We start from the raw sequence: 230,686 nt of genomic DNA on the forward strand, positions 1-230,686 counted from the left end.
GCTGTTCATCGCCGAGTTCGACGACGTCCCCGCCTCCGAACTCCACACGCTCAAGGACGGGGTGGACCGCACGCCGGCGCAGATGCTCGCCTACCAGCTGGGGTGGATGGACCTGCTACTGGGCTGGGAGCGCGATGAGCAGGCCGGACGCGAGGTGGTCACGCCCGCTCCCGGGTACCGGTGGAACCGACTCGGCGATCTCTACAGCGCCTTCTACGAGCAGTGGCGTGACGCCTCCCTGCCCCGTCTTCAGGAGGCCTTTCGGGACAGGGGCGACGACGTCGTCGCCCTCGTGGCATCGCTGAGTCGCGAGGAGCTCTTCACCTCCGGGCAGCGGGCGTGGGCCTCCTCGACGCCGTCGGCCTGGCCGGTGGCCACGTGGGTGCATATCAACACGGTGGCGCCCTTCACCTCCTTCCGCACGAGGATCCGCGCCTGGAAACGCCACTGAGTGCCACCGAGCGCCACCGCGGGTAGGACACGATTCATGGGGGCCACCGACGTCTTCGGTGGCCCCCATGAGATCAGAGAGTGCTGACGTCACTTGGAGGTGATCGCCTCAGCGAGCTCCTCGAAGCAGCTGACGTAGGCGTCGATCGCCTCGTCCGTGTGGGTCACTGACAGGGTCCACTCCTCCTCGCGGCCCGGAGTCATGAAGATCCCCCGGTTCATGTTGAACAGCCACGCGAGCTCGGACAGCTCCGCGTTCTGGTGCTCCTTGAAGGACTCGTAGTCGACGACCTTCTTGGGGGAGAAGGTGACGCACCCCTTGCCGCCGACGCCCACCGCGTAGCCCGGAAGGTTGTAGCGCTCAATGACCTCCGTGCAACCCGCGAGAATGCGATCGTTGAGGTGGTCGAGGTGGGCGTATGCCTCCGGGTTGAGGACCTTCTCCAGGTTGGCCCGCACTGCGGCCATCACCAGGGGTTACCGTTGTAGGTGCCGACCTGGAAGACGGTGTGGTCCTCCACCACGGACATGACTTCCTCGGTGCCTCCGATGGCGCCCGAGGGCAGACCGCCACCGAGGGCCTTGGCCATGGTCACCAGGTCGGGAGTCACTCCGAAGCGCTGGGTGGCGCCGCCCGGACCGATGCACAGGCCGGTCTTGACCTCATCGAAGATCAGGACGACGCCATGTCGCCGGGTGATCTCGCGGACCTGCTCCAGATATCCCGGTTCCGGCAGCACGACGCCCAGGTTCATCATGGCCGGCTCCATGATGACGCAGGCGGGCTTACGCCCCTCATCAGTCAGCCGGATGATGCGGCGCTCCATGGCCTCGGCATCGTTGAAGGGAACCGGCACCGTCATCTGGACGGTGGCGTCGGGAATGCCGCCTCCGTAGGGCAGCGATGCCAGGTTGTCACGGTCACCGATCTTGTCGTACTCGACGCCGATCGAGACCATGACGGTGTCGTGGTGCCCGTGGTAGGAGCCGAAGATCTTCATGACCGTGTCGCGACCGGTGTAGGCACGTGCGATGCGGATGGCATCCATCGTGGACTCCGAGCCCGAGTTCGTGTAGCGCCACTTCGGCAGCCCCCACCTGCTCGAGAGGTTCTCCGCCACCGCCAGGGCGTCCTCGGTCGGGGCGGCGAAGTGGGTGCCCTTGCCGTACCGCTCCTGAATGGCTTCTCCGATCACCGGGTGGGCATGCCCCTGAAGCATCGATCCGAAGCCGTTGTGGAAGTCCCACATCTCGTTGCCGTCAACATCCCAGACCTTCGGCCCCTGCCCCCGTTCGAGGTAAATGGGCCAGGGCTCGCGCAGCTGGTACGAGGAGGCGACTCCGCCGGAAAGGCTGTTCCTCGCGCGGTTGTACATGTCGCCGGACCCCTTGGTCCGTTCATTGAGGCGCTTGGACTCGATCTCCGTCAGCTCAGCGACTCGCTCCATGTTGATGCTCATTGGTCACTCCTTCGTGGTCCGGCCTGGCGTCCACATATCGTGCGTTTGATTACCGGCGCATCGATCAGCTGTGGCCGTCGATACGATGACAATGTGATTCCTCTCAGCTCCTTCCGCCGGCCTGGCGCGGAGTGAGCTGTTTTCATGTGTGTGTTCGCTCCGGTTCACTGCATCTATGACGCAGCACGGAGCTGGGAGGCTTCACCATCGTCCTCCTCTAAGACAGTTGCCACCTTCAACTCCTCGGTGACAGCGTCGGATCGTGCGATCACCTCCCCGCGGAAGAAGGCCGGTGCTCGGACGTACTGTACGAGCATCAGTACCACGCCCAGGAGAATGAGGGCGAGGGTGAGGACGAAGACGAGACCGACGCCGAAGACCTGCGATCCCGACCCATACTCCGGGTCTAGGGAGTCCTTCAAGGTCAGGCCGAGGAGCGAGAAGAGGATGAGACCCCCAGCCCCGGCGAGACCAGCATGAAGAAGAAGTTCCTCACCGAGCGGAACCACTGTCCTCGAAAGTACCACACCGCGGCGAAGGCGGTGAGCCCGTAGTAAAAGGCGATCATCGCCCCCAGGGTCTGAACCGTGTCCCACAGGACGGAGGTGGATACGAAGCGCAGCAGCGTGTAAAAGGTCGAGGCGGCGATCGCCGAGACGACTGTTGCGCGCCCGGGAGTCAGGAAGCGCGGAGAGATCTCACCGAGCTTCTCCGGCATTGCTCCGTAATACCCCATCGACAGGAGGGTGCGGGCGGGAGAGACGAAGGTGGACTGCAAGGACGCCGCCGACGAGACCAGCACCGCCGTCGACAGGAGGATCGCGAACGGCCCCAGAACCGGCCTGGCCAAGGCGAAGAAGACATTGTCCTGGATCGCAGGATTGCCCAGCCCTATCCCGTCCTTCCCCAGACCGGCGAACATCATGGATCCGATCGTGACGAACATGTACACCGAGACGATGGTCATGACGGTGAGCACGGCGGCGCGCCCCGGGGTGGAGCTGGCGTCGTCGGCCTCCTCATTGACCGTCAGCGACACGTCCCAGCCCCAGTAGATGAACAGGGACAGGGAGACGCCCGCCACAAAGGTCCCCAGCGAGTCGACGGCGAAGGGATTGAACCATTCGAGCTTCAAGGGCGTCGGATTGACAGCGGTGCCGGTGAAGTAGCGGTAAATCGCCACCGCGCCGAAGCCGAGGAACACCGTCAGCTGAAACCCCACCAACCAGTACTGGAGCTTCTGGGTGGTCTGCATGTCGCGATACGCGATCCAGGTCGCCAGCGTGATGAAGACCAGGCAGGTGAGGGTGTTGACCCATACGTTGTCGGAGAGATCCGCAATGGCGGGCCGGCGAGTCACCTGTGCGAGCAACAGGTAGAAGAAGTCGACCGCGATGGCCGCGAGGTTCGACAGGACGACGACGGTGGCCACGATCAGCCCCCATCCGTTCATCCACCCGATCCACGGACCGAAGGCGCGGGTCCCCCAGGTGAAGGAGGTGCCCGAGTCGGGCATCGCCGCATTGAGCTCTCGGTATCCGAAGGCGACCAGGAGCATCGGGATGAACCCGACGAGGAAGATCGCCGGCACCTGTTCGCCCACTTCTGAGGCGGTCGGCCCCAGTGCGCCGGTGAGGGTGTACGGAGGCGCGATGCAGGACACGCCGATGATGATGGCGCCGAGCAGGCCGACAGAGCCCTCAGCCAGTCCCTTCTTGGACAGCCCGCCTCCAGAGCTGGTGGTCGCGGCGCTCATGTTCCACCTCCGACGTCGGCCGGATCAGCCGGGACGGCGACGAGCGGCACCGGCAGGACCCGCAGGATCTTGTTGGCGTCCGGCCCCAGGAACAGGCGCCCGCTCTGGGCCAGGCGCGCCGACCCCAGGAAGGCCAGCTCATTCCTGCTCCACTCCATGGCCAGCACGGCGGCGCTCATGGAGTGGGCGTGAACGATCTGGACACGCTGATCATCCAGTCCGGTGAGATCCAGGCGCACCTCGGCGAGCAGGGACTCGGTCCGCTTCTCGATCTCCGCGGTGTCCTGTGAGTCCCCGGTGGCCACCGTGACGAGACGCAACGGGACACCGGCTCTGTCTGCGAAGGTCCTGGCCTTACTGAGCACTCCCCTCCACCTACCGGACTCGCCCAGCATGACCGTGATGCGTGAGAGCCCGTCGAGAGGGGCGTGCCTCATGCCGCGCGGGGACAGAGCGACAGGAACAGTCGAGGAGTTGAGCAGCGTCTGCCCCACGGAGCCGAGGGACACCCGCCCCAGGACCCCGTGACGGCCTCCGCCGGCTACGAGCAGGTCGGCCTTGAGCTCCTCGGCCGAGGCGATGATGCCCTCGGGGAAAGAAAGGCTGTACCGCAGGTACTTGCTCACCGGCACACGAGGCCGATGCTCCTCCATGATCTCCGACATCCAGTCGTCGACCTGCGTGGCGACGACGTCCTGGAAGGCGTGATCGGTGACGTCAAGGACGTAGCGTCCCCCGCCGCCCTTGACGACGGTGACGAGATCGAGTGGGCACGAGAACGCTTCAGCGAGAGACACCCCTAGGTGGTAGGAGTCTCGACCGCCGAGCGAATTGGTGAAGGCCGTCAGAATGCGCATGGGGGTGACCTCCTGTTCGCTTCCGGGGCGTCACAGGGCACTCATGACGTGCTTGATACGTGTGTAGTCCTCCACGCCGTAGACGGAAAGGTCCTTGCCGTAGCCGGACCGTTTGAAGCCGCCGTGCGGCATCTCCGCGACGAGGGGGATGTGGCAGTTCACCCAGACGCAGCCGAAGTCCAGGTCCCTGCTGAATCGCAGGACACGCTGGTGGTCGGTCGTCCAGATGGACGAGGACAGGGCGTAGTCCACGCCGTTGGCCAGGGCCAGGGCCTCGTCGTCGGAGGAGAACTCCTGAACGGTCAGGACCGGCCCGAAGATCTCCTGCTGCACGAGCGCGTCATCCTGCTTGAGCCCTGAGATGACGGTGGGCGCGTAGTAGTAGCCGCTCTCACCGACGCGGTGGCCACCGGTCAGCAGGTGGGAGTGCGCGGGCCGCTCCTCAACGATCTTCTGCACGGAGGCGAAGTGGCGGGCATTGTTCAGGGGTCCGTAGAACGCCTCCTCCTCGGGGATCGGACCGGTGCGCAGGGACTCGACGTGACGCACCAACGCGTCGGTGAACTCCTTGGCCACCGAGGCCTCGACCAGGACGCGGGTGGCGGCGGTGCAGTCCTGCCCGGCGTTGAATATCCCTGCGGCGGCGATGCCCTCGGCGGCAGCCTCGATGTCGGCATCGGCGAAGACGACGGCGGGGGCCTTGCCTCCCAGCTCGAGGTGAACGCGGGTCACGTTGCCGGCCGCCTGTTCGGCGAGATCCGAGCCCGCGCGCACAGATCCCGTGAGCGCAACCAGCCCGGGCACCGGATGAGCGCTCATGAGGCGCCCGGTCTCGCCGGTGCCGAGCACCAGGTTGAAGACCCCGGGAGGGAGGATCTCACTGGCGATCTCAGCGAAGACGATAGCGCTCTCGGGCGTGTTCTCACTCGGCTTGAGCACCACCGTGTTGCCTGCGGCCAGAGCGGGCCCGACCTTCCAGATGAGCATCATGAAGGGGTAGTTCCACGGAACGATCTGCCCGACGACGCCGATGGGCTCACGGCGAATCTGCGAGTTTAGACCCTCGGCGTACTCCCCCGAGGCGACACCCGACTGGAGACGGGCGGCCCCGGCGAAGAACCGCAGCTGAGAGGCCCCTGTCACGACTTCCTCCGCCCGGATCATCTCGGCGAGCTGACCGGTGTTGCGGCGCTGAGCCTCGACGAGACGGTCGGCGTTGGCCTCCAGGGCGTCGGCGAGCCGGAGCAGGAGCATCTGCCGTTCCGCCGGCGTTGTCAGCCGCCAGCTCTCGAATGCCTTGAGGGCGGCGTCGTAGGCGGCGTCGACATCGGCGGAACCCGAGACCGGGCACTGCGCTACGACCTGTTCCGTTCGAGGATCCACGACGTCGAACGTGGCATCGGTGGCTGCCGGAATAAATTTTCCGTTGATAAAGTTCTGGAGGAGAGGAAGGCTCATGTGAATCACTCTGCTTCTTGGCTTCGGCGGGACGTCGGTGTCGGGGTGAGAAGTTTCGAGAGTCGAAAGAAAGGAGACGACTCGGGCCTCTACTGCCCAAGCTCACGCAGGACCGGCGCAGGCCGCATCGCCGCTAGCGCCCGACGCACCACAAGTCCTGTGACAACAACGCGGGCTAAGGTCCTAGGTGACGGCGTAATAGTAAACACACACCACCAAGTATGTCGAACATCACGTTCCACACTTCAAGGAATCGCATCAAAACGCGGAAAAGTCACCCTTGTGCGAGATGACAAACCGTCACTCCGCCCAAAAATGTAACGCACACCACAAATTCGCCCGCTGCTCGGCATCCTCGATGTCGACGCCGAGTGCCCTCCTCAGGCGCGCAAGACGTGCGGGGACGGAGTTTCGATGCACCCCCAGACGCTCGGCGATGCGCTGCACCGCCCCGGCCTCGCTGAGGTAGATCCTCAACAGCTCGAGCAGCTCGGGCTGATCGGCGACGCCCCCGAGGCGAGCGCGGGCGAAGGCTTGGGCCCGCTCCTCGTCCAGGAGGTCCGTGACCGACGGCAGTCCCGAGGTCTCCCAGCACACCGCCTGTCCGAGCTGCCGAGTTCCGGTGCAGACGGACAGCGCCTGCTGTGCGCCCCGCGGCAGATCAGTGACGCCGACAGGACCGCTGACGCCGATCCGCATCCGCTCCGTCCAGGGCGTGACGCTGCCGTCCTCAAGAAGGGAGGGAACGCGCTCGACCTCACCGAGGATCATCAGGCGGGTCCCGCCCCGGTCCGTGCGCCACAGAAGCCGCTCCCCCACCGGAGCCCCCCGACTCTCGACGAGCAGGCGGGCCAGCACTGTGGAGAGCCCAGCAACGTCAGCACTGCCACCCTCGAGGCAGACAACCCGCCACTGATGACCACCACCGGTAGCGGGCACCGATCGCCGCTCCGGAGACGGCAGGCGTGTGAGGACGAGCTCCTGAACCTGGTCCGCCAGCGCCAGCCCCTGCGCGATGTCACCCGCCAGGAGATGCCGGGTGGAGGCCCCCACGAGCTGGAGGAGCCATCCGGTGAAGGCCTTGGAGGACTCGGCGATGAGATTCAGAAACGACCAGGCGAGATCGACCCCCAGGGTCTGAGCGCGCGTGAGCGTCTCGCGCTGAACGGTCGCCAGGTAGCGCTCGGGCTCGCCGGTGATGCCGACCGGGCGGACGACCAGCCGCATGTCGCCGAGGCCGACCGCCCCGGCTCCTCGCATCCCTCCCGGACGGATCCTGTCGATGCACTCGGCGACCTCGTCGTCGATTCCCGTCGCCTCCGGCCCGAAGGGACCGACCACGGTGCGTCCCGTGGCATCCCGCAGGGACACCTCGCCCCGGAGGATCGAGGCCAGGGCGCGCATGATCGCGCTCTGGTTGTCCTTGGCGGCAGCACGCGTCAGCTGTTGCAGGACCAGGGTCTCCTCGTCTCCCGCCCCCTCGGCACCGATCTCAGGCTCGGTGGCCTGAAGCATGGCCCCAACCTCGCGGCTGATGGAGGCGAAGGAGACCTCGAGGGGGACCTCGATGAGATTGAGACGCCCGGCCCTGCAGGCCTCACGCAGGTCCTCGGGCACGGTGTCGAAGGCGATGCCGGTCCCCAGTCCGAGAGCCGCGACTCCCGCCTCGACCAGTGATGCCACGTACTCCCGCCACGTGGCCGCCTCCGCATCGGCCATGACAAGACCCGTGGTGAGAACGAGCTCGCCGCCCTCGAGGTAGGAGGCCGGTTGGAGGAGCTCGGTCGCGACGACCCAGGTGACCGCGGCGTGCGGTGCGGGCAGAAGCACCGCACGAACCCCCAGGTCCGCTCCTTCGATGAGATCCGACACCAACACCATGCCTGGATTCAAACACTGTTCTATGCATCACGCACAGGATTCGCGAGATTTTGTGCATTGGGCTTAGGTGCTCAGACCTAGAGGCGGGCATAACCTGAGACGGAACTCATAGCCGAGCACGTTTCTACGACTACCCGGAGCGCCCTGTTCCGCGGCAGATCTCCGCCCGTCACGACACACTGTGAGGTCCATATGGCAACGCTGCCCCAGACCATTCATCTCGCCACTCCTCTGCCCGGTCCCGAGGCCCGCGCCCTCGACGAACGCGCAGGTACCGCACTCCCACGCGCCCTGACCGCCGCCATGCCGACATTCGCACGGCGTACGGACCGAGGCGTCCTGGAGGACGTGGACGGCAACCGTCTCATCGACTTCGGATCCGGCATCGCGGTGACAACCGTGGGCGGGGCGGCGGCGCCCGTCGTCGCTGCAATCCAGGAGCAGGCCGAGAACCTGACGCACACCTCCTTCGCCGTCACGAGGTACGCCGGATACGTCGAGGTCGCCGAACGCCTGAACGCCCTGACCCCGGGCAGCTTCCCGAAGAAGACCGCGCTGTTCAACTCCGGGGCGGAGGCCGTCGAGAACGCCATCAAGCTCGCACGCAAGCACACCGGCCGCCAGGCAGTGGTCTGCTTCGACCACGCCTTCCACGGACGCACCTCCCTGACCATGGGACTGACGGCCAAGGTCGCCCCCTACAAGGGCGGCTTCGGCCCCTTCTCCCCTGAGCTCTACCGGGTCCCCGGCTCCTACCCGTACCGCGACGGACTGGACGGCGAGGCCGCCGCCGAGCGCACGATCAGTCAGATCGAGAAGCAGGTGGGGGCATCCTCCGTCGCCGCCGTCATCATCGAGCCCATTCAGGGCGAAGGCGGGTTCATCGTGCCGGCGCCCGGCTTCCTCACCGCGCTCCAGCGCTGGTGCCATGACAACGGCGCGGTCTTCATCGCCGATGAGATCCAGTCGGGAATCGCCCGCACCGGGGCGTGGTTCGCCTGCGACCACGAGGGAGTCGTTCCCGACCTGGTGACGACCGCCAAGGGCCTGGCCGGAGGCACCCCCTTGTCGGCGGTCACCGGTTCGGCCGAGATCATGGACTCCGCCGAACCGGGCGCCCTTGGCGGCACCTACTGCGGTAACCCCCTGGCCTGTGCCGCCGCCCTGGCGACCCTGGACATGATCGAGGAGCACGATCTCCTGGGACGGGCCCGCACGATCGGCGAGACCGGCATCCGCCTGATGGAGCAGTGGAAGGCGAAAGACCCCCGTATCGGCGAGGTCCGGGGCAAGGGCGCCATGATGGCTCTCGAGCTCGTCGACCCCGACTCGCAGAAGCCCGATGCCGCACTGACCGCCGCCGTCGCGCAGGCCGCGCGCTCACGCGGTCTGATCCTGCTCACCTGCGGCACCTACGGCAATGTCATCCGCCTCCTGCCACCGGTGACCATGCCGGACGAGCTGTTCGCCGAAGGCATGGAGATCCTCGAGCAGGCGCTCCGAGACCAGCCCTGATCCCCTCTTCCACCCACGTCTTAAGGCCGCACCGGCCCCGGATCACGCTGATCCACCCGACCGACCCAGGAGGTAGCTCCATGCCCTCGACCCCTCACCCCCTCACCGATGCACGGGCGCAGCTCGCCGAGGCGATCCAGTTCCTCGGCTTCGACGACGGAATGCGCCGCATGCTTGAGACCGCCCGTAAAGAGGTGACGGTCGCCATCCCACTGCGACGCGACGACGGCACGATGGAGCTGCATATCGGCCACCGCGTCCAGCACAACATCTCTCGCGGCCCCGCGAAGGGAGGGATCCGTTACTCCCCCAACGTGGACCTCGACGAGGTCCGAGCGCTGGCCATGTGGATGACATGGAAGTGCTCTCTTCTCGATCTGCCCTACGGCGGCGCGAAGGGAGGGGTCCAGGTGGACCCCCGGGCCCACTCGGAACGAGAGCTCGAGCGACTGACCCGCCGCTACACCTCGGAGCTGATCCCCCTGATCGGCCCCGACAAGGACATCCCGGCTCCCGATATGGGGACCGACGAGCAGACCATGGCCTGGATGATGGACACCTACTCGGTGGCCACCGGGCACACGGTTCTGGGAACCGTCACGGGCAAGCCGGTCAACCTCGGCGGGTCACAGGGGCGGGCCGCCGCCACCTCCCGCGGCGTCGTCTACTCCGTCCTCAACGCGATGAAGAGCATCGGAGTGAATCCCTCGCAGGCCACCGCGATCGTTCAGGGCTTCGGCAAAGTCGGTCGCGGCGCTGCCCGCTTCCTCCACGAGGCGGGCGTGAAGGTTCTGGCCGTGGCGGACGTCTACAGCACGATTCGCAACGACAAGGGCATCGACATCCCCGCACTCGAGGCCTTCGTGGATGAGACCGGCACCGTCGACGGGTTCCCCGGCGCGGACCCGATCCCTGCGAGCGAGCTGTTCGCCGTCGCCTGCGACGTCGTTGTTCCTGCAGCGGTCGAAGGGGTCATCACCGAGCAGACCGCGCCATTGATCGACGCCAAGCTGGTCGTTGAGGGCGCCAACGGCCCGACGACACCCACGGCCGACGCGATCCTGGCCGACAAGGGGATCCTGGTCGTACCGGATATCCTCGCCAACGCCGGTGGCGTCATCGTGTCCTACTTCGAGTGGGTACAGGCCAACCAGTCCTACTGGTGGACCGAGAAGGAGGTCAATGAGCGCCTGCGCACCAGGATGGACAAGGCCTGGAACGAGGTCACAGACTTCTCCAGGGAGCACGGACTCTCGCTGCGCACCGCCGCGACGACGATGGCCGTCAAGCGCGTCGCCGAGGCCCACGTCGCCCGCGGTCTCTACCCGTGATGCGTGGCAGGCGACAGTCGATACTCAGGGAGCACAACCATGGCTGACACACGACCCGGCGCGGCAACTGACACAGCGGCGTACACCACCCTCGGAGCCCACCCGGCTCTGGCCGACTACCTGCACAGGATCCGCCCCGAGGAGGGGATGCTCCTGGGCGGGCGGATGACGGCAGCCTCCGACGGCGGAACCTTCGACGTCGTCGACCCCGCCAGCAACGCCGTATTCGCACGCTGCACGGATGCGACTCCGGTGGATGCCGCACGCGCCGTCGACGCGGCCTCCGAGGCGCTGCCTGCCTGGAGCACCACCCCGCCCCGGCAGCGCGCAGAGCTGCTGCGGACCCTGTTCGACCTCATGGTGGGACAGACCGAGGAGCTCGCGGTGCTCATCAGCGCCGAGAACGGCAAGTCCCTGGACGACGCCAGGGCGGAGGTCCTCTACGCGGCGGAGTTCTTCCGATGGTTCTCCGAGGAAGCCGTGCGCACCGAGGGCGGTTTCGGCTCCTCCCCGGCAGGCGGGACCCGGACGATCGTCACGCACCGCCCGATCGGGGTGGTCGCCATGATCACCCCCTGGAACTTCCCGGCGGCGATGGGGACCCGCAAGATCGCCCCGGCCCTGGCCGCCGGGTGCACGGTGGTGCTCCGTCCCGCGTCCCTCACGCCCCTGACGGCGGTGGCACTGGGACATCTGATCCAGCAGGCCGGCGTGCCCGCGGGCGTGGTGAACATCGTGCCCTCGAGCCGTTCCGTGGAGGTCTCGACGACGTGGCTCGAGGACTCCCGGGTCCGAGCCGTCTCCTTCACCGGTTCCACCCAGGTCGGTCGTGTGCTCATGAAGCAGGCGGCGGAGAAGGTCCTGGTGTCGTCCATGGAGCTCGGGGGCAACGCACCTTTCGTGGTGGCGGCCGACGCCGATATCGACGCCGCGGTGACGGGTGCCGTTCAAGCCAAGCTCCGAGGCGGGGGCGAGGCCTGCACGGCCGCCAACCGCTTCTACGTCCACCGTGACGTCGCCCAGGAGTTCACCGAGAAGTTCTCCGCCGTCGTCCGCGACCTGAGGGTGGGGCCGGCCCTGGCGGACGAGGCGAACCAGATCGGCCCCCTGGTGACACCGGCTGCCCGCGACAAGATCAACGCCCTGGTGGACGGGGCGGTGGCCGGGGGCGCCGTCGTCCACGCCGAGTCCTCCTGGCCCCAGGAGTCTCCGGGGGCGTTCGTCCCGGTGCGGGTCCTGACGAATGTCGCCCCCGACGCGGAGATCGTGCGCACCGAGATCTTCGGCCCCGTCGCCCCGATCGTCACCTGGGACGACGAGGACGAGCTGCTGACGTGGATCAACGATACGGACTACGGGCTGTCGGGCTACGTCTTCTCCCGCGACCTCGGGTGGGCGCTGCGCCTGGCCGAGCGCATGGAGGTTGGGATGGTCGGTGTCAACCGTGGGCTCGTATCCGATCCCGCCGCCCCCTTCGGGGGTGTCAAGCAGTCCGGTATCGGGCGTGAGGGCGCGCGTGAAGGGATCCGTGAGTTCCAGGAGACTCAGTACTACTCGGTTGCCTGGGGCTGAGGGGCCCGTCCCCGAGCAGTGCGCGACCGCGAGGGTCGATATCGTCGATATACGTGGTGCCCCGGGCCGAGAGCCCGGGGCACCATCGCGTTGACACTGAGGTCGTCAGTGTTGCCATCAGTGTTTCACGAGGCCTTGGGGTAGGCCTTCTGGACGGCCTCGAGCATCTCGAGGGCCGAGTAGTAGTCCAGCCGGAAGGACGAGGGCGGCATGTACTGCACCTTGCCTCCGGTCACCGGGGCCGCCGAGCTGAAGGTCTCGTTGGTGGTGACGGCGTTCTTCGCGGTCTCGTCGGCGGCAATGACGACCCAGTTCTCACCGGTCAGTCCCGCCTGGACGTTCTCCGGAGAGAGCTGGACGATGTCCTTGCGCTCACCCATGGACTGGTCGCCCTTGACGCTGTCGGGGACGGCGGCAATGGTGAAGCCCAGGTCCTTGAGGAGCTGGGCCTGCGGGGCCTCCTCGGTGAAGGCGTTGGCGCCCTTGGTGCCGTCCCCGGGGACGGTGAAGACCGAGGTCGCCCCCTTCGGGACGGAGATGGCGCCCTTGGCCTTCTCGGCCTTGGTGGTGTAGTCCTTGACGACGGCGTCGGCCTTGGCCTGGCGACCGGTGGCCTGCCCCAGGGTCTTGGTGACGTCCTGCCAGGAGTGCGATCCGTAGTCGATGACGAGGACGGGCACCTCGAGCTGGCGCAGGCTCTCGACGACCTTGGCGGCCGAGTCCTGTCCCGTCTTGGCCACGATGATGAGGTCGGGGTTGCTGCCCGCGACCGTCTGGGCGAGGTTGTCCTCGGTGCCGTCGATGGCCTTGACGCCCTTGTCAGTGGCCTGCTTGGACCACTGGGTGAAGAAGCCGTTGTCGTCGGTCTTCTCATCCTTCTTCTTGGCCGGCGTCGAGGCGACCACCGGGGCGTCGAGGGCCAGCAGCGATCCGGTCAGGGTCACGGAGGTGGACACGATGCTCTTGGGTTCGGCCTTGATCTCGACGTCGACACCGTCGTCCCCCTTGATGGTGACCGGCCAAGTGACCTTGGGGGAGGCCGCGGCCGAGGCGGCACCGGAGGCCCCGGCTGAGGCCGCCCCGGAGGCCCCGGCGGAGCCAGCGGAGGATGCGGAGGTCGAGCTGTTGGAGGAGCCGCAGGCCACCAGGCCGGTGCTCAGCACCATGGCCGCCACGGCGAGGAGGCCCTGCCTCAGGCGGCTGGAGCGCCGCGAGGATGCGTTCATTTATCTGTGTTCCTTTCTTGTCCGTCCTGCTGGGAACGAGCAGTCGGGCTGGTTCCTGCCGAGGCGGGATCGGCAGAAGACTGTGGGGCCGGACCTCCGGTGGAGTCAGTGGGAGCGGAGCGGGTCCCGGCAGGGTCAGGGCCGGCCGGCACGACCGCGCCCAGGTGACGGGGCACCACCATGGGGGTGCCGGCCACCGGGTCGGGGGCGATGACGGCCGCCAGGCCGAAGACCTCCTCGATGAGGTCCTCAGTGAGGATCTCGCGCGGGGAGCCGGTGGTGCGGACCCGGCCCTCGTGCATGACGATCATGTGCTCGGCGCAGCGCGCCGCCTGGTTGAGGTCGTGCAGGACGGCCACCACCGTGCGGCCATCGGCATTGAGACGCCGGCACAACTCGAGGATGTCGACCTGGTGGGCCAGGTCGAGGAAAGTGGTGGGCTCATCGAGCAGGATCGTCTCGGTGCCCTGAGCCAGGGCCAGAGCGATCCACACGCGCTGGCGCTGGCCACCGCTGAGCTCGTCGACGGGGCGGGCGGCCAACTCGGTGACCCCCACCATCTCCATGGCCTCCTCGACGGCCTGCCTGTCCTGCTGCGACCACTGGCGGAACAGGCCCTGGTGGGGGAAGCGACCGCGGGCCACGAGGTCGCGCACCAGCATGCCGCCGGGCACGGTGGCGCTCTGAGGCAGCAGGCCGACCCGGCGGGCGACCTCCTTGGTGCCCAGGCGGACGATGTCGGCGCCGTCGAGGAGAACCGCTCCTCGGGCGGGCCGGTGCAACCGAGCCAGGGCGCGCAGCAACGTGGACTTCCCGCAGGCGTTGGGCCCCACGATGGCGGTGAAGACACCGGCGGGGATGTCGACGTCGAGGTTGCGGGAGACCACGTGGCGCTCGTAGGCGATGGTCGCGCCCCGGGCGGCCAGGCGAGCCCCGGGGGCGGCCGGTCCGGCGGCGGTGTTCGCCTCGGTGGAGGACAGGTCGGTCACAGGGATCTCCTTCCGCGCGCTGCCACGGTCAGCGCCACCATGAGGTAGAGGCCACCGACGGCGTTGGTCACCACGCTCACTGGCATCGACTCGAGCACGAGCTGGCTGAGCAGGTCGGCGCCCACCATCAGAAGGCTCCCGGTCAGGCCGCTCACGAGCAGTGGGGACTGCGGGGAGCCGGTGAGGAGACGGGCCAGGTGGGGCGCCACGAGGGCGACGAAGCCGATGGGGCCGGCCGCCATCGTCACCACCGCCACCAGCACGGTGCCCAGCAGGATGAGGACGGCGCTGGCTCGGCGGGTGGGGCTGCCCAGGATGGTGGCCACCTGCTCCCCCAGGGACAGGACCTGCAGGTGGCGGGAGGCCAGCAGGATGAGGGTGACGGTAACCCCGATGGCCAGGCAGGTCGGAGCCACCACCGGCCACCGGGCGGCCCCGAGGGTGCCGGTGATGGCCTTGAGGGCGCCCAGGCCCTCGTCGTCGTCGACCCGTACCAGCAGCCAGCGGTTGACGGAGACGAGCATGGAGCTGATGGCGATCCCCACGAGGATGAAGCGCAGGCCGGTGAATCCGCCGCGCAGGGAGACGAGGTAGGTCACCGTGCCGACGGCGGCCCCGCCGATGAAGGAGGCCAGGGAGGCCGAGAGCATGGAGCCGGGCAGGAGGAGGATGCTGACCAGGATCCCGGTCTGCGCGCCCGTGCTGAAGCCGATGAGGTCGGGCGAGCCCAAGGGGTTGCGGGTGATGGTCTGGAAGAGGGCGCCGGCCACGCCCAGGGCCAGGCCCGCCACGAGCCCCAGCACGATCCGGGGCAGCTTCCACTTCACGACGACGACCTGGACGATCTTGCGCCCCTGCCCCTGGAGCGCATCGATGACCTCCTGGGTGGTGACGGGGAACTTCCCTAACCGCAGGGAGACCACGGCCACGGCGAGACTGAGCACCAGCAGCATGAGGCCGACGATGACGTGGCGCGGGGTGATGAGCACCGACCGGCGGCCGACGACGATCCACAGGCGTCCGGCGTCGGCCCCCACGTGGAGGCTGCGGCGCGGGCCGGTGGTGGCGGGGAGACGCGGTGGAGAGACGGCGCGGCCCGGTCTGATTCCCCTCATGAGGACCGGTCCTTCATCCGCAGGACCATGAGCAGCAGGACGGGTGAGCCGACGAAGGCCGTCAGCAGACCGACCTGCATCTCGCCGGGACGGGCCAGGACGCGCCCCAGGACGTCGGCGGCCAGGACGACGACGGGGCCGCCCAGCGCACACAGGGCCACGATCCAGCCCCGGTGGGGTCCCATGAGCCAGGAGGCCGTCAGCGGCGCCATGAGCCCAACGAACCCGATGGGGCCGGCCACCGTCGTGGCGGTGGCGCACAGGAGCGTGACGACCACCAGGCTCAGGCTCCGCACGAGGGCGACCCGGGTGCCCAGCGCGGCTGCGACGTCGTCGCCCAGGGCGATGTTGTCCAGGGCGCCGGCCAGCAGGATGGCCGCCCCGGTCCCCGCCACCACGAGGGCCGCCACGGGCAGCAGGGGGATGTCGGTGCGGGTCAGGGAGCCGACCTCCCAGTCGATGAAGGTGCGGAACAGGTTCGGCATCGTCAGGACGACACCCCGGATGACCGCCCCGGCGAAGGCCGAGAAGGCGACACCGATGAGCACCAGGCGCACCGGTGAGGATGTCGAGCCGCCGATCATCCCGATGACCTGGACGAGCGCGGTGGCAGTCAGGGCGCCGCCGGCCGCCAAGAACAGCTGGCCGGGGACCGGGAGCACGCCGAGGGCGGCGGTTCCCAAGACGATGCCCAGCGAGGCGCCGGCGTTGACACCGAGCAGCCCGGGCTCGGCCAGCGGGTTGCGGGTGACGGCCTGCATCACCGCGCCGGCCACCGCCAGAGCGGTCCCGACGAGCACGCCCAGGATGGTGCGCTGCACGCGCAGGACGTGGATGTTGTAGCTGACGTTGGAGGCATCGGGGTGGAGCAGGTAGTGGGCGACCTGGCCGGCGGGGATCCGGGAGGAGCCGACGAACAGGGAGGCCAGGAGGCACAGGGCCAGCAGGACGGCTGCGATCAGGAGGATCGCCGAGCGGCGCGCGATCACGCGAGTGCTCACCGTCGTCCCCTTGTGAGAACGGGGGCGAAGACGGTCCCCGAGGACCCCGATCGGCATCTACTCTCCCCACACCAGATGTACAAAGGTCAACCTAACCTAAGATGCTGGCCGGGCTCTGTCAAACACAGGCCGGCCTGTTGGTTCATTCATGGCCTCACCCCCACCCACCAGCACGCACATGCTCGCGCATATCCTCCTCACGGAGTATGTCGTCGGTGTATACACTCAGCGCATAGTCGTGGGCATGGAATCCAGACTCACTCTTCTTGGGCTGCTCAGTGCCGGGCCGGGGCACGGATACGACCTCAAACGCTCCTGGGACCACTGGTTCGCCGCTTCCAAGCCACTGGCCTACGGTCAGGTCTACGCCACGCTCGCCCGCCTGGTGCGCGACGGGCTCATCACGCAGGTCGAGGCAGAGCCCGGAGCCGGCCCGGAGCGCAAGCGCTACGAGGTCACCGACGCCGGTCGCCAGAGCGTTGAGCAGTGGCTGCTGACTCCGGTCACGCCAGCCGGCGACGTCCAGGCCGACATCTTCGCCAAGACCGTCATCGCCCTCATGCTCGACGACGACGCCGGACGCCTCCTCGACCTCCAGCGCGCCGAGCACATGGCCCGTATGCGCGAGCTGACCCGCCTCAAGCAGGACGGAGACCTGCGCACGGTGCTGCTGGCCGACCACGCCCTGTTCCACATCGAGGCCGACCTGCGCTGGATGGAGACCACTGCGGCCCGCCTGAGCGAGCTGCGTGAGGAGGTGCGCTCATGAGCGCCACCGGCGTCACCACCGCCGTCACGGCCGCCGGAGTCACGCCCGCACCCGGTCAGGGCCAGGCCGGCCTGCCGGGCGGCGTCATCATGAGCGCCCACGGCCTGGAGATGAGCTTCGGGCAGACCCACGCGCTGCGCGGCGTCGATCTGGATGTCGGGGCCGGAGAGGTGCTGGCTGTCACCGGCCCGTCGGGCTCGGGCAAGTCCACGCTCCTGCACGTCATGGCCGGGGTGCTCGTGCCCGATGCCGGACGCGTCGATTACCACGGAGGCGACGTGTCGCAGGACATCACGACCCTCGATGAGGCGGCCCGCAGCCGCCTGCGCCTGAAGGAGTTCGGCTTCATCTTCCAGTTCGGCCAGCTCCTGCCGGACCTCTCCGCCCTGGACAACGTCACCATCCCCCTGCTCCTGGCGGGCACTGCGCGCCGGCGGGCGCTGGCCCAGGCCCGCGAGCCCCTGGGCGAGCTGGGGCTCAGCGAGCACCTGGACAAGCGCCCCACTCAGCTCTCGGGCGGCCAGGCGCAGCGGACCGCCGTCGCGCGGGCGCTGGTGACCAACCCGCGCCTCCTCTTCGCCGATGAGCCCACCGGCTCCCTGGACTCCCTGGCCGCCGAACGGACCATGGAGGTGCTCCTGAGCTCGGTACGCTCCCGCAGTGCCGGCCTGGTCATCATCACCCATGATGCGCGCGTCGCAGCCTATGCCGACCGGGAGGTCACCGTGCGCGACGGTCGCATCGGCCCCGAGGCCACGCACACCGTGGCCGGACCGAGCCGGCCGGGGCACGCCGAGCCGGGAGACCCGGGAAGTCAGAGGAGCCGGTCATGAGCCGCATCGCCCTGACCCGGCTGCTCGTCGCCAACGACCGCTCCGCCCGGCGCCGCCTGGCCGGGATCGTCGCCGGAGTCATGGTGGGGGTGGCGCTGTTCCTCATGCTGCTGGCCGCCGCCCAGGCCTTCCCCGAGCGCAGCATGCGCTCCAGCTGGGCGTCCACCGCCCTCATGCCCGGCCTCTCCGAACAGTCGAACCACATCGACCTCCGGCCCGACCACATCCTCACCGAGGGCGAGCTGGCCGTCGCCAGCAACGTCGACGTCGTCGGCAACCAGCCGATCACCGTCCTGAAGGTGGCCTTGCCGGAGTCGGGTACCACCTCGGTGAAGATCCCGGGCTCCGACATCGTCCCCAAGCGGGGCGAGTACCTGGCCTCGCCGGCCCTGGCCAAGCGCATCGCGTCCCTGCCCGCCGACCAGCTCGGCGACCGCTACGGCAAGCAGGCGGGCATCCTGTCCCCCGAGGCCGTCGAGGGCCCGGACTCAATGGTGGCCGTCATCGGGACGGACCTGGAGACCGTGGCCGCCTCCGAGTTCTACATCCCGCCCCAGGTGGTCACCTCCTTCCAGGGCATCCCCTTTGAGAACGAGGCGTATCGGATCGCCACGATCGTCGGGGCCATCGCGGTGCTCGTGCCCGCGCTGCTGCTCGTCGGGATCGTCACCGACTTGGGGGCGGCGCAGCGGGCCGAGCGCTTCGCCACGCTGCGCCTCATCGGGGCCACACCGCAGCAGGTGGCCCGCACCGCGGCCCTGGAGATCGGGGCCACGACCTTCGTCGGCGCCCTGGCGGGCGTGGCCCTCTACCTGGCCATGATCCCCGTGGCCGCGCAGATCACGCTGAGAACCAGCCGCTTCTACTACGCCGACCTGCTGCGCTCCCCGGTCAACGCGGTCCTCGCCGTCGTCGTGACCACGGCGGGGGCGGCGGCCGTGGCCTGGTGGCGCACGCGACGAGCCGACCTCGGTCCGTTGGGCGGGTCCCGTGAGCGCACCGAGGACCGCCCCCGCCTCATCTCGCTGGCGCCCGTCATCCTGGGGACGGCCGGGCTGGTCAGCGCCCCGACGGTGGCCCATCAGGACTCCGATCTGACCATCTACCTGCTGCCCGCCTCCTTCCTGTGCGCGATGCTGGGTCTGGTGTGGGCCGGGCCGGTCCTGACCTGGTGGGTGGCGCGAGGCGGCAGGGCCGTGGCCCACTCCGCGGCGCAGGTCATCGGTTTCAACCGGATCGCTCAGCACCCCCGGGCGGCCTTCCGTGCGGTGGCGGGCGTCGTCATCGCCGTCTACGCCATGACGGTGTTCGCCGTCGCCATCACGGCCGCTGCAGGGACCCATGACGTCACGCAAGGCGGTGGGCACCTGAGCCCCACGACGCTCGCGGCGATGCCTGCGGTCAGCGACGAGGGCGCCCTGAGCGGAACCATCGACCGGCTCTCCGCCGTGCCCGGGGTGACGACGGTGACCGTGGGAAGGATCAGCGGAGACGGCAAGCAGGACAGTCAGATCATCCTCGAGGCCGACAAGGCCGAGGCCCTCGGGGCCCCGCATGTCGCGGCTCCTGATGGCGCGGTGAGCATCAGTACCCGGTGGCTGTATGAGAACGCGGCCGCCTCGCCGTCGCCGGTCAGTGCCGCGGAGCTGGCGAGCGCCCGTGAGAGCGGCGCGCCCGTCATCCTGGTGGGGACGGACCCGGCCAGCCCCGGGGCCATCGAGCGGGCCCGTACCTGCCTGGCCACCTCCGGCCTGGCCCTCGGGACCGCCCCGACCTCACCCAGCTCGATCCAGGCCCTTGAGGGCAGTGCCATGGAGAACCAGTTCGCCCAGCTCGGTTACATCGGCATCCTCATCGCCGCGGGCATCTCCGCGGTCTCGCTCGGGGTCTCGACGGTGGCGGCACTGCTGGGGCGTCGGCGGGTCCTCGGTCTGCTGAGGCTGGTCGGCATGCCGGCGGCGACGCTGCGCTCCATGGTCTCCTACGAGGCGGCGCTGCCGGCGGCCACCGCCCTGGCCATGAGCATCGGCCTGGGCTGGCTGACCGCATGGTCGCTGATCGGCGGCGTCTCGGGCCGCCACATCAGCTGGCCGGACGGCGGTTACTGGCTGGTGCTGCTGGCGTGCCTGGCGCTGGTGGTGGTGACGACCCTGGCCAGTGCCCGCTACGGCCGGCGCATGCTGGCGGACTCCACCGTCCGATTCGAGTAGAAACGGCCCACAGTGTCCATAGCGGAGACAAAGGCCGCGATCAGCCTCAGTCGCAGAAAAGAAAACCGCATGATTTCGCGGTTCTTCTCGACGGAGTGACGGCCTACGAGCTCCTTTGTCTCCGATATGGACACCTATCCCTCCTGCGCACCCGGGAACCGGGGAGAACAACCCCCGGTGCCCGGAGCCGATCTGCGATAGAACAAGACCATGACCTCAGGACGGATCGACACGGCCGCAGGCTCCTCCGCCGCGGCCTGCCCGAGGCCGCCGGTCCTCGCGGCACCGGATCTGGGTCGCCTGCGCGACGGCGAGGCCGATGAGCTCACCGCCGGTGAGATGGTCGAGGACCTGGCGCTGGTCGAGGCGGACCTCAGCGGCGGCGACCTGTCTGCGCTCACGCTGCTCGGCTGCCGGTTCTCGGAGGTTTTCGCCAATGACACCGACCTGGCCGCGGCGCGGCTGGTCGACTGCCGCCTGGAGCGCCTGAGCGCCACCTACCTTCACAGTCCGCGCTCCACCTGGCGCACGGTGGAGCTGGTTGACTCCCGTATCGGGGCCTGGGAGCTCTATGACGCTGATGTCGAGTCGCTCCTCATGGAGAACTGCCGCCTGGGCTTCGTCAACCTCGCCGGAACCGCTCTACGCGACGTCCTCATCAGGGCCACCCGGATCGACGAGCTGGACCTGAGCGGAATCGACGCTCAGCGGGTCCGTTTCGAGGACTGCCGGGTGGGCACGCTGCGCCTGCACGGCGGGGGCCTGAGCGACGTCGACCTGCGCGGACTGGAGATGAGAGTGGTCAGCGGGGTCGGCTCCCTGGCCGGGGCGACCATCAACAGCCAGCAGCTCAGTGAGCTCGCGCCGCTCTTGGCGCAGCACCTGGAACTGCGGGTCACGGATCGGGATCACGCACAGAATGTGGCAACAAGGAGTAGAGGAGCATGACGCTGCTGACAGCTGACGACGTCCTCAACGTGAAGTTCCAGGTCTCCTCATTCAAGGAGGGCTACAACCAGGATGAGGTCGACGAGTTCCTCGACGAAGTGACCACCACGATGCGGGAGTTCGAGGAACGACTCGGCACCTCGCAGGCATCGTCGGGCCCCTCGCACTGGAAGGCCGAGATCCTCCTGACCTCCGAGGGCGTCAGGAACATCCGGTTCTCGACCACCCGGTGGTCGGGGTATCACATCGACCAGGTTGATGCTTTCCTCGCTCAGGTGGTCTCGACGATGGAGGCCCTCGAGGCGCAGGCGCGCACCAGCGCATTCGCCGGCCAGCCCGGCGCCGGAGCCGGCGGGGCCTATAGCGGGGCGTACGGTGGCGGAACCTACGGTATGAGCCCGGCTCAGGCGGGGTACGCCCCGGGCGGAGCCGAAGCCGGCGGCTCTCAGTACGCCGAGGCGATCGCCCAGCGCGACCAGTACATCGCCCAGCTCCAGCAGGAGGTCGCCTACCTGCGCGCCGAGCTCGAGGCCGCCCAGCGCCGGCTGGGGACGACAGGGGTCTAGGCCTCGCCGCCGCATCTGCCACCACACAGTCGTAGAGAGGACCAGGACACATGACGATCCTGACGAGCAATGACGTGGACAACGTGAGGTTCACGGCCACCCAGTTCCGAGAGGGCTACGAACAGCACGAGGTTGATAGCTTTCTTGAGAAGATCGCCAGCACGCTGAGGGTTCTCCAGGCAGGAACTAACTCCACTGGGTATGCCTCCAACATCGCCGGCGTCAAGGTGCTCACGGCTGACGACGTGCAGAGCAAGAAGTTCCACGGCACCAGGTTCCGGGAAGGCTACGAGCAGGATGAGGTCGACAGCTTCCTCGACCACGTCGTGGAGACGTTGAGATACCTGGAGGGTGGCGCACAGGCCTCCGGATATGAAGCACAGTGGGGCGGCAGCTCGTGGGACGGCGGAGTCAACGCGTACGGCAGTGCGTCGTACGCCGCGCCGAGCGGCACCGACGGAACCGGTGATGCCCAGTACGCCGAGGCCATTGCGCAGCGCGACCAGTACATCGCCCAGCTCCAGCAGGAGAACGCCTACCTGCGCGCCGAGCTCGAGGCCGCCCAGCGCCGCTCGGGAATGACCGGGTTCTAGAGGTCGTCAGCACTGAGGAGTCCTAGACTACGGAGCAGGTGGGGCATCGTTGTCGATGGGCAAGGTCCTTGAGTATCAGGCTCTGGGAGGCTTTCCGTCGGCAGATGGCACCTGGCCGCGGCCTGCCCACCCCTGTCCCAGGGGAAGTCGTCCGGCAGCATCTTCGCGTCCTTACTGCTTAGTCCCGTCAGCTCCCGGTAGTGCGTCTGCGCATCAGCCTGGTTCTGGTAGTTCTTCACGGGGGCGTAGTGGGCGTTGAGCCAGACCTCGAAGCACGGTACAGAAACAACACCGTGCACAACGGTCCGCTTGCTGCTCAGCCTCCGGCATGCGGCCAGGAAGTCATGACGATCCCGGCCATCGTGGTCGACGACGACCCACACCTCCTCGTATTCGCTGAGATCTGATCGAGGTCCGCTGAGCTCCTTGATGACGGTCAGCGGGTCGCCATCGATGACCTTCACCTTGACCGATATCCGGGATCGGTCTGTGCGTTGGCCTAACTGCTGCAGGTAGTCGTTCTCGGTGACCCGCCCGTTGGTCACGAGGAGAACGGTGCGCCGCTCGGATAGTTGAGCGCGTCGCCTCCTTCTCGGTGGCGTCATCTCACTTCGCCTCCGCCGGCGTTGAGAGGTACCGGCGGAGGCTGGAGGTGTCTACCCGAGGGATAGCACCGAAGGTTCCGGCGAGGTAGCGGCGCTGCTTGTTCGTGCCCTTGCGGTTGGAGGGGAAGTCCGCGAGCGAGAAGAGCTCACTGGCACCGAAGGACGACTTCTCCGTCATCCACACCTCACCCGCTTCCAGGAGCTGGACGGGAGAGTTGTCCAGGAGCGCCGTGTCATGGGTCGTGAAGACGATCTGGGCGCCTCGGGTGTTGAGGTCCGGGTCCTTGAACATGTCCACCAGCGTGGCGGTCAGCGTCGGATGGAGGCTCGCATCGAGCTCGTCGATGCACAACACCTGACCCAGTCGCAGGGCATCGATGGCGGGACCGACCGTCGCCAGCCAGGTGAGAGTGCCCTGACTCTGCTGGCTGCTCGCTAATGAATACTCCTCGCCGCCGGCACCACGGTGGTGAAGGACGAGGTGACGCTGAAGCTCGTTGAGCACCTCGGCGGGGACCTCAGCATCCTCGTCCTCGCTCCACGGAAACCGTCTCAGGAGGTCAAGCACCTCTTGAGGAACCTCCTGCTCCTCAAGCTCAAGACCGACAACACCAAGGTCGGCGACCTGAGCGATGGCGTTCGCGATACCAGTCCACTGCTCGGGGTCCTCTGCGAGACGACTCATCACCCATCGCAGACGTGAGGTACGCTCGTCATCACTGTGGTGGATGAAACGCATAGTTCTCAAGCTCCGCGCGATCGGAGCAAGAGAGGCGTGCTTGTACTTCAGAGCCACGGCGAGGAAGAGGTCCTTGGGCGTCGTGATCCGACGGACCTCGTTCGTGGCGCCCTTGAGGGTGGCGCCAGCCTCGATCGCGGGCTCGTCATCCTCGGGGGTCTGGGTACGCACGAAGACCTTGCGCCAGCGCTGTCCCGCTGCCCAGAGCTCCTCACGTGAGATGCCCCAGCGATGCGCCTCCACACTGTAGCTGTAGCGCTCGTTCTCGTGGGTGAAGCCGACGGTGAAGCGGGACGGCTGTGCCGCGTGGTCGCGATCGAGACTGAAGGGCTGGTGCAGGATGTCCCGCTGCCCCCCGATGGCGTGGTGGAGGCAGTCAAGCGCATCCAGGAGGGTCGACTTGCCTGAAGCGTTAGCGCCGAAGATCGCCGCCACTCGCCACGTCTGCTCCCGCCAGGAGGAGCCGCCGCGCGGCGTCAGAGTCTTGAGCGAACTCCGAGTGAAATCGAGGGTCACCTCCTCTGCGTAGCAGCAGTAGTTCGCCACGGTGAAGTCCAGCAACATACCGCCACCCTAGTGCGAACAACTCGTTTTGGGAAGTTTTTTCCTAAAAGTCAACTCTCATGGCGCGAACCTCGCCATTCGAGCGCCAAGGTTGAGACCCGCCGGGCTGCCATGACAAAGCGCCGGCCGGTCACCGTCCGCTCAAAGGCGACGATGGCCGGCCGGCGCTATGGCCGCGGAGGCGGAGTACGGTTCAGCCCCGCTTGACCAGCGGGAAGGTGATGGTCTCGCGGATGCCTTGGCCGGTGAGCACCATGAGGAGGCGGTCGATGCCCATGCCCATGCCGCCACTGGGCGGGAAGCCCTGCTCCATGGCCACCAGGAAGTCCTCGTCCAGGATCATGGCCTCGGGGTCGCCCTTGGCGGCTGCCAGCGCCTGGGCCTCGAAGCGCTCGCGCTGGACCACGGGGTCGGCGAGCTCGGAGTAGGCGGTGGCGGTCTCGAAGCCGCGCACGTAGAGGTCCCACTTCTCGGTCAGGCCCGGCTTGCTGCGGTGGTAGCGGGTTAGCGGCGAGGTGTCCTCGGGGAAGTCGTAGACGAAGGTGGGCGCCCACAGCTTGTTGCCGACGAGCTCCTCGAAGATGTCCTCGACGACCTTGCCGGCCACGGCGTAGTCGTCGATCTCCAGGCCGATCTTCTCGGCGTGGGCGACCAGCTGCTCGCGCGGGGTCTCCACGGTGATCTCCTCACCGAGGGCCTCGGAGACGGAGGTGTAGAGGTCGATCTTGTCCCACTCGCCCGACAGGTCGTACTCGGTGCCGTCGGCCAGCGTGACGACCTCGCCGCCCTCAGGCAGGTCGAAGGCGTCCCGGGCCGCCTGCTGGACGAGGTTGCGGGTCAGCTCGGCCATGCCGTCGTAGTCGGAGTAGGCCTCGTAGGCCTCCAGGGCCGTGAACTCCGGGGAGTGGGAGGAGTCGGCGCCCTCGTTGCGGAAGTTGCGGTTGATCTCGAAGACGCGGTCCACACCGCCGACCACAGCGCGCTTGAGGTAGATCTCCGTGGCGATGCGCAGGTAGAGATCCATGTCGAAGGCGTTCATGTGGGTGATGAACGGGCGCGCGGCCGCCCCGCCGTGAATGACCTGCAGCATGGGGGTCTCCAGCTCCAGGTAGTCGCGGCGGAAGAAGTTCTCGCGGATGGAGCGCACGACGGCGGCGCGGGTGCGCACCATGTCGCGGGCGGCGGGCCGGGTGAGCAGGTCGAGCTCACGACGGCGCACGCGCTGCTCCTCCGAGAGCGTCACCGCCTCGCCGGCCTCGTTGGTCCAGGTCTTGGGCAGGGGTCGCAGCGCCTTGGAGGCGATCCGCCAGGCGGGGACCTCGACGTCGTCGTCCCCGGCGGAGGCGGCCTCGGCGCCCTCGCGCAGGACCGGCTCGGCCATGACGGACAGCTCGCCGCGGCGCGAGGAGATGACGCGGCCGTGGACGAAGAGGTGGTCGCCCAGGTCGACGTCGGCCTTGAAGGCCGCGAGCGCGGTGTGGCCCTCGGCGGGCAGGGCCTTGGCCGAGAGCATGGCCTGCAGAGTGGTGCCGGCCCCGTCCTGGAGGGTGACGAAGCACAGGCGGCCGGTGTTGCGCAGGAAGACGACGCGGCCGGCCACGCCGACGACATCGTCGGTCTCCTGCCCGGCCTCGAGGTGGGCGTAGCCCTCGCGCACGGCAGCGATGGTGGTGGTGACGGGCACGGAGACCGGGTAGGGGTCCCAGCCCTCGCCGCGTAGGCGCTCGCGCTTGCCGGCGCGGACCTCGAACTGCTCGCCCGGGCCCGGGTCGGCCTTGGGCTGCTTGGGCTGGGCCGATGAATCGTCTGCAGACTTCGGCGACTGGGTGCCGGCGGCGTCGGTGGCGGTCGGGTCGGGGCTGGGGGTGCTCTCGTCTGTCACGTGAAGGAGTCTAACGGCGCAGGCCCTCCCCGGACGCCCCCTGGGGACCGACGACGCCCGATCCACCTCCGATCCTGGTCACATCGGGCGGCGGTTCCACCGGTCAGGTCCAGGTGGGCACGACGGCTGCCCCGGTCACGGTTTCCTCTCCCTTCCGGCTGCGGTGCACGGACACGCAGTACTCGGCCGGGAACCAGGTGGGGCCCAGGGCCTCACCCTTGACCGGAACCCGACTCAGGCGCAGGGCGGTGCCGCGGGCCGTGGGGCGCTGCTCCCACTGGGGTGGTGTGCGAAAGAGGAAGGCGGAGAGCAGCCTGGTGTAGTCGGGCCCGAGGTAGCACCACGGGACCGGGATGGAGGGAAGTCCGCTCAGGATGACGCCGTCGGCGGCCAGGGACTGGGGCTGCTCGGCTCTGAAGTAGCCGGGCATGACGTCGCCGTCGTAGGAGTACTGCCATCCGTCGAGGACCTGCGCCCAGGCCAGATCGGCGCCGAGCTCGTCGCAGGCCTCGAGCAGCAGCTCGTGGAGGAGGTCCAGGTCGCCGGGGCTGAGGGGTGCCAACTCGGCCACCCACTCAACCATGTACATGCCGTGAGGATCCTCCTTGAGGCCAAAGAACGTCGCCGTACTGATCGGCGCGGGCCCGGTCAGGAAGACCCCGACGTCATCGACATACCTGCGATCATCGGCGGCCTCGATCGTGGTCTCGCTCAGCGGCAGCATGCGTGCCTGGCCGGTGTACTCGGTGGGGCTCCAGTGCGGGGCCACTCGCCAGATGGCGCGCATCCAGGCCTTGACCGGATCGGGGCAGACAGACTCGCGCACGTAGGCCCGCATCTCGACCACCTGAACGTCCTCGTCAAGCCGCTCCCAGTCCTTCTCGTAGACGTCGGGATTGAAGTCGGGTACGGACAGGGCTTCCTGCGGCCGTACCACGTGCTCGAAGAACAGGGCCACGACGCCGTCGTTCCAGCGGGCGAGGGTCTGCGCCGACGCCAGGGCCCTCTTGGTGGCCGAGCCGCCTCGGAACCAGCTCTTGGGCCAGGTGAGCCGGTAGCAGTAGGGCAGATCGGGGTAGCCGGAGACCTCCTTGACGTAGTCGACGAAGTCGAGCTGCACGTCCAGAGAGGTCTCCTCCAGTTCGAGGACCAGCAGGTGACCATCGCGGATACGCAGGTGGGTTCCGTCCCCGTCGTTGCCCTCGACGGTGAGGTCCGGCAGCGCCGCGCGCACACCCTCGATCGTCAGCTCTCGAGTGGTGTAGAGCTCGTAGATGTCCTCGTCCTTGAACTGCCCCAGCATGCTTCCCGACCTTATCGGAGCACGGCGGTGTCCGGGGCGGTTCGGGACGGCCTGGTAGAGCGGCCCGCCCGCAGTGCGGTTAGGCGCGGGCCTCGGCCAGGGGGATGCCGGTGGGCCGCAGGCCCTGGAGGCGGGCGACGTCGGAGTCGGCCGGGATCTGGCCGGGGTCGGTGCCCCGCTCCACGATCCGGTTGGCCTCGTCGACGAAGACGACCCGGGGCAGGTAGGTGCGGGCCTCGGCGTCGGACATCTGGGAGTAGGCGATGAGGATGACGACGTCGCCGGGGCCGACCAGGTGGGCGGCGGCGCCGTTGACGCAAATCTCGCCCGCGCCGCGCTCGCCGGGGATGACGTAGGTGGACAGGCGGTTGCCGTTGGTGCAGTTGCAGATGTCGACGCGCTCGCCGGGCAGCAGGTCGGCGGCCTCGAGCAGGTCGATGTCCACCGTGATGGAACCGACGTAGTCGAGGTCGGCCTGGGTCACGGTGGCGCGGTGGATCTTGGACGTCATCATCGTCCGGGTGCGGGAACTCATCGCCGCACAGCGTAGACGGCGCCGGGCCCGGCGCACTGTACGGTGCGGCACAGGGTGAGCGACCTGACAGGAACGGTCGGACCTGAGCGAGGCCAGGCCCGGCCCAACGGTTCTCGAGAACACGCCATAGGGCGACGGGTCTGGCGCTTGAGGGTGCGTCCTCGCGCGGGGCCGGCCCGGTTCACAGCGGCTGGCCCCGCGCAAGCACCCGGGCGAGCCGGGCACCCAGAGCGAGCCTGATCAGCCCTGCTCAGGGGCGCAGGTCAATGAGAGTGTTGTCGATGAGTCGGGTGGTGCCCACGCGCGCGGCGACGGCCAGCAGGCCCACGGCGGGCAGCCCCTCCCCCTCGTCCTCCCCCGCGGGCTCGCTGCGCGGCAGGCCGAGGCCGGTGCCCGCCAGGTCCTCGAAGCTGTCCGGGGCGACGAGGGCCACGTAGTCGATCTCGACGCCGTCGGCCGCCTCCAGGGAGGCCAGGGCGGCCTGGCGGATGGCGGCGGGGTCAGGCCGGGAGCCGGTGGCCTGCGCGGCGGCGTCCCGGCCGGCCTGGAGTGCACGGGACAGGGCCAGGGCCTGGTGGCGCTGTTCGGGGCTGAGGTAGGCGTTGCGTGAGCTCATGGCCAGGCCGTCGCTCTCGCGGCGGATGTCGACCGGCACGATCTCCAGCGGGACGGCGAGGTCGCGCACCATGGACTCGATGATCGCCAGCTGTTGGGCGTCCTTGCGGCCGAACAGCGCCCAGCGCGGGGCGGTCAGGTGCATGAGGGTGAGCACGACCTGGCACACGCCGGCGAAGTGGGTGGGGCGGGTGCGCCCCTCCAGGACGGTGGCGATGGGGCCGGGGTCGATGCGCACCGCCGGCTGCCCGGCGGGGTAGATGACCTCCGGGGTGGGGGCGAAGACGATGAGGCGTCCCACGCCGAGGGTGCCGTCGGCACCGGTGAGGGTGCGGGCCAGCCCGGCCAGGTCGCCCTCGAGGTCGCGCGGGTAGGCGTCGAGGTCCTCGGTGGGGGCGAACTGCAGGGGGTTGACGAAGATGGTGACCACAACGGTGCCGGTCGGCCCGACGCGCCGGGCGGCCTCGCGCACGAGGTCGAAGTGGCCCTCGTGGAGGGCGCCCATCGTCATGACGACCGCCCGGGAATCCGGGGACTCGGCCAGGGCGGTGGCGAGATCGACTCGGCTGCGGGCCAGGACGGTTGCGGCGCCGGCGGATCGGGGGGTGGGAACGGGCGTCGGTGCGGGTTCAGTGCTCACGTGCCCCACGCTAGTCGCCCCGCCCGGGCCGGTGACCCGCGCAGGAAGGTGAAAGTGTCCACGGTGGCGACTTTTCCGCGCCGAATCCGAGCAACCAGGCCATCTCGATTCACGTTTCCGCAGGTCACAGGGGTCGCCTTGAACAACGGGCCGCCTGCGGCCGGGGAAAAGTCGCCAAAATTGACAGATTCGCCTTGATGGCTCGCTCTAGGCCGGGGCAGACGGCGAGCATGAGAGCATCGGGGCATGAGCGACATCGATGGCACGGGCCCAGGTACAGGCGGCGAGCACGCGGGCCGGGTCCCGGCCGCCCCTGCCAGCCCGAGCAGGCCGGGCCGGCTGGGCGTTGGCATCATCTCCGCCGGGCGCGTCGGGGCGGTCCTGGGCTGCGCGCTGCGGGCGGTGGAGCACCAGGTCGTCGGCGTCCACGCGGTCTCGGAGGAGTCGCGCGAGCGTGCCGAGATGCTGCTTCCCGGTGTGCCGGTCCTGGAGGTCGAGAAGATCGTCGAGCGCGCCGAGCTGGTCCTGCTGGCCGTCCCCGACGACGCCCTCGGGCCGCTCGTCCAGGGCCTGGCGGACCTGGGGCGCTGGCAGCCGGGCCAGCTGGTGGCCCACACCTCGGGGCGCTACGGCGCCGCCGTGCTCGCCCCGGCTCAGGGCTGCGGGGCGATCCCGTTGGCGATCCACCCGGCGATGACCTTCTCCGGGTTCTCCACGGATGTGGCCCGGCTCGTCGGCTGCCCGATGGCTGTCACTGCACCCGCCGCGGTGCTGCCGATCGCGCAGGCGCTGGTGGTCGAGCTCGGCGGGGAGCCCTTCGTCCTGGAGGAGTCGGCGCGCCCTGCCTACCACGCGGCCCTCGCGCACGGTGCCAACCACCTGCTGACCGTGGTGACGCAGGCCGTGCGGGTGCTGGCGGCCGCCGGGGTCGAGGACGGTGCGGCCACGCTCGGTCCCCTACTCACGGCGGCCCTGGACCGGGCGCTGCACGAGGGCGAGGCGGGCCTGACCGGTCCGGTCTCGAGGGGTGACGTCGGGACGGTGGCCGCTCACCTGGAGGCGCTCTCCACGCTGCGCGACAGCCAGGGGCGGGGCCTCGACGACGTGGTCGCCTCCTACCGGCAGCTGGCCGCGGCCACCACTGAGCGCTGCGAGGCCACCGGGCGCCTGACCGCCGAGCAGGCCCTGCGCCTGCGCGACGCCCTGCGCAGCTAGGGCATGTTGCGAAAGTGGGGTGAAGCGTCCGCGTGTTCGTAACTTAGGGCGCGCGTTCGTAGCCTCTACCTCTCGAATGCGAGCCCTCAGGTACGACCGCGACGTCGACCACTGGCGAGAACCGGCCTCCGCCCGGACATACGCAACAGGACCTAGCGCGCTGAGGGCCCGGCAGGCTGCGTGGCGGCGACGGCGCGCGCGAGCCACCGGTCGAGCTGCTCGGCGCGGGCCCGGTGCAGCGCCCGCTGACTGATCCGTGCCGCGAGGGCCTTGGCGTCGGCGGCATCGAGGTTGGTGATCGAGGCGGGGACCTCCTGGGCGACCATGTCGAGTCGGAGGGAGGCCAGGCCCCGCCGGCGCGCCAGCGGCCCCTGGCGCACACGCAGGGACTGGATGCGTTCGTAGGGGAAGACGGCCACTCGCCGCCGCCAGCGGCCGTGGCGGATGATGACGCAGGTGTCGGTGAGGGCGATGGCTGCACGCCGCCAGGTCAGGGGGCGGAAGAGCCGTCCGCGGCGGCTGATGCGCACGAAGCCGCGCTCGGCTGAGCCCGCCGGGGCCTGCGGGTCGCCGACACCGTCATCGTCGCGGCCGATGAGGGCCTGGGCGAGCAGCCTGTCGGGGTCGGGCACGCCCAGGTCGGGGACCACGAGCCACAGCGCACGCAAGGCGGTGTCGCGCACCCCCACGGGCAGGAGCAGGTTGCCGAACTGCCGGTTCTGGCCGTCCTGGGATCGGTCCTCGCGGCCGGCCACGGTGACGTCCACCTTCCACCAGTCCTTGCCGCGCCACAGGATCGGCTGAGCGATCCCGACGCCGTGGACCCGTCCGGGCGGCAGCGTGCGGGAGGTGTCGGAGGTGAGCCCGTAACGCATGCGGATGCCGCTGGGGGTGGCGGCGGCCTGGAAGTTCCAGGCGCTGTTGAAGTGGCTCCACACGATGGTCGCCATCGCGATGACCATCGTGAGGTAGGAGGAGATGATCGTCAGCGCCTCACTGCCGGTCATGGAGTCCGACACGAGGATGAGGATCCCCGCCGATAGCATGCCGATGACCGCCAGCCCGAGCACATAGACCGAGGAGCTGCGCAGCAGGGAGCCCAGGAGGGTGGCGCCATCGACACTGTAGAGCGGGTGCTCCCGGAAGTGAGAGGCCCGCATCGGCACGGCGCGCTGCTCGGGGGCGGCCTGAGAGCCGGCGGCCCCTTCGGGCGCGAGGCCCTCGGGCCTGACGGCGGACGTGGCATTATCGATGCCGCCGGTGTCGCGGCCCACTGCACTCGCCCCGACGGCGCCAGCCTCTACAGCGGGGCCGGGCAGGTCGATCTGTCCGGCGGCCAGGTCAAGGATGCGGTCGCGCAGGGTCTGAAGCTCGCGGGTGGTGAGGAATCCGATGACGACCCGCGAGTCCCGGCCCCCGGCGACCTCGACGGTCAGCTGCCCCAGACCGAAGATGCGCCCAAGCAGGGGGTGGACGACGTCGACCGACTGGATGCGCGGCAGACGGGCCGTGCGCAGCTTGCGGCTGAGGATGCCCGAGCGCAGGTAGACGCCGTCGGCGTCCACGGCGTAGGCGCGCCGCCACCAGCTGAGCAGCCCGAGCCCCACCCACAGGGCGATGAACGCGACCAGGCCAAGCAGGTAGTAGCCGATCCCCCCGCCCAGGGTGAAGCCGTGCTCGGAGATGAAGCGGTAGGCGCGCACCAGCTCGTCGAGGTTCTGGACCGTAACGAAGGCCAGGACACCGGTGACGATCTTCCAGCCCTCCAGCACCGGCGTGACGAGGCTGACCCGGTGCCAGGTGACATTTTCGGGCAGGGGCAGATCCCGGGAGGCGGCGGGCCCGCTCTCCCCCGCGGCGTCCGCCCTGGCCTTCCGGGCGGCCTCCAGCCGGCTCTCCCAGCTGGGGCTCACAGCCCGGCCATCCTCTCCTCACCGCGTTGGGACAGGACCTGGCGCAGGCGCTCGGCCTCGGCCACCGGCAGCCCGTTGATCGTGGCGTCGGTGCTGGCCGAGGCCGTGTGGAGCTTGACCTCGGCGATGCCCAGCCAGCGGGCCAGCGGCCCCTGGGAGGTGTCCACGAACTGCATGCGCCCGTAGGGGGTGACGGTGATGGAGCGGAACATGACGCCGTGGCGCCACAGGAGGTGGTTGTCGGCCAGGGCGTAGCCCATGGCCCGCACCTGGCGCGGAATGAGCCAGAGCTGCCAGAGGAACAGCGCTGCGAAGATCCCCGCCGGGATGAAGTATCCGGAGGAGACGAGCACCCCGGGGATGGCGAAGCCGATGATGACGACGGCGCAGAAAAGACCGACCCCCAGAATGCGGGCGGTGATGAGGCGGGGCGAGACCGGGTGGAAGACGACGCCGTCGGGGGCGAAGGGGTCGGCGCCGGCGGGTGGCCGCGTGGCTGGCTCACCGGGGCGGACGGGTGCCGGGGCCGCGGCGGGTGCAGCAGGTGCGGCCGGGCTGGTACCGGGCATCGCGCCGGGGCCTGTTCCGGGACTGGTCATGCGGGGGCTCCTGGTCCTTCGGGGGCCCGCCCGGAGGGGCCGGCCGAGCCGTCGTCGTCGCCGTCACCGGAGATGGAGCACCACTGCTCGACGACGAAGCCGACGACGCACCACAGGAGGCAGGCGATCAGGCAGCCGGTCGAGGTCCAGGCCAGGTGGGTCATGGCCGGCGAGCGCGGCGTCACCAGCGCCAGGATGATCCCGCCGCCGTAGACGCCGCCGAGCACCGCCCCCACGATGGCGGAGGCCTGGGCGGCGGCCGCCGTGGTGGCGGCGCCGGTCGGGGTGATCCAGGTGCGCTCGCGCGCACGCAGCCGCCTGACCGCCAGACCCGCCACCAGGACGATGCCCGCAATGACCAGCGCTGTCACCGCCCCCCAGGGGGAGAGGACCGGGACCCAGCCGACGTGGCGCAGCAGGAGGTCACCGGCCACCCAGGAGGTCACCGCGGCGGCGATGAACCAGGTGACGGCACTGGTCCAGCGGGTGCGCCGCATCAGACGTCCTGACGGGGACCTGTCCCCTGGGCGCCACCACCGATGACGTCGTTCCACTGGAGCGGGGACTTCCAGGCGTCCCCGGCGGCGTCATTCTGCTGCTGCGAGGCCGGGGCATCGGCCTGTTCCTGCTGGCTGGAGGCGTAGTTCGCGTAGCTGCCGACATTCTGCTGGCCGTGGGGGAGCCCATCCGACCCGGCCGTGAGACCGGGGGCGTAGGCGCCCTGCGGTCCGGCGGCCTCGGGGGCCGAAGCGGCCTGGTAGGGCGAGTCGATCTGCGGGGCCTGCTCGTCCCAGGAGCCCGCCTCGTTGGAGGTGTCGAAAGGCGACTGCCCGAAGGGGGAGGACTCGAACGGCCCCTGGTCGCCGAGCTGCTGCGCGGGGGCGGCGGGCTCCGGGGCGGGCGATGAGGCCTCGGCGATACTGCCGGCGTAGTCGGCAGCCAGGGAGGCGTCGGCCACGGAGGACTCGTCTCGGGTGGCGTCATAGACCAGCCCGGGCTCGGAGCCTGCGGCGTCCTGCGCCACCGGGGGCTCCACGTAGGGGCCGGTGGGCTTGTCCGGCAGAGCCTCGGAGTCGAGCCAGTCGAAGGCCAGCCAGCGCAGGCCACCCCGGTCGGGGGCGTTCTCGGCGAGCTCGGACACGGAGTGCCCGGCCAGCTCGGCGAAGGGGTCGGCCTGGCTCCACGGCACCAGGACGAAGGCACGCTCAGCGGCGCGCGGGTGCGGCAGGGACAGGGCCGGGTCGGAGGAGGTGATGCCCTCGACGTCGATCAGGTCCACATCCAGGGTGCGCACGCCCCACGGCTCGGTGCGCACGCGCCCGGCCGCGATCTCCAGGGTCTGGCAGACCTCGAGCAGCTCGCGCGGGGAGAGGGTCGTCATGGCTGTGACCACCGTGTTGAGGTAGTCAGGCTGGGGCTCGGCACCCTCGGCGACGACGGCGAGCGTGCGGGCCAGTGGCGCCACCTGCGTGACCTCGATGCCCTCGGTGGCCCTGAGGCTTTGGACGGCCGTGCGCAGGGAGTCCACGACTCCGCCGACGTTAGCGCCCAGGCCGAAGACGACGCCGACGGGGCGGGCGGGCCGCTCGGAGAGCGGGTCCACCGGAGCTGCGGGAGCCGCCGGGGCCTCAGGCGCAACGGGAGCCGGTGCGGCGCCGGGGGCGGCTGCCCCCAGGAAGTCGGGCTGCGCCGACGGCGCGGCGTACGAGCCCTCAGCGGGCTGGGAGAAGTCCTCGGAGACGGAGGGCTGGGAGTAGGAGGGCTCGGAGTATGAGGACTCGGAGTAAGCCGGTGCCGCGCCGTCCTGGCTCATGGCCCCGGGGAGCTCACCGGGGCCGTCGAAGGGGCTGGGCCCGGGCTCTCCCAGGGACGGGGAGGCCGGGACGGAGGAGGAGTCAACGAAACCGTCAGCGGCGGTCCCGGAGGCGGAGACGTCCCCACCCAGCGTGGGGAAGGGGAAGCCGGCAGCTTCGGCGCCCGCTGCCTCGGGGGCGGCCCCGGCGTCACCGACCTGGCTGGCGGCGGCTCCGCTATAGGAGCCGGACTCGTCGAAGGCGACGGGAGCGTTCAAAAGGTCTGCGGAGCCCTCGACAGCGGGGGCGGACTGGCCCTCGCCCTCCTCGGAGGAGGCGACGTGGCGCCCTTCGCGGGGCAGCTGAACAGCAAGGCCGTCGGCGGCGGGAGCCGGCTCGGACGAGGCTGCTGCGGAGGCGTCAGCGGCCACCTCCTCGGCATAGCTCAGGGCACTGGCCTCCGGCTCACTGGTGGCGGGCGCCGCGCCCAGGGCGTCGGCTGCCAGGCTCACGAACCCGTCGGCACCGGCGTTCCTGCCGGCGGAGGCCGCAGTGGGGGCGCTGGTCGAGGGGGCGTCCAGTGCGCTCGACGCCGCGTAGGAATCGGCGGACTCACCGGAGGTCAGACTGGCGGCCTCGGGGGCCTCCGGGGCCTCGGGTGCCCAGGAGGCCGATGCGACGGAGGAGTCCGCGCTCTCGGTGGCCCAGTCCGGCGCCCAGGGCTGGGTCGACTCGGCGCCCCCACCGACGGCGCCGGGCTCGGCCGGCATCGGCGTGGGGACCGAGGGCGCGGCGGCAGCGAAGGGCGAGCGGGCCGGAGCCTCCATCGGCGAGGCCGGCGAGGGCGTCGGGGTGATGGGGGGCTCGGAGGCCAAGGTGGCCGGAGCGGCGTCGCCGCCCGTGAAGGAGGCTCCCGAGAAGTCGGGGACCTCCGGGACGAGGGGGGCCGCGGGGGCGGCGGGGGGCTCGTAGGCGGGCGCCGCCGGGGAGGCGGCGGCCACCGGGGATGCCGAGGAGGAGGGGGAGGCGTAGGGCTGGGCGGAGACGGCCACCGGTGCCTCGGCCTGTGCGGCCCAGGCGGCCTGACTGGTGGCGGGGGCTCCGCCGTGGCCGGCTGCGGCGTCGGCCACCCGGTGGATGGTCACTGAGACGTCCTCGAAGGCGACGTCGAGGGGAGCCTCGGGCTTGTGCACGGTGACCTCGGCGGCCACGACGCGGGGAAGGACAGGACCCGCTCGGCGATCCGGTCCGCCAGGGACTCGATGAGGTTGACCGGTTCCCCTCGATGATGCTCACGATGCCGTTGGCCACGCGGGAGTAGTCAACGGCGTCGGTCACCGAGTCGGTGACGGCGGCCACGGCGGTGCCGCGCTGCCCCAGGTCGAGGATGACGTCGACCGTGAAGAGCTGGCCCTCCTCGCGTTCGAAGGGCAGGACGCCGTGGTGGCCACGGGCGGACAGGCCGATGAGGCTGATCCGGTCGGTGGTCGCGGAGACGGTGGTGCTCACTGGTGTTCCTTCCAGAGGGAGGCGGTACGGACGGCGGCCCGGTTGGCCGGGACCTCGTGGACTCTGACGGCCCAGGCGCCTGAGGCGGCGGCCAGGGCGGTGGTGGCGGCGGTGACGGCGTCGCGCTGGACGGGGGTGGCCTCGGCCTCAGCGGCCTGGGCGAGGAAGCGCTTGCGGGAGGAGCCGACCAGGAGGGGCCGGCCCAGGTCGGCGATGAGGCGGGAGGTGGCCGCCAGCAGCTCCCAGGACTGGGCGTGGGTCTTGGCGAAGCCGAGGCCGGGGTCCAGGACCACCTGGGCACGATCCACCCCGGCAGCGTCCAGCTCGGCCAGACGCTCGCGCAGCTCGGCCTCGACTCCGGCGACGACGCCGCCGGGGTAGTCGGTGAGCCGGTCCATGGTCTCGGGGTCGCCGCGCCAGTGCTGGCAGACGTAGACGACGCCGGTGCGGGCGATGAGGTCGTGCATGGCGGGGTCGGCCAGGCCCCCGGAGACGTCGTTGATGATGTGGGCGCCGGCGTCGATGGCGGCCTCGGCGGTGGCGGCGTGGATGGTGTCCACCGAGATGATGGCGCTGCCGGCGGCGCCGGTCCCGTCGGCGAGGAGGGCGCGCACCACGGGCAGGACCCGGGAGATCTCGGTGTCGACGTCAACCTTCTGGGCGCCGGGGCGGGTGGACTCCCCGCCGACGTCGATGATGTCGGCGCCCTGGGCGATGAGCTCGCGGGCGTGGGCGACGGCCGCCTCGGGGTCGGCCCAGCGGCCGCCGTCGGAGAAGGAGTCGGGGGTGACGTTGAGGACGCCCATGAGGAGCGTCCGGTCGCGGGGCACGAACCCCGGCAGGGGGGCCGGGGCGGCGGCGGGAAGATTCGTCACGGGGTCAGGCTAACGGTTGGCCCGCCGCAGCGGGAGGACCGAAACATCTTCAGGCCACCTCACACTGAGAGCCGGGACACGATCCGGCGGGGTCAGGGCCGCTCACTTCGACCAAAACTTCAGAATCGACACGGCTCCGCGTCTTCTATGAAGTTTTGGTCGAAGTGATGGGGCCACACCACTGCCGGCAGCCGGCGGGCCTCCCTCGAAAGGCGGAGACGCCGCTGCAGTCCGTCCCTTTGACGCATTCCGATTCTTCTCCGCGATTCCTAGCCTCGAGGCATCCACCGACTCCCCAGGACCATGCGACTCATCGACCGCGGCTCTTGCTGGGAAAGAACAACGAGAAAAGGACTGCTGATGCCCGCCCTGCTCGATCTACGCCGCAGTGCTGCCGCTTTCGTGGCGGTGGCCATGAGTGCGGCCCTCATCGTCTTCGTCTTCATCGTCTCCGACTCCGTTCGGACCAGGATCACCGAGAGCGCCCGCGCCAGTGTCGGTGACGCCGACGTGGTGGTCCTGGCGGACCACAAGGACGACGCCGCCAGAGGCAGGATCTCCGAGCGGGCCGTGCAGCAGGTCTCCGCGGCTGACGGGGTCGCATCGGTGCGCCCCTATGTCGAGGGATGGGTCCTGACCGGCCGCCGGGGCACGACTCAGGAGAGCAATCTCCCGGTCCTGGACGTACCGGCGCTTGCGGGCAGCACCCGCCTGGTGGAGGGCCGCTTGCCGCAGGCGGATAACGAGATCGCCGTCTCCCCCGCCGTCCTGGAGCGGCAGCAGAACGTGAAGGTCGGCAGCACCCTCACACTGAGGGCCTCCGAGGACGCCTCCTCCACGACCGTGAACATTGTCGGCGTGGTCCGGCCCGGGGCTGACGTCACCCGGTACGACGCCGAGGACACCCCCTACATCTTCGCCACCGGCCAGGCTCAGGCCGCCATGGGGCTTCCCGACGCCCCCGCCGTCCTCTACGTCACCGGGAAGGCGGGGACCAGCGACAAGGCGCTTCTCAGCTCCGTCACCGGGGCCCTGGCCACCGCGCAGCCAAGTGCACAGGCATACACCGCCTCCGAGATCGTCACTATGCGCGCCAAGGCCTCCGACGGCACCGCCTCCAGGACGATCACTCTTCTGCAGATCCTCGCCCCCGTGTGCGTCGTCGTCTCCGGGATCGTCATCGCCACGACCTTCACGACGCTCATGGCGCGCCAGACCCGCCAGATCGGTCTACTGCGCTGCGTGGGCGCGACCCGCCGTCAGGTCGTGGGCTCTGTGCTGCGCACCGCCCTGCTCACCGGGCTGGCGGGATCGGTCGCCGGAGCCGCCGTCGGAGCCGCCGTCGCGGTGCCCGTCATCGGCTCCGGCCTCATCGAGGAGGTCGAGTCTCGTCACCTGACCATCTCCTGGACCTCCTTCGCCCTGGCGGTCCTGGTCGGCACCGTGGTGACCCTGGTCTCCATCCTGAGACCAGCACGCCAGGCCAGCCGGGTGTCTGCGCTCATGGCACTGACCGGGCAGACCGCCGGCCATCAGTCACTGAGTAGACGGCGGGTGACTGCTGCCGTCGCGGGGGTAGTCGTCACCGCGCTCGGCCTCGGCCTCATCCACGGCGGAGTCATCTGGCGGGTCCTGGAGATGATCGGGGCGGGTGCCGTGGTCGCCGTCCTCGGGATCATCCTTGCGCTTCCCCTGCTCGTCGTCGGAGCGTCCCGCCTCGTCGGATCGGTCTGCGGTCAGGAAGGCAGACCTATCCTCCACCTGGCCACCCGCAACCTGGCCCGCCACCCCGCCCGCACCGCGGCGACCACCGCGTCCCTGCTCGTCGCCGTCGCGGTGGCGGCCGCCATGTCCAGTGGCCTGTCCAGTGTCGCCTCCTCCTTGCGAACCTACATCAGCCACTACACCCCCGTCGACATCACCGTGGGAGAGCTGAGCGCGGGCCAGGACCCCTCCTCAACCGTTGCGAGGATAGCCGCCGTTGACGGCGTGGAGGGCGTCGTCCCCGTGCCACAATTCGAGGTCACCATGACCGGCGGTCGCCAGAAGGACCAGAAGGAGGCCCTGACCGTCTCTGCTGTCGACGCGAAGACGGTCTCCCCGGTCATGCGCTCTCGGAAGGCGCTGGAGGCTCTCGATGACCGGGTTCTCCTGCTGGACCGCACCTACAACATCGCCGACGGAACCCCCGTGATCCTCACGGGGCCCGCCGGCAGCGTTGACCTCACCGTCCGGGTGAAGGAGGGGGTCGACGCCGCCGTCACCCCCGCCGTCGCGCATCGGCTGGTCGGCAACGCTCCGACCGCCTCCCTCCTGTGGGTGCGCGCCGACGGCGATGGTACGGATCCGGCTCCTGTCTCCGCCGTCCGCAAGGCAGTTGCGGGCAGCGGCCTTTCCGTCGGCGACTCCCAGGAGGGCCGCATCAACCTCACCGATCAGGTCCGCCAGATCTCCATAGCGATCGGCGCCATGCTGGTCTTCACTCTGCTGATCGCCCTGTCAGGCCTGGCCAACACCGTCGATGTCAGCGTCCTGGAACGCACCCGGGAGATCGGGGTCCTGCGCGCCACCGGCACCCAACGCAGCGAGATCAGGCGCCTGCTCATCACCGAGGCCGTCCTCACTGCGCTCCTGGGCGGCATCATCGGTATCCTGCTCGGCTGCGGGGTGGGTATCGCAGGGGCGGCCGCCCTGCTCACCACCGACTCCACCAGCCTCCTGACCGTCCCGGTCCCATGGCTGGCCCTGATCCTGGTCGGCATTCTTCTGATGGCCGCCGCGGTCGGTGTCCTGGCCTCGCTGCGTCCCGCGGAGAGCGCCAGCCGGATCCCGCCCGTCCACGCCCTCGCTCAGGACTGAGGAGAGCCTCCTCGACCGTCCCTCTGCTCACCCTCTTACCCTCTGCCCACTCTGCTACGAGGCCTGAGAAGTGGCTGCCCCGTGCCCTGGTTCCAGGGCACGGGGCAGCCACACCTTCGTACCGCCTCACCTCCGCCTTTCGGTGGACAGGGGCTCGCGCGTCCCGTCCTTCGACGCATTCCGTTGTGATGGCGCCGTTTCTAGGCTTTTTCACGTCAACAGGGCAACCCCCGGACGCGACACGAATCAGACGACCGGCCCTGCCTACCACACGAGTCAGCCACACGAGAAGGGTCCTGAGATGACGACTCAACCCCAGCCCCCGTCCTTCAGCCACGCCGCCAATCCCGCTCCGGTCCCCCAGGGAGGACGGGTGGCCCAGGGAGCACCGGCGGCACCTGCCCCTGCTGCCGCCCCGATGCACGTCGTCGAGGCCCGCGGCCTGACCAAGGTCTATGGCGAAGGCGAGGCCCGGGTCGTCGCCCTGGACTCGGCGAGCCTGGTGGTGGGACGCGGCGAGTTCGTGGCCATCATGGGCCCCTCCGGCTCGGGCAAGTCCACTCTCTTGCACTGCCTGGCGGGCCTGGACACCCCCACCTCCGGCAGCGTCCTCATCGCTGGTCAGGACCTGTCGGGCATGAAGGACAAGCAGCTCACCGCCGTGCGCCGCGACCGCCTCGGCTTCATCTTCCAGTCCTTCAACCTGCTGCCTACCTTGAGCGCCGAGGAGAACATCCTCCTGCCTCAGCGCCTGGCCCACCGCAAACCACAGCGGGACTGGTACGACGCCGTCATCTCCACCCTGGGCATCGGCGACCGCCTGTCCCACCGGCCCCACGAGCTCTCCGGCGGCCAGCAGCAGCGCGTGGCCGTAGCCCGCGCCCTCGTGGGCCGCCCCGAGGTTGTCTTCGCCGACGAGCCCACCGGGGCGCTGGACACCGCCTCGGCCGCCGCCCTGCTAGAGACCCTGGCCGGCATGTGCGAGCGCCTGGGGCAGACCGTCGTCATGGTCACCCACGACGAGCAGGCGGCCGCCACCACCAACCGCATCATCCGCCTGCGCGACGGGCACATCACCGGGGTCGAGGCCGTGCGCCGCCCGGCCGGTACCCGCGTGGCCGGGTCCGGCGCCCATCACGCCGCGGGCCACTCCTCCGCTGCCGGCCCTGCACCCCGGATGGAGGCCCGCTGATGCCTTCGCTCCTCGATCTGCGGCGAACCATCTCCGCCCTCGTGGCCGTGGCCATGAGCGCCGCCCTCATCGCCTTCGCCTTCATCATCTCCGACTCCTTCCGCACTCAGACGCAGACCAGCGCACGGGTGTCCGTAGGCGACGCCGCTGTCGTCGTCCAGGATGGTCGTGGGGCCAAAAGCACTGAAAAAGCCCTGGACGACTCCCTCCTCAACCGGGTCTCCGCCCTTGACGGCGTCGCCTCGGTCCGCGGCGCCCACTGGGACATGCTGGGGCTCGACCTGCCCAAGCAGCTGAGCCACTCCGTCGGAGCCCAGATCGCCGCGCAGGACGTCCCGGCGCTTACCAAGTTCACCACCCTGAGCAGAGGCCGACTCCCCAAGACAACCGGCGAAGTCGCCATCGACTCCATGCTCGCCGAGCAGCAAGGCCTGAGCGTCGGCGACACCATCCGGCTCACGTCCAAGATTGACGACGCCAAGGCCGTCCACTCGGCACCCACAGTGGTCGGCATCATCTCCGCCGGGGCCGACAGCAGGGAGACCGACACCGACACCCTCTACGCCACCACCGAGCAGCTCCAGGCAATGGGCGCTCGTATGGACTACCGCAGCCTGCACGTGAAGGCGAAGCCGGGAACGGACGCAAGCGCACTCCTCACCAAGGTGTCTCAGACCGTTCACTCGGTCCAGCCCGCCGCATCGGTTCAGAGCCGAGACGAGGCCATCGCTCAACGCGCCCAGGCGCAGACGGGCGGCACAACGATTGCGAGCATCATCAATCTCCTGGCCCCGGTCTGTGCGGTCGTCGCCATCATCGTCATCGCCACCACCTTCAGCACCCTGGTGGCGCGTCAGACACGCATGGTCGGACTCATGCGCTGCATCGGCACAACCCGCCGTCAGGTGATGCTCGCCGTCCTGCGCACCGGACTCATGACGGGTCTGGTCGGCTCCGTCCTGGGCGCGGCACTCGGGACCGGCCTCGGCGCCATCGCGGTGTCCTCGGGAACCTTCGCGGACCTCAAGGCGGATCAGCTCACCATCTCCCCAGTGTCGCTCGGGCTCACCGTCGCCCTGGGGACGCTAGTCACCCTCATCGCGGTCCTGCGCCCGGCCCGCAAGGCCACCCGCATCTCACCGCTCGTGGCGCTTACAGGACAGGTCACAAGCACCAAGCAGGCCGGACGCAGAAGGATGTGGGTCGCTGTCGCCGGAGTCATCATCGCTGTCATCGGTGCGGCCATCGTCGCCCTCGGCATTCAGGCCTCCGATATCTACATCACAGCATCTGGAAGCGCCGTCGTCGTCGTTGGGACCGTCCTCAGCCTTCCTCTGCTCGTCACCGCCATCATTGGCTTCATCGGCAAAGTCAGCGGGGACACTCGACTCCCGGTGCTGCAGCTGGCCACACGCAATCTGGCCCGCAACTCCGGACGCTCCGCCGCCACCGCCGCCACACTCTTCGTCTGCGTCCTGGTGGGGTCAGCGCTCTTCGTCGGCCTGTCCTCTCTGAACGCCTCCTTCGACGCCATCCTCGGCCACAGCTCACCCGTGGACGCCAGGATCTTCGGGGTCACGCCGCAGACCGATACCGCGCAGCTAACGAAGCAGGTCAAAGCAGTCGACGGCGTCAAGGACGTCACCTACGTTCCCACCCTCGACCTGACCCAGACCGTCGACGGAGAATCGGAGGACATCAGTGTCGACGTCATTGATACCGGCAGTATCGCGCCTATTGCACGGTCCACCAGCGGCTTGGAGGGCCTCGATGACAAGACCCTCATCGTGAGCGGCATCTATAACATTCCGGACGGCTCCACAGTCACCCTAACCGGGGCAACCGGAAGTGTTGAGCTGACGGCTCGCGTCCAGGAGGGGTGGGGAGCTGTGGTCAGCCCGGCAGTGGCCCAGCGCCTCAATGGCGATACTCCCACCAACGCCACCGTGTGGGTGCGCTCCACCGGCAATTCCATGACATCCGATACCGAGCACGCCCTCATTGCGGCCATCCGCGGTCAAGAAATGATGGTGAGCGGAAGCGCGTCAGCGAGCGAGCAGATGTCATCCCTCATCACGAGGATGGCCCTCATCGTCTGCCTGGTTCTGGGCGCAGCCCTGGTCATCGCCTTGTCCGGGCTGGCCAACACCACGGACGTCTCGGTACTGGAGCGCATTCGGGAAATCGGGGTTCTACGCGCCACCGGCAGCCCTCGCTCGGAGATCAGGAACCTCATCGTGACCGAGGGGGTCCTCGTGGCGACCGTGGGTGGGGGCCTGGGACTCCTCGTGGGGACGGCGCTGGGCGTTTCCGAAACGCTCGCGATGGCCAAGTCCGCCGAAGGCATGACGGTGCACGTCCCCTACTTCGCACTGATCGGCATGTTCGCCGTGACGCTGGCCGTGGGCCTGGCGGCCTCGCTACGCCCGGCCGGCCGGGCCGCCTCGGTGCCGCCGGTCAGGGCCCTGTCCGAGGAGTGAGGAGACCGGCGGTGAGGGCTGCTCCAGTGACCGGGACGGCGGACTCAGGCCCCCTGGGTCTTGTGGACGGCGACGACGAGCTTGAGTCGGGACGGGACGTCGTACTTCTTCATGAGGTGGGAGACGTGGGTCTTGACCGTGGACTCGGCGACGACGAGTTGCTCGGCGATCTCGGCATTGGAGTAGCCCTCGCACAGGAGGGTGAGGACCGCCTGCTCGGCCTCGGTGACGTCGGGGGCCTGGGCCGTCTGCGGGGAGCGCAGGTGGCGGGTAACGAGCCGGGAGGTGGCGGCCGGGGAGATCGTGGTCCCGCCCGCGCTGGCGGCAATGACGGCGCGGATGATCTCCTCGGGCGAGGCGTCCTTGAGCAGGAAGCCGTTGGCGTGCTGGGCCAGCGCGGCCACCATCGCCTCGTCGTCGTCGAAGGAGGTCAGCACGACGACGGCCGTGCGGGGCCACTGACGGCGCACCCGGGTGAGCAGCTCCAGGCCGTCCATCTCGGGCATGCGCACGTCGGTGAGCAGGACGTCCACGCGGATCTTGTGGAGGAAGGCCAGGGCGTCGGCGGCGCGGGAGAAGGTGCTGGTCACCTCGATGCGCTCGTCGGAGCTGAGGTAGGCCCGCAGTGCCTGCAGGACGAAGGGGTCGTCATCGACGATGGCGACGCGCAGGACCTGCGAGGGAGCAGCCGGAGCATCAGTCACGTTGGGAACCGTCATGGAGGGATATTATCCGGATCAGTTCAGGGGAAGGTGGTGAGACGGTGTCGGCTGTTGCGGCGAATCTGATGCAGCCCACGCGGTACACGACGTGGCGGCCGACCTGGCGGCTGCACCTGGCGCACGCCTCCCTGGCCGCGCTGATTACTCTGTTCTCGATCGCGACGACCTGGCCAATGTCCTCCATCGCGGTCCTCTCCGAGATCATCGGGGGGCTGGCGCTGGCGCTGAGTAGCCGCTTCCCGTGGCCCGGGGCCCTGCTGGGCAGCGCGTCGGCGTGGACCGCCACCGTGGTGCTGACCGACGTTCCCTTCTCTCCGGGCATCATCCCTTGGCTGTGCACGGCGATCCTCGTGGCCCGCGGCTTCTCGCGTATGCCCGCCTACAGCCTGGTGGTCTTCTCGCTGGTGATCCTCATCGCCGATATCCAGTGGAACGGAGCGAGCCCGCCCTGGTTCACGCTGCTGCAGGTCTCGCTCTTTATCGGGGGCGGGGCCATCACTGTGGCCGAGCTCATCCGCAGCCCGCGCGACCAGGCCGAGCGCTCCTTGCACACCTACCGCGAGAGCATGGAGCGCCAGCGTCTCCTGGTGGTCACTGAACTGCATGACACGGTGGTGCGGGACCTGACGCACGCGGTCATGACGGCCGAGCAGGCCCGACTCGCGCATCCCCAGGACGCGGCGCTGGCGCCCGAGCTGGACGCGATGACGGTGGCGGTGCGCGCGGCGGTGGAGCAGATGCGGCACGCGCTGCGCGCCATGAGTGACATCCGCGGGGGCGAGCGACTGGATATCGAGGCGACCTCCGCGCCGCGCCCACTGGAGGCGGTCATCTCCGATGCCGCGGCCATCCTGGGACAGCGGGGGGCGCACCTGGAGGTCGAGGGCCTGGAGCTGCTCGGGATCCCCGTGATTCCGCCGGGCGTGCGCCTCCAGCTGCTGCGGGTGCTGGGCGAACTGGTGTCGAACATGTCCAAGTACACGGCTCCGCAGGGGCGGGCGAGGCTGGTCATCGAGTCCGACGGGCGATCCCTGGAGGCGATGGCAAGTAATGACGTCGGCCTCCCGGGGCAGGTCGGTGGCGTGTGGGCGGGCGGCGGCGCGCCGGGTAGTGGCGTACCGGGCTATGACGCCTTCTCCTCGGGCCTGGGCCTGGAGGGGGCGCGGCGCCGCGTGGAGGCCCTGGGCGGCAGCCTGAGCGTGAGCCAGGGCGAGGGCCGCTGGACCACGGTCTTCAGCGTCCCCTTCCAGGCGGTCTCCTGACAGGCCCGCCACCATGGCCTGACACAAGACCCTGCCGGCGCCTCAGCCCGGACACACGACCTGCCCCGCACGGCGGCCCGGGCATAAGGCCCTTCACGACTCCGTGGCCCGGATATGTCGTATGAGGTTGCGTAACCGGCGCTTGCATCCTGCCACCTGAGATGGCACCGATTGAGCCCAGCACGACACGACCAGCCGTCGGCACCGTCAACACCGTCGACGGCATGCCTCCTCCATCATCCATCCGGTAGCCCTCCGTCTCAGAACCCATCTCCCAACATCCCGGCAACACGAGAGTGGTCAACATGCCTTTTCCCGCCTTCGACACTCAGACATCCTTCACATGGCACCCCACGCAACGCACTCACCTGCTCCATGCAGGAGTTGCCATCTTCCTCCTAGCCACCTCAGCGGCATTGGGAGTCCCTCATACTCCTTCCGCCTTCCTGGTCACCGCCATGAGCCTGGCCTGCCTGCCCCTGGCATCCCGGCTTCCCGCCGCAGGAGCAGCCGCAAGCCTGGCCATCGCCTGGTTCGCCGCCAACTCCCCTTACGATCTTGGCGGCATTGCCGTGGCACTGCCGTGGGGGCTTTGCATCATGCTCCTGGGCCGGGGCCTCCGACGCGACATGATCTACCCCCTCGCGTTCGCAACGACGTTGTCACACCTCTCAGCAACACCAACGTGGTATTTAGGACTGATCCAAACAGCGACTATTGGCGTTCCTTGTGTGGTGATCGGTGAGGTCGTCCGCCATCACCGCCTCCAGGCCAACGTCGCCGAGCAGGAGCGCCGGCGCAAGCTCGACCAGCAACGACGCCTGGTCGTTTCCGAGCTCCACGACACCGTTGTACGCGACCTCAGCCACGCCGTCATGATCGCCGAGCAAGCCCGCCTGGCCGACCCCCACAACGCCCGCCTCAACCAAGAACTCGCAGCCATCATCACCCCCGTACGCACCGCTGTCGAACAGCTACGACGCAGCCTCAAAGCCATGAGCGCCGCCGAAGGAGACGACTCCCTCCTCCTCTTGGCCGCCTCACCCCCACCGCCCCTGACTGACACCATCCGCGCCGTCCGGGAAACCCTCGCGCACCGAGACGCCCACCTGACTACCCACGGCACCGACCTGCTCGACAACCCCAGCATCGGCCCTGGCGTCCGCCAACAGCTCGTACGCATCATCGCCGAGCTCATCAACAACGCCGCCAAATACACTCCTCCCTCCAGCACCGCCACCCTCACCATCGAGACCGACGACAACACCCTCGAGTGCATGTGCACCAACCCCATCGACCCCGGTCGGCCCGCCAGCACCGCCACCTCATCCCAGCTCGGTCTCTTCCAAGCCCAGCAACGCATCGAATCCCTGGGCGGCTCCCTCCACACGACCCACACCATCGACCGCTGGACCACTATCTTCACCATCCCCCTCCAACCCATATCCCCAATGCCCACCGACTGAGGCACCGGCGGGGACACTCCGCGCGGCCGGGTGCCAACCACTCCAGCCGGGGACATGTCACGCGTTCGGGGACAGCCGTCCTGTACCCGAACGCGTGGAACTGCACCCGTCGATGTCGAATGTCCCCGGCCGAGAGAGCCTTCTGCCCGCGCCACGCACCTCAGAGGCCCGTCCGGCCAGTCCGCCCTCGGAGGAAGTGAGCGGGATCGTGTCCACATCGGATACAAAGGCTCGGGCCAGCCCCACACTGACGAAAGAAAACCGCATGATTCCGCGGTTCACATGGACGGCCAAGGAGCGCTGGCGGTCCTTTGTCACCGATTTGGACATTCTGGCCCGCGATCGCCGCCGGCGCGTTATCAGTGTGCGCTGCCGAGCTCGACGAGGAGTACCCCGGCCATGATGAGCGCTATGCCGGCCACCATGGTGCGGGTCAGCGGCTCACCGAAGAGGAGTCTGGAAGCGATTGCTGTGACGGCCACTCCCCCGGCCGACCAGATCCCGTATGCGACACCGAGCGCCATCCCCTCCTTGAGGGCCAGGGTCAACAGGGCGAAGGCCCCCAGGTAGCCGGCCATGACGAGGCCGTACCATCGCAGTCCTCTGCCGTCGGAGGCGAGCTTGAGCGAGAGTGTGCCGGTGGTCTCGGAGGCGATAGCCGCCACCAGGTAGAGCCCGCTCATGACGCCTCGCCCTCCTTGTCCTGCGTGCCTGCTCGCTGCGCCCCGACCTCGACGAGGAGCACCCCGGCCATGATGAGCGCGATGCCGAGGGCGACGAGCACCGTGATCGGCTCGCCGAAGACGAGCATGGACAGCACGGCGGTCAGCGCCACGCCCAGGGCGCCCCAGAGTCCGTAGGCGACACCGAGCGGCATGCCGGCCTTGAGCGTCAGCGACAGGAGGATGAAGGCCAGCGCGTACCCGATCCCAACCATGACGTAGAAGCCCGGCTGGTTGAGGGCCTGGCGCAGGGCGAGGGTCGCCGACACCTCGGAGATGATGGCGCCTCCGAGCGCCGGCCAGGCGCACACGCCGTGGCCCGGCGCCCCCGGGCACTCCTTCCGCGCACCAAGCACCGTCCGGCCGGTGGGAGCGCCCGGGCGGCATGCGTTCCCCCACGTGGACGGGCAGAGCACGTCCCTGACCGTCACGCCCGGTTCTCCGCGGTCTCGAGCCGCCGGCAGACCATGGAGCCGAAGGCGAGCGCCGGGACGATCATGAGCACGGCGTTGGGCCCCCACCACAGCGGGTCGAAGTCACGGTAGAAGGACCAGAAGGAGATCGCCATGAACCCGGCGCAGAAGGTGAGCATGAGCCCAACCGTCAGCACCAGGTCCCCGATCCTGCTGCCCACCCGCGTCAGGTGGGCGCCGAGGAAGACGGTCAGTGCGGCGGCCACGTCGAGCGGGAAGAAGGACCAGTTCCAGGCCTGGATGACCTGGTTGGAGTAGTCCTTGAAACGCAGGTGCTCGGGAATGAGATTGAGGAAGACGGCCGCCCAGTAAAGCAGCAGCCCGGCATCGACGGCCACCAGCAGCCTCTTGTACGTGGGACTCATCGCCCCACTATTTCACCGGTCCTCCCCGGTGTCGAGGCCCGACCAGACCTCAGGACCACCGGCCCAGGACCAGGCTCATGGCCTCGGAGCGGGTGGCGGCGTTGCGCATGATGCCGCGCACGGCGGAGGTGACCGTGTTGGAGCCGGGCTTGCGCACGCCCCGCATCGACATACACAAGTGCTCGGCCTCAACGACCACCAGCACCCCCGGCGGCCTACGCCCAACCCAACTTTATTAGAACTAGATAAAGTTAAGTAAAGATCCTAAGATGACCACGTGGACAACATCAACAACCCGTACACACCCAACGCAGGAGCAGCCCCGGAGGTCCTCATTGGTCGCGACGGGCAGACCGAGGCGTTTTCTATCCTACTTCAGAGGCTCAAACGAGGCCGGACAGAGCAATCGATGATCATGACCGGCCTGCGCGGCGTCGGCAAGACCGTCCTGCTTAACAGGTTCGCAGAACTCGCCGAGATGGCAGGATGGGAGTCAATCGAGCTTGAAGCGAGCAAGCACGATGAAACAGCATTCCGTCAGTCCATCTTCTCCAAGTTCCGTGCCGCACTTCTACACATATCGCCTCGTCGCCGCTGGAGCGAACGCGCTCGACACGCCGCAGAAGTACTCAGCTCCTTTGTGCTATCGATCGACCAATCCGGCACTTTTTCCGTCACGTGGGACGTAGACCCGTCCGAGGGCTACGGGGATCACGGCGACCTAGGGCTAGACCTCACAGACGTATTTCTAGCCGTAGGAGAAGTTGCAAAGGAAAAAGGAACCGGGATCGTCCTACTCATCGACGAAGTTCAATTTCTCACCACCGTTCAGCTTGAATCACTCATACAAGCGGTTCACAAGTCCGTTCAGAAGAAGCTCCCCATCACTTTTGTGGGAGCCGGCCTACCACAGATCGCCGAGCTCGCTGGAGACGCCAAGTCTTACGCAGAAAGACTGTTCAAGTTCCCACGCATCGACTCCCTCACCCCCGAGGAAGCCCGACAAGCGCTTGTGGGACCCGCAGAAACCGAGAACGTGTCCTACGACGAAGATGCCGTGGACCTCGCAGTCAGCCTCACTCACGGCTACCCGTACTTCATTCAGGAGCTAGGGTACCAAGCATGGATCGTAGCGAGCGGAAACCACATCACGGCAGAAGACATCAGTACCGCTAAAGACGCATACGAAGCAAAGCTGGACGGGTCGTTCTTCCGCGTACGACTCGACCGTGCAACCCCCCTTCAAACCGCATACATGAGAGCCATGGCGGAACTCGGCTCCGAGCCCCAGAAAGCAGCCGATGTCGCCTCCCTCATGAAACGAGAGTCGTCACAGGTGGCACCCATCAGGTCTCAACTCATTGACATGGGGCTGCTATACACGCCCCAGCACGGCTATGCCGCCTTCACCGTCCCGGACTTCGACAAGTTCATGATGCGAGCCGTGCCCTATCTTGAGGTCCCAGAGATTCAACATCGCCGTCGACGCAAGAAATAAGGCCACCATTCCACTCGGGGAGGCAGTCGCTGGCTTCCGGTGTCGAGGCCCGACCAGACCTCAGGACCGCCGGCCCAGGACCAGGCTCATGGCCTCGGAGCGGGTGGCGGCGTTGCGCATGATGCCGCGCACGGCGGAGGTGACCGTGTTGGAGCCGGGCTTGCGCACGCCCCGCATCGACATACACAGGTGCTCGGCCTCGACCACCACGAGCACGCCACGGCACTGCAGGCGCTCGACGAGGGCGTCAGCGATCTGCCGGGTGAGCCGCTCCTGGACCTGGGGGCGCCGGGCGTAGCCGTCCACGAGGCGCGCCACCTTGGACAGGCCGGTGACGCGCCCGTCCTCACTGGGGATGTAGCCCACGTGCGCCAACCCGTGGAAGGGCAGCAGGTGGTGCTCGCACACCGAGTACATGGGGATGTCGCGCACGAGGACCATCTCCTCGTGCCCGACGTCGAAGACCCGCTCGACGTGCTCGGCCGGGTCCTGGTCGAGGCCGGCGAACATCTCCGCGTAGGCGCGCGCCATGCGCTCGGGGGTGTCACGCAGCCCGTCGCGCTCGGGGTCCTCCCCGATGGCGACGAGCAGGTCGTGCACCGCCCGCCGCACGCCCTCGGCGTCATAGCTCATGGTCAGCCTCTGTCTCTCCGCGCCTGCCGGGCCCGCCGGGCCCGGGCCGGCTCAATGGTTGTAGCCCCAGTAGTCGTCGCTGCCGTGGGAGTCGTCAGGCTCACCGCCGGCTTCGTCACTGGCGGGGGCGGGCTCGACGACGGGCAGCGACTCGTCGCTGCGCCACAGGGGCCGCTCGGGCTGCTTGATGACGCCCTCGAAGATCCTCTCCAGGTCCTTCTCCAGGAGCGTCTCACGGCTGAGGAGCTCCTCGGCCAGCTTGTCGAGCACGGCGCGGTTACGGGTGAGGATTTCCCAGGCCTCCCGGTGGGCGGCGTCCAGCAGGCTGCGGACCTCGGTGTCGACAGTGGCGGCGACCTGCTCGGAGAAGTCACGGCTGGTGGCGTTGAGCCCCAGGACCGTCTCGCTCTCGGTGGTGCCGAGCTTGACGGCGCCGACCGCGCTGGTCATGCCGTAGTCGGTGACCATCTTGCGGGCCGTGGCGGTGGCCTTCTCGATGTCGTTGGAGGCGCCGGTGGTGGGGTCGCGGAAGATGATCTCCTCGGCGGCCCGCCCGCCCATGGCGTAGACGAGCTGGTCGAGCAGCTCGTTGCGGGTGGTGGAGTACTTGTCGTCCTGAGGCATGACCTGCGTGTAGCCCAGGGCGCGCCCGCGCGGCAGGATCGTCACCTTGGTGACCGGGTCGGAGTACGCGCCGGCGGCCGCGCACAGGGCGTGACCGGCCTCGTGGTAGGCGGTGACGCGCTTCTCGTGGTCGCGCATGACGCGGGTGCGCTTCTGCGGTCCGGCGATGACACGGTCGATGGCCTCGTCCAGGGCCCGGTTGTCGATGAGGTGGGCGTTGGAACGGGCGGTGAGCAGGGCGGCCTCGTTGAGGACGTTGGCCAGGTCCGCACCGGTGAAGCCGGGGGTCCGCTTGGCCACGAGGTCGAGGTCGACGTCGTCGTTGAGGGGCTTGCCCTTGGCGTGGACCTTGAGGATGGCGGCGCGACCGGCCATGTCGGGGGCCTCGACGCTGACCTGCCGGTCGAAGCGGCCCGGGCGCAGGAGGGCCGGGTCCAGGACGTCGGGGCGGTTGGTGGCGGCGATGAGGATGACGTTGGTGTTGGCGTCAAAGCCGTCCATCTCGACGAGGAGCTGGTTGAGGGTCTGCTCACGCTCGTCGTGCCCGCCGCCGGTGCCGGAGCCACGGTGGCGGCCGACGGCGTCGATCTCGTCGACGAAGATGATGGCGGGGGCGTTCTCCTTGGCCTGGTCGAACAGGTCGCGCACACGCGAGGCACCCACGCCGACGAACATCTCGACGAACTCGGAGGCGGCCATGGAGAAGAAGGGCACGCCAGCCTCGCCGGCGACGGCCTTGGCCAGGAGGGTCTTACCGGTTCCGGGCGGGCCGTAGAGGAGGACGCCCTTGGGGATCTTGGCGCCCACGGCGCGGAACTTCTCCGGCTCGGAGAGGAACTCGCGGATCTCCTCAAGCTCCTCGACGGCCTCGTCCTCGCCAGCGACGTCGGCGAAGGTGACGTCGGGCATCTCCTTGGAACCGACCTTCGCCTTGGAGCGGCCGAAGCCCATGGCGCCGCCGCGCCCGCCGCCCATGCGACCGATGAGCCACCACATGATGCCGCCCAGCAGCAGGGCGGGGACGAGCAGCTGGACGAGGGATGACCACCAGCTGGTGGTGGGCACCACGGAGTTGAAGCCCTCCTTGGGGGCGGCGGCCTGCACGAGGCGGTCGACCTGCTCGGCCTGGGCGTCGGTGTAGGAGAACTCGACCTTCTTGCCCACCGGGCGCGACTCGATGCCCTTCTTCTTGGGCTGGACGTAGGTGGTGGTGAGGTCCAGCTCGACGCGCTGGTTGCCGTCGACGACGGTGATCGACTTGATCGTGTCCGGCTTGTCCCGCAGGAGCGTCAGGCCGTCGGAGGTGTCGATGGTGCGGTAGCCGAACATCGAGGAGAAGACGGCCCAGCCGAGGATGACGACCAGGAGGAAGGGCACCAACCACAGGAACGGGTTGCCCAGGGTGTCGCGGAGCTTGCGGTCGCGCTTGTTGCGGTCGTTCTTACCGGCCTTGCCCGGCTTCCCCGAGTCCTTGCGGCCGGGCTCGCGCCCAGAATCTTTCATCGTGCGGTAGGTCCCTTCAACATACTGATTCCTCAGACGTTAGCGGATAGCACGGCAAAGGTCCCATTGCGCTTGCTCACGTTCGCGCCGGGCGTGGCCGGGAAGATCCGGCCGAGTGGGCCGATTGGAGGCTGCCTGGGCGCGAGGACGCACCATAGGGTCCGAGGACTGCGCCCCGGGGGGCGCGTTCGTGCGCCTTATGGCACGTCCGCGACGACGTCGATGACGCCCATCCCGTAGGCGCTGTGGGAGCCGACGCTCGTGTAGCGGGCCAGGGCCATGAGCTGGGAGAAGACGGCGGTGATGGAGCCGGCGGCGGGGGCGCTGATGCGCAGGGCGCCGACGCTGGCGGGGATGCGGCGGCTGGAGAGGCGTCCGCGGCGGTCGGCACGCGGCATGCCCAGGCCGACGACGGTGCGGCGGGTGCGGTCCTGGGTGATGAGGACGGAGGTGAGGCGCTCGCGCTCGGGGAGCTCGGGGGCCAGGGGGCGGCACCAGTGGCGCCAGCGCGCGTGGAGGCTGGTGGCCAGGGAGGCTGCGGTGACCTCGGGGACGTGGTGTCCGCGGGAGGTGAAGACAGTGGGGGTGAGCAGGTGGATGTCCCAGGCGGTGGAGGCGGTCTGGGCGGCGAGGTCCTCCCAGTCGGCATGTTCGAGGACCTGGGCCTCGATGGCGGCGAGCATGGTGGTGGCCTGCCCGCCGTCGCCGATGGGTAGGACGCCGCCCCAGGCAAGCCAGGCGTCGAGCGTTTCCAGGAGGCGGTCGTCGAGGAATCGCAGCTCGACGCCGAGGCCGTCCGGGGTCTGGGTCATGTCGCCCAGGCAGTAGGGCTTGGGGCCGGGCTGGTCGTGGGGTGGGCGGTGAGCGAGGGCGGGCAGGCGGGCGGCGCGCTCGGGGCTGACTCCTTCGGGGAGGTCGAGGACTCTGCCCCAGGCGGCGTGAAGGCGGCGGGGCGTGGCCTCGACCGGGCCGGGCGCATCGAAGCGGACGAATACGGTGGCGGGCACTCGACGGGGCTCCTTTGCGGCGTGATGTGTGGTGGGTGCGGCAGTGGAGGCCGACGGCGGCGCGGGCTGGTGGCGGGAGGCTGGAGCAAGGCCGTCTACCTTTTTCTTTCTGACGACACTACCGGAGGGGAGGCGGCCTGTACGGGGAGTTCGAGAGGTCGACGTTCTTCAGCATCGAGGGCCAGGAGGAGGCGGAGAGGGAGAGGCCCGGCGGCGCGCCGGTCGAGCCACGGAAGCACAATGTGTCGACAGTCACGGCTAGGAACATCGATCTTTTGGCTTGACGTCGTTGGAAGTTGGTGGCTTGAGGCGCCCGAGGGGGCGTCGGTGGCGCTTGGCGTCAGGACGCCGAAAGGTGGTTAAATAGGGGCACTGCTGGCCGGCCCCGCAGGGTGCTTGCGAAGCCGGTGGCGCTCCTGCACCCGGAAGTGGCGCAACGACGCCGTTCCCAGAGGCAGGGGTCAGAAAGCACCCAGCACCAGAAGGTGCATTAAGACGTGAACGGAGCCATGACAAACTCACCAGAGTCGTAGGTCAGAAAGCACCCAGCACCAGAAGGTGCATTAAGACGTTCCTGAGCATCGCTTCTACGTAGATGTCCTTTACCAGTCAGAAAGCACCCAGCACCAGAAGGTGCATTAAGACAGGTCAGCGAGCCACTCCGGCGGCTCGACATAGCTCGTCAGAAAGCACCCAGCACCACAAGGTGCATTAAGACCGGATTTTAAGTCCGCTACGTCTGCCATTCCGCATCAGAAAGCACTCAGCACCAGAAGGTGCATTAAGACGTCCAGGGGTCCATCCTCACCGGTCATCCCCGACAGGTCAGAAATCACCCAGCACCAGAAGGCCTATTGACGGAACTTACAAGTCCATCCTCATCTCCTTAACGAGTTGAGCAGCCAGGCGACTCAACGGAGGAAGCGCCCTTGACGCCGAGTTCGGGGCCTGACTCCGCCCCTACCATCAGGATGTACCCGCAGTCACAGGCGGGAACGTCGGCCTTTTGGCTTGAGGTCGCTGGAAGTTGGTGGCTGAAGGTGCTCAAGGTGCCGTCAGTGCGCTTGGCGTCAGGACGCCGAAAAGTGGTTAAATTGGGACGCTGCCGCCCGGCCCCGCGGGGTGCTTGCGGAGCCGGTGGCGCTCCACCCCCTGGAAGTGGCGCAACGACGCCGTTCCCAGAGGCAGGGGTCAGAAAGCACCCAGCACCAGAAGGTGCATTAAGACCCCGGCAGGTGACCGCCCTCCGTGTACTGGTGGAGTCAGAAAGCACCCAGCACCAGAAGGTGCATTAACACGAGAACTCGCCAGTCATCAACTGAGCAGCCTTGGGTCAGAAAGCACCCAGCACCAGAAGGTGCATTAAGACTTGGCGCGCAACCAGGCAGGACTGCCGTAGGCAGACGTCAGAAAGCACCCAGCACCAGAAGGTGCATTAAGACAGAATCATCCTGTCATACAGGTGCTCAGCGTAGCGTCAGAAGGCACCCAGCACCAGAAGGTGCATTAAGACGCAAGCGTGATAGAACAGGCCAGCAACCTTGTTCTGTCAGAAAGCACCCAGCACCAGAAGGCGCATTAAGACCTCTCCCACCCTGCCCGCAGGGACGGTGTACTCGGCGTCAGAAGGCACCCAGCACCACAAGGTGCATTAAGACTCCAGTGACGGATAGGCGCACGACCTTATTCTGTCGTCAAAAAGCACTCAGCGCCAGAAGGTGCATTAAGACCTCCTGTGCGCTTCCCACGCTCCCGCTGACTGACTACCATCAGAAAGCACCCAGCACCACAAGGTGCATTAAGACTCGCCATGCCGCAGATAATAGACAGCCTCCCCATAAGTCAGAAAGCACCCAGCATCAGAAGATGCATTAAGACGTCGTCAATCTGCCGGTTGATCTCATTCATCCACGCGTCAGAAAGCAACCAGCACCAGAAGGTGCATTAAGACGCGATGTTCTCGGCCATCTGTCGCCATGCCTGACGTCAGAAAGCACCCAGCACCAGAAGACACATCGAGACACTCTCTGCCGGTCGCCTCGCGCTCCCCAGCCGCGGGACCCCTAAGTCCCGACGGACCGACAGAGGAGGCAGGACGTGTCGATAGTCATAGTCGGGAACGTCGACCTTTTGGCTTGACGTCGTTGGAAGTTGGTGGCTGAAGGTGCCTGAGGGGGTGTCGGTGGCGCTTGGCGTCAGGACGCCAAAAGGCGGTTAAATAGGGGGCGTGCTGGCCGGTCCCACGGGGTGCTTGCGTGGCCGGTGGCGCTCCAGCCCCCGGAAGTGGCGCAACGACGCTGCCCCAGAGGCAGGGGGTCAGAAAGCACCCAGCACCAGAAGGTGCATTGAAACCCCTTATCTGCACCGATGGTGTAGTCCGTCATACTGCCGGGAGACAGTTCATAGCAAAAGATACATCACGACGCGAAATAGGTTGCAGTCAGCACACACGCCGGTAAGTCAGAAGGCACCCAACACCAGAAGGTGCATTATGACTCTGCTGTTGAGTCATTCCCTTCTCCTTCGGGTTAGAACGCACCCAGCACCCGAAGGTGCATTAAGGCATATATCGGCACGTGCCGGGAGACCGCATGCCGATCTTCTCCCTTGTCCGCCAGCATCTCGATGACTTCCTCACCGAGCTCTCCGGGTCCCTGCGCTCAGGAATCTACGAACCCGACCCGCTCCTGAGCTTCGGCATCCCCAAGGGCACCTCCGGGGAGGCCCGCACCCTGCACATCCCCTCCATCCGGTACCGGGTCGTCGAGCGCGCGGTCGTCAATGCGATCGCACAGGGCCGACCTCGTCATGTCCCCCTGCTCCTCCGCCTACCGGACGGGCATCGGCACCGACGATGCCGTCGACCACCTCGCCAGGCTGCGAGACACCGGCTACCGCTACGTGCTGCGCACCGACATCGAGGACTACTTCCCCAACCTCAGCATCGAGGACGCCCTGGCCGCCCTCTCCCCCATCGCCGGCTGCCCGCGCACCATCGACCTCATCCGGCTCATCGCCCGGCCTCGGCGCGCCAGGGGCGAGCGGCGCACCCGCAACCGCGGTATCGCCCAGGGCTCCTGCCTGTCCCCGATCCTGGCCAATCTGGCCCTGACCGGCGTCGACCGGGCCATGGGCGACACGGGCTACGGCTACGCCCGCTTCGCCGATGACATCGTCATCTGCAGCCCCCATGAACCCGATCTCCTGGAGGCCCTCGAGCTCCTCGACTCCCTCCTGACGCCCAGACGCCTCCGACTCAACCGGGAGAAAACCGCCATGACCAGCTTCGATGAGGGCTTTCGCTACCTGGGGACGGACTTCTCCCGCAGCTTCCCGCCCGTCGACCCTGCCACGACATCAAGGGCATCCCGACCCGGACCAGGTGGTCTACATCGGCCGCGACGGCGCCCGCGTCCACGTCAGCCAGAAAACCGTCTCATCGTCGACGGCGCCGACGGCCTGCCGCAGGTCTCCATCCCCCGCCGGGCCGTCAGCCGAATCGTCCTCACCGGCGCCGTCGGGCTCTCATCCGGGACCCGGTCTGGGCGCCGTACAACGACATCGACGTCATCTTCCTTTCCCGCCACGGCGGCTACCTGGGCCAGCTCGCCGGCCCCCGCTCGACGGCCAGCGCCCGCCGACTCCTGACCCAGGCGTCCTTCGCCACCGACAACGATGCCCGCCTCCCACTGGCGCGCGCCATCGTGCGGGCCAAGATGCGCCACCAGGTCTCCGTGCTGCACCGCACCGGCCGGCGTAGCCGGGGAAGTGACGTCGAGACGCCTTGCACCACCATTCGGCGGCTGGCTGCCGACGCCGGGCTGTACCGAGGGGTGTGATGAGCCGGCGAAGAAGCCGCTACATGCATCGGGACGATGAAACTTTATTCCCAGTCTAGTCACCCAGTTCGCGTAGCAGCAGACAGCACCAGAAGCGCATCTGATAACAATCGCTAGCTAGGATCAGCGATTGCAGGAAGGTCATAAGCGTGATCAACTCGAGAGACTTCGCCAGACGAGACTTTCACCCGATTTCTTTCACGTTCCTGGAACCAGGTAATGATAGGAGATAGCTCATCATCACCGACGGGACGCGAGGCGCCTGGATAACTTACCGGGTCCCCAGTCGCCGGATAGTTCCCGTTGTTATCGGAGTCGTCCCAACCGTAAGCCGACCTCACGAAAGCACGCACCGCAAGACTCTGCGAGAACCCAGGAGGAAGCCAGTTGGAAATATCACTCATCGAACTCTGGCGCAGAATCGGTTTAATGTCAGCAGCGCCCGCGCACCCCAAGCAACCAGACAGGTCTTCATACATCTGCCCGAAGTGTCGTCCTTCGTAGACTTCGATGTTCTCTGCCCGAATTTCTACACTCCCAAGACCAAGCGGCTTGCCGAAACCAAGGTGATGATACCCCACCTGTTTCCACCCTAGCGTCTTAAACTTTTTTTTCTTGGTGTTCTTCTCTTTCTTAGAGATTAGGTTGCCAGGATTGAGGAGCCACACCAGGACTGCAAGCTCTTCACGAGTCAGGTTTTCAAACGAGATGGAAGTCGAGAACTGAGCACCCGGAGTCAAATACGATCCCACAACTGTTTCCGAGGGCCCCGGAGGGCTGCTGACGCTATCTGCTAGAGGGAGATGCCCACGAGAGAGCCCATTAACAAGGAAACGGTGCGTGGGATAGGTTTTACGGATGAGCACCTGCTCATCCTGAAAGGCATCATTACGAGTACACTTTTCATCCAATACGGAACCATTGGGTCTCCGCAAGTACGGTGCGCCCGCTGACGGTTTAGGGCTTGCAAGCGTTGGAAGCACCCACCCGCAACTTCCTTGAGCAGGGAGCTGGAGCCATTGACGTCTGTCGTCAGAAGCTGTGTCTGGAACGGCAGAACTGATCGATATACGCCCCTTGAATGCCGCACCTTGGTCCCGACTTACGTCCTTCCCGTCAGCAACAAACCCCCAGACTCGGTCAGCCGCCGACGCTTCCTCGTACGTGAGTGCGGGAGAAACATTGGAATCGGCCGCCAGTTCAGTAGGCGACACCGCCCTCGCACTGGTGCGACGTCCAACCTGGGAGATGCTCAGCGCCGTGACCTCACCTCGATCAATCGACGCGAACAGCGGCAACCCCTGCCCCAGGTTCGCCTGATCCTTGATGTATTTCCTAATCGATTCCCTATCAGCCTTAAACCCAAGGCCCTCAGCTTTGCTATTAATGATGTCGTGGACAATGATCGTGTTTGGGGCATCAGAGGTTCGCGTACCGGAATCGTTTAGCGGCAGACCTGCCGCCTTCCTTCTTCGTTCGCGATCCGCAAGCTTGCGAACATTGTCTACGTAACTGTAGATGACTTCCACCAGGCCATCAATGACACCATCGTCCACCTCCAAGCATGTTCGATTACTCTCAGAGTCAAAGAAAATGAACTCGTTGCATTTTGTGTCAATAAGCCTATTTCCACCAGGAGGGGTTAATCTGACAACCACCCCCCGATAAGCCCCCCTCACCGGCTTCCCTCGCCCATCACGAACGCCGGAGAAATATTTTCCCCCAACCTTCGACACAATATAGCGCTTGACGTCATAGAAACGCTCTTCTTCTGCGGTAAACTCTACAACACTGCGGTGCGGCGCGGCAGCCCTCAACTCATTTATGCGCCCTACAGCCCGAACAGGGTCACCTTCCCTCTTATTCTCATTTTTTGCCCCAGAATAGATCCACTTACCATCTGATTCTAGAAAATCGACCCCGGACTCCACATTGTCCGGTAAAACTGCAGCGCAGACGCTTTTAACCTTGCCCCAGCCCTCAGGATTTCTTGGCCTTAAGTTCTTTCCGAGCATGACGCGAACCTTGAATCCGCTCCCACCCTCCTTAGGAACTAGAAGAACAGGATACAGCACAGTAGACTCTTCTGGGGTGCGTCTATGCGTCACCAGGTGATCATGCCCTCGAAATACGCGCATTCGCGAGGCCGTCACCGCCTCGAAGGCAGAAGAGAGCACGCCCTTAAGGGTTGTGGAAGGAATTGTCGTGTCCTCCCAGGTGCGGGCACCCTCCGGGTCGCCACTGCGCGAGGCAACAACAACTCTATTGTCAGAAGTGCGAAACCCAGGTACCGTGGGTGTTGCCACACGAATTGACACCTCGATTTTCCCCGAGAGTCGCTCGGCACTGAGATGATCATGTCCGCTTGCAGGAAGAATACCGTCTCGATATATCTCCGGAAGCGGGGCGCCATTTTTTTCTGTTTCGCGAATCGCAGGAATACCGTTATATGCGTGATGCCAGACCATTACTCGACAACCTTTCGTCACTCAAATCTACCTAGCAGAACTCAGTCCGCACTGACGTGGTCACACATCTGCGAGGACATCAGCCCCACCTTCCGGTCATGAGCTCGTCGGTGAATACGGTGTTTCCGTACGTCTCCTCCACGGTGAAGACCTCGATGCTGTCCATGACCTCGCCTTTCTCTCCGTGCTGGAGGTAGCTGTTGTCCCGAACCCAGCAGTCGCTGCCGCCCGGGAGACCTTCGCGGGACGCACCGACCACGATCTCTGCGGCCCCACTGCCGTTGAGCCACCGCAGCTCATGGGCCAGGACGCCGTCCTCGCCGGCGACGTTGCCGCCGTCGTCGGTCTCCTTGTCCATCACCCGCCACAGGCGCAGCTCGAAGACCGTGTCCAGGTCGATCTCCTCCTCCCGGGAACCGGCCTGGCCGTCCCGCTCGATCAGGGTGGTGAGCCCGGAAGCCCCAGCCCTTCTCACCGAGTAGGCGCCGCTGGTCGTGTAGGCCACGCCGTTCATCTCGCCTCCTAGGTCCTCGGCGCGTTCAAGAACCCGTTGAAGCTCGACGCCCCTGGGCTGCTCGGCTCCCGCGCCGGGCACGTCCTTCCAAACGGCCTGTCGCAACGGCTCCGGCTCCCACGTCTTCTCAGGCATCCCGCTCCTCCTTGTCCTCAAGCGGCCTCTCGCTGCTGCCCACCAGGTAGGAGGACCATCCCTCCCAGCCGGCTCCGGCTCTCGGATTCCTCTCGATCCCGGAGTTCACGCCTCTGAGCCCCTTCAGAATCCGCCGAGGAAGCGACTCGCCCGTCCCGTCCTCCGCCTTGAGGGACCAGTTCTCGATCCCCAGGCCCTTTCCGCCGGTCACGGCCATGGCCTTGACCTCGACCTGCCCCATGCCCCGGGTGCCGCGGCTCCCCAGTGGGAGCGTCCCGGCGGCCATCTCGGCGAGCACCAGCCCCAGGAGGCAGAAGGCGGCGCGGCTGCGGTCCTCGCCCTGACTGTCCTCCTGCCCGCCCGGTTCCCCCAGGCCCGCCCGCGCGTTGGTCAGCAGCCGGTCGAGGTCGAGCTCCAGGACGATGCTGTTCCAGGTGGAGTCGTAGACCTCCTCGCTGTATAGCAACCCGTCCGCGACGCCGCCGGTCCACCGGTCGCCGGCGTTGTGCGTAACCTTGCGGCTCGGGCCGTCCTCGGCGGCAAGCGTGTCGAGGACCGTCAGCGCGCCACGGTGCGTCGTCGACCCGAACAGGTCCCGCACCAGGCTCGGATCCTGCGCGAGCTGCTCGTGGACACCGGCGCCCGACCAGTCCGCCACCGTGCTCGGGTCCTTCTTCGCCAGCAGGATGGTGCGGGCGATCCGCGTCGCCCGGGTCCGCAGCGCGCCGCGGACGGAGCTTCCGGGCAGCACGATCGGGTCGGTCTCCTCCGGGCCGGCGCGCAGGGGGCGGGCCGGCTTCGTCTCCTCAGAGTCCACGCCCTCCGCCTCTCCCGGCGCTCCGTCTGCGGCCCCGGCGTCGGCTCCCTCCCCGGAGCCGTCATCCTGGGGCTCGGCCACGAGGATCCCGGTGGGGCTGTCCCAGGTGATCTCGATCCGCATCCGGCCGCTGCCCCCGCAGTCCACGGGGGCGACGTCGACCGAGCGGCCGCCGGCGCCGGAGAGCCACTCCTCCAGTCCCGCCCAGCTGCCCGGCTCCGCCTTGGTGAGCCTCCAGGCCTTCTCCGAGTCGCTGAGCGCGACCCTCCCCCACCCGGCGTTCTGCCGGCCGCCGAAGGCGACCCTGCCGTCCTTGATGAGCCCGATGATGAACGCGAAGAGCTTCTCGACCTGCTCCGGCCCGGGCGGGGCGACATCACCCTGAGGTACCTCGACGCCGTCGGGCAGCCCGGCCTCCGCGGTGATGGTCAGGGCGAGCTCCTTGCCGCGGGGCAGGTACTCGTGCTCGAACAGCGCAGTGTCGCCGGCCGAGCCCCAGTACCGGTCGATGGCGTTGCCCATCCGGGTCGGGAGCATGACCTTGTGCTCCTCATCCCCCTCATAGCCCTCGGTGGGCAGCTCGACCGTGTGCACGGTGATCGCCGAAGCCCGCAGCGGCGCCGCCGAACCGGCCCCTCGGGTTCCGTCATCGCCCCACAGCTGCCGCAGCTCGCGTTCGGTCGGTCCGACGGCGCCGCCGTGCTCCTCACGGAATCGCTGGCAGGCAGCTCGCAGGGCGCCCTTGACGGAGCGCCCGGTGAGGACCGGACGGCCGCGGCCGTCGCGTGCGAATCGCCGGGCGACGGTGGTCCTATCCTCTGGGTCGCGGCTTCGGTCGACCACCTCGTCGACGCCTCCCGAGTGGAGGGGCGCGTCCGTCACCAGGTGGACGGTGAGCTCATAGCGGGTCACTCTCATCGCTGAGCCTCCTCCGATGCCGCAGCACCATCAGCAGTCGGTGCGAGGTCCTCCCCGTGAAGGCTCCTCAGTGTGAACGTCTCCTTCTCCAGCAGAGGATGCCCGACGACGAACCGTCCGAAGCCCTGCGCCCGCAGTTCCCCGATGCCGACGGCCGCCAGGGCGGCCAGCCTCTCCAGGGCGGTGGTTCTCACCTTGAGGACCGAGCCGGCCTGGATGGCCATGCGGGTGGCCCGGGGCTGGTGGCTCGCCGCGGACCAGGAGTCCACGCGCCGGTGCCTGACCCCGGCGTTGAAGCGAGTCCCGTCCGCCTCGGCGAGCTCGATGGGGGCGCCGGCCCGCTCGAAGGCGGCGAGCAGGTCGGTCAGGCTCCCGCCCGGGCCGAGCCGGGCTGAGCGGGCCAGTACGTCGGAGGTGAACCAGATCGTCGTGTCCTCGGCGTCGACCACCTGGGGCGCCGGGCTCGGCGCGAAGGCCGAGAGGGTGCACTCGGTCTCCCCGAAGGTGCCGCTGAGGCGACGCGCCCCGAGGCGGGCCCGGTGCCCGGTGCCTGCGAGGGCCTCCAGCTGCTCACCGATCCGCTGGTACAGGCGGGTCGAGACCGTCACCGTCGCCTGGAGGCTCAGGCCAGCCGGGAGCGCCCGCACCAGGTAGAGCTGGCCGTCCCTGGCCGCCCCGGTGGCGGCGTCGTGCGCCGTGGACTGCCGCCCAATGAGCGCCGGGGCGCCCTTCGCGCCGGCGGTCGGGAAGACGTATCCGTCGCGCAACGGCTTGTGGACCTCGTTCTCGGGCTCCTCAGCACGCATCCTGTTGCAGACGCGCATCTCCTCGTCGCCCTCGCACTCAGCCGTCTTGAGCTCCTGGCTCTCGGCTCCTTGGCCGACCTTGGGGCTGGAGAACACCAGGGGCATCGCCAGCCCGCGCTCCCCCTGGTAGGAGACGACGCCGTCGGAGACGAGCAGCTCCCCGTTGACGACGGCGTCGCGGACCTCCTGGACGAGGGCCTCCGATGCGCCGGGGGTTTGGGCGACGGTGCGTGTGATGAGCCGGTGCACCCAGGGCAGCAGGACGGTGCCGCGTAGGAAGTCCAGGGAGCGGATCTCGTTGGACATGGGGACCTCGTAGGAGACCACCGGGGTTCGCAGGTCGATCGTCAGGGTCGCCTCGTGGAAGGCGCCGGCGGCGGTGGGTGCACGGCTCGCCTGTAGGACCGGGGCCGCCGCAGCGGTCGTGTCCGCCGCGGGGACCTGCGGGGCGCCGCGCTCCTTCCACCTGCCCAGCTGTGTGCGGCACCAGTCCTTGACGGCCCGGGTGTCGCCGGGCTCGTGGTCGGCGTGGATGAGGACGTCGCAGACGCCGTCGCCGACGGCCCGGTTGGAGCCGATTGCGCGCACCAGCAAGCCCGAGAGGGCCAGGAGGAGCTCAGCGGCGTCGCGCTGCTCGTCGCTCCAGGTCAGGGGGCGTCCGTACCTGTCGACGTCGGACAGGGTGACCTCGCCGCGCAGCCGGCAGGCGCCGGTGCGTTCGAAGATCCTCAGGAAGTCCTCGCGCGCTGTGCCGGTCTTCTCGTCGATGGACAGGGAGACGACCTCGTGGATGAGGTCGGTGGGGTCGTCCGGTGGGTCGATGAGCCTGGCGTCGGAGAAGGTGCCGAGTCGCGGCGCCAGGTCGGAGCCGAACAGTGCGGAGGCGAAGGCGCGCCAGGAGCGGCCGGAGCCGTCGTCGAGTGCCTGGGCCGCGAGGAGCGACTGCTCCCGCACGGCGCCGGTGAGCACGGTCGCGCGCACGATCGGCAGGCCGCGCTCGTCCTTCTCGACGACGGAGTCCACGCCGCCGGCGACGCCGGTTCCGGTGGTGACGCCCCAGTCGGAGTGGAAGGTGACCGACAGGGGGAAGGAGGTCGGGGATGAGGGGCTCATTCGGTGGCCTCCGATGCTGTGTTGGTGGTCTCCCCCAGGCGGGGGAGGGGGAGCTCGAAGGAGGAAGGCGGGAGGAGGTCGGAGAGCTCCAGAAGGTCGAACACGGCGCCCAGGCCGCCCAGCTCGGTGTCAATCCAGTCGCCGACATCCTTGCGGGCCGCCTCCCACTCGTTCCAGGCATTGACGAGCGACGGTGGGACCCAGTTCTCCTTCTTCTCAGACGCCTCGGAGCCCGGAGTCTCACAGTCCGCGGCCTCAGCGGTCGGAGCGTCCGTCACGTCGTCGTCACGATGAGCGGCTCGTTCCCGCACCGCGGCGGACAGCAGCCCGCGGATGCGCGCCGCCCGGGTGCGTGGGAACGGTTCGAGGTTGGTCTCGTTTCGGCTCTCGTCGGTGCTGCCGAGGGGCACCCCCTTGAATCGGGCGACGCGCCGGCAGGTCGCTTCCCAGGGCTCGTGGCGAAGGTCGTTCGGCGAGAAGCCGGCGGATGTGCTGTCCTCGCCGTCGCCGGAGCCGGAGGTTCTGAAGCCGTCATCGCGGGTGCTCGTCACCGACGACATCTCGTCGTTGAGCAGGCGGAAGGGACGGGTGGTGAAGCTCTCGTAGCCGCGCAGGGCCTCCGAAGCGTCGAGGACCGTGGTGTCGAACAGGACGTGGTAGTCGAGTGTTGAGCACGGCGGGCACGCCGTCTTGCCGACCTTCTTGGCGCGCTCGACCAGTTTCTCGGCCAGCTCGTAGGCGATGTGGAAGGGGAAGTTGCGTTTGACGATGGCGACACCGGCAGCGGCGGTCATGGGGCCGGTGTCCTGGCCCTCGGGCGGGGTGAGGTAGCGCAGGATCGGGTCGTTGCCGGTGGCCTCCTCGTAGTAGCGGAGGTAGGCGGCGGCGAAGGGCAGGGCGTAGTCGCCGCTGGTGATGACGGTGACGTCGTCGCCACCGAGGATCACCGGGACGACCGGGATGGCGGTGTACCGCCTATTGCTGTCCTCGGCATCTTTTCGCGCAAGCTTAGCAACACGCTCCCAAGCGGATCTAAATGCCACCTTAACTGCAACATCTAGTCGCTCGCTAATTTTAAGAACGAATACCCTGAGCGCATCACTATCACCTTCAGGTACTTCGAGTTCACCCTTAAGAGCGCCGCTTTTCTCTGACAAGACTTCATCGAGGCGTCGCATGACACCACCAACACCATTGCCGTCTATGTGAATGACGGCAACCTTGGAAGGAACCCCGACACCGCCCTCCGAGGCAGTCTGAAGCAATTCCTCGAGTTTAGTCGGATCGCGAGCCAGCTTCTCATCTTCTTCATATAGCAACCGTTGCACCCGAGCGAGATTCAAAAAGTGATCTCTGGCGATATTCGCCTGACGAACCTTGACTTGAGCAGGCAGGGACAGGGCCCTCCCTTCAAGGGCAGAACTTGGGGCCGCCACCTCACCACTATCCGCATATGACGGGGCCGCAGGCAGCGAAGAATCATTCGCGCGCAACAAGAATGGCATTTGCGCAAATCTCGACAGGGCAGGACTTCTATTCAAGGCGTATTGATAGCCGACATGATCGACAGCCCGCAGATCATCCCCACTGAGATAGGAGCCGACCATGTGAACGAACACGCCGCTAACATCCATTTCAGGCGCTTCGGCGTGTGCCCGGCGTGTCACCTCACCAATGAGCTTCCGGGCCGAACTGTCGCAATCAAGCACGAGCAGGAGTCTTCCAGATGACCGCGACACCCACTGGGCACTGAGGTTCAACTTAGCGACGCTTTCTCCAACCCAAGAGTCAAGGAGAGTAATTTGAAAGGAAGCCCCAACATTCTCTTTGAGTCTTGTCGATGAAAAAATGAATCGCTGTTTCGCGTGAATATCAAATAGAACAAGTTCCATGATCATTCCATTCGTCGACCGTGCTCCAGTGCAACCTTTTTGTTCACACTAGCACTTTCGTGATAACGTTAGAACGATCAAATGTGTCAACATCAAGCATTGGTACATACCTATCGTTGTCGCGTTCATACTCGTAGACGGTGAAACTGAGAGTATTGACATTTCTGCCGATCAAGAACGCTAGTGGTAGCGGACACCTCATCATGAGGTCAATATGAGCCGCACCGTGAGAGCCAGAGAGGTCACGGATCATGTTGGAAGCCTCCCTCGCGATGCGCGCCCCGTCATTGGGATCGATTTTCCCGGGCTCCCGCATTCCAATGCGCGCAGAATATCTGATATTCTCTTTATTCGCCTCAACGAATGAAGTGAATGCAGAGTCAAGCCGCCCAGCAACAAGGTCCAGATATACGGCGACTCGAGCACGCCCCGCCGAAGACTCATTACAGACTCTTTGATCTGTTAGGTGAAGAAAACTTTCGTTCTGGTCACCGTTATTCTCCCGCCCCCAGTTCTCGCCGCTCTGCCGAACGATTGCTCGTTTAACAAACGTCTCAGGGAACTGCGTCCCCAAAACAAAGGCGAGGAACAAGTGAGCCGTCCCCTCGATTTGCAACACCGAAGGTGATACATACTCTACAGCCTTCCGCGTCTCTTTGAGGGTGTCCTTGAACGTTTTCAGCGCTTCCCTATTGAAACGGTCACCGCTCTTCGGCGCAGCCAGTCGAAGGTCAAGGTAGTTACCTGACAATGCATGGTCGACAGACTCTTCCCAAGAATACAAACCAAGCCGAACGATCCTATCGTCCTTCTCTTGACATGCTTGATGAATCCTTTTGACTCGCTCCGTCGCCATCGCCCCCACAAGGGCAACAAGATCTTCTTCTTCCGCCCCGAACTGCTTGATCAACGAAAGCGGACCCCTCAAATCGCTTTCAACCGTAACCGTACGCATGCGGCGATCTGGCGCAGAATAGTCAAGACCCTCCCTCACGGCATCCTTATCATTGACGTTGATGATGCAAATCGGGAACGTTGGATCGTTATCTAGCAGCTGCAGAAACCCTGGGACCTCATTTTTGGAGATCACGTCGCTGTGCGCCGTATCTTCGGTTGAAATCACGATGGCTCCTGAAATTGTTTGCTCGATAGCCCGGTCTACCCTTTTTTCGATGTGCCCCACTTGCATTGCTTCAGAGTCAATCCACACGGGCACGCCGACAGACTTAAGCAATGTCGACACACGATCGGCAATCGATTTACCATCGGAATGACGGTACGAGATAAACACCGGACCATACGGATCGATCTGCAACTCTGCTGAACTCATTACGTCCTTCTTCTCTCATTCAACTTGCCGCGAATCGCGCCGACTGGGAGTTGCCCCTCGAACCCTTGAGGAAACCACGGTCGATCCAAGCCTGATGACATCGGCTCCGATCATAGCCACATGGAGAGATTCTCGCGGCACTTCTATGAAGTAAATTCATCAACTATCCGCAGGGCCGACTACACCACCGAGGAACCTCCGTACGCCCGGATATCCGAGTAATGGAGCCAAACTCGCCCATGACAGTGGTGCGATAGCGCTTATCACTCTCGATGCTCCCCCAGATCACCCTCAGCACGCCACTACACTCATTACCTAACGATCACATCATTCTCATCACTATCGACAATTAATGGGGTCACGGCTTCGGCGCGCAGGGTCCCACGGGTGCTCCTTCTGCCAGGTTCAACAGGGAGGGTTCTTCCCGCTGGCCCAGGTTGAGGGGCGTTTCATCGAGGCGATTCTGCTCATGCTGCTTCAGCGCTTCCGGGCGTCCTCGCTCATGGCTTGTCTAGCCGACGTTCAGCCGCGTGCTGCGGATGAGGTGGATCGTGTGATCGAGCTCGACTCGGAGGCAGTCGGGTTCGTCGTCTCCGAGCAGTGGACCATGATGACCGACGCCGACAGACAGCTCGACGCCTTCCTGACCTACCTGCTGGACACTTACCGGATTCCTCTACTGGTTGAGGAGGCCAGAGATCAGGCGCACAGGCTCCGCGAGAACGTACTGATGCGCATCGGCCGCGCCGACCAGAAGGCCGAGGAGGAGCGCGCCCGCTCCACACGGGTCATGGAGATCGCCTTGGCGGTCCTGACCTTCATAGGCCTGCCGCTGAGCGTGTTCCTGGAGATCTGGTCCAACTGGGAGGCCGCCAAGGGTATTGCGGTCCGGCACCAGCGCATCGGCGGCTGGGACGCGGGATGGGGGTGGATTCTTGGCTTCGGTCTTATCAGGTCGGTCCTCATCTGCGATAGGATCTGGCTGCTCGTTGACAAGGTGGGCGGCCAGGTAGCTCGGCGTGGGAAACGCTCCTGACGCCGAGCCCGGGGACCGGATCCACCCCATCACAGCAGGATATGCCCGCAATCACAGGCGGGAACGTCGACCTTTTGGCTTGACGTCGTCGGAAGCTGGTGGCTGAAGGTGCCTGAGGGGGCGTCGGTGGCGCTTGCCGTCAGGACGCCGAAAAGTGGTTAAATAGGGGCGGTGCTGGCCGGTCCCGCGGGGTGCTCGCGGAGCCGGTAGCGCTCCAACCCCTGGAAGTGGCGCAACGACGCCACTCCCAGAGGCAGGGGTCAGAAAGCACCAAGCACCAGAAGGTGCATTAAGACAGGTTCCCCCAGATGTTGCGCTGGAGGTATCCCCACTGTCAGAAAGCGCCCAGCACCAGAAGGTGCATTAAGACCTGAACACTGGCAGCAACAACATCTCCGTCAAAGTGTCAGAAAGCACCCAGCACCAGAAGGTGCATTAAGACCCCCCGGATCAGGGTTTGCCGACTGATAGAAGGCAAGTCAGAAAGCACCCAGCACCAGAAGGTGCATTAAGACCCCCCGGATCAGGGTTTGCCGACTGATAGAAGGCAAGTCAGAAAGCACCCAGCACCAGAAGGTGCATTAAGACTCTCTCCTCGCTGATCGAAATATATGTGTGTGTCAGAAAGCACCCAGCACCAGAAAGTGCATTAAGACCAGATCTCCGACACTCAGGAGGGGATGGCAATTCTGGTCAGAAAGCACCCAGCACCAGAAAGTGCATTAAGACCTCAACGCGAGGCTGATGACGGAGCGGGGTTTCCGCGTCAGAAAGTACCCAGCACCAGAAGGTGCATTAAGACTTGAAGTCGCTCTTCCTGCTGGCAGTTGACGACTTGTCAGAAAGCACCCAGCACCAGAAGGTGCATTAAGACACCCAGGTGCGCATCGTCATGAACATCTCCTTGTCCTGTCAGAAAGCACCCAGCACCAGAAGGTGCATTAAGACTCGATGCCAGGGTTGTAGTAGGTACCCATAGTTCTTTCTTGTCTGAAAGCACTCAGCACCAGAAGGTGTATTAAGACGTCTCCGTTCGTCACTGGGTGATGAGGTTGGGGTTGGTCAGAAAGCACCCAGCACCAGAAGGTGCATTAAGACTGGTTGCCTGACCGGCCACCCTCCTCAATCCGGCTGTCAGAAAGCACCCAGCACCACAAGGTGCATTAAGACTCTGACTCCCCGACCACCTGGAAGTAGCGCGGCCAGGTCAGAGCGCACCCAACACCACAAGGTGCATTGAGACTTTCAGTCCGACGCGCTTCCGCGTCGGCGTCCCTCGTCAGAAAGCACCCAGCACCAGAAGGTGCATTAAGACTAATTGTGGCCCGCATTAATATCTGAGTCGATATGGTCAGAAAGCACCCAGCACCACAAGGTGCATTAAGACTCCATCTCGAGAATGTAACCAGCGAAGAGTATCCAGGTCAGAAAGCACCTAGCACCAGAAGGTGTATTAAGACGTAGCACAAGCCCCTATGAGGAGCTGCTCGGGTCAGAAAGCACCCAGCACCACAAGGTGCATTAAGACATGTCGCTGAGCTCGTAGAGGCGCATGAGTACCTCGAGTCAGAAAGTACACACCACCAGAAGGCCTATTCACTGGGAATTGCCGTGCGGCGGCTGCCAACAGCGCCGGAAAACGTTCAGTCCAACCGTCGGTCCCTTGAACAGGCCCTCCGAGCCAACCCGAACCACCCCGCCACCACGGGCGCCGTCCTCCTCGACGGCAACAAAGGCCTCCAATCCAGGTGCATTCGTGCCAGGCGAGCTCGCAGGAATTGTGATGTCTCGGGACATGGGTGACAGTTCTGTGTCAGGACTTCGGTGACGTTTGGTGTGTCGGGACATGGGTGACAGTTAGAGCCTCTTGCGGCCGCGGCCTCCGCGCTGGTTGGTGGGGTCGGGTGGGTGGTGAGAGACGTAGGAAGTGCCTTGGGGCGGCCAGGTGTACTGGATCAGGACCTCGCCATGGGGATCAGCGAAGGTGATGGTTCTGGTGTCCCAGATCGCGATGACCGTGGAGGCGGCCAGGTGGCGGTTGACCAGGAACGCGATGCCACTGATGTGGACGGTGCCGTTGCGGCCGACGGTCAGCTCGCGCTGTCCGGTGGCACCGATGGGCTTGTGTCGATGCACCTGGTGCCGTGCGGTGGTGTCTGGCTGAGGGGCTGAGCCTCCTGGGGTGATGGGGGCGGTGTCGCGGTCCGGTCGGGGCGCCTGGGCCACCTCAGTGGCGTCCCAGGCCTGCTGCGGGGTGATGCGCCCGGGTAGACCCTGGTGGGGGCGCTGGGTGTTGTAGATGAGGTCGAAGCGGTCGACCTGCTCCTGAAGCTCGGCGATGGAGGCGGCCAGGGGCTGCTGGTCCGGGTAGCGGAACGGGGTCTGGTGGAAGCGCTCATTCTTGCCCTGGGTGCTGGGGTGGTAGGGCTTGGAGGTGATGGGCTCGACCCCCAGGGAGCGCACGTGCTCCACCAGGCGTCCGGTGACTCCGCGCCGGCTGGGGTTAAGAGCGATGCCGTTGTCGGTCAGCAGACGCTGGGGCACACCCCGGGCGGCTACGCCTTTGTCGAAGACGTCGATGGCTGCCTGGCTGGTCTCGCTGGAGGCGACCAGGGAGGCCACCGCCAGGCGGGAGTGGTCGTCCTGGAGCTGGAAGATGACCACCTTGCGTCCTTGGGTGATGACGTACTCGGTGGCATCGAGCTGCCAGCAGGCATTGGGGGCGGGGTAGACGAACCGTCTCCAGGCCGCCCGTGGTCTCTTGGACGGCTCTGAGCGGGCCACCCCCTGGTCGCGGAAGAGCCGGGCCAGCCACGCCGGTGAGGGCGCCTTCAGTCCCATGGAGGCCATCTTGTCGTGCACGCTGATCGGGCCGTGGTCCAAACCTGAGCGTTCCAGGGCCGCCCGCACCTCCAGGGCCTGGGAGCGCACCGCCTCAGGCAGACGGGCCGGGCTGGAGCGCGGGCGACGCGACCGGGGCTCAAGCACCGCCGCCGGCCCCTCCAGGCGGGCTCGGCGCCGCAAGACGTAGAACGTCTTGCGTGAGATGGAGTGCTCAGCGCAGAACGTCGTCACCGCCCCACGAGGCGCGTCATCAGGCCACTGGGCGATCGCCAGACGGACACGAGGATCAACACTACGGTTCTTATCAGAGCTCACCGCTCAATCTCAGACCACAAGTGTCACCCCCAGAACCCACCGAAGTGTCACCCATGTCCTGACACAGAACCGTCACCCATGTCCAGAGACATAACACCCTTGTCAGAAAGCACCCAGCATCAGAAAGCCTATTGATGGAACTTACAGTCCATCTTCATCTCCTTAACGAGCTGGGCGGCCAGGCGGCTCGGCGTGGGAAACGCTCCTGACGTCGAGTCCAGAGCCCGACTCCATCTCCACCGCAGTAGGTTGTGTCCACAGCCACAGTCCGGAACGTCGACCTTTTGGCTTGACGTCGTTGGAAGTTGGTGGCTGGAGGTGCCCGAGGGTGCGTCGGTGGCGCTTGGCGTCAGGACGCCAAAAGGTGGTTAAATAGGGGAGGTGCCGGCCGGTCCCGCGAGGTGCTCGCGGAGCCGGTGGCGCTCCAGCCCCTGGAAATGGCGCAACGACGCCACTCCCAGAGGCAGGGGTCAGAAAGCACCCAGCACCAGAAGGTGCATTAAGACGCACTGAACGCCGCAGCGGCGTAGGACTTGCCGGTCAGAAAGCACCCAGCACCACAAGGTGCATTAAGACTATTCAGCAAAGAGCTGATCCTGGGTGCGCTTATCTGGTCAGAAAGCACCCAGCACCACAAGGTGCATTAAGACTTCAAGCTCGCTCAGGGCATGCAATGTGTATGAGCAGTCAGAAAGCACCCAGCACCACAAGGTGCATTAAGACACTTGTCTTATCGTTGTCCGCGAGATGCGAGTATACGTCAGAAAGCACCCAGCACCAGACGGTGCATTAAGACTTCATCGCTCGACGTTGCTGCAATACCAGTTTGTAGGTCAGAAAGCGCCCAGCACCAGAAGGCGCATTAAGACTGAACGCCCCGCCGGCCACCATCACGAACCGGGTCCTGGTCAGAACGCACCCAGCACCACAAGGTGCATTAAGACGCTGCTGTGGCACATGCAGAGAACATGATGATGCCAGGTCAGAAAGCACCCAGCACCACAAGGTGCATTAAGACTTAGTGGGCAGCGTTCTCTCGTCTGACAGATGCGGTCAGAAAGCACCCAGCACCAAAAGGTGCATTAAGACCTGTAGCGCGTGGCGTAAAGCCTGTGTGCAGCTGGTCAGAAAACACCCAGCATCAGAAGCGCCTATTTACGGGGTTTGCCATGCGGTGGTTGCCAACAGCGCCGGAAAACAGCCAGTCCGACCGCCAGCTCCTTGAACAGACCCTCCGAGTCGCCCCGAACCACCCCGCCACCACGGGCGCCGTCCTCCTCGACGGCAACCAAGACCTCCACCCCAGGTGGACTCGTGACAGGTGAGCTCGCGCGATTCCACGAAACGTCACGCAGCCAAAACGCCTCTACCGCAGGAACCGGCCAAACAGACGCACACAAAAAGCGGGCGGCACCGAGAAACTCGGCATCCGCCCACTCGCCGTTCATTCCTTACCCGCCCACGAGCGGGCAGGCAGTCATGCGACCAGACGGCCCGGCGGCGGCTCAAGCCGCCTAGCGCGCCGCCCCCCCCGATTCAGGCGCGGCGCAGGCGCAGGACGATGAGGCCGGCAGACAGCAGGATCGCGGCCACGGACAGCACGCCGATCGCCACACCCGTCACCGGCAGCCACCGCTCCCGCACACTCTGGGCCGAAGGCCGCTCAGCGGCGCTCGTGCGCCCCTTCGAGTCCTGGCTGCTACCTGCACCCACCACGACCTCGTTGTGGTCGCTGCTCCCGGCCCCGCTCGAGGACTGCGAGCCGGCGCTCGAGCCGTCCGGCACCGAGCCGCCTTTGGAGGACGGGGCCCCCGCGGCCGGGCCCTGCTGGGCCTTCGCCTGAGCCGAGGCCGACGCCGAAGCCTCCGGGGCCGGCGTCGCAGTGCTCCCGGCACCCGCACCGCCGCCAGCGCCGGCGCGCTGCTGCTGATCCGCCGGGGCGGGCGCGCCACCAGCGGGGGCGGACCACTGCGGGCGCGCCACGAGAGCCACTTCGGCCATCGTCTGTGCGTCCAGGGTCTGCGCCTGGGCGGTTCCCGTCGAGGCCCGCACCACCTGGTTGTTACCCACGTAGATGCCGACGTCGTAGACGTTGGCGAACACCGTGGACTGGGCGGGGGCCGAGCCGGAATCACCCGGCCCCCCGGACAGGGGGTTGGAGAAGAAGACGATGTCCCCGGGGTTGATCGAGCCGTCCGTGTTCAGCCACAGGCGCCCCTGGGAGTGGAACCAGCCGGCCAGGTCGTCCGGCTTCCAGCTTCCGGAGAGGTCCTGGCCGACGTCGGCCCGGTAGCCGACCTGGGTGTTCTGGTCCGCCGCATACGTGGTGTGCGAGTAGTCCCAGCCGGACAGGACCATGCCCACCAGCGCTGAGGAGGTGATCGCGTACGGGGCGGGGCCGCCGGCGTGCACGTTCGCGCCCGACAGCGGCGTGGGCCGTGATGCGTCCGAGACCAGGGACCCGCCGGCGTTGACGAAGGACTGGGTCCGGGCCACGACGTCGTTGGCGGCGGCGCCATCCGCACCAGCGGCCGGGCCGGCCGGGAGTCCCTGCGGCACGGCCCACTGACCATCGGCCAGCAGGACCGAGACGGCACCCAGCGCACCCTCGGGACTCGCGCTCTGCACGTCGTAGGTCAGGCCGCCGTCATCACCGGGCGCCTCGTCACCGAGTGTGGTCAGGGTGCCGGAAGCCCCGCTGGCCTGCGCCATCTCAGCAACCGTATTAAATGTGTCGCCAGAGGTCGGCTCCGCGGACACCGGAGCCATCATGGGGATGCTCAGCGAGGACGACAGCACCACCGCGCCGGCGAGGCCGACCAGCCTCGGAGCGCGTCGACGCACAGCCTTCTTCACTGTTACCAACAGTCCTTCCACATCACCCGCCGGGAGGGGACATCCACCGGCGACCTACACTTGTTATCTTAACGTAACGTACGCGACTCCGACCACCTTGAAAAGGGGGAAGATCGCAGTTCCGGGACCCCTTGACCGCCGTCTGACGACGGCGCCCAGGCGCCACATCCCGTTATTTTTCCGTCTGACCCTCAGGTTACGTCAAGGTTGACCTGGGTCAGTCAGCCCCCGTAGACCTCAGGGCGCAGCGTACCGATGAACGGCAGGTTGCGGTACCGCTCGGCGTAGTCCAGCCCGTAGCCGACGACGAACTCCGTAGGAATATCGAAGCCGACGTACTTGACGTCCACCTCGACCTTGGCGGCGTCGGGCTTGCGCAGAAGCGTGGCGATCTCCACCGAGGCCGCACCGCGTGAGGACAGGTTGCCCACCAGCCAGGACAGGGTCAGGCCGGAGTCGATGACGTCCTCAACGATGAGAATGTGCCGGTCGGTGACGTCGGTGTCCAGGTCCTTGAGGATGCGCACGACGCCGGAGGACTTGGTGCCCGATCCGTAGGAGGACACCGCCATCCAGTCCATCGGGGCGCTCATGTGCAGCCGGCGCGACAGGTCCGCCATGACGTAGACGGCCCCCTTGAGCACGCCGACGAGCAGAGGGTCACGGCCCGCGTAGTCCGCGTCGATCTGCGCGGCCATCTCATCGAGGCGCTGCCCGATCTGCTCCTCGGTGATGAGAACCTGCTGAAGGTCCGATCCCATGTCCGTGGCGTCCATACGCCCTGCCTTCCTCATGTGTCGTCATGGCTGCGCGGGCTCACCGGGGCCGGGGAGGCCACCGGTCCGCGCCGACGCCATAAGCCTGCCACAACGGGCCCCGGCCTGACACGTCAGCTGACGCGGCGCACCCACACGTCGGGGCGGGCGAGCTCAGCCGGCGTGGGCAGCAGCTCGGGATCGGCCCACACGGCGTTGAGCCCCTCGTGCCCGATACGGGTCACGACGCTGCGCACGAAGGCGGCGCCGTCGGCGTACTGGGCCTCCTTGGCCTCCAGGCCCATGAGCCGGTGCAGCAGGAGCGAGCCCAGTCCGGGCCCGGGGCCGATGCCGCCGTCGGCCGCGCGGCTGCGCGAGAGCACGGCCCGGAGCCGGTGGACCGAGGGCATCCGGTTGGGGTGCACGTCATCGAGGACGACCTCGGCGTGTCCCTCCAGGAAGGTGAGCGCGGCGGCCAGGGAGGCGACCTCGGCGCGGTCCGTGACGTTCATCAGACCCTCGAGCACCCGCCCTCGGCCGGCGCGCGCCGCAAGGCGCACCGCCCGGCCCCGCCGCGGTCGACTCCCCCGCTCCTGCCGGCTCCCGCCGCCGGCGCTTCGGGCACCGTCGGCACTGCCGTAGGCGGCCTCGACGACGGCGCCGATCACCATGCGCATGGAGTCCGACAGGTAGGGGCCGAGCCAGGGCGCGGCGGCCAGCTGGACGGCGTGGGTCATCTCGTGCAGGCAGACCCAGGCGGGCAGGTCGAGCATGTCCAGGTCCATCTGGCGGCGCACCGCCAGTACGTTGGGGGCTACGAGCAGCAGGTGCGGCGACGCCGCCCCATCCCAGCCTCCACCTGTTGTCACGTCACGGGCCGACTCGGTGGCGGGCGTCACGACGTCATCGCCCTCGCCATCCCCCTCACCGGAGGGGTGAGCCGGGCCGGCACTACCGCCCCCGTGACCGCTGGTCCCGCTCGGGGCCGCGGGCACCACCTGCCCCAGGAGCCGGGTGGCCAGCAGGCTCATCGCCCCAGCGACCTCGGCGGCCCCGACGAGCTGGATCGCCTCCGAGGCCGGCGGGGCGGGCACCTGCTCCATGAGGCCACGCAGTGCCCGACTTGAGGCACGCACGAGCCCGGCCCGGTCGACGACGCTGACCCGCGTGGTCTCGGCGACCTGCTGGGCCGCCCGGTTCAGGCCGGTGATCCTGGCGACCCAGGCCGGTGCCTCCTGGGCGGAGCGGCGCAGCACCGCCACCGAGCTGGCGCGCGCCGAACGTGAGGCGCTGGGGCCCGCCGGGATGAGCGCGGTCAGGCGCTCCACCGTCCGCCAGTCGACGAGTCCCGCCGCTGTGCCCTGGGTCGTCACCGTGACACCTTTCTCGCCGAGTTCACCGGGCTGAGCGAGCCCCTGTCCTTCGCTGCTGCGCCGAACACGCCGCCGCGCCCCTCACGAGCAGCCGCAGGAGGCCAGGGGCGCCACGAAGTGGTTGTCGATCGCGGCTGCGGCCGCTCCGCCGCCATTGGCGGGGAAGCCGTTGGCCATGACCGCGAAGGCCAGCTGGCGCCCGTCGGCGGTGGTGACCACGCCGGCCAGGGAGGCGGTCTGCTCCAGTGAGCCGGTCTTGGCGCGCACCGTCCCGGCCGCGGAGGTGTCGTGCAGGCGGTTGCCCAGGGTTCCGTCCAGGGCGGCGACGGGCAGGTCGGCGATGAGGGTGCGCCCGGCCGAGCCGCCCTCGCCTCCGGCGGCCTTGGTAAGGATCTGGGTCAGGAGCCTGGCGGGGACCTTGTTGCCCTTGGCCAGCCCGGAGGAGTCCAGGAGCGTCACCCCGGAGGTGTCGAAGCCGTCCTTGCTCAGCTGGGCGAGCACGGCCTTGGAGGCCCCGGAGAAGTCGGTGGTCTCCTTGGCATGCGCGGCCACGAGCCGCCCCTCGACCTCGGTCATCGTGTTATCGGAGGTCTTCAGCGACAGGGCGAGGATGTCGGACAGCGGGGCTGAGGAGACCGAGGCCACCTCCCGGGCCCCGCCGGAGGCTGCGGCGCGCGTCGGTTCGCCGTCGACCGTGATGCCGGCCTCGCTCAGGTGCTTGGCGAAGGCCTGGGCGGCCCCCATGGCCGGATCATCCGGGTAGCCCTGGTTCTGGGTGGCCGAGACATCCACCATGATCGGCTGAATCTTGGCCACGTACTGCTCGTTGCCGGCCTCCCACTTATCGTTCCACTGGGGGCCGGTGAACAGGGTGTCGTCCAGGCGCAGGGAGACCGACGTCGTCCCCTGGGACTTGAGCTTCTCAGCAGTGGCTCGGGCGAGATCGCCCAGGCCCGCGTGACCGGCCGTGGCGTTCGGGTCGCCCTCGTTCTCGGCCAGCAGCACGTCACCGCCGCCCACGAGGGTGAGGGTCTGCCCCTCCAGGACGGCTTTGGTCTGGAGGGTGTGCCCCGGCCCCATGGAGGACAGGGCGGCCCAGGCGGTGAGCAGCTTGTTGGTGGAGGCCGGCGTCACCCCACTGGCGGCCGAGCGGTCCAGCAGCTCCTCGCCGGTGGCGACGTCGACGACGGAGGCCGTCACGTTCCCCCCGGTCAGGGCGGCGTCGGAGACCACTCCCTGGATGTAGCCGTTCAGGGCATTCTTGGAGGGCGTAGGAGCCCCCTGGTCCAGGCCGGAGGGGGCGGCGGTCTTGGCGCTGGGGGCGGCCGGCGTCGGGAAGGGCCGGGGGGCGACGTCGGCGTAGGCGACCGTCACCGGGCCGGGCAGCAGGTCGAGAGCATCGCCCAGGCTGTAGTAGCCGCCGAAAACCAGCAGGCTCGCCGCTGTCAGGGCAGCGGTCTGGACCTTGCGCATACGTCCTCCGGACTGGGTTGTGGACAGGCTGGGATGGCCTGTATATCAAGTAGGTGGGGCGCCCAGGAGGTTACTGCCACCCGTGCACCGACGTGCAGAGTACGCGTTTACCGGCCTCAGGCGCTGTCGTGCGCCACACTAGTGCCATCAATACCCGCCCCGCCGGATCGACGCCGACCACCAGGCGCCGCTCCAGCGCCCAACGAGCTGAAGACACGAGCGAAGGAGGCTCCCCGTGGAGTTCGACGTCACGATTGAGATCCCCAAGGGCAACCGCAACAAGTACGAGATCGATCACGAGACCGGCCGGATTCGCCTGGACCGCATGCTCTTCACCTCGACGCGCTACCCCGACGACTACGGCTACATCGACGGGACCCTCGGCGAGGACGGCGACCCCCTCGACGCACTGGTCCTGCTGGAGGAGCCGACCTTCCCCGGCTGCGTCATCCGCTGCCGCGCGCTGGGCATGTTCCGCATGCGCGATGAGAAGGGCGGCGACGACAAGGTCCTGTGCGTGCCCAGCGCCGACCAGCGCGCCTCCTGGCGTACCGACATCGAGGACGTCTCGGAGTTCCACCGCCTGGAGATCCAGCACTTCTTCGAGGTCTACAAGGACCTCGAGCCCGGCAAGTCGGTTGAGGGCGCCCACTGGGTGGGCCGCGAGGAGGCCGAGGAGGAGATCCGTCAGTCCTTCCAGCGCGAGGCCGACCGCGTCGCCCACGAGGGCCACTGACACGGACAGCCCGAGTTGGCGGGGCGGGGCGGCATACGCGCTCCGCCCCGCCCCCGTTTTAGAGGCGCACCGCGTAGGGCATGACGCCGGAGTAGCGCATGGAGGTGACGCGCACAGTCATGCCGAAGGTCGGCGCCTCGATCATCGTGTCGTCACCCAGGTAGATGGCCACGTGGTAGATGCCGGACTGGCTGCCGTCGGAGGACCAGAAGACGAGATCCCCGGGCTGGGCGGCGTCGAGCGGAACCAGGGAGCCCTCCCCGTACTGCACGCGTGAGGAGTGCGTGAGCTCCACGCCGGCGGCGGCATAGGAGACCATCGTCAACCCGGAGCAGTCCAGGCCCGCAGCCGACTCCCCGGCCCACACGTAGGGGGTGCCGAGGTAGCCCATGGCCGCGTTGATGGCGGTGGAGGCGGCGCTTCCGGAGTGCGACGGCGCGGGCGCAGGCTCCGGGGCCGGTGCGGGTGCAGGTGCGGCCTCCTCCTCTTCGGCCGCCTCGGGCTCCGGCTGGGAGGTGGTGGCTGGCTCCTGGGCGGAGGACTGGGGGCTCGGGCTGGGCTGGCTCGACTGCTCCTGGGGAGCGGGGGCCGACTCCTGGGGCTGGGCAGCGGCCTGCTCGGCCTGCTTCTGAGCGAGGTCGGCGGCGGCCTTCTCCGAGGCAGCCTTGGCGGCGGCCTGGGCGGCCGCCTCCTCACGGGCCTTGCGCTCGGCCTCGACCTGGTTCTGGTACTTCGTCTCCAGCTCGACGGTGGTGTTGCGCTGCGCCGCCAGCTGGACGATGAGGTTCTGCCGGTTGGTGCGGGTGGTGGTGACGGCGTTCTGGGCGTCGTTGGCAGCGGCCTCGGCGTCGGACTTGGCAGTGGCGGCGGAGGTCTTGGCGGCCTCCTTGGCCGTGACCTTCTGGTCGGCGATGGTCTGCATGCTCGTGGCCACCGCCTCGAGGGCCTCGACGTTCTGGACCTTGGCGTTGTTCTTCTCGCCGGCCCGGGTCAGGGCGACGTCGGCGTCGGCCAGGTCCGCGAGCGACTCGCTGGTCAGGTACGGGGTGAGCGGGTCGAGCGGGTTGCCGCTCTCCTGGTAGGTCTGGACGACGATCGAGCCGAGGTCGGAGCGGGCCGCGGCGGTGCTGGAGGCGGCGGCGTCGGCGTTGGTCTGGGCGGTCTGGGCGTCCTTGGTGGCCGTGTTGAGCTCGTCGACGGCGGTCAGGTAGTCCTCGTTGGCGACCTGAGCCTTGATCTGAGCGTCTTCGAGGTTGCTGCTCTCCTGGGCGAGCTGGGCCTCGAGGGAGGCGATCGAGGTGGAGGTCGAGCGCTCGGAGGCCTTGGAGCGATCAATGTCGCTCTGGTCCACGGGGTCGGCCAGCACCGAGGGCGCCAGGGTGCATGCCAGGGCTACCACTGCGGTGGCGACGACACCGTGTCCGTGCCGTCGTGGGGGGATCGGGCTCACTGGGGTTCTCCGTCGTGATGGGGCTGAACGTGAGGATGACGCCTCACCCGGGGACCGGCGCCGGCCCGCCGTCGGGATCCGTTCCGCGGAATCAGGGGCGCGGAGCGGATCAGGGGACGAAGACGGCAGGCAGCGTCAGCCCGGATGCGACAAAGCCACACTAGTCGCTTTGGTCCCATCTGAAAACAGATTTCACACTATTCACAATCGTAACTTACACCCCTGTAGTTATGCGGATTGCACTTGCGCCGACAGGACTCCCCGCCATCGTCATATGTCTGTGACCGATATGGCATCCGGCACAAATGACCGTTTGTGCAGGTCACTACGGGTTTAAACGGCCGGACCCGTCACTAAGGGAAGACGCTCAACCGCGCCAGCCCAGCCCTATGGCCAGGGGACGCCGAAGCGGCGCCGCACCAACCGCCGCCCCCGCGCCGACCCCTCGCGCAGCCGCATGGCGGACACCCGTTTGGACCACCTGCGGAGGAAACCGCTAAAGTCGGAGCATGTTCCGTCGTCCTGAGGCCCTTCGGCCGGACGCCCCCACCACGGGGCGAATGCGCAGCTGACGCGCACGCCGCCGTCGGCCCACGTGCGCGTCCCCGCCCTCACCCACACCACCACAGAAGTTGCAGCAACGGTGACGGCGGACGACTCAGTGCCACGACCCCTCGCCCCCCCCTGCTGCCGGGCCAGCTCCGACGCCGGGCGCAGCGGGCCCCGGGCAACCGCCCACCAGCGCGCCGCAACCGCCGGCGCGAGGCAGGCACCGCTCGTGACGCTGACATCGCCGCCGGCCACCGGAAACCACCAAGGAATCCTCATGACCGACCAGCACCCCACCGCCCCCGAGGCCGCCCTCCAGAGCACGCAGCCGGCCCCCTCCCCCACCAGCCCGGCGGGCTGGCGCTTCGAGACCAAGCAGGTCCAGGCCGGGCACGACCCGATGTCCGAGCCCGCCCACGCCCGGGCCATCCCGATCTACCAGACCTCCTCCTACGTCTTCGAGTCGGCCGAGCAGGCGGCCGCCCGCTTCGCCCTGACCGACCTGGGCCCGATCTACACGCGCCTGACCAACCCCACCAATGACATCGTCGAGCAGCGGATCGCGGCCCTGGAGGGCGGCGTCGGGGCGCTGCTGACGTCGTCGGGCCAGGCAGCCACGACCCTGGCCCTCGTGACGCTGGGCGGGGCGGGCGACAACATCGTCGCCTCCCCCTCCCTGTACGGCGGGACCACGAACCTGCTCACCCACACCCTGCCGCGCCTGGGCATCGAGGCGCGCTTCGTGGACGAGCCGGGCGACCCGGCGGCCTGGGCGGCGCTGGCCGATGAGCGCACCGTCGCCTTCTTCGGGGAGTCGATCCCCAACCCGCGCGGCGACATCCTCGACATCGAGGCGATCGCGGCGGCCGCGCACGAGCTGGGCATCCCGCTGGTCGTGGACAACACGGTGGCCTCACCCTTCCTGACCCGCCCCTTCGAGTGGGGCGCGGACATCGTGGTGGCCTCAGCGACGAAGTTCCTGGGCGGGCACGGCTCCTCCGTGGCGGGCGTCATCGTGGACTCCGGCAGCTTCGACTTCGCGGCCCAGCCCGAGCGCTTCCCGGGCTTCAACACGCCCGACGAGTCCTACCACGGCCTGGTCTACGCCCGGGACCTGGGGGTGGGCAGCCCGCTGGGCGCGAACCTGGCCTTCATCCTCAAGGCGCGCGCCGAGGGCCAGCGCGACCTCGGTTTCACGCTGGCGCCGCACTCAGCCTTCCTCATCGCCCAGGGCATCGAAACGCTCTCGCTGCGCATGGAGCGGCACGTGGACAACGCCCTGGCGGTGGCCACCTGGCTGGAGGGGCGCGACGACGTCGCCTCGGTGCGCTACTCGGGGCTGGCCTCCAGTCCCTACTACGAGCGGCACCGCAAGTACTGTCCGCGCGGGGCGGGCTCGATCCTCACCTTCGACCTGGCCGGCGGGCGCGAGGCCGGGGCGGCCTTCATCGACGCCCTGAGTCTGTTCTCCAACCTGGCCAATATCGGGGACGTGCGCTCGCTGGCGATCCACCCGGCCACCACGACGCACTCCCAGCTCGACGACGCCGGCCTGGCCGCGGCCGGGATCAGCGCCGGGACCGTGCGCCTGAGCGTGGGGATCGAGCACATCGACGACATCCTGGCCGACCTCGAGCGCGGTCTGGCGGCGGCCCGGGCCGTCGGGGCGGGCGAGCCGAGCGCGGCGGCCGGGGCCTGAGGCGGCGTGCCATGAGTGCGACCACGTCCTCCTCCTACCCCGTCTCCAGCGGCAGTACCGAGACCGAGCCGGCCGCCTTCGGCGTCGGGACGGCCTCCTCCAAGCTGGTGGACCGCAAGGCCGGCTCCCCCACGGGCGCCTGGCGGCCCGGAGACGAGCCGGGGCACCGCCGGTTCCTGGAGATCGGGGACCTGCCCCTGGAGTCCGGGGAAGTCCTGCCCAACACGGTCCTGGCCTTCGAGACCTGGGGGGAGCTGAGCCCACAGCGCGACAACGCGGTGCTCGTGCTGCATGCCCTGACCGGCGACTCCCACGTCACCGGCGAGGCGGGGCCCGGGCACCCGACGCCGGGCTGGTGGTCGGACCTGGTGGGGCCCGGGCGGGCCATCGACACCGAGCGCTACTTCGTGGTGGCCGCCAACATCCTGGGCGGCTGCCAGGGCTCGACGGGGCCGTCGTCGACAGCGCCGGACGGGCGCCCCTGGGGGTCGCGCTTCCCGTGGCTGACCACGCGCGACGCCGTCGAGGCCGAGGCGCGCTTGGCCGACGCCCTGGGGATCGAGGTCTTCCACCTGGTCATCGGGGCCTCACTGGGCGGGCACCGGGCGATCGAGTGGGGGGTCACGCATCCGCAGCGGGTGCGCAACCTGGCGCTGGTGGCCACGGGCGCCTCGACGACCGCCGACCAGCTGGCCTGGTGCCACCTGCAGGAACTGGCGATCGTGGCCGACCCCTTCTTCTTCGACGGCGACTACTACTCGCACTCGGTGGGTCCGGTGCGGGGGCTGGGGCTGGCGCGGGCGCTGGCGCACACGACCTACCGCAGTGCCGCCGAGCTCGATGAGCGCTTCGGGCGGCGCCACCAGGGCGAGGAGGACCCAGCGGTGGGCGGGCGCTACCAGGTGGAGTCCTACCTGGACTACCACGCCGGCAAGCTGCTGGCGCGCTTCGACGCCAACACCTACCTCATCGTCACCCACTCGATGATGGTGCACGACGTCGGCACGGGGCGCGGCGGCATCGAGGCGGCGCTGGCGCGGGTGCAGGCGCGCACGCTCGTGGTGGACGTGGACTCCGACCGGCTCTTCCTGCCCGCCCAGGCCGAGGAGCTGGCCGGCGGCATCCCGGGCGCCAGGCGCGAGACCATCAGCTCCCTGCACGGGCACGACGGCTTCCTCATCGAGGCCGAGCAGATGGACGCCATCCTGCGCGACTTCCTGGCCGGCGCATAGACACCGACACAAACCGACAAAAACTTCAGAAACGACGCGGCTCCGGGTCGATTCTGAAGTTTTTGTCGAAGTGTGTGGCGCGCGCCGCGGCGGCAGGGACCGAGCGGCCGCGGCGTCAGGGACCGAGCGGTCGGCCTTTGGCGACTCGCCCGACTTTGCAGAATCGAGATGTTCCGTTACCTTACCGTGAGACGTCTGACATCTGCCGTCTACGATCTCCTGTTGAAGGCAAGGCCGCCTCGGCTCCCTAGAACGGAACACCCATGACATCGCATAGTCCTTTCTCCCGGAGGCGCCTGCCGGCCCTCCTGGGCTCCCTGCCACTGGCCGCCACCGGCCTGATCGCCGCCGCACCCCCGGCGCACGCCGTCCCCACGTCTGACGGCCTGGCCGACGTCACCATCACGCAGGTGAACGCGCCCGCGGACGGCCTCTACTCCGTCGGCGATGTCATGACCTTCAACATCACCCTGACCAACACCAGCGGCGAGGCCCACTCCTACGCCCCGGCCTCGACGAACCTGTCCGGGAACGTCTCCAAGTGCCGGTGGCGCAACGTCCCGGCCGGGACGACCAAGACCGACTGCACCGGCCTGGCCACGCACACGGTGACCGCCGAGGACCTCAAGGCCGGTGGCTTCACCCCGCAGATCGCCTACGAGGTCAAGGCCGTGGAGTACGCCGGGAAGGCCCTGAGCACCCCGGAGACGATCAAGGGCGCGACGAGCCCAGTCAAGGCCAACTCGCTGCGGGTCGAGTCGATCACGCCGTCGTCGAGCCAGGAGAACTACAAGCTGGGCGACACCGTCAGCTACACGGTGCGCGTGCGCTCGGTGTCGGACAAGACGATCAACGTCGCCGCCACCGAATCCTCCTTCGACGACCTGGGCCGCCAGTGCCACTGGGGCGGCCTCAAGCCGGGCAAGGGCGCCGTCTACAACTGCAAGCCGCTCACCCACACGATCACGCAAGCCGACGTCGACGCCGGCCGCTGGACGCCATCGATCACCCTGACGGCCACCGGAACCGACGGCGCCACCCTCCAGACGCTCACCGCCACCGGCAACCCGATCAACGTCGTCGGCGACCACCCGCAGGCCACGCCCGCACCGGCGCCCGACGCGAGCACGGAGCTGCCGGCCTCAATGAGCCAGGCCCAGCACCTGGCCGCCAACACGGCCACCGACAACTACCGCATCCCGGCGATCACCACCGCCCCCAATGGGGACCTGCTCATCTCCTACGACGAGCGCCCGAAGGACAACGGCAACGGCGGCAGCGACGCCCCCAACCCGAACCACATCGTCCAGCGCCGCTCCACCGACGGCGGCAAGACCTGGTCGGCGCCCACCTACATCCACCAGGGCACGGAGACCGGCAAGAAGGTCGGCTACTCCGACCCGAGCTACGTCGTCGATCACCAGACGGGCACGATCTTCAACTTCCACGTCAAGTCCTACGACCAGGGCTGGGGCGGCTCGCGCGGCGGCACCGACCCGGAGAACCGGGGCATCATCCAGGCCGAGGTGTCGACCTCCACGGACAACGGCTGGACCTGGACGCACCGCACGATCACCGCGGACATCACGAAGGACAAGCCGTGGACCGCGCGTTTCGCGGCCTCGGGCCAGGGCATCCAGATTCAGCACGGGCCCCACGCCGGGCGCCTGGTGCAGCAGTACACGATCAGGACCGCCGGCGGCGCGGTGCAGGCCGTCTCGGTCTACTCCGACGACCACGGGAAGACGTGGCAGGCCGGCACGCCGATCGGGACCGGCATGGATGAGAACAAGGTCGTTGAGCTCTCCGACGGCTCCCTCATGCTCAACTCGCGCGCCTCGGATGGCTCCGGCTTCCGCAAGGTGGCCCACTCCACCGACGGTGGGCAGACCTGGAGCGAGCCGGTGTCCGACAAGAACCTGCCCGACTCGGTGGACAACGCCCAGATCATCCGAGCCTTCCCGAACGCCGCGCCGGACGACCCGCGCGCCAAGGTGCTGCTGCTGAGCCACTCACCGAACCCGCGGCCGTGGTCGCGTGACCGCGGCACCATCTCGATGTCCTGCGACGACGGCGCCTCCTGGACGACCAGCAAGGTCTTCCACGAGCCCTTCGTCGGATACACGACGATCGCGGTGCAGTCCGACGGCAGCATCGGGCTGCTCAGCGAGGACGCCCACAACGGCGCCGACTACGGCGGCATCTGGTACCGCAACTTCACGATGAACTGGCTCGGCGAGCAGTGCGGCCAGAAGCCGGCGGAGCCGAGCCCGGCGCCGTCGCCGACGGCGGCACCCTCAGCGGCACCGACGGAGAAGCCGGCCCCGTCGGCCGCGCCGAGCGCTGAGCCCACGCAGGCACCGGCACCATCCTCCGCGCCCGAGCCGAGCGCTGCGCCCGAGCCGAGCAGCGCCCCGGCGCCGGAGCCCACGACCGCTCCGAGCACGGAGCCCACACCGGCTCCTGCGCCCAGCTCCGCACCTGAGCAGACCGATGGGCCGACCGCTGCGCCCGCACCGGAGACGTCCTCTGCACCGGCCGCCGAACCGACGCAGGCCCCGACGGTGGCGCCTTCTGTTGAGCCCACGCAGGCTCCGGGTGCGCAGCCGAGCTCAGCACCCAAGCCGGGGGCGACGGGTCGGGCCCCGTCGGTGGTGAACCCGAAGGCGACCGGGGCGGCGACGGAGCCTGGGACGCCGTCATCGAGCGCGAGCCCGGCACCGAGCCGGAACGCGGCGCCGACGCCGAAGCCGGGCATGGAGCCCGATGAGATTGATCGGCCGTCTGACGGCACCATGGCGCAGCCGACCGGTGGCGCCAGCGCGCCGAGTGCCGCGCCGACGCAGGCGGCGAAGGCCGGCAGCAGGCTGTCTCGCACGGGGACCAACGCGCTGCTGATCCTGGGCCTTGCGGGTGTCGCGGTTGTCGGCGGGTACCTGCTGCTGCGGGCTCGCCGTTCGAAGAACTGAACACGCGACGAGCCGGTCATCCGGCTCTGAGCACTGACTGAGGGGTGGGACGCCGGCGCGTCCCACCCCTCAGTGCTGTCCTAGGCGGCGGAGCTGACCGCCTCAGCGATCCCCGGCCTTCCTCAGGCGCAGAACGCCCAAAGATGTCCAAATCGGACACAAAGGCCCAGAACGGGGTCAGAAACGGCGCGACGAAACCGCATGATTCCAACGTTCTGTTTCCCGGGTTGGCAACGCCGGGGCTCCTTTGTGTCGGATTTGGACACCAACGCCCTCTAGCGCCCCTGCAATGCGGTCAGGTTCGAGGGCCAGAGTCCGTGAGAGCCTGTTCGTATGCATCGAGCAGACGCCGGGCGTTCTTGAGTGACCGGAAGAGGTGGGCGGTCTCCTGCCAACTCGCGTACTCGTCGGCCGGCATGAGGACCGCACGGCCGTTGTTCGAGACGACACGACCGCCTTCACTATCAGTAGTGGTAGCGAACTTGGAGAATCACCAGGTCATCGCCAGCAACGAGGTACACGAGGCGATGCTCGTCAGTAATCCTTCGCGACCACGCGCCCGAGGCGCCGTACTTGAGCTGCTCGGGTTTCCCGATACCTCCGAAGGGATCGCGAAGCGCCGCATCAATGAGCGTGTTGACCCGTTTGAGGATCCTGCGGTCCGCCTTCTGCCAGTGCTTATAGTCCTCCCAAGCATACGGATCCCATACGAGACGCATCAGTCCTCCCGGTCGAGGTCATGCATCTCCGTCTGGCCCGCACGAGCCCGGTCATACGCATCAAGAAGGCGTCGCGCGTTCTCAGGTGATCGGAACAGGTAGGCGGTCTCCTGCCAAGCAGCGTACTCGTCGGCGGGCATAAGAACAGCACTGCCCTTACGCGAGACAATCTCAACGGCGTCATGATCGGCGTTGACTCGCTCGATGAGCGGGTACAACGTCTTACGCGCCTCGCTTGCACTGATAGACATCAGAGCACCTCTTCCCTCAGGCGTACCAGGATACGGTACCATCCGAGACGATAGACTGCAGGCTCTCTCACTCCCTCACACGGTCCGAGCAGCCACCTACTGCACCTCAACGGCCTCAGGAGCAGCCACAGGGGCACTTCCTGCGAGGGGCTATCACTGAGGGGGTGCGGATGATGTCGAGCTCGTCGACTACCACTGACGCTGACCGGATCGACCCGATTCACCCGGGCGAGGTCCTCATGGAGGACTTCATCGAGGGGTTCGGGATCACCCAGAACAAGCTCGCCACGGCCATCGGCGTGCCCCCGCGCCGCATCAACGAGATCGTGCACGGCAAGCGCGGCATCACCGCCGACACCGCTGTACGACTGGCCAAGTACTTCGGCACGTCTGCCGAGCTCTGGATGAACCTGCAGAGCCACTACGAGCTCAGGCTTGAGCGCCGAGCCCTGCGCGAGCAGCTCGACAGCATCGTGCCACTGCAGTCGGTGGCGTAGACAACGCTGAGGGTATACGTGACCGACGTTCACCTCTGGCGAGGTGAGCCGGCGCGATTCGGCGGCGGTGACTGGACCGCAGATGCTCGCCGAACACGCTTCGACAAGGCGAACGGGACGGAGGCGATCGATGTCGCCGGCCAGCGGGCCACCGGTTTACTCGACGTCGAGGGGGCCGTTGATGTGGAGGGTCTCGACGTCGAACCGTCGGTTGACTCGCGAGGCGGTGGAGTCGTCGATGCGGCCGGAAAAGCGCAGGCCGTGTACGCGCTCGCGCAGGTGCTCGATGACGGCGAGCCGCAGGGCGCTTTCCGGGCCGCAGTACACATCGGCCTCGCTCTCTGTGGCCGAGTTGAGCACGGACTGGTGACGACGTGCATAGTGGAGGCGCACCGCCTCGATGGCTTCGTCGTCGTCAACGCCCGTTCGTTTAGCGATGGCATCGAGCTGACTGATGGTGTCGGCGAGGATCTCGGCGAGGGCGTCGGTCTCCTGCGACTCGACGCACTCGGCGGTCTTCGTGCCGGCCGAGGGCCTGGCGTTGGCCCAGCGGACCACGTAGGGCAGGGCGAGGCCCTGGATGAGGAGCGACAGGAGGGTCGCGCCGGCGACAACGAGGATGATGAGGTTGCGCTCGGTGGAGGCGGCGCCGTCGAAGGAGACGGGGATGGACAGTGCCATCGCCAGTGAGATCGCGCCGCGGAAGCCGGCAACCGTGGAGACGATGCGGCCGCGGATGTTGGTGCGGCGCAGGCGCTGTTCGGGGCGGCGGTCGAGGGCGCGGATGGAGTAGATGATGAGGTGCTGGCCTGCGAATCTTCCCGCGACCATGGCGATGTAGATGATGGGGATGAGGATGAGGCCGCGCATGAGGTCGGCGCGGGGGAGCTCGGCGACGATGCCGGGGAGCGCCACTCCCACCATGACGAAGAGGATGGTGTTGAGGATGTGGGTGAGGATCGTCCAGAAGGGGATGCCAAGGACTCGGGAGCCCAGGGACATGTGCGGGGCAGCGAAGCGGGAGATGACGATTCCGCAGGTGACGACGGCGAGCACGCCCGAGCCGCCGATCTCCTCGGCGATGAAGAAGGTGAGGAACGGGGTGGCCAGGGCGGTGATGGTCGCCAGCATGGGGTCGTCGGTGATGGTGCGGACCCGGATGCCGATCTTGGTGACTGCCGCACCGACGAGGACTCCTGCACCGATTCCTCCCCGAAGGACAGCAGGAGCTGTTGTGCCACGAGGCCGGCGGTGACGCCGGAGGAGTCTTGCGCGGCTTGGAGGGCGATGGCGAAGATGACCAGGGCGGTGCCGTCGTTGAGGAGTGACTCGGCCTGAAGAATGGTGCGGCCGTTGGGGTTGATGCCGCGTCCCAGGCTGGAGACGGCGGTGGCGTCGGTGGGGCCAAGGCAAGCGCCGATGAGGAGGGCGGCTCCCACGCTCAGCCCCGTGAGGACGCCGATGAGGGTGATGAGGGCGGCTGTGATGGCGACGAGTACCGTGGCGCTGAGGATGATGCCGCGCAGGCTTCGCCGCATGCGGTTGAGGGAGACGGACAGCGACTCCCAGTACAGGAGGATCGGCAGGAAGATCGTGAGCACCACCGTGCTGGGCAGGGACATCTCCTCCCCCACTGGGAGCAGCGCGACGCCCACGCCGGAGGCAATGAGAAGTACCGGGGCGATGAGGCGGAATCTGTTGGCGATCGCGTAGGCGACAACAGAGGCGCCGATGAGGGCGACGATCATCTCAATGGTCATGAGGCTGCCGGGTTCCCTTCCTGGGATGAGTGTGGCGGGCGGACTGCGGTCGGCCCGGGAGAGGGGCGCAGTCAGCCAAGCTCGGGGCCAGGTGTGTGTCAGGCCTAGGCCAGGCTAGGCCGGGCGCAGCCTACAGACGCTTCCTTCAGCGCCCCTGGGGATAGTCGATTCGCCTCACGAGACGTCGTTTCAATCTTTGGCGTACGCGGCTCGGGTGAGGGCTTCCAGGCGAGGCTCGATGGACTCGGACATTATGGTGATCTCCCGCTCGGGGAGTCGGTTCGCCCGCGCCTGGCCCTGCCATCCTGACAGGGACGCTGTGATGCGTCTGATCCGCTCCCGCGCCTCCGATTGAGTGAGCCGGTAGTCGTTTGCGATAGCCAGGAGCCCGTCGATCTCGTCGGGCATCGCGTCTGCTCCCATGATCGACGTCGCACGGGGCCGACTGGGGTCGGGGTTCGGGTTGACGTCGAAGACGGGGCTGAGTCGCCAGAGCCCTCGGTCGGCAAGGAACCCGTGGTTGCGCAGGTGGTCGTCCGTGTTGCCGAGGGCGATGCTCGCGATGATTCGGTCGTAGAACTCATGGAGGTCTTGGACGGGCGAGCGTGAGAGGTCGCGAATGGCCTCGGCGAGGTCGGCGTAGTCCTTCTGGTCTCCGTCGGACGATCCGGTGGCCGTCATGGCACTGATATAGCCGATACGCCCGCCATCACGGGTTCTGTCGAATCTCCGCAGGATCAGGATGCTTCGATTGCCCACTTGGGTGAGCTGGTGCTGGGGTGTGCGAACGCCCGCAGCCTCAAGGAGGTCGAGAGCGGTGGCCTCCCAGGCCATGACGTCCCAGGAGTCGCTGGAGTGAGGGAACTTCGCAATGGCGAGGCCGCCGTCATCGAGCCGGACTGAGGCTTTGGGCCGCGCACCGCCGAGGCCCGTCGTCCCTGTGTCGAGAAGTCGTTTGACGGCGTCGGAGGGGTCATCGTCGGAGGCCAGTTCGTCGCTGGCGTGCAGTAGCTCGGGCAGAGCGACGAGCCGCGGGACGCGCGAGGGCTCTCCCAGGAACTCGTCGCTCCCTGGGGCTCGGAAGCGCAGGGCGCCCTGTCGGGTGTCGTCGCTGACGCCCAGGAGGAAGTCGAGGTCGTCCAGCTGACGGGGAACGCGTCCCTCTTCGCGGGCTCGTGATCGTTCGGCCTTGCGGATGAGGTTGCGGCCCCAGCGGTCAGGCGCGCTGTCAGCAAAGGCTCCAATGAGCCCGGACTGGTATTGAGCGCCAGGTACGAGGCTCAGAGCTGGGTCGATGTTCATTCCACCGTCGGCGAGGTAGGTGGGGTCGTAGAGAAAGGTGGTGGAGACCTGGCCGCGCGATCGGGTGACACGCGCTTGGCCGACCAGGCGGTGGGATCCATGGGCATCGGAGACGATCTCGATAGTGGTCATCGGGCGCGCTTTCTGGTGAGGCGGCCGGCGCGGAGGCGGCCGATGTCGCTGGCCAGGGGATCGGCCGCGTCGACAAGCTGGTCGAGAATGCCCAGGGCGCGGAGCACCTGGGTGACGCTGATGAAGCTGACGTTGGGGTTGCCCGACTCGATTTTGCGCAGGGTGTCGCGGGTGATGCCCGCCCGCTCGGACACCTGTTGCGCAGTCAGGCCGAGCACCATGCGCCACCCGCGCACGTGCTCTCCGAACTCCGTCACCTGACGGTCGATTCTGTAGCCCGACATGTTCACCCCATTCACTATGACGACCATAGTAACCTGAACTGAGAGTTGTGACGACGACGTTCGTCGTATTGTTCAGCAAGCTTGGAGAGTGCAACGTCTCCGGCAAGCGATGATCGTCCCCCGGACCCCTGGGCCGCTCGCCGGCGGGTTGTCCAGATCATCCAGCGGCGCGAGTTCAGCACGTGTCCGTAAGCGTGCCGCAGATCCTCATCGCCGAGATGCTCCTTCGCATAGTGCTTGCGGGCCGACCGATGGATATCAGGCTGCGGCATGAGCCCATTGTTTGACAGCGGCTCGCACGGCCTCCGACCGGTTCGTAATCCCCTCATCCGAGGCACGCTTCAGCAATGCGGCAAGATGTTTCTCGTCGAGGCGGACAGTGACAGTCGAGGCGGACAGTGAGAACCGTGCCGGACCCCCGCCCGACTGTGGGCCGCCCAGGAGACGGACGAGGCCGCTGCTGAAGGTCGTAACCAGCCTCAGCTTCGTCAGCCCAGGCCTGGATCTGCTCGTCGCTCACGCGACGTCCGTGGAGAAGGTGCTCACCCACGGCAATATCGTGTACGAAACTCGGTCACAGGGTCTTCCCCCTGTCGCAATATTCGACGACCTGACACCGCACTGAATGAGACGAAGAACCCGCCCCCTGACAGCCCGCGGATGCTTCTGAACAGCTACCAGCGGTCGACCTTCGGTGCCCCGCAGGCGGTGATCTGCTGATCGGCGGACCTGCAGCCGTAGATCAAGAGCAGTTTCGAGATGGAGCCCCTTACTGGCCGCGGGTCAGGCAGTCCTTCCAACTGGCCTTCCACAACCCGGGCTTCGTGGTGGTTCAGCCCAGCGAGGGCCAGCCGATGGTGGCGTCGTCCTGAGCGGAGCAACGACTACGGAGCGGGCAGCTGCCGGCATCCGTGTAATCGTCCGACGACCCCGAAGAGCCGTTCGCGGCAGGTGGTGACCTCTTCCCTCATGTCCATGTCTGAGGGCTGACTAGCCACCCCGTTCTTGTTGAGACACTGACACCATGACTACTCCCCCGCCGATCCACGCCCCAAGCCCACGCCGCTGTCGGGTGAGGAGGTAGTGGCTGGAACAGATGCAACGGTCGTGGATTTCTGGCGCTTCGCGCCATCCAATCTTCGGATGAACAATGCCCGCGGTTACCTGGCTGAGTTCCTGGTGGCGAAGGCGGTCGGTTAGACTGGACTGCGGATCGAGTGGGATCCTTACGATGTTCTGGCGCAGGACAGGACCACGATCGAGGGCAAGACCTCCGCCTATCTCCAGGCATGGGACCAGTATAAACTGTCAACGATTCAGTTCAAGGGGCTTCGCAGCCGGATCTGGACCACAGAGGGCGGACTGACGCCGACTCCGACCTACAACGCTGACGTGTACGTCTTCGCGATCCAGACGGCACGCACCCACGAGGAGTACAACCCCCTACTGGCATCCCAGTGGCGCTTCTACGTCCTTCCCAGGTAGACGGTAGAGGATCTTGTCCAGGAATCCATCGCCTGGCAACCCTGGAGAAACTTGCCGGCCCCTCAGTTGCGTACGAAGAACTTACTGAAGCCATCAAAGCAGCAGCCAGACAGCAGCACAAGAGCCCATAAAGCACATGGATAAAAAGATAACTACATGGTGTCGACACGTACTCATTCCAGCCCCACCTTATCTGAATCCCGCCGATTCCACCGTCGACACTAAATTCCACACCCACAGTCGACTATAAACTACTACATCCCTCACTTGACAGGTCTGCCCGCCGGGCATTCTTAGACATCATCGACTCACATTACCCCAGAAGGGAGCCCCCCTTTTCTCCGTCATAGTCGCCTCATAATGAAGCAAAACCCAAAGATTCCGCCAAGAACAGGTCACAAACTTACTTGAGGAGATTTAGTCAACAAAACATCCCGAAACTCCCCACTTCAGTATTTCCGGAATACCACCCTACGAATCCTTATCACAGATCATTCGAAACACTCGCTAGCAGCCCCAGAATTGGCGCGACAGCCCACGTCTCACTAATTGGGCCGCAGTCTCATCTAACTCGCCAGTTTCGATCCTCCTCAACCAAGAGTCGTATGTGGCTGGCGAACCAAATTCATCAATAACCGACTCGGCATAATCAAGCCATTGAATCATGGATTCCCATCGCATTTTCGACACTCCACTCAAATCAAATACAACCTTTCGAACGTCTTGATAAACTATTCGGATATCCTCGCTTTCAAGCGCAGACCGCATTATTTGCTTATGACAATCTTCCAGATTAACTGACTCCTTCTTTAGGAATACTCTCAAGGCATTATCGACGTCGCGATACACTACATTCTTAACCACCCACCCGAGACTCCTTCGCGGCGCATTCCCGACGAAAGATCTATCGTTCATAATTTTAATGCAGTTTCGAGCAGTTCTCAGTAGTTCTCGAGGATTGCCTAATGACCACACATGGCAAAAGCGAGCAAGCGGAGGAGGGAACTCGGGAACTCGGGAACGTAAAACCTGCCACGATTCTTCCACATCAAGACAACTCAGTTCAAGAATGAAACTTTGTTCTCAAGTTCCTCGTCAAGATCATTGAACGCAAGTCTGTGGATTCTTTTTCTGTTGGGAACATAGTTGTAAGATTTGATTCTTCTCAAGGTCGCGACAATAATGTACGCCAACAAAACTAAAAGCGTGAATAAGCCGAAGAGAACAACCTTTACTAATTCTGGACGAAAGAGATCCCATGAGCTCCAGTAATCTATCAGGCCTACCCCCGTCAGTGCCATCGTTCCTATTTCCAAGCAGGCTAAGATAGCAAAAAGGAATCTGAGAAATGTCTTCTTCCTGTGGGCCTTCAATAACGCCTGTTCTTTACTAAGTGATTCACGGTATTTCAAAGTGTATGTTTGTAAGAGTTCTTTCAGTGACGCAGATGCTATCGACTTTATACTCTCATGGACATGACCATACGAGACCAGAACTTCGTTAAGATAACTGTCAACTATATACTGAATGTGTCTCATCAGTTGGCATCGGAAGCTCAATTCCTCACTGGTATCTTGCTCTATCATCTGAAACCTCCATACAGTCGGAACTTTGACTTCATGATATCTATTACATATGTCACTATGGCGTCGTCAGCTTCTGTCGCGAAGCATGAGTTTGGGATTTTGAACTGCCGATCTAGAATTACTTGGTCTCGACTAGTGTGAGTTCAACTGGTGGTAAAAAGTTTTATCTTCGCGCAAGTTTTGGTAAGCTATGCACTGGATTCCTAGAGTCAAGACGATGCATTTGGGGAAAGTTGTGCGTGCAGATTTGGAAATATGATATGAGTCGTCTACAGCCCCTGGATTGCTGGAAGGCCCGAGCGCCGTGCCACCCACAAGCTATCTGCGACACCATTGAGCTACGGGTTGGTAGAGATTGGAGCATCTGCTTTGGCGGTGATCAGCTATTCCTTTTCCCCACGGTCTTAGTCTGAGATCGAATATTCAGAGGGATTGTTCACAGAGTGCAGGAAGAATCACTGCTGAATAGCGAGGTGGACGTGCTTTTGAGGAGAACTATCGATACCTCCTCAAAACCCAAAGCTTTTAAGCACTGATACAGTTGCCCCCATAAGCGATGCTCCTGTTTTCATAATTTCAGAGACCTTCGTCACTACCTTACCCAGGTCTCCTCCCATAGTATCCGGGGATACACCGTTACGGATTTCTTTTTCAAGAAAGTCGGCAGTGGCTCGAATTTGCGCCTTATCAATTCCTGTCAGGCTATTTTCGTCCTCCCGGAGAGCTTCCACCAGCTTAAGAATATCAGAGGCAGTCAAGCTATTTTCGTTCGTTACCTCACTACCGTTATTCTGCCACCCCCCAACGTTAATATTTCCACCTACAGCATTACCATCCCCAAGGATTCCTATATTAGTCACAGTCGACCCCTCTCTCATTTTTAACTCCCAAGATTTTGGCGTTAGTGCCAGTGTTCTAGGTGGGACATTCAACATAATCGAAATCATCCTCCAATCGTCGGGAGGCTCCACCACCCCTTTTCCGGACATCCACCTACATAAATATACCCACTCTCTGTCGCTGATATTAAAATCACGCCAGTACGCATCCTCTATAGGTACCTGCTTACCCGCATTGGCAGCATGTTCAAATATGTCGTTGACAACCAGAATTGAGTATTTTTTACAATCCTCCTCGGAAAGACGGCGGACATCAATATAGTTCCACCTACAGAACACAAATATAATCACTCCGATAAGGATGACCATATTAAGAATAGCGCACACGCTTTGCCCCATCGCAGTATATTACCTAGGTTATGATAAAAATGCCGCGAGTTTTCTCCACATCTTAAAGTTGGCTATTCTTTAACCTCAAAGAGTCACACATTAAACCTAAACTCGACCACGTCCCCATCTGCCATGACGTAGTCCTTTCCTTCCATGCGCACTCGGCCGTGAGCGCGGGCTTCGGCAACGCTGCCGTACTGGACCAGGTCATCGTAACTCACGATTTCGGCCTTGATAAAGCCTCGCTCGAAGTCCGTGTGAATAACACCGGCCGCCTGGGGCGCTGTCGCGCCCTTGCGGATCGTCCACGCGCGGGACTCCTTCTCCCCCGCCGTCAGGTACGTCTGCAGCCCCAGGGTGTCGAAGCCAACCCGGGCCAGCTTGTCCAGGCCGGACTCCTCCTGCCCGTTGTCGTGCAGCATCTCCGCCGCCTCCTCGGGCTCCAGCTCCACGAGCTCGGCCTCGAACTGGGCGTCCAGGAAGATCGCCTCCGCCGGCGCCACCAACTCGCGCAGCTCGGCCTGGCGGGCCTCGTCGCTCATCCCGGCGTCGTCCATGTTGAACACATAGATGAACGGCTTGGTGGTCATGAGCTGGAAGGTCTTGAGCACCTCCGCGTCGATCCCAGCCGCCTCGGCCCCGGCGGACAGCAGCGTCCCCTCCTCCAGGACCTTGAGGGCCGCCTGCGCCGTCTCCCGCACCACCGGCTCCGTCTTCTTGCCCCGCACCTCCTTCTCCAGGCGCGGGATCGCCTTCTCCAGGGTCTGCATGTCCGCCAGCACCAGCTCAGTGCTGATCGTCTCGATGTCCCCGGCCGGCTCCACCTTCCCATCCACGTGGACCACGTCCGGGTCCTCGAAGGCGCGCGTCACCATGCAGATGGCGTCCGCCTCGCGGATGTTGGCCAGAAACTGGTTGCCCAGCCCCTCGCCCTCGCTGGCGCCGCGCACGATCCCGGCGATGTCCACGAAGGAGACCGTCGCCGGCACCACCCTCGCGGAGTGGAACAGCTCGGCGAGCTTGTCCAGGCGCGCGTCCGGCAGGGGCACAACCCCCACGTTCGGCTCAATGGTCGCGAACGGGTAGTTGGCGGCCAGGACGGTCGCGCGGGTCAGAGCATTGAACAGGGTGGACTTGCCGACGTTGGGCAGTCCGACGATTCCGATGGTAAGTGCCACGCAGCAGAGTTTAGACGGCCCCTGTGACACTGTCCGCCCCGACGGCGCCCCCGGGCCGGGTCACGCCGTCGGCCGCCCCACTCACTTCCCGGGGAGCTCGTTCGTCCGGACCGATGCCCACAGATCACCCCACGAGGTGTAGAAGCCCCCACTGGCATTGGCCCCGATCCCCACCGTCACCGCAACCAGGCCCGCCGTCACCACGATCACCAGGGCGCGCCCCAGGATCGCGCCGCCCAGCCGCACCGCCGACCGCCTGCCGCCGTCACGCCGTCGGCCCCAGCGGGGCGACCAGAACAAGACGACGCCCAGCGCCCCCAGCGAGACGACCACGGCCAGGATCATCGTGCCCAGACCGTTGATCTCGAAGGGCTTGGCACGCACCGAGGAGACCGACTTCGCCGCGCGCTGGTCCTTGGACGTCTCCGACAGGGGCTTCACGCCATCGGTGGTGGCCTTGGCCCTCGTATCGCCCTGAGGCGCAGGAAGGCCGGCCGCCGTGAACACGGCCGGGTCCGAGCCCCACCACGTCAGCAGTGACGGGAAATGGCCGCTCCACAGGGTCCAGGAATGCCCGCCGGTACTCGGGGTATCAACCGTCACCGAGTCCGGTTTCCGCACCACCTCATCCATGCTCCAGGCGGTTCGGGCCGTGCCGTAGGGGTCGTCCTGGGCCCCCAGGACGTAGAAGCGCATGCCGTCGGGCTTGCGCTTTCCCAGCATGGTGGACAGCCCGTTCTGCGCCTGGAGCTCCCGGCCGCTGTGCGCCAGCGAGCCCTCACCGGGCAGGTCGTAGGAGGACATGACGCCCACCGCGCCGAAGCGCTGCGGGACGTCGTAGGCGGTCCGTGCCGCGCAGTAGGCGCCCGCCGAGATCCCCATGATCATCCAGCCGGCCCGCTGCGTGGTGACGTTGGGGAAGGTCGCCTGGATCATGCGGGGAATCTCCTCCGCGGTCCAGGTCCCCACAGGCGGGCGGCCGTTGATGTTGACGCAGTCGGGCTGGCTGGCGCCGTCCGCGTTGAGCGAGGGGAAGACCAGGATCGACGGCGGGATACGGCCGGCGTCGATCGCCTCCTTAAGCCGCTGGGGTGAGGCGATGCCCGTCACCAGGGACTGCGGGTCGCCGACCCAGCCGTGCAGGCCCACCAGGACGTTGTAGGTGCGGCCGTCATCGGGCCGGTAGCCCGCCGGCAGGACGACGCGCACCGGCAGGGTGATGCCGCTGACCGGGCCGGTCCAGGTGGCCTCCTGCGAGCCGTCGCCGACGTCGTGGAAGGATGCCTTCCAGGCCGAGGCCGGGGCGGTACCGAAAGCGGAGGACTTCGGCGGGGACTCGATGCGCGAGTTGGCCTGGGTGCGAGGGGCGGCGGCCTTGGCGAGGTCGCCGACGGTGCGCACGTAATGCATGGGCCGGTTGATGAGCAGGCCCCCAAGCACCACAACGAGCAGTACCGGCACGCCCACCATGACGGTGCGCGCCGTATAGCGGCCGATGCCCCGCAGCACCGTGCGCAACGCGGGGCGGGTGAGTCGGGTGGGCTCGTCTGCGCTGGAGGCGCCCGCGGCGGCCGGAACAGTTCGCGGCAGGAGGACTGCCGCGACGACGGTAGTCACAACGGCAAGGACCAGCACGACCGCGATCGTTCTCAGGCTGGTCAGCGGGATGCTGCGCAAGAGGCTCACGTCCGACAAGCATGGCACCACCTGCTCAGATACCCATCATCCGTGGGTGGCAGAAGGGCAGTGCTCTTAGTCTCCTCCCCGCTTGTGCGGGCGGGCTCGAGCGGGACGCAGGACTGTTGCCCCAGGTCCGCCCGGTCGGTTGGCACATGCCTTGGGAAAAACGTGCCCGACGACGCCGGAGCAGACCGGGCCGGCAGACCGAGCCGACGGACAGGGAGGCGGCGGGGCTTCGTGGGGACTGTCCGTGGGGCTTCAGGGCACCGAATAGATGTCACACCCCTGGGGCACCATCGGTTCATGAGCTCCTCAGCGGTCCTGCTTCCCATCCTGCTGCTCCTCGTCGGCCTGGTGATCGGGGTGGTCATCGGCTACCTCGGCGCGCTCGCCCGGCGCACCACCGCGCACCAGTCGGCCGGCGAGCAGGTGGCCGAGCTGCGGGCGCAGGCCGCCCAGTGGCAAGCCCGGGCCGAGGAGCTGTCCTCACGCACCCAGGTGGCCGAGGAGCGCGCCGAGCGGGACGGCTCCGTGCTTCGGGCGCTCGCACCCGTGCGCAGCCAGCTGGAGCAGGTGGGGGCCCGGGTGGAGTCCTTGGAGAAGCAGCGGGCGGAGCAGCACGCGGCCCTGGCCGAGCAGCTGAGGGCCACCGCCCTGCGCGAACAGGACCTGGCCCGCTCCACGGCATCCTTGGAGGGGGCGCTGCGCTCACGCTCGGCGCGCGGCATGTGGGGTGAGGTCGAGTTGGCCCGGGTCCTGGAGGCTTCCGGGATGATGCGGCACGTGGACTTCTCCGAGCAGCGCACCATCGGGGCGCTGGTCCAGCGGCGCGGCAGGCCGGCGGGCACACCGGGCTCAGCGGGCACGGTGGGCGCGGTGGGCTCGGCCGCCGGTGAGGGGGCTGCCGGACGCTCCCGGCCCGACGTCGTCGTCCACCTGCCCGGAGAGGGCTACCTGGCCGTGGACGCCAAGGCGCCCATGGACTCCTACCTGGCGGCCACCACCGTCCAGGGCACCGGCCCCGAGGATGAGGAGCGGCGCGGGGAGCTCCTGGAGGCTCATGCCAGGGCGCTGCGCGGGCACGTCGACCAGCTCGCCGCGCGCCGCTACGACCGGGCCCTGGGGGACTCCCCCGAGCTCGTGGTCCTCTTCGTCCCGGCGGAGGCGGTGCTCTCGGCCGCCCTGGAGGCGGACCCCGCACTCCTGGAGCACGCGCTGGGGCGCGGCGTCGCCCTGGCCTCACCCGTGTCGCTGCTGACCCTGCTGCGCACCTGCGCCACGGCCTGGGCCCGCACCGCCGTCAACGACGACGCCCGCGAGCTGCTGGAGCTCGGCCGCACCCTCTACGAGCGGCTAGGGACCGTCGCCGGTCACCTCGACGCCCTCGGTGGGGCATTGCGGCGCAGCGTCACCGCCTACAACAAGGCGGTCGGCTCCATGGAGAACCGGCTCCTGGTGACCGCCCGCTCCCTGGAGACCCTCGGCGAGCAGGTGGACTCCCCCACGCTCATCAGTGCCGACGCCGCCCAGGTGCGCAGCTTCACCGCACCCGAGCTCACCACCGACGAGCACCCCGCCCCCACAACGACGTAACGCACACCACATGCTCGGCCCGTGATGATTGACGCTTCCATGGCGTCTATCAGACAGCGTTGTCTCCCGTCTCATAACTGGCTGACACGCTGCCAGGACGTTCATACGTCCGGCTGGAGAAAGTCTCCACCTCATCAGACCTTCTCGGAGGAAGACATCATGCTGCTGTCATTCATCGGAATGATCATCGCCGGCGCCGTGCTCGGCGCCCTCGCCCGCCTCGTCATGCGCGGCGAGCAGAACATCTCGATCCTGTGGACCATCGTGCTGGGCGCCGTGGGCGCACTCGTCGGGGGTGCGATCGCCAGCGTCTTCGGCGTCGCCCACACCAACGGCTTCGACTGGATCCGCTGGGCCCTGTCCCTCGTCGCCGCCATCGTGGCGATCTCCGTCTACCTGGGCGTCACCGGGCGCAAGTAACCCTTCAGCGCCCTGAAGCGGGTTCCGCAGAGGCACTCACCGCCTCCCCGGAACCCGCTTCAATTTTTGTGACGCAAGCCATGACGCGAGGTCGTGAGGATTCCCCGGCCAACGGCGTCCTACCTACAGCGCGGCAATCATGACGGGCAGCAACACCAGTCAGTCACGTCGGCCACTCACACGAGCCGGCCTGGCAGCCACCAAGGCGCCGTGACGAACCAGCTGCTGGGCTGCGCACCACATATCCCGTCACCATCCATTCACGGATCAACGAAAGAGGCTCCAATGAGCAACAACGCCATCCCCCAGACCGGTCAGCAGCGCGAGCGCATCGAGAAGCTCGAGGAGGACAAGACCCCCCGCGGCCCCCTCCAGACCTCGCACGGCGTGACCACCATCGAGGAGAACGTCGTCGCCAAGATCGCTGGCATGGCTGCTCGTGAGGTGCCCGGCGTCTACGACATGGGCAACGCCGTTCGCCGCGCCTTCAGCGCCGTGACCGACCGCATCCCCAACGCCCAGACCAACGTCGCCGGCGGGATCAGCGTCCAGAAGGGCGAGACCCAGGCCGCCGTCGAGGTCACCGTGGTCGTTGAGTACGGTGTCTCCATCGTCGAGGTCTCCAACGCCATCCGCCGCAACATCATCGAGCAGATCGAGGGCACCACCGGCCTGGAGGTCGTCGAGGTCAACATCAACGTCACCGACGTCCACCTGCCCGACGACGACTCCGGCAGCTCCGAGGCCGCCGACCTTAAGTGACCCATCCTGACGCCCTGATCTGAGGAGCTCTCAATGAAGACAACGTACCTGGCCCTCCTGGTGGGCCTGTTCCTTGGCACCATTCTCGCCTTCGGCTCTTTCGCCGACTTCGTCCTGGTGGCCCTATGCGGCGCGGCCGGACTGGGGGTGGGCCTCTACCTGGAGGGCCGGGTCGATGTCCACAGCATCCTGGATCGGCGAAAGAAGTGACGATGGCGACCGCCACCCAGCCCGCCATCACACAGCCTGGCCCCACCCAGGACGAGGCCTCGTCCTGGGAGCAGCGCGGCACCACCACCATTCCGGCCAAGGTCGTCGCCCAGATCGCCGCCCAGGCCGCCTATGAGACCGGCAACGTCGGCTCGAACGCCGGGGGACTCCTGGGAATTGGCGCCCGCCGCAACTTCGCCTCCCGACCCGAGGCCCAGTGCGAGCTCTACGGGCAGGTCGCCGTCCTCCACCTGGACCTCGGCCTGGTCTTTCCCACGCCACTGTCCTCCACCGTCGACGATCTGCGCGCGCACGTGCGCGGCCGCGTCGAGCACCTCACCGGGCTGAGCGTCGGCAAGATCACCATCGAGATCTCCTGGCTCAATCCGAGCAGCCACGTCAGGAAGAGCCTGAAATGAGAACACCCGTCCCGAAACTCATTCGTCGCCCCTCTCGCAGCACCCCCAGTGCCATCCTGGCACTGCTGCTGCTCACGGCCGGAGGCCTGGGGGCCTGGCTGGCGGGGCACCGGATTGTCACCGGCACCTGGCCGGACCGCACCGTCACCACGCTCGACACCATCGGCTCTGCCACCCTCGGCTCCGTCGCGGTGCTCGCCGCCGCCGGGATCGCCGCCGCCTGCGCCCTGGCCATGATCCTCGCGGCCCTGTGGCCGGGGCTGCCCGAGCGCGTCGCGCTCCTCCCCGACACCGTCCCAGGCCAGACCGCGGTGAGGCGCCGTGACCTGGCCAGCCTGGTGAGGACCCAGGTCGAGCAGATCGGCGGGGTCCACTCCGCCACCGTCACCACCCGTCGCTCCCGGGTCGACGTCGTCGTCCTCAGTGTCCTGGACGACCTCGAGCCGGTGCAGGAAGCCGCCCGTAAGACGACCGACGAGGCCCTGGAGACACTCCAGCCCGCGGGCATCACACGCAGCCGCGTGCGGATCAAGCGCACGAGCTGAAGGAGATACGACCATGCGTTCAGTTTCTGGTGTCCTCAACCGGACGGCCCTGGCCGGCTGCGGGCTTCTCATCGCGGCGGCGTCATCCTGGGTCCTGGCCTCCGGCCTCGATGCCGGTCGGTCCTGGCCCGACGCCGCCCCCTACCTGGCCACGGCGCAGGACCGAGTGGGCAGCCTCATCGCGCCCCAGGCGCACTGGCTCCTGCCGGTGGCCGCGCTGGTCTCCGTGCTCGCCGTCATCGCCGGGTTGGTCCTGCTCGCCATGCAGATCCCCCGCAAGGCGGCCGCCTCTCCCCTGAGGCTCAGCGACTCCGAGGGAGTCCTCATGGCCACCGTCGCCCCCGAGGTCCTGTCACAGGCCCTGTCCGAGCGGGCCGAGGACGTCCCCGGGGTGGAGCAGTGCGCCGTGTGGGTCACCGGTTCCCCGAGCAGCCTCTGGGTGCAGGCGGACGCCACCGTGTCCCAGGACTGCGAGGTCGCATGGGCCGTGGCGGAGCTCAGGGGCCGGCTCGAGGATGACGTGACCACGTCCCTGGGCACGCGCCCCCGGCAGGTCGACGTCCTGGTGGGGCTGGAGCGCTCCACGAGCAAGCGCAGCGTCTCACAGACCGTCACAGGTCAGCACTCGCCCGAGATCACCGGGAACGGCGATGGTGCGTGAGACGCAGGACGAGGCCGCAGCGGCGCCTGTCCCGCGTCCAGACCACGCCGCACAACCCGCCTCGCCCGGCGCGTCGCCAGACAAGGACCGCTACCTGGTCCTGCGCGCCCAGGACGGGGACATCAACGCCTTCGAGCAGCTCGTCGAGCGTTACCAGGGCCGCCTGTTCCGCACCGCCTACATGATCGTGCGCAACCGTCACGACAGTGAGGACATCGTCCAGGACACCCTCATCCAGGCCTGGCGCAGTCTTCACCTCGTCAGGGAGCCCGCCGCCTTCCGAGGCTGGCTCATGCGGATCTGCACCAACAAAGCCACCAGCATGGCGCGCAAGCGTCAGCGCCGGGCCACCGACGCCTACGACGCCGAGGACCTGGAGACCGCGAGCGCCATGGCGGAGACGACGTCGAGCAGCACCGCTGACCCGGCCGAGTCCAGTGAGGTCAACGCCCAGATCGAGGCGCTGGCTGACCTGTTGGCCTCCGTGCAGCCTGAGCTGCGCATCGTCTGGGTGCTCCGAGAGGTCGACGACATGTCCTACGAAGAGATCGCCCAGACCCTGAACCTGACCGAGTCCACCGTCCGAGGGAGGCTGGCACGCGCCCGTTCTCTCGTCATGCGCCAGATGAAGGAGTGGGCATGAGCACCGTCAACCAGCTCTCACACAGCGTCCGACGCGCGACGGCGTCGGCCACCAATTCCTTCGCCCGGTCTCATGAGCAGGACGACGCCGACACGCGAGAGTACCAGCGTCTGATCGCCTCCCTGCACGAGGAGTGGGATCGGCTGGAGTCTCAGGCGAACACCTCGGTCATGCCCAAGCGCCACCTGATGGACGCCATCCTCGCCGAGACCCGTCACGGCGCCCAGGTGGAGATGCCCGCGACCGACCTGGGGCCCTACAGCATGTCCGAGTTCTCGCTGCGGGCGCTCATCCGACGCACCGTGGACGGCGTGCCCGGGGCCCGCGCCCTGCGCTCGACCTGCGAGCACGCGCCCTCAGGCAAGGGTCACCGCGGCCTGGGGGTTCCGCAGACCATCTCCTGCCGGATCTCCGCCCACCTCAGCGTAGACAGCCTGCCGCAGCTCGGTCAGCAGGTGCGCGACGCCGTTCGAGCCGCCTGCCATGAGAACCTTGGGGTGTCCCCAACCGTCAACGTCCACATCGAGGATCTCCACGATGACGACTAGTCTCTCAGCGGCCGAGCTGGCCCACCTGGTCACTGCTGTCCCCGGCGTCCGAGCAATCGAGCCGGGGATCGGCAGCACGTTGAGGGCGCTCGGCAGCCACATGCGCCAGCAGGATCCTCAACAGGCCCGCTTCGGCGTGATCGTCGAGGAGGGCTCGAACCGGGCCGTCATCGAGATCGGTATCGACGGCTCCCGGCCCGTCAAGGACATCGTGCGCGACGTCCAGGAGACCATCCTCCGCTCGCTATCGCAGGCGAGCGAGTCCGGCGAAACCTCCGAGGCCCGGGAGAGCTCCGGCTCCTCCGACGTCGGAGACCAGAGCGCGCCTCAGGTCACGGTACGGGTCCAGTCCCTGCTGTAGTCGCCCAGCCCACAGCAGACCAGCCTCGTGCAGGTTGCAGCATGAGACGACGTCGGGGCACCGGTCAGATGATCGGTGCCCCGACGTCGGTCATGGGGTTCAGCGTGAGCCCAGCGGGCGCGGGGCTCAGCAGGACTCAGCTGCGCTCACGAACGACGGCGCCGGAGACGTCGGCCTCCTCCAGGCGCACCATGCGCGACCCGGTCACCAGGCGGTGCCCCAGCCAGATGGCCCCGAAGACCGGTAGGCCGATGTAGGAGGAGAGCACCTCCACCAGCTGGCCCTTGAAGACCGCCTCGTAGTTCTGGCCCAGGATCACCAGGGCGCACAGGGTGAAGGCCAGGACCGGTCCCAGCGGGAACCAGGGCGCCTGGTAGGGCAGGTCGGCCGGGTCATTGCCCTGGAGCACGTAGGCGCGCCGGAAGCGGAAGTGGCACGCGGCGATCCCCAGCCACACGATGAACCCGCACAGGGCCGAGACGTTGACCAACCACGCGTAGGCGGTGTTCTGTCCCACCACGGCGGTCAGGAAGCCGGCCGCCCCCACCAGCGCCGTCGCCCCCAGGGCACGCACCGGGACCCCGTGACGGTTGACGTAGGAGAACCAGGCCGGCGCCTGCCCCTGCAGGGCCATCGAGTGGAGCATGCGGGTCGAGGCGTACAGGCCGGAGTTTCCGGCGCTGAGTACCGCGGTGAGGATGACGGCGTTCATGAGGGCCGCCGCGATCCCGATCCCCGCCCGTTCGAAGACCAGGGTGAAGGGCGAGTAGGCCACGTCCTCGGTCTCGGTGTGCAGCAGTCGGCTGTCGTTGAAGGCGATGAGGAAGCCGATGACCGTGATCGCCCCGATGTAGAAGATCATGATCCGCCAGAACACCGTGTGGATCGCCTTGGGCACGTCCCGGCGCGGGTTGCGGGCCTCACCGGCCGCCACGCCCACCAGCTCGGTGCCCTGGAAGGAGAATCCGGCCACCATGAACACCGACACGATCGCCAGCATCCCGCCGTGGAAGGGCGCGTCCTTGACGACCCAGTTGCTGAAGCCCGGGGACGTCCCGCCGATGATGCCGGCGATCATGGCCAGCCCCGCCACGAGGAAGACGATGACCGTGACCACCTTGATGGCCGACAGCCAGAACTCGCCCTCACCGAAGGCGCGGGCCGACAGGGCGTTGAGCGTTGTCAGCAGTGCTAGGAACAGTGCCGCCCAGATCCATGAGGGCACCCCCGGCAGCCAGTAGCCCATGACGATTCCGGCGGCCACCAGCTCGGCCGCCACCGTGATCGCCCAGTTGAACCAGTAGTTCCAGCCCATGGCAAACCCGAAGGACGGACTGACGAACCGGGTGGCGTAGGTCTGGAAGGAGCCGGCCACCGGCATGTGCGCCGTCATCTCGCCCAGAGACTGCATGAGCAGCAGCACCATGAGGCCGATCGCCGCGTAGGCCACCAGGGCACCGCCCGGGCCGGCCGTGGAGACCGTGGCGCCTGAGGCCACGAACAGCCCCGTGCCGATGGCGCCGCCGATGGCGATCATCTGCATGTGCCTGTTGGTCAGGCTCCGGTGCAGCCCGCCGTCCTCCTCGAGGGCCTCATTGGAGACCTGCCCGGAGGCGCTGGAGACCCCCGAGCCCACGGGGTCTGCGGAGGTCACAGGGTCAGCACTGTCGGAGCTGCCGGCGCCGTCGGTAGCGGGCCGCCCGCCCGACGCGGCGGGGGCAGGGCCACTGGGGGCCGACTCGTCATGGGAATGTGTCACCCGACTGAGGGTAATCGTCAGGTGTGCAACCCGGCGTTCACCTTCGGCCTGTCTCACGCAGTCGGGCGTGTGCTGACGCTCACGGCCGGCCCTGTGGCCGGGGCGGAAGGGGTGGGCGGCGCGGCCTCAGCAGGTGTGGTTGGCGGCCGGCTCGCGGCGTTTGTGGGCCGAGGCGGCCCCCTGAGCCGCCATGAGGTCGGCGCGCAGGTTCTTGGGCAGGGAGAAGGAGATCTTCTCCGTGGTGGTGCGCACCTCCTCGACGTCGTCGAAGCCGAACTCGGCCAGGCGCTCGACCACCTCGCGCACCAGGATCTCCGGCACCGAGGCGCCCGAGGTCAGGCCGACCGTCTCGACGCCGTCGAACCAGGACGGGTCGATCTCGCTGGCGAAGTCCACCCGGTGGGCGGCGCCCGCACCGGCCTCGAGGGCCACCTCCTTGAGGCGCACCGAGTTCGAGGAGTTGCCGGAGCCGACCACGATCATGAGGTCCACCCTCGGGGCGATCTTCTTGACCGCGGCCTGACGGTTCTGGGTGGCGTAGCAGATGTCCTCGCCGGGCGGGTCGATCATTTCCGGGAAGCGCTCGCGCAGCAGGCGCACCGTCTCCATGGTCTCATCGACGCTCAGGGTGGTCTGGCTGATCCACACGACCTTGGAGGGGTCACGCACCTCGACCTGGTCCACCTCGTGGGGGCCGTTGACGACCTGGATGTGGTCGGGGGCCTCGCCCTGGGTGCCCTCGACCTCCTCGTGGCCGGTATGGCCCACGAGGATGATGTCGTAGTCCTTGTCCGCGAAGCGCACCGCCTGCTTGTGCACCTTGGTCACCAGCGGGCAGGTCGCGTCAATCGTGTCCAGCCGGCGCTCGGCGGCCTCGGCGTGGACGGCCGGGGAGACGCCGTGGGCGGAGAAGACGACGCGGGCGCCCACCGGCACCTCGTCGGTCTCGGAGACGAAGATGGCGCCGCGCTTGGAGAGGGCCTCCACGACGTACTTGTTGTGGACGATCTCCTTGCGCACGTAGATCGGCGCCCCGTAGTGGGCCAGGGCCTGCTCGACGGCGTCGACGGCGCGGTCCACGCCGGCGCAGTAGCCGCGCGGGGCGGCCATGAGGATCCGCTTGCCGCCCTTGGTAGAGGGGGATGCGGCGTCGGTGTGCTCGCTGGCGAGCTCGCTGGTCGTCACGGTCACCACTGTGCCACAGTGGGACCCAGGTCCCCAGTGGTGGACGTGGCACAGTGGTGCATGTGACAGGCCAGAGCCCCTCCCAGCCCAGCCCGCAGCCCTCCCCCGGTGCCGGCCGCGTGTCCGGCCCCCACGCGGGCGGCGGCCCCGGCAACTCCGGCAGCCCCGACGGCCCCCGGGAGCTGGCGCCGCGAGCGAACCTCACCACCGCGGAGAACCCGTGGCCGCTGCGGCTGCTGTCGTCCAAGATCGACCAGTACGTGGCCCGCATGAGCCAGGTGTGGGTGGAGGGGCAGGTCATTCAGCTCAACCGCCGCCCCGGCGCCGGCATGGCCTTCCTCACCCTGCGGGACACGGACGCCGATATCTCCATGTCGGTGTCCATCTACGCCCGGGTTCTCGACGCCGTCCTGGCCCGCACCGGCGCCGAGCTCGGCGAGGGCGCCCGCGTGGTGGTGCGCGCCAAGCCCACCTTCTGGGCCAAGCGGGGCTCACTCCAGCTGCAGGCCGACGACATCCGGCCCGTCGGCGTCGGCGACCTGCTGGCCCGCATCGAGCAGCTGCGCCGCATCCTGGCCGCCGAGGGCCTGTTCGACGCCGAGCGTAAGCGGCCCCTGCCCTTCCTGCCGCGCAAGGTGGGCCTCGTGTGCGGCCGCCAGGCCAAGGCCAAGGACGACGTGCTCGTCAACGCCCGCCTGCGCTGGCCCGGCCTGCCCTTCGAGGTGCGGGAGGTCGCCGTCCAGGGGGCGCGCGCCGTCGGCGAGGTCACCCGGGCCGTCCAGGAGCTCGACTCCGACGCACTGATCGACGTCATCGTCGTGGCCCGCGGGGGCGGCGCCGTCGAGGACCTGCTGCCCTTCTCCGACGAGGGGCTCGTGCGCGCCGCGGCCGCCTGCCGCACGCCGCTGGTCTCGGCGATCGGCCACGAGACCGACTGCCCCCTACTGGACCTGGTGGCCGACTACCGGGCCTCCACCCCCACCGACGCCGCCCGCCGGATCGTCCCCGACCTCGCCCAGGAGACCGTGGGCCTGGACTCGGCCCGCGAGCGCCTGCGCAGCGTGCTCGCCTCGCGGCTGGACGCCGAGCAGGCGGCCCTGGACCAGCTGCGGGCCCGGCCGGTCATGGCTGACCCCACCTTGATCGTGCGCGACCGGGTGAGCGAGCTGGGGCAGGCCCGCGACAGGATGCGCCGGGCCGTGGAGCATCGCCTGTCGTTGGCGGCCGCGGACCTGCGCGCCGATCGCGCCCGGCTGACGGCCCTGTCGCCGCAGGGGGTCCTGGACCGCGGCTACACGATTCTGCGCACTCCCGGCGGCAAGGTCATCACCAGCGCCGAGGACGTCAAGAAGGGCGACCTCATCGAGGGGGTTCTGGCCCACGGGCGGCTCGTCGCCCAGGTCGTCGGCGCCACCAAGCCCCGGCCCGCCGATATCGGCTGAGCGGCGGCTAAGTGCCGGCTGCACTTCGGGCACCGCGCCGATACAAGCGCTAGTCAATCGCGCCTGGATCGCGCGCATCGGGCAGACCCAGGCAGTGAAGCTCACTGAGGCCGGCCGCGGGGCACTGGCGCAGGCAAGTGTGGCAGACCTGCTGACGCGCCTCGATGAAACGGCCTCCAACGACGCAGCAGGGTAGCGGTCTGACGCGTCGGTCTGGGCACTCTCGCGCCGAGGACATCACCTGGGCCCGCCTTGTCCACTCCGCCCCCGGGCCGGTCCGTGCGAGAATCGGGGCGTGAGCTCCGAGATGAACCCCGGCCCGTACTCCGACCAGTACCCAGACGAGTACTCACCCCAGAGCAGCCCCTACTCGGCGCCCTCAGGATCGTCAGGGTCTTCAGCGTCGTCTGCCTCTGCCGCAGGCGGGGCGTCCGCCGCCAATGAAGACGTCGCCTCGCTCAGCTATGAGCGGGCCCGCGAGGAGCTGGTGGCCGTCGTACAGCGTCTTGAGGCGGGCTCCGTCCCTTTGGAGGACTCCCTGGCGCTGTGGGAGCGCGGCGAGGCCCTGGCCCAGCGCTGTCAGACCTGGCTCGATGAGGCCCGTGCCCGCCTGGCCGCGGTCGCACAGGAGGACCCTGAGGACTGACGCAACCTGGGGCTGACCGGGCATGACCCGCCGGGCCAGCAGTTCCAGGCCGGGCACGTGCCCGCACGCGCAACGAATCGACCGTCTTAGCAACGTGGCCGTTTGTCCGGGCGCCTGGCATGCGCCCGCCTGCGCGGCGGACTGACCGAGTTACCCGGGCCCCTCTGGCGGTGGCGCCCCCATCGAGGGCCGCTGGGAACCAGGGCAGGAGCCCGGAAGGAGCCGTGGATGTCCAAATCGGACACAAAGGCTTGGGTCGCACTCATCCGGTCGAAACACAACCGCATGATTCCAAGGTTTTCATTCATGCGGCCTGTGCGCTGAAAGCCCTTTGTATCCGATTTGGACATTCTTGGGCGAGACGAGCCCTGTAGGCGGCGCCGGATCGGTAGTCTGTGGGCATTCGCCCCCGGCTGCGCGCATCGACCAGCGCGCCGGCCACTTCCGGGCGGTGTGGCGCCGCCGCGTTCCTCATCCGCCCGAGTCCCCTCACCGCCTCTTGTCATCTCCCGGTCCACCACTCCGGTCAGCTCTCCACCCCTCGCACGTCTCAGCTCACTACCACCGGACCCCGGTCTCGCACAAAGGAGTCACCCATGACCGCACCCGGCCGCCCAGGATCCGCTCTCGTCATCGGCGAGGCCCTGGTTGATGTCGTCATCCACCCCGGGCAGGAGCCCGTGGACATCCCCGGCGGCTCGCCTGCCAACGTCGCCCTGGGGCTGGCGCGCCTGGGCCGCGACGCCGAGCTGCACTGCTGGATCGGCACCGACGAGCGTGGTCAGGCGGTGCGCTCCCACCTGGAGGCCTCCGGGGTCCGTCTGGCCCCGGGTGCCGACGGCGCGGCGCGCACCTCCACGGCGCAGGCCACCATCGGCGAGGACCGCGCCGCCAGCTACGTCTTCGACCTGGACTGGAACCCGCCGCGCCCGACGCTGCCCGACGGGCAGGCGCCGCTGCTGGTGCACACCGGCTCGATCGCCGCGATCCTGGCGCCCGGCGCCGCCACAGTGGAGCGGGTGCTGCGCGAGACCCGCGCCACCTCCACCATTGCCTACGACCCCAATGCCCGGCCTCAGCTCATGGGTGATCCCGAGGACGCCCGTGAGGTCGTCGAGCGCCTAGTGGGCCTGTCGGACCTGGTCAAGTGCTCGGACGAGGACATCGCCTGGCTCTACGGCGAAGGCGCGGACCTGGAGACGGTGCTGCGCTCCTGGCTGGAGAAGGGCGCGGCCGTTGTGGTCGTCACGCGCGGCAAGCAGGGCGCCCTGGCCCTGTCCGCCTCGGGGGTGCGCCTGGAGGTACCCGCCGACCCGAACGTCGTGGTGGCGGACACGGTAGGCGCCGGCGACTCCTTCATGGGCGGCCTGGAGGACGCGCTGTGGAGCGAGGACCTCGTGGGCGCGGACCGGCGCGAGGCGCTGCGCGCGGTGGACGCCGCGACCCTGGAGCGGATCGTGCGCCACGCCGCGGCCATCGCCGACATCACGGTCTCGCGGGCGGGGGCCAACCCGCCCACTCGCGACGAACTGCCCTGAGGGGCCCGCCGCGAGGAGTTCGTTGGGCAGTCCGCGCGTTCGTCTCCTGAAGCCCCCGAACGCGCGGCCTCAGGCACGACTGCGCGGGTGAGGGAGGCGCCGACGCTGGGCAGTGCGACCGCGCGGGCTCAGTGCAGGAGCGCGGCGGCCAGCAGGACCACGGGCACGAATCCGGCCGTCGTCAGCAGGACGGCATCCCGGGCTAGGTCCTTGGCCGCCCCGTAGCGCGAGGCGTACATGAAGACGTTCTGCGCCGTGGGCAGGGCGGCGGTGACGACCGGGGCGAGCAGCTGGCCTCCGCTGAGTCCCGCCGCCAGTCCGACGACGACGGCCAGCCCCGGCATGACGGCGAGCTTCCAGCCCACCGCCAGCCACAAGTCCCTGCGCCGGCCCGCGCCGCGCTGGGACGTCGACCTCGCCCCGTGCGCCGGCTCTTCCTCCACCCGGGGTGGTCGGCCTCCCGCGGTGTTGATCTCGTGCGCCTCCGATCCGGCCTCCGCCGCCAGCGGCTCCTGACTCTGGCGGGCAGACTGGGGCGACTGCACCGTCCGGGCCGGCGAGCCCTGTAGGGACGGGGCGGCCTCCTCCGGCACGAAGTTGCGCAGGGGCCGGGGCGCCCCGGCCAGGCTCATCCCCAGAGCCAGCATCATGAGCGGCACCGCGACGCGCCCGAGCATCTCCAGGCCCTGGGCCGGATAGCCGCCTCCCCACTCCTTGAGGTCCACCCCTCCCAGGTTCGCCGCGGTCCCGGCCACGACTCCCCACAGCAGCGGGTTGCGCAGCGGAACGGTCAGGGTCGCCAGGCGAGACGGGTTGCCGCGGCGGGTGACGGCGTCGAGCACGGTGAAGGTGGCCGGGGTGAGCACGAGGAGCTGGAGCAGAAGGATCGGGGCGATCGTGGCCGCATCCCCCAGGACGAGGACGGCCACCGGGATCCCCAGGTTCGCGGCATTGACGTAGCCGGAGGCGAGCGCACCGATGGTGGCCTCGGCGGTGGGGCGGCGCAGCACGAGGCGGTGGAGGCACCAGGCCGAGACGATGGCCGTGAGCTCGGCGGCCACGGCCACTGCGGTGGAGCGGGAGAGGACCGCCGTCAGGTCGGCGCGGCTCAGCGTGGTCACGAGGAGGGCCGGGGTGGCGGCGAAGAAGCAGACGCGGGTGAGGACCCCGTCGGCGTCAGCGGGCACGGCGCGGGTGCGCACCAGCAGCCAACCGATGGCGATGACCGCACCGAAGACCGCCAGTCCCGCCACCACATCGGCCATCACCGCCACCTCTCATCGACCGGACGGGTCGCAGGCCCGGTCTCGCGTTCGTAGGGTAGTCCGCGCGGTCGTACCCTCTACCCCTCGAACGCGCGACCTAAGGTACGACCTCGCGGGCAGGGCTGCGACGGGGCCCGACAACGACGAAGCCGGCAGTACGACTTCGCCGGTGCTGGGCCTTGGCGGGCGCCCCTCAGCCGACCGGCTCGAGATCCACCCAGGTGCCGACGTGGTCGGAGATGATGAAGGAGCTCGTGCCCCACTCCACGGCGCGCAGCAGCGGGCTCCCGCCGGCCGCGGCGGCCTCATCGCTCAGCGGCAGGCCGTCGGGGCCGGTGGGCCACAGGTCGGTCAGCACGTGGTCGATGCGCCGCTTGGGGCCGGCTGCCGGGAAGGTGAGCCCCTCCCCCACGGTCCGTCCCAGCCCCAGGACGTCGACCTGCTCGGCGGAGAGGTTGTAGTCGCCCACGAGCAGGTGCGGCCCGGGCAGCCCGGCGAGCGCCCCCCAGGCGGCGGCGAGCTGGCGCGCTGCCATGGACTCGCGGGTCGCCAGGTGGGTGGAGGCGACCGACAGCTGGCGGATCGGCCCGCCAGCGCCTTCGGGCACCTCGAGGGTGGCGGCCACCATGATGCGCTGGGAGGCGGTGGACACGTGGTAGGAGCGCGGGTCCCAGGCCCGCTCGCCGCGCTTCTCCACGCTGGAGGCCCCGCGCCCCAGGCGCTTGACGTGCCAGCCCGAGGCCGGGAAGCGCGACAGGAGGGCGTTGCCGTAGCCGATCGGCCCGGCCCCGACGGCGGCGCGCAGCGGCCCCAGGACGTCATCGGTCGGCGAGCTCAGCGCGGTGCGCAGGGGCCGACGGCGCAGCCCCACCACCGGCCCGGCGTAGCTGGCGGAGAAGCGGCAGGTCGGCATGCCCAGCTCCTCGGCGAGGAAGGCCGCCTGGTGGAGGCGCCCGGAGCGGGCCTGGCCCAGGTCCACCTCCTGGAGGGCGATGATGTCGGGGGCCAGCTCGGCGATCTGCTCGGCCGTGGCCCGCATGACGGTGCGGGCGGTGGCGGGGTCGGAGATGTCGGCGCCGGCCAGCGAGCCGGTGGAGGCGCTGCCGTCACCGGCCCCCGCGCCGGGCAGACCGTGCTGCAGGTTGAGGCTCAGGACCCGGATCATGCTTGCTCCTCCTCGAAGGTCAGGCTCACGGAGTTCATACAGTAGCGCTGGCCGGTGGGGGTCTGGGGGGCGTCGTCGAAGACGTGTCCCAGGTGGCTGTGGCAGGTGGCGCAGCGGACCTCGGTGCGCACCATGCCGTGGGAGGTGTCGGTGCTCAGGGTGACCGCCTCGGAGTCGGAGGGGTCGTAGAAGGAGGGCCAGCCGCAGTGGGAGTCGAACTTGGTGGTGGAGCGGAACAGCTCGGCGCCGCAGCCGCGGCAGCGGTAGACGCCCTCGCGATGCTCGTCGAGCAGGGCGCCGGTGAAAGGACGCTCGGTGCCGGCCTCGCGCAGCACGTGGTACTCCATGGGGCTCAGGGCGGCGCGCCACTGGGCGTCGGTGCGCGCGGCGGCCTCCAGGTCGAGGATCGGGCCGGAGGGCTCGGAGGTGGGCGTCACGGAGGGGTCGCTGCTGGCGTTGGTACTCATGGGCTCATCGTCACCCGCCCGACGGCGCCGGGCGAGATGCGTTCACGCAGCGAAAACTCACCCATCCGCCGGGGCGTCGGCCACGTAGCGGCTCGGCTCACCTGGGTCCCAGTCCCCCGCGCCGGGCGCGGTGCAGCAGGGAGCGCCCCATGGCCCGCCCCAGGGTGACGGCCCGCCGGGCCCCCAGCCCGTGGGCGGCGCTCTCCCCCTCGGCCTGCGTGGTCGCGGCGCCATCGCCTCCGTTGTCTGGAGCGGCCGTGGTGGCGCCGGCGGGGCCGGCCTTCTGCTTGGCGACGATCTGCTCGGCGGCGCGGGCCACCTCCTCGGGGCCGAGGTCCTGGGTGACCTCGACCTGCTCGACCTCCACTCGCGTGCGCGGCAGGGCGTAGGGGGCCTCCCGCTGGAGCCAGGTGACCAGCTCCTCACGCACGTAGGACTTGAGGGCGCCGACGTCGCCGGGGTCGTTCCCGGTCAGGACGATGCGCACGGTGACGTGGCCGCCGACGGCGTCGAAGACCTCGAGTGATGCCTGGCGCCCGTCCCAGACCGACGAGGCGGCCACGAGGCGGGCCAGCTCAGCGCGCAGTGAGGCGATGGGCACGCGCCAGTCCAGGTCGAGGGTGAAGTAGCCGGTGGCCTGGGAGCCTCCACGCGTCCAGTTGGCGAAGGGGTTCTCGGTGAAGTGGGTCGAGGGCAGGATGAGGCGCCGGTCGTCCCAGGTGCGCATGACCACGTAGGTCAGGGTGATCTCCTCGATGGTGCCCTGCTCGTTATCGACGACGACGACGTCATCCACGCGGATGGCGTCGGTGGTGGCCAGCTGGAGTCCGGCGAAGACGTTGCCGAGCATGGAGCGGGCGGCCATACCGGCGATGACGGAGGCCAGACCGGCTGAGGCGAGCAGCGAGCCCATGGCGAACTGGACGCTGGGGAAGGTCATGATGGCGCTGACGAGCCCGGCGATGACGATGATGACCTGGGCGACGCGCCGCAGGATCTGGCTCTGGGTGGTCACCCGGTTGGCGCGCCCCTGGTCCCCGCCGGCCTGCGCCCCTTTGACGACGGTGGACTCGATGGCCTTGGCGAAGGCGACGACGAGCCAGGTCACCGAGAAGATGAGGGCGATGGTGACCCCGCGCTCGATGACGACCATCGTCGTGGAGTCGCTCTTGGTGTGCCGCAGCGCGGTCAGGGCGAGCTGGGTACCCAGGAAGGCCCCGGTCATGGCGCCGACGGCGACGATCGGCCGGCGTCCGAAATCCACGATCTCGCGGTACAGGAGGCGCCGCCTGCCCATGAACGTCAGGATCGCCACCACCACGAAGGCGATGACCAGGCCGATGACGACTCCCACGCCGGCCTGCCAGGCGATGGCGACCAGGTCGTTGGTCGTCTTGGTCACCGCCTTGACGGTCTCATCGACGTTGACTTCGGGCACACCCGTGGGAGTGGGCGTGGTCGAGGCACTCGCGCTGGGATCTGCGCTGGGGGTCGCGGGAGGGGTGGTGACTGCGACGAGCATGAAGCCACCTTAAGCAGCCCGGCTGTGCCTGGGCTGTGACGTATGGCCGCCAGCCGGAGCCACACCACAGAACTCCGCTTGACGTACTACGTGTGCCGTAGTACGTTAGATGCACACAAGGACCTCAGGGCCCCATCATCACGAACCAAGGAAGGAGGGTTCACATGATTAGCGCAGACGCCATTCGCGGCTACATCGACCTCATCGTCCTGTCCCTGCTCAAGCGACAGCCGTCCTACGCCTACGATCTGGCCAAGACCATCACCGAGGTCTCCGACGGCGAGTACACCATCAAGCAGACCACGCTTTACACGGCCCTCAAGCGCCTGGAGTCCACCGGCCTGGCGGCCTCCTACTCGGGAGTGTCCGACTCCGGCAAGTCCCGCACCTACTACCGCCTCACCTCCGAAGGCACCACCCACCTGACCGCCAAGGTCGCCGAGTGGGAGGACACCAAGACCCTCGTCGACCGCTTCGCGAAAGGATCCCACTGATGGACACCATCGAGACCTTCCTCGACAACATGTTCGCCCCCTACCCCGCCACACCTCGCCTGATCGAGGCCCGCTCCGAGCTGCGCGCCATGATGGAGGACGCCTACAACGACGCCATTGCCCAGGGCAAGACCCACAATGAGGCGGTGGGGCAGGTCATCACTGACTTCGGCAACCTTCACGAGCTGGCCCCGGTCCTGGGGATTGCTCAGGACATCCGGCCCGGCGGTGCCCCGCAGACGGCTCCCGCGGGCGCCCCGACGACATTCGCCCCCAATCGTCCCACCACCCCCGCCCCTGTCGGCCAGCCGTCCTCCTGGCAGGGCGAGCAGGACGATGACGATCCCTTCACCAACCTCGTGGCCGGGATCTACTGGCCGGCCGCAGTGGTCATCTACCTGCTGTGGAGCTTCATCTTCGACGCCTGGGACATCTCCTGGATCCTCTGGCCGGTGGCCGCCGTCGCCTTCGCCATCTTCGCCACCGTGCGCCGCTACCAGCGCGATCGCCGGTGAATCCCTTCGCCCCACCCCGGGGCTCTCCTGGGCACGAGCGAAGGCCCGGAACCTTGTGGGTTCCGGGCCTTTCGCAGTGGCTCCGACCGGCGTCGATCCGGTGACCTTTCGATTTTCAGTCGAACGCTCTACCAACTGAGCTACAGAGCCGTGGGATGGAATCGGCCCGACCATTTCTGATCGGACCGACCGTTCCGCGACCTCGACGGGACTTGAACCCGCGACCTCCGCCGTGACAGGGCGGCGCGCTAACCAACTGCGCCACGAGGCCAGTGTGAATTCACTGTGTTATTCACTTGTGCGAATCCGTACCCCCAACGGGATTCGAACCCGTGCTACCGCCGTGAAAGGGCGGGGTCCTAGGCCGCTAGACGATGGGGGCCAGGGGCCTTCGACGTCGTCGCGCCTCGAACCGGGATGAACACTAAGGGGACAGTCTTCCGCAGCGCAAATCCCAGGAGCGTGACCCTCCTCACCGCTCGGTTTTCGGCGGGATTCCGGCCCGCGAGGGCTCCCGGGGCGGAGCCGGGCGGTCTGGCAGGCTGAGATCGTGAGCCACGAGCACCACCAGGAGCCGGACCGCACACGGGAACCGCGGCCGGGCAGAATGTCGCAGCAGGAGTTCGAGGACGTCGTCGGTGACGCCCTCGACCGGATCCCCGCCGACCTGGCCGAGGTGATGGACAACGTCGTCGTCCTCGTTCAGGACGAGCCCGATCCGGAGATGCTCTCCGAGGAGGACTATGACGAGGCCGGCCTGCCCACGCTCCTGGGGCTGTACGACGGCGTCCCCCTGACCGAGCGCGACGAGGGCTGGTCCATGGTGCTGCCCGACCGCATCCTCATCTTCCGCGGCCCCTTGGAGCGCTGGTGCACCAGCCGCGAGGAGCTGGAGGAGGAGATCACCGTGACCGTCATTCATGAGGTCGCCCACCACTTCGGCATCCCCGACGAGCGCCTCCACGAGCTGGGCTGGGAGTAGCGCCGCGAACAGTGCGCGAGCAGACCGTCAGGGTCATGGCCTCGCACGCACCCAGGGACCTGCCTTAGTGTGGCCAGCATGAACGACCGTTATCGGCCTGACACTTCCGACGCCGGCGAGCCCCTCGCCCCCGGCGCCACCGGCCAGTCCTCGCCGCATCACGTGAGTCGGAGGCCAGTGCTCCTGGCGGCCTTCCTGGGCGCCGGATCCCTGGCGGGATGCTCCCTCATCCCCGGATCCTCATCGGCCAGTTCCTCCTCCCCCAGCGCGCGGCCGACGACTCCAAAGCCGGCTGCATCGAGCGCCACCCCCTCGCCCACCGCGGCTGCGAGCGGGACGCCGTCGGCCACCGCGACGGCCACCACCGGGGCGCTGGCAGGCTGGAGCCTGGAGGAGAAGGTCGGCCAGCTCATGATGGTCGGGGTGGACGCCCAGGCCCCCACGCAGGCCTCCGCCCAGGCCGTCGAGACCCACCACGTCGGCAACATCTTCATCGCCGGGCGCACCACGGCGGGCAGCCAGGCGACCCAGAAGGTCATCTCCTCCTTCACCTCCAAGGTCGGCCCGGCCACGACCCACGCCACCCCGATGCTCGTGGCCACCGACCAGGAGGGCGGCGAGGTCCAGGTCCTGTCCGGCTCGGGCTTCTCCGACATCCCCTCAGCGCTGGACCAGTCGGCCCAGCCGCGCGACCAGCTGGTGGCCTCGGCACGCACCTGGGGCAGGGAGCTGGCCGACGCCGGGGTCAACATGAACCTGGCCCCGGTGGTCGACCTGGTCGACATCTCCCGGCCGACCTCCAACGAGCCCATCGGCCGCTGGGGGCGCGAGTACGGACACGACGCCGCCACGGTCTCCTCCCAGGCCGGCGCCTTCGCCGAGGGGATGCGGGCCTCGAAGGTCATCCCCACCTACAAGCACTTCCCGGGACTGGGGCGGGTGAAGGACAACACGGACACCTCCGCGGGCGTCGTCGACTCCGCCACGAACCGCCTGCCCGACGCCGCCGTCGGCGTCTTCGCCAATGCCATCGCCGCCGGTGCGCAGGCCATCATGGTCTCCTCGGCGACGTACTCGCTCATCGACTCCTCGGCGCCTGCGGTCTTCTCCTCGAAGATCGTCACCGACATGCTGCGCAGGGAGATGGGCTTCTCCGGGGTGGTCATCACCGACGACGTCTCGGCCGCCGTCCAGGTGCAGGAGGTGGGTGCGGGCGATCGAGCGGTGCGGGCGATCCGGGCCGGCTGCGACCTCGTGCTGGCCTCGGCGGACCCGACGGTGGTCGCGGACATGGTCAAGGCCCTCATCGCCACCGCCCAGTCCGATCCGGCCTTCGCGGCGCGGGTGGACGAGTCGGCCACGCGGGTGCTGAACCTGAAGAAGAGCCTGCAGTCCTGAAGCGCACCGATAGGAGCATCGGCAAGCGCATCGGCCCGCCTGAGCCAGTGGCTCAGGCGGGCCGCTCACATTCTCAGGCGAGCCGACTCGCGTCTCAGCGGGTCTTGGTGGTGCCCTGCGATGTTCCGTTGGACTCGATGCGCTTGGCCAGGCAGTGGTCGGAGTCGTAGCCCTGGGCGTCGCACCAGGCGTTGGCCTGGTCGGCGTCGTCGTAGAGCTCGCCGGACAGCGTCACCCACCAGCCGCCGACGTCGTAGACCGGCCACTGGCTGGTGTCGATGATGACGGCCTTCGGATTGGCCTGCCGAGTTTTGAGGAACTCCGCAAGAATCGAGCGGTTGGTCCAGGTCTGCCCCTCGGCCACCAGGCCGACCTGCTTGGAGGACAGCTGCGGGGTCCACTTGCCTCGCATGCTGTTCATGACGATGGGGTAGTCGTGCTTGACCTGCCACCCGATGGCGTCTCCGGCGGCCTGCTCGTCCTGGGCCTCCTGGTTGGCGTTGGAGCTCGCGGAGGAGGCGATGGTCATCGCGGAGTTCGTCGAGCTCTTCGAGGTGACGCTCGATGAGGAGCCGCGGTCGAAGGAGGGCCGGACCGTCAGGCCCTTGAGGTCGAGGTCCTTGGCGGTGCGGAAGTAGTGCTGCTCGCCGAAGCGCAGCGTCACGGTCCGCCCGCCGTTGGGGATGATGAGCGGTTCGCTGGAGAGGTCGAAGGTTCCCGAGGCGACAAGGGAGTCAACGTCAGCACCGCCGGTGGGGCTAGTGGAGCTGTAGACGAGGACCTGGTTGGACGATCCGGCCAGGAAGTCTCCCTCGGCGCAGGAGGTCGTCATGTTGCCGTGGACCTTGAGCTCACCCTGACCGTCCTCCACTGAGGTGATCGTGAAGGTCGGCATGCTGGAGCAGGCCTTGACCGCGCCCGAGGGCAGGGCCGCGGCGGTCGAGGTGGCCGCGGCGTCGGCCTGGCCCTTCTGCTTGCCGTCCTCACCCCCGTTGCTGTCGGCCTTGTCCTGGGAGGTGTCCCCACTCTTGTCCTTGTTGGCGAAATAGCTGCCGGCCCATAGGCCGCCTCCGCCGACGATGACGAGCAGGAGGACCACGATGATCGCGATCAGGCGCCCGCTACTGGACTTCGACGGCTGCTTCTGCTGGGGAGGCGGCATCTGGGCCATCATCTGGGGCCCGAACATGTCCAGCTCCACGGCCGGCTGAGCGGCGGAGAAGCCCGACGGCGCCCCGCTGGGGGTCTCGGCCCAGGCGGCGATGTCCTCGGCCGACGGCGGCGGGGGCACGGGGAAGGCCACCGACTCGGCCGAGCCCGCGGCGGGAGCAGCCGAGCCCGCTGTCCAGCCGGAGGTCACGGCCGCGGACTGGACTGAAGCCGTGACGTCAGTCGTGTCGGCCGAGTCGACCTCCTGCCACTGCGATACGGGGGCGAGGACGGTAGGGGCGTTGCTGTCGGAGTCCGCAGCCTCGGCCGCGTCGGAATCCTCGGCAGGCTCGTCACTCTCAGCGCCCTCGGTGGGCTCCTCTGCGCCCGGTTCATCGTCGGTCTCGCCAGAGTCATCGTTGACCGCAGCGTCCTCGACGTCATCCTCAGCCTCGTCATCAGGCTCGGCGGTCACCAACTCCTGAGCCTCGTCGGCGGCGCCCTCCGCGTCCTCCGCGGCCTCATCAGCTGACCCGCCGGCGACGGAGCCCGCCTCCTCGTCATCCGACTCGTCAGGTCCCGGCATCTCAGCCGGCTCAGCCACCTCGGCTCCATCGGCGGTCTCCTCCGCATCGGAGTCGACGGCGTCCTCAGCCGCAGGCTCCACGGACTCTGCATCGCCGTCCTCGGCCGGATCGGCCGACTCCATCTGCGCCGGCTCCTCCTGCACGACATGGGGCTCGACAGCGGGCTCATCAACCGCAGACCCCGCAGCACCGGCAGCATCAGCCGCCGCGTCGTCGGTCAGGTAGCCGCGCGCCCGAAGGTTGGCCAGGACCTCGACGTTCCCGGTGCTGGCCAACCAGCCGAGCAGGTCCGCATAGGCTGCCGGGTTGGTGGACAGTGGCCCCCACAGGTCAGGCCGACTCTGCGCGATCGCAGCCTGCAGCGCCTGGTCAGTTGTCTGGGCAGCCACGTTCGCATCGGCCTGATGCGCCGCCATCATGAGCTGAACAGAGTCCATACAGAGTCCTTCCCCGGCGAAGCGTGGACGCGATGGTCCCACGACGGGCCTTTCAAGCAGTCGGCGACAAGCGTAGCCCCGAATCTACCAGGAAGAAAACGACCGCATTCCGGGCGACCCTCACTTAGCCACCAACGGAGGGGCGACAACGTCAGCGCGAACGTCCATGGTTACCTCTTCCCTCAGACTGAGGGGGATGAGGATTCGCCTTCGGACGATTCACTCTCGATGTGCGAGGCGCGCCTTCCCCTTGAGTCCTCACCTTCCTGGCGGAGTCCCTTGACGGAGAGTTTCGAGTTGGCCTCACACCAAGACGACGCAAGGCGCCGGTGATATCTTCGGAAGTCAGCACTCCCCCTTCTCCTGTGGGCTCAACAGAAATACTGCCCTCCACGCCGGAAACTCGCACCATGACAGTCGGATGTGACTGCTCAGACCCACCTACCGCCCCTTTGAGGACCTGGTTGACCCGCTCGAGTCCAGAACTGCCGGGAGGCGTGACCCCAAGGTCTGGCGAAGTAGTTTCAGGCGCGACCCGCATTTCCGGCGCTCCCTGGGAGAGAATTTCGGAGTGCCCCGAGCGATCAATGTGCTCGACGATTGTCGGGATCAGGGGGTTCCGATGAGCAACGAAAAGATTGACTTCCTCAAGGCCCTGGCTCTGACAAGCAAGCCGGTGAGTTGAATATGCGTTCTTCACGCATCGTGAGATCTCGCCGCCGTCCTGCCCTATCTCGAAGCAGGACAGCACCGCGTCCGGTGGAGTATACCGGGCACCAGCATTACCCTGGGAACGAGGAATCTCCCATCGCATTCTAGCACCCTCGAGGCATAGTTCAGATGGGGTATCCACAGCCACGATGGAAACCTGCCGGTATCCGGCTCCTTCAAGTTCACGAACCAGCGTGGGACCTTGACCGACTGTGGGGCTCTCCATCCATCTCAGTGTCCCTTCGACCTTGATGTCAACCTGCGTCTCAATCAGGTCTCTGCGCACCCCGTCTGCAAGAGCGGTGGACAGCGGATGAACCAAAGTGGATAGCTCACCCCGCTGCAACTGCCTCCCATCCTCGAGGACATCCGGGGCAGCGACAGCGATGAGGTGATCCCAGTGTTCTTTCGCTCCGGCCAACAATGCCGGATCCACGTCGATTCCTTCGACTGGGAACCCCAGAAGGAGCTGTTTGATGTCATCGGCATCTACAGTGATGAAGTTGGATTCGTCGACCCCCAGCTCAGCACTTCGCTCCGACCCTAGCGCTTCATGGACAGACTCTACTCCACGGCTTTTTCCCGCACCCGGGGGGCCTGCCATCACGATAGCCCTGCCGCCACGCACCCCTTCAGCCTGCGCACGTTGCATGTAGGCGTCACTGATTGATTTTCCGAGGTAGTTCCACAGAGAGCCTTCTTCTTGAACTCTCGCCAATGTGTGGTCGCGGGCAAGCTGCTGAACAAGACTCTCAACCGACTCCCCGACCCTCGTCATCAGCGCCGACTCTGAGGGATCACCCTGCAATGATGTATTCAGACGACCCTCAGAAGACATCGGTCCGCCTCGGCATCTCATCGGTGATCGACTTCAGCTCACCGAACTCCTCGCGGGAAATGTAGGAGTTATTTCGCAGCCATATCACATCATCCCAGTCACCGTAGTCGATAGCATCAACGACCAGACGACTGAATGTGTAGGGCCATGAGCGTAATCGCTCCATCATCTCTTGATCGCTGATTTGCCCTGCCGCGCGACGCCATCCCAGTTCCTTCGGAGTGACCGGACAGGCGGTCCCCTCCGTATTCATGCGCTCACGGACGGCTTTCACGTTCCCAACATGGACGTCCTGAAGCGCAGCAATACGCTCATCATCCCAGCCGTCACGAATAAGACTCTCAGTTGCGCGCCTGCTATCAATTCTGGACAGATGCACAAGTGCGTCTTCTCGTAACTTCTCTGGAGTTGGCTCTGGTGGGGGAGTCCACCCTGCAGGAGGTCCCGGAACGGGGACCTCAACATCATTTATTTTCCTACCCTCATTCCTCATGGATTTTCACTCCCTCAGGGACGATAGATTTGTTGCATCCCTAGGCTATCCCCTTCACCTACACAACCACCATGGCAGTACTACCCATTCTCCGTACTGAGAATGTCGGGAGATCGACGTTCCCCTCAGCTCCGGAGGGGCGGGGTTATCGGCGTGGGTGGTGGGTGCGGGTGGGTGGTTGGGTGGGTTGGCGTTGCTGGTTGTGCTGGCGGAGTTTGTCGAGCTTGGAGGAGATGCCGGCTAGGGCGGCGTCTCGTTGGGAGTCGCCAGTGGGGGCCATGCGGGCCTTGATCGGGTCCTGGGACGCCGCGCGTGCGCCAGAGGCGGTGGCACCGGCCGAGCGCGACGCCGACCGGGACGCGGAGCCGGGCGTTGTCCTGGGCGTGGTGTTGGTGCCGCGCCCACCAGCACCAGACACACCAGAACCCCGACCAGACTCCCGGCCGGCCCCCTGCCCGGGAGCAGGCCGACGCGAGCCACCGCCGCTCACAACCCACCCCCAAAACCACCGGAACCAGCAGGGCCACCAGAACCACCAGGACCATCCTGGTTGTCGGGGTCGCCGACGGTATCGGGGGCGCTTGGGCCATCGGACGTGCCTGTGCTGTTGGGGATGGCTCCTTGGTCGATGAGGAACTGGGTGGCCGCCCCGCCCCAGGCAGCCATGAGATCGACCCCCAGGTACCTGGGCGTGGACTGCGCCAACCCCACCAGATAGGGCACAGCCTTCTGCACACTCAACCGATCCCCACTGACCTGACCACCAAAGCTCAACGGCGGCACAAACCCGAACACCTCGTCAGCCCCAGGCACCCCCAGACGCTCAATCCCCTCCACAGCCAAAGGCCGACCCGTCACCTCATCGTCATACAGATCCTCAAGCGGCAGGACGAACACCATGCAACCAGCGCGTTCGACCAGGACCGGGTCAGCCATATCCTCCGCCTCGTTGGAGTTCGGTCTGATCGTTCCGTCGATGACGTCGACCTTCAATGCGGGCCCGGAGATCTCCCCCCACAGACGCATGTACCCCAGGGCGGTGCGTGTCAGGCAGTGCCAGCGCTGGGGCGGGAACGGCAGCTCGATGCCCTCCAGCCAGGCGTCCACCACCGGCGCCCACTCAACAGGATCCGTGATCCACGACCTCCCCTGCCCAAAGCCATCAAATCCGAAACGCCTCCAGATATACAGAACCGACTCAGGAAACACACCCCCAAACCACTCAAAGTACTCCTCCGGCACCACACGCCCCACACCCAAGGGAGGCATGTCATGGTAGCCCAGCAGCCCTTCCTGGATCTGCTGCTCAATCCACTCCGGACCCCACTCAAGATTCTCATCCCTCACAAACCCCATAACCCGCACAGTAACACCCACCACACCCCCACACCCCACAAACAAACATCCCCTTTTCCACCCTTTTCGCATGACCGTCTGCCACGGGGACGCACATGGCATCTCTCAGGGACCTCCCCGACCCCGGGTCAGGGTGGCCCGACCACACGCTCAGGGGACGGTCATCCGCCAGGAGGATTCACCCATCCCATACCACTGCCAGACTGAAGCTATGAGTAGTTCCACCCCCGTCGCCGCATCCTCCGTCCTCACACCTCACCATCCGGTGGATGACCCCGTGGTCTCCGCACGCAACCTCACCAAGGTCTACGGCCGCGGATCGGGCGCTGTCACAGCGCTCGACTCCGTCAACGTCGACATCGCCCGCGCCCGCTTCACCGCCATCATGGGGCCATCCGGCTCCGGCAAGTCCACGCTCATGCACTGCCTGGCCGGCCTGGACTCGATCACCTCCGGGGAGATCATGCTCGACGGCGACATGGTCTCCTCCATGAGTCAGCGCCGCCTCACCCGCCTACGCCGCGAGCGCATCGGCTTCATCTTCCAGTCCTTCAACCTGGTCCCCACCCTCACGGCGGCGGAGAACATCACCCTGCCCCTGGATATCGCCCGCAAGAAGGTCAACCCGCAGCGCTTCGACCAGGTGATCGACGCCGTCGGCCTCAGGGAGCGCCTGTCCCACCGGCCGGCCGAGCTCTCCGGCGGCCAGGTCCAGCGCGTGGCCTGCGCCCGGGCGCTCGTGGGTGAGCCGGCGGTTGTCTTCGCCGATGAGCCCACCGGGAACCTGGACTCCGTCTCCACCGACCAGGTCCTGGAGATCCTGCGCCGCAGCGTCGACGACCTGGGGCAGTCGGTGGTCATGGTGACCCACGAGCCGGAGGCGGCCGCCTGGGCCGACACCGTCATCTTCCTGCGCGACGGACACGTCGTCGCCCAGCTGGACGAGCCCGACCGCGACCGGGTCCTGGACGCCCTGCGTGAGCTGAGCGAGACCGAGCCCGCCCCCGCAGCCGCCGCCCCGTTCACCGGCTCGGCCGTCGAGGGGGCTTGAGCCGTGAGACGAGTCGCCTGGCGCTCCGTGCGCGCCCACGCCAAACAGTTCTTCCTGACCACCTTCGCCGTCATGCTCGGGGTGGCGTTCCTGTCGGGCACGCTCGCCCTGCGTGCCTCCCTGTCGGAGACCTTCTCCAAGCTGGTCTCCTCCACCGCCACCTCGGACCTGTATGTCCAGGGCCCCAAGATCGCTGCCGACGGCGACGACAGCTCATCGAAGTCCGTACCCACCCAGCCCATCGACAGCTCCCTGACCGAGCAGATCAAGCAGATCGACGGCGTCGAGGCCGCCAATCCCGGCGTCCAGATGCTCGGGGTCCTCGTGGGTGCCAACGACGCCCCGGTGACCACCACCGGCGCCCCCACGCTCTTCATACCGCTGTATGACAACGAGAAGGGCCTGACCTGGGTCCAGGGTCACAAGCCTCAAGGGGCCGGTGAGATCACCCTGGAGTCCGGCGCCCTGAAGAACTCCGGCCTCAAGGTCGGGGACAAGACACACATCGTGGTGCAGGGCTCGCCCACCGAGGTCACCGTGGTCGGCGAGTTCCACTACGAGTCCTCCATGGCCAGCGCGACGGTCGTGGGCGTGGATCCGAACTGGCTCATGCCCATCGCCGCCCCGGACGGGAAGGTGACGACCATCGCCGTCGACGTCGCCCAGGGCTCCTCGGTGAACACCGTCAAGTCCGAGATCACCAAGGTCATTCCCGACGGCGCCCGGGTCCAGCCCCGCGCCGAGGTCATCAAGGAGCAGAACCAGACCATTGAGAAGCAGCTGGGCTTCGTTCAGGTCTTCCTGCTGGTCTTCGTCGTCGTCGCGATGTTCGTGGGCTCCTTCATCATCATGAACTCCTTCGCGATGAGCGTGCGTCAGCGGGTCAAGGAGTTCGCCCTCCTGCGGGCGGTCGGGGCCTCGCCGGGCTCGGTGTTCGGCGTGGTGTTCCTGCAGGCGGTCGTCATCGGCGTCGTCGGCTCCACCCTGGGCGTGGCCGCGGGAGCGGGGCTGCTGGCCGGGTTGTCCGCGCTGCTCGACGCCGCCGGCATGCCGCTGCTGGAGGGCACGGGCCTGAGCGGGACGATCATCGCGATCTCGCTGGCGGTGGGACTGGCCGTCACCGTCGTCGGCGCTCTGCTGCCGGCTCGGGAGGCGGCCCTGACCCACCCGGTCGAGGCCATGCGCGGCGTGTCGGGCTCCCGGGAGAAGTCCCTGGTGCTGCGCACGATCCTGGGCGGGCTGCTGCTGGCGGCCGGCGCGGCCGCGATCGCCGCCGCGTGGGTGAACGCGGACCTGACGCAGCGCGGCCTCATCATGGGGCTGGGCGCGGGCGGCACCGTCCTGGGACTGCTCATCGTCTCCCCGACCCTGGCCCGCCCAGTCGTAGCGGTGCTGGGACTACCCTTCCGACTGCTGCGGCCCGCCGGGCGCCTGGCAGTGCGCAACATCGTCCACAACCCGCGCCGCACGGCCAACACCTCCGGCGCCCTCATGGTAGGTATGGCCCTGGTGTGCGCCGGCGCCACGCTGGCCGCCTCCTTCCAGTCCTCGACCTCCGACGAGATCAACAAGTCCCTCAAGGCCGACCTCGTGGTCCAGCCGGCCACCATCGGCAGCCTGGCCACCCGGCTCTCGGCCGACAAGGCCAAGGAGATCGCCGCCATCGACGGGGTCAAGGAGACCTCCTCCTACTCCATCTACGCCGACTCCGTCACCAAGCCCGACGGCAGCCAGAACGCCACCGCCACCGTCATCGTCGTCGATCCCGCCACCTACCCCAAGGCCTACGACGTCTCCGCGAGCGCCGGGTCGATGAAGGATCTGGACGCCACCCACGTGGCCGCGAAGAAGGACGAGGGCCTCAAGCTCGGGGACAAGGTCTCCGTCACCGGCCCCACCGGGTCGGTTGAGGCCACGGTCAGCGCCGTCGTCGACCCGAAGGGAACCGGCGGGAACTACTACATCGCCCCCGAGCTGGCGGCCGCGGTGGGCTCCTGGAACTCCCCGGGCACCAGCACGGACCCGGCCCACGTCCTGGACTCGCCGCAAGGCATGCTCCTGACCCTCAAGGAGGGCACCGACCTCGACACGGTGCGGGGCAAGGCCCGTGACATCGTGGCTGACACCTACCAGTACGCGGTGCGCGACGCCGGCGAGATCTCCGACCAGGTCGGCCAGCAGATCAACCGGATGCTCGCCGTCCTCTACGGCCTGCTGGGGCTGAGCATCGCCATCGCCATCCTGGGCATCGTCAACACCCTGGTGCTCTCGGTCTCGGAGCGCACCCGGGAGATCGGGCTCATGCGCGCCGTCGGCCTGGGCAAGGCCCAGCTGTCCGGGGAGATCATCACCGAGTCGGTCCTCACCTCCCTGTACGGCACCGTGCTGGGCGGGGCGACCGGGGTGGTCCTGGCCGCCGCCCTCAAGGAGGTCCTGGAGGATCAGGGGCTGACGAGCCTCAGCATCCCCTGGGGCCAGATGGTGGGCATGCTCGTGCTCTCCGTGGTGGTCGGCGTCATCGCGGCCCTGTGGCCGGCGCTGCGCGCCTCCCGGATTCCCGTCCTGGACGCCATCGCCACCGAGTAAGCGGCGTTCGCCGAGTAAGCCGAGCAAGCCCGGCGCCCCGGCCGACCCCCGCGACGGGGGCGGGCCGGGGCGCCGGCACGTTTGCGCGGCCCGTCCGACAGCTGCCCGAGTCGCGCTCGGCGTGTATTCCCGCGCCCGGTATCTTCCTTGTCACCGCCTCTGCCTCTGCCGCGCCGGCTTCCCCTCCGATAGCCTCAAGCGATCATGCCCGAATCGTCCTCCCGGTCGTTCCCGACCGTCCCGACCGCGCTGTCCGCCCTGACCGCACAGTCCATGACCCCCGACGCCCCGCTGCCCCATCCCCCGTCCTTGGGTGCCGGGGCGCTTCTGCGCTGGCTGCTGCGCCGCGCCGCCGTCCCGGTCACCCTGGCGACCCTGGCGGCTTGCACCTCCAACATCATCCAGGCGATCGTGCCGGCCTTCCTGGGCCAGGCCCTGGACGCCGGCATCGAGAACGGCCTCAACGGCCGCGTCTGGGGCATTGGCGCGCTGCTGCTGGTGCTGTTCGTCGTGTACGCCATCGGGGACACGATGATGTCCTACTTCGGGGTGACGGCCTGGATGCGCACCGCCTTCGACGTCGACCGGCTCGTGGGCAGGCAGATCTCCGCCACCGGCAAGGACCTGTCCCGGCAGGTCTCCACCGGTGAGGTCGCCACCATCATCGCCTCCGACGCCGACTACCTGGGCAAGTTCATCGAGCACCTGCCGGCCCTGCTGGGGGCGGCGGCCAGCTTCCTCGTCGTGGCCGTCCTCATGCTGCGCACCTCGGTGAGCCTGGGGCTCATCGTCATCCTGGGCATGCCGCTGGTGGCGGCCATCGTCACCCTGGTCATCCGCCCCCTGCAGAAGCGCCAGGCCGTCCAGCGCGAGGCCCAGTCCGCGGTCACCACGGTCACCACGGACACGGTGGCCGGCCTGCGGATCCTGCGGGGCATCGGCGGGGAGGACGTCTTCGCCCGCCGCTACCGGGACGCCTCCCAGGAGCTGCGGCGCCGCGGCGTCGAGGTGGCCTCCTCGCAGGCCACTCTCATGACCCTCCAGGTGCTGCTGCCCGGGCTCTTCGCCGCGATCGTCGTGTGGGTGGCGGCGCGCATGGCCGTGGCCGGCAGCCTCACCCCCGGCGGGCTCATCACCTTCTACGGCTACACCGCCTACCTGTCCTGGCCGCTGTGGGTGTTCACCAGCTCCGTGCAGGACTACACCCGGGCCGTCGTCGGCGCCCGGCGCCTGAGCCGCCTGCTGGAGGTGGCGCCGGCCGCCGGCAGCCTCGTGGAGCGCCTCAACCTGGACCCGGCCGCCGCCCACCCCGTCAGCGGCGACCTGGTGGACACCGGCAGCGGCCTGCGCCTCAAGGAGGGCCGCATGACGGCCCTCGTGTGCCCCGACCCGCAGGTCTCCGCCGACCTGGCCACGCGCCTGGGGCGCTTCGCCGACGCCGGCCCCACCGTGACCCTGGCGGGCCGGCCACTGACCACCATGCCCCTGGAGCAGGTACGCGCCAGCGTCGTCGTCTCCGGCGCCACCGCCCAGCTCTTCACCGGGACCCTGCGTGAGGCCCTCGACGTGCGCAGCGGCCCCGACCCGCAGCCGGCGGGACTGGAGGACCTCCTGCGCGCCGAGACCGAGCGCACCACCGGGGCCGACGTCGACCAGCAGGTCCGCCCCCAGGAGCGCGAGGCCCCCGGCGACGACCGGCTCATCGAGGCCATCGGGATCGCCGACGCCGGTGATGTCCTGACCTCCCTGAGCGAGGGCCTGGCCGGGATGATTACCGAGAAGGGCCGGTCCCTGTCCGGTGGGCAGCGTCAGCGCGTGGCCCTGGCCCGGGCACTGCTGACCGAGGCACCCACGCTCGTGCTCATCGAACCGACCTCCGCCCTGGACTCCCACACCGAGGCCCGCGTGGCCGCCCAGGTACACCGGGCCCGCGCCGGGCGCACGACCGTCGTCGTCACCGCCTCACCGCTGGTCCTGGAGGCCTGCGACGAGGTCGTCCTCCTGGACTCCAGCGGGGCCGAGCTGCTGCGCTCCACGCACCGCGAGCTCATGGCGATGGCCCGCGACGGCCACGCGCAGGCAGCCGACTACCGCGCCGTCGTCTCGAGGGCCATGGGTGAGGATGAGGAGGCGAGCTGCTGATGGCACTTCCCGTCGCGCCCGGGCCCGTCGCCCTGCGCAAGACCTTCCGCATCATGGCCTCCTACCGGGGGCGCTTCGCCGTCGTCCTGGCCCTCCAGATCACCGCGGTCCTGTCCACGCTCGTGGCCCCACAGCTGCTGGGGCGGCTGGTCGGGCGGGTCTCGGCCGGGCGGGCCGACGCCGGCTACGTGGACCGGATCGTGCTGACCATCATCTCGGTCACGCTCGTGGGGGCGCTCATCAACCGCTTCGCCCAGAAGCACGCCCGCACCCTGGGCGAGTCGGTCTTCGCCGAGCTGCGCGAGCGCATGATGAACCGGGTGGTGCACCTGCCGCTGAGCGCCGTGGAGTCCGCCGGCACCGGCGACCTCGTGGGGCGCACCACCACCGACGTCTCCCGCATCGAGTTCCTGGTACGGATGGGGATCCCCCAGATCCTCGTGTGCGTGGTGACGATCGTCTTCACACTCCTGGCCGCCGCCGTCGCCGACCCCCTCCTGGCGCTCGGGCTGCTCGTCATCGCCCCACCCGTGTGGTCGATGATGCGCTGGTACCTGCCGATCTCCATCCCCGCCTACCGGGCCGAGTCGGCCGCCCAGGCCCGCCTCAACGGGGCGGTCTCCGAGACGGTCGAGCACGCCGAGACCGTGGACGCCCTGGGCATCGGGGCGCGCCGCGAGCGGGCCATCATGACCTCCATCAAGGAGGCCTGGTCCCTGGAGCGCTACACGGCGGCGCTGCGGGTGCGCCTGTTCATGGTGCTCGACGTCGCCTGGCGGGCGCCCGTCGTCGCTGTCCTCCTGTGGGGAGGGTTCCTGGCCGGCCGCGGCTACGCGACCCTGGAAGCGATCACCACGGTCGCCCTGTACTCCATGGAGCTGCGCAAGCCGGTGGGCCAGCTCATGTTCTGGGTCGACCAGGTCCAGATCGCCCAGGCCTCCCTGTCCCGCATCCTGGGGGTGGAGGAGGTCCCCGACGACCGCACCCCCACCGGCCAGGAGCCCGAGGGCACGCGGATCGTGCTCGACGACGTGCGCTTCTCCTACCGGGAGGGCGTCGAGGTGCTCCACGGGATCGATCTGGAGCTCGTGCCCGGGGAGCGGCTGGCCGTCGTCGGGCCCTCGGGGTCGGGTAAGTCCACGCTGGGGCGGATGCTGGCGGGCATCAACCCGCCCACCTCCGGGAGCGTCACCGTGGGCGGGGTGTCGCTGACGGACCTGACCGAGGACGAGCTGCGCCGCCACGTGGCCCTGGTGACCCAGGAGCACCACGTGTTCGTCGGCACCGTGGCGGACAACGTGCGCCTGGGGCGACCGGGCGCCTCCGATGACACGATCCGCGATGCGATCGAGGCCATCGGGGCCGATGCCTGGGTGGACGGGCTGCCCGAGGGGATGGACACGATGGTCGGCTCGGGGCGCCTCGAGCTGAGCCCCGCCCAGGCCCAGGAGGTGGCGCTGGCCCGGCTGGTGCTGCTGGACCCGCACACACTCATCCTGGACGAGGCCACCTCGCTGCTGGACCCGCGCGCCGCCCGCACCCTGGAGCGGACCCTATCCACGGCGCTGGCCGGACGCACCGTCATCGAGGTGGCCCACCGCCTCTACACGGCCGCCGACGCCGACCGGGTCGCCGTCGTCATGGACGGGCGGATCGTGGAACTCGGCACCCACGACGAGCTCGTGGCCCTCGGCGGGGAGTACGCGCGCCTCTGGCAGGCCTGGAACCAGGAGTAGCCGGGCGGAGGTGCGGCGGGGCGGCCGGTGGGTCGGCCGTGCCGACGTCAGGCACCGGGCCGGTCCGCGCCGTCGGCACCCTCCAAGATCACCTGCCGGTCCGCGCCGTCGGCACGGTTAGGGCCGCCGGTACGGTTCAGGCCACCCTGCCGATCAGGACGACGATGGCGGCCCTTCGCAGATCGCCGGTGGCGAAAGCCGGCCCTTATCGCCCAAACCTACAAACCCGCTCGGGCCTGCGTTGTTCCACGAGGGCGCAGGCTGTGAGATTCTTAGGGCGGCGAGTCGTCCCACTGTCGCGATCCCGCCGCCTCGCAGTCAGCTGACTGCGTCCAACGCCGTGCCTCACACAAGAAGGTTCGTTCATGCCCAACAACCAGCCACCTCCCACGCCGTCGCAGGCGACGTCGTCGGCCTCCACCACGCCTCCTCGCAGGGCTGCCGGCAGCGCGCAGCCCACGCTCGGGGAGCTCATCGCCCGCATCTCGGAGAACATCTCCGCGCTGGTGCGCGGCGAGATCGACCTGGCCAAGGCCAAGGGCCAGCGCATGGCCAAGGAGATGGGGCTGGGGGCCGGGCTGCTCGCCGCCGCCGGGGTGCTGGCCCTGTTCATCTTCGGGCTGCTGCTGGGGGCCCTGACGACCGGGCTGTCCCACGTCATGCCGCTGTGGGCCGCCTTCCTCGTGGTCGCGCTGATCCTCACCCTCATCGCCGTGACGATGGCCCTCATCGGCATCAAGCGCCTCAAGGCCGCCAAGGCCGACACGCCGACGCCGCAGGAGGGGCTGAAGGAGTCCGTCAACGCCGTCAAGGGGGCCGTGACCTCCGGCCTGCAGAGGGGGAACGCCCAGTGAGCGCCAATACCGCACCCACGCCCGTCCCAGCCGCGCCGGCCGCGCAGGCGGCGCCGTCGGCTGACGACGTCCTGTCCGACCTGGCGGCCCGGCGTCTGGCGCTGGCCGCCGACGTCGACGAGCTCGCCGCACGCCTGGCTCCGAACAACCTGGCCAAGGTCGCCAAGCTCAAGGCCCGCGAGAAGGTCCAGGAACTGCGCAGCCAGGCCGTCAGCAAGGCCCAGGACACGGCCAGGCAGGTCAAGAACCGCCTGGTCTCCCTGGCCGGCGGCGGCACCGACCCCGAGGGTGGGGTCGATACCTACGACCCCAGCACGCGGACCCTCGGCCAGCGCGTCTCCCGCCTGTTCGATGACGCCCGCGACGGCGACCCCGCCTCCCTGGGGATCGTCACGGTTGCGGGTCTCGCTTTGGCGGGCCTGAGCGTGACGGCGACCGTCGCCGCGGTCAAGGCCTTCCGCACCCGGGCGGCTCGGGCATGACCAGCGGACAGCAGGCCGGCACCTCCGGCACTGAGGGTGCCGGGGCCGCCGGGTCCGGGTCGCTGAGCCCCGAGCAGATCGAGGAACGGCTGCGTGCCCAGCGCGAGGCCCTGGCGGCGAGCGTCGATGAGTTCGCCTCGCGGGTCGACCCGCGTACGCAGGCGAGGGAGGCCGGGGAGCATCTGCGCGAGCAGGCGAGCGCCAAGGCCGAGCATCTGCGTGAGCAGGCCGCGGCCGGGGCCGGCCGTTTGCGAGAGCAGGCGGAGGCCGGCGCCGGCCGACTGCGCGAGGGGGCCCGACGCTGGGCCGAGCAGGCCGAGGAGACCTGGGAGCGCGCCAAGCAGGGCGACTCCGAGGCGTCCTCCCGACTCGCCAAGGCGGCCGCCGTCGCCGGAGGCGTGGTGACCGCCGGCATCGTCCTGACCCGCCTCGCCCGCCGCTAGGGCCTGTTGCGAAAGTAGGATGACGCGTCCGCGTCTTCGTACCTTAGGGCGCGCGTTCGTACCCTTTACCCCTCGAACGCACGACCTAAGGTACGACCGCGGCGTCGGCGAGTCGGGTCTCTCGCCCGTCTCCAGCACCAGGAGCCAGCCGGCCCGCATCGGGAACTGCGATGTCCGCCGGGGACGTACTTCTCCCCCAGGTCACTGCGGTCAAACCCCAGTGACCTGGAGGAAAACGCAGTCCTCGATCACAAAGTACGTCCTCGACACCGAACGCAGCCCCACCCCAGACACCTCCCCATCAGCCGAGGACGCACACCCCCCGAACGGGCCGAGCAACAGGCCCGACACACCGAGGACGCACCATCGGGCTCGCGGACTGCGCCCCTGGGATCAGTCCTCAGCCCCCAGGGTGCGTCCTCGCGGCCCGCCCGGCCAGGACCACCACCTGCGCACCCGCGCACCCGTCAGGGCCACCACCCCGCATGTGTCAGGCCCGCCGCGTACGCCCCCGGCGAAGTGTCTGCCCCTACTCGCCAGGCAGCCTCCCTTCCCGTTCCCAGGAGTCTTCGAGCCAGCAGCCCCGCAACCTCAAGAATCCCTGCCTCTCTGAAGGAACGTCGGGCCGATATTGGACAGCATCCGCAGACCCACTGAGGGCCTACCGAAGACCCTCTGGGCAATCCCTATGGAACTCTTGGACCCCGTGTCCAACATGTGGGGTGTGCGCCACCACGACTCTCCCCCGGTGTCTGAATGGTGCTCGTGACCGTTGACGTTGTACGGTTGCCCCACGACATATTTGACCAGGAAGAGCGCGCCCACGTGCGCGCCGTGACACGTTGGAGGGGGTCGAGCCTATGGGGCGCGGCCGTCAGAAGGCCAAGGCAACCAAGGTTGCCCGTAAGCTCAAGTACTTCAGCCCGGAGACTGATTACAAGGCTCTGGAGCGGGAGCTCGTCTCAGCGTCCTCGGGATCTGAGCCTGACGACGAGATCGACTACGAGGAGCTGGCCGCCAAGTATGCCGTCGACGACGATGACTGGGACGAGGGCGGCAAGTAGCCCCACCCAGTGAGGGCCGGAGGAATGCACCTGCCGGCCCTTCCTCGCGCCCACGAACGCGCACGTCGAGGCCGTCGGGCGGCCATCCGTGTCACTCTCGGCGACTTTTCACTCCCCACCCGAACCACCTGTGTCGCATCGACCCAGGTCAGGACGGTGCTGCCCTGACCCGTTTCTCCAGAACCGGCCCGGCGAGGTGTGAATAGTCGCCATCCGTGACGCCTCGCGACGCGAACGCCCCGCTGGCACAGCGGGGCGTTCGTGGTTCAGGCAGTCCGGTAGGTGCCGTGGATGTCGACCGCTCCCCCGTCGACGCCCTTCGTGCCGGAGACGACCCGACCCTGGGCCTCATACTTCCCGGCGTCGTGCACCTCGCCCAGCACCCAGGCGGGGATCTCGGAGCCCTCGGCGACCCGCAGGACGGCGTCGACCACACCAGGCTCAACAACGGCGACCATGCCCACGCCCAGGTTGAGGGTGCCCTCGAGGTCCTCCCACGGCACCGAGCCGAGCTCGCGCACGGTGGAGAACACCGGCGGCACCGTCCAGGAGGAGCGGTCGACGTCGGCGATGAGCCCAGCCGGCAGGACCCGGGCGACATTGGCGGCCAGCCCCCCACCGGTGATGTGGGACAGGGCGTGGATCGGCCCCGGGGCGGCCGGCGAGGAGAGGGTCTCCAGCATGGCCAGGCACACGCGGGTGTACAGGCGCGTGGGCTCGAGCAGCTCCTGTCCCAGGGTGCGGCCGAACTCGGGCACCTCGCGCTCCAGGCCCCAGCCGGCGTGCTCGATGACGCGGCGCACCAGGGAGTAGCCGTTGGAGTGCAGCCCGGAGGCGCCCAAAGCGACCAGGACGTCGCCGGCGCGCACCTTCTCGGCGCCGAGCATGCGGTCGGCCTCGACGACGCCGGTGGCGGCCCCGGCGACGTCGTACTCGTCGGGGGCCATGAGGCCGGGGTGCTCGGCGGTCTCCCCGCCCAGCAGCGGGGTGCCGATGGCGGCGCATGCCTGGGCGATGCCGCGCACGATGTCGGCGATCCGCTCGGGGACGACGTGCCCGCAGGCGATGTAGTCGGTCATGAGCAGGGGGCGGGCCCCGACCACGACGATGTCGTCGACGACCATGCCCACCAGGTCCTGGCCGATGGTGTCGTGGATGTCGAGGGCCTGGGCGATGGCGACCTTGGTGCCCACCCCGTCGGTGGAGGTGGCCAGCAGGGGGCGGCGGTAGTCGCGCAGGGCGGAGACGTCCACGAGCCCGGCGAAGCCCCCGACGCCGCCGACGACGGCCGGGGTCATGGTGGAGGCCACGGCATCCTTCATGAGCGCGACGGCCCGGTCCCCGGCGGCGGTGTCCACGCCAGCGTCGGCGTAAGTGATGGCGGGGGCGGGCTGCTCAGACTGCTCGGGCTGCTGGGTCATGTGGGGGCTCCTTGTGGACTCGGGTCGAAGGTGCGGTGGCGGGCGGAAAGGGGCGAGGGCGAAGCAGGCGGCCGGTGCGCATCGCCGACGGCGGACCGGGTGGCCCCGGCGGACCGGGCCAGCCGGCCGGGGCGCGGCGGGCGCCGGGGCCCTGGTTAGGTCGTCGACCCCAGGGGACTGCCGGAGGCCAGGTCCGGGCGGGTGATGCTGCCCGGCGGCACGGTGCGGCCGGCGTCGTCGGCCTGATCGCGGCGCCGACCGCGGTAGGCCGTGGGGACACGGCGCACCGGGATGGCGGCGCCCGTCAGGCTGCGCACAGGCGGCGGGATCGGGTAGTCGCCGGTGAAGCAGGCCAGGCACAGCTCGTCGGCCTTCTGGCCGCTGGCGGCCACCATGCCCTCGACGGACAGGAAGCCCAGGGAGTCGGCGCCGATGGACTGACCGATCTCCTCCACGCTCATGCCGGTGGCGATGAGCTCGGCGCGGGTGGCGAAGTCGATGCCGTAGAAGCAGGGCCACATGACCGGCGGGGAGGAGATGCGCACGTGGACCTCGGCGGCGCCGGCCTCGCGCAGCATCCGCACCAGGGCCCGCTGGGTGTTGCCGCGCACGATGGAGTCGTCGACGACGACGAGGCGCTTGCCCTCGATGACCTCGCGCAGGGGGTTGAGCTTGAGGCGGATGCCGAGCTGGCGCAGGGTCTGGGTGGGCTGGATGAAGGTGCGCCCCACGTAGGCGTTCTTCACCAGGCCCTGCCCGTAGGGGATGCCGGAGGCCTGGGCGTAGCCGATGGCGGCCGGGGTGCCCGACTCCGGCGTGGCGATGACGAGGTCGGCTTCCACCGGGTGCTCGCGGGCCAGGGCCGCGCCCATCTCGTTGCGTGAGGTGATGACGCTGCGCCCGGCGATGCGGGTGTCGGGGCGGGCCAGGTAGACGTACTCGAAGACGCAGCCGGCCCGGCGGGCGGTGGCGAAGCGGGTGGAGCGCACGCCGTCCTCGTCGATCTCGATGAGCTCGCCGGGCTCGATCTCGCGCACGAAGGTGGCGCCGACGATGTCCAGGGCGGCGGTCTCGGAGGCCACGGCCCACCCGTTGCCCAGTCGCCCGAGCACCAGGGGGCGCACCCCGTGGGGGTCGCGGGCGGCGTAGAGGGTGCGCTCGTCCATGAAGACCAGGGAGAAGGCGCCGCGCAGCATGGGCAGGACCCGGCGGGCGGCCTGGTGGACGCTCAAGGGTGCCGGTGCGCTGTAGGCGGCGTCGAGCTCGGCGTCGTCGGTGATGCCGGAGGTGAGGATGTCGGCGGCCGAGTCCCAGCCCTCCAGGGCGCCGTGCTCGGAGACGAGGTTGAGCAGGGCGGCCAGGACGGCGGTGTCGGTGGAGGAGCCGCGGCCGAGCTCGCCGCTGAGGTCCTCCCCGGAGGTGGCGTGCACGGCGTCCATGAGCTCACGGGTGTTGGTGAGGTTGCCGTTGTGGGCCAGGGCGAGGGTGGAGCCGGCCGCCGGGCCGAGCATCGGCTGGGCGTTCTCCCAGGTGGTGGCGCCCTGGGTGGCGTAGCGGACGTGGCCGACGGCGATGTGGCCGGTGAGGTTGGACAGGGCCTGGTCGTCGAAGACCTGGGAGACCAGGCCGAGATCCTTGTAGACGAGGATCTGGGAGCCGTTGGAGGTGGCGATGCCGGCTGACTCCTGGCCACGGTGCTGGAGGGCGTACAGGCCGAAGTAGGTCAGGCGGGAGACCTCCTCGCCGGGGGCCCAGACGCCGAAGACACCGCACTCCTCACGCGGCGAGGGCTCGAGCTCGTCGGAGTGGTCGTCGGGCAGGGCAGTCAGACCGGGGACGCCGGTGGGCACCTCGGGCACTGCGGGAGCCGCAGGAGCCCCGGTAGCCTCAGGGGCCGCCGGGTCGGGCGGGCTTGGTCGGCTGGTCCGCCCCAGGGGCTCGGAGGAGTCGGCCCGCGGTGTGAGGCGGGCGCCGTCGGGATGGTCGAAGGTGATCTGCGAGGGGTTCTCACCGGTGCGCACACGCACAGTCTGTCACGGTCGGGCGCCGTCTGACCATTGCGTCCGCCGGAGCCGGTCAGCGCGGGCGGCTTCGGAATCAGCTGGCGCCCATCAGGACTCCGACGACGATCATCGAGACGCCCAGTATGGATCGCCTGGTGAAGGGCTCACGTAGGAGCCACACGCCGGCGATGACACCGAAGACGACGTTGAGGCTCCGGGAGGTGGCGACGACGGACGGAGGCCCGAAGCGCATGGCGACAAGCACCAGCGCGTAGCTCGCCGGCACCAGCACCGCGATCGGGAGGGCTCGGGTCCAGCCGGCAGCCAAAGCAGCGGGCAGCTCGCGACGACGCCGGCCCAGCACGATGGTGAGCAGCACGAACTGAGCCAGACTGGACAGCGCCATGTAGGGCACGGACCGCGACGTGCAGCTCCGCGACGGCAAAAGCGTCCCACAGGGTGTAGGCGGCGGTGCAGGACGCGACGGCGCCGCCCGCCCAGAGGCCTCGGGCCCGGGTCAGATTCCGCCAGGTGACCCTCGAGGCGAGGACGACGCCGACGAGGACCGCCATCAGCGCGAGCGTCTGGATGGCACTCGGGCCCCCGGTCCACGGCGCCACCACCGCCGTCACCAGAACCGGCGCCAGTCCGCGTGAGACCGGGTAGACCACTGACAGGTCCGCCGCCGAGTAGGCGCGTTGGAGAACCGCCGCGTAGGCCGTGTGCAGCGCCGTGCTGACGAGGGCCGCCCACCAGGCCGGCCCCAGACCTCCCCATATCGCCCCCACTGTCAGTACCACGAGCCACAGCGGTGCGGCGATGGCGCTGTAGACCCACACGAAGGCGACATCCGAGGTACCGGACCTCTTCACCAGCACGTTCCACAGGGCGTGCAGGGCGGACCCGGCCGAGACCAGGGCAAGGGAGTATCCGAAAGCCATCATGTAGACGTTGTCTACCATGTTGTAGACGCCGTCTACAAGAGGCAGGCTAGGGCCATGAGCCAGACAACGGAGGACCGCCTGATCCAGGCAGGGCGGCAGCTGCTCGAAGACGACGGCATCAGCGCGGTGACGGTGCGGGAGGTGGCCCGGCGCTGCGGCGTCTCCCACGGAGCACCGAGACGCCACTTCCCCACCCTCGCGCTGCTACTGGCCGCGATCGCCGAGGTGTGCCTCGGAGAGCTCCGCGAGCGCATCGCCGACGCCGGAGGAAGCCTCAAAGGGACCGCGAGGGCCTACGTCGCCTACGCCGTCGAGCACCCCCACGCCTTCGACCTCATCACCCGTCACGACGTGCTGGCCGGCAGCGGACGGGAGCTTCGGGCCACGTCCCTGCCGCTCCTTCAGCAGTGGCAGACCCGCTTCGCGGAGCAGCACCCGGACGCTCCCAACGCCGCCGCGACCGCCGCCTGGGCGGCCATCCACGGCGTTGCCTCGCTCGCCTCACGGGGCGTGCTGGACCTGGTCGGAACCGATGCCCAGGAGCTGCTGGATCAGATTCTCCCGCAGGACTGACGCATCGGGCGCCTCAGGGCTGGTGCGTCAGGAGCTGGAAGCGGATGCCGGAGGTGGGGTCGGCGGACAGGAGGCGGACCCGCACGCGCTCACCCACCGGGAGGCCGCCGTCTAAGGCCTTCTTGCCGGCTCGCTTGCCGGCTCGGATCTCGGTGACGACGGCGGGCTCGGCCAGGACGAGCTCGCCGCGGCCGTCGCGCTCGGAGGTGATGACGCCGTCGAAGACCTCGCCCTCGTGTCCGCGCAGGACCAGGGCCTCCAGGGCGGTCAGGGCTCCGCGGCCGATGGCGCGGGCGCGCTTGCCGGTCTGCTCCATGACGCCCGGCAGGTCGGGCAGTGCCTGGAGGACCCACTCGGGCACGGGCGCCTGGGCGCAGGCGGCGATGCAGACCTCCTCGCCGTAGCGGTCCACGAGTCGGCGCAGCGGCGCGGTGACGTGGGCGTAGCGGGCGGCGATCGCGGAGTGGACGGTCTCCTCGGAGTCGGAGGCCTCGTCGTTGGCAGGGACCCCGACGCCACCCACCCCGAAGGCGAGGTAACCCGATCCGCGGAAGAGGGACATGGCCTGCTCCATGAAGGCCGCGTGGGCGGGGATGGCGTGGTCCAGGCCGCGCACGAGCTCGGGGTAGGGCTGGGCGGCCGGCCAGGCGATGCCCAGGGCCGCGGCGACGCGCCGCAGGCGGGCGTAGTCCTCGGGGCGCGCCGGCGGCAGGGTCCGCAGGATGCCGATGCCGCACTCGACCATGATCCGGGCGGCGCACATGCCGGTGAGCAGGGAGATCTGGGCGTTGTACTGCTCGGCGGGCACGGGCACGCGGTAGGCGAGCCGGTAGCCGGCCGGGCTGGCGCTCTCGGCGGGCTTGACGGGCTCGGCGTCACCCGACGGCGACGCCGGCTCCGCCGCCTGTGTTGCCTCTGCCGCATGTGCCGCCTCGGTCACCTCGACGACCTGCTCGGGCGTGGTCATGCTGATGCCGCCGCGGGCGGCCTCCCGCTCCAGACGCAGACGGCCGATCTCGGCCAGAAGCTCGGGCAGGTCGGCCGGCACCTCCTGGGGCAGGGCGTCCTCCCCGTCAATGGCGTCCTGGACCTGGGCGTAGCTGAGGCGCGCCCGCGAGCGCACGAGGGCCCGCTCGACGCGGGCGGAGACAACCTCGCCGCGCTCGTCGAGGTCGATGGTCCACAGGCAGGCCGGGCGCTCGGCGTCCTGAAGCAGGGAGGCGGCGCCGTGGGAGAGGACCTCGGGGTGCAGGGGCGTGGCGGCATCGGGGGCGTAGATGGTCTCGCCGCGGCTGCGCAGCTCGGTGTCCAGGGCGCCGCCGGGGGTGACGAAGGTGGCCAGGGAGGCGATGGCGTAGTGGACGCGGTAGGCGGCCGACGGCTCGGGGGCGTCCCCGACCTCCCCCGCGGCCGCGCCGGCCTGGTCGGTCTGCCCGGGCAGGCGCTCCAGGAGCAGCGCCTGGTCGAGGTCCATGGAGCCGGGCGGGTCAATGGTGACCAGCTCCAGGTCGCGGGCGTCGCGGGCGCCGTCGGCCAGAAGACGGGCGGGGCCGTCCTGGGCCCAGGCGCCGGCAGCGGCCTCCGCCTCGGCGAGGGCCTCGGGCGGGAAAGCGGCAGGCACCTCGTAGTGCGCGCGCAACGCGTCCAAGGTCCGGGCGACCTCGGCGGGCGGGGCGGTGTAGGTGCTCAGGCGCGTGCGACTCATGGGATGAACCTACCGGCGCGGGCCTTCAGCGCAGTGACCAACGGGCGGATGGGGCGGAATCGGCCCAATCTGTCACGGGCGGCGACTTTTAGGACCGAGTGCGCTCCGCAGACGACCAGTCAGAATGCATTAACGCTGGTCAGGACCTTGCGCCCGGACGCCTGCTCCGACAGCGTGCGTTGAAAAGTCGCCATTTGTGACACTTTCGTCCTCTGCGCGGTTGGCACAACAGTCCACGACGCCTCAGGACATGGGAGTGCCCCAACGAGTCCGCGGAGCAGCCCCGGTTCGCAGAGCAACAGTCAGAATCGGGGCGGCGCTAGGGCGGCACGGCGACGGTCATACCGGCGCCGGCCCTCAGTGCAGTGCCCAACGGGCGCGCACACCCGCAGCGCGCCCCACACATCGACCAAAACTTCAGAATCGACGCGGCTACGGGTCGATTTTGAAGAAAATGTTGATGTCTACCCGGGGAGCCGGACCAGAGGCAGGTAGGCGGACAGGTCGCAGCGCTCACCGGAGGCGTGCAGGGCGCCGTCGGCCAGGGCGTCCTGCCAGGTGAGCCGGCCGGTGGCCAGGGCCAGCCAGGTGACGGCGTCGGTCTCGACGACGCTGGGTGGGGTGCCCCGGCGGTGGACAGTGCCGGCGACGGCCTGGGTGACACCGAAGGGCGGGACCCGCACCTCGACCGAGCGCCCGGGCGCGCAGGCGGCAAGCTCCTCGAGGGTGTAGCGCACGGCGGTGGCGGTCACCCGACGTCGGGCGGCCCGGTCGGTGGGACTGGCGGAGCCGGGGCCGGCACCGCTCCCAGCTCCGGCCGGTTCGTCGTCGGACGTGCCCTGCTCCTGGGCCCACTGGCGCAGGGCCTGGGCGCCGGCGGCGGGGTCGATGCGTCGTCTTGCAGCCATGGCGCGAAGCCTATGCCGGAGCACCCCGGAACTGGCAGGCGAGCCCAGCCCGACAGCGCCGCACGGCAGCCCGGCCCGTCGGGCGGCGAGCCCCCGTACCCGCGGCGAAGACCTCCACGAGGTCATGCCGGTCGGCTCTGATCGGTCTCGACGGCGGCGCCGCGCAGCCGTCCTGGAACATTGGGGACTGCGTTCTGCGCCCAGGACGTACTTCTCCACCAAACGACTGCGCCCGGGCCGTCACCTTCTCTAGGAGAACGCAGTCCTCGATCGAAAGGTACGTCCTCGATCTGGGGCGGCACAGCCCACAGGGACGTTCCGCGCCGTCGGGGACATTTCCGCACGGCCGGGGGCATTCGACGCCGCCGGGGACAGGATTCCCGCCCCCGTGCGCGCGGGATGTCCCCGGCGGGAGGGGTGTGTCCCTGGCCGCGTGAAGCGTCCCCGCCGAAGGACACCGAGCCTCACGGACCCGGCCCCCGAGGTCCTCACACGCGTCGTGCGGGGCCCCGCACCTGGCGGGACCCCGCACGATGACGCGGCGATGAGGCTTGCCGGATCAGGCGGCAGCCGCGGCCTGCGCCTCAACACCCTTCTTGCCGTCGGCGTTGCGCCCCAGCCCCTTGAGGACGATGACCAGCGCGGTGCTCACCACCGTCCCGGCCAGGATCGCCAAGAGGAAGCCACCGAAGTTGGTGATGGCGAAGGCGACGAACACGCCGCCGTGGGGCGCGCGCGAGCCGACGTGCATCGCCATGGTCATCGCACCGGTGACCGCGCCGCCGGCCATCGTGGCCGGGATGACGCGCAGCGGGTCGGCGGCGGCGAAGGGGATGGCGCCTTCGGAGATGAAGGACAGTCCCAGCAGCCAGGCGCTGCGCCCGTTCTCGACCTCGGCCTTGGTGAACAGCCGCGAGCGCAGGAAGGTCGCAGCGGACATCGCCAGTGGCGGCACCATGCCTGCGGCCATGACGGTGGCCATGATCTCGTAGGGAGCAGTGTTGCTGGCGCTGGCCGCGGACAGTCCCGCGGTGCCGAACAGGTAGGCGGCCTTGTTGACCGGCCCGCCCAGGTCGAAGCACATCATGAGCCCGAGGATGACGCCGAGCAGCACGGCCGACCCGCCCCCGGACATGGAGGTCAGCCCGTCCTGCAGCGCGGTCATGAGGGCGGCCAGCGGCAGACCGAGGACCAGGTACATGACGGCGCCGACCACCAGCGTCGTGCCCAGCGGGATGATGACCACGGGCATGAGCCCCCGCAGCCAGGCCGGCACGCCGAGCCCGGCGAGCCAGGCCGCGAAGTAGCCCGCGAGGATGCCGCCGACCAGGCCGCCGATGAACCCGGCCCCGACCTCGACCGCAACGACCCCCATGACGAACCCGGGCGCGATCCCGGGCCTTCCGGCCAGCCCGAAGGAGATGTAGCCGGCCAGCGCCGGGACGAGGAAGCTCATGGCCGCCTGCCCCAGCAGGAACAGCGTCCACCCGATGTACAGCAACAGCCCGGACTGCGAGACGGTGATCGTCTCGGTGCCGACGACGTCGCCGGCCGAGTTCTTGATCTCGTGAACGAACTCGTTACCGGGCAGGTTCCATAGGGAGTAGTCGCTGATGGAGATCTTCTCGTAGAGGTTGGCCACGTCGTACCCGGCCAGGAGGAAGCCCAGCGCAATGAGCAGACCGCCGGCGGCCACGAAGGGGATCATGTAGGACACCCCGGTCATGACGGACCTCTGCAGGCGCCGGGCCCAGTGCTCGGAACCCTCCTCGCTCTCCTCACTGGACTCGCCGCCGGCCGGCACGCGGGCGGCACTCGGGTCATCGACGGCGGCCAGAGCCTTGTCCACCAGGGAGCCGGCATCATTGACGGCGGCCTTGACGCCGACGTCGATGACGGGCTTGCCGGCGAAGCGCTCGCGGCCCTTGACCGGCAGGTCGTGGGCGAAGATGACGGCGCTGGCCCGCTTGATGAGCTCGGGGTCGAGGGCGTCGATCTTGCCCGAGCCCTGTCCCTCGATGGCCACGGTGATGCCGCGGTCCTTGCCGGCCTGCTCCAGGGCCTCGGCAGCCATGAAGGTGTGGGCGATGCCGGTGGGGCAGGAGGAGACCCCTACGATGACGGTCTCGCCCTCCGCCGGGGCCGACGACGCCGCAGCGGCCTTGGTCTGCGCGGCACCGGACCCTGCGGCCGAGTCCGCGGCACTTCCGGCCTCACCGGCCTCACTGGCCGCGCTGTCCTCGGCCCCCTCCCCGCCGTCGAGCAGCTCGGGCTGAACCTGCTGCGTGACGATCCGGGTGATCTCCTCGGCGTCGGCGGCCTGGCGCAGGGCGTCGGTGAACTCGGTCTGCATGAGTCCGCGGGCGAGCTTGGCCAGGAGCTGGAGGTGGAAGTCGTCGGCGCCGTCGGGGGCGGCGATCATGAAGATGAGGTCGGCGGCCTGCCCGTCGGCGGCCCCGAAGTCGACCGGCTGCGCCAGGCGGGCGAAGCCGAGGCTGGGGGCCAGGACATGAGAGCTGCGGCAGTGCGGGATGGCGATGCCGCCGGGGATCCCGGTGGGGGCTGTGGACTCGCGCTTCTTGGCGTCGGCGGCCAGGCCGTCGGGGCTGGAGGCCCGGCCGGCGCCGGCCACGGTGGCGGCCAGGAACTCGATGACGTCTTCCTTGCCCGGGCCGGCGTCGGCGTCGAGCGCGACCAGCTCGGGGATGATGAGGGGCTTGTTCTCGGTCATGGTCTTCCTTGGTGTCCGAGGTGCCGTCGCCCGGTGGGCGGCGGCGGGTCACAGGTGGTCAAGGGTGGTGGGCGGCGGTCATGCGGTCGGTGATGGTGATGCGGTGGGTCGGTGGGCGAGTGGCGGACAGTCGGTGGGCAGTAGGTGCTGGTACCGGCTCGGTGGCCGGCCGGCAGACGCCAGCGTGTGCGAGGAGCCGCGGGCTCGAGGGTCCGCGGCCCGGCGCCTGCGGGCGCCCCGGCTCAGGAGAGCCGGGTGACGACGGCCGCCTGCTCGGGCAGGTCGGCGGGCGTGGGCAGGGTGGTTCCGGGAAGGGAGGCGGCGGCCGAGCCGCAGGCCATGGCGGTGCGCAGGCGCTCGGCCTCGTCGCCGCCGTTGACGTCGGCCAGGATGTAGCCGGCCACCGAGGAGTCCCCGGCGCCGACGGTGGAGACCACCGGGACCTCGGGGGCGGTGGCGTGCCAGGCGCCGTCGGCGGTCACCAGGACGGCGCCAGCGGGGCCGAGGGTCACCATGACGGCACCGAGCCCCAGGCCCACCAGGAGTCGGGCGGCGTCGACGACGGGACCGTAGTCACCCCGGAGGGCGCCCTCCTCGAGCGCCATGGCGCGCTCGGCGGGCAGGCCGGCGAGCTGACCGAGCTCCTCACCGTTGGGTTTGATGAGGTCGGGGGCCGATGCGGGCAGCTCGGCGGCCAGGGCCGCCAGGGGCTCGTCGGAGGTGTCGACGGCGATGCGCAGCCCCGAGGCGGCCTCCCGCAGGAGCCCCACGAGGCGGGCGTACCACCTGGCCGGCGCGCCCGGCGGCAGGGAGCCGGACAGGACCGCCCAGTGGTGGGTGTCGGCTTCGGCCGACACGCCTGTGAGGGTGAGGGTCTCCAGGAGGGCCTGCTCGACGGCGTCGATCTCCTCCTCGCTCAGGCCCGCCCCCAGCTCGTTGAGCTTGGTGGTGGTGCCATCGGGCTCGGTGACGGCGGTGTTGATGCGGGCGGGTCCGGCCACGGGCACGGATCGCACGGTGAGGCCGGGCAGCTCGAGGGCGCCCAGGGCGGTGAGGATGGGGTCGTTTTCGGCAGCGGGCAGGACGGCGGTGGCGGCGCGCCCGGCGTTGGACAGGACGCGGGCGACGTTGACGCCCTTGCCTCCCGGTTCCATGACGACGCCGGTCAGGCGCTGGACGGCGCCGCGCTGGAGGGGTCCGGGCAGGGAGACGGTGCGGTCGAGGGACGGGTTGGGTGTGAGGGTCAGGATCATGCGACAAGGACCTCGGTTTCGGTGGCGGTGAGCTGGTCGATGAGTGCGGGCGGGAGCTCGACGTCAGTGACCAGGAGGTCGATGTCGTCGAGGGAGGCGAAGGAGACCAGGTGCTCCTGGCCGATCTTGGTGGAGTCGACCAGGGCCACCACCTGGTGGGCGCTGCGCACCATGGCGCGTTTGACGGTGGCCTCGTCGGGGTCGGGCGTGGACAGTCCGTGGGCCGCGCTCAGGCCGTTGGCTCCCAGGACGGCGACGTCGACCCTCAGGGTGGACAGGGCCTCGACGGCTTCGGGGCCAACGGCGGCCTGGGTCAGTCCGCGCAGCTGACCGCCCAGGATCCGCACCCGGGTGCGTCCGGCGCCGGCCAGGCAGGCGGCGGTCAGGACGGAGTTGGTGATGACGGTCAGGTCGGTGTCGCCCGGCAGGAGGCGGGCGAGCGATCCGGTGGTGGTTCCGGCGTCAATGAGGAGGGTGGTGCCGGGCCCCGGTGCGAGCCGCGCCAGGGCGGCGCGGGCGATGGCCTGCTTGGCGGTGGGGTTGACCTGCTCGCGCTGGGTCACGCCGGTCTCCGGCAGGGCGGGGGCGGGGATGGCGCCGCCGTGGACCTTGCGCAGGGCGCCGCTGCGGTCCAGGGCGGTCAGGTCACGGCGGATCGTCTCCGGGGTGACGTCGAAGTGCTCGGCGAGCTCGGTGACGAGAACCCGCCCTGCACCGCGCACCTGCTCCACGATCTGGCGGTGCCTGTCCTCAATGCGCATGTTCACCTCCTGGAAGGTCCGTGCCGTCAACTCAGGACGCCCGTTCGGGCATCACGTTGACCCAACATGTCTGAACAGACACGAGAATATGTCTGTTCAGACATTCACGTCTACCCCTTTGTGATCCACAATACAATCCATAGGTTGTTTGAAGAACAGGGACGCCCCACGGGCACCACCGCCCCATCGAGGACGTACATCGGCACCCAGGACTGCGTTCTCCGACAAACGACTGCGGGCACACCCCAGTAGCCCGGAGGACAACGCAGTCCCCGACCGGAAAGTACGTCCTCGGCGCGGACCGCAGTCCTCGCCGCCCAGGCCGCCCGAACAGTCTCCGGTGACACCCCGTCGTCGACGCCCCGCAGACAGCACTCGTGCCCGCCTCCCCGAGTGGGGATGACGGGCACGAGTCTCGATCCGCGTATCGCTGCGGGTCAGCCTGGGGCGGCCTGCGTCAGGCCGACCCGGCCGGCGTCAGCCGAGTCAGCCGGCGTCAGGCAGCGTCAGGCGACCTGCCGTCTGCGGCGCAGGATGAGGTAGCCGCCGACGACGAGCAGCGCGAGGGCGAGTACCCCCGCGCCAAGTGAGGCTCCGGTGCGGGCCAGAGGACCATCACTGGCCGCCTGGTTCGGGCGCTCGGCTCCGGCCGCCTGGGCGGGCGCTCCGGACGCGGCTGGAGCGGCGGTGGCTGCGGGCTGCGCGCCGCTACCCGCAGACGGCTCGGTGCCGCCTCCCGCGGAGGTCTCACCAGCACCAGGGCCGCCCTGCGGGGTGGATGCCGCCTTGCCGCCGGCCCCGTCCTCCGCAGCGTCAGCGCCCGTCGCCGTGCTGTCGCCCGGGCCCGCTCCGGGGTCGGCCGCATCCTCATCCTCGATCTCGACCGAGAACCGGTTGAGAACCGCACCTGCGGCGTCGAGGGTCTCGACTAAGGCCCAGCGGCAGGTGGTGGCCTGGACCGTGCGGCAGGCACGCGTGGGGGCGTCGGTCGGGAAGGTGAGGTTGAAGTCGCCCCGCCCGGTGGTCGGGCCGGTGGGGTTGACGGTGAGGTCGAGGTCCTTGGTCAGGATCTCCTTATCCCCCGCGCTGACGCGCACACGCCGGGCGCCGGCGGCCTGCTCGGTGGGGTTGGTGTAGGCCAGGGAGTCCAGGGTCACGGAGACCGTGTCGGTGCTGCGCGCGCCACCTGAGCTGACGTACACGGGCCCCACGGTCATCGCGGTCTGCCGCTTGGAGTAGTCGGCTGTGACGGGCTTGTCGCCGAAGGAGGCCAGGTAGGTGGAGGTGACGTCGCGGTCGAGGACGCCGGTGTTGGTCACGGGCTTGTCCTTCAGGACGGTGTAGCCGTCGCCGCCGGTCAGCAGGAAGGAGTTGGAGGCGACGACGACGCTGTCGCCGTCGGCCAGCGGCTTGCCGTCGACGAGGATCTCGCGGATCGCGGGGGCGGCTCCGGCCTCGCCCCCGTATGCGGGATCGGTGGTGGCCTCGGTGAGGACGTCGACGTTCCTGGACAGCCCCAGGGTGAGCACGGGGCGGCTGGAGCCGGGCTGCCACTGCTGGGACAGCAGCGCCTTGAGCTCGGCGCCGGTGAGGGTCGTGTAGGCCATCTCGTTGCCGAAGGGCTGGACCGTGTAGGCCTCCCCCGAGGTCAGGACCCCATCGCCCTCCGAGCCGGAGGCGGCGTAGAGCAGGTCGGCGCGCACGCCGCCGGGGTTCATGATGCCCACGTAGCGGGTGGAGCCGGTCGGCTGGATGTCGGTGGCGAGCCAGCTGCGGAAGGACTCGGCGATGAGGTTGGAGGCAGTGGACTCCGTGCCGCGGTTGGCGCCGGGGCCCGAGCCGTCCGAGCCGCGAAGGAAGTCCGAGCCGATCTTGGCCAGCGGCTTGCCGCCCTCGGCGGCGGAGTCCTTCTCCGCCTGGGACACGATTCCGGCGACGCCGTAGGCATCGGTGGTGCAGCTCGAGCCGCGCAGGTCCTTGTTGTCGGCGCTGACCACTGAGGTCTTCCGGCTGGCGGGGTCGTAGCTCAGGCGGATGCGGCCCAGCGCCCAGCCGTAGTGGTCGGCCTGGACGACGGCGATCTGGTTGCCCTCGGCGCCGGTGACGGTCTTGGCGAAGGGCACGTGGGTGTGCCCGGAGAAGACGGCGTCGACGTTCTTGGAGAAGCTCGTGGCCGTGGAGGCCGCGTCCTCATGGCTGAGCACGACGACGACGTCGGCCTCACCGTTGGCCAGGTCGCCGTCCTTGAGCTCGGCGGCACGGGCGTTGGCGGCGGCGACCGCCGGACTCAGGGTGAGAGTGGACAGGGCCGAGGGCGACACGAGGGTGGGAAGCTCATCGGTGACGACACCGACGAAGCCGACGCGCACACCGCCGACTTCCTTGATGAAGGTTCCCTTGCCGCCGCCCTCGGCGCTCAAGGGAGTCGAGCCGGAGACGTTGGCGGCCAGGATCGGGAAGTTCGAGGCGGGCAGGATGCGCGTCTCCAGGTCGGTCAGGCCCTGGTCGAGCTCGTGGTTGCCCAGGGCGGAGACATCCAGGGACATCGCGTTGAGCGCCTCCATAGTGGGGCGGTCCTGGAGGATGGAGGAGACGTAGGCCGATCCACCCACGGAGTCTCCGGCGGAGACGAACAGCGTGTTGGGGTTGGCGGCGCGGGCGGAGGAGACCTCGCAGGCCAGCGTGACAGCACCGGGGTCCTCGACGGATGTCTGCCCGGTACCGCTGTCCGTCTGAGTGGTCCGGGAGATGTGGCCGTGCAGGTCGGTGATGCCCAGCAGGTCGATGGTGGTGGCACCGGCGGCCGGAGGGGCAGCCGGGGCGGCCGGCTCGTCAGCACCGGCGGGAGGGCTGAGCGGGAAGGGACTGAGGGCTGTCAGAGTCAGCGCGCACATGACGGCGCTGACCCTGACGGCCCGCGTGGGGCGCAGTCGCATGTCGTTCCTTATCAGGCGGAGGGATGGTGACCCGGGAGAAGATGAGGAGAGGAACATGCGCAACCGTATGCGCCCCGGCGATACGGGGCATTGTTCTTCACGGCACTCACTGACGTTCATCAGACAGCGCTCGCGCCCACCTCCCCCGGGTGTCCGTCAGCGCCGTCGGGACCTGACTCCACGGCGGGAGCGCAGCGAGGAACGAGCCCCGCGGGTGGCTGCCAAGAGCGCCGATCCCACCCCTCCCCCAAGCCACAGCGACGGCGTCCGCCGCCTCGTTCTCAGAGGCGACGGACGCCGTCGCTGTGGGCGCGAGCCCGGTTCAGCCAGGTATCAGACGATGCCGTGGGCGATCATGACGTCGGCGACGCGGGTGAAACCGGCCGCGTTGGCGCCGAGCACGTAGTCGCCGGGGCGGCCGTACTCCTCGGCCGCGGCGACGCAGGAGTCGTGGATGTCGGCCATGATGCCGGTCAGCTTGGCCTCGGCGGTGGCGAAGTCCCAGCGGGTGCGGCCGGCGTTCTGCTCCATCTCGAGGGCGGAGGTCGCTACGCCACCGGCGTTGGCGGCCTTACCGGGGCCGAAGAGGATGCCGGCCTTCTGGAAGGCCTCGACGGCCTCCGGGGTGGAGGGCATGTTGGCGCCCTCGGAGACCACGCCGCAGCCGCCCCGCAGCAGGGTGTTCGCGGCGTCGCCGTCGAGCTCGTTCTGGGTGGCGCAGGGCAGGGCGACGTCGCCGGGGACGTCCCACACGGAGCCGCCGGTCACGAGGCGGGCACCGGGACGGCGCTCGACGTAGTCGGCCACGCGACCACGCTCGACCTCCTTGACCTGCTTGAGCAGCTCGAGGTCCACCCCGGCCTCGTCGACGACGTAGCCGGAGGAGTCGGAGAAGGTGATGGGGGTGGCACCGAGCTGCTGGGCCTTCTCGATGGCGTAGATCGCCACGTTCCCGGCTCCGGAGACGAGGACCTTCTTGCCCTCGAGGGACTCGCCCCTGGTGGCGAGCATGGACTGGGCGAAGAGCACGGTGCCGTAGCCGGTGGCCTCGGTGCGCACGAGGGAGCCGCCCCAGGCCAGGCCCTTACCGGTGAGGACACCGGCGTCGTAGGAGTTCCGCAGGCGCTTGTACTGGCCGAACATGTAGCCGATCTCGCGGCCGCCCACGCCGATGTCGCCGGCGGGCACGTCGGTGGAGGGGCCGATGTGGCGGGCCAGCTCGGTCATGAAGGACTGGCAGAAGCGCATGACCTCGGCGTCGGAGCGGCCGTGCGGGTCGAAGTCGGAGCCGCCCTTGCCGCCGCCGATGCCCTGGGCGGTCAGGGCGTTCTTGAAGATCTGCTCGAAGCCGAGGAACTTGATGATTCCGGCGTTGACCGAGGGGTGGAAGCGCAGGCCGCCCTTGTAGGGGCCCAGCGCGGAGTTGAATTCGATGCGGAAGCCGCGGTTGACGTGAACCTGGCCGGCGTCGTCGACCCACGGGACCCGGAACATGATCTGGCGCTCGGGCTCGACGATGCGCTCCAGGAGGGCGCCGTCGGCGTAGTGGGGGTGCTTGGCGATGACGGGACCGAGGGACTCGAGCACCTCGTGGACGGCCTGATGGAACTCGACCTCTCCACGGTTGCGAGCCACAACCTGCTCATAGACCTTTTCGACAACGTCCTGCATGGGGGACTCCTTCGCCTAGCGGAATAAGCTCAGCACCTGGCTGGTCGCCGCGGCGCCGCGAGAAGACTTCCACCGAGACGTTCACTGAGACGAAACATCTCGCGATCCGGAGGGAAATTGCCGTTGCGGAGGCCACATTCCGGACGTCCACGCAACACAGATCACATTCCTGGAGGATCTGGAGGCATGAGTAGTGAACAGCTTTCGGACGGTTCCGTCGAGACGGCCCGCTACACCCACGGTCACAGTGCGGCGGTGCTCAGCGCGCACTCGCGGCGCGGCGCGGCGGACTCGGCCGCCTACCTGCTTGCCCACCTGCGTGCGGGAATGGATCTGCTCGACGTCGGCTGCGGACCGGCGTCCATCACCGCGGATCTCACTGAACGCGTCGCCCCGGGGCGGGTCGTCGCCCTCGACGCCGCGGCCGGCGCCCTGGAGGCGGCTCGGGCGACGCTTCGCGAACGGGGGCTGTCCGAGCAGGTGGAGCTGACCAGCGGGGACGTCATGGCCCTGCCCTTCGAGGACGCCTCCTTCGACGTCGTCCACGCCCACCAGGTCCTTCAGCACCTCGCGGACCCGGTGGGCGCCCTGGCCGAGATGCGCCGCGTCACCCGCCCCGGCGGGATCGTGGCCGTGCGCGACGCCGTCTACTCCGCCATGACCTGGTTCCCTGAGCCCGCGGGTATGGAGCAGTGGCGCTCGGTCTACATGGCCACCGCCCGGGCCAACGGAGGCGAGCCCAACGCCGGGAGCCGGCTGCTGTCCTGGGCCCGGGCGGCGGGTTTCGCCGACGCGAGCGCCTCGGCCTCCACCTGGTGCTATGCCACGCCCGCCGACCGGGCCTGGCAGTCGCAGACCTGGGCGCAGCGGTGTCTGACCTCCTTCGGGCCGCGGGCCGTCGAGCTGGGACTGGCGGACAGGGCCGACCTGGAGACGATGGCCCAGGCGTGGCGGCAGTGGGGAGACAGCGAGGACGCCTGGTTCGTCGTCGTGCACGGTGAGGTCCTGGCGCGCGTCTGAGTGCGGGTGCACGGGATCGACCGGCACCGGGCGGGCGTCAGGTGCCCAGCGCCCAGATCGAGGCCGCGTCCGGCGCGGTGAAGCGGAATCCGGAGGCGAGCAGCGCCTGAGGCACTGCTCGCTGGGAGGCACCGAGCAGCTCGGCGAGCATCCCGCCGACGCTTCCAGCACCCCCGGCCGCCCCGGCCCTGCCCGCTCGGTCCAGCAGGAGCTGGGGCACGACTGCTATCGAGGGCGGGCCGCCGGCGCGGGACAGCAGGCGGTGGAGGTCGCGGTTGCGCGCCGGCTCGGGCGCGGTCAGGTTGACCGGCCCGTGGACGTCGTCGTGCTCGATGGCCCACAGGAGCCCGGCGGCGGCATCCTCCAGGCCGATCCACGGCTGCCACTGGTCGCCGCGGCCCAGCCGGGCCCCCGCCCCAACCCGGTAGGCGGCGCCGAGGATCCTGCCCAACCCGCCCGAGGAGCTGACCACCAGGCCCGTGCGGGACTGGACCGTGCGCAGCCCGGCCTGCGCCGCCGGGCCCGCAGCCGACTCCCAGCGCCGGCACAACTCGGACAGGAATCCCTGGCCCGGGCCGCTGGCCTCGGTGAGGATCTCATCGCCCCGATCCCCGTAGAAGCCGGTGGCCGATCCACTCAGCAGGACCTCGGGTCGCCCGGCCGGGGGCAGGCCCGCGGCGACCCGGGCGATGAGGGCGGTGGTGGACAGGCGTGAGGCCGCCAGCTCGCGACGGCGCGCCGGTGTCCAGGGGCGCGGCGCGATCGGTGCGCCCGACAGGCAGACCACGGCTCTGGCGCCCTCCAGGGCGCCGGGCGGCAGGAGGCGCTCGGCGGGCGCCCACCAGGCGTGCTCCCTGCCGGAGTCATCGACCTCGATGCCCTCCCGAGGTGCCTGGCCCGCTGCGCTGCGGTGGAGGATCCGGATTCTCCAGCCGTGGTCCCGGGCCAGGTCCGCCAGGCGGGATCCGATGAGGCCCGCTCCGGCCACGACGAGCAGCCCCGGGTCGCCGCGCCGGCTGGACCGCTCTGAGGGGGAGGCGTGAGTACTCATGTACTCAGCCTAGGCGCTCGGCCGCCCCACGGGCCCCGGTCCCGGCCGCGCCCCTACCGACGACGCGAGGGGAGGCGGGTTTCCGCTCTCTTCTGGCCAGGAGTGAGCCGTATCGGTTCACAGGATGCACACAAAGGGCACCCACTCCTTTAGGCTCTTCCCAATGCCCGAACACACTCCCACTCCCCGTGCCTCCGTCATGGACGTGATGGCTCTGCGCTCCGTCACGGAGCTTCCCGTCACCCGGCGCCATGTCCTGGACCCCGAGGTCCTGCGGACGGTGGCGGCCGTCGACCGGGTCGGCGACCTGACGCGCTTCAACGTCGCTGAGGTGCCCGAGCTGGCCCAGCTCTCCGCCCCTGAGGAGCTGCTGGCGCCCGACGAGCGCGGCTGGGCCCTGGGGCACGCCCTGTCCCTGGCCGTGGAGCACGGGCAGCGCCTGTGGCTGAGCGAGGTTCCCACGCAGCGACTGGGGCTGCTGCGGAGCGTCCTGGGTGAGCACCTCGTCCACGTCGCCTCCCCGCAGGCGCCCGACGGCGCCGAGACACCGCGGACCAACGGGGCCGGTCAGGGCGAGGGCAGCGTCGTCGTCGCCGTGAGCCCGCGCCGGCTCCTGGACGAGTGGGCCACCGGTACGCCTGAGCAGATCCGCTACCTGCGCACTGTCCTGGAGGGGACGGACCCGCTGCGCGTCTCCCGGCACACCCTGGCCGCCCTGCAGGAGGCGAAGGTGGACCTGGTGCCGCGCGCCGGTATCGTCCGTCTGCTGCACAACCCCCGCTTCCTGGCCTACGCGACGGTGTTCATCTACTCCTCGCTGCGGGCGCTCCCGGCCGTCTACGCCCCCGGCTTCCGCGGCAACCCCTGGGTGCTGTGGGCAATCGACATCATCACTGCGGTGCCCTACACCTGGGGGATCATCGCCATGGTGGCGGGTAAGCGGCGCCGCATCCGCTTCGCCGGCTTCCTCGTCACCCTCATCACCTTCGTGGCGCCCTACGTGTACTTCTTCCTGGCGGGCGACGACGGGCACGGCAACCAGTACCCCGGCTGGGTCATCATGGTGGTCATCGGCCTGGTGCTGGCCACCTTCCTGCTGGAGGGCGGCCGCTGGCTGCGTGACGTGGCGGTCGCCCGGGGGCTACGCGCCCCCGGGGACGGTTAGGCGGCCTACACCGCTGCCGCAGTCGATTCCTCCCCGCGGATCGAGCGCAGCACCCCGGCGAGCAGGAACCACCCGCCCGAGACAATGAGGACGGCGACCAGGCTGAGCGGCCGGTGCGGGTAGATCGCCACCAGCCAGCAGGTGGCCAGGAACCACACGGCCACCGCACCGATGTTGAGGGCGCGGAAGCGCTTGACGCGGGCCGGGTGCGCGTAGTGCGTGGGCACCAGGGTCAGCACCACGAAAATGAGGGTGACGATGATGTTGAAGACCGCCGGGGTCTGAAGCACGTAGAACATGAGGGCCACGATGTTCCAGGCGGCCGGGAAGCCCACGAAGTAGTAGTCGGTGGACTTCCACTGCTTATTGGCGTAGCAGAACATCGACGAGCTCAGGACGAGGGCCATGAGCAGGCCCGCCAGCGGCCTGGGGCCCATCGGCAGAGCCACGTACATGAAGACCGCCGGGATGAAGGTCCAGGTGAGGTAGTCGACGACGATGTCGACGATGCCGCCGTCGAACCAGGGGATGATCTCCGAGACCCGGGCGCGCCGGGCCAGGGTGCCGTCAACGCCGTCGACGACGAGGGCGACGAGCAGCCAGACCCACATCCACGTGAACTCCCGGCGGGGGTGGATCGTGGCGAGCATGGCCAGGCTGGCCCACACCAGTCCCGACATGGTCAAGATGTGCACTGCCCAGGCGGCGACACGGGCCCGTGCCGGGTACTGCCCCGTCGACACAGACGTCCCCTCTCGATGGATAACACTGACGGCGGGAAGTCTATGCGGTTCACAGCCCCGGCACCTATCCGCCGGCGCCGCTCTTGAGCGATCCCCGTCTCCCTCGGACCGCTCGAGAAGCGAGTGCGCCCCCGTACCTGCCGGTCGGGGGCGCACTCAAACTTGCCGGGCGCCGGGGAGGCGCGCGGGAGATGACTCACATGCTCACGTTGCGGAAGTCGAAGGGGTAGATCCCCATGGGGTTCCAGTGGGCGATGAGGCGCGCACCGCAGGGCCGATCGTGGGCCCACAGCTCGCTGCTGATGACGACGCCGCCGCCCTCCAGCTCGCTGAGGTCGAGGCGGTGGTGGCCGTCAACATAGTCGTCGGCCTGCTCCACGGGGTAGAGGGTCAGATCCGACGCGGGGCTCGACAGGCCCGCCAGCTGCTCATCGAGGCCGGCCAGGTCGTTGCCGGCGATGCCGTAGCGGCTCGCCAGCTCGTTGACGTCACGGCGCGCGATGGCGGCGACGAACTCCTGGACCTCGGTGTAGATCCGCTGACGCAGGTCCGCACTCCCCCATGGTGCCGGGGTCGGCTCAGTCGGCTCAACGGGCTCGGTCGGCTCCTCCTCGGCGCCCGGTCGGTCCTCGGCGGGCGCCTCGGCATCCGTGGGCTGCGAGGCCTCGGCCTCCTCAGGCTCATGCGACCTCTCCGGGTCTTCCTGGGCCTGCGGGTGCTCGACGGGGGCCTGCTCGGCCGGGGCCTTCTCAGCCTGGACCTCCGGCACCGCGTGGTCCTCGGGCTGACCCTCGGGCGTTGAGGCGGTCGGCGCGGAGACGGCCTCAGCACCGGAGGACACCGGCGCCTCAGGTACCGGCGCATCGGCGGAGTCGGTGGCGGGGGCGGCATCAGCGGCGTCGGAGACGTCCACCGGGCCGGCGGCACGCACCGTCTCCGCGGCGTCCGTGACGGGCGGGGCCGTCGCCTCGGCGGGGGCAGCGGCCTCCGGGGCCTCCTCGGAGAGGTCGAGGGGGACCTCGTCACCCTCGTGAGCGACGGCGTCGGCCGGGGCCAGGGGGAGCTCGAGCTGATCGGGCGCAACGGTCTCACCGGTGGGCGCCGCCACGGGCTCACCACCGGCATGCTCGACGGCGGGGATCGCCACCGGCTCATAGGCGGACTCGGCCGTCCCGGAGGAGTGGGCCACGTCGGTCGGCGAAGCCAGCCCTGGCTCGGAGGACTGGGCCGCCTCGATGCCGCCCTCAGCGGCCTGCTCCGGGGCGTCAGCCGGGGTCTGCGCAGTGGCGGCGGCGTGCCGGGCCCGGCGCGAGCCGTCGGCCGCCTCCGCCTCGGGAGCCGGGACGGTGAGCGTGGCGGCGCCGGCCTCGGCGCCGACCTCCTGGCTGGCCTCTGGGGTGCTCAGCACGGGCTGCGCCTCGGACTGCTCCTGCCGGTCGCCCTCAGGAGCGGCCAGGGCCGGCGGCATCTCAACCATCGCGGGCGGCGCCACGGCCGGTGCACTCACCTCACCGTCCACGAGGCCCTGCTCCACGGGGAAGGGCTGGACGAGGAGGGTCTCCCCCGTCGGCGCGGCGACCGGTTCGGTCTCGGCCGGCGCGACCGGCTTGCCAAGGACATCGGGGGCCTGAGCGGCCTCGGTCGGCGTGTGGTCGGTCACCGCCGCGTGCCGGGCCTGGTGAGCAGTGGCCGCGTCCTCCTCCTCGGGAGCGGGGACCGGCTCGGGGGTCTCGGAGCTCTCGGTCTCGGCCGGGGCGGGCTCCTCGACCTGCGGGGCCTGGGCCTCGGCGGGGGCCTCCTCGATGAGGGGCTCGCCGGCAGGGGCTGACGACTCCGGGGCCTGGGCGGGAGCGTCCTCAGGGGACTGGGAAGCGGCGGGCTGCTCGGCCTCAGTAGCGGACTCGGCCGCCGGCTGTGCGGGCACGGCGAAGACGGAGGGGGTATCGACAGAATCGCCGAGCACGTCGGCCTCCGATGCTTCCCTCCCCTCAGAGGGCTCAGTGGCCTCGGGAACCTGGGGCTCCTCAACCGGCTCCGACGTCGTCGGGTCCTCGTCAGTGGTCTCGGCCGGGGACGGCTCCGAGACGACCGTGGGCAGCGGGTCGGAGTTGAGGTACTGGCGCCGTTCCACGCCCACGCGGGTGAGCTGGCCGGCGAGAATCTCGGGGCGTCCGAGGTAGTCCCAGACCTCCGCGGGGCCCGAGCGCAGGCTCAGGGAGGGGGCGTCGAGGATGGCGACCCCGCCGTCGGGCAGGAAGCATAGGAACAGTCCGGTCATCTCGCCGGTGGTGGCGTCCCACAGGCGCACGGTGCCGTCCTCGGAGCCGGTGAGGATCCGGGTGCCGTCGGGGCTCCACTGCGCGTCGGTGACGCCGAAGCGGTGACCGGCCAGGGACAGGACGATCTTGCCGGAGACCTCGTCCCACACGCGCACGACGCCGTCGTCGAAGCCGGCCAGCACCTTGGCGCCGTCGGGGCTCCAGGCGTAGGAGCGGACCATGGCGGCGTCGTCACGCAGTGTCACGAGCTCGCCGGAGGTGATGACGTCCCAGACGTGGGCGGCGCCATCGGCACTGCCGGTGACGACGCGCGGGCCCCCTTGAGTCCACACGACGTCGCGCACCCAGTTGCCGGTGTAGGTGTGGATGACCTCGCCGGTGGCGGCATCCCAGATGCGGGCCGTCCCGTCCTGGGAGCCGGTCAGGGCGCGCTGGCCGTTGGGGCTCCAGGCGACCGAGGTGATCATGTCGCTGTGGCCCTCGAGGGTCAGGAGGCGCTCGCCGCGGGCGGCGTCCCAGATCGCGGCGCGGTCGTCTCCCAGGCCGGTGAGGATGCGCTCGCTGTCCGGGCTCCAGGCGATGTCGTTGACGTCGTCCTCCCCGGCGGTCAGGGCCTGGACGACGTCGCCGGTGGAGGCGTCCAGGATGAGGACGCGGGGCGAGAGGTAGGAGGAGGTGGCCAGGCGGGTACCGTCTGGGCTCCAGACGACCTCGCTCAGCTCTCGGGCGCCGTTGTCCACGGTGAGGCGCGGCTCGCCAGTGGTGGCGTCCCAGACACGGTTGCCGCCGATCTTGGCGCCGATGCTGAGCTTGGTGCCGTCGGGGCTCCAGGAGACCGTCTCCACGGAGTTGCCGGCCCCCAGGACGAGCTGGGTCTGGCCGGTGGCGGCGTCCCAGACGCGCACGGTGTCATCGTGGGAGCCGGTGGCCACTCGGGTCCCGTCCGGGCTCCATGCCAGGGCGCAGGCCCACTGGTGGTGGCCGCGCAGGCTGAGCAGTTCCTCGCCGGTGGCGGCGTCCCAGATGTGGGCGGTGGTGCCGGAGATGTCGTCGGTGATGATGCGGCTGCCGTCGGGGCTCCAGGAGACGACGCTGACCCAGCGCCGCTCACGGCCGTGAAGGCTGAGGACCTCCTCGCCGGTGGCGGCGTCCCAGACCCGGGGCTCGGCCGAGTCGAAGGCGGTGATGATGCGGCGCGAGTCCGGGCTCCATGACAGGCCCGTCATCGGCTCGATCGGGCCGACGTGGGTCGGCCTGCCGTCAGGGCCCATGGTGGCGCCGCGCCCCACGAAGGCCATCGGGCCCACGCGCAGCAGCTCGGTGCCGGTGGTGACGTCCCAGACGCGGGCGGTGCCGTCGTCGGAGGCGGTGGCCACTCGGGTCCCGTCCGGGCTCCACGACACTGCGGTGAGGTGCTCGGTGTGCCCTGACAGAGTACGCACCACCTGACCGCTGGAGGCGTCCCAGATGCGGGCCGAGGCGTCGTCGAAGCTGGTGAGGATGCGGGTGGAGTCGGGGCTCCAGGCCACCGCCCCGCCCACGCCGGAGCCGCCGACCCCCAGGGTCAGCAGGTCGGCGCCAGTGGTCGCGTCCCAGACGCGCACGCTGTGGTCCTCCGCCGCAGTGAGTAGCCGCGTACCATCGGGGCTCCAGGCCACCGCACTGATGGACAGGCTGGGGCCGGCCAGCGCGAACAGCTCGGTACCGCGGCTTGCGTCCCAGACCCGGGCCGTGCCGTCGTGCGATCCGGACAGGAGCCGCGTGCCGTCCGGGCTCCAGGCCACACCCCACAGCGCGTCGAAGTGGCCGGCATACAGTGACACCTCACGAGGGTCGATCGTCGCCGAGGTCTCTGAAGGCACAGTCATGGTTGAAGTCTAGAGATCTCTGCGAGGTATCTGCGGCATCTTGAGCCGATTGCGAGCAGTTACCTGAGTGATATCTGGCAAATCCGGGGCTGAGAGGGCGCCACGCCGGGTGCGCGACACGCTGAGGCGCCCCCTTCCGCACCACCGCGCCCCGTTCGGGCGGGCGCGGGAGGGCGTTGGGCCATCGGCCGAGACCGGATCGCCCACCATGTCGATATCTTCCTGAGACGCCCAGAGAATTATTGGATGCGGTCGCCGGGGCGGCCTCGATGTCAATTCGGGCGCCGTGCGAGCCCGCCACCACCGCCTCCCGTACCGCAGACTCCTCCTCCCCGCCATCGCCGGGCCAGCCACCAGCGCTGACGGGGACATTCCGCGCGGTCGGGTGCGTGTCACTCCGGGCAGGGGCATCCTGCGCGTCCGGGGACAGGATTCCCGTCCCCGACGGCGTCGAACGTCCCCCGCCACACAAGAATGTCCCCGGCCGTAGAGAAATGTCCCCGACGGCGGGCTCACCCAGCGGAGGTGAGGCGCGCAGCCCACAGGCATGCACAGTCTGCAGTCAGAGGCGCGCAGTCGGCGCTCAGTCGCCGGCGCCGTGGAAGACGGCCTCGAGGTTGTTGCCGTCGGGGTCGAGGACGAAGGCCCCGTAGTAGCCGGGGTGGTAGTGCGGGCGCTCGCCGGGACCGCCGTTGTCGGTGCCGCCCGCCGCGAGGGCCGCCTCGTGGAAGGCGTCCACCTGCGCCGTCGAGGACGCCGCCAGCGCGATATGGCAGGGCGTCGGGTTCTCCGCCGGGGCCAGCCACAGGTCCGCATGGACCGGGGAGTCCTCCGACGCGCCGGGCGTCGGCCCGCCCAGTCCGGTGACGGGCCCGAACTCCATGACGACGCGGTAGCCCAGCGGCGCGAGCGCCGCCTCGTAGAAGGCCTTCGAGGCCGCCGGATCACTGACATTCACAGAGGCATGATCGATCATGCCTCCAGGCTACCCACTGGTTGATACGCGGCAGCCGCTTTGACAGGCTCCAGCCATGACATCCTCCGCGGCCCTCTCCTCACGCCCCACACGATCGGCCGACATCGAGTCCATCATCACTATCATCGCTTGGGGTGCCCAGGTACTGGGCGTCATTGTGTTGAACCACGTCCTCGACGCCTCCACGCTCGTGCCGCCGAGCTTCTCGGACAGCTCATCACCCGGCGTTGGCCTCCATCTCGTGAGTCTCGTGCGGACGATGAACAGCGTCATCCTGATTCTGGCCGTCATCGGCTTCATCACCGCGTTCTATGTCGTCGCGGCCGACAACAAGATGGGCGGGGCAGTCCTCAGCGTGGCACTGGCCGGCATCTCCCTGTCCGTCTCACTGACCATCGGTTGCCTCGTCACGGCAGAGGCATCCAACCCGAGCGCCTGGATCTACCTCGTGAACGTCCTGCCGGCCGTGGTGCTGCTTGTTTCCGCAGCGACACTCCACCACACGTCGACACCTGAGATGGCGCGGTAGGGCAGTCAGGAGGCACGCCGTCGGGGCACCGGGGCGGACCGACGGGGACATTCCACACGGCCGGGTGGGCGCCCTTCCGGGCGGGGGCATCCTGCGCGTCCGGGGACAGGATTCCGGTCCCCGACGGCGTCGAAGGTCCCCGACTGCACAAGAATGTCCCCATCTGTGCAGGAATGTCCCCGTCGGCGAACGGGTCTCAGAACAGCGCCGGCAGGACACCCTCGACGTCGGCCCCGAGCTCGGCCAGGTCCAGGACGAGGGGACGCCCGGCACCGCCGTCGGAGAGCAGGTCACTGCCGGCCACGACGAGCAGGTCGCCGCCGGTGGTCCCCAGGCGCGCCACGGCGACGTCCTCGGCCTCGGCGGCCGCGGTGACGGCGGGCACGAGCTCCTCGCGTACGGCGACGATCGCGCGGGCCCCGGACTCGGAGAACAGGGCGGTGAAGTCGTCCACGCCCTCCTCCTGGATGGCGGTCAGATCCACGCTGGCGCCGACGCCGCAGCGCAGGCAGGAGTCCACGAGAGTCTGGATGAGGCCGCCGGTCGAGCAGTCGTGGGCGACGCGCACCAGCGGCTCGCCGCCGGGGCCCTCCGCCTCGCTCAGGGCCAGCAGCACCCGACCGAGCGCCATCTCCGCGTCGAGGTCGACGCGCGGGGGCAGCCCGCCGAGGTGGTCGTGGACCACGCGGGACCAGGCCGAGCCGTCGAGCTCGTCGGCGGTGGCACCCAGGGCCATGATGGCCAGGCCCTCCTCGTGCCAGCCCGAGGGGTTGGCACGGCGCACATCGTCCATGACGCCCAGGACGCCGACGACGGGCGTGGGGTTGATCGAGGAGTCGATCTGCCCCTTGACCTTGCCGTGGGAGTTGTAGAGCGAGACGTTGCCGCCGGTGACCGGCACGCCCATGACGGCGCAGGCGTCGGCCAGGCCGGTGATGGCCTCGACGAGCTGCCACATGGCGTCGGGGTCCTCCGGCGAGCCGAAGTTGAGGCAGTCGGTGACGGCCAGGGGCCGGGCGCCCACGGTGCACACATTGCGGTAGGACTCGGCCAGGGCCTGGGCGGCGCCGGTGGCGGGGTCGAGCTTGGTGAAGCGGCCGTTGGCGTCGGTGGAAATGGCCACACCCCGGCCGGTGGCCTCGTCGACACGGATGACGCCGGCGTCGTCGGGCTGGCACAGGGCGGTGTCGCCGCGCACGAAGCGGTCGTACTGGTCGGTCACCCAGGCGGTGGAGGCCTGGTTGGGACTGGTGACGACGGCGCGCACCTGCTCGGCCAGCTCGGTGGCGGACTCGGGGCGGGCCAGGCGCTCGGTGGTGTCGGCGTTGAGCGCGTCCTGCCAGGCGGGGCGGGCGTAGGGACGCTCGTAGGTGGGACCCTCGTGGGCCACGGTGCGCGGGTCGACGTCGACGATCCGCTCCCCGAAGTGGTCGATGGTCAGGCGGCCCGAGCCGTTGACCTCCCCGATGACGGCGGCCTCGACGTCCCACTTGTCGATGACGGCCATGAACTCCTCGAGCTTGTCGGGCGCGACGACGGCCATCATGCGCTCCTGGGACTCGCTCATGAGGATCTCCCCGGCGGTCAGGGTGGGGTCGCGCAGGAGCACCTTCTCCAGGTCCACGTGCATGCCGCCGTCGCCGTTGGAGGCCAGCTCGGAGGTGGCGCAGGAGATGCCGGCGGCGCCCAGGTCCTGGATGCCGAGCACGAGCCCGGCGCCGAACAGGTCGAGGCAGCACTCGATAAGGACCTTCTCCATGAAGGGGTCGCCCACCTGGACGCTGGGGCGCTTGGCGGGCATGCCGTCCTCGAAGGACTCCGAGGCCAGGATGGAGGCCCCGCCGATGCCGTCCCCGCCGGTGCGGGCCCCGAAGAGCACCACCTTGTTGCCGGCGCCGGTGGCGTTGGCCAGGTGGATGTCCTCGTGGCGCAGCACGCCCACGCACAGGGCGTTGACCAGTGGGTTCTCCTGGTAGGAGGAGTCGAACTCGGTCTCGCCGCCGATGTTGGGCAGGCCCAGGGAGTTGCCGTAGGTGCCCACGCCGGCCACGACGCCGTGGACGACGCGCGCGGTGTCGGGGTGGTCGACGGCGCCGAAGCGCAGCTGGTCCATGACGGCCACGGGCCGCGCGCCCATGGAGATGATGTCGCGCACGATGCCGCCCACGCCGGTGGCGGCCCCCTGGTAGGGCTCGACATAGCTGGGGTGGTTGTGGGACTCGACCTTGTAGGTCACGGCCCAGCCGTCACCGATGTCGACGACGCCGGCGTTCTCCCCCATGCCGACCAGGAGGTGCTCGCGCATCTCGGGGGTGGTCTTGGCGCCGAACTGGCGCAGGTGGATCTTGGAGGACTTGTAGGAGCAGTGCTCGGACCACATGACCGAGTACATGGCCAGCTCGGCGTTGGTGGGGCGGCGCCCCAGCAGCTCGCGGATGGACTCGTACTCGTCGGCCTTGAGGCCCAGCTCCTTCCAGGGCATCTCCCTGTCGGGCGTCGCGGCGGCGTCGGCGACGGTGTCGGGGTGGGCGGCGGGGATCATGGGCTCGGACGCCATGGGGGCTCCTGGTTGACGAGGGAGTGCGGCCGGACCAAGCCTACCCACGCCCCACGACACCTCACACCACCACCCACGCGGGACCGCCCCCGCACACCCCGAGCACTTCATGCGAGCCCGATCGGCGCTCTGCGGAATCCAGCCAGAAGAATGCCGAAACGGCAACAAGACGCCACGCCCACACCCAAAGTGCTGCGCCTCACAGGATTTCGGGGGAAGATCGTGTCATGAGAGACATCGACGTCGCCCCGCTGCCCCTGTCGCACTTGGAGAGCCACCTGGACGAGGTGGCCATCAAACGACTGCACACCAGCCTGACGGGGGCCGAGGCCCTGCTGGAGGGGCGCACCGTGTGGACGGTCACGCCGTCGGCCGCCGCCGGCTCGGGGCCTGCGGAGACGGTCGCCCCCCTCGTGGGCTACTCCCTGGGCGCCGGCCTTAACGTGCGCTGGCTGACCCTGGACGCCCCCGAGGAGTTCACCCGGATCGCGGCCCGCCTGCACGCCGGCATCCACGGGGACCACGGCGACGGCGGCAAGCTCGGGGATAAGCAGCGCGACATCTACGAGCACGTCCTGGCCTCCAACGCGGAGAACATCGTCGAGGAGGTCCGCCCCGACGACGTCGTCATCCTGCACGACCCGCCCACGGCGGGCCTGGCCAAGGCCCTCAAGGCGGCGGGCGCCACGGTCATCTGGCGCTGCCACGCCGGGGCCGAGGGCGCAGGCGAGGCCGCCGACTACGCCTGGGCCTTCCTGGACCGCTACCTGGAGGACGTGGACCTCGTCATCGTCTCCCGCCCCGAGTACCGCCCGCCCTACATCGAGGCCGAGCGCTGCGCGGTCCTGGCCCCCTCCATCGACGCCGACTCCCCCAAGAACCGGGTCCTGGACCTGGACGAGGCCTGGTCGGTGGCGCGCCTGTCCGGGATCTTCGCCGGCGAGCCGCCCTTCGAGGCGGTGCCCTTCATGCGTCACGACGGGCGCGCCGACGCCTTCCGCGGCCTGGCCGATGACCCGGTCCTGGCCGGTGGTCAGGTGCCGCTGGGGGCCCGGGTCGTCACCCAGGTCAACCGCTGGGACCGCCTCAAGGGCGGCCTAGAGCTGGTGGAGGCCTTCGCCGAGAACATCGCCGTGCTGCCCGAGGATGCCCACCTACTGCTGGTCGGCCCGACCCCGGATGGGCCCGAGTCGCAGGCCACCCTCACCCAGATCGTGGAGCGCTGCTCGGTGCTGCCGGAATCGGTCGCCTCGCGGATCCACGTGGCCGCCGTGAGCATGGAGGACCGGGAGGTCAACGCCACCGTCGTCAATGCCATCCAGCGAGTCAGCTCGGTCGTCACCCAGCGCTCCCTCATCGAGGCCTTCGGACTGACCGTGGCCGAGGCGATGTGGAAGAAGGCCCCGGTAGTCGCCTCCGCAGTCGGCGGCATCCGCGACCAGATCGACGACGGCGTCGACGGCGTCCTGGTCGACCCGGCCAACGGCCTCGCTTGGGCCGAGGCCGTGCGCGACCTACTGCTCTTCCCCGAGCGGGCCCAGGAGATGGGGCTGGCCGCCCACGAGTCCGTGCGCCGGGAGTTCCTGTCCAACCGGCACCTGCAGGACCTCCTGCAGATCGTGGCCGACCTGGTGGGCTGAGGAGTCGACGAGAAAGACGCCCCACAGGGGCGTCAGTGTCCATGGCGCTGACATTAACTCCGCACAGACGCCACGTGCCGCGGAACAACCGCAGAATTTCAACGATCTCCACTGGTCACTTCGGCAGCGATCTCGCTCATGTCAGCGCTGTGGACACCCGGCCGCCGGTCTGGTCGGCTCCCGGGACACAGGCGCGGAAGTCAGACGTCCTCACCCCGGCACTGGCAGCCCTTGACCGACTGACCGCCCACAGGAGACGAAGCGATGGCAGCCATGACACCTGAGCAGCACCACCTCGTTCAGCGCATCCGCACGCTGGTTGACGACGAACCGGACGTGCGCGAGGTCCCCATGTTCGGAGGCCGCGCGATCATGGTCAACGACAAGATGATCGTCAGCGCCGGGAAGACCGGGGACCTCCTGGTACGCGTCGCCGCCGACCGCCACGAAACGCTCCTGGGCGAACCGGGTGCGAGGCGAGCTCAGATGGGGGCCGGGCGAGTCATGGGGCCCGGCTGGGTCACCGTCGCGCCCGAGGCCATCGCCGACGACGACCACCTCACCTTCTGGGTTGACGTCGCGATGCGCCACAACCGCACCGTCACCGGCAGGTAATCAACAGGCAGGAGCTCACAAGGGCCTTGCCAGAGCTGACGGCGGTTTTTCTCAAGACCCGCCGCAACGAGCACGTCTCGCAGCACACCCCGACCGGTGAGCGGCCGACAGCCGCGCACTGGGGGAGCCAGCCCAGGGGACTTCATCACATCGCAGGCCGAGTTATCCACAGGTCGTGTCCACAGGCTTGTGCATGGCTGTGGGGGTTTGTGGGATGTCGCCATTCTTCCTGTGCGCAACGCCGGTTCGAGACCTCCACACTGGGCGAGCACCCCTGCCGGAGGCTCCCGGCCCAGGCCGCCACGCACCTTGGGGCGGCATCCCCAGATACCGAGTTTTGGCTGAAAATCCGGGATAATCATCCAAGCAGTCGCACCCGCCATCTCGGTCATCCCAAGGCGGAGCCCCCGACGGTTGGGACAGCACATTCTTCATCGTCATGCAACTTGAGTGCAGTCACTCCTGGGTCGCCCGAGTGAGCGACCGCCCTGTCTTCTCCACAGTTCTGCACAGGCGCGAGGCGGATCTGTGGATAACGTGACGGGGAATGACTCGGCACCCACCTCTGACGGCTGTCAGGTGTGGGTGCCGGATGCGGCGTCCTCAGACGGCCAGCAGCGAGTCGATGGCGGAGCGGAAGACTCCCAGGCCGTCGGTGCCGGTGCGCGGCCCGGCCTGCGAGCCGGGACCGAAACCGGGCTCCACGGCGTGCTCGGGGTGGGGCATGAGTCCGACGACGTTGCCGCGTTCGTTGCGCACGCCGGCGATGTCGCGGGCTGAGCCGTTGGGGTTGCCCACGTAGCGGAAGACGACGAGTCCCTCCCCCTCGAGGCGGTCGAGCTCCTCGGGGGAGGCGATGAAGTTGCCCTCGCCGTTCTTCATGGGAACGACGATCTCCTCCCCCTCCGCGTACCGGTTGGTCCAGGCGGTCTGGGTGTTCTCCACGCGCAGCCGCTGCTCGACGCAGATGAAGCGCTGGTTCGCGTTGCGCAGGAGGGCGCCGGGCAGGAGGTGGGCCTCGGCGAGGATCTGGAAGCCGTTGCAGATGCCGAGCACCGGCATGCCACGCTCGGCGGCGGCCACGACCTCCTCCATGACGGGGGCGAAGCGGGCGATGGCGCCGCAGCGCAGGTAGTCGCCGTAGGAGAAGCCTCCGGGCACGACGACGGCGTCGACCCCGCGCAGGTCGGCGTCCTTGTGCCACAGGCTCACCGGCTCGGCCCCGGCCAGGCGCACGGCGCGGGCGGCGTCGACGTCGTCGAGCGTCCCGGGGAAGGTGATGACGCCGATACGGGCGGCGGGGGAGCTGCTGAGCGACTCACTCACGGCTCAGGCCTCCTCGTCGGCGGCGACGGAGACGACGTCCTCGATGATCGGGTTGGACAGGAGGGTGTCGGCGGCCTCGCGGGCGGCGGCCAGGTGCTCCTCGGTGACGGGGCCGTCCACGGTCAGCTCGAAGCGACGGCCCTGCCGCACCCCGGTGAACTGCTCGAAGCCGAGGCGGGGAAGGCTTCCGACGACAGCCTTGCCCTGGGGGTCAAGAATCTCGGGCTTGGGCATGACCTCGACAACGATGCGTCCCATGGGTGCTCCTCGGATCAGGCGGGATGAGTGCGCAGCCCAAGACTACCCGTATGCAGGCCGGGACACTGCCTGCCGTCTCGACGTGGCTCAGACCTGGCCGAGCCACTCGCCGGCCAGCCGAATCGCCACGACTCCGCCCAGGGTGAGGGCGGCCGTGGCGATGAGCCAGGCGGAGCCCAGGATGAGGGCGACGACGGCGCAGACCACGGCGCTGGCGAGCATGAACCCGCCCACGGCCCCGGCGACACCGGCGGGGGCGTGGAGGGACTGGTCGACGGTGGAGGTGCCCATGACCGGCGTAGGGCCGGAGTCCACGGTGGGGGCCGTCTCGTCGCCGCGCTCAGAGGCGCCCGGAAGGAGCGGTCCGCGAGCTCGGGCCACCAGCCGGGCGGGGTCGTGGACCTTGACGGAACCAGTGGTCAGGCCGGCGGCGGCGTCGAGCACACCGGGCTTCCAACGCTCGGCCTCACGGCGTACGGGGGTGCCTCCGGCCCAGGCGAGGTAGCCGGCGGCGGCCACCAGCCCGGCGCCGCCGAGGACCGCGACGAGCCACGGCGGGATCCACGGGTGTCCGGCCTCGGCGTTGCGGGCCAGGTTCATGGCCGAGGCGGTGGCCAGGACCAGGCCGAGCAGGGCGAAGGCCACGCCGGCCAGGCGCTGGCGGCGCACGGCCGCCGGCCACGGGGAGCGGGTCCGGGCAGCGGCGCTCTTGGCGCTTCCGCGCCCCACGCCCCAGTCGGTGCCCGAGGAGGAGCGGCGGGGTCCGCGTCCCTTGGCGGGGCCGCGCCCCACCCCCCAGTCAGTGCCTCCCTGGGCTTTGATCTCCTCGGCGTCCAGGGCGTTGGTGGCCGCCTCCCAGGCGCTGGACTCGGCCAGGATGCCGGCGTCCTCCTCGGCCTCGGGCTGGGCCGCCGGGCTCGTGGGCGCGGCGGGGGCGGTGGTGGCGGCACTGGGGCGCGTCTGGTAGCCGCGGCCGCGGGCGGAGGGGGCTGCGGCACTGGGGGCCGAGGCTGCCGGTGCCGCTGGTGCGGGTGCGGCCGGTGCCGCGGTCGCCGACGGCGCAGCCGCCACGGAGGCCGCGGATGCTCCGCTGGGCACGGCCTCGGGCCTGCCCTGGGAGATGGTGAAGACGCGGGTGGTGGTGGCTCCCGTCTGGGGCGCGCTGCTCGGCCCGTCAACGGCTGTGGGACGTACGACGGGCCGTGGTGAGCGACCATCGGCGCTGGCGGCGGCCGCGACCCGCTGCTGGGGGGCCGGGGAGCCGGGAGTGCCGGCAGCACTGCCGGCGCTGGCAGGGAGCGGGTCCGGTGCGGCAGTCGGGGCGGTCTCGCCATGGTCCCCGGGGGTGTTGGAGGGCCCGCCGACGGTGTACGGGGTGGCCGGGGAGGCGGGCGAGCCGGCGGACAGGGCGGAGCCGGCCCATCCGGTGTCCTCGTCGGGCACGTCGGCCAGGTCGATGGCGATGGCGGCGTCGACGGCGTCAGCGGTTCCTGAGGCGATGGCCTGGGCCGCGGCTGACCGCAGGTCGTCCTCCGTCATGACCGCCGCGCCGCCTGTGTCCCGGGCGCCGGCAGAGCTGGCAGTTGAGCCGGCGGCGGAGGCCGCGGAGACTCCCGAGGCGGATGAGGGGGCCGAGGCGGCCGAGCCGGTGGGGGCCGGGTTGTTGCCGGAGCGGACGACCTCAAGCAGCCCGCTGCCGCCGGACCGGGCGGAGGCGCTCTTCGGACGTGGGGTCCGCTTGGGCATGATGCCCCAGTTGACGGGCCCCTGCTCGTTGTCGGAACGTCGGTCGCGGGGGGTCATGAGATCACCTGTCCCAGGATGGAGGCGAGCCCCAGGGCCACGAGCACGAAGCCGGTGGCGCCGAGCAGGAGCTGGCCGACACGGATGAGGGTCTCGCCGGTGGAGGTCCCGGCCAGGCGCTCGTCGGCCGCGCGCCCGAACGACGTCGCGGCCAGTGCGGTGGTGAGGGGGCCGGAGACCACGTCGAGGGTGGTCAGCTCGCGCCGGCCTGTGGACTCGGGCACGAGCACCTTGGTTCCCGGCACGGTGAGCGTTGCCAGATCAGTGCCGGGCAGGGCTGCGCCGTCGGTTCCCGAGCCCCGCTGGGAGGATTGGGAGCCCTTGGCCCCCTTGCCGCGGGCGCCCTTGGCACTCCCCCCGTTCTTGGAGGACTCGCCGCCCTGCCGGGCCCGGGCCGCGCGGACCCGGTTGCGCTCCAGACGCAGGCGGGGGGCGTTGACCACCAGGGAGCGGGCGGAGAGCCTCAAGGAGGCGAGCATGCCCAGCCCCACGAGGACCAGGGCAATACCACCCAGGACGCGGGAGGTCTCGGTGGCCCCGAGGGCGGAGGTGATGGCGGCCGACAGCGCCAGCACGATCGTCACGACAATGAGGCCGACCAGCACGTAGAAGCCCGGCCCCGGTTTGAAGGCGCGGGTGGCGCTCCCGGTATCAGGGAGGTCCGATGCGGGTGAGGTCGTGGTCATGACAGCTCCAGGGGGTGACCGGTCAGCCGCTCGTAGGCTTCGAGGTAGCGGGCGCGGGTCCGTTCGACGACGTCGTCAGGCAGGGCAGGAGGCTCCTGGCCGCCGTCCCGGTCCCAGCCGGAGGCCGGAGAGGTGAGCCAGTCGCGCACGTACTGCTTGTCGAAGGAGGGGGTGACCCGGCCGGGCTCCCAGGCGTCGGCGGGCCAGAAGCGGGAGGAGTCGGGGGTGAGGACCTCGTCGCCCAGGATCAGCTCGCCGTCGGCGTCGGTGCCGAGCTCGAACTTGGTGTCGGCCAGGATGATGCCGCGGTCCCGGGCGATCTCGGCGGCCCGGGAGTAGAGGGCCAGGGTGGTCTCGCGCAGGGCGGTGGCGGCGCTGTCCCCCACCATCTGGACGACGCGCTCGAAGGTGACGTTCTCGTCGTGCTCGCCGAGCTCGGCCTTGGCGGCGGGGGTGAAGATCGGCTCGGGAAGGCGGGAGGCCTCCGTCAGTCCCTCGGGCAGGGCGACGCCGCACACGGAGCGGCTCTGCCGGTACTCGACCAGGCCGGAGCCGGTGAGGTAGCCGCGGGCCACGCACTCGACCGGGTACATCTCCAGCCGTCGGCAGATCATGGCGCGTCCGGCGACCTGGGCGGGAACGTCGAGGGAGACGAGGTGGTTCGGGACGACGTCGGCGAGCTGCTCGAACCACCAGGCGCTCAGGGCCGTGAGGACCTTGCCCTTGTCCGGGATCGGGGTGGCCAGGATGTGGTCGTAGGCGCTGATGCGGTCCGAGGCGACCACGAGGAGCACGTCCTGCCCGCCCCATGGGCCGTCGGAAGTGGGGGCGTAGACGTCCCGGACCTTGCCGCTGGAGCGGTGCTCCCACCCAGGGACGGTGGGGGGCAGGGAGTCGGCTGCTGAGGCAGTGGGGCCGACTGAGGCGGAGCTCGCGGACTGAGTCATGGCCCCATCCTGCCATCGGCGGGCACCCTGTGTCCGGTTCCAGGCCGCGGCGGCGACCGCAGGGTCACCCTTGGAGGATCGCACGATAGCCCCGCCATTGCACGCATTTGTCCGGGTCGGGTCGTCAGGGGGAGTCGGGGAGCGACCGGAGTAAATCCCACCGACGGGATGGGAACGGCTCTCATGTCACACCTCGTCCGACCGGCTGGGCAACGGGCTGACGTGGGTCAACACCGGTGCCGAAATCCACCCTCCCATCCGGCGAGAAGTCGCAGTAGTCCCTCAGGAAAGAGAGGAGCGGTGTGCGTTTGGTCTCGGAAGAAGTGCGTGGGTCACCCGCCCGTCCCTCACGTCCGGGACTGAGGGCGGCCTTCTGGGGTTCAGCGCAGGGCGAGCCGCGCGCCGTGGTCGCGACGGCGAGGAGGCTCTCCTCAGCTACTCGGTCCGGTCGGCGCTGGCAGCGCTGCTGACGCTGCTAACGCTGCCTTCACTGGCCGCCTGGGCGATATCGGTGCGGTACTGGGCGCCCTCAAGGTCGATGCGCTCGACGGCCTCATAGGCGCGTTCCCGCGCCGCCTCGAGGCTCGCCCCCAGGGCGACGACGGACAGGACCCGCCCGCCGACGGCGACCAGCTCCCCGCGCTCGGTGTTGCCGGTGCCGGCGTGCAGCACGTGGACGTCGTCGAGCTCCTCGGCGGCCTCGATCCCGGTGATGGTGCCGCCGGTGGTGACGGTCCCGGGGTAGCCGGGGGCGGCGATGACGACGTCGACGGCGCACTGCTCGGACCAGGTGGGCTCGGGGACCTCGGCGAGACGACCGGTGGCGGCGGCGTGGAGCAGCTCGGGCAGGGAGGAGGTCAGGCGGGCCAGGACGGCCTGGGTCTCGGGGTCGCCGAAGCGCACGTTGAACTCGACGACGCGCAGGCCGCGGCTGGTCAGGGCCAGGCCACAGTAGAGCAGGCCGATGAAGCTGGTGCCGCGGCGGGCCATCTCATCGACGACGGGTTGGGCGACCTCGCGCACCACCTGCTCGGTGAGGTCCGCCGGGGCCCAGGACAGGGGCGAGTAGGCGCCCATGCCGCCGGTGTTGGGGCCGGCGTCGTCATTGAGGAGGCGCTTGAAGTCCTGGGCGGGGGCCAGGGGGCGGACGGTGGCGCCGTCGCACACGCAGAACACGGAGGCCTCGGGGCCGTCGAGGTAGTCCTCGACGACGACGCGACCACTGCCACGGGTCAGGCAGGCGCGTCCGTGGGCCAGGGCGACGGGGCGCTCGTCGGTGACGACGACGCCCTTGCCGGCGGCCAGGCCGTCCTCCTTGACGACATGGGGGGCCCCGAAGCGGTCCAGGGCGGCGGTCAGCTCGGCCTCGGTGGTGCACACGGCGGCCTCGGCGGTGGGGACGCCCGCGGCGGTCATGATCTCCTTGGCGAAGGCCTTCGAGCCCTCAAGGCGGGCGGCCTCCGCGCCGGGGCCGAAGCAGGGGATCCCGGCCTCGCGCACAGCGTCGGCAACACCGGCGACCAGGGGTGCCTCGGGGCCGACGACGACGAGGTCGGCCTCCATCTGGGTGGCCAGGGCCACGACCTCCTCGGGGACGCTGGGGTCAATGTTGAGGTTCGTGGCAATGGCCGCCGTGCCGGGGTTCCCGGGGGCGACGACGAGCTCAGCGGTCTGCGGATCACGGGCGAGGGCACGGGCCAGGGCGTGCTCGCGCGCGCCGGAGCCGAGGAGCAGGATCTTCACGGCGATAGCCTAGATGATGGAGGCCGCATGAGGCCCGGAATCGCGGGCCCCGCGTGCCCCTGGGGCGGGCGTGAGCCGATTCTTGGGAAACCCGGATCGCAGCCGAGTACCCTCAGGTCATTCCGGGGAACGGAGTCCCTGGACGGCGAGGTGTCAGGAGGCCCCGTGGGAGTCAATCAGTCCTCTGCGACGACGGCGACCGACACAGGAGCCGGCACAGCGGTCGCCCCCGTCTCCGGTGCTGAGGCAACCGCGGAGCTCAACACGGTGACGATTCGCCGGCTCGGGGCAGTTTATGTTCCACCCACCACCGGTGGGCCGGCGCCGTCGCGCTCCGCCTCACCGCAAGAGGCAGAGCCCGCGCCTCAGCGGGACACCGACGCGGGCGTCGCCGCGGCCCTGACCACGCTGCGCGCCCTGGGCTACCGGCTCTCCGCCCCGGCCCGGGAGGCCCTCATCCACCCCGAGCAGGCCTGGGCGCTGGTCAATGCCGCCGCACGTCTCAGTTCTGGTTCCGCGTCCGCCGAGTACCGGCCCTTCTACCCCGACTTCCCTATCCAGGTGCGCACCGCCTCGGAGGCCACGCTGCTGGTCAATGCCGCCCTGCACTACCTGGGCGACGTCGTCGGGGTCCGGATCCTGCCGGACTACCGGCCCAGCCCCCGCGAGCCCCTGCCGGGAGACGACGGCGCCCTCACCGAGCTGGGCCTGGCCACGACGCAGGACCTGGAGCGGATCGTGGCCCACCTCGCCGCCCAGGCGACTCCCTTCAGCGCCCAGGATCGCGCGGACCTGATGGCCCTGCGCGACTTCGGCCCCGAGGCGGCGCCACGCGTGGCGGTCAAGGAGAACCTCGCCGTCCTCACCGTCACCTTCCCCGACCTGGACTTCTCCGCCTCCTACCGCACCGTCACCGACGTGCTGCGCCTGGCGGTCGCCCTAGCGGGCGGTGACGTCTCCCTGGCCGAGCCGTGCCGGTTCCCCTCCTTCTCCCGTGCGCAGCGGCGCCGTCTGCTGGGTCTGCTTGACGCCGTCGGGCAGGTCCAGGACAGCCGGGACAGCGCCGAGGAGATGGCTCGGCGCTGCGAGCGGTGGAAGCGGCTGGTCCGCCACCTGCGCCCCGGCGACTACGCGCGCCGCTTCCCGCGCGCCGTCGCGCTCCTGCACCAGGTCGCCTCCGGGGAGGCCGAAGCGGGTTTCACCTCCCGCCTGGAGGAGGCCCTGGCGCGCCGCGACGTCGATGGCGCTCTTCATCTGCTGTCCGCCCGCCCGGGGGTCTTCGCCCGCCGACTCAACCACCTGCTGCGGCTGTGCGCCGACGACGCCGCCCGCGAGCGCGTGGTCGCCGAGTTCGCCCGGGTCGCGCCCGAGGTCTCCGTGCCGGTCCTGGTGCGCCTGTGGGAGTACTTCTCCTCCCCCGGGCCAGATGCCCTGCCGTGGCGGGTCGTCGCCATCAAGGCGGCCACGGGCGCCAAGACGACGCTCATCCCCTCCACCCGCCGCCCCGGCCCCGCCGACGCGGCGGTGGTTCGCGCCGTCGAGGAGGCCTTGCGCCGGCGGGCGCACTTGGGGCGGATCGCCGTCGACCAGGGGCTGTACGAGGGCTACACGGCTCCGGTGGGACTGCGATCGGCCTCACCGGGTATGCGCACGGCGGGGCGCGGCACCCGACTGCCGCTGCCCGAGGGCGAGACGATCCGCTTCTTCCTGCACTGGCGCGACCTGCCCGAGAACCCAGCCGAGGCCTCGGGGCCTGCCAGACCTGCTGCCGCCGAGGACAGGGGTACCCGGGTGGATCTGGACCTGTCGGCCTTCTTCGTCTCCGAGGACTTCACGCGCAGCGAGCAGATCGCCTACTACAACCTGCGCTCGACGGCGGCCGTGCACTCCGGCGACCTCACCTCGGCGCCCGATGGGGCGGCCGAGTTCATCGACGTCACCCTGGCCGAGGCGCTGCGGCAGGGGTGGCGCTACGTCGTCATGACGGTCCACTCCTTCTCCCACCACCAGCTCAGTGAGGTGCCCGAGTGCTGGGCGGGGGCGATGGCCCGCGGCGCGGACCCGCAGAGCGGGGAGGTCTTCGAGGCCTCCACCGTCATGCAGCGCCTCGACCTGGTCTCCCCCACGTTCAACGCGACGCCCTTCGTCATCGACCTCGCCGAGCGCCGCCTCATCTGGTGGGACCTGCCCGTGGGGGTGGGCGAGCACCAGGTGGCGAACCTGGATCGCAGCAGCAACCGGGTCCTGGCGCACCTGCTCGACCTGCTGGAGGGGCGGCGCATGCCGCTGGCGCACCTGCTGGGGCTCCTGGCCGACGACGTCGTCAAGGACCCCGATGAGGCCCAGGTGGTCTTCGGCGAGGGCGGGATCCTGCCGTGGCAGACCGAGCGGATCCTGGCGCTGCTGGGCCCCGCAGAGGCCGCGGTGGAGGAGCTCTCCGACGTGAACGGGGGCGCCGAGAGCCAGCAGGCGGAGTAACGTGGGCCGGGTCCGGCCATGAGGGTGCTTCCTTCTGCCTTCACATTTCTCTCAGCGCCGTCGCTTCCCGGACACAGTCGGGCGGGACCACCAGTGGCCCCGCCCGACTAGTGCGTGAGGATCAGAAGGTGGTGAGCAGGAAGCGCGCACCGTGCGGGTCTGGTCGTCCCGGTCGCGACACCGAAGGCTGGCCATCACATTTGAACCACACTAGAATCTGCATCACCTGATGATGATTCTGGTGCAGGAGGTACCGTGCGAACCACCGTGACACTCAGTGATGACCTCATTGCCAACGCGCAAGAGCTCACAGGCATCACTGAGCGCACCGAGCTGCTGCGGGCCGGCCTGGAGACCCTGGTCAGAGTGGAGAGCGCACGTCGCCTTGCGGCTCTCGGCGGCTCTGATCGGACGGCAAGCGCCGCTCCACGACGTCGGAGCGCCAGCCAGTGATCCTTGTCGACACCTCGGTATGGATCGATCACTTCCACCACTCGGACCCAGTACTCGTCAGCCTGCTGCACGAGGACGAGATCGGATCCCATCCACTCGTGGCGGAGGAGCTGGCGATGGGGTCACTCAGGGCCAGGGACGACGTCCTCAGGCACTTAGCGCACCTCCACCGGTTCCCGGTCCTCTCACATGACGAACTACTGGTCCTAGTCGCAGCGCATGCACTGTGGGGCCAAGGACTCAGCCCAGTTGATGCGCACCTGCTCGGCTCCGTCACGCTGGTCCCTGGCGCCCGCCTGTGGACACGCGACAAGCGATTGCTCCGCGCTGCCGAAGAGCGCGGAGTCTCCTTCACCGAAGGAACCGCCGGCTGAGGCCCCGAAACAGGCCGCGTCACCGAATATCTGACTTGCTACGCTACAACGGCAGTTCAAGCACCCCCAGAAGACGGTCCGATGTCAGCTCCCCAGAATCAGCCCCCGTACCAGCCGCCGTACCAGCCCCAGTATCAGGCCGTTCCTCCTTACGGGCAGCAGCGCTCCCGCCAGAACCACGTCGGAAAACTGGTCGTGGCGATCATTCTGTTCGTCATCGGCCCATTGATGGGACTGGCCATCTGGGGCATCGGGTCGGTCATCACCGTCGCCAGCATCGCCACCAGTGGTGACGTCGTCACCAACGGACAGCAGGTCACCCTGAGCAGCAATGACGAACGCGCTCTGTACGTATCGAACGCCGCCGCCGCCAACAACTGCACGGTCGTTGGCCCTGACGGCAAGGAGGTCCCCACCTCCCTCAACGGCGGGATGACCATCTCCAACAACGACGGCGACTTCAACTCGGTTCTCACCTTCAAAGCCGACAAGTCGGGAGACTACCGGGTCTCATGCGAGGGACTGGATGACACCGACGCGATCCTCGTGGGCCCCACCATCACGTTCGGCAAGTTCGCGGTGCCCCTCGTCGCCGGCCTGGCCGCAGGGGCGATCTGCTGGATCCTTGCCACCATCCTGCTGATCTGGCGCCACCGGGCCCTGGCCGCACAGAATCAAGCGGGCTGACCCCGATGAGGAACCGCTAAGCCAATCCCGCGTTCGAGGGTCTCGCGCTCCTCCTGCATGCCCTCATTCGCGAGGGGAACGTAACGGCCGGTCTCCCGGGTGGCGCCGTGGGCGACCCCCCAGAGCCAGATCGCCTCACACCTGGCGACCAGCTGCTCCTGCCGGCTCCGAAAGCTCCCCCACGTGACACCGGCGCCATCCAGGGCCAGGTGCTTCCCCTTGCCGTAGACGACGAAGATCCGGTCCCCGGCGACGAACAGCCCGGAGCGGGACTCCGGCCAGACGCACGAGCGTCTTCCCACGCGAATGCCCTGCTCGTCCACGACGACCCGCTGGAAGCACTCGTAGATCTTGTAGAGCGGATACGCCATGGTCACCGGCCCGAGCAGAAGGAAGAGCACCGCGAAAGCCATATCCGATCCGCTGATCGGCTTGGTCTCGAAGAACAGCTGCTGACCACCGATCACCAGGAACAGCACCCCCATACCGATGAGGAAGAGCCCACCGTTGCACAGGTGCTCCTTGACTCTGCGCCAGAGCGGAGTGCAGAACACCAGACGACTGCGCTGCAGCATCTTCTCCGCCCCGTGCCGGCCACGAGCCGCCACGAGATGAGGGTCCTCACTGACAGCGACCTCCTCCGAGACACTCCACCCCCGCGCGTAGATGTAGTACTGCAGGTCCCCCACAGCCGCAGAGGCGCGGTCCTCAGAGCTTCCCCACGTCATCCCGATGACGCACCCGGGAAGCCGGATGGCATCGTCGTCGTCGCCGTTCTCGATCGTGATCCGGGTCCGCTCAATGAATCCGCCGTACGACGACGGCCCGTCATTCAGGTTGAGCGTCGACAGCGAAAACCTCGAGGCCACCGACTCCCAAGGTCGACGCTCGGTGAACAGCAGGCGGCGCATGGCGATGCCGTCCTGGCTCAGCACCGTCCGACGCCGCAGGGTATTGATCGCCCAGACCACCGGAATGCCGATTATGCTCACCACGATCATGGCGTCATTGGCTTCATACTCGGTGATGTAGGGGCTCATCAGCAGCAGAGCCTTGCGGACCATGCCGGGCGCTCCCACCACGAGCACCAGGAGAGCACAGCAGCGGATCATTGCCGAGCGCCGCAGGAGCAGGCGCCCATCAGACGTCTCCGTGGCCCACCACCGCATCGACTTCCCCAGCGTCTCATCGAACAGGTTCCCCCGACCGCCACCGCGGCCATTGTCCCGCCACTCCATGCTCCGCCCTTTCCACGCCGCTGCAGGTCACCGGCACGTTGGGAAAGCGATCCACGCTCCCCCCCATCGGCCCTTCGTCACTGTAGTAGCGGACGCGGCACCGATTCGCGTTCTCCGATGGGCACCGTTCACCATCCCGCCTGCGACGTCGCCTCACGCGGACACACCATAGGGATCGAGCACTGTCCCCCGGCGCTCATGTGCTGTCTCATGACTTCTGAGAGTTTCAGACGTCATAACATCTCAAGACACCGGTGGGGCGGGTCTGCCGGGTGGGAGAGCTGCTACTTCGGTCCGTCAGAGGGGACCGGCCCGGTCTCTGTGGTGGCTTCCGGCATCGTCTGGACGAACTGCACGAGGGCGGGGTGCTACTGGACGAGGGTGGGGTGCACTTCGGGTAGGTGGGGCCTTCGTGCAGTACGCACACCCCTTGGCCAGAAGATCCCGACCCTCGTGGAACAGGCCAACTCGAGGCGAGACTCAAACCGGGACCGGCGTCGAGTCATAGCCTCCCGGCCCTCCGCACAGACGGCGGGCAGGAGTCGGTGGGGCGGACCTGTGATGGGGGCGCCGGACCGTGCCGCAAGAACCCCGGACTCACTCCCGCGAGGTCCGGTGTCCACAGCGCTGACATTAACGGGCCCGACGTCGGTGCGCCCAGCGGGGATCGTTGAAATCCTGCGGTTCCTTCCCGGTGTGTGGCGTCGGTACGCCTTTAATGTCAGCACCATGGACACCAGCGACCTGCCAGGACCCGCCAGGCCTCTAACCTTCGGCGCATCGTCGCCGACAGGACAGTCAACATGCCCCGGCGCTCAGCTCTCGAGCCTGAGGGTGCGTCCTCGACGCCGACACGGCGCGCAACGGCCATCGCGCCGGCGACGACGGCGCAACAGCAACAACGAGCGGGGGCTCCGACCGGCGAACCGGTCGGAGCCCCCGTCTCAGTCCTCCTCAGGGAAGGACCTCAGTGGCGATCAGGCCTTCTTGGCCTCGTCAATGCGCGCACGGAACTTCGCGAGCTGCTCCTTGATGGCCTCGGGCAGCTTGTCACCGAACTGCTTGTAGTACTCCTCGGTGTCGTCCATCTCGGCGGCCCAGGCCTCGGGGTCGATGTCGTACATCTTGGCCCACTCCTCCTCGCCCAGGTCGAGGCCCTCAAGGTTGAAGTCCTCGAACTTGGGGTAGCGGCCGGTGACGCCGTCGATGGCCTCGACCTCGCCGGAGGCGCGGCGCACGATCCAGTCGAGCACACGGGAGTTGTCGCCGTAGCCGGGCCAGATGAACTTGCCGTTCTCGTCCTTGCGGAACCAGTTGACCTGGTAGACCTTGGGGAACTTGTCGCCCAGCTTCTCCTGCATCTCCAGCCAGTGCGACCAGTAGTCGGCCATGTGGTAGCCGCAGAAGGGCAGCATGGCCATGGGGTCGTGGCGCAGGGAGCCGACCTTGGCGTCCAGGGCGGCGGCGGTGACCTCAGAGGCCACGGCGGAGCCGATGAACACGCCGTGGGCGTTCTCGTACTGCTCGGCGACCAGCGGCACGTTGGTGGCGCGGCGACCGCCGAAGAGGATGGCGTCGATGGCCACGCCCTCGGGGGCCTCCCAGTCGGGGCAGATAATCGGGCACTGCGAGGCCGGGGTGGTGAAGCGGCTGTTGGGGTGAGCGGCCTTCTTGCCCTCGGCGGCGTCGGCCGGGGTGAAGTCGTTGCCCTGCCAGTCGATGAGGTGCTCCGGCATCGGGGCGTCGATGCCCTCCCACCACACGTCACCGTCGTCGGTCAGGGCGACGTTGGTGAAGATGGTGTTGGCCTTCATGGTGTCCATGGCCATCGGGTTGGTGTCGTAGGAGGTGCCGGGGGCGACGCCGAAGAAGCCGGCCTCGGGGTTGATGGCGCGCAGGCGGCCGTCGGGGCCGGGGCGCATCCAGGCGATGTCGTCACCGACGGTCTCGACCTTGTAGCCCGGGATGGTGGGCTGGAGCATGGCGAGGTTGGTCTTGCCGCAGGCGCTCGGGAAGGCGGCGGTGACGTGGTACTGCTTGCCGCTCTTCTCGTCGGTCAGGCGCAGGATGAGCATGTGCTCGGCCATCCAGCCGTCGCGGCGGGCCATGGTCGAGGCGATGCGCAGCGCGTAGCACTTCTTGCCCAGCAGGGCGTTGCCGCCGTAGCCGGAGCCGAAGGACCAGATCTCGTTGGTCTCCGGGAAGTGGGTGATGTACTTCTCATCGTTACAGGGCCAGGTGGTGTCCTTCTCGTGCTCGGCCAGCGGGGCGCCGACGGAGTGGACGGCCGGGACCCAGGGGCGGCCCTCGTTGATGAGGTCCATGGCAGCCGCACCCATGCGGGTCATGATCCGCATGTTGACCACGACGTAGGGGGAGTCGGTCAGCTCGATGCCGAGCTGGGAGATGGGGCCGCCCAGCGGACCCATGGAGAAGGGGATCACGTAGAGGGTCCGGCCGCGCATGGCGCCATCGAACTTCTCGTTGAGGATCTTCTTCATCTCGGCCGGGTCGTACCAGTTGTTGGTCGGGCCGGCGTCCTCCTCCTTCTCGGAGCAGATGAAGGTCCTGGACTCCACACGGGCGACGTCGCTGGGCAGGGAGCGCGCGAGGAAGGAGTTGGGGCGCTTGTCGGGGTTGAGGCGCGTGAACACGCCGGACTCCACCATCTCGGTGGTGAGGCGGTCCCACTCCTCCTGTGAACCGTCCGCGAAGTAGACGTTCTCGGGCTTGGCCAGCTCGGCGATGCGCGTGACGAATTCGATGACATCCTCAGGGGCGTTAGCCGGCGCGGCGGCGCGGACGTCCTTCTCAGACACAGTCATGCGAGTCCCTTCCTTGGGTATGTTGATCCGGTGAGCGCGCCGTTGCCGACTCGCTCGGTCGAGAGCAATCCTCCCCCACCGGGCGCCCCAGGTCACATCGCCGAAGGTCCCAACTGGGCCTCTCTCCCCGGCCGGACTGACATGTGATCGGCCACATTCGGGAGGATGGCGGCTTTTTCCGCCTTTGAAACGGCGTCGTTCCGCCCTCAGTGAAGGTCCAGTGCGAGCGTGTAGCGTGCCCGCATGTCCGTCGCGCCGTCCTCCGCGTCCCGTTCTACGAGCTTCTTGTCGCGCACTCTGTCCCGCCCGCCGGCACTCCGGGCGCTTCGACCGGCCGTCGTGGCGACCGCCGCCTGCCTGGCACTGTCGGCCTGCACCGCTCACATGGACATGACCATCCGCTCCCAGGGCAGCTACGACGTCGCCCTGGAGATGCGCGATACCAGCGGAACCGTCTTCCCGAAGGGAAAGGCCCCCGACTGCTCGACCTACTCCGACCCCACCGCCCTGGGCGTGCCTGCCGGCACCACCGTCAAGGCCACCCCGATCACCGGCGACGACGGAATCGGCTGCCAGGTCACCATCAGCGGCGTCAAGGTCCCCCAGGCCTCGCAGGCCGATGCGAACACGATCGTCGTGCGCGACGGCGAGGTCTACAAGGTGACGATCCAGCCCTTCCCCTCCGACCCCTCCCAGGACGCCAACGGGGCCGCAGGTGCGCAGGGCAGCGCATCTCAGGCCCCTGCCGCGCCGTCGGGAGGCCCGGGCGGGGCCCAGCCGACCAGCACGTCCTTCAAGGGCGTCGTCGACACCAAGGTCTCCGTCACCTTTCCCGGCGCGGTGACACAGTCCGGCGGGGGGAAGGTCTCGGGCACCACGGTCACCTGGGACGATCCGGACACGGTGGCCAAGGGCGTGAGCGCCTCGGGCTACGCCCAGGACTCGCGGGGCGTATCGTGGTGGAGTCGTTCCCGTGTCTGGCTGACCGCGGGGCTGGCCCTACTCGGCGGAGCCCTGGCTGCGGCCATCCTCCGACGGCGCAGCAGAGGTCACGCACCCCGCAAGGCAGCGCAGGGGCGGCACTGAGCACTCCGACTGTCCCACGTAGACACGGCACCGAATTAGACTCGACGCATGAATCATGACTCCCGCACCGTCAGGCGACGCGTGGTCGCGGCGGTACTGACCGGCCTCGCACTGCTGCTGTCCGGATGCGGGGCTCACTACGACTTCGTCATCCACGACAACGAGACCGCCGACCTGACCTACGTCATGTGGGACTCATCGGGGCTGTCACTCATCAGTAGGGAGAGCTGCACCCAGGACAAGCTCGAGAAGTCCACCCCTCTGCCCAAGGAAGTCAAGGCGGTCTACACCTTCACGTCCCACAACGGGCAGCCGGCATGCCAGGTCACAGCCAAGTCGGTTCCGCTCAATAACTTGCAGACCGACATCTGGACGATCAAGCACCAGGACGGGAAGTACGTCTTCGACCTGTCCCCCGAGGCGCTGAGCAAGCTCGGTAAGGACGACTCCCTCCCCTCCTCCCCGGGCGCCTCGGCAGGGATGAAGATCTCGATAGCCGTGACCTTTCCCGAAGAGGTGACGAAGTCCAACGGGAGGAATGCCGACAACAAAGTCACCTGGGATAACGTGCTGGAGAGCTCTGAGGATCTCCATGCCGAGGGCGGGGACGGCCAGTTCCATCTGCAGTGGTGGATGATCGCGACGGGCGGCGCCGTCGTCCTCCTCATCATTGCCGGGGTCGTGGTGTACCTCCTGAGGACCCGCCGCGCCCGGCAGCTGGCTCCGGCACTGCCGTACGGCGAGGCCCTTCAGGGGGCCGCAGCGACCAGCACCATGCCCCCGGAGGTCTACGTCGGTGACCCGTATCAGTCTCCCCCCGGTCCCCTGCAGCCGGTGCCGGGCTCGACCTACCCCTATCCCGTCACCAACCTTCGCGACGGCTACGCCCCCTACCCCGACCCGGGCCAGGACACCAGCGCCTTCGCGCCACCTCAGGTCTCTGGAAGCGCAGGCGTCTTCAGCACCTACGGTGCCCAGCAGGGGACGTACCAGTCGCCCGGACCGGGCTACACCCAGATGCCCTACCAGGAAGGGCACAGTCAGGCCGACTTCCGGCCGCCGCAGGAGCGCACCGGCGGCGGAGGTCAGAACGGGCAGTACTATCCGCCGTATCAGGGTGAGTAGTACTGCCGTTCGAACAGCCGCCGGGGAACCGAGGCAACGACTAGGGTGGCGCCATGAGCTGTGCCGTTGTTATCAGGAGAGTCCACGCCGTACTGGCTGCGTTGGCCGTTCTCGCTTTTATCGCCGCTATGGCCGTGGCCTCCCCTCCTGCTCACGCGGTGCCGCTCCTTGGAGAGGAAAATAAGCTCATCATCACCATCGACATGAAAGTCACCGTCAAGAGCGATGACACCTTTGAGGCGTCCTTCGTCATCACCGATCAGACGAACTACAGCCTGATTCCTCCCATCACTAAGAACAGCTGCACGCTGGACTACTTCCTCGTGGAACCGAACATCTTTTCCCACGCTGAGACGACATTCGTTGACGGGAAGGACAAACGAGTCTGCACCATCACGACGAAGGGGAAGATTTCTGAGACCAACGGGACGATCAGGCACGAGAACGACGAGTACGCCATCGACACCAGCAGCATGGACAGACGCAAGACGCCGTCCCCGGAGCTGCAGCTGTTCTATGCCGCCACGTTCCCCGGAGAGGTGACCCAGAGCCAAGGCGGAAAGGTCGAGGGGGAGGAGAAGAACACCGTCTCCTTCACGGACTTCAAGGGCCGGATCGTCAAGGGCAAGGACCGTCCCGCCTCGGAAACGACGACCAGCAAGGTGTTGCCGTGGATCATCGAAGGCGTCGGCTCGCTCGTGGTCATCGGGCTCATCGCGATGGCGGTCGTTGTGCGACGTCGTCAGCGAAGCGGGCAGGGCGCTCCGGGTGCCGCCATGCAGGCCGTCCCCGTCCCGGGTCCTGAACCGCAGTCATCCCACCTCGGTCAGCCGGTTCCTCAGCAGTACCCCGGGCAATCAGTTGCACCTCAACCGAACCAGCAGCACCCGGGACAGCTGTCACCGCTCTACTCCCCCTCCAGCACCGCCAACGGCTCCTACCCGCCCTCCCCCACGCAGGCGCCCCAGCAGCACGGCGCCTGGCCGCCCCAGCAGCACGGCGCCTGGCCGCCGCCGCAGCAGTTCCAGTAACAGACCCGCCGGGGAACGATACCCATGACGATCCGGTTACAACCTGGCATCTGAACCGCTACTGTGTGGGCATGACACCTGCCATCGCCCACCGCATCCCTAGGCCCCTGTCCGTCTTGACGGCTCTTGCGGCGCTCGCCCTGTCCGCACCCCTCGCACTGATCGGTGCCCCGGGACACGCCGCCCCCGCTGAGGACGAGAACTCCGTCGGCATTGAAGGCTCGTTCGACATCGTGATCAACTCCGATGAGACGTACACCGCCAAGTTCGTGATGACCACCCGCACCGAGTTCCAGCTGAAGAAGTCGTGCACTGAAGAAGCCTTCAAAACTCCTGGCACCAAGGATGTCAAGAACGTGAAGGTGAACTATAAAGAGGACGGCGACACCGCCACCTGCACCGCAGAGGGAAGTCAGAAGATCGCCGACGCCAAGGGACTGGTGAGCCACAAGGATGGCGAGTACACCGTCGAGACCCCTGATTTCGGAACTGACGCCGCTGGTGATGATGTCAAGTTCTCTCAGTCGGTAACTTTCCCCGGCAAGGTCACCAAGGCCGACGGCGGCGAGGTCAAGGGCAATAAGGTCTCCTTCGCCGACGGCTCGTCTCACACGGTGACGGGCAAGGACGGATCCACCCCCATGTGGGTCTGGATCCTCACCGGAGTCGTCGCCCTCGCGGTGATCGGCGCAGCGGCCACGTTCTTCATTCTCCGCAGCAAGAAGAACAAGCCCCAGACGCCCTACGGAACCCCCGCCCAGGGATATGACCCGAGCCAGGCCTTCCCGGCTCAGCCCGGACAGCAGGCAGGTTACGGTGCCCCCCAGGCTCAGCCCGGCTACGGCACGCCCGGCGAGCAGGCGGGCTACGGTGCCCCCAGGCTCAGCCCGGCTACGGCACGCCCGGCGAGCAGGCGGGCTACGGAACCCCCCAGACACAGCCCGGCCAGCAGCCCGGCTACGGAGCTCCCGGCCAAGGCACCTACTGACCCATTACTCCTCCCGTTGTTGTGGCCCTCAGATCTGACGATCCCGGGGCCACAACACCTTTCTTCGCGTCATCATTCCCCATGCGGAGAGCCCATCAACACCGACCACCTAGGGTGAGACTATGGCCGCCACCACCCCTCGATACCGCCCCCTGGGGGCGCTCGTCCTTCTATCGCTTCTCTTGACTCTGACGCTCCTGACCCCTCCAAGTCACGCCGTCACCTCCGCTGCGCGCGACGATTCAGAGTCCTCGTTGTCCGTACGGGTCGTCATCAACCAGGACGACACCTACGACATGACCGTCATCGGACAACTCAAGAGCAAGTCCTCCTCCGACAAACGGGGAATGAAGGAGAATTGCAACCCTTCTGACGCCGGAGGGCCGTTTGAAGACCTGAAAGCCTCGTACTCCGAGCGCAACGGCCTTCCCACCTGTACCCTCACCGGCAAGTCGATCGGCCTCTCCGAGGTTGACGGATTCATCAAGCACAAGGACGACGAGTACACCCTCGACACTCAGAAGGGACAATTTCCCTCCTCTTCCGCATACGGCATTGACTACAAGTTCTCCGTGACATTCCCTGGCGAGGTCACAGATGCAGACGGCGGCAAGGTCAGCGGGAACACGGTGACCTTCACCAAGCCTGGTAGGTATCGCGTCAGCGGCAAGGACGCTCCCGCCTTTCCCTGGATGTGGGTGATCGTGGGGGTCGTGCTGGTCGGAGCAATCGGCGCCGGTCTCTTCTGGTTCCTCAACCGCAAGAAGAAGGCACAGCAGCAGGCCTATGCGGTCGCCACCGCGGGGTATGCACCACAGCAGCCCTACGCCCCTGGGCAGATACCGGCTCCCGGCGCCGTACCTCCGCCTCCCTCCGGCTTCGGCGCCCAGGGCTACAACCAATTCGGACAGAGCAGCGCGATGCCTCCGGGGGCTGTACCGCCTCCTTCCAGCTATCCGCCGGCTCCCCCCTCCTCCACCTGGGGCTGAGCTCCGACAGCGACCCCGACGCTCTTCACCACGCCTAGCGACGACGTTCTGCGCCGCTCTCCAGTCACCTCACCCTCACCATTCGAAGGCCGTACATGCGCTACCTCACTCTGAGGCACACCCCAGTCACGAGTCTGATCGGGACGCTCAGTCTCGCTGCCTCGCTGTTCCTGGCGGTGGTGGCAGCCCCCGCCGGCGCCACGCCCCCTGCACAGCTCTCGAGCCAGGAGAAAGTCAACTTTGAGATCGCCATCAAGTCCGACGAAGAGCTGACGACCACTATCACGATCACGTCACCGGCCTCCAGAGAAAAGAACCTGAAGGAGGACTGCGTCCAAGAGACGTTCTCACAGGCCACTACCCCACCCGACATTACTTTCACCAACGACAACGGGACTCCGACCTGCAAGGCCACGTTCACGACACCCATATCCAGGAACAACTACGTGAGTCACGATGGAGACGAGTACGTCGTCGACACCCACGATGACTCCGCACCTAAGGATGGCAGCGCCGACACATTCTCTCTCACAGTCATCTTCCCCGGTAAAGTGACGGAATCCGGAGGGGGAAAGATCGAGGGAGATCAACAGAACGAGGTATCGTTCTCCACCTTCTACGGTCACAAGGCCCGCGGCAAGGACACCGCCCAGGCGGCATCTCAGCCCAGCTCGACACCTTCGCCCAGCTCGACACCCGCATCCAGCTCGGCATCCTCATCCAGTTCGACGCCCACCCCCAGCTCGACGTCCTCGTCTCAGTCGTCGGATGCGACGACAAGCATGATCGTGATACTCATTGTGATCGCTGTTGCCGGAGCAGTGATCGCCCTTGTCAGCAACACACTCAAGAAGAACCGGGAGCAGAAGTACCTGGATGCGCTGGGGCAGCAGTCGCTTCAGGCAAGCACTCTTGTGCCCACTTCCCATCCGGCCGCCTTCCCCTCTCACGCACCGGCAGGTCCGCCCCCCACCCAGCCCGGCTATTCGCCTGTTCCCCAGCAGTACCAGCCCCCGTACCCGCAGGGACCGACCTCCGCACCGCATCTTCCACCGAACCACAACGGTTACGGCGGCTACTGAGGCTGAGAACCGGGTAGGTATCACGCCAGTCACATACTGCCCCGCCGACCAAGGAGACCACCTTGAACGGCCCTGCACAGACTCGCCCCGGTTGTCGCGACGAGCACTGAGCTCCCCGGCCACCTCTGGAGCTGGAGAATCCATGGTCTCGCATGAGCACAGCCTGTCCGTCGGCTTCACTTCCTGCGCATGCGGGATCCCTCCCAGACCTGGACACCCGGCCTGAGTGCACCGGGACAGCTTCCCACCCTCACAGCTGGATGACAGTCCTGGTCACCGCAACGGCGCCACTGAGGCCGGCCCCGTCAGTCCCTGTACACGCGCCAGCCCCTGCTCAGTCGCGAGCTCGGCGCACAGCTCAGGATGATGCGAGTAGAACGCCACCACCCGCTGCAACTGCACACTGGTCAGAGGAAGAGTGTCCATCTCGGCCCGGATGCGACCGACCCGATCGTTCTCAATGACGAGGTTCCCACTGGCGCTGCGGCCCACGAGCCGCGGGCGGTCAGCCCACCAGAACAGCGACTCGCGGCTCGTCCCCACGGCGAAACGGATGCGCTCCGGGTCAAGAACGATCTCCGTGCGTCGCCCGGGCAGCGGCTTCAAGAACCCCATGAAAAAGGAGGCGATAAGGAAGACCATGGCGAGAAGGAAAGGCACCACCACGGCTCCCCGATCACTGCGGTCACTGACTGCCAGGAGCCCGACGGCCAGCAGGCCCCCGAGCGCCATGAGCGCCGCCTCCACGTGAACCGCCACCTGGACGAACCACGTGTTCCGCAGGCAGATTCCCTCACTGCTCCACGTCCAGCGCCGAGGGGCCACCGTTCGAGACCTGCGTGCTGCGGCGAGCGCAACGGCGTGAATGAGGAGCACCAGGCTGAGGACCATCCCCAGAAGGAAGCCCGCGGTCTGTCTCCCGCTCGTCGCATACGTGAATCCGATCAGGACGACGACGGCCCAGATCAGGAAACTCCATGGTGCTCGCCGAGCGCGTCGGTCAGCTTCCTCGCACGTGCTCGGCTGGGAGGACTTTTCTCCCTGGTCCTCCTCCCTTGCGCCACGCTCCGCGTCTGCTGGGACGTGCGGCGGCACCGCCTCGAGCGAGGCATGCCCGACACCCTCCCCTGCGGGAGCAGACGGAGTCGGGGAACCGTACGGGACTGCGGGGAGGGGCTCGGCCGATCCAGGCACCGATGCCTGGGCACCCGAAGAGCCGTAGGACTCCACACCCTGGGGCGGCTGTCCACCTTGGGGGCCGCCGTACTGGATACCCTCATACGGAGAACCCGAACCCGGTGCCGCCCCATACGCCGACGTCGGAGACGCTGGTGCGCCCACTTCCGGCGTCGAAGCCTGCACGGGGACGCCGGAGGCAGCCCCCTCACCCTCCTGCACGGGAGGGGTCATGAGTGCGCGCACCCGCTGCAGCCCTTGGCCAGTGCTGAGCTCGCCTCGCAGCTCGGCGTGAATCGAGTAGAGCTCGAGCACGGACTGAAGCTGAACGTGCCCAATGGGCACCACGAAAATGGGGAAGTTCACCGGCCCTCCCGCACCACCGGTGATCACGGCGTGCGGTCGCATGCGATGAGTCATGCTTGCCGCAAGATTCGGCCGCGCCGCCCAGGGGATGCGGACTCGTGTGTGCCCACCCGCCCAGATCCATACCGCCTCCGGCGTCAGGACGATCTCCGGTGCCCCTCTGCCACCGGTAGGAATAGTGACACAGCCCACCAGCCAGCCGAGCAGCACGACGACGGCCAAGGCGATTGTCCACACGCCGTTGGGAGAGGCCGCGGCGGAGAAGAGCTGCATCCCCACAGCGGTCAGCGCCCCTATAGACGCCACCGCTCCAGGCAGATACTCCTGCAGGCCACTGGGGCGTGAGGGCCCGAACTGGACACATCCGGGCCCTTGGCTCCAGTAGTCGGCGGATTGCTCGATCCGGCGGCTCAGGGCTGTCCTGCCCGCCCCGTACAGGGCCAGGCTCAGGCTGCCCACCACCAGCATGACGCCCAGTGGCTTCTCAGGGCCACGCAGGCACAGGATGCCACCGACGAGGACGAGCGCGCCGAGTACCTTGACCAGGCACCCCTGGGCGGCTCGCCCACGGTCGGCACGCTCTCGGAAGGTCTCTACACCACTTCCTGCGTGCGGTGCCGTCGAGTAGCCGCTATCACTCACGTCCCGGCCTCACGTCACCCGATGAGCGAGTGACGGGAGATCGTGGCCTCGCGCCCCGGCCCGACGCCGATGGCGGAGATGCGGCAGCGGGCCAGTTCCTCAATGCGCAGCACGTAGTCCTGGGCCGCCTGGGGCAGGTCGGCGAAGCTGCGGACCTCGCTGATGTCCTCGCTCCAGCCGGGCAGCTCCTCGTAGACGGGTGCGGCATGGTGGAAGTCGGACTGGGTCAGCGGCATCTCCTGGGTGACGGTGCCGTCGATGTCGTAGGCGACGCACACGGGGATGGTCTCGTGCCCGGTGAGGACGTCGAGCTTGGTCATCACCAGGTCGGTCAGCCCGTTGACGCGTGCCGCATAGCGGGTGACGACGGCGTCGTGCCAGCCGCAACGCCGCGGCCTGCCAGTGGTGACCCCATACTCGCCGCCCTCGGTGCGAAGACGCTCCCCCATGTCATCAAGCAGCTCGGTGGGGAAGGGCCCCTCCCCCACGCGGGTGGTGTAGGCCTTGACGACACCGACGACCGAGTCGATCCGGGTGGGCCCCACGCCGGTGCCGGTGCAGGCGCCGCCGGCGGTGGGGTTGGAGGAGGTGACGAAGGGGTAGGTGCCGTGGTCGATGTCGAGCATCGTGGCCTGGCCGGCCTCGAACAGGACGGTCTTGCCCTGATCGAGGGCGTGGTTGAGCACCAGGGAGCAGTCGACGACCATGGGCCGGACCCGGTCGGCGTAGGACAGCAGCTCGTCGGCAACGGCGTCGGCATCGATGGCGGCCCGGTTGAAGACCTTGAGGAAGAGGCTGTTCTTCTGGTCCAGGGCGGAGTGCACCTTCTGACGCAGGATCGACTCGTCGAAGAGGTCCTGGACGCGGATGCCCACGCGGTTCATCTTGTCCGCGTACGTCGGTCCGATCCCACGGCCGGTGGTGCCCAGCTGACGCGCACCCAGGAAGCGCTCGGTGGTGCGGTCCAGAACCCGGTTGTAGGAGGGGATGATGTGGGCGTTGGCGCTGATGAGGAGGCTGGAGGCGTCCTTGCCGCGGGAGGTGATCTCAGCGATCTCGTTGAAGAGGACCTCCAGGTCGACGACGACGCCGTTGCCGATGATGGGCGTGACCCCGGGGGTGAGCACACCGGCCGGCAGGAGGTGGAAGGCGAACTTCTCGCCGTCGATGACGACAGTGTGTCCGGCGTTGTTGCCGCCGTTGAACTTCACGACGTAGTCGACGTCCTGACCGAGCTGGTCAGTCGCCTTGCCCTTTCCCTCGTCTCCCCACTGGGTCCCGACGACGACAACGGCTGGCATGGCTGCTCCCTGGCTTCAGTGACGGCATGCCGGTGGACACACCGTCCTCTAGCCTACCGGAGCCGGGTGGAGAGGTCCCCATCGGTGACCCCGGACCAACCGCATGAGGAGGCGATACGGTGGGGTCATGCCTCATGTCACTGTCCGCCGCAGCTCCACACAGCGCTCTGCGCTGGCGAGCCTCGTCGCCCTGACCGTATTCGCCGCCCTGGCCCTGATCGGTACCCCGGCGTCCTCCCTGCCCACGACTGATGACGACATCGACTTCAGCATTTCCAGCGACATCGTCATCAAGGAGGACGACACGCTCTCCGTGAAGCTCACGATGACGGATAGCGGCTCCATTCCGGTGCTCAGAAAGAGCACATGCAACAAGGACTCATCCAAACCGAGTGGCTCGTCCTTCGACGACTTCAAGGTGAAGTTCGCGGAGAAGGACGGCACCCGCACCTGCACGATGGAGGGGACCGGCCCCATCTCCGAATCCTCAGAGAACATCAAGCACGAGGGCGACGAGTACATCGTTCAGACGCTGAACTTCGACAGCATCGACGACGACAGCTCCGCCGACATCTCCCAGTCCGTCACCTTCCCGGGCAAGGTCACCCAGGCCGACGGCGGCACGGTCGAGGGCACGAAGGTCTCCTTCAAGGACAACGACAAGCATGAGGTCAAGGGGAAGGACAAGCCCGCCAAGAGCGCAGCGGCCGGCAGTTCGAAGGACGGTGCCGGAGAGGATGGCAGCGGTTCCATTCCCGTGTGGGTCTGGAACCTGATCGGTTCGCTTGCTGTAGCCATCGTGGGTGGCGTTGTGGGCATGCTCGTCATCATGCAGAGGAGGAAGAAGCAGCCCCAGCTCGCTGCCTACGCGGCCGCCGCTCAGGTCTACGACCCCAACCAGGCGCTCCTCGGCCAGCCGATGCAGCAGCCCTACCAGCCCGGTTATGCCGACCCGGCCACTCAGCCCTATCAGCAGGGTCAACAGCCGTACCAGCCCGGCTATGCCGAGCCCTACCAGCAGGGTCAGCCCTACCAGCCCGGTTACGCGGACCCGGCCACCCAGCCCTACCAACAGGCCCAGCCCTACCAGCCCGGCTACGCCGCCCCGGCCACCCAGCCCTATCAGCAGGGTCAGTCCTACCAGCCGCCCTACAACCACCAGCCGGGCCAGCCCGGCCAGCGGTTCTGACAAGCTCCCCCAGAACGCATGGCCCCGGAATCACTCGATTCCGGGGCCATGACGCTGCGTGCTGACGCCGCACTCACCGAGAGCGTGCTCGCATCATTCAGACTCCGACGTCGAAGCACCGCGGAGCGCCACCATGGTGGAGCGCTGTAGGAGAGCGATGAGGTAGGCCTGGAAAGCCGGCCCGAGAAGAACCATGAACCAGGCGACCGCGGCCCGCGAGGCCGGCAGGCCCCAGAAGACGCTCGCCGGCGCCGCCACGATCACCAGAGCAATCACCGTGGATCCCAGACGCCCCACCGCGAGACGAAGCGCGTTGGACAGGTGCCGGCGGACCGGGGCGTCGAAGAAGGCGACCAGTGGCAGCATCCAGGCGAGGATCGCGGCCAGGAGCACTCCCCCGGCCAGCACCAGCCCGGACAGCGCACCGCTCGCTCCGCCGTTCCACTCCCCCACCGAGGAGTCGGACAGGAGCAGGTACTCCCAGGAGCTCAGCACCACCAGGACGAGCACCGGAAGCCACCAGGCCAGGGACTGGCGCAGGTTGAGACGGAAGGAGCGCCACCAGGTGCTCATGACCGCCGGCTCGTCGTCGGCCGCCATCTCACCGGCCACGCGGGCGCAGGCAGTCAGGGAGGCTCCCGCCGTCACCACCGGCAAGCAGCCGGCCAGAGTGAGAACGTTGAGGATGACAACGTCCGCCGCTGCGGACCAGGCCCGGTAGGCCGGGCTGTCGGGGCCGGGGAACAGCGCCACGAGAGCTCCTTCATGCGGACTCGGAAAGTAACAGGTGGACATGATACGGGCGGCTCCCAAGGCCGGCAGTGGGTCCTTGAGAACCGCCCGTGTCAGAACAGGGGTGAGGGGATCAGCCCTTGACCGCCCCCGCGGCCACACCCTCGATGATGTGCTTCTGACCGAAGAGGTAGAAGGCGACGATCGGGACGATGGCGAAGACGAGCATGGCCATCTGGGCGCCCATGTCTCGGTTGCCGTTGGAGCCGACAAGGGACTGGATGACGATCGGGACCGTCTTGTAGCGCTCGTCCTGGCCGATGACGAGGTTGGGCAGGAGGAAGTCGTTCCACACCCACATGGCGTTGAGGATCGCCACCGTGACCGCTGTCGGCTTGAGCAGCGGCATGACCACCTTGAAGTAGGTCTGCAGCGGGGAGCAGCCGTCCATGTAGGCGGCCTCCTCGATCTCCATGGGGATCGACTTGATGAAGCCGGCGAACAGGAACACCGACAGCCCCCCACCGAAACCGAGGTAGAGGACGATCATGCCCCAGGGCGTGGCCAGGCCGAGCAGGTCAGCCACCTTGACGGTGGGGAACATGACCATCTGGAAGGGAGCGATCATGGAGAAGGCGAAGGCGTAGTAGATCATGGAGGTCCACCACGTCTTGATGCGGGTGATGTAGTAGGCGGTCATTGCCGTGAGGAACACGATGACGGCGACGGAGCCCACGGTGATGAACAGCGACCAGCCCATGGCGCTGGCGAAGCCCGACAGGGCCAGGCCGGTGGCGTAGTTGTCCAGGCCGGCGAAGGTCTTCGCCGTCGGCAGGGCGAAGGGGCTGTCGGAGATGTAGAACTTGCCCTTGAAGGAGTTGATGACGATGAAGGCCAGCGGAATGACCCACACGAAGGCCAGGACGGCCAGCAGCCCCACGAGCGTCTTCTGCCCCGTCGTCTGCGGAGCGACCTTCTGACCGGCAGGGGCGGCGGAAGCGGGGGACTGAGTCTTGACGGCGGTGCTCACGCGTCGACCTCCTTGGAACGAGTGGCGCTCAGCTGGATGAGCGCGATGGCGGCGACGATGAGGAAGAAGATGACGGCCTCGGCCTGGGCGACGCCCTCCTGGCCGATCTTCTTGTACATGGTGTTGACGATGCTGAGCGCGGCCATCTGAGTCTGCTTAGCAGGCGCACCGTTGGTCAGGGCGAGGTTCTGGTCGTACATCTTGAAGGTGTTGGCCAGAGTGAGGAACAAGCAGATGGTGATCGAGGGCATGATCATCGGCAGCGTCACGTTGCGCAGCGTCTGCCACCTACCGGCGCCGTCGATCTGCGAGGCCTCGATGAGCTCGGGCGGCACGTTCTGCAGACCGGCGATGTAGATGACCATCATGTAGCCCATGAGCTGCCAGTTGACGAGCATGACCAGTCCGGCCAGCCCCAGTCGCCAGTCGTTGACGATCGTCTGGCCCCAGCGCTGAAGAATCGCGTTGAGCATCACCTGCCAGGTGTATCCCAGGACGATGCCGCCGATGAGGTTGGGCATGAAGAACACGGCACGGAAGAAGTTGGTGCCGCGCAGCTTGCGGGTCAGGAAGTAGGCCAGGGCGAAGGCCCCCAGGTTCACCGTGATGATCGAGATGATCGAGACAACGGCAGTGAAAACGAGCGCCTGCGGGAAGTCGCTGCGCTCCCCCAGTGCCCTGGCGTAGTTGTCAGTGCCCACGAACCGCGCATTGGTGAGGGTGCTGAACTTGGTGAAGGAGAGATAGAGCCCCATGAAGAAGGGGACGATGAACGCGATCATGAAGGCCAACAGGGTTGGCCCTGCAAAAACTGGGAAGAACTTTTTCAGTGCCTTGGTCATATCTGCCTCGAGGTGCGACCGGCACCCGCCGGAGTGGCCGGGTACCAGAGAGCTCCCACCGGGGCGGCAGCGCGCGAGACGAACGGCTCGAACGTGCCGCCCCGGCGGGAGAGGGGATGGGGAGATGAGTCGCCGTCGCAAGACCCGCTGGAGCAGTGCCCTCAGCGGTGGGCTCGAGCGACTCCTGGATGTCAGCCCTCCTTGGAGGCCTTCTTCTCGGAGGCCCAGGTGGTCACGAAGAAGTCCTTGACCTTCGCCCAGTCCTCGCTGCCGGAGGCGTACTGCGCCAGGTGCTGGCCGAGCTGGTCCTTGAAGTCCTGGCTCGGGAAGGTCGGGAAGACCCACTTGACGGGTGTGAGGTCCTTGTTGTTGATGGCCGCGGAGACCTCCTTGCCCAGCGGGTCAGAGGGGGCCAGCTCGGCGTATGCCTTGTAGGGCGCGATGATGCTGAGCTTCTCGGCGGCCATCTTGGAGCCCTCGGCGTCGGTGAACAGCCAGGTGAGGAAGTCCTTGGTGGCCTTCTGGTCGCCCTCGGCGGCCTGGGAGTTGATCGTCAGGTAGTTCTCGGTGCCGATGGCGATGTTGGACTTGTCCTCGCCGGAGACGCCGACGTAGATCGGCATGAAGTGGACGTCCTCGGCCTTGACCGTGTTGCCCGAGACCTCGGAGATCTGCGACCAGCCCCAGTTGCCGTTCTGAACCATGGCGGCCTTGCCCAGGGCGAAGTCGGCCATGGAGTCGGTGACCGTCTTGGCGCTGGCCTCGGTGGGCTTGATCGTGGAGTTGTTGAGGTAGAGGTCGAAGATCTTCTTGTAGTTCTCCGAGTAGGTCAGCTTGACCTCGTCAAGGTCGTCGACCTTGGCGTCGCGGTACTCGTAGTAGACGGGGTAGTTGGCCAGGTGGGTCTGCCAGCGCCAGTCCTCACCGGGGGACAGCGAGGTCGCGGCGAAGACGCCCTCGATACCGAGGTCGGCCTTCTTGGACTGCATGTCCTCGACGACCTCCTTGAGCTTGTCGAAGCCCTTGATCTCCTCGACGGAGGTGGCCTTGGCGCCCTCCATGCCGAAGTACTTCTTGAGGATGGCGGCGTTGTAGATGATGCCGTAGCCCTCGATGGCCAGCGGGACGCCCACGACCTTGCCCTCGTCGCCCTTGAGGGCCATGGACTCATCCGTCAGCTGCTTGGTGAAGTCGGCGTCGGACAGGTCGGAGGCGTAGTCCTTCCAGTTGCCGTAGCCCACGGGGCCGTTGAGGTTGAACAGCGTGGGCGGGTTGGACTTGGCGACCTCGGACTTCAGGGTCTGCTCGTAGGTGCCCGAAGCAGCGGTGACGACCTTGACGTTCACACCGGTCTTCTTGGTGTAGGCGGCCGCGATGTCCTTGAAGGCCTGCTCCGACTCGGGCTTGAAGTTGAGGAAGTAGACGCCTCCGGCGCCGTCGGAACCGGACGAGCCCTTCGAGCAGGCCGCCAGGGTCGCGGCGACGGCGATCGCAGCAGTTCCACCGAGCATGGAGCGGCGGGAGATGAGTCGCATTGGGGTCCTCCTTTGGACGCATGGGACAGGCGCGGACAGAGGCGTCCGCGAGGTGCGACTGCCGTATCACCGGCGGCGGGCCCGTCGGCTTCACGGCGACGACCCATCATGGCACATTTCCGCCCACATTGCTGCAAGGTTTGCAATCAGTGTCCTGGGTCTCAGGTTGGGATCCTTTGCGTGGCACCCGGTTTTCCTTGGCAGACCACACATTTCACCCCTCACTGCGATAGGCGCTTCCTTCACCGACACCCTCTGCAACTATGCAACGATCGGTCAGTTCGTCGTCGAGAATCTTCCCACCACCCCCTGCGCGAGCACGACGTGGCCCCGGCACCACAGGGGTGCCGGGGCCACGCGCAGCGATCAGTCGCCACTCACCCCCGTACGGGGTGCGGACTCACTTGCGGGCGGAGCCGACGGAGCCGAGACGCTCGCAGGCCTCGACGACGCGAGCGGCCATGCCCTCCTCAGCGGCCTTGCCCCAGGCGCGCGGGTCGTACTGCTTCTTGTTGCCGACCTCGCCGTCGATCTTGAGGACACCCTCGTAGTTGGTGTACATCCAGCCGGCGACCGGACGGGTGTAGGCGTACTGGGTGTCGGTGTCGACGTTCATCTTGATGACGCCGTTGCGCACCGCGGTGGCGATCTCCTCGTCGGTGGAGCCGGAGCCGCCGTGCATGACCAGGTCGAAGGGCGAGCTCTTGTCGCCGACCTTGGAGGACAGGCGGTCGCCGAGGCGCTTGGCCACGTCCTCCTGGATCTCGCCGAGGATCTCCGGGCGGAGCTTGACGTGGCCGGGCTTGTAGGAGCCGTGCACGTTGCCGAAGGTCAGAGCGGTGATGTAGCGGCCGTTCTCACCCAGGCCGAGGGCCTCGATGGCCTTCCAGGCGTCGTCGGCGGTGGTGTAGAGGTTGGCGTTCTCCTCACCCTTGATGCCGTCTTCCTCGCCACCCACGGCACCGATCTCGATCTCGAGGACGACGTTAGCGGCCTTGGCGCGTTTGAGCATGTCGACGGCGATCTCGATGTTGTCGTCGAGGGCCTCGGCGGAGCCGTCCCACATGTGGGAGTTGAACATCGGCAGCTCACCGTTCTTGACCTGCTCGGCCTCGATCTCCATGAGCGGGTGGATCCAGTCGGCCAGGAGCTTCTTGGGGCAGTGGTCGGTGTGCAGACCAATGGTGACGGGGTAGAGGTCACCCACGGCGCGGGCGTAGGCGGTGAAGGCGATCGAGCCCTTGACGCGGTCGAGGCGCGAGGAACCGGACCAGTAGGCGGCACCACCGTTGGAGATCTGGACGATGCCGTCGGACTCGGCGTCGGCGAAGCCCTTGAGGGCGGCGGACAGAGTCTGGGACGAGGTGACGTTGATCGCGGGGATGGCGTACTTGCCGGCCTTCGCGCGGTCAAGCATGTCGGCGTAGGACTCCGGGGTTGCAATGGCCACTGGGTGCCTCCTGATGTCTGTATGAGTCAGTGGTGCGGGGCCGATTGTTCCACGAATTCGAGGCCAGGTGAACCGGATCATGGTCCCAGGTCAGGCGCCGGTCAGGCAGCAGTCCGGCAGCAGTCCGACAGCATGACCTCTGTTCAGGGCCGGTTTGGCGCCGCCTCCCCGCCGCCCACGGGGCGGGCCGACGCAGCGGACCGCGACGGCCCCGGGTCAGTCGGGCGCCGGCCCCGCGTGCTGGAGGATCCAGGAGTGCATCGCCACGGCCGCAGCGGCCGCCACGTTGATGGAGCGGGTGGAGCCGTACTGACCGATGCGCAGCAGCCGGGAGCAGCCGGCGCTCAGCTCGGGGCTGATGCCCTCCCCCTCGGAGCCGAAGACCATGAGGCAGCGCTCGGGCAGGTCGGCGGCCTCCAGGGGCTGGGCCCCGGGGCCGTTGTCGATGCCGATGACCTCGTAGCCCTCGGCCCGCGCCCAGGCGAGCAGCTCGCCGGGCTCGGGGTGGTGGCGCACGTCCAGATAGCGGTTGGTGACCATGGCGCCGCGCTTGTTCCAGCGGCGTCGGCCGATGATGTGGACGCCGGCCACGTTGAAGGCGTTGGCACTGCGCACGATGGAGCCGATGTTGAGGTCCTGGCTGACATTCTCGATGGCGATGTGCAGCCGGTGGGCCCGGGCGGCCAGGTCGGCACGGATGGCCGCGACGGTCCAGTAGCGGTAGCGGTCGACGACATTGCGCCGGTCGCCTGTGGCGAGCAGCTCGCGGTCGTAGCAGGGGTCGGTGGGCCACGCCTCGGGGCCGCCGGGCCAGGGGCCGACGCCCACCTGACGGACATCGGCCGGCCGGTCCTCCTCCGGGCCCGCCACAGAATCTGCTGAGGGCGCCGCGGGCAGGTGCTCCCCCTCAGGCAGATCGGCGGGAGCCTCGGGGGCCGCCCCAACCGTCTGCGGGCGTCGTCGGGTGCTCACTCCAGGCCGAGGTCGGCCAGACCGAGCGCTGCGTAGTAGGGCAGGCCGGCGGCCTCGATACGCTCGCGCGCGCCGGTGGCCCGGTCGACGATGACGGCCACGGCCCGCACGTCAGCACCCGCCTCGCGCAGGGCCTCGACGGCCTCCAGGGGTGAGCCGCCGGTGGTGGAGGTGTCCTCCAGGACCACCACGGAGCGCCCGACGACGTCGGGTCCCTCGATGCGCCGGCGCATGCCGTGGTCCTTGGCGGCCTTGCGCACGACGAAGGCGTCCAGGTCCAGGCCACGCGAGGCCGCGGCGTGCAGCATGGCGGCGGCCACGGGGTCGGCCCCCATGGTCAGGCCGCCGACGGCGTCGATCTCGTCGGTGCCCAGGCCCACCTCCTCGAGCATGTCGAGCATGACGTGGCCGATGAGGGGGGCGGCCTCGTGGTGGAGGGTGGCGCGGCGCATGTCCACGTAGAAGTCGGACTCGAGGCCGGAGGCGAGGGTGACCTTGCCACGGACGACGGACAGCTCGTTGACGAGCTCGGCCAGGCGGGTGATGTGGGAGTCGTTGGTGCTCACGGCTCCGATGGTAGTGGGACTCGGGGGCTGCGCGCCGGGTAGACACCCACTGCGGACAGGAGCCCGCCCTCGTCCGCGCGGTGCGGACGGGGCGGGCTCCTGGCGGCTCAGCGGAAGGAGGAGTCAGGACAGGGCGGCCACGGCGGCGTCGTAGTCGGGCTCCTGGCCGACTTCGGGGACCTGCTCGGTGTAGATGACCTTGCCGGACTCGTCGAGGACCACGACAGCGCGCGACAGCAGGCCGGCCAGCGGGCCGTCGGCCAGGGTCACGCCGTAGTCGGCGCCGAAGGTGGAGCGGAAGGTCGAGCCGGTGACCACGTTGGTGAGGCCCTCGGCGCCGCAGAAGCGGGCGCCGGCGAAGGGCAGGTCGGCGGAGACGCAGACCACGGTCGTGTTGTCCAGCTCGGAGGCCAGCTTGTTGAACTGGCGCACGGAGGCGGCGCACACCCCGGTGTCCACCGAGGGGAAGATGTTGAGGACCACGCGGCGGCCGGCCAGGGACTGGCTGGTGACCGGGGCGAGGTCGGCGCCCACGAGGTCGAAGGCGGGCGCGGCCGAGCCCACAGCGGGCAGCTCGCCGACGGTGCTGACGGGGTCTCCGTGGAAGGTAATGGAAGCCATGGTGTGATCGTTGCAGGTCACGGCGCCCCTGGCCAGCGGGAGCGCTCAGCCCTGGGCGATTCCGCGACGGGATCGGACCGCGAGCTGGCGCACGCGCCCGGATCTGTCACGATTGGCGACTTTTAGGGAGCAGTATCGGCCAATATCAGCCAGCATCCTCCAACCTCGCCGCATCTGCGCTGGTCAGCGCCTTGGGAAGGTCGGCAGCAACGGCGATCGCTCCCGAATAGTCGCCATCTGTGACACTTTGCGCCGCCAGCGAGCCCCGACGGCCTCAGTCGCGCCCCTGGCCGGAGCGTTCCGGCCCGACCGCCCGGCGCACGAACCAGCGGGGCGCCAGCCGCAGCACGGCATTGGCACTGCGGTAGCGCAGGCTCGGGGTGCAGATGACCTGGCCGCGCCGCACCGCCGCCAGGCCGTCAAGGGCCACTCGCTCGGCGTCCAGCCACAGCGGCGCCTTCCACTGGGTCTCGTCGATGCCGGCCGCGGCGTGGAAGCCGGTGTGCACCAGCCCCGGGCACAGCGCCGTGGCGGTCACCCCGGTGCCGGCGAGCTCGCTGGCCAGCCCCTCGGTGAAGCGCAGCACCCAGGCCTTGTGGGCGGCGTAGGTACCCATGGCGGTGTGCGCGGTCATGGAGGAGACGTTGAGAATGGCGCCGCGGCCGCGCTCCACCATGGCGCCGGCCGCCGCGTGGGAGGCCACCATGACGGCACGGACCATGACGTTGAGGGCATCCTCCTCACGGGCCAGGTCTCCCCCGACGAAGCGCTGCCCCAGCCCGAAGCCGGCGTTGTTAACCAGGAGCCCGACAGGCTTGCTCTTCTCCCGCAGGCGCTCGGCAACGCGCTCGAGCTCATCACGCTTGGATAGGTCGGCCTGCAGAGTCTCCACCTGGATGCCTGCGAACTGGCGCATCTCCTCGGCCACCTGCCGCAGCCGCTCGGGGGTGCGCGCCACGAGGACGAGGTCATGACGGGCCTGGGCGAGCTGCCAGGCGATCTCCAGGCCGAGGCCGCTTGTGGCCCCGGTGACAAGTGCTGTTCCCATGGCGGCAGACTAGGAGCGATTGGTGAGTGCTTGATGGGAATCGGGCACCGGCTAGTCTGCTGCCATGCGCCTGGCCACCTGGAACGTCAACTCCATCCGTACCCGCGTCGACCGCGTCCTGGCCTTCCTGGAGCGTGAGGACATCGACGCCCTGGCGATGCAGGAGATCAAGTGCCGCCCCGACCAGTTCCCGGTCGAGCCCTTCGAGGCCGCCGGCTACGAGCTGGCCATCCACGGCCTCAACCAGTGGAACGGGGTGGCGATCGCCTCACGCGTGGGCCTCGACGACGTCGCCACCTCCTTCCCGGGTCAGCCCGCCTGGGCGGCCAAGCCCGAGGCCGAGCCGGTCGTGGAGGCCCGGGCGCTCGGGGCGACGGTGGGTGCGGCCTCGGATGCGACGCCGGTGCGCCTGTGGAGCCTGTACGTGCCCAATGGCCGCGAGCTCACCCACCCGCACTACACGTACAAGCTCAACTGGCTGCGGGTGCTGCGCGACGACGTCGCCGCCTGGCTCGAGGCCGAGCCCGACCTGCCGCTGGCGCTGGTGGGCGACTGGAACGTGGCGCCCCGGGATGAGGACGTGTGGGACATGAGCGTCTTCGAGGGCGCCACCCACGTCTCCGCACCGGAGCGGGAGGCCTTCGCCGCCTTCGCCGAGGCGGGCATGCGTGAGGTCACGCGCGAGCGGGTCACCAACTACACGTACTGGGACTATCAGAAGCTGCGCTTCCCGAGGAACGAGGGTATGCGCATTGACTTCGTCTACGCCTCACCGGCCCTGGCGGGCCGCGTCACTGGCGCCGCCATCGACCGCGACGAGCGCAAGGGCAAGGGCGCCTCCGACCACGTCCCCGTCATCGTCGAGCTCGACTGAGGCAGGGGGCCACGACTGGAACTCCGGCCGGGAGGCGGGCACTGGGCGTCCGCCCCCGGCGCGCCCGCCGGCAAGGGAAAGAGGCCTACAAGGCCAGGATCTGGTCGCCGAGCTCGGACCAGTTCCGCCGGTGAACCGTCCCGAAGGGCTTGGCCCCCAGGAAGACGGCCTGACGCTCGGCGACCGGATCCACCCAGATGAAGGAGCCCGACTGACCGAAGTGTCCGAAGGTCTGCTCGCTGTTGCCGGCCCCGGTCCAGTGCGGGGACTTGGCGCCGCGCACCTCGACCCCCAGCCCGAAGGGGTTGGGGGTCTGTCGCCCGTAGCCGGGCAGGACGCCATCGAGGCCGGGCAGGACCGGCGTGCGGGCGCGCTGCGCGAGCGCGGGCGAGACGAGCCTGGGTGCGGCCAGCTCGCGGGCGAACAGTGACAGGTCGCGGGCGCTGCCCTCCCCGGAGTGGGCGGGCGAGCCCGGGATGAGGACACTGGCCATCCCCAGGGGCTCGAGCACGGTGGTCTCCACCCAGGTCTCCAGGGGTGTGCCGGTGGCCGCCTCGAGGCGCTCCCCCAGGATCTCGATGCCGCGGTTGGAGTAGATGCGGCGCGTGCCCGGGGCCGCCAGGCGCTCGTCGGAGTCGATCGCGATCCCTGAGGAGTGGGACAGCAGGTTCTCGATGGTCGCGCCGTCGGGGGCAGGCGCACCGGCGGGGGCCTCCAGGTCCAGCAGTCCCCGGTCGACGGCGACCAGGGCCGCCCAGGCGACGATCGGCTTGGTCACCGAGGCGAAGGGGAAGATCTCATCGACCTCCCCGGCCTCGAGGAGCACGCCCTCACCGGCGGCGGACCTGCCGGTCACGACAAGGGCAGTCGGGAAGGGGAAGGCGGCCAGCGCCGGCAGGGCCGGGGCCGGCACCTGAGGGGTGTCCGGGGTGGTCATCGCTCCTCCTCACCTGGATCGGCGCTCGACGCGGCCGGCCGAGAGCCCTCGCGACCGTACCTTACGCCTCACGCACCCGGCCCCCACTACCGGCCGGGAGCCGCCCGGCACACCCGCGAGCGCCGGCCACCCGGAGCCGGCCCACAGCCGGCCCGGACCACCCCGGCCGGCGACCCGGCGCGCCGTGAGTCAGCGAAACCTGCCGGCTCGAGAGAGGATCGGGGCGATGCCCTTCTACCACCGCCCGCCCACCGACCGCGGCCCGCTGCGCCCCCGCTCCCCCATGGCTGCTGGCCAGGCGGCCCCCGTCCCCACGGCCGCTGAGCTGACCGAGGCCGCCGGGGTCGGCTACGCCGTCGTCGACCTGGAGACCACCGGCCTGTCCCCCACGACGGACTCGATCCTGGAGGTCGCGCTCGTGCTCACCGACGCCGTCGGGCGCGTCGAGCGCAGCTGGTCCACGCTCATCGACCCCGGCGTGGGCGTGGACGTGGGCCCCACCCATATCCACGGTCTTGTCGCCGAGGAGCTCATCGGGGCGCCCGGCTTCGATGAGGTCGCCGACCTTCTGGTGGCCGACCTGGCCGAGCGGGCGGTGGTGGCCCACAATGCCCGCTTCGACGTCGGCTTCCTCACCCAGGCGCTGGGGATGCGGGGGCTGCTCGACCGGGGCGCGCGGGTGCCGCGGGTGTGCACGATGGAGTGGGCGCGCCATTTCATGACGACGCCGTCGCGCCGGCTGACCACCTGCTGCGAGGTGGCCGGGGTGGAGATCGGCCACCACCACAACGCGCTCGACGACGCCCTGGCCACTGCCGGACTGCTGCGCCACTACCTGGCGGTGGGGGCTCAGCGGGGCGAGGAGCCGGTGGCCTGGGTCCGCTCGCTCGTTGAGGTTCGCCGGTTCACCGGCTGGCACTGGGACGCGGCAAGGGCTCAGGCCGGCGTCGAGCGTCTCACGGAGCGCACCACGCCCGGCGCCGAGCGAGCCCGGCCTGGGACTTAGGCCTCCTCGGCGTCCTCACCCAGGGAGACGAGGAACCCGTCGTCGTCCACGGCCACCCCGGAGACGGCGGCCACCAGGACGGTGGCGAGCTCCTCGACCAGGTCTCGGGCGGTCTGCCGCTCGCGGCGCCGGGAGCGGGAGACCACTTCGGCGTAGGCGTCGGCCTGGTCCAGGGGGATCCAACGCAGGTCGTAGGACAGGACCGCCCCGCGCGCCCACGGCTCGCCGCGCACGGCCAGGGGCAGCCCGTCGGTGGCGCCGGCCCGTACCTCGATGCGCCCCCAGCCCTCGTGCTCGGGGTCGACCGGGGTGACGACCGCGTAGCCGTCACGCACCTCCTCAATAACGTTGCCGGTGGCGGCGGCAACGATCTCCTGACGCATCGTGTCCTGGCGGACCTTCTCCGAGCCGCGCCAGGCCTTCTCGAAGACGTCCGGGCCGATGCGCTCGACGAGGCTCTCCAGTTGCTCGGGGTCGATGGCGTCCAGCCCGACGGCGCCGCGGGGTTGAACGGCCTCCAGCGCGGCGCTCACCTCGGGGGCCACGGGCTGCAGGACGGCCACCAGGTCCTCCGGGCCGAGCCACACCGGGGCGTAGATGGTCAGAGAGGCCGAGACCTCCGGGCTGGGCTCGACCAGCACCGGCTCCTCGGTGTCCCCTCCGGGAATGAGCCGCAGGGCCCCGGCCAGGCGTCGGGCGATGGCGCGCAGGCGGGTGAGGGCCACCAGCTCGGCCCCCGTGGGCTGGGCATTGGGGAAGGCGTCGGAGAGCGGGTCCAGGCCGGCGAGCTCGGCCGGCAGGGCGCCGGCACGGATGCGGGGGCAGTCCAGAATCATCAGCTGGGTGGTCCACTCCGGCGCACCCAGGAGGCTGCGCATCTCGGCGTCGACCTTCCATGGCCCCAGCAGGGAGACCCCGGGGAAGAGCTGGAGGCTGGAGACCCCCACCCAGCCGGACTGGATGTCCTGGGACAGGGCCAGGGCCTCCACCTCGTCGGGGGCGACGTCGTCGGCCAGGAGCAGGACGTGGTTGGTGTCCAGCAGCCCGACCGGCAGCATGGAGGCGGCGGTGAAGGTGCCGGTGTCGGTGGGCAGGGAGACGGCGAAGTCGGTCGAGTCGCTCATAAGTGCTTCTCCTGGGAGATGGGAGCGGCGCCGTCGGCGGGGACCGCCGGGGTGTCGGGGATGCGGGTGCGGTGGAAGGACTGGTGGGAGCGCGATGCCGTCGGTCCGCGCTGGCCCTGGTAGCGCGAGCCGGTGGCGCCCGAGCCGTAGGGGGCCTCGGCGGGACTGGACAGGCGGAAGAAGCACAGCTGCCCCACCTTCATCCCCGGCCAGAGCTTGATGGGCATGGTGGCCGTGTTCGACAGCTCCAGGGTGACGTGCCCGGTGAAGCCCGGGTCGATGAATCCGGCAGTGGAGTGGGTCAGCAGCCCCAGGCGCCCCAGGCTCGACTTGCCCTCCAGGCGGGCGGCGACGTCGTCGGGCAGGGTGATGCGCTCGTAGGTGGCCCCCAGGACGAACTCCCCGGGGTGCAGAACGAAGGGCTCGTCGGCCCCGACGTCGACGAGGTGGGTCAGCCCCTCCTGGTCGGCGGCCGGGTCGATCACCGGGTAGCGGTGGTTGTCGAAGAGACGGAACCAGCGGTCCAGGCGTACATCAATGGAGGCCGGCTGAATCATCTCGGGGTCGTAGGGGTCGAGGACGACCCGTCCGGCGTCGAGCTCGGTGCGGATATCGCGGTCTGAGAGCAGCACGGGCCCGATTGTGCCAGGTCCTCCCGGAGGCGTCACACGGATTCCGGCCCTGGGGAATCCGGGAGGCCCGGACTGCCCTGCCCCTCAGCCGCTCAGCGGCATACCGGAGGCGTCAACGCCCCACGGCGCCTCGCCGGGGCGGGCCACCAGGATGAGGATGCCCTCGACGAAGGCCCAGATGGCGATCGGAAGGGCCAGCATCCCGCAACTCAAGAACGTGCCCAGGAGCTGGAAGAGCGCCTTGCCCGTGTAGCCCAGGTAGAAGTTGTGGATCCCGAAGGTTCCCAGGAGCAGGGCCAGGACGCCGGCAGCCACCCTGGACTTGCCCCCGTAGCCGGGAGGCACACCGTATCCAGGAGGCATGCCATAACCGGGCGGGGGCGCGTAGGCCCACTGCGGGTCATACCCCGGCTGAGCACCGGAAGCGTAGGGACCGCTGTAGGGCGGGTACCCGCCTGACGGGTAGTCCGTGGGGGCGGGCCCCGCGGGCAGTGCCGGCGCGTCCATACCAGGACTCGCAGCGGGATCAGTCGGCTCGTGAGAGTTGAAGGGATCAGTCATGCGCTCATCACACCTATGAAGACGTCGGGGAATCCGTTGGCGAGTGTAGTGGGCGAAGACGTTACCGACGCGGTCCATGAGTCCCCTCCGCAGGCCGATTTGCGTAGACGGCCGGAGTCTGGGTTAGACTTCCGCACGCACCTGGGACGCACGTCCACTGGTGCCACGCGGGTGTAGTTCAATGGTAGAACTTCAGCTTCCCAAGCTGACAGCGCGGGTTCGATTCCCGTCACCCGCTCCAGCCCGAGGGCCCGGACCATCACGGTTCGGGCCCTCGTTGTTGCGCGGTTTAACCAGGCGTTGTCCGGGGTGGCCGTCTGTGAAGCCCGGGGCATTCGACGCCGTCGGGGGGACAGGGCCGCACGTTCCAGGGCCGCACGTTCGGGGACATTTCTGTGCGGTCGGGTGCGTGCCCTTCCGAACGGGGACAGTCGACGCCGTCGGGGACAGGATTCCCGTCCCCGCACGCGCAACTTGTCCCCGTGGGCAGGAAAGTGTCCCCGGCCGCGCGAAACGATCCCACCGGAGGACACCACCCCTTGACACCGTCCTCCCCCACCGAGCTCGCCACTCCGTAGACGTCAAACCGGCTCATCCTTAGAATTTCTGCATGCCAGATCATGAGTATTCGGTGCGCGTGGAGTGGACGGGCAACCTGGGTACGGGCACATCCGGATACCGCGACTACTCGCGCGATCACGATGTCCGGGGAACCACCGCCGACCTGCCGGTGATCCGTGGATCGGCGGATCCAGCATTCCGAGGGGACGCTCGCAAGTGGAACCCGGAACAGCTCCTGCTCGCCTCGCTCTCACAGTGCCACATGCTGTGGTACCTCCACTTCGCGGCAGACGCGGGCGTCACCGTCACCGGCTACTCGGATACCCCTACCGGCATCATGGCCGAGCACCCGGGCGGTACCGGGGAGTTCACGTCAGTCACCCTTCGCCCCGCAGTGACCATCGCTCCCGGCAACGATCCTGAGAGCGCAGCCACGCTCCACGACCGCGCCGCCGAGTACTGCTTCATTGCTCGATCGGTGAGCTTCCCGGTTCACCACGAAGTCATCATCACGACCGAGCACTAGGAGACGAGGCCTTTCGCCTCCCTGTTCTTCACCTGCGCCTTTCGGGGCAGCGCCGTCGGGAACTGGGCTGCACGGCCGGGGACATTTCTGTGCGGCCGGGGACAGTCGACGCCGTCGGGGACAGGATTCCTGTCCCCGCACGCGTGGAACGTCCCCGCCCGGAAGAGAAAGTCCCCGGCCGCGCGGAGTGGCCCCGCCAGGGGTCAGGACAGGATGGCCTGCAGGTTCACCTGGGCGCTGCCCAGGATGCCGGCCGGGTCGCCCCCGGCCAGCCCGGGCAGCTCGTTGTCGAAGTTGGCGATGATGTCCGAGGTGCCGGAGGCGGAGGGCACGGGCTGGGAGTACTCGACGCCGGCCAGGAAGGCCACCTGGTCGGCATGCTTGCCCTTCCAGGTCTCGCCTGCGGCCTTGCCCGCGGGCACGGTCCCCGCCGCACCGGCCAGGGCCACCTGCCGCTCGGCAGCGGTGAGGTACTCCACGAGCTTGATGGCGTCGGCCTTGTGCTTGGAGGCCTCCACGACTCCGTAGAAGGTGGGGAACTGCAGGGTCCCCTTGCCGCCGCTGCCGGCCGGCAGCTCGACCACCTTGTAGGAGATGCCCGAGTAGGCGTCCGCCAGGGTCTTGGTCAGGGCCTCGGTCTCGATCACCATGGCGGCCTGCCCCTGACCGAAGGCGTCGGCGGCGGACCCCGCGGGCAGGTCGGCACCCCAGCCGGCCGAGCCGGAGGACAGGAGCGTCTTGACCTGGGTCAGGCCCGCCACCGAGCCCTCGGAGGAGGCCGTGGCCTTCGTGCCGTCCGCGCTGGTCAGCCCCCCACCGCCCTGGACGAGGAAAGCACCCACGCGCGCGTAGGAGGCATCGAGGGTCAGGCCGACGACCCCGCCGGAGGTGAGCTTGGCGGCCACCTGGTCGAGCTGCTCCCAGGTGGTCGGGTAGTCCGAGTCGCTCAGGCCCGCGGCCGACCACAGTGAGGCGTTGACGTACAGGGCGAGGGTGGAGACGTCCCGGGGCGCCGCGGCGATCTTCCCCTGCCGGGTGGCGCTGGTCAGCAGCGCGGGGTGCGCGTCCTTGACGGCGGCCGCCCCCTTGTCCCAGGAGTGCAGGGAGCCGGCGTAGCTGGACAGCTGGGCCGGGTTGAGGACGACGACGTCGATACTCGGCTCGCCCGTGATCCCGCGGGCCAGCTCCTGGGAGACGTCGGAGACGGGCTTGACGTCCACCTCCACCTTGGTCTCCTTGGTGAATGCCTCCACCGCCTTGGACAGCGCCTCCGCGGCGGCGTCGCCCGCATCGGAGACGATGAGCGCCATCTTGCCCTCCTCGGTGGCCTCGTCCTTCGACTTCGACGAGCAGGCGGCGAGGGTGGCCGCGGCGGCCAGCCCCAGAGAGGTCAGGGCGAACGTCCTGCGGGACAGCATCATGTGTTCTCCTTGAGGGAATCCCGGAGTGCCCGGGAGCGGGGTGAGCCCGGGGCCGCAGCGGCGCCTGTGGGCTCGCGGTGAGCGACGTCGGGCGGGGACGGCGGCAGGGCACTGCGGGCCCCGCGTCGCCAGGAGGAAGCGTAGGCCATGCCGGCCGCGGACTCGGACGCGAGCCCCCTCCCTCACCTCATAGGAGATCGCGCAGGGCCAGCACGACCACGCCGGTGGCCAGAACGTCCACGAGGAACCAGGTGGCCAGCCACACGCCGGCGGGTACCCGGGTCAGGTGGGCCAAGGTGCGATGGTCCTGGCGCGGGTCGCGTGAGACGGCGACGTCGCGCAGGGAGTCCCAGGCCCCCACCAGCAGGGCCAGGCCGATCCCGGCGACGACGCCGTCGCGCCACTGTCCGCCCCACCACCACAGGGCCCCGGTCAGGAGGGCCACGAGCAGGACCACCAGGACCGTGCGCAGGGAACGGGACATGACCAGCAGAACCGCCAGGAGGACCAGTCCGAGCAGGAGGACCGCGCTCGCCCAGCCCTTGAGGGCCAGGAGCACGACGACGGCGCCCAGGACGGCCGGGGCGGGGTAGCCGGCCCAGGAGGTGGCCACGCGGCCGGGGCCGGTGGGCTTGCCGGCGGTGACGGCATGCCCGGACAGGTCCCGGCTCACCACGAATCCGCGGAAGCTCCGCCCCACCATGATGCCGACGGCGGCGTGCCCGGCCTCGTGGACGATCGTCACCAGGGTGCGTCCCCAGCGACGGGCCGGGGCCCAGGCCAGGACGATGAGGAGGATCGCCAGCGCCGGCCACAGCACGCCGGGGTCCAGGCCGACGACGCTCGAGGCGCGGGCCAGCAGGTCGTTCCAGGTGTCAGTCCAGCTCAGGTTCACGAGCGGAAGTCTGCCAGGCCCGCCCGCGTGCACGGCAGGCCGTGGCTCACACTGTCAGCCGACCGCGCTGTGACGAAGCGAACCGGGGGCCTGGGCACCCTCCAGCGGCTCGGTGGCGCGGGGCTGGGCAATGGTCGGAACCGCGTGTGCGGGCTGACGGGCCCCCACCGCCCGCAGCACGAAGGCGTCCAGGCTCTCCAGGTAGGCCCGGCGCTGCTCCGGATCCGTGGGGGTCGGGCGCCCGCCCATGACGGTGGCGTGGATGAGGGGGATGACCTGCTCGGGCTCCTGGGCGGGGATGAGCCCCTGGTCCATGGCGTCGGTGAGGATTGAGGCGAGCATCTGGGCCACGAGCGCCCCGTGGGCCTTGAGACGACCGGCGGTCCCGCGCGAGACCACCTCGGACAGCGGCCCCGAGGCGGGGAAGTGGAAGTGCCGGGCGATGAGGGCCTGCTGGCGCACGTAGATGCGCAGGCGGTCGATCGGGTCCTGAGTGCCGGCCAGCGCCCGGGAGAGCTCCTCGGCGTAGCGGCCGGCCTCATGCTCCATGAAGGCCAGGAGGAGGTCCTCCTTGTCCGCGAAGTGGTTGTAGACGGCCGTGCGCCCCACACCCGCATGATTGGCCACGTCGGACAGGGTGATCTTGTCGAAGCTGCGCTGGCTCATGAGCTCGGACAGTGCCCCGAACAGGGCGGTGCGCGTGCGCTCCCGATGCTCGGCCAGCGAGGAACCCAGAATCTTCGGCATGAGGTAACCCTAACTTATGAGATGACGCGAGTGATAGAAGTGTCAGGAAACTGGGAAGGGCCACACAGCGGGACTGCTGACGTCCTCGAGCCCGCAGCCCCGGGGAGGGCCGCCCGCCTGCGCCCCACCACCGCCTCCCCCGGGGAACATCAGCGTCCCAGGGCGCCTACGAGCGCGTCGATAATCGGCAGGTCCGCCTCCAGCCACGGCAGCCGGCGCAGCTGATCCGTTGGGTCGAGGCGCACCCACTCCAGGCGTTGGTGGTCGCCTCCGACCCTGCCCCGGTCCCCGGGGCGGGCGGGCTCGGCGAGCCAGACTCGCATCCTGAAGCCATGCATGGCCGGCCAGGCCGGGGCGTCGTCACCGGGAGCGCTGTCCGGCGGCGGCGGAACCGCCAGCTGCCGGGGAACGACGAGCTCGGGCCCCAGGTGGGCGCTCAGGCCGATCTCCTCGTCCAGCTCGCGGGCCAGGGCCTGCTCGGGCCGCTCTGCGGGCTCGACCTTGCCACCGGGGAGCTCGAACTGACCGGCGTGCTCAGGCGGGTAGGAGCGGGCCGCGCACAGCAGGGTGGTCGGATGCGCCAGGTCGTCCAGGACCGCGGCCGCCACGACGAGTCGGGAGGCCCGCCCCGTATCGGAGTCGCTCACCAGGGCTTTCCCCCTCCTTCGCCGCCACCGGACTCCTCGGAGGTTCCCGGGCTGCCGTTGTTGCGGTCCCGCAGTCGCTTGGCCCGGTCATCGACCGGGGTCGGGGTCGGCTTGGCGCTCGGAGTGCTGGAGGAGGTCTCACCCGGCGAGCTCGACGACGACGACGAGGGGCCCGAGCTCGGGTCGCTGCTCGGCTGCGAGGAGGGGCTCGAGCTCGGGTCGCTGCTGGGCTGCGAGGAGGCACTCGAGCTCGGATCGCTGCTCGGCTGCGAGGAGGCACTCGAGCTCGGATCGCTGCTGGGCGTGGCCGAGGGGTTCGGGCTCGGGGAGGGATTCTGCTCGGGCGGGGGCGGCACCTCGCAGGTATCGGCCGCCTTCTTGGCCGCCTCGATGTGCTCAGTGACCGCCGTGGAGCTCCCGCTCTCCTGGGCCTGGGCCGCCAGGGTGAGGTGGGCGACGTACAGGTTGGTGCGCACCATGCACTCCGGGGAGCCGGCCTCCTTCACCTTGGTCTCCGGGTCGACCTTGGCCTTGGGCGCCTCGCTGAGAGCCTGGTTGAGGGTCGTCACCGCGGAGGTCGGGTCCTTCGCGGCGAGCTGACCGGTGCCCAGGTTGAAGTGGACGCGCCACTGCTCCAGCCAGGGATTGATCGCGGCGACTATGCGGTAGCGCGACAGGGCCGTGTCGTAGTGGCCCGCTGCCGCGGCCCGGTTTCCGGCCAGGGAGATGAGGAAGATCGAGCCGAGCCACAGGGAGATGATGGTGACCAGGGCCGCGGGCACCCCGCCGATCGCCAGGAGCCGACGACGCCGCTTGAGGCGGGCCTCGCGCCGCCTGGGGTCCTCGGGGGCCGGAGAGGAGGCGTCGTCCTTCGGGTCCGCGTTCTGCAGGTAGTCGACCTCCTGCTCCGAGGGGGCACCGGCTGCCCCTGGCGCGCCCGGGGCATTCTGTGCACGGTCGGCAGCGCCGGGCTGCGTCCCGCTGCTCCCCTGTCCGGGGAACTCGCCGGGGGTGTGTCCTATCGTCATCATCGTCCCCTTCCCATGAGAAGACGCAGGCGACGGTCGGCTCGCATGAGGTCGAGGATCTCCCACAGCAGCAGACCGAAGGCGATGAGTCCCAGTGGCCAGGTCAGGTACACCCGGGCGTTGGTCTTGGCCCGCCCGTCGGAGGTGACGGCCTCGATGTCGAGGTTGGTGAACTTGCTCGTCGGGTCATCCCCCGAGCCGCCGGTGCGGTGGAAGTAGGGCAGCCCCAGGTCCTTGGCCACCTTCTGGAGCTCGTCGGCGTCGATCTTCGACACCCCGGGCTGCCCGCCCTGGCCGTCGGTGATGTAGTCGGACTGGGTGTGCTCGCCGGTGGACGGCGAGCCGTCGTAGCTGCGCATCTTGCCGCCCTCGGTCGAGCCGTAGCCCAGCACCGCGCCGCCGTCGATGAGCCCGGCCAGGGACTGCCAGGAGATGCCGGCGTTGTCGGCCGCCTGAGCGCCGCGGCCGTTGTCGGTGGCCTCCCCGTCGGAGAAGATGTAGACGAGGCGGATGTCCTTGGGGTCGGACTGGCGGGCCTGCGCCAGCGTCAGCCCCAGCATCGGAAGCGCCACCTCCAGCGAGGAGCCGGTGGCGTGGCCTGAGACCTCCTGCTTGAAGGAGCCGATCCAGGCGTCGACGGCGTTGGTGTCGTGAGTCAGCGGCAACTCCCGGGCCGCGGTGTTGTCCAGGGCGATGATGGAGAAGCGCGAGTCCGGGAAGGCCTCGCGGATGGCCCGCATATCCGCGCGCACGCCGTCGAGCCTGGTGGAGGCCGACTGGTCGACGCCGTCGGGCCCCTTGCCCTGGTAGTCCTCCGCGGCCATGGAGCCGGTGCGGTCCACCACCATGTAGATCTCCACGTTGGAGACGCTGATCGCCTCGCTGCCGCGGATCGCCGGCCCCGCCAGCGCCAGCACGATGACGACGACGATGGCCAGGCGCCTCCACCAGGCCCGGCGCGCGGCCGGCTCGGCATCGTCACGGACCAGCCGGCGTCGGGCCACGACGAGCAGCCCCGTCAGGGCGGCCGCCAGGAGCAGGACGAGGAGCCACCAGGTGACCGGGATGAACGCGAAGTCCCCGATGATTGGAACCGGCTTCATGCTCGCCTCCAGGTAGTCAGTCCCAGGTAGCCCAGAAGCACCAGTGAGAGCGTGATGACGAGCCGCTGGGGGACGTCGGTGCGACGGGTCTGCTTGCGGCCCCCGAGCGCGGAGACCTCGGTCTTCTCCAGCTCCTTGACGATCTGCCCGCCGGTGCCGGAGTCCTCCACATCGTAGAAGCGCCCCTTGCCCTGTTCCTCGGTGACGGTCTTGAGCTCCTCACGGGACTCCTCGGGAGTCTTGTCGAGCAGGTTCTGGTAGGGCTGGTCCTCGTCGGCGCCGTAGATGGAGAACAGACGGATCTTGCGCTCGGCCAGGAGCTTGGCCGCATCGGGCAGGGGGTAGATCTGCTCGTTGTCAGGGTCGATGACCTGGTTGTCGGTGGCCAGGATGATGGAACGGGAGCGCTCCAGGCCCTGGTTGTCGAAGGCCTGGGCGCAGGAGGCGAGCCCGTCACCGGCCAGGGAGGAGCCGTTGATGCTGGTGTTCACCGTGCCACCGAAGGCCTCCTGGTAGGCGAGCTGCTGCTTGTAGGTGACGTTCTCAGGGTCGATGTCCAGCACGTCGCCCAGCTCGGTGAGCTGGTCACGCAGCAGCTCATAGTCGTCCGTGAGCGGCACGATGGTCTGCGCGGCCGAGTTCCAGGCCACGATCCCCACCCTCTCGCCGTCGAAGTCCTCCAGGATCTCGGAGAAGGTCGTCAGGACCGAGGAGTCGATCCTGACCATCGACGTCGATACGTCCAGGCACAGGACGATGTCACGGTTGGCCAGGGCGTCGGAGCGCTCGATGACGCGCACGGGCCGACCGGCGATGGCGGCGGCGCTCACCAGACCCGAGACCAGCATGACCGCCAGGAGCGCGTGCAGCCAGCGCTGGGCTCGGATGCGCTTGCGCACCGCCGGCAGCTGGAACAGGCTCGCAGAGTTGGCCAGACGTCGGGGCAGCTCGACGGCCTGATCCTCGCCCGTCCGGCTCCAGGGCATCCTGGAGCGCTTGGGCGCCTTGGAGGAGGAGCCCAGGCCGGAGCGGCGGTCGATGATGAAGACCGCGATGATCGCCGCGGCGGCGATGACAAGGAGAACGATGAACAACCAGAGCATCACCATCGGGTGACCACCTCCCTGGCATGAGTGAGGGCCTCCTGCGCGGCGGCCTGCGGCTCACGGTCGAAGGAGGGCTGCTCCCACACGGCGAGCAGCTCTCCGACGTGGCCCAGTGGGTTGATGTCCAAGGGACGGCCCGCCGCGCGCACGCTGCGCCGGCGCTCCTCCACCGAGCTCGGCCCTGCGGTCGCGGCCATGTCGAGGATCTCCGAGACCGTGGCGGTGGTGATCTCCTCCCCGCTGCGGGCCTCGGCGAAGCCGCGCAGCAGCGCGGCCAGCTCCAGGTGCAGCTCGCGCAGGTCCAGATCGCCGGCGTCCCAGCGCTGGGAGATCTCAGCGAGACGCTCACCCCACTGGCGGCGTTCACGGGGCGCCATGGGGATGTCTCCGACCTCCTGGGAGATGTCGCGGCGGGTCACCAGGAAGGTCCGCAGCAGCCAGGCGGTCACCAGCAACAGGCCGACGATCATGACGATGACCATCCATATCGGCATGAGAACCGGGGGCATGATCTGCATTGGGGTCACCGCCTCCCTCTGGCCACGGCGGCGCGCTCACGCTGGAGGAGCTCGGCGATGGAGTCGATGAGCGTCTCCTCGGAGGAGACGACGCCGTACTCCAGGTGCCGGGCGTCGAGCACCTGCTCGACGCTGGTGCGCCACTGCTCGCGCACCACGGCCGCCTGAGCGGCCAGGTAGGAGTCCGCGCGCAGGAAGGCGGGGATCTCGAAGGGCAGGTCAATGTCCCGCCCGCGGCCGCCGTCCGGGCGCAGTGGGTCATCGTCCTCGATCTGGACGACGATCATCTCGTGCTGGATCGACAGGCGCCGCAGCCAGGTCGCGGCATCGGGGCCGGGGTGGGCGGTGTCGGTGATGAGGATGACCAGGCTGCGTCGGCGGTGCCAGGTGCTCACCCGCTCCATGAGGCGCGGCAGGCTGGAGGGAGGAGCCCCGGGGGCCAGCTCGTAGACGCCGGGCGCCCCCTCGACGGGAGCATCGAGGTCCTCGAAGGTGCGGGCCAGCAGCGCCAGCAGGGTCTCCACGTGCTTGGCCCCGGAACGGGCCGGGCGCGAAGTCATCCGGCCTGCGTCACCGGCCACGAGCGCCACCGAGTCCCCCCGCATCCGGGCCAGGTAGGCGAAGACCTCCGCCACTCCCAGGGCCAGGTCGCGCTTGTCCTCACCCGAGGGGGTCATCGCCGCCATGGTCCGGCCGGTGTCCACGGCCAGCACCATGGGCATCATGGACTCGCGCTGGTAGCGCTTGATGACCGGCTGCCCCAGACGGGCCGAGGACTTCCAGTCGATGTCGGAGATGTCGTCGCCGGGCCGGTAGAAGGACATGTCGTCGAAGTCCTGCCCGCGCCCGACGAACACCGACTTGTGGCGCCCGTCGAGCAGCCCCGTGGCGCGGCGCAGGGTCGGCAGGCTCAGAGCCGCGCGCAGACGCTCGATCCGCGAACCGCGCCGGCCCTCGCCGGAATCGGACTCGGGCGCCCCGGGAGCGCCATGTACCTCCGTGCTCATCGCTGTGCTGGTCCCCACCGGGCTCAGGGCGTGGGGACGGCCGCGAAGATGGCGTCGATGATCGCCTCGGGCGCGACTCCGTCGGCCAGGGCGTCATAGGTGAGCACCAGCCGGTGGCGCAGCACTCCGTGGCGCAGCAGGCGGACGTCGTCGGGGATGACGTAGGTGCGCCCCTCCTGGAGGGCGACGGCCTGGGCCACCTTCATGAGCGCGATGCCGCCACGAGGGGAGGCCCCCACCCGCACCTGACGGTCCAGGCCGGGCACGGGCCGCGGGCCCCCGCCGCGGGAGGTGTTGATGAGGGCGACGATGTACTGCTTGATGACGGGATCGACGTAGACCCGCTCGGCGGCCCGCTGCAGCCACTCGACGTCGCCAGTGGAGATGGGGCGTCCGGTCACGGGCTGGTCGAAGGTCCCGTTGGAGATGCGGTCCAGGACGTCGGCCTCCTCCGAGGGCCGCGGGTAGGTGAGCACCTCCTTCATGAGGAACCGGTCCATCTGCGCCTCGGGCAGGACGTAGGTGCCCTCCTCCTCGATGGGGTTCTGGGTGGCCAGGACCATGAAGGGGTGGGGCAGCGGGTAGACGACGCCGCCGATGGAGGTCTGACGCTCCTGCATGGCCTCGAGCATGGCCGACTGGGTCTTGGCGCTGGAGCGGTTGATCTCATCGAGCAGGACGATGTTGGCGTGGACCGGCCCCAGCTGGGTGGTCATCTCGCCGGTGGAGGAGTTGAGGATCTGGGTGCCCACGATGTCGTTGGGCATGAGGTCGGGCGTGCACTGGATGCGCCGGAAGGAGCCGGAGACGGCCGAGGCCAGCGTCTGGGCGGCGGTGGTCTTGGCCAGGCCCGGCACCGACTCCAGCAGGATGTGACCACTGGACATGAGAGCGGTCACCAGGGCCGTGCGCAGCTGCTCCTGACCGACGACGCGCTGGGAGAAGATGTTGGCCACGGATGTCAGCAGCTCAGCAGCGCGCTCCACGTCGGCGTCCCCGGCGCCTCGACGGCTGGAGGCTGCCTTGGCCTCGCGGCGCAGTGCCTCACGGGAGGGCAGGGGGCCGGTGTCGACCTTCTCCTCGGCCGGCGCCGCCGGGCCGGAGGGGTAGCCGGGAACCGTCATCCTGGATGACGCGGTCGGCGCGGAGGGGGCCCCGGCGGCCTGCGGGTCGACCTGAGGAGGGACCGACGGCGGCTGCTGCGCCGAGGCCGCAGTCCCCTGCCCCGCGGAGGAGCCGGTGGGCTGACCGGCCTGTTGGGCCACCGGCTGGCCGCTCGGCTGACCGTATTGCTGGCCACTGCCCCAGCCACCCGGCTGACTGCCGGGTTGGGCGCGGTGCTCGGGCTGCATGCTCATGGTTCTCCTCGCTCAGTTCTGGCTTGATTCCTCGCGCCACGTGCTCGCGCCTGGATAGGCAACGCATCGGCAGGCTATACGAGCCGGAGCCGCCTGGGGCACGAGCGACAGGGAAGTCCTCCCCACAGCCCCGGAGGGCCTCCACTTTTCACCGGATTGGCGCCGCTTTGAAGGAAATGTGAGACGGGTCGTCATGAGGCGGCCGCCCCGGGGTCAGAGCTGGCCGAGGTTCACCCGGCTCCCGGCCAGGCTCAGCCGGAGCCCATCACTGGTGACAATGACGCTGGTCGGGCGCAGCCCCGGCGGCAGGGACTTCGCCGGGACCGTGATCTGCGGAGAGTCCAGCCCGATATAGCTGAGCATGCTGTCCTGGCCCGTGGCGACGTCGACGCCCAGATCGTTCCCACCCATCCGGGTGGAGGTGATGGTCAGGATCAGGCTGCCGTCGGAGCCCAGCGACGGGGTGATCTCCGCCTCACCGCTCAGACCGAGCAGGGACACCGAGGCCTGGATGGATCCCGGATCCTGCGCGCTGGTCCCAGTGCGCTTGGCCTGGAGGGTGACGCCCTTGAGCTTGGGGTGCGATACCGCGGCGAGCTCGCCCACCTGCTGCCAGCTGATAGTGCCCGACGCCGCCACCGTGTCGGTCTGATAGGGCTTGTGCAGGCTGATGTGGCTGAGGTCGACGTCGACGTCGCTGAGCGTGACCGAGGCGTTTCCCTGGCTCTTGGAGGTGATCGTCAGGCTCGAGGAGTCCACGCTCAGGCTGTCCAGTGAGCCGCCGATAACCTGACGCAGGAGGATTCCCTTGGTGGCGATGCGGGCGTCCGGGTTGAGCCCCGGCAGGGCGGAGCGGACGGCGGCGTCGACCTGCCCGCGCACGAGGTACTCCGCCCCGACGGCCCCGGCGCTCAGGATGACGACGAGCACCACCAGGACCGCCAGCCACCGTCGCGCGTGACGCCGTCTGGCGGGACGGGGACGGTTGCCGTCTGAGAGCTTCCCCTGCGAGGAGTCCTCGACGAGCCGGTCCTCGAGAAAGTCGCCCTCCTCGGGATCGTTCGCCAGGACCTCGTCGAGGAGCGCCCGGTTGGGGAACTCCTTGCCCGCGACATCCGCCTTCGCTGGAGGCGAGTCCGCGTCGCCCCGGTGACTCCTCACTGCTCGCGTCACGTCATCGCCCCGACGCCGACGGCGAGCTCTGGGCCACCGGGGCGGTGCTCACCGAGCGCTCAGCCGTCTGGTCTGCGGGGGCCTGGTTGGCGGCCAGCTCCTCGTCAAGCATGTAGAGGTCCTCGGCGGTGACCATGAGGGTGGACACGGCGTGCTCCACCAGGGCAGTACGCCGGTTGGAGGCGGCTCCGGCCACGCGGCCGCCGCGCAGCCCGCGCACCCCCACCCGGTCGAGCTTCTCGCAGACGTTGTCGAGCTTGCGGTTGAACTTGGTCAGCGGCCAGCCCAGGCGCGCCGCGGCCGCCGCGGAGGAGGGGATCTCGGCGGCCCCGGTCCCGGCCCGTTTGAGCACCGGCTCGGACAGCGCCAGGACGAGCAGCAGCTGGGAGCGGGTCATCGGAGTCACCCCGATGGTGGTCTGGCCGGAGGACTGACGCACGCCGTCGATCCCGGAGAAACGGTCCTCCCCGGAGGTGATGAGGTTGATCTCGTAGGTGGTCGGACCGGCGGAGAAGGTGAGGATGACCCGGGGGAAGACCAGCGGCATGCGGGCGCCGGGGGCCAGCCGGGACTGGACCAGCCCCTCGCCGTCGGTCAGGGTGGCCGACAACCGCGACCCCTCGTTGGCGATCCACCAGAGGTTCTCGGAGTGGGCGAAGACCAGGAAGCGGCGGTGGAGGTAGGGGTTGTCGTCAATATCGAGGTCTCCGCCTCGACCGATGACGAAGGTGTCGGCCGGGGCGACCCGGTAAATCTCTCCGGAGAAGTCCAGGACGAGCTCGTCGGGCTGCTCAGGACTGACCTCCGGCATCTCCGTCCATGTCAGGTCGCTCATGAATTCTCCTTCCACAGTCCCGGTGCATGATCGGCACCCGGGTCCAGTCTCGCCGAGAACCCGGATCCGCACCTGCGAAGCACGACCACTCGGACAGTGACCTCAGCCACGACGGAACCTCAGCCACGACGGCGGATCGATACGGAGCGTCACCCCGTCGCCGACATCCATGAGATCGCCCATGAAGACCGGCGTCGGCATTCCCGACCCCAGCAGGACCGGCGTCGCACCGGGGCGCGCCAGGACCGTGCCATTGGACGAGCCCAGGTCCTGGGCCAGAATGCTCCACCCCGAGGTCGTGAGCATGAGATGGGAGCGCGAGACCATGTGCTGTGGGCTGGCCACCGCCACCAGGGCCACGATGTGCGGATCGCCGCCGGCCTGCACCTGGGGGGCACGTCCGATGACGACGTCGCCGGCGACCTCGACGGCGGCGCCGGTCGACAGGGTCAGCGTGGCCAGAGCCGGCCGGCGGACATAGGAGAACACTCCCGTCAGGGGCTGGGAGCAGATCAGGCACTCCCGGAGCTCGGGAGGACTGGCGTGCCCCTGGGGGCAGATCGAGGCCCGTACAGGGGGCGCCGCGATCAGCGCCGCCTCGGAGGCGGAGACGACCTCCGTGTTGGGCAGGGCCTCCAAGGGCTGGGGCTCCCGGACGGGCTGGGGCTGCTTGCTCTTGGAGTTGTCCGGTGCGGTGGGGGTGTTGGCCGTCGGACTGCCGCCCGAGCTCGCCGAGGGGGCGGTGGGGGCCCGGTGGGCGCCGCGCCGCCGACGCCCGGAGCCGGGCTCCGGCTCGGGGTAGTCCGGGAACGGGCTCACATCGCCGACGTCCAGGTCCTCCACGGCGGCCTCAGTGGGCTCAATGGTCTCAGGGGTCTCCGCGTGCGGCTGCTCCGGGGGCTCGAAGGGGTCGTCGGGGTCCTCCCAGACCCCCGTCTCCAGCAGGTCGGGAGCCGAGTCCGCGGAACTGTCGGGCTCGGCGGGAGAGGCGGCCGGGGCGGGAGAAGCGGCCTCGGCAGGAGCCTCAGCCTCGTCAGGAGAGGCGGCCGGAGCGGGAGAAGGCACCTGCAAGAACTCCGGGGCAGCCTCATGGGGCGAGCCGGAGGCCGGGGCGATCGGGACGATCGGTTGGAGCAGCGTGGTCTCGTCACTGGGCTCGGCCGGGACGAGACCGGTGGACTCCGACGCCATGGACCGCAGCTCCGAGCGCCGCAGCGCTGCACCCGGCGAGGCCGCAGCGGCCTGCGGGGAGGACGCACTGGGGGTCACCGGGGCGGCCGGCCCCACCGTCGGCAGGTAGGTGCCACCCAGGGCCTGCAGGACCCGCAGGCCCGTCTCCACGGAGACGCCACCGGGCTCACCGCCGTCAGCCGGGTTGATGACAGCGGTCCCGTCAACGCCGTCGACCCGCAAAGCGCCGTCCGACAGACGCGTCAGCCCCTCGGGCAGCGGAACCCGCTCACGTGGCAGGGAGACAGAGGGAACCGGGGAGACCGTCACTGCGCCCCCTGACTGCTCGCGTCACCGGGGTGGAACGCGCGCGCCCCCGACGGAGGAGTCGGCACCTGAAGGGAGTCCACGACGACGGCAGTGGTGTTGTCATGCCCGCCGCCCTCCAGGGAGGCGGCCACGAGGAGCTCGGCCGTGCGCTGCGCCGTGCAACCGGCCGCCAGCACCGTGGCGATGGCCTCGTCGTCGAGCTCATCACTGAGCCCGTCGGAGCAGATGAGGAACCGGTCCCCGGCGGCCACCGGAACGGTGTAGAGGTCCGGGACGCCGGAGTCGGCGATACCTCCGCCCAGCGCCCGGGTGACGATGTTGCGGCGGGGGTCACGGCGCGCCTGCTCAGGGGTGAGCTCACCGGTCTCGATAAGAATCTGGACCCGGGAGTGGTCGCGGGTCACCTGGGAGAGCATGTTGTCGCGCAGCAGGTAGACCCGGGCGTCCCCGATGTTGAAGATGACCCAGGTCGGACGCGTCACCCCCTGCTCGTCGGCCACCCAGGCCAGGATGACGCCGGCGATCGTGGCGCCGGGCAGGTAGGCGGCGTGGGACGGGATCGCCATGATCGCCTCCTGCGCGACCACCACCGCACGAACCACCGTGTCGACGTCGGTGACGGTGGCCCCGGCCAGCGAGTAGAGGGAGTCGAGGGCCACCTGCGTGGCCATACGGCCGGCGGCGTGCCCGCCCATGCCATCGACGACGACGAAGGCCGGAGCGATGGCGAGGTAGCCGTCCTCGTTGATCGTCCGCAGGCGCCCCACGTCAGTGGCCGCACCGACAACGACCTCCGAGGCCCTGATGCCGCCCTCACCGCGGATCACGATGGCATCGGCATCAGCACGAACGTGCTCGGTCATCGGCTCCCTTTCCCCTGCGTCGCATGCACTCCCCTAGTAAACCCCAGCACCCCGTCCGGAACCACCGCGCCACCGCCCCGATTTCACCATGTGGGAGCTCGCACCGAGTCGGAGGCCGGCGACGCCGGCTCCCGCAGTACCCGCCGACCGGGTCTCCTCCGACGCCATCACCGGCGGGAATCCGCCGTTGTCGGACACTGACGGGCTGCGGCCGTGACCCGTCAGGCAGTCAGAGTCGCGGTGTCCTCAGGTAGTCTTCCAGCGTGGCCGGCTGACCGACCCACATGCCGCCGAGAGGGTACTGCGTTTCCTGACTCGGTATCACGGGCGGCCCGACACCCGACCCACGACGGCCCCAGGTGCCGGTCACAACCTGGACCGACGTCGTTTTCCCGACCCTCGAAGGACCCAGCATGTCTCAGGCCAAGGACGAGCTTGTCGCGCGAGCGCAGGATCCCAATGCAGAGTTGGAGACCCTCCACCAGCTGGCGCAGAACTACCCCGGCCTGCGCCCCTACATCGCCGCCAACCCACGCACCTATCCCGCCCTCCTGGAGTGGCTGGGAACCCTGGGAGACCCCGCGGTCGATGCAGCCCTGGCCTCTCGCGACAGCCAGCCCCAGTCGGCGCCGTCGGCGCAGTCATCGCCTCGTCTGGCGGTGGTCTCGCCCCCCGGCGCCCAGCCGGGCACGCCGTCGGCCAGGTCCTCCGAGGCGCCCACGCAGGTGACCCTGCCCCGTTCCCTCCAGCCGGGCAGCGCAGTCTCCGGCGCCTCCGCGGTCTCCGGGGCATCGGCGATCTCCGCCGCCAGCTCGAGGAGCGCCCAGAGCGCACCGAGCGCCTTCAACACGGCCGGTGCGAACACGCAGGTTGACGGCTTCCAGGCCGCGGGTGCCCCGGCCGTCTCCGTCCCCACGTCCCACCCCGCCCCGGCGATGGCATCTCAGTCACCGGCTCGGCCGGTTCAGCCCGCCCTGCAGCAGACCTTCCAGCAGTCCGCGAACGTCTCTCAGGCGCAGAGCCCGGTCATTCCGACTCCCGTGCAGCAGGCCCCCGCGGTGACCGGCGACGACGGCGTCTTCGGCGTCGGCACCGAGGACGACGACTCCGAGCCCCCCTCCTCCTTCCTGACCTCCAACCGCATCCTGCTCATCCTGGCGCTCCTGGTGGCCACCGTCCTGGTCTTCCTGGCGACCTGGTACCTCTCCGGGGGCAGCGACAAGGGCTCGGCCGCCGACTCGGGCACCGAGGCCCCGGCCGACTCCGGCCAGGCTGCGGCTGAGGACGGCGCCTCCCCGGCCCCCCAGTCGGCCTCCCCCAAGGCCTCGGCCACCCCGAGCGCTTCGGCGACGCCCACGCTCAAGGCACCGGCACCCCAAGAGGCTCAGGAGCTGTCCGGCTTCGACGCCCCCAGCGGCAACATCAGCTGCACCCTGAACGACAACACCCTCACCTGCGTCATCAACGAGCACGCCAAGGTCGATTCCTGTGATTCCTCGAAGCCGTTGACGGTCACGATCGACGCTGACGGGAACATGAGCAAGAGCTGCGGGTCGCCCTTCACCACCAAGGGTGTCAGCCTCAGTTACGGTTCCTCGGCCAAGCACTCCACCTTCGCCTGCAAGTCAACCGATAAAGGCATGCAATGCTGGAGCCAGGTCACCGGCAAGGGCTTCATCCTCAGCCGCGACAGCGTCGTCGACACCCACGGCGGCAACTGATCACTCTTACCCGAGGTCGGAGCCCCGCCCGCCGGGGCTCCGACCTTTCCTCATTCCTCTTCACCTCATCTCCCAGCAGCGCACGACGTCCGATATGGCCACCTCCTACCGAACGATCCTCATCCACCCCGGTGCCCGCTCCTTCACGAGCGCCGGGCTCATCGCCCGTTTCCCCATGTCCATGGTGGGGATCTCCACGATCCTGGCGGTCGAGGAGCTCTACGGCTCCTACACGGCCGCGGGCCTGGTCAGCGCCGCGAACTTCGTGGCCATGGCCATCGGGGCTCCGATCCTGGCCCGCTGCGTCGACCGCTATGGCCAGTCGCGGGTCATGCTGCCCGCAGTACTCGTGTCGTCCTTGAGCCTGGTGGGGCTGGCCGTCGCCGCCGCCGTGCACGCGCACCTGGGGATCCTGGCCGCCCTGTCGGCCCTGGCCGGGGGCCTGGCCGGTTCCATGGGCTCGCTCGTGCGGGCGCGCTGGACGGCGATGCTCACCCGCCCTGAGGAGATTCACGCGGCCTTCTCCCTGGAGGCGGCCCTGGACGAGGTGGCCTTCATCCTCGGCCCGGTGCTGGCCACGGCCCTGTGCACGACGCCGTTCCTGCCGGTGACCTCGGGCTGGGTGTGCTGCGTGGTGATGCAGCTGTTCGGGGGCTGTGGTTCCTCGGCCAGCGTGCTACCGAGCCCGCGCCGCACCCGGCTCGGCCCCGACGCACCGCTGAGGCCGACGAGCAGTCGAATCAGGCCACGGTGCACCCACCGGTGATGCGCTACGGCGCCATGGTGTCCATCGCCATCGTCTTCCTCATCCTGGGGGCCCTGTTCGGGGCCAACGACGTCGCCGCGGTCGCCTTCGCCACCGAGGCCGGGCACAAGTCGGCCTCGGGCCTGGTCCTGGCGGTGTGGGGCGTGGGCTCCTTCGGCGCGGCCCTCCTCTACGGCTCGCGCACGTGGGGGTGGCCGTTGTGGAAGCAGCTCATGGCCGGGCTGGTGGGGCTTGCCGTGGGGGCCTCGACCTTCGGTTTCGCACCGAGCCTGGTGGTGCTGTCCGTCCTGGCGCTTCTGACGGGACTGGCCATCGCCCCCACCCTGACCAGCGGCAACAACATCGTGCAGGTGACGGTGGCCCCATCCCAGCTGACCGAGGGCCTGGCCTGGGTGAGTACGGCCCTCAACATCGGGGTCTCGATCGGTTCCCTGCTGGCGGGGCAGGCTACCGACGCCGGAGGCTCGCGCGCCGGGTACCTGGCGGTGGCCGCCTTCGCCTGGGGCGCCGTCGTGGTTGGTGTCCTGGGGCTGCCCGCGCTCAGACGGGCGCGGACCAGCGGCTCGCTGGGCGGTCACTGAGCCGCCTGAGCGGTCGGCTCAATTCCCGGCATCCCCGGCGGCTCTTCTACACTCAGCACGATGCCCACCGCAGGAAATCCACAAAGCGTCCCCCTTCCCTCCCCGTCGGGGTCCGGCCCCGAGGAACGCCCGAACCGTCTAAGCGGGACATCCGCTGCCCAACCCCCGCGGCTGGTGGCGGCTGCGCGCGCCGTGGCCTCCGCGCCCGTCGCCACCATTCTGGGATGGCTGGCCCTGCTGGTGCCCGCCTACTGGTCCATGGTGGATGAGCACGGCCAGTGGCTGTTCAAGCTGGACTCCTTCGTCTACTACGAGGCCGTCCGTCAGTGGCTCGACGGCGGGGACCTCTACAGCTGGTACGCCAACCCCGGCCAGCACCTGTGGCCCTTCACCTACACACCCCTGGCGGCCTGGGTGATCGCGCCCCTGACCTGGATGTCGTACCAGTCGGCCACCGTGCTGCTGATCGCGGCCACGCCGCTGTGCGCCGCGGTGACCGCCTATGCGGTTCTCAGGCGGCTGGCTGTCGCACCCCGGATGGCCCGTACCCTGGCACCGTGGCTGGCGCTCATCGGGGTCATCGCCCTGGAGCCCTTCCCCAAGACCATGGAGTACGCGCAGGTCAACGCCATTCTCATGGCGCTGGTGGCCGTGGACCTGTTCCTGGTTCCTGAGCGCTCGCGCTGGCGCGGGGCCCTCAGCGGCCTGGCCGCCGCGATCAAGCTGACGCCGGCAGTTGCGATCCTGGTGCTCCTGGCGCGCCGGGAGTGGCGGGCGGCAGCCACCATGGCGGGCAGCGCCGTCGGGCTGACGCTCCTGGCCGCCCTGGCGGCACCCGCCGAGTCCTGGGAGTTCTTCACCTCGGCCATGTGGGATCCGGGGCGCGCCGGTTTCGCCGACTACTCGGGCAATCAGAACCTCAAGGGGGCGATCGCTCGGGGCCTGCCGGAGTCCACCTGGAACCTCACCTGGGCGACATGCTCTCTGCTCGCCGTGGTGGCGGCCTGGTTCCTGTGCCGCCGGCTGGACCGGCTGCGGGGTGCCGGCGGCGCGGCCGGGGGTCCCGGGCAGGACGACGGCCTGATCCTGTCCCTTCAGATCAGCGTGGTCATGGTGCTCGGCCTGCTCATCTCCCCCATCTCCTGGTCGCACCACTGGGTGTGGTGCCTGCCCGTGCTCATGTCGGTCGCGGCGGCGACCTGGCGCTGGCGCTCGACCGCGCTCGGCGTGGCCGGCGCCGCCGGGTTCCTCGTCTTCGTGCTGGCGATGCAGTGGTGGTTCCCCGAGCAGAACCACGTGGAGCAGAACTGGCCCGCCTGGGCCAAGGCCGTCGGCTCGAGCTACACCTGGTGGGCCCTGGGCTGCGGGGCCGTCCTGTGGTGGGTGAGCGGCCGGCGGCTCAAGGCCCTGCACCGCTGAGAGGCGCTGACAGGCGCTCGCGGTCGTACCGTAGGTCGCGCTGTCGAGGGTTAGGGGCACGACCCCGCGACCTACCCTACGACCGCGCGGCGCTTCATCACTGTGCTGTCTCCTCACTTCTGAGACATGTGGGTGCCATGACTTCTAAGACACTCGCTCGGGCGGGAACCTTAGGCAGGCTGGTGGTCCTGGAAGCGAGGGGCCTAGGGGCAAGGCCTGACGGGGTGTCGGTGTCCACAGCGCTGACATTAACCCCGAATCGGGGCTGAACGACTAGGAAGAACCGCAGGATTCCAACGATTCCCGCTAAGCACTTCGACGGCAGGCTCGGTAGTGTCAGCACTGTGGACGCCGGGCCGCGCAGGAGTGAGTCCGGGGTTCTTGGTGGCAGAGCCCGGTGCCTCCGTCACAGGTCCGCCTCCACCGACTCCTTCCCGCCACCTGCGCTGGGGCCCGGTGGTCAGGGTTCGACTCCGACTCTGCCTTGAGTCGGCCCGAGTCAGCCTTCTCCACGAGGATCGGGATCTACTGGTCAAGGGTTGTGCGTACTGCACGAAGGCCCCACCTACCCCCAGTACCCCCGACCCTCGTCCAGTAGAACCCCACTCTCGTGCAGTGCATCCAGACGACGCCGTAAGCCACCACAGTGACCCGGCCAGCCCGCTCCGACAGGCCGAAGCAGCAGTTCTCCGTCCGGCATACCCACTCCACCGGCGTCTTGAGATGTCATGACATCCGAGACTCTCAAAGGCCATGAGACAACACAAAGAGTTCAAGGGTACGAACGCGCGATCCACCTGACGAACGCAACGATTGGAACCCCTGAGTCGTCTAGGATCCAGGGGTGCCCCTCTCCGACATCCCCCGCGCCGTCGAGGACCGGTTCCATCGCGATACCGTCCCGGTCCTCAAGCGTCAGGGCTGGCGCCCCCGCGTCATTCCCTACGACGGATACGGCACCAGTGCCCCGGCTCAGCCGGGCCCGACGGCGCAGCCTCAGGACACGGCGGCCCAGCGCAGGACGGCCGGAGCCCGCCGCCCCTCCTCAGGGTCCCGCAGAGCCTCCTCCGACTCCTCCCAACCCGCCACGTCCACCCGGCCCGCCCCCATGGCTCGGGTCCTGGCCCGCATGGTGATGCGCCCCCAGGACGCCCCCGCCGAGGGACCCCTGTTCCGCTCCCTGCCCGACACTCTTCCCATCAGCGCCGCCCAGGCCCGCAGCTTCGCCATGACCGGACTGCTCGACGCCCAGCGCGGCTGGCGCCTGTTCATCGAGGTGCCGGTGGCCTTCCTGCCGGTGACGGTCCACGTGGGCCGCGCCAGTGTGCGCACCCGGGCCGACCGCTGCGGCTACATCGACGTCGTCGTGCGCGACCACGGCCTGGAGCCCGGCTGGCACGAGGCCAGGATCGAGGCGATGGGGGCGCACGCGGTCACCGCCAAGGTCCTCATCATCCCCGACGGGCCGCGCCTGGGCATCATCTCCGACATCGACGACACCGCCATGGTCACGCACGTCCCGCGCGTACTCGTGGCCGCCTGGAACCAGCTCGTCAAGTACTCCTCGGCGCGCGAGCCCGTTCCCGGGATGGCCGAGCTCTACTCGCGCATCCAGGCCGCCCACCCGGGCACCCCGATGATGTACCTGTCCACCGGGGCCTGGAACGTGGTCCCCACCCTGCGCTCCTTCTTCTCCCGTCACGGCTTCCCCTCGGGGCCCGCGCTCATGACCGACTGGGGACCGACCAACACCGGCTGGTTCCGCTCGGGCATCGAGCACAAGCGCACCGAGCTGCGCCGGCTCATGATCGACCTGCCCCAGATCACCTGGATCCTCTTCGGCGACGACGGCCAGCACGACCCCCACATCTACGGCGAGGCCGCCCGCCATCACGCCGACCGGATCGCCGCCGTCGCCATCCGCCGCCTGACCGCCACCCAGCAGGTGCTCGCCGGAGGGCTGACCGCCCACCCCATGGGCATCGGTCCCGAGGCCCGGACCCTGGCCGAGGCCGATGTGCCCGTCGTCGTGGGCGCCGACGGCTACGAGCTGGCCCGGCTCCTGCCCCGCGAGCTGCTGGAGGCCGCGCCGCGCCGCTGACGGCCTCACGGCGACCACCACCGAAGACGGGGCGATTCTCGGCGGGCGTCCCCATGCGGCATGTCTCACGCAGTCCCCTCCACCGACGTCGATCCCCGCCAGCATGCGGATCGATGCACAGCCTGCCCGGCTCACAGGGACGGCACAGGCCCGCCCTACACGGACGACAGACCCGGACGGTTACCTGGGTTCACCGGGGCAGAAGCCCCCGTTCCCATCCCCAGCGACCAGGAGGAACCACATGTCCCCCTTCTCCACAGACTCCACCGGCCCGGCAGAGCCCACCGGCCCCACCAGCTCCGCTGCCTCGACGGCGGCCTCGTTGCGCCGCCACGCGATCCTGGCCGACCTCAACGTGCTGCAGGTCGCCACCCTCATGGGCACCGGGCTGCTGGTGACGCTCGGCGTCATCCTGGGCGGCCGCTCCTACATCACCACCGTCACGCCGGACGGCCTGATCGCCTCCCAGCCGAGCGCCCACGGCACCAGCGTCCAGGACCCCGCGGCGGGCTCGATCCCCTCCACCGGCGACTCCTCGGAGAAAACCGTGTGATTCCAGGGGCAAGGACCGCCCCAGCCCCGCAGCGCCCCCGCACGTGACGCTGTGGGCGATCACGCGGGCCCCGAACCCCCTTCACGTCAGTCGCCCCGGCCCCCGGCCGGTATGGTGATGGCGCACCCAGCAGTGCTTCCTTCAAGCTCAGGAGACGATATGGCCGGCAAGATCCCCTTCATCCTCGGACTCGGCGCGGGATACGTGCTCGGGACCCGCGCCGGGCGCGCCCAGTACGAGCGCATCAAGACCGCGGCCTCCAAGGTCGCCGAGCAGCCCTTCGTGCGCACCCGGGTCGACGCCGCCTCCAGTCACGTCAAGCAGGCCGTGCGCACCCAGGGCGAGGCCGTCACCGAGAAGGTCGCCGACGCCGTCAAGGAGCGGCTCTTCGGAGCGCCCTCGAACAAGGGCGGCGCCCAGTCCCAGCCCGTCGACGCCGGTCAGGCCAGCGTGCGCCCGGTCGGCGAGAGTTCCTGAGGTCGGCTCGAGGCCGCCTCGAGGCGGCTGAGCCCGACTAACGGCCCGGCTGACACCGCAGACCGCCCCTAGTCCTGCCTAGCCCTGCTCGGGCTGCTGGCAGGAGGCGTCCTCCTGCGCCGTCCGCCCGCCGCGGCCGCGCCAGGAGGGGGCCTTGAGCGGCCCCATCATGAGCCCCCGGCGCCAGCCCACGAGCGCGCCGTTGACCTCGCGCCGTCCGGCCCGGCGCCGTTCCCTATCGGAGATGACCGGCAGCTGCCAGGAGCGCCAGTAGGCGAGCACGCACAGGCCCGCACCGACCACGGTGGACACGAGCATGGCGTGCGCGTCAGCCACCCCCGCCTTGACGGCCACGACCTGGGTGCCGGCGGCGATGAGCGCCGGGATCGCGTAGAGCTTGTTGCCCCCGAAGACAGCCGGGGTCTCCCCCACCGCGACGTCGCGGATCATGGAGCCGCCGATGGCGGTCAGGCAGCCCAGCAGGAGGGCCGGCATGACGCCGAGCCCGTGGGTGAGGGCCTTCGAGGCCCCGGTGGCGGCCCAGCAGCCCAGGATGACGGCGTCGGCCACCACGAGTAGGCGACGGGTGGGCCGCGAGGTCAGCGGCACGAACCAGGCCACCGTCGCCCCCACGCAGGCCGTGTAGAGGTAGTAGGGGTCGGTCAGGGCGAAGGGCGGGCCGGCCTGGATCATGACGTCGCGCAGGATACCGCCGGCGGTGGCCGTGAGCATGGCCAGGACGACGAAGCCCACCAAGTCGAAGTTCTTACGCCGGGCGATGAGCCCGCCCAGGATCCCATTGAGCAGGACCCCGCACAGGTCCAGCAGCCGGAAGGTGTCGGTCAGGGAGGCCGGCATGTGAAGCGTGAGGGAAGAGAGGTCCAGCACCCCGGT

At 68.7% G+C, this 230,686-nt stretch carries 190 protein-coding genes, 4 tRNA genes, 4 pseudogenes and 2 CRISPR repeat arrays (1 of these 200 only partly in view); of the genes and pseudogenes, 77 read left to right on the forward strand and 121 right to left on the reverse strand.

All coding sequences use genetic code 11. The features are described from left to right. On the forward strand, positions 1–451 hold the 3' portion of the coding sequence (locus AXE84_RS02520) for a ClbS/DfsB family four-helix bundle protein (protein WP_060956711.1). 56 nt of this gene lie to the left of the window's left edge; 451 of the gene's 507 nt are visible here — the last part of the coding sequence; the start codon falls outside the window, past its left edge; it ends in the stop codon at positions 449–451. An 89-nt stretch (positions 452–540) separates the two neighbouring features. Here AXE84_RS02520 and AXE84_RS13160 read toward each other — a convergent pair whose 3' ends face one another. From AXE84_RS13160 to AXE84_RS02545, 7 genes are all read right to left on the reverse strand, one after another. After that, a complete protein-coding gene (locus tag AXE84_RS13160; protein WP_236750108.1) occupies positions 541–918 on the reverse strand; it encodes a hypothetical protein in 378 nt (125 codons plus the stop codon). Beyond that, positions 918–1,910 (reverse strand): aspartate aminotransferase family protein, encoded by a 993-nt coding sequence (locus tag AXE84_RS02525; protein ID WP_236750109.1) that lies wholly within the window; start codon positions 1,908–1,910, stop codon positions 918–920. Before AXE84_RS02525 ends, AXE84_RS13160 begins: the two co-directional genes overlap by 1 nt. A 173-nt stretch (positions 1,911–2,083) precedes the next feature. Continuing rightward, positions 2,084–2,419: a hypothetical protein gene (locus AXE84_RS13165; protein WP_236750233.1), complete on the reverse strand. Its 336-nt coding sequence runs from the start codon at positions 2,417–2,419 to the stop codon at positions 2,084–2,086. Further along, positions 2,335–3,666, reverse strand: a complete 1,332-nt coding sequence (locus AXE84_RS02530; RefSeq protein ID WP_236750110.1) for an APC family permease — start codon at positions 3,664–3,666, stop codon at positions 2,335–2,337. The genes AXE84_RS13165 and AXE84_RS02530 overlap by 85 nt, the downstream gene beginning before the upstream one ends. Beyond that, positions 3,663–4,523 carry a universal stress protein gene (locus tag AXE84_RS02535; protein ID WP_060956712.1) on the reverse strand — a complete coding sequence of 287 codons (861 nt, stop codon included), beginning with the start codon at positions 4,521–4,523 and terminating at the stop codon, positions 3,663–3,665. The genes AXE84_RS02530 and AXE84_RS02535 overlap by 4 nt, the downstream gene beginning before the upstream one ends. A 30-nt stretch (positions 4,524–4,553) precedes the next feature. Beyond that, positions 4,554–5,981, reverse strand: a complete 1,428-nt coding sequence (locus tag AXE84_RS02540; protein ID WP_060956713.1) for an aminobutyraldehyde dehydrogenase — start codon at positions 5,979–5,981, stop codon at positions 4,554–4,556. 300 nt (positions 5,982–6,281) lie between these two features. Next, positions 6,282–7,862, reverse strand: coding sequence for a PucR family transcriptional regulator (locus tag AXE84_RS02545; RefSeq protein ID WP_060956714.1), 1,581 nt, complete (start codon positions 7,860–7,862; stop codon positions 6,282–6,284). Between the two features lie 192 nt (positions 7,863–8,054). Here AXE84_RS02545 and gabT point away from each other — a divergent pair, with 192 nt between their 5' ends. The 3 genes from gabT (at position 8,055) to AXE84_RS02560 (ending at position 12,280) form a co-directional block, all read left to right on the forward strand. Continuing rightward, positions 8,055–9,377: a 4-aminobutyrate--2-oxoglutarate transaminase gene (gabT, locus tag AXE84_RS02550; protein WP_010614462.1), complete on the forward strand. Its 1,323-nt coding sequence runs from the start codon at positions 8,055–8,057 to the stop codon at positions 9,375–9,377. A gap of 80 nt (positions 9,378–9,457) precedes the next feature. Next, positions 9,458–10,708: a Glu/Leu/Phe/Val family dehydrogenase gene (locus AXE84_RS02555; protein ID WP_060956715.1), complete on the forward strand. Its 1,251-nt coding sequence runs from the start codon at positions 9,458–9,460 to the stop codon at positions 10,706–10,708. A gap of 39 nt (positions 10,709–10,747) precedes the next feature. Further along, positions 10,748–12,280: an NAD-dependent succinate-semialdehyde dehydrogenase gene (locus AXE84_RS02560; protein ID WP_060956716.1), complete on the forward strand. Its 1,533-nt coding sequence runs from the start codon at positions 10,748–10,750 to the stop codon at positions 12,278–12,280. 125 nt (positions 12,281–12,405) lie between these two features. Here AXE84_RS02560 and fepB read toward each other — a convergent pair whose 3' ends face one another. Genes fepB through AXE84_RS02580 form a run of 4 tightly spaced genes read right to left on the reverse strand, consistent with a single transcriptional unit; the run spans position 12,406 to position 16,668 of the window. After that, positions 12,406–13,506, reverse strand: coding sequence for a Fe2+-enterobactin ABC transporter substrate-binding protein (gene fepB / locus AXE84_RS02565; RefSeq protein WP_060956717.1), 1,101 nt, complete (start codon positions 13,504–13,506; stop codon positions 12,406–12,408). Continuing rightward, entirely contained in the window at positions 13,503–14,495 is a 993-nt protein-coding gene (locus AXE84_RS02570; RefSeq protein WP_060956718.1) for an ABC transporter ATP-binding protein, read from the reverse strand. Before AXE84_RS02570 ends, fepB begins: the two co-directional genes overlap by 4 nt. Then, the gene (locus AXE84_RS02575; RefSeq protein ID WP_060956719.1) at positions 14,492–15,610 is read right to left on the reverse strand and encodes a FecCD family ABC transporter permease; all 1,119 of its coding nucleotides are present in this window, start codon (positions 15,608–15,610) and stop codon (positions 14,492–14,494) included. The genes AXE84_RS02570 and AXE84_RS02575 overlap by 4 nt, the downstream gene beginning before the upstream one ends. After that, positions 15,607–16,668 (reverse strand): FecCD family ABC transporter permease, encoded by a 1,062-nt coding sequence (locus tag AXE84_RS02580; RefSeq protein ID WP_396230398.1) that lies wholly within the window; start codon positions 16,666–16,668, stop codon positions 15,607–15,609. Before AXE84_RS02580 ends, AXE84_RS02575 begins: the two co-directional genes overlap by 4 nt. 187 nt (positions 16,669–16,855) lie before the next feature. On the opposite strand from AXE84_RS02580, the gene AXE84_RS02585 reads away from it, so the two are divergent. The 6 genes from AXE84_RS02585 (at position 16,856) to AXE84_RS02610 (ending at position 22,530) form a co-directional block, all read left to right on the forward strand. Continuing rightward, positions 16,856–17,380, forward strand: a complete 525-nt coding sequence (locus AXE84_RS02585) for a PadR family transcriptional regulator (RefSeq protein WP_060958115.1) — start codon at positions 16,856–16,858, stop codon at positions 17,378–17,380. After that, entirely contained in the window at positions 17,377–18,213 is an 837-nt protein-coding gene (locus AXE84_RS02590) for an ABC transporter ATP-binding protein (protein WP_060956721.1), read from the forward strand. The genes AXE84_RS02585 and AXE84_RS02590 overlap by 4 nt, the downstream gene beginning before the upstream one ends. Further along, on the forward strand, positions 18,210–20,423 hold the full coding sequence (locus tag AXE84_RS02595) for an FtsX-like permease family protein (protein WP_060956722.1): 2,214 nt from the start codon (positions 18,210–18,212) through the stop codon (positions 20,421–20,423). Before AXE84_RS02590 ends, AXE84_RS02595 begins: the two co-directional genes overlap by 4 nt. Positions 20,424–20,633: 210 nt before the next feature. Then, positions 20,634–21,371, forward strand: coding sequence for a pentapeptide repeat-containing protein (locus AXE84_RS02600; RefSeq protein ID WP_060956723.1), 738 nt, complete (start codon positions 20,634–20,636; stop codon positions 21,369–21,371). Beyond that, positions 21,368–21,937, forward strand: coding sequence for a DivIVA domain-containing protein (locus tag AXE84_RS02605; protein ID WP_060956724.1), 570 nt, complete (start codon positions 21,368–21,370; stop codon positions 21,935–21,937). Before AXE84_RS02600 ends, AXE84_RS02605 begins: the two co-directional genes overlap by 4 nt. Positions 21,938–21,987: 50 nt before the next feature. Beyond that, the gene (locus AXE84_RS02610) at positions 21,988–22,530 is read left to right on the forward strand and encodes a DivIVA domain-containing protein (RefSeq protein ID WP_060956725.1); all 543 of its coding nucleotides are present in this window, start codon (positions 21,988–21,990) and stop codon (positions 22,528–22,530) included. Here the strand turns inward: AXE84_RS02610 and AXE84_RS02615 are convergent. From AXE84_RS02615 to panC, 6 genes are all read right to left on the reverse strand, one after another. Then, positions 22,527–23,075, reverse strand: coding sequence for an RloB family protein (locus AXE84_RS02615; protein ID WP_060958116.1), 549 nt, complete (start codon positions 23,073–23,075; stop codon positions 22,527–22,529). The genes AXE84_RS02610 and AXE84_RS02615 overlap by 4 nt on opposite strands. 61 nt (positions 23,076–23,136) lie before the next feature. After that, positions 23,137–24,438 (reverse strand): AAA family ATPase, encoded by a 1,302-nt coding sequence (locus AXE84_RS02620; protein ID WP_060956726.1) that lies wholly within the window; start codon positions 24,436–24,438, stop codon positions 23,137–23,139. Between the two features lie 193 nt (positions 24,439–24,631). Continuing rightward, on the reverse strand, positions 24,632–26,320 hold the full coding sequence (locus tag AXE84_RS02625; protein ID WP_060956727.1) for a lysine--tRNA ligase: 1,689 nt from the start codon (positions 26,318–26,320) through the stop codon (positions 24,632–24,634). A 103-nt stretch (positions 26,321–26,423) separates the two neighbouring features. Then, positions 26,424–27,623 carry a hypothetical protein gene (locus AXE84_RS02630; protein WP_060956728.1) on the reverse strand — a complete coding sequence of 400 codons (1,200 nt, stop codon included), beginning with the start codon at positions 27,621–27,623 and terminating at the stop codon, positions 26,424–26,426. Positions 27,624–27,702: 79 nt separating this feature from the next. Next, positions 27,703–28,158 carry an aspartate 1-decarboxylase gene (gene panD, locus AXE84_RS02635; protein WP_009406478.1) on the reverse strand — a complete coding sequence of 152 codons (456 nt, stop codon included), beginning with the start codon at positions 28,156–28,158 and terminating at the stop codon, positions 27,703–27,705. Between the two features lie 250 nt (positions 28,159–28,408). Beyond that, a complete protein-coding gene (panC, locus tag AXE84_RS02640) occupies positions 28,409–29,422 on the reverse strand; it encodes a pantoate--beta-alanine ligase (protein WP_060956729.1) in 1,014 nt (337 codons plus the stop codon). Positions 29,423–29,659: 237 nt separating this feature from the next. On the opposite strand from panC, the gene AXE84_RS02645 reads away from it, so the two are divergent. Next, positions 29,660–30,628: a Rossmann-like and DUF2520 domain-containing protein gene (locus AXE84_RS02645; protein WP_060956730.1), complete on the forward strand. Its 969-nt coding sequence runs from the start codon at positions 29,660–29,662 to the stop codon at positions 30,626–30,628. A gap of 152 nt (positions 30,629–30,780) precedes the next feature. Here AXE84_RS02645 and AXE84_RS02650 read toward each other — a convergent pair whose 3' ends face one another. From AXE84_RS02650 to folP, 6 genes and pseudogenes are all read right to left on the reverse strand, one after another. Continuing rightward, a complete protein-coding gene (locus AXE84_RS02650) occupies positions 30,781–32,541 on the reverse strand; it encodes a PH domain-containing protein (RefSeq protein WP_060956731.1) in 1,761 nt (586 codons plus the stop codon). Continuing rightward, positions 32,538–33,140, reverse strand: a complete 603-nt coding sequence (locus AXE84_RS02655; protein WP_060956732.1) for a PH domain-containing protein — start codon at positions 33,138–33,140, stop codon at positions 32,538–32,540. Before AXE84_RS02655 ends, AXE84_RS02650 begins: the two co-directional genes overlap by 4 nt. Then, positions 33,137–33,637: a DUF3180 family protein gene (locus AXE84_RS02660; protein WP_060956733.1), complete on the reverse strand. Its 501-nt coding sequence runs from the start codon at positions 33,635–33,637 to the stop codon at positions 33,137–33,139. The genes AXE84_RS02655 and AXE84_RS02660 overlap by 4 nt, the downstream gene beginning before the upstream one ends. Next, positions 33,637–36,126, reverse strand: coding sequence for a 2-amino-4-hydroxy-6-hydroxymethyldihydropteridine diphosphokinase (gene folK / locus AXE84_RS13380; protein WP_257721704.1), 2,490 nt, complete (start codon positions 36,124–36,126; stop codon positions 33,637–33,639). The genes AXE84_RS02660 and folK overlap by 1 nt, the downstream gene beginning before the upstream one ends. Before the next feature lie 139 nt (positions 36,127–36,265). Beyond that, positions 36,266–36,442 (reverse strand): annotated as a pseudogene (locus AXE84_RS13385) (dihydroneopterin aldolase); the annotation flags it as partial. Then, on the reverse strand, positions 36,439–37,317 hold the full coding sequence (folP, locus tag AXE84_RS02670) for a dihydropteroate synthase (protein WP_060956734.1): 879 nt from the start codon (positions 37,315–37,317) through the stop codon (positions 36,439–36,441). The gene folP and the pseudogene AXE84_RS13385, both read right to left, overlap by 4 nt. A gap of 360 nt (positions 37,318–37,677) precedes the next feature. Here folP and AXE84_RS02675 point away from each other — a divergent pair, with 360 nt between their 5' ends. From AXE84_RS02675 to AXE84_RS02685, 3 genes are all read left to right on the forward strand, one after another. Further along, on the forward strand, positions 37,678–40,176 hold the full coding sequence (locus AXE84_RS02675; protein ID WP_060956735.1) for an FtsX-like permease family protein: 2,499 nt from the start codon (positions 37,678–37,680) through the stop codon (positions 40,174–40,176). 418 nt (positions 40,177–40,594) lie between these two features. Next, positions 40,595–41,368: an ABC transporter ATP-binding protein gene (locus AXE84_RS02680; protein WP_060956736.1), complete on the forward strand. Its 774-nt coding sequence runs from the start codon at positions 40,595–40,597 to the stop codon at positions 41,366–41,368. Further along, a complete protein-coding gene (locus AXE84_RS02685; protein ID WP_060956737.1) occupies positions 41,368–43,848 on the forward strand; it encodes an FtsX-like permease family protein in 2,481 nt (826 codons plus the stop codon). Before AXE84_RS02680 ends, AXE84_RS02685 begins: the two co-directional genes overlap by 1 nt. 44 nt (positions 43,849–43,892) lie before the next feature. Here AXE84_RS02685 and AXE84_RS02690 read toward each other — a convergent pair whose 3' ends face one another. Beyond that, positions 43,893–44,567: a response regulator gene (locus AXE84_RS02690; protein ID WP_003789125.1), complete on the reverse strand. Its 675-nt coding sequence runs from the start codon at positions 44,565–44,567 to the stop codon at positions 43,893–43,895. Between the two features lie 68 nt (positions 44,568–44,635). On the opposite strand from AXE84_RS02690, the gene AXE84_RS02695 reads away from it, so the two are divergent. Both AXE84_RS02695 and AXE84_RS02700 read left to right on the forward strand, forming a co-directional pair. Then, complete coding sequence (locus tag AXE84_RS02695) at positions 44,636–45,832, forward strand: sensor histidine kinase (protein ID WP_236750113.1); 1,197 nt, start codon at positions 44,636–44,638, stop codon at positions 45,830–45,832. 305 nt (positions 45,833–46,137) lie between these two features. After that, on the forward strand, positions 46,138–47,298 hold the full coding sequence (locus tag AXE84_RS02700; protein WP_060958117.1) for a sensor histidine kinase: 1,161 nt from the start codon (positions 46,138–46,140) through the stop codon (positions 47,296–47,298). Positions 47,299–47,657: 359 nt separating this feature from the next. Here the strand turns inward: AXE84_RS02700 and AXE84_RS02705 are convergent, their stop codons facing one another. The 4 genes and pseudogenes from AXE84_RS02705 to AXE84_RS12395 all read right to left on the reverse strand — a co-directional run. After that, entirely contained in the window at positions 47,658–47,981 is a 324-nt protein-coding gene (locus tag AXE84_RS02705) for a DMT family transporter (RefSeq protein ID WP_060956739.1), read from the reverse strand. After that, positions 47,978–48,331 carry a DMT family transporter gene (locus tag AXE84_RS02710; protein WP_060956740.1) on the reverse strand — a complete coding sequence of 118 codons (354 nt, stop codon included), beginning with the start codon at positions 48,329–48,331 and terminating at the stop codon, positions 47,978–47,980. The genes AXE84_RS02705 and AXE84_RS02710 overlap by 4 nt, the downstream gene beginning before the upstream one ends. A gap of 116 nt (positions 48,332–48,447) precedes the next feature. Then, positions 48,448–48,858 carry a YvaD family protein gene (locus AXE84_RS02715; RefSeq protein WP_010614432.1) on the reverse strand — a complete coding sequence of 137 codons (411 nt, stop codon included), beginning with the start codon at positions 48,856–48,858 and terminating at the stop codon, positions 48,448–48,450. Between the two features lie 49 nt (positions 48,859–48,907). Then, a pseudogene (locus AXE84_RS12395) lies at positions 48,908–49,066 on the reverse strand (GTP cyclohydrolase I); the annotation flags it as partial. A 69-nt stretch (positions 49,067–49,135) separates the two neighbouring features. On the opposite strand from AXE84_RS12395, the gene AXE84_RS02720 reads away from it, so the two are divergent. Then, on the forward strand, positions 49,136–50,356 hold the full coding sequence (locus tag AXE84_RS02720) for an ATP-binding protein (RefSeq protein WP_060956741.1): 1,221 nt from the start codon (positions 49,136–49,138) through the stop codon (positions 50,354–50,356). Positions 50,357–50,416: 60 nt separating this feature from the next. Here the strand turns inward: AXE84_RS02720 and folE are convergent, their stop codons facing one another. The 3 genes from folE to cas6 all read right to left on the reverse strand — a co-directional run bounded on the left by folE (position 50,417) and on the right by cas6 (position 54,123). Beyond that, a complete protein-coding gene (gene folE / locus AXE84_RS02725; RefSeq protein ID WP_020991919.1) occupies positions 50,417–50,989 on the reverse strand; it encodes a GTP cyclohydrolase I FolE in 573 nt (190 codons plus the stop codon). Positions 50,990–51,040: 51 nt separating this feature from the next. Continuing rightward, on the reverse strand, positions 51,041–53,116 hold the full coding sequence (gene ftsH / locus AXE84_RS02730) for an ATP-dependent zinc metalloprotease FtsH (protein WP_060956742.1): 2,076 nt from the start codon (positions 53,114–53,116) through the stop codon (positions 51,041–51,043). A 197-nt stretch (positions 53,117–53,313) separates the two neighbouring features. After that, positions 53,314–54,123 carry a CRISPR system precrRNA processing endoribonuclease RAMP protein Cas6 gene (cas6, locus tag AXE84_RS13390; protein ID WP_060956743.1) on the reverse strand — a complete coding sequence of 270 codons (810 nt, stop codon included), beginning with the start codon at positions 54,121–54,123 and terminating at the stop codon, positions 53,314–53,316. Between the two features lie 460 nt (positions 54,124–54,583). Next, positions 54,584–54,912: direct repeats of the CRISPR family, unit length 37 nt; unit sequence GTCAGAAAGCACCCAGCACCAGAAGGTGCATTAAGAC. A 401-nt stretch (positions 54,913–55,313) separates the two neighbouring features. Beyond that, positions 55,314–56,001: direct repeats of the CRISPR family, unit length 37 nt; unit sequence GTCAGAAAGCACCCAGCACCAGAAGGTGCATTAAGAC. Between the two features lie 903 nt (positions 56,002–56,904). Here cas6 and AXE84_RS02740 point away from each other — a divergent pair. After that, on the forward strand, positions 56,905–57,771 hold the full coding sequence (locus AXE84_RS02740) for a reverse transcriptase/maturase family protein (RefSeq protein WP_081093030.1): 867 nt from the start codon (positions 56,905–56,907) through the stop codon (positions 57,769–57,771). Beyond that, a complete protein-coding gene (locus tag AXE84_RS13490; protein WP_420480490.1) occupies positions 57,720–57,962 on the forward strand; it encodes a CRISPR-associated endonuclease Cas1 in 243 nt (80 codons plus the stop codon). Before AXE84_RS02740 ends, AXE84_RS13490 begins: the two co-directional genes overlap by 52 nt. Before the next feature lie 113 nt (positions 57,963–58,075). Here the strand turns inward: AXE84_RS13490 and AXE84_RS12405 are convergent, their stop codons facing one another. The 6 genes from AXE84_RS12405 to AXE84_RS12410 form a co-directional block, all read right to left on the reverse strand. Beyond that, a complete protein-coding gene (locus tag AXE84_RS12405) occupies positions 58,076–59,977 on the reverse strand; it encodes a hypothetical protein (RefSeq protein WP_335339256.1) in 1,902 nt (633 codons plus the stop codon). A 532-nt stretch (positions 59,978–60,509) separates the two neighbouring features. Then, a complete protein-coding gene (locus AXE84_RS02745; RefSeq protein WP_060956745.1) occupies positions 60,510–61,079 on the reverse strand; it encodes a hypothetical protein in 570 nt (189 codons plus the stop codon). After that, on the reverse strand, positions 61,072–62,814 hold the full coding sequence (locus AXE84_RS02750) for an RAMP superfamily CRISPR-associated protein (RefSeq protein WP_060956746.1): 1,743 nt from the start codon (positions 62,812–62,814) through the stop codon (positions 61,072–61,074). Before AXE84_RS02750 ends, AXE84_RS02745 begins: the two co-directional genes overlap by 8 nt. Beyond that, positions 62,811–64,733 (reverse strand): RAMP superfamily CRISPR-associated protein, encoded by a 1,923-nt coding sequence (locus AXE84_RS02755; RefSeq protein ID WP_060956747.1) that lies wholly within the window; start codon positions 64,731–64,733, stop codon positions 62,811–62,813. Before AXE84_RS02755 ends, AXE84_RS02750 begins: the two co-directional genes overlap by 4 nt. Beyond that, a complete protein-coding gene (locus AXE84_RS02760; protein ID WP_060958118.1) occupies positions 64,730–66,625 on the reverse strand; it encodes a Cas10/Cmr2 second palm domain-containing protein in 1,896 nt (631 codons plus the stop codon). Before AXE84_RS02760 ends, AXE84_RS02755 begins: the two co-directional genes overlap by 4 nt. A gap of 43 nt (positions 66,626–66,668) precedes the next feature. Continuing rightward, the gene (locus AXE84_RS12410; RefSeq protein ID WP_081093033.1) at positions 66,669–67,955 is read right to left on the reverse strand and encodes an SAVED domain-containing protein; all 1,287 of its coding nucleotides are present in this window, start codon (positions 67,953–67,955) and stop codon (positions 66,669–66,671) included. A 553-nt stretch (positions 67,956–68,508) separates the two neighbouring features. Between AXE84_RS12410 and AXE84_RS02765 the strand changes: the two genes are divergently transcribed. Further along, on the forward strand, positions 68,509–68,991 hold the full coding sequence (locus tag AXE84_RS02765) for a hypothetical protein (protein WP_236750114.1): 483 nt from the start codon (positions 68,509–68,511) through the stop codon (positions 68,989–68,991). Between the two features lie 1,857 nt (positions 68,992–70,848). On the opposite strand, the gene AXE84_RS02770 is transcribed toward AXE84_RS02765, so the two are convergent. From AXE84_RS02770 to dacB, 5 genes are all read right to left on the reverse strand, one after another. After that, the gene (locus tag AXE84_RS02770) at positions 70,849–72,150 is read right to left on the reverse strand and encodes an IS481 family transposase (RefSeq protein WP_060956748.1); all 1,302 of its coding nucleotides are present in this window, start codon (positions 72,148–72,150) and stop codon (positions 70,849–70,851) included. A 1,536-nt stretch (positions 72,151–73,686) separates the two neighbouring features. Then, entirely contained in the window at positions 73,687–75,006 is a 1,320-nt protein-coding gene (locus AXE84_RS02775; protein WP_081093035.1) for a hypothetical protein, read from the reverse strand. Between the two features lie 221 nt (positions 75,007–75,227). Continuing rightward, positions 75,228–75,782, reverse strand: coding sequence for a hypoxanthine phosphoribosyltransferase (gene hpt, locus AXE84_RS02780; RefSeq protein WP_003789094.1), 555 nt, complete (start codon positions 75,780–75,782; stop codon positions 75,228–75,230). Positions 75,783–75,895: 113 nt separating this feature from the next. Continuing rightward, complete coding sequence (locus tag AXE84_RS02785; protein ID WP_060956750.1) at positions 75,896–77,134, reverse strand: zinc-dependent metalloprotease; 1,239 nt, start codon at positions 77,132–77,134, stop codon at positions 75,896–75,898. A gap of 81 nt (positions 77,135–77,215) precedes the next feature. Continuing rightward, complete coding sequence (dacB, locus tag AXE84_RS02790) at positions 77,216–78,607, reverse strand: D-alanyl-D-alanine carboxypeptidase/D-alanyl-D-alanine-endopeptidase (RefSeq protein ID WP_060956751.1); 1,392 nt, start codon at positions 78,605–78,607, stop codon at positions 77,216–77,218. A gap of 235 nt (positions 78,608–78,842) precedes the next feature. Between dacB and AXE84_RS02795 the strand changes: the two genes are divergently transcribed. Beyond that, positions 78,843–79,343 (forward strand): inorganic diphosphatase, encoded by a 501-nt coding sequence (locus AXE84_RS02795; protein ID WP_060956752.1) that lies wholly within the window; start codon positions 78,843–78,845, stop codon positions 79,341–79,343. A 58-nt stretch (positions 79,344–79,401) separates the two neighbouring features. Here AXE84_RS02795 and AXE84_RS02800 read toward each other — a convergent pair whose 3' ends face one another. Next, complete coding sequence (locus tag AXE84_RS02800) at positions 79,402–80,793, reverse strand: NlpC/P60 family protein (RefSeq protein WP_060956753.1); 1,392 nt, start codon at positions 80,791–80,793, stop codon at positions 79,402–79,404. Positions 80,794–81,619: 826 nt separating this feature from the next. On the opposite strand from AXE84_RS02800, the gene AXE84_RS02810 reads away from it, so the two are divergent. The 3 genes from AXE84_RS02810 (at position 81,620) to AXE84_RS02820 (ending at position 87,242) form a co-directional block, all read left to right on the forward strand. Continuing rightward, positions 81,620–83,041 (forward strand): O-acetylhomoserine aminocarboxypropyltransferase/cysteine synthase family protein, encoded by a 1,422-nt coding sequence (locus AXE84_RS02810; RefSeq protein WP_060956755.1) that lies wholly within the window; start codon positions 81,620–81,622, stop codon positions 83,039–83,041. Between the two features lie 11 nt (positions 83,042–83,052). Continuing rightward, positions 83,053–84,273, forward strand: a complete 1,221-nt coding sequence (metX, locus tag AXE84_RS02815) for a homoserine O-acetyltransferase MetX (RefSeq protein WP_060956756.1) — start codon at positions 83,053–83,055, stop codon at positions 84,271–84,273. Between the two features lie 263 nt (positions 84,274–84,536). Next, on the forward strand, positions 84,537–87,242 hold the full coding sequence (locus tag AXE84_RS02820; protein WP_060956757.1) for a sialidase family protein: 2,706 nt from the start codon (positions 84,537–84,539) through the stop codon (positions 87,240–87,242). Positions 87,243–87,537: 295 nt separating this feature from the next. Here the strand turns inward: AXE84_RS02820 and AXE84_RS12415 are convergent, their stop codons facing one another. Genes AXE84_RS12415 through AXE84_RS02830 form a run of 3 tightly spaced genes read right to left on the reverse strand, consistent with a single transcriptional unit; the run spans position 87,538 to position 88,212 of the window. Then, the gene (locus tag AXE84_RS12415; RefSeq protein WP_081093036.1) at positions 87,538–87,660 is read right to left on the reverse strand and encodes a type II toxin-antitoxin system Phd/YefM family antitoxin; all 123 of its coding nucleotides are present in this window, start codon (positions 87,658–87,660) and stop codon (positions 87,538–87,540) included. Positions 87,661–87,706: 46 nt separating this feature from the next. Continuing rightward, entirely contained in the window at positions 87,707–87,961 is a 255-nt protein-coding gene (locus AXE84_RS02825; RefSeq protein WP_060956758.1) for a Txe/YoeB family addiction module toxin, read from the reverse strand. After that, positions 87,961–88,212 carry a type II toxin-antitoxin system Phd/YefM family antitoxin gene (locus tag AXE84_RS02830; protein WP_060956759.1) on the reverse strand — a complete coding sequence of 84 codons (252 nt, stop codon included), beginning with the start codon at positions 88,210–88,212 and terminating at the stop codon, positions 87,961–87,963. Before AXE84_RS02830 ends, AXE84_RS02825 begins: the two co-directional genes overlap by 1 nt. A gap of 173 nt (positions 88,213–88,385) precedes the next feature. On the opposite strand from AXE84_RS02830, the gene AXE84_RS02835 reads away from it, so the two are divergent. Next, the gene (locus AXE84_RS02835) at positions 88,386–88,709 is read left to right on the forward strand and encodes a HigA family addiction module antitoxin (RefSeq protein ID WP_060958119.1); all 324 of its coding nucleotides are present in this window, start codon (positions 88,386–88,388) and stop codon (positions 88,707–88,709) included. 156 nt (positions 88,710–88,865) lie between these two features. Here AXE84_RS02835 and AXE84_RS02840 read toward each other — a convergent pair whose 3' ends face one another. From AXE84_RS02840 to AXE84_RS02860, 9 genes and pseudogenes are all read right to left on the reverse strand, one after another. Then, on the reverse strand, positions 88,866–89,915 hold the full coding sequence (locus tag AXE84_RS02840; protein ID WP_250636959.1) for a cation:proton antiporter: 1,050 nt from the start codon (positions 89,913–89,915) through the stop codon (positions 88,866–88,868). A 74-nt stretch (positions 89,916–89,989) separates the two neighbouring features. After that, a pseudogene (locus AXE84_RS13370) lies at positions 89,990–90,469 on the reverse strand (cation:proton antiporter); the annotation flags it as partial. 189 nt (positions 90,470–90,658) lie between these two features. Beyond that, positions 90,659–91,903: a type II toxin-antitoxin system HipA family toxin gene (locus AXE84_RS02845; protein ID WP_060956760.1), complete on the reverse strand. Its 1,245-nt coding sequence runs from the start codon at positions 91,901–91,903 to the stop codon at positions 90,659–90,661. Next, positions 91,900–92,187, reverse strand: coding sequence for a helix-turn-helix domain-containing protein (locus tag AXE84_RS02850; RefSeq protein ID WP_060956761.1), 288 nt, complete (start codon positions 92,185–92,187; stop codon positions 91,900–91,902). Before AXE84_RS02850 ends, AXE84_RS02845 begins: the two co-directional genes overlap by 4 nt. Before the next feature lie 258 nt (positions 92,188–92,445). Further along, a complete protein-coding gene (locus AXE84_RS13425; RefSeq protein ID WP_259705616.1) occupies positions 92,446–92,535 on the reverse strand; it encodes a hypothetical protein in 90 nt (29 codons plus the stop codon). A gap of 2,195 nt (positions 92,536–94,730) precedes the next feature. Continuing rightward, positions 94,731–95,210, reverse strand: a complete 480-nt coding sequence (locus AXE84_RS12780; RefSeq protein ID WP_150116235.1) for a hypothetical protein — start codon at positions 95,208–95,210, stop codon at positions 94,731–94,733. A gap of 557 nt (positions 95,211–95,767) precedes the next feature. Further along, positions 95,768–96,466 carry a hypothetical protein gene (locus tag AXE84_RS12785; RefSeq protein ID WP_150116236.1) on the reverse strand — a complete coding sequence of 233 codons (699 nt, stop codon included), beginning with the start codon at positions 96,464–96,466 and terminating at the stop codon, positions 95,768–95,770. A 113-nt stretch (positions 96,467–96,579) separates the two neighbouring features. Continuing rightward, a complete protein-coding gene (ychF, locus tag AXE84_RS02855) occupies positions 96,580–97,665 on the reverse strand; it encodes a redox-regulated ATPase YchF (protein ID WP_060956762.1) in 1,086 nt (361 codons plus the stop codon). An 81-nt stretch (positions 97,666–97,746) separates the two neighbouring features. Beyond that, positions 97,747–99,351: an alpha/beta hydrolase gene (locus AXE84_RS02860; protein ID WP_236750115.1), complete on the reverse strand. Its 1,605-nt coding sequence runs from the start codon at positions 99,349–99,351 to the stop codon at positions 97,747–97,749. Positions 99,352–99,648: 297 nt separating this feature from the next. Between AXE84_RS02860 and AXE84_RS02865 the strand changes: the two genes are divergently transcribed. The 10 genes from AXE84_RS02865 (at position 99,649) to AXE84_RS02905 (ending at position 105,507) form a co-directional block, all read left to right on the forward strand. Continuing rightward, entirely contained in the window at positions 99,649–100,938 is a 1,290-nt protein-coding gene (locus tag AXE84_RS02865) for a DNA recombination protein RmuC (RefSeq protein WP_060956763.1), read from the forward strand. Positions 100,939–101,100: 162 nt separating this feature from the next. Further along, positions 101,101–101,358, forward strand: coding sequence for a GlsB/YeaQ/YmgE family stress response membrane protein (locus AXE84_RS02870; RefSeq protein ID WP_029316568.1), 258 nt, complete (start codon positions 101,101–101,103; stop codon positions 101,356–101,358). Positions 101,359–101,643: 285 nt separating this feature from the next. Then, entirely contained in the window at positions 101,644–102,120 is a 477-nt protein-coding gene (locus AXE84_RS02875; RefSeq protein WP_060956764.1) for an Asp23/Gls24 family envelope stress response protein, read from the forward strand. 33 nt (positions 102,121–102,153) lie between these two features. Continuing rightward, positions 102,154–102,330, forward strand: coding sequence for a hypothetical protein (locus AXE84_RS12970; protein ID WP_003789010.1), 177 nt, complete (start codon positions 102,154–102,156; stop codon positions 102,328–102,330). Positions 102,331–102,332: 2 nt separating this feature from the next. Then, on the forward strand, positions 102,333–102,749 hold the full coding sequence (locus AXE84_RS02880) for an Asp23/Gls24 family envelope stress response protein (RefSeq protein WP_060956765.1): 417 nt from the start codon (positions 102,333–102,335) through the stop codon (positions 102,747–102,749). Then, positions 102,746–103,294, forward strand: coding sequence for a DUF6286 domain-containing protein (locus tag AXE84_RS02885; protein WP_060956766.1), 549 nt, complete (start codon positions 102,746–102,748; stop codon positions 103,292–103,294). The genes AXE84_RS02880 and AXE84_RS02885 overlap by 4 nt, the downstream gene beginning before the upstream one ends. A gap of 13 nt (positions 103,295–103,307) precedes the next feature. After that, on the forward strand, positions 103,308–103,955 hold the full coding sequence (locus tag AXE84_RS02890; RefSeq protein ID WP_060956767.1) for a hypothetical protein: 648 nt from the start codon (positions 103,308–103,310) through the stop codon (positions 103,953–103,955). Beyond that, positions 103,945–104,598 carry an RNA polymerase sigma factor gene (locus AXE84_RS02895; RefSeq protein ID WP_060956768.1) on the forward strand — a complete coding sequence of 218 codons (654 nt, stop codon included), beginning with the start codon at positions 103,945–103,947 and terminating at the stop codon, positions 104,596–104,598. Before AXE84_RS02890 ends, AXE84_RS02895 begins: the two co-directional genes overlap by 11 nt. Then, positions 104,595–105,146, forward strand: coding sequence for a hypothetical protein (locus AXE84_RS02900; protein ID WP_060956769.1), 552 nt, complete (start codon positions 104,595–104,597; stop codon positions 105,144–105,146). Before AXE84_RS02895 ends, AXE84_RS02900 begins: the two co-directional genes overlap by 4 nt. Then, the gene (locus tag AXE84_RS02905; RefSeq protein WP_060956770.1) at positions 105,136–105,507 is read left to right on the forward strand and encodes a hypothetical protein; all 372 of its coding nucleotides are present in this window, start codon (positions 105,136–105,138) and stop codon (positions 105,505–105,507) included. Before AXE84_RS02900 ends, AXE84_RS02905 begins: the two co-directional genes overlap by 11 nt. 136 nt (positions 105,508–105,643) lie before the next feature. On the opposite strand, the gene AXE84_RS02910 is transcribed toward AXE84_RS02905, so the two are convergent. Together AXE84_RS02910 and AXE84_RS02915 are read right to left on the reverse strand one after the other, a co-directional pair. Further along, positions 105,644–107,266 carry an amino acid permease gene (locus AXE84_RS02910; protein ID WP_150116237.1) on the reverse strand — a complete coding sequence of 541 codons (1,623 nt, stop codon included), beginning with the start codon at positions 107,264–107,266 and terminating at the stop codon, positions 105,644–105,646. 126 nt (positions 107,267–107,392) lie between these two features. Further along, positions 107,393–108,460, reverse strand: a complete 1,068-nt coding sequence (locus tag AXE84_RS02915) for a 4-hydroxy-3-methylbut-2-enyl diphosphate reductase (RefSeq protein WP_081093037.1) — start codon at positions 108,458–108,460, stop codon at positions 107,393–107,395. Positions 108,461–108,504: 44 nt separating this feature from the next. On the opposite strand from AXE84_RS02915, the gene xseA reads away from it, so the two are divergent. The 3 genes from xseA (at position 108,505) to AXE84_RS02930 (ending at position 112,077) form a co-directional block, all read left to right on the forward strand. After that, entirely contained in the window at positions 108,505–109,893 is a 1,389-nt protein-coding gene (gene xseA / locus AXE84_RS02920; RefSeq protein WP_060956772.1) for an exodeoxyribonuclease VII large subunit, read from the forward strand. 295 nt (positions 109,894–110,188) lie between these two features. Continuing rightward, positions 110,189–110,539, forward strand: a complete 351-nt coding sequence (locus AXE84_RS12435; RefSeq protein WP_236750116.1) for an exodeoxyribonuclease VII small subunit — start codon at positions 110,189–110,191, stop codon at positions 110,537–110,539. Positions 110,540–111,135: 596 nt separating this feature from the next. Continuing rightward, entirely contained in the window at positions 111,136–112,077 is a 942-nt protein-coding gene (locus AXE84_RS02930) for a carbohydrate kinase family protein (protein WP_060956773.1), read from the forward strand. A 128-nt stretch (positions 112,078–112,205) separates the two neighbouring features. Here AXE84_RS02930 and AXE84_RS02935 read toward each other — a convergent pair whose 3' ends face one another. The 4 genes from AXE84_RS02935 to AXE84_RS02950 all read right to left on the reverse strand — a co-directional run bounded on the left by AXE84_RS02935 (position 112,206) and on the right by AXE84_RS02950 (position 116,496). After that, positions 112,206–113,342, reverse strand: coding sequence for an AEC family transporter (locus tag AXE84_RS02935; RefSeq protein ID WP_060956774.1), 1,137 nt, complete (start codon positions 113,340–113,342; stop codon positions 112,206–112,208). Between the two features lie 193 nt (positions 113,343–113,535). Beyond that, entirely contained in the window at positions 113,536–114,507 is a 972-nt protein-coding gene (locus AXE84_RS02940) for an endonuclease/exonuclease/phosphatase family protein (RefSeq protein ID WP_060956775.1), read from the reverse strand. Further along, positions 114,504–114,974 (reverse strand): peptide-methionine (R)-S-oxide reductase MsrB, encoded by a 471-nt coding sequence (msrB, locus tag AXE84_RS02945; RefSeq protein ID WP_060956776.1) that lies wholly within the window; start codon positions 114,972–114,974, stop codon positions 114,504–114,506. The genes AXE84_RS02940 and msrB overlap by 4 nt, the downstream gene beginning before the upstream one ends. Before the next feature lie 97 nt (positions 114,975–115,071). Further along, positions 115,072–116,496, reverse strand: a complete 1,425-nt coding sequence (locus tag AXE84_RS02950) for a mechanosensitive ion channel family protein (RefSeq protein WP_060956777.1) — start codon at positions 116,494–116,496, stop codon at positions 115,072–115,074. Positions 116,497–116,660: 164 nt separating this feature from the next. Between AXE84_RS02950 and AXE84_RS02955 the strand changes: the two genes are divergently transcribed. Both AXE84_RS02955 and AXE84_RS02960 read left to right on the forward strand, forming a co-directional pair. Next, positions 116,661–116,990, forward strand: a complete 330-nt coding sequence (locus AXE84_RS02955; RefSeq protein ID WP_010614388.1) for a PadR family transcriptional regulator — start codon at positions 116,661–116,663, stop codon at positions 116,988–116,990. Then, positions 116,990–117,505, forward strand: coding sequence for a permease prefix domain 1-containing protein (locus AXE84_RS02960; RefSeq protein ID WP_060956778.1), 516 nt, complete (start codon positions 116,990–116,992; stop codon positions 117,503–117,505). The genes AXE84_RS02955 and AXE84_RS02960 overlap by 1 nt, the downstream gene beginning before the upstream one ends. Positions 117,506–117,582: 77 nt before the next feature. Here AXE84_RS02960 and AXE84_RS02965 read toward each other — a convergent pair. The 3 genes from AXE84_RS02965 to AXE84_RS02975 all read right to left on the reverse strand — a co-directional run bounded on the left by AXE84_RS02965 (position 117,583) and on the right by AXE84_RS02975 (position 117,887). Further along, positions 117,583–117,655: transfer RNA gene (locus AXE84_RS02965), tRNA-Phe, on the reverse strand. A 47-nt stretch (positions 117,656–117,702) separates the two neighbouring features. Next, positions 117,703–117,776, reverse strand: a tRNA-Asp gene (locus AXE84_RS02970). 38 nt (positions 117,777–117,814) lie between these two features. Continuing rightward, positions 117,815–117,887 (reverse strand) — tRNA-Glu (locus tag AXE84_RS02975). A gap of 168 nt (positions 117,888–118,055) precedes the next feature. Here AXE84_RS02975 and AXE84_RS02980 point away from each other — a divergent pair. Both AXE84_RS02980 and AXE84_RS02985 read left to right on the forward strand, forming a co-directional pair. Next, positions 118,056–118,487 (forward strand): metallopeptidase family protein, encoded by a 432-nt coding sequence (locus AXE84_RS02980; protein ID WP_060956779.1) that lies wholly within the window; start codon positions 118,056–118,058, stop codon positions 118,485–118,487. 69 nt (positions 118,488–118,556) lie between these two features. Continuing rightward, positions 118,557–119,885 (forward strand): glycoside hydrolase family 3 N-terminal domain-containing protein, encoded by a 1,329-nt coding sequence (locus AXE84_RS02985; RefSeq protein ID WP_081093039.1) that lies wholly within the window; start codon positions 118,557–118,559, stop codon positions 119,883–119,885. Positions 119,886–119,979: 94 nt separating this feature from the next. On the opposite strand, the gene AXE84_RS02990 is transcribed toward AXE84_RS02985, so the two are convergent. From AXE84_RS02990 to AXE84_RS03005, 4 genes are all read right to left on the reverse strand, one after another. Further along, entirely contained in the window at positions 119,980–122,058 is a 2,079-nt protein-coding gene (locus tag AXE84_RS02990) for a hypothetical protein (RefSeq protein ID WP_060956781.1), read from the reverse strand. A 151-nt stretch (positions 122,059–122,209) separates the two neighbouring features. Further along, positions 122,210–123,628, reverse strand: coding sequence for a zeta toxin family protein (locus AXE84_RS13495; RefSeq protein WP_150116238.1), 1,419 nt, complete (start codon positions 123,626–123,628; stop codon positions 122,210–122,212). Continuing rightward, a complete protein-coding gene (locus tag AXE84_RS02995; RefSeq protein ID WP_150116239.1) occupies positions 123,597–123,986 on the reverse strand; it encodes a hypothetical protein in 390 nt (129 codons plus the stop codon). Before AXE84_RS02995 ends, AXE84_RS13495 begins: the two co-directional genes overlap by 32 nt. A gap of 600 nt (positions 123,987–124,586) precedes the next feature. Then, a complete protein-coding gene (locus tag AXE84_RS03005; RefSeq protein ID WP_060956784.1) occupies positions 124,587–125,456 on the reverse strand; it encodes a GAD-like domain-containing protein in 870 nt (289 codons plus the stop codon). Between the two features lie 211 nt (positions 125,457–125,667). Here AXE84_RS03005 and AXE84_RS03010 point away from each other — a divergent pair, with 211 nt between their 5' ends. The 8 genes from AXE84_RS03010 (at position 125,668) to AXE84_RS03045 (ending at position 135,814) form a co-directional block, all read left to right on the forward strand. Further along, complete coding sequence (locus tag AXE84_RS03010; protein WP_050783215.1) at positions 125,668–126,507, forward strand: ABC transporter ATP-binding protein; 840 nt, start codon at positions 125,668–125,670, stop codon at positions 126,505–126,507. A 3-nt stretch (positions 126,508–126,510) separates the two neighbouring features. Continuing rightward, complete coding sequence (locus tag AXE84_RS03015; protein ID WP_060956785.1) at positions 126,511–129,093, forward strand: ABC transporter permease; 2,583 nt, start codon at positions 126,511–126,513, stop codon at positions 129,091–129,093. 273 nt (positions 129,094–129,366) lie between these two features. Further along, complete coding sequence (locus tag AXE84_RS03020) at positions 129,367–131,235, forward strand: ABC transporter ATP-binding protein (protein WP_060956786.1); 1,869 nt, start codon at positions 129,367–129,369, stop codon at positions 131,233–131,235. Beyond that, a complete protein-coding gene (locus tag AXE84_RS03025; protein WP_060956787.1) occupies positions 131,235–132,971 on the forward strand; it encodes an ABC transporter ATP-binding protein in 1,737 nt (578 codons plus the stop codon). The genes AXE84_RS03020 and AXE84_RS03025 overlap by 1 nt, the downstream gene beginning before the upstream one ends. Positions 132,972–133,336: 365 nt before the next feature. Beyond that, the gene (locus tag AXE84_RS03030; protein WP_060956788.1) at positions 133,337–133,825 is read left to right on the forward strand and encodes a phage holin family protein; all 489 of its coding nucleotides are present in this window, start codon (positions 133,337–133,339) and stop codon (positions 133,823–133,825) included. Further along, the gene (locus tag AXE84_RS03035; protein ID WP_060956789.1) at positions 133,822–134,307 is read left to right on the forward strand and encodes a DUF3618 domain-containing protein; all 486 of its coding nucleotides are present in this window, start codon (positions 133,822–133,824) and stop codon (positions 134,305–134,307) included. The genes AXE84_RS03030 and AXE84_RS03035 overlap by 4 nt, the downstream gene beginning before the upstream one ends. Next, positions 134,304–134,750, forward strand: coding sequence for a DUF3618 domain-containing protein (locus AXE84_RS03040; protein ID WP_060956790.1), 447 nt, complete (start codon positions 134,304–134,306; stop codon positions 134,748–134,750). The genes AXE84_RS03035 and AXE84_RS03040 overlap by 4 nt, the downstream gene beginning before the upstream one ends. Before the next feature lie 860 nt (positions 134,751–135,610). Then, a complete protein-coding gene (locus AXE84_RS03045) occupies positions 135,611–135,814 on the forward strand; it encodes a DUF3073 domain-containing protein (protein WP_003781441.1) in 204 nt (67 codons plus the stop codon). A gap of 266 nt (positions 135,815–136,080) precedes the next feature. Here AXE84_RS03045 and purM read toward each other — a convergent pair whose 3' ends face one another. From purM to AXE84_RS13185, 3 genes are all read right to left on the reverse strand, one after another. After that, positions 136,081–137,235: a phosphoribosylformylglycinamidine cyclo-ligase gene (gene purM, locus AXE84_RS03050; RefSeq protein WP_060956791.1), complete on the reverse strand. Its 1,155-nt coding sequence runs from the start codon at positions 137,233–137,235 to the stop codon at positions 136,081–136,083. 155 nt (positions 137,236–137,390) lie between these two features. Next, positions 137,391–139,256, reverse strand: coding sequence for an amidophosphoribosyltransferase (gene purF, locus AXE84_RS03055; RefSeq protein WP_081093177.1), 1,866 nt, complete (start codon positions 139,254–139,256; stop codon positions 137,391–137,393). 76 nt (positions 139,257–139,332) lie between these two features. After that, entirely contained in the window at positions 139,333–139,644 is a 312-nt protein-coding gene (locus tag AXE84_RS13185) for an EamA family transporter (protein WP_236750117.1), read from the reverse strand. Between the two features lie 592 nt (positions 139,645–140,236). On the opposite strand from AXE84_RS13185, the gene AXE84_RS03065 reads away from it, so the two are divergent. Next, on the forward strand, positions 140,237–140,755 hold the full coding sequence (locus AXE84_RS03065) for a TetR/AcrR family transcriptional regulator (RefSeq protein ID WP_060956792.1): 519 nt from the start codon (positions 140,237–140,239) through the stop codon (positions 140,753–140,755). A gap of 13 nt (positions 140,756–140,768) precedes the next feature. Here the strand turns inward: AXE84_RS03065 and AXE84_RS03070 are convergent, their stop codons facing one another. From AXE84_RS03070 to gdhA, 7 genes are all read right to left on the reverse strand, one after another. Further along, positions 140,769–142,460 carry an RNB domain-containing ribonuclease gene (locus AXE84_RS03070; protein ID WP_060956793.1) on the reverse strand — a complete coding sequence of 564 codons (1,692 nt, stop codon included), beginning with the start codon at positions 142,458–142,460 and terminating at the stop codon, positions 140,769–140,771. Between the two features lie 464 nt (positions 142,461–142,924). Then, positions 142,925–143,368, reverse strand: a complete 444-nt coding sequence (locus tag AXE84_RS03075) for a sterol carrier family protein (protein WP_060956794.1) — start codon at positions 143,366–143,368, stop codon at positions 142,925–142,927. Between the two features lie 559 nt (positions 143,369–143,927). After that, positions 143,928–146,099, reverse strand: coding sequence for a PTS fructose transporter subunit IIABC (locus AXE84_RS03080; RefSeq protein WP_060956795.1), 2,172 nt, complete (start codon positions 146,097–146,099; stop codon positions 143,928–143,930). A 242-nt stretch (positions 146,100–146,341) separates the two neighbouring features. Next, positions 146,342–147,352, reverse strand: coding sequence for a 1-phosphofructokinase family hexose kinase (locus AXE84_RS03085; protein ID WP_060956796.1), 1,011 nt, complete (start codon positions 147,350–147,352; stop codon positions 146,342–146,344). Then, positions 147,349–148,113, reverse strand: coding sequence for a DeoR/GlpR family DNA-binding transcription regulator (locus AXE84_RS03090; RefSeq protein ID WP_060956797.1), 765 nt, complete (start codon positions 148,111–148,113; stop codon positions 147,349–147,351). Before AXE84_RS03090 ends, AXE84_RS03085 begins: the two co-directional genes overlap by 4 nt. A gap of 506 nt (positions 148,114–148,619) precedes the next feature. Then, complete coding sequence (locus AXE84_RS03095) at positions 148,620–151,049, reverse strand: bifunctional metallophosphatase/5'-nucleotidase (protein WP_060956798.1); 2,430 nt, start codon at positions 151,047–151,049, stop codon at positions 148,620–148,622. 333 nt (positions 151,050–151,382) lie between these two features. Further along, complete coding sequence (gene gdhA / locus AXE84_RS03100; protein WP_010614362.1) at positions 151,383–152,720, reverse strand: NADP-specific glutamate dehydrogenase; 1,338 nt, start codon at positions 152,718–152,720, stop codon at positions 151,383–151,385. Positions 152,721–152,906: 186 nt separating this feature from the next. Here gdhA and AXE84_RS03105 point away from each other — a divergent pair, with 186 nt between their 5' ends. Further along, positions 152,907–153,740 (forward strand): class I SAM-dependent methyltransferase, encoded by an 834-nt coding sequence (locus AXE84_RS03105; RefSeq protein WP_060956799.1) that lies wholly within the window; start codon positions 152,907–152,909, stop codon positions 153,738–153,740. A gap of 37 nt (positions 153,741–153,777) precedes the next feature. Here AXE84_RS03105 and AXE84_RS03110 read toward each other — a convergent pair whose 3' ends face one another. After that, positions 153,778–154,791: a TIGR01777 family oxidoreductase gene (locus tag AXE84_RS03110; RefSeq protein WP_060956800.1), complete on the reverse strand. Its 1,014-nt coding sequence runs from the start codon at positions 154,789–154,791 to the stop codon at positions 153,778–153,780. Positions 154,792–154,954: 163 nt separating this feature from the next. On the opposite strand from AXE84_RS03110, the gene AXE84_RS03115 reads away from it, so the two are divergent. Then, positions 154,955–155,956: a hypothetical protein gene (locus tag AXE84_RS03115; RefSeq protein WP_060956801.1), complete on the forward strand. Its 1,002-nt coding sequence runs from the start codon at positions 154,955–154,957 to the stop codon at positions 155,954–155,956. Positions 155,957–155,961: 5 nt separating this feature from the next. On the opposite strand, the gene AXE84_RS03120 is transcribed toward AXE84_RS03115, so the two are convergent. The 3 genes from AXE84_RS03120 to AXE84_RS03130 all read right to left on the reverse strand — a co-directional run bounded on the left by AXE84_RS03120 (position 155,962) and on the right by AXE84_RS03130 (position 161,822). Then, positions 155,962–156,699 (reverse strand): CDP-alcohol phosphatidyltransferase family protein, encoded by a 738-nt coding sequence (locus tag AXE84_RS03120; RefSeq protein WP_060956802.1) that lies wholly within the window; start codon positions 156,697–156,699, stop codon positions 155,962–155,964. Positions 156,700–156,895: 196 nt separating this feature from the next. Next, on the reverse strand, positions 156,896–160,846 hold the full coding sequence (locus tag AXE84_RS03125; RefSeq protein ID WP_060956803.1) for an eIF2A-related protein: 3,951 nt from the start codon (positions 160,844–160,846) through the stop codon (positions 156,896–156,898). A 583-nt stretch (positions 160,847–161,429) separates the two neighbouring features. Beyond that, positions 161,430–161,822, reverse strand: coding sequence for a VOC family protein (locus AXE84_RS03130; protein ID WP_060956804.1), 393 nt, complete (start codon positions 161,820–161,822; stop codon positions 161,430–161,432). 55 nt (positions 161,823–161,877) lie between these two features. Between AXE84_RS03130 and AXE84_RS03135 the strand changes: the two genes are divergently transcribed. Further along, entirely contained in the window at positions 161,878–162,351 is a 474-nt protein-coding gene (locus tag AXE84_RS03135; protein ID WP_060956805.1) for a hypothetical protein, read from the forward strand. Positions 162,352–162,547: 196 nt separating this feature from the next. Here the strand turns inward: AXE84_RS03135 and purL are convergent, their stop codons facing one another. After that, a complete protein-coding gene (purL, locus tag AXE84_RS03140; RefSeq protein WP_060956806.1) occupies positions 162,548–164,908 on the reverse strand; it encodes a phosphoribosylformylglycinamidine synthase subunit PurL in 2,361 nt (786 codons plus the stop codon). 227 nt (positions 164,909–165,135) lie between these two features. Between purL and AXE84_RS03145 the strand changes: the two genes are divergently transcribed. Both AXE84_RS03145 and AXE84_RS03150 read left to right on the forward strand, forming a co-directional pair. Continuing rightward, positions 165,136–166,548: a glycosyltransferase gene (locus AXE84_RS03145; protein ID WP_060956807.1), complete on the forward strand. Its 1,413-nt coding sequence runs from the start codon at positions 165,136–165,138 to the stop codon at positions 166,546–166,548. A gap of 264 nt (positions 166,549–166,812) precedes the next feature. After that, complete coding sequence (locus AXE84_RS03150; RefSeq protein WP_060956808.1) at positions 166,813–167,163, forward strand: TfoX/Sxy family protein; 351 nt, start codon at positions 166,813–166,815, stop codon at positions 167,161–167,163. A gap of 603 nt (positions 167,164–167,766) precedes the next feature. Here the strand turns inward: AXE84_RS03150 and purQ are convergent. From purQ to purD, 6 genes are all read right to left on the reverse strand, one after another. Further along, on the reverse strand, positions 167,767–168,489 hold the full coding sequence (purQ, locus tag AXE84_RS03155; protein ID WP_010614350.1) for a phosphoribosylformylglycinamidine synthase subunit PurQ: 723 nt from the start codon (positions 168,487–168,489) through the stop codon (positions 167,767–167,769). A 3-nt stretch (positions 168,490–168,492) separates the two neighbouring features. Then, positions 168,493–168,747 carry a phosphoribosylformylglycinamidine synthase subunit PurS gene (gene purS, locus AXE84_RS03160; RefSeq protein WP_003787688.1) on the reverse strand — a complete coding sequence of 85 codons (255 nt, stop codon included), beginning with the start codon at positions 168,745–168,747 and terminating at the stop codon, positions 168,493–168,495. Positions 168,748–168,834: 87 nt separating this feature from the next. Further along, on the reverse strand, positions 168,835–170,550 hold the full coding sequence (locus tag AXE84_RS12975) for a hypothetical protein (RefSeq protein ID WP_060956809.1): 1,716 nt from the start codon (positions 170,548–170,550) through the stop codon (positions 168,835–168,837). Continuing rightward, positions 170,547–171,236 carry a hypothetical protein gene (locus tag AXE84_RS03170; RefSeq protein WP_060956810.1) on the reverse strand — a complete coding sequence of 230 codons (690 nt, stop codon included), beginning with the start codon at positions 171,234–171,236 and terminating at the stop codon, positions 170,547–170,549. Before AXE84_RS03170 ends, AXE84_RS12975 begins: the two co-directional genes overlap by 4 nt. Next, positions 171,233–172,183, reverse strand: coding sequence for a phosphoribosylaminoimidazolesuccinocarboxamide synthase (locus AXE84_RS03175; protein WP_010614346.1), 951 nt, complete (start codon positions 172,181–172,183; stop codon positions 171,233–171,235). Before AXE84_RS03175 ends, AXE84_RS03170 begins: the two co-directional genes overlap by 4 nt. A 435-nt stretch (positions 172,184–172,618) precedes the next feature. Continuing rightward, complete coding sequence (gene purD / locus AXE84_RS03180) at positions 172,619–173,926, reverse strand: phosphoribosylamine--glycine ligase (RefSeq protein ID WP_060956811.1); 1,308 nt, start codon at positions 173,924–173,926, stop codon at positions 172,619–172,621. Positions 173,927–174,091: 165 nt separating this feature from the next. Between purD and AXE84_RS03185 the strand changes: the two genes are divergently transcribed. The 4 genes from AXE84_RS03185 (at position 174,092) to AXE84_RS03200 (ending at position 177,918) form a co-directional block, all read left to right on the forward strand. After that, complete coding sequence (locus AXE84_RS03185) at positions 174,092–176,404, forward strand: TerD family protein (RefSeq protein WP_060956812.1); 2,313 nt, start codon at positions 174,092–174,094, stop codon at positions 176,402–176,404. Between the two features lie 255 nt (positions 176,405–176,659). Further along, on the forward strand, positions 176,660–176,857 hold the full coding sequence (locus tag AXE84_RS03190) for a type II toxin-antitoxin system VapB family antitoxin (protein ID WP_003787711.1): 198 nt from the start codon (positions 176,660–176,662) through the stop codon (positions 176,855–176,857). Beyond that, positions 176,854–177,231: a type II toxin-antitoxin system VapC family toxin gene (locus tag AXE84_RS03195; protein WP_060956813.1), complete on the forward strand. Its 378-nt coding sequence runs from the start codon at positions 176,854–176,856 to the stop codon at positions 177,229–177,231. The genes AXE84_RS03190 and AXE84_RS03195 overlap by 4 nt, the downstream gene beginning before the upstream one ends. Before the next feature lie 81 nt (positions 177,232–177,312). After that, positions 177,313–177,918, forward strand: coding sequence for a hypothetical protein (locus tag AXE84_RS03200; RefSeq protein WP_060956814.1), 606 nt, complete (start codon positions 177,313–177,315; stop codon positions 177,916–177,918). Here the strand turns inward: AXE84_RS03200 and AXE84_RS03205 are convergent. Next, positions 177,906–179,156 carry a hypothetical protein gene (locus AXE84_RS03205; RefSeq protein ID WP_060956815.1) on the reverse strand — a complete coding sequence of 417 codons (1,251 nt, stop codon included), beginning with the start codon at positions 179,154–179,156 and terminating at the stop codon, positions 177,906–177,908. The two genes, AXE84_RS03200 and AXE84_RS03205, sit on opposite strands and share 13 nt — an antisense overlap. Before the next feature lie 977 nt (positions 179,157–180,133). Then, a complete protein-coding gene (locus AXE84_RS03210; RefSeq protein ID WP_060956816.1) occupies positions 180,134–181,981 on the reverse strand; it encodes a phosphoenolpyruvate carboxykinase (GTP) in 1,848 nt (615 codons plus the stop codon). 339 nt (positions 181,982–182,320) lie between these two features. Between AXE84_RS03210 and AXE84_RS03215 the strand changes: the two genes are divergently transcribed. From AXE84_RS03215 to AXE84_RS03240, 6 genes are all read left to right on the forward strand, one after another. Continuing rightward, positions 182,321–183,067 carry an LppM family (lipo)protein gene (locus AXE84_RS03215; RefSeq protein WP_236750118.1) on the forward strand — a complete coding sequence of 249 codons (747 nt, stop codon included), beginning with the start codon at positions 182,321–182,323 and terminating at the stop codon, positions 183,065–183,067. Positions 183,068–183,115: 48 nt separating this feature from the next. Next, entirely contained in the window at positions 183,116–184,192 is a 1,077-nt protein-coding gene (locus tag AXE84_RS03220) for an LppM family (lipo)protein (protein ID WP_060956818.1), read from the forward strand. A gap of 53 nt (positions 184,193–184,245) precedes the next feature. After that, complete coding sequence (locus tag AXE84_RS03225; protein ID WP_060956819.1) at positions 184,246–185,223, forward strand: hypothetical protein; 978 nt, start codon at positions 184,246–184,248, stop codon at positions 185,221–185,223. Between the two features lie 71 nt (positions 185,224–185,294). Continuing rightward, the gene (locus tag AXE84_RS03230) at positions 185,295–186,329 is read left to right on the forward strand and encodes a hypothetical protein (protein ID WP_208854571.1); all 1,035 of its coding nucleotides are present in this window, start codon (positions 185,295–185,297) and stop codon (positions 186,327–186,329) included. 4 nt (positions 186,330–186,333) lie between these two features. Next, positions 186,334–187,200, forward strand: coding sequence for an LppM family (lipo)protein (locus AXE84_RS03235; protein WP_060956820.1), 867 nt, complete (start codon positions 186,334–186,336; stop codon positions 187,198–187,200). A gap of 95 nt (positions 187,201–187,295) precedes the next feature. Continuing rightward, on the forward strand, positions 187,296–188,282 hold the full coding sequence (locus AXE84_RS03240; RefSeq protein ID WP_060956821.1) for a hypothetical protein: 987 nt from the start codon (positions 187,296–187,298) through the stop codon (positions 188,280–188,282). Between the two features lie 273 nt (positions 188,283–188,555). On the opposite strand, the gene AXE84_RS03245 is transcribed toward AXE84_RS03240, so the two are convergent. Both AXE84_RS03245 and AXE84_RS03250 read right to left on the reverse strand, forming a co-directional pair. Next, on the reverse strand, positions 188,556–190,466 hold the full coding sequence (locus tag AXE84_RS03245; protein ID WP_236750119.1) for a hypothetical protein: 1,911 nt from the start codon (positions 190,464–190,466) through the stop codon (positions 188,556–188,558). A gap of 14 nt (positions 190,467–190,480) precedes the next feature. Continuing rightward, positions 190,481–191,767 carry an adenylosuccinate synthase gene (locus tag AXE84_RS03250; protein ID WP_060956823.1) on the reverse strand — a complete coding sequence of 429 codons (1,287 nt, stop codon included), beginning with the start codon at positions 191,765–191,767 and terminating at the stop codon, positions 190,481–190,483. A 127-nt stretch (positions 191,768–191,894) separates the two neighbouring features. Between AXE84_RS03250 and AXE84_RS03255 the strand changes: the two genes are divergently transcribed. Then, a complete protein-coding gene (locus tag AXE84_RS03255; protein ID WP_060956824.1) occupies positions 191,895–192,956 on the forward strand; it encodes an LppM family (lipo)protein in 1,062 nt (353 codons plus the stop codon). 93 nt (positions 192,957–193,049) lie between these two features. Here the strand turns inward: AXE84_RS03255 and AXE84_RS03260 are convergent, their stop codons facing one another. The 9 genes from AXE84_RS03260 to AXE84_RS03300 form a co-directional block, all read right to left on the reverse strand. Further along, complete coding sequence (locus tag AXE84_RS03260) at positions 193,050–193,709, reverse strand: DUF624 domain-containing protein (RefSeq protein WP_060956825.1); 660 nt, start codon at positions 193,707–193,709, stop codon at positions 193,050–193,052. A 112-nt stretch (positions 193,710–193,821) separates the two neighbouring features. After that, positions 193,822–194,718, reverse strand: coding sequence for a carbohydrate ABC transporter permease (locus tag AXE84_RS03265; protein ID WP_060956826.1), 897 nt, complete (start codon positions 194,716–194,718; stop codon positions 193,822–193,824). Beyond that, the gene (locus tag AXE84_RS03270) at positions 194,715–195,560 is read right to left on the reverse strand and encodes a carbohydrate ABC transporter permease (RefSeq protein ID WP_060956827.1); all 846 of its coding nucleotides are present in this window, start codon (positions 195,558–195,560) and stop codon (positions 194,715–194,717) included. Before AXE84_RS03270 ends, AXE84_RS03265 begins: the two co-directional genes overlap by 4 nt. Before the next feature lie 191 nt (positions 195,561–195,751). Further along, on the reverse strand, positions 195,752–197,095 hold the full coding sequence (locus tag AXE84_RS03275) for an ABC transporter substrate-binding protein (RefSeq protein WP_060956828.1): 1,344 nt from the start codon (positions 197,093–197,095) through the stop codon (positions 195,752–195,754). Positions 197,096–197,495: 400 nt separating this feature from the next. Next, complete coding sequence (fbaA, locus tag AXE84_RS03280) at positions 197,496–198,545, reverse strand: class II fructose-bisphosphate aldolase (protein ID WP_060956829.1); 1,050 nt, start codon at positions 198,543–198,545, stop codon at positions 197,496–197,498. Between the two features lie 216 nt (positions 198,546–198,761). After that, positions 198,762–199,517, reverse strand: coding sequence for a TrmH family RNA methyltransferase (locus tag AXE84_RS03285; RefSeq protein ID WP_060956830.1), 756 nt, complete (start codon positions 199,515–199,517; stop codon positions 198,762–198,764). After that, positions 199,514–200,083: an orotate phosphoribosyltransferase gene (pyrE, locus tag AXE84_RS03290; RefSeq protein ID WP_060956831.1), complete on the reverse strand. Its 570-nt coding sequence runs from the start codon at positions 200,081–200,083 to the stop codon at positions 199,514–199,516. Before pyrE ends, AXE84_RS03285 begins: the two co-directional genes overlap by 4 nt. A 123-nt stretch (positions 200,084–200,206) precedes the next feature. Beyond that, positions 200,207–200,704: a thiol peroxidase gene (gene tpx / locus AXE84_RS03295; protein ID WP_009396757.1), complete on the reverse strand. Its 498-nt coding sequence runs from the start codon at positions 200,702–200,704 to the stop codon at positions 200,207–200,209. Between the two features lie 274 nt (positions 200,705–200,978). After that, on the reverse strand, positions 200,979–201,752 hold the full coding sequence (locus tag AXE84_RS03300; RefSeq protein ID WP_060956832.1) for an SDR family NAD(P)-dependent oxidoreductase: 774 nt from the start codon (positions 201,750–201,752) through the stop codon (positions 200,979–200,981). Between the two features lie 64 nt (positions 201,753–201,816). On the opposite strand from AXE84_RS03300, the gene AXE84_RS03305 reads away from it, so the two are divergent. Further along, positions 201,817–202,626, forward strand: a complete 810-nt coding sequence (locus AXE84_RS03305) for an exodeoxyribonuclease III (RefSeq protein ID WP_060956833.1) — start codon at positions 201,817–201,819, stop codon at positions 202,624–202,626. Between the two features lie 85 nt (positions 202,627–202,711). Here AXE84_RS03305 and AXE84_RS03310 read toward each other — a convergent pair whose 3' ends face one another. Then, a complete protein-coding gene (locus AXE84_RS03310; protein WP_060956834.1) occupies positions 202,712–203,563 on the reverse strand; it encodes a serine hydrolase domain-containing protein in 852 nt (283 codons plus the stop codon). A 226-nt stretch (positions 203,564–203,789) separates the two neighbouring features. Between AXE84_RS03310 and AXE84_RS03315 the strand changes: the two genes are divergently transcribed. Continuing rightward, complete coding sequence (locus tag AXE84_RS03315; protein ID WP_060956835.1) at positions 203,790–204,569, forward strand: 3'-5' exonuclease; 780 nt, start codon at positions 203,790–203,792, stop codon at positions 204,567–204,569. Here AXE84_RS03315 and AXE84_RS03320 read toward each other — a convergent pair. The 3 genes from AXE84_RS03320 to AXE84_RS13190 form a co-directional block, all read right to left on the reverse strand. Next, positions 204,566–205,693 carry a hypothetical protein gene (locus AXE84_RS03320; RefSeq protein ID WP_060956836.1) on the reverse strand — a complete coding sequence of 376 codons (1,128 nt, stop codon included), beginning with the start codon at positions 205,691–205,693 and terminating at the stop codon, positions 204,566–204,568. The two genes, AXE84_RS03315 and AXE84_RS03320, sit on opposite strands and share 4 nt — an antisense overlap. Beyond that, entirely contained in the window at positions 205,690–206,325 is a 636-nt protein-coding gene (dcd, locus tag AXE84_RS03325) for a dCTP deaminase (RefSeq protein ID WP_060956837.1), read from the reverse strand. Before dcd ends, AXE84_RS03320 begins: the two co-directional genes overlap by 4 nt. A gap of 84 nt (positions 206,326–206,409) precedes the next feature. Next, positions 206,410–206,886 carry a TM2 domain-containing protein gene (locus AXE84_RS13190; protein WP_236750120.1) on the reverse strand — a complete coding sequence of 159 codons (477 nt, stop codon included), beginning with the start codon at positions 206,884–206,886 and terminating at the stop codon, positions 206,410–206,412. Between the two features lie 167 nt (positions 206,887–207,053). Between AXE84_RS13190 and AXE84_RS03335 the strand changes: the two genes are divergently transcribed. Together AXE84_RS03335 and AXE84_RS03340 are read left to right on the forward strand one after the other, a co-directional pair. After that, positions 207,054–207,127, forward strand: a tRNA-Gly gene (locus AXE84_RS03335). A gap of 369 nt (positions 207,128–207,496) precedes the next feature. Further along, positions 207,497–207,973, forward strand: coding sequence for an OsmC family protein (locus tag AXE84_RS03340; RefSeq protein ID WP_060956838.1), 477 nt, complete (start codon positions 207,497–207,499; stop codon positions 207,971–207,973). A gap of 203 nt (positions 207,974–208,176) precedes the next feature. Here the strand turns inward: AXE84_RS03340 and AXE84_RS03345 are convergent, their stop codons facing one another. The 14 genes from AXE84_RS03345 to AXE84_RS03410 all read right to left on the reverse strand — a co-directional run bounded on the left by AXE84_RS03345 (position 208,177) and on the right by AXE84_RS03410 (position 222,174). Continuing rightward, positions 208,177–209,394, reverse strand: coding sequence for a sugar ABC transporter substrate-binding protein (locus AXE84_RS03345; protein ID WP_060956839.1), 1,218 nt, complete (start codon positions 209,392–209,394; stop codon positions 208,177–208,179). Positions 209,395–209,581: 187 nt separating this feature from the next. Next, positions 209,582–210,289, reverse strand: coding sequence for a M50 family metallopeptidase (locus AXE84_RS03350; protein ID WP_060956840.1), 708 nt, complete (start codon positions 210,287–210,289; stop codon positions 209,582–209,584). A 54-nt stretch (positions 210,290–210,343) separates the two neighbouring features. Further along, positions 210,344–211,036 (reverse strand): TetR/AcrR family transcriptional regulator, encoded by a 693-nt coding sequence (locus tag AXE84_RS03355; RefSeq protein ID WP_060956841.1) that lies wholly within the window; start codon positions 211,034–211,036, stop codon positions 210,344–210,346. Positions 211,037–211,185: 149 nt separating this feature from the next. Then, the gene (locus AXE84_RS03360) at positions 211,186–211,683 is read right to left on the reverse strand and encodes an NUDIX domain-containing protein (protein WP_060956842.1); all 498 of its coding nucleotides are present in this window, start codon (positions 211,681–211,683) and stop codon (positions 211,186–211,188) included. Next, positions 211,680–212,711, reverse strand: a complete 1,032-nt coding sequence (locus AXE84_RS03365) for a hypothetical protein (RefSeq protein WP_236750121.1) — start codon at positions 212,709–212,711, stop codon at positions 211,680–211,682. The genes AXE84_RS03360 and AXE84_RS03365 overlap by 4 nt, the downstream gene beginning before the upstream one ends. Next, entirely contained in the window at positions 212,711–213,814 is a 1,104-nt protein-coding gene (locus AXE84_RS03370) for a VWA domain-containing protein (RefSeq protein WP_060956844.1), read from the reverse strand. Before AXE84_RS03370 ends, AXE84_RS03365 begins: the two co-directional genes overlap by 1 nt. Further along, complete coding sequence (locus AXE84_RS03375) at positions 213,811–214,923, reverse strand: VWA domain-containing protein (protein WP_060956845.1); 1,113 nt, start codon at positions 214,921–214,923, stop codon at positions 213,811–213,813. Before AXE84_RS03375 ends, AXE84_RS03370 begins: the two co-directional genes overlap by 4 nt. Next, complete coding sequence (locus AXE84_RS03380) at positions 214,917–215,438, reverse strand: hypothetical protein (RefSeq protein ID WP_060956846.1); 522 nt, start codon at positions 215,436–215,438, stop codon at positions 214,917–214,919. Before AXE84_RS03380 ends, AXE84_RS03375 begins: the two co-directional genes overlap by 7 nt. 5 nt (positions 215,439–215,443) lie before the next feature. Further along, positions 215,444–216,445 carry a DUF58 domain-containing protein gene (locus AXE84_RS03385; RefSeq protein ID WP_060956847.1) on the reverse strand — a complete coding sequence of 334 codons (1,002 nt, stop codon included), beginning with the start codon at positions 216,443–216,445 and terminating at the stop codon, positions 215,444–215,446. A 23-nt stretch (positions 216,446–216,468) separates the two neighbouring features. Next, on the reverse strand, positions 216,469–217,803 hold the full coding sequence (locus tag AXE84_RS03390) for an AAA family ATPase (protein WP_060956848.1): 1,335 nt from the start codon (positions 217,801–217,803) through the stop codon (positions 216,469–216,471). Positions 217,804–218,016: 213 nt separating this feature from the next. Beyond that, entirely contained in the window at positions 218,017–218,976 is a 960-nt protein-coding gene (locus tag AXE84_RS03395) for an LmeA family phospholipid-binding protein (protein ID WP_081093042.1), read from the reverse strand. A gap of 1 nt (position 218,977) precedes the next feature. Then, entirely contained in the window at positions 218,978–219,811 is an 834-nt protein-coding gene (locus AXE84_RS03400) for a hypothetical protein (protein WP_060956850.1), read from the reverse strand. A gap of 102 nt (positions 219,812–219,913) precedes the next feature. Then, complete coding sequence (locus AXE84_RS03405; protein WP_060956851.1) at positions 219,914–221,311, reverse strand: hypothetical protein; 1,398 nt, start codon at positions 221,309–221,311, stop codon at positions 219,914–219,916. Then, positions 221,308–222,174: a PP2C family protein-serine/threonine phosphatase gene (locus tag AXE84_RS03410; protein WP_060956852.1), complete on the reverse strand. Its 867-nt coding sequence runs from the start codon at positions 222,172–222,174 to the stop codon at positions 221,308–221,310. Before AXE84_RS03410 ends, AXE84_RS03405 begins: the two co-directional genes overlap by 4 nt. A gap of 413 nt (positions 222,175–222,587) precedes the next feature. Between AXE84_RS03410 and AXE84_RS03415 the strand changes: the two genes are divergently transcribed. The 6 genes and pseudogenes from AXE84_RS03415 to AXE84_RS03440 all read left to right on the forward strand — a co-directional run bounded on the left by AXE84_RS03415 (position 222,588) and on the right by AXE84_RS03440 (position 229,792). Next, positions 222,588–223,895, forward strand: a complete 1,308-nt coding sequence (locus AXE84_RS03415; protein ID WP_060956853.1) for a hypothetical protein — start codon at positions 222,588–222,590, stop codon at positions 223,893–223,895. 94 nt (positions 223,896–223,989) lie between these two features. Beyond that, positions 223,990–225,242, forward strand: a pseudogene (locus AXE84_RS03420) (MFS transporter). A 192-nt stretch (positions 225,243–225,434) separates the two neighbouring features. Beyond that, positions 225,435–226,661 carry a glycosyltransferase 87 family protein gene (locus AXE84_RS03425; RefSeq protein ID WP_236750122.1) on the forward strand — a complete coding sequence of 409 codons (1,227 nt, stop codon included), beginning with the start codon at positions 225,435–225,437 and terminating at the stop codon, positions 226,659–226,661. Positions 226,662–227,505: 844 nt separating this feature from the next. Further along, complete coding sequence (locus tag AXE84_RS03430) at positions 227,506–228,762, forward strand: App1 family protein (RefSeq protein WP_060956854.1); 1,257 nt, start codon at positions 227,506–227,508, stop codon at positions 228,760–228,762. A gap of 241 nt (positions 228,763–229,003) precedes the next feature. Then, positions 229,004–229,315 carry a hypothetical protein gene (locus AXE84_RS03435; protein ID WP_060956855.1) on the forward strand — a complete coding sequence of 104 codons (312 nt, stop codon included), beginning with the start codon at positions 229,004–229,006 and terminating at the stop codon, positions 229,313–229,315. A gap of 159 nt (positions 229,316–229,474) precedes the next feature. Beyond that, on the forward strand, positions 229,475–229,792 hold the full coding sequence (locus AXE84_RS03440; RefSeq protein ID WP_060956856.1) for a hypothetical protein: 318 nt from the start codon (positions 229,475–229,477) through the stop codon (positions 229,790–229,792). A gap of 78 nt (positions 229,793–229,870) precedes the next feature. Here AXE84_RS03440 and AXE84_RS03445 read toward each other — a convergent pair whose 3' ends face one another. Beyond that, positions 229,871–230,650 (reverse strand): trimeric intracellular cation channel family protein, encoded by a 780-nt coding sequence (locus AXE84_RS03445; protein WP_060958125.1) that lies wholly within the window; start codon positions 230,648–230,650, stop codon positions 229,871–229,873. Between the last annotated feature and the right edge of the window lie 36 nt (positions 230,651–230,686).

Origin of the sequence: Actinomyces oris, assembly GCF_001553935.1 — a bacterium.
GTDB classification, from domain to species: Bacteria; Actinomycetota; Actinomycetes; order Actinomycetales; family Actinomycetaceae; genus Actinomyces; species Actinomyces oris_A.

What these genes read in the sequence shown, in the direction of transcription:
- AXE84_RS13160 (WP_236750108.1), bottom strand. Translation starts at nt 918, where the DNA reads ATGGCCGCAGTGCGGGCCAACCTGGAGAAGGTCCTCAACCCGGAGGCA.
- AXE84_RS02525 (WP_236750109.1), bottom strand. Translation starts at nt 1,910, where the DNA reads ATGAGCATCAACATGGAGCGAGTCGCTGAGCTGACGGAGATCGAGTCC.
- AXE84_RS02530 (WP_236750110.1), bottom strand. Translation starts at nt 3,666, where the DNA reads ATGAGCGCCGCGACCACCAGCTCTGGAGGCGGGCTGTCCAAGAAGGGA.
- AXE84_RS02535 (WP_060956712.1), bottom strand. Translation starts at nt 4,523, where the DNA reads ATGCGCATTCTGACGGCCTTCACCAATTCGCTCGGCGGTCGAGACTCC.
- AXE84_RS02540 (WP_060956713.1), bottom strand. Translation starts at nt 5,981, where the DNA reads ATGAGCCTTCCTCTCCTCCAGAACTTTATCAACGGAAAATTTATTCCG.
- AXE84_RS02545 (WP_060956714.1), bottom strand. Translation starts at nt 7,862, where the DNA reads ATGGTGTTGGTGTCGGATCTCATCGAAGGAGCGGACCTGGGGGTTCGT.
- gabT (WP_010614462.1), top strand. Translation starts at nt 8,055, where the DNA reads ATGGCAACGCTGCCCCAGACCATTCATCTCGCCACTCCTCTGCCCGGT.
- AXE84_RS02555 (WP_060956715.1), top strand. Translation starts at nt 9,458, where the DNA reads ATGCCCTCGACCCCTCACCCCCTCACCGATGCACGGGCGCAGCTCGCC.
- AXE84_RS02560 (WP_060956716.1), top strand. Translation starts at nt 10,748, where the DNA reads ATGGCTGACACACGACCCGGCGCGGCAACTGACACAGCGGCGTACACC.
- fepB (WP_060956717.1), bottom strand. Translation starts at nt 13,506, where the DNA reads ATGAACGCATCCTCGCGGCGCTCCAGCCGCCTGAGGCAGGGCCTCCTC.
- AXE84_RS02575 (WP_060956719.1), bottom strand. Translation starts at nt 15,610, where the DNA reads ATGAGGGGAATCAGACCGGGCCGCGCCGTCTCTCCACCGCGTCTCCCC.
- AXE84_RS02580 (WP_396230398.1), bottom strand. Translation starts at nt 16,668, where the DNA reads ATGCCGATCGGGGTCCTCGGGGACCGTCTTCGCCCCCGTTCTCACAAG.
- AXE84_RS02585 (WP_060958115.1), top strand. Translation starts at nt 16,856, where the DNA reads ATGGAATCCAGACTCACTCTTCTTGGGCTGCTCAGTGCCGGGCCGGGG.
- AXE84_RS02590 (WP_060956721.1), top strand. Translation starts at nt 17,377, where the DNA reads ATGAGCGCCACCGGCGTCACCACCGCCGTCACGGCCGCCGGAGTCACG.
- AXE84_RS02595 (WP_060956722.1), top strand. Translation starts at nt 18,210, where the DNA reads ATGAGCCGCATCGCCCTGACCCGGCTGCTCGTCGCCAACGACCGCTCC.
- AXE84_RS02600 (WP_060956723.1), top strand. Translation starts at nt 20,634, where the DNA reads ATGACCTCAGGACGGATCGACACGGCCGCAGGCTCCTCCGCCGCGGCC.
- AXE84_RS02605 (WP_060956724.1), top strand. Translation starts at nt 21,368, where the DNA reads ATGACGCTGCTGACAGCTGACGACGTCCTCAACGTGAAGTTCCAGGTC.
- AXE84_RS02610 (WP_060956725.1), top strand. Translation starts at nt 21,988, where the DNA reads ATGACGATCCTGACGAGCAATGACGTGGACAACGTGAGGTTCACGGCC.
- AXE84_RS02620 (WP_060956726.1), bottom strand. Translation starts at nt 24,438, where the DNA reads ATGTTGCTGGACTTCACCGTGGCGAACTACTGCTGCTACGCAGAGGAG.
- AXE84_RS02630 (WP_060956728.1), bottom strand. Translation starts at nt 27,623, where the DNA reads ATGCTGGGGCAGTTCAAGGACGAGGACATCTACGAGCTCTACACCACT.
- panD (WP_009406478.1), bottom strand. Translation starts at nt 28,158, where the DNA reads ATGAGTTCCCGCACCCGGACGATGATGACGTCCAAGATCCACCGCGCC.
- AXE84_RS02645 (WP_060956730.1), top strand. Translation starts at nt 29,660, where the DNA reads ATGAGCGACATCGATGGCACGGGCCCAGGTACAGGCGGCGAGCACGCG.
- AXE84_RS02655 (WP_060956732.1), bottom strand. Translation starts at nt 33,140, where the DNA reads ATGACCAGTCCCGGAACAGGCCCCGGCGCGATGCCCGGTACCAGCCCG.
- AXE84_RS02660 (WP_060956733.1), bottom strand. Translation starts at nt 33,637, where the DNA reads ATGCGGCGCACCCGCTGGACCAGTGCCGTCACCTGGTTCATCGCCGCC.
- AXE84_RS02675 (WP_060956735.1), top strand. Translation starts at nt 37,678, where the DNA reads ATGCCCGCCCTGCTCGATCTACGCCGCAGTGCTGCCGCTTTCGTGGCG.
- AXE84_RS02680 (WP_060956736.1), top strand. Translation starts at nt 40,595, where the DNA reads ATGCACGTCGTCGAGGCCCGCGGCCTGACCAAGGTCTATGGCGAAGGC.
- AXE84_RS02685 (WP_060956737.1), top strand. Translation starts at nt 41,368, where the DNA reads ATGCCTTCGCTCCTCGATCTGCGGCGAACCATCTCCGCCCTCGTGGCC.
- AXE84_RS02690 (WP_003789125.1), bottom strand. Translation starts at nt 44,567, where the DNA reads ATGACGGTTCCCAACGTGACTGATGCTCCGGCTGCTCCCTCGCAGGTC.
- AXE84_RS02695 (WP_236750113.1), top strand. Translation starts at nt 44,636, where the DNA reads ATGCAGCCCACGCGGTACACGACGTGGCGGCCGACCTGGCGGCTGCAC.
- AXE84_RS02700 (WP_060958117.1), top strand. Translation starts at nt 46,138, where the DNA reads ATGCCTTTTCCCGCCTTCGACACTCAGACATCCTTCACATGGCACCCC.
- AXE84_RS02705 (WP_060956739.1), bottom strand. Translation starts at nt 47,981, where the DNA reads ATGAGCGGGCTCTACCTGGTGGCGGCTATCGCCTCCGAGACCACCGGC.
- AXE84_RS02715 (WP_010614432.1), bottom strand. Translation starts at nt 48,858, where the DNA reads ATGAGTCCCACGTACAAGAGGCTGCTGGTGGCCGTCGATGCCGGGCTG.
- folE (WP_020991919.1), bottom strand. Translation starts at nt 50,989, where the DNA reads ATGAGCTATGACGCCGAGGGCGTGCGGCGGGCGGTGCACGACCTGCTC.
- ftsH (WP_060956742.1), bottom strand. Translation starts at nt 53,116, where the DNA reads ATGAAAGATTCTGGGCGCGAGCCCGGCCGCAAGGACTCGGGGAAGCCG.
- AXE84_RS02740 (WP_081093030.1), top strand. Translation starts at nt 56,905, where the DNA reads ATGCGATCGCACAGGGCCGACCTCGTCATGTCCCCCTGCTCCTCCGCC.
- AXE84_RS12405 (WP_335339256.1), bottom strand. Translation starts at nt 59,977, where the DNA reads ATGCTCGGAAAGAACTTAAGGCCAAGAAATCCTGAGGGCTGGGGCAAG.
- AXE84_RS02745 (WP_060956745.1), bottom strand. Translation starts at nt 61,079, where the DNA reads ATGCCTGAGAAGACGTGGGAGCCGGAGCCGTTGCGACAGGCCGTTTGG.
- AXE84_RS02750 (WP_060956746.1), bottom strand. Translation starts at nt 62,814, where the DNA reads ATGAGAGTGACCCGCTATGAGCTCACCGTCCACCTGGTGACGGACGCG.
- AXE84_RS02755 (WP_060956747.1), bottom strand. Translation starts at nt 64,733, where the DNA reads ATGAGCCCCTCATCCCCGACCTCCTTCCCCCTGTCGGTCACCTTCCAC.
- AXE84_RS02760 (WP_060958118.1), bottom strand. Translation starts at nt 66,625, where the DNA reads ATGGAACTTGTTCTATTTGATATTCACGCGAAACAGCGATTCATTTTT.
- AXE84_RS12410 (WP_081093033.1), bottom strand. Translation starts at nt 67,955, where the DNA reads ATGAGTTCAGCAGAGTTGCAGATCGATCCGTATGGTCCGGTGTTTATC.
- hpt (WP_003789094.1), bottom strand. Translation starts at nt 75,782, where the DNA reads ATGGACGCCACGGACATGGGATCGGACCTTCAGCAGGTTCTCATCACC.
- dacB (WP_060956751.1), bottom strand. Translation starts at nt 78,607, where the DNA reads ATGCGCAAGGTCCAGACCGCTGCCCTGACAGCGGCGAGCCTGCTGGTT.
- AXE84_RS02810 (WP_060956755.1), top strand. Translation starts at nt 81,620, where the DNA reads ATGACCGACCAGCACCCCACCGCCCCCGAGGCCGCCCTCCAGAGCACG.
- metX (WP_060956756.1), top strand. Translation starts at nt 83,053, where the DNA reads ATGAGTGCGACCACGTCCTCCTCCTACCCCGTCTCCAGCGGCAGTACC.
- AXE84_RS02820 (WP_060956757.1), top strand. Translation starts at nt 84,537, where the DNA reads ATGACATCGCATAGTCCTTTCTCCCGGAGGCGCCTGCCGGCCCTCCTG.
- AXE84_RS12415 (WP_081093036.1), bottom strand. Translation starts at nt 87,660, where the DNA reads ATGCCGGCCGACGAGTACGCGAGTTGGCAGGAGACCGCCCACCTCTTC.
- AXE84_RS02825 (WP_060956758.1), bottom strand. Translation starts at nt 87,961, where the DNA reads ATGCGTCTCGTATGGGATCCGTATGCTTGGGAGGACTATAAGCACTGG.
- AXE84_RS02830 (WP_060956759.1), bottom strand. Translation starts at nt 88,212, where the DNA reads ATGTCTATCAGTGCAAGCGAGGCGCGTAAGACGTTGTACCCGCTCATC.
- AXE84_RS02835 (WP_060958119.1), top strand. Translation starts at nt 88,386, where the DNA reads ATGTCGAGCTCGTCGACTACCACTGACGCTGACCGGATCGACCCGATT.
- AXE84_RS02845 (WP_060956760.1), bottom strand. Translation starts at nt 91,903, where the DNA reads ATGACCACTATCGAGATCGTCTCCGATGCCCATGGATCCCACCGCCTG.
- AXE84_RS02850 (WP_060956761.1), bottom strand. Translation starts at nt 92,187, where the DNA reads ATGTCGGGCTACAGAATCGACCGTCAGGTGACGGAGTTCGGAGAGCAC.
- AXE84_RS12780 (WP_150116235.1), bottom strand. Translation starts at nt 95,210, where the DNA reads ATGAGACACATTCAGTATATAGTTGACAGTTATCTTAACGAAGTTCTG.
- AXE84_RS12785 (WP_150116236.1), bottom strand. Translation starts at nt 96,466, where the DNA reads ATGGTCATCCTTATCGGAGTGATTATATTTGTGTTCTGTAGGTGGAAC.
- AXE84_RS02865 (WP_060956763.1), top strand. Translation starts at nt 99,649, where the DNA reads ATGAGCTCCTCAGCGGTCCTGCTTCCCATCCTGCTGCTCCTCGTCGGC.
- AXE84_RS02875 (WP_060956764.1), top strand. Translation starts at nt 101,644, where the DNA reads ATGAGCAACAACGCCATCCCCCAGACCGGTCAGCAGCGCGAGCGCATC.
- AXE84_RS12970 (WP_003789010.1), top strand. Translation starts at nt 102,154, where the DNA reads ATGAAGACAACGTACCTGGCCCTCCTGGTGGGCCTGTTCCTTGGCACC.
- AXE84_RS02880 (WP_060956765.1), top strand. Translation starts at nt 102,333, where the DNA reads ATGGCGACCGCCACCCAGCCCGCCATCACACAGCCTGGCCCCACCCAG.
- AXE84_RS02885 (WP_060956766.1), top strand. Translation starts at nt 102,746, where the DNA reads ATGAGAACACCCGTCCCGAAACTCATTCGTCGCCCCTCTCGCAGCACC.
- AXE84_RS02890 (WP_060956767.1), top strand. Translation starts at nt 103,308, where the DNA reads ATGCGTTCAGTTTCTGGTGTCCTCAACCGGACGGCCCTGGCCGGCTGC.
- AXE84_RS02895 (WP_060956768.1), top strand. Translation starts at nt 103,945, where the DNA reads ATGGTGCGTGAGACGCAGGACGAGGCCGCAGCGGCGCCTGTCCCGCGT.
- AXE84_RS02900 (WP_060956769.1), top strand. Translation starts at nt 104,595, where the DNA reads ATGAGCACCGTCAACCAGCTCTCACACAGCGTCCGACGCGCGACGGCG.
- AXE84_RS02905 (WP_060956770.1), top strand. Translation starts at nt 105,136, where the DNA reads ATGACGACTAGTCTCTCAGCGGCCGAGCTGGCCCACCTGGTCACTGCT.
- AXE84_RS02930 (WP_060956773.1), top strand. Translation starts at nt 111,136, where the DNA reads ATGACCGCACCCGGCCGCCCAGGATCCGCTCTCGTCATCGGCGAGGCC.
- AXE84_RS02935 (WP_060956774.1), bottom strand. Translation starts at nt 113,342, where the DNA reads ATGGCCGATGTGGTGGCGGGACTGGCGGTCTTCGGTGCGGTCATCGCC.
- AXE84_RS02940 (WP_060956775.1), bottom strand. Translation starts at nt 114,507, where the DNA reads ATGATCCGGGTCCTGAGCCTCAACCTGCAGCACGGTCTGCCCGGCGCG.
- msrB (WP_060956776.1), bottom strand. Translation starts at nt 114,974, where the DNA reads ATGAGTACCAACGCCAGCAGCGACCCCTCCGTGACGCCCACCTCCGAG.
- AXE84_RS02950 (WP_060956777.1), bottom strand. Translation starts at nt 116,496, where the DNA reads ATGCTCGTCGCAGTCACCACCCCTCCCGCGACCCCCAGCGCAGATCCC.
- AXE84_RS02955 (WP_010614388.1), top strand. Translation starts at nt 116,661, where the DNA reads ATGATTAGCGCAGACGCCATTCGCGGCTACATCGACCTCATCGTCCTG.
- AXE84_RS02960 (WP_060956778.1), top strand. Translation starts at nt 116,990, where the DNA reads ATGGACACCATCGAGACCTTCCTCGACAACATGTTCGCCCCCTACCCC.
- AXE84_RS02990 (WP_060956781.1), bottom strand. Translation starts at nt 122,058, where the DNA reads ATGGACTCTGTTCAGCTCATGATGGCGGCGCATCAGGCCGATGCGAAC.
- AXE84_RS13495 (WP_150116238.1), bottom strand. Translation starts at nt 123,628, where the DNA reads ATGAGATGCCGAGGCGGACCGATGTCTTCTGAGGGTCGTCTGAATACA.
- AXE84_RS03005 (WP_060956784.1), bottom strand. Translation starts at nt 125,456, where the DNA reads ATGGGGTTTGTGAGGGATGAGAATCTTGAGTGGGGTCCGGAGTGGATT.
- AXE84_RS03010 (WP_050783215.1), top strand. Translation starts at nt 125,668, where the DNA reads ATGAGTAGTTCCACCCCCGTCGCCGCATCCTCCGTCCTCACACCTCAC.
- AXE84_RS03020 (WP_060956786.1), top strand. Translation starts at nt 129,367, where the DNA reads ATGACCCCCGACGCCCCGCTGCCCCATCCCCCGTCCTTGGGTGCCGGG.
- AXE84_RS03025 (WP_060956787.1), top strand. Translation starts at nt 131,235, where the DNA reads ATGGCACTTCCCGTCGCGCCCGGGCCCGTCGCCCTGCGCAAGACCTTC.
- AXE84_RS03030 (WP_060956788.1), top strand. Translation starts at nt 133,337, where the DNA reads ATGCCCAACAACCAGCCACCTCCCACGCCGTCGCAGGCGACGTCGTCG.
- AXE84_RS03040 (WP_060956790.1), top strand. Translation starts at nt 134,304, where the DNA reads ATGACCAGCGGACAGCAGGCCGGCACCTCCGGCACTGAGGGTGCCGGG.
- AXE84_RS03045 (WP_003781441.1), top strand. Translation starts at nt 135,611, where the DNA reads ATGGGGCGCGGCCGTCAGAAGGCCAAGGCAACCAAGGTTGCCCGTAAG.
- purM (WP_060956791.1), bottom strand. Translation starts at nt 137,235, where the DNA reads ATGACCCAGCAGCCCGAGCAGTCTGAGCAGCCCGCCCCCGCCATCACT.
- AXE84_RS13185 (WP_236750117.1), bottom strand. Translation starts at nt 139,644, where the DNA reads ATGGCGCTGTCCAGTCTGGCTCAGTTCGTGCTGCTCACCATCGTGCTG.
- AXE84_RS03065 (WP_060956792.1), top strand. Translation starts at nt 140,237, where the DNA reads ATGAGCCAGACAACGGAGGACCGCCTGATCCAGGCAGGGCGGCAGCTG.
- AXE84_RS03070 (WP_060956793.1), bottom strand. Translation starts at nt 142,460, where the DNA reads ATGAGTCGCACGCGCCTGAGCACCTACACCGCCCCGCCCGCCGAGGTC.
- AXE84_RS03075 (WP_060956794.1), bottom strand. Translation starts at nt 143,368, where the DNA reads ATGGCTGCAAGACGACGCATCGACCCCGCCGCCGGCGCCCAGGCCCTG.
- AXE84_RS03080 (WP_060956795.1), bottom strand. Translation starts at nt 146,099, where the DNA reads ATGACCGAGAACAAGCCCCTCATCATCCCCGAGCTGGTCGCGCTCGAC.
- AXE84_RS03085 (WP_060956796.1), bottom strand. Translation starts at nt 147,352, where the DNA reads ATGATCCTGACCCTCACACCCAACCCGTCCCTCGACCGCACCGTCTCC.
- AXE84_RS03090 (WP_060956797.1), bottom strand. Translation starts at nt 148,113, where the DNA reads ATGCGCATTGAGGACAGGCACCGCCAGATCGTGGAGCAGGTGCGCGGT.
- AXE84_RS03095 (WP_060956798.1), bottom strand. Translation starts at nt 151,049, where the DNA reads ATGCGACTGCGCCCCACGCGGGCCGTCAGGGTCAGCGCCGTCATGTGC.
- gdhA (WP_010614362.1), bottom strand. Translation starts at nt 152,720, where the DNA reads ATGCAGGACGTTGTCGAAAAGGTCTATGAGCAGGTTGTGGCTCGCAAC.
- AXE84_RS03105 (WP_060956799.1), top strand. Translation starts at nt 152,907, where the DNA reads ATGAGTAGTGAACAGCTTTCGGACGGTTCCGTCGAGACGGCCCGCTAC.
- AXE84_RS03110 (WP_060956800.1), bottom strand. Translation starts at nt 154,791, where the DNA reads ATGAGTACTCACGCCTCCCCCTCAGAGCGGTCCAGCCGGCGCGGCGAC.
- AXE84_RS03115 (WP_060956801.1), top strand. Translation starts at nt 154,955, where the DNA reads ATGCCCGAACACACTCCCACTCCCCGTGCCTCCGTCATGGACGTGATG.
- AXE84_RS03125 (WP_060956803.1), bottom strand. Translation starts at nt 160,846, where the DNA reads ATGACTGTGCCTTCAGAGACCTCGGCGACGATCGACCCTCGTGAGGTG.
- AXE84_RS03130 (WP_060956804.1), bottom strand. Translation starts at nt 161,822, where the DNA reads ATGATCGATCATGCCTCTGTGAATGTCAGTGATCCGGCGGCCTCGAAG.
- AXE84_RS03135 (WP_060956805.1), top strand. Translation starts at nt 161,878, where the DNA reads ATGACATCCTCCGCGGCCCTCTCCTCACGCCCCACACGATCGGCCGAC.
- purL (WP_060956806.1), bottom strand. Translation starts at nt 164,908, where the DNA reads ATGGCGTCCGAGCCCATGATCCCCGCCGCCCACCCCGACACCGTCGCC.
- AXE84_RS03145 (WP_060956807.1), top strand. Translation starts at nt 165,136, where the DNA reads ATGAGAGACATCGACGTCGCCCCGCTGCCCCTGTCGCACTTGGAGAGC.
- AXE84_RS03150 (WP_060956808.1), top strand. Translation starts at nt 166,813, where the DNA reads ATGGCAGCCATGACACCTGAGCAGCACCACCTCGTTCAGCGCATCCGC.
- purS (WP_003787688.1), bottom strand. Translation starts at nt 168,747, where the DNA reads ATGGGACGCATCGTTGTCGAGGTCATGCCCAAGCCCGAGATTCTTGAC.
- AXE84_RS12975 (WP_060956809.1), bottom strand. Translation starts at nt 170,550, where the DNA reads ATGACCCCCCGCGACCGACGTTCCGACAACGAGCAGGGGCCCGTCAAC.
- AXE84_RS03170 (WP_060956810.1), bottom strand. Translation starts at nt 171,236, where the DNA reads ATGACCACGACCTCACCCGCATCGGACCTCCCTGATACCGGGAGCGCC.
- AXE84_RS03175 (WP_010614346.1), bottom strand. Translation starts at nt 172,183, where the DNA reads ATGACTCAGTCCGCGAGCTCCGCCTCAGTCGGCCCCACTGCCTCAGCA.
- AXE84_RS03200 (WP_060956814.1), top strand. Translation starts at nt 177,313, where the DNA reads ATGTCAGCTCCCCAGAATCAGCCCCCGTACCAGCCGCCGTACCAGCCC.
- AXE84_RS03205 (WP_060956815.1), bottom strand. Translation starts at nt 179,156, where the DNA reads ATGGAGTGGCGGGACAATGGCCGCGGTGGCGGTCGGGGGAACCTGTTC.
- AXE84_RS03210 (WP_060956816.1), bottom strand. Translation starts at nt 181,981, where the DNA reads ATGACTGTGTCTGAGAAGGACGTCCGCGCCGCCGCGCCGGCTAACGCC.
- AXE84_RS03220 (WP_060956818.1), top strand. Translation starts at nt 183,116, where the DNA reads ATGAATCATGACTCCCGCACCGTCAGGCGACGCGTGGTCGCGGCGGTA.
- AXE84_RS03225 (WP_060956819.1), top strand. Translation starts at nt 184,246, where the DNA reads ATGAGCTGTGCCGTTGTTATCAGGAGAGTCCACGCCGTACTGGCTGCG.
- AXE84_RS03230 (WP_208854571.1), top strand. Translation starts at nt 185,295, where the DNA reads ATGACACCTGCCATCGCCCACCGCATCCCTAGGCCCCTGTCCGTCTTG.
- AXE84_RS03235 (WP_060956820.1), top strand. Translation starts at nt 186,334, where the DNA reads ATGGCCGCCACCACCCCTCGATACCGCCCCCTGGGGGCGCTCGTCCTT.
- AXE84_RS03240 (WP_060956821.1), top strand. Translation starts at nt 187,296, where the DNA reads ATGCGCTACCTCACTCTGAGGCACACCCCAGTCACGAGTCTGATCGGG.
- AXE84_RS03250 (WP_060956823.1), bottom strand. Translation starts at nt 191,767, where the DNA reads ATGCCAGCCGTTGTCGTCGTCGGGACCCAGTGGGGAGACGAGGGAAAG.
- AXE84_RS03255 (WP_060956824.1), top strand. Translation starts at nt 191,895, where the DNA reads ATGCCTCATGTCACTGTCCGCCGCAGCTCCACACAGCGCTCTGCGCTG.
- AXE84_RS03270 (WP_060956827.1), bottom strand. Translation starts at nt 195,560, where the DNA reads ATGACCAAGGCACTGAAAAAGTTCTTCCCAGTTTTTGCAGGGCCAACC.
- AXE84_RS03275 (WP_060956828.1), bottom strand. Translation starts at nt 197,095, where the DNA reads ATGCGACTCATCTCCCGCCGCTCCATGCTCGGTGGAACTGCTGCGATC.
- tpx (WP_009396757.1), bottom strand. Translation starts at nt 200,704, where the DNA reads ATGGCTTCCATTACCTTCCACGGAGACCCCGTCAGCACCGTCGGCGAG.
- AXE84_RS03300 (WP_060956832.1), bottom strand. Translation starts at nt 201,752, where the DNA reads ATGGGAACAGCACTTGTCACCGGGGCCACAAGCGGCCTCGGCCTGGAG.
- AXE84_RS03305 (WP_060956833.1), top strand. Translation starts at nt 201,817, where the DNA reads ATGCGCCTGGCCACCTGGAACGTCAACTCCATCCGTACCCGCGTCGAC.
- AXE84_RS03310 (WP_060956834.1), bottom strand. Translation starts at nt 203,563, where the DNA reads ATGACCACCCCGGACACCCCTCAGGTGCCGGCCCCGGCCCTGCCGGCG.
- AXE84_RS03315 (WP_060956835.1), top strand. Translation starts at nt 203,790, where the DNA reads ATGCCCTTCTACCACCGCCCGCCCACCGACCGCGGCCCGCTGCGCCCC.
- AXE84_RS03320 (WP_060956836.1), bottom strand. Translation starts at nt 205,693, where the DNA reads ATGAGCGACTCGACCGACTTCGCCGTCTCCCTGCCCACCGACACCGGC.
- AXE84_RS13190 (WP_236750120.1), bottom strand. Translation starts at nt 206,886, where the DNA reads ATGACTGATCCCTTCAACTCTCACGAGCCGACTGATCCCGCTGCGAGT.
- AXE84_RS03340 (WP_060956838.1), top strand. Translation starts at nt 207,497, where the DNA reads ATGCCAGATCATGAGTATTCGGTGCGCGTGGAGTGGACGGGCAACCTG.
- AXE84_RS03345 (WP_060956839.1), bottom strand. Translation starts at nt 209,394, where the DNA reads ATGATGCTGTCCCGCAGGACGTTCGCCCTGACCTCTCTGGGGCTGGCC.
- AXE84_RS03355 (WP_060956841.1), bottom strand. Translation starts at nt 211,036, where the DNA reads ATGCCGAAGATTCTGGGTTCCTCGCTGGCCGAGCATCGGGAGCGCACG.
- AXE84_RS03365 (WP_236750121.1), bottom strand. Translation starts at nt 212,711, where the DNA reads ATGACGATAGGACACACCCCCGGCGAGTTCCCCGGACAGGGGAGCAGC.
- AXE84_RS03370 (WP_060956844.1), bottom strand. Translation starts at nt 213,814, where the DNA reads ATGAAGCCGGTTCCAATCATCGGGGACTTCGCGTTCATCCCGGTCACC.
- AXE84_RS03375 (WP_060956845.1), bottom strand. Translation starts at nt 214,923, where the DNA reads ATGGTGATGCTCTGGTTGTTCATCGTTCTCCTTGTCATCGCCGCCGCG.
- AXE84_RS03380 (WP_060956846.1), bottom strand. Translation starts at nt 215,438, where the DNA reads ATGCAGATCATGCCCCCGGTTCTCATGCCGATATGGATGGTCATCGTC.
- AXE84_RS03385 (WP_060956847.1), bottom strand. Translation starts at nt 216,445, where the DNA reads ATGAGCACGGAGGTACATGGCGCTCCCGGGGCGCCCGAGTCCGATTCC.
- AXE84_RS03390 (WP_060956848.1), bottom strand. Translation starts at nt 217,803, where the DNA reads ATGAGCATGCAGCCCGAGCACCGCGCCCAACCCGGCAGTCAGCCGGGT.
- AXE84_RS03400 (WP_060956850.1), bottom strand. Translation starts at nt 219,811, where the DNA reads ATGAGCGACCTGACATGGACGGAGATGCCGGAGGTCAGTCCTGAGCAG.
- AXE84_RS03410 (WP_060956852.1), bottom strand. Translation starts at nt 222,174, where the DNA reads ATGACCGAGCACGTTCGTGCTGATGCCGATGCCATCGTGATCCGCGGT.
- AXE84_RS03415 (WP_060956853.1), top strand. Translation starts at nt 222,588, where the DNA reads ATGTCTCAGGCCAAGGACGAGCTTGTCGCGCGAGCGCAGGATCCCAAT.
- AXE84_RS03435 (WP_060956855.1), top strand. Translation starts at nt 229,004, where the DNA reads ATGTCCCCCTTCTCCACAGACTCCACCGGCCCGGCAGAGCCCACCGGC.
- AXE84_RS03440 (WP_060956856.1), top strand. Translation starts at nt 229,475, where the DNA reads ATGGCCGGCAAGATCCCCTTCATCCTCGGACTCGGCGCGGGATACGTG.
- AXE84_RS03445 (WP_060958125.1), bottom strand. Translation starts at nt 230,650, where the DNA reads ATGCCGGCCTCCCTGACCGACACCTTCCGGCTGCTGGACCTGTGCGGG.